Origin of the sequence: Pseudomonas sp. LFS074, assembly GCF_047978165.1 — a bacterium.
Lineage (GTDB): Bacteria > Pseudomonadota > Gammaproteobacteria > Pseudomonadales > Pseudomonadaceae > Aquipseudomonas > Aquipseudomonas putida_P.
This window is the reverse complement of the sequence record NZ_JBFPFV010000001.1, coordinates 1-230,686: the sequence shown is the minus strand read 5'-3', so window position 1 is coordinate 230,686 and position 230,686 is coordinate 1. Positions and strand designations below refer to the sequence as shown.

Here is a 230,686-nt window from a genome sequence, read left to right as displayed (position 1 = left end):
CGGCGCCTAGCACGAGAAAAGACATGAGCCTGACCATTACCCCCCTCAGCCCGGCCCTTGGCGCCCAGATCAGCGGCGTGGACATCAGCCGCGATATCAGCGCGCAAGCGCGTGACGCCATCGAACAGGCACTGCTGCAGCATCAGGTGCTGTTCTTCCGCAACCAGCCGATCAACCCGGAGCAACAGGCGCGCTTTGCCGCCCGCTTCGGGGACCTGCACATCCACCCGATCTACCCGAACGTGCCAGAAACCCCGCAAGTGCTGGTGCTCGATACGGCAGTGACCGATGTGCGCGACAACGCCGTGTGGCACACCGACGTGACCTTTCTGCCGACCCCGGCGCTGGGCGCGGTGCTCAGTGCCAAGCAACTGCCGGCCTACGGTGGCGATACCCTGTGGGCCAGCGGCATTGCGGCGTTCGAAGCCTTGTCGGCGCCGCTGCGTGAGATGCTAGACGGGCTGACCGCCACCCACGACTTCACCAAGTCGTTCCCGTTGGAGCGCTTTGGCACCACGCCAGAAGACCTGGCGCGCTGGGAGGCCACCCGGCGCAACAACCCACCGCTGTCGCACCCGGTGGTGCGCACGCACCCGGTGAGCGGGCGCAAGGCGTTGTTCGTCAATGAAGGGTTTACGACGCGCATCAATGAGCTGAGCGAGCTGGAAAGCGATGCACTGCTGAGGCTGCTGTTCGCCCATGCGACACGGCCGGAGTTCAGCATTCGCTGGCGCTGGCAGGAGAATGACGTGGCGTTCTGGGACAACCGCGTGACCCAGCATTTTGCGGTGGATGATTACCGGCCGAACCGGCGGGTGATGCATCGGGCGACCATCCTGGGTGATGCACCCTTCTAACAGAAATTCATCAACAGCCCCGGCCTCTTCGCGGGTAAAACCGCTCCCACAGGGGTGGCACCGGTTTTGAAGCCTGCGCTGTACCTGTGGGAGCGGGTTTACCCGCGAAGAGGCCGGTACAGGTTATTACCGAACCAGATGCAAGTACTGCATGTGCCGCTCGTATTGGTCGAGGATGTCGTTGATGATCTGCTCCTTGCTGTAGCCCACCAGGTCATAGTTCTGGCTGCCTTCGCTCAGGTGCACCTCCGCCCGGTAATAACGGCGGTTCTTCAACTCCTGCGTCCCCAGCCCACCCAGGGCGAACGATGGCGTGAAGTAGCCACGCATCTGCACCTGGTAAATGAACGGCTGTTCCTCGCCATGGCCAATCTTCAAGCTGACATTGTCGTGGCTCGGGTCGTCCTGGGTAATCAGCACCAGGCCCTTCTGCTCGAACACTTCCCGCACGTCGGCAATCGCCGGGCGCACCACGTCATCCATGAAACGGTACACCTCATCACGCGACGGGAAATGCACCGCCTGGCTCAGGCGCTGGCGCCAGCCGCCACGGCCGCGACGTGACTGGGCAAACGGCGCCAGCGAGTGCATCTGCGCGATCTGCCGCTGCGACTCGAGGTAGAACGCCTTGTGCAGCCCCCACATCATGCACAGCAGAATCAGCGAGAACGGCAACGAAGTCAGCACCACCGCCGACTTCAGCGAATCGATACTGCCGGCGAACAACAGCGCGCTGGTGATCAGCGCAGTCATCGCGCCCCAGAAGATGCGCAGCCAGTTCGGCCCATCCTCGTCGGCTTCGCCGCCCTTGGCCGACAAGGTCGACAGCACCACGGTGCCCGAGTCGGCGGAGGTAACGAAGAACACGAAGCTGATGAACACCGTGGTGGCGATCACCGCCTTGCTCCAGGGGTAGGTCTCCAGCAGCAGGTACAGGCTCATCGACGGGTTATCCAGGGCCGACTGTCCCAGCGCGGTCATGCCGTGGTTGATCACCTGGTCCAGCGCGCTGTTGCCGAAGATCGACATCCACGCCAGGGTGAAACCGAGCGGAATCAACAGCACGCCAAAGACGAACTCACGGATGGTGCGGCCACGGGAGATACGGGCGATGAACAGCCCCACGAACGGCGCCCAGGCAATCCACCAGGCCCAATAGAACACTGTCCAGCCACCCAGCCAATCGCGGTTTTCACCGTAGGCATACACGTCGAAGCTCTTGCGTGGCAAAGCGCCCAGGTAGTCGCCCAGGTTCTGGATGAGCGTATTGAACAGGTGCTGGGTAGGCCCGGCGAACAGCACGAACAGCAGCAGTGCGCAGGCCAGGAACAGGTTGATGTCGCTCATCACCCGCACCCCCTTTTCCACCCCGGCGACAGCCACGGCCACGGCCGCGCCCATCATCAGGGTGATGAGGATCACCTGCACCCACTGGCTGTGGCTGATGCCGAACAGGTAGTCGAGGCCGGCGTTCAGATGCAGCACCCCAAAGCCCATGTCGGCGCCCAGGCCGAACACCGTGGCGATGATGCCGAAGCCGTCCACCGCGTAGCCGATCGGGCCGTTGATGCGTTTGCCGATCAGCGGGTACAGCGCCGAGCGTAGGGCCAGCGGTAGGTTGTGGCGGTAGGCGAAGTACGCCAGCGCCATACCGACAAAGGCGAAGACGCCCCAGCCATGCAGGCCCCAGTGAAGGAACAGAATCTGCATTGCCTGACGCCCGGCCTCGGCCGTGCCCGCTTCGCCCTGAGGCGGCTGCAGCATGTGGGTCAGCGGTTCGGAGACGCAGAAAAAGAACAGGGTGATGCTGATACCAGCGGCAAACAGCATGCCGGCCCACGACAGGTAACTGAACTCGGGTTCGTCGTGGTCGGCACCGAGCTTGATCTTGCCGTAGCCAGACAAGGCGGTGACCACCACGAAGACCAGGTACAGCGTCATCGCCAGCATGTAGTACCAGCCGACCGTGTTGGCCGCCCAGTTCTGCGCCGCCAGCAACCAGTCACCTGCCGCTTGCGGGTTGGAGATGACCACCAGGCCAAAGATGAGGATGAAACTAGCCGCGAAGTAGAACACCGGGGGGTTCATGCGGATCTTGCCATTGGCAAGGGAAGGGTTCGGTGCACTCATCGGGCGTGCACCTCGTCGAATGACGTAAGGTTCGGAATGAACGGGTTCAGCAAAGGAATCCTCCTGTTGAACACCGGCAGCGGACCAGCGTTTTTTCATTGAACAAGCGTTCAAGTTAAACATGGATCGGATTTCAATGCGAATTGGGCCGCTGATTGGCGTCCTTCTTAACCGGCCCTTTCGCGGGTTTACCCGCTAAGGGCCGGTTAAGGTCAAGCAAATGCCAGATCAGTTCTTGTCCTGGCAATCCAGCTGCAAGTTGGCCTGGGTGATGTTGCTTTCAGCCGGCACACTGCGGGTCAGCCACACATTGCCGCCAATGGTCGAGCCTTTGCCGATGGTAATGCGCCCCAGCACCGTGGCCCCGGCATAGATCACCACATCGTCCTCGACGATGGGGTGGCGCGGCAGGCCTTTGTGCAGGGTCCCCGACTCATCGCTTGGGAAGCGCTTGGCGCCCAGGGTAACCGCCTGGTAGATGCGCACGCGCTCGCCGATGATCGCAGTTTCGCCAATCACCACGCCGGTGCCGTGGTCGATGAAGAAGCTCGGGCCGATTTGCGCCCCTGGGTGAATGTCGATACCCGTGGCCGAATGCGCCAGCTCCGAACTGATCCTCGCCAGCAGCGGCAAGCCGGCCTGGTAAAGGTGGTGCGCCAGGCGGTGGTGGATGATCGCCAGGATCCCTGGGTAGCACAGCAGTACTTCATCGACGCTGCGCGCCGCCGGGTCGCCGTGGTAGGCGGCCAGCACATCGGTGTCGAGCAGTACGCGCAGCTCCGGCAACGCAGCCGCGAAGCCCTGGATCAGGCTTAGCGCGTGAGCGTCTACACCTGCCAGCTCAGCCTTGCTTTGGCGAGCGGCATAGCGCAACTCCAGACGCGCCTGGGCCAGCAAGGCGGTCAGTGCGGCATCCAGAGTATGGCCGACGTAGAAGTCTTCGCTTTCTTCGCGCAGGTCCACAGGCCCAAGGCGCATGGGGAACAACGCACCGCACAGTTGCTCCAGAATCTGCCGCATCGCCTCGCGCGATGGCAGTTCGCGCCCGCCCTGCTCACCAATGCTGCGGCCATTGCGGGTGCGCCATTGCTCACGGGCGCCGCGCAGGCCAGTAACGATGTTCTGCAACTGCCAGTGCGCGGATGAAGGTTGTTCGCTCACGGTTTTCTCCTGCCGTATGGGCCATCTCATTTTTTGCCAGGCCCGCGAAGAAACCAGGCCTGCCTACATGCAATCCACTCTACGGCAAATCCGACCCTTGGAAAAAACAACGCTTTATTCCATCCTGCGCTAAGTCAGGCATAAGCCGCGATGACGGCGTGGGGATCGTCGCCTACCCTCAAAGCAGCCAGCACCTGGCAAAAAGCAAAAAGGGAATAACAAAATAATTTTTTAGTATTTCCTGGCCTAAGCAGCCAACCCTATAGTCGCCACCTCACTACTTACACAACAAGCGCGGGGCTCTGACATGTCGAAATTCGCCAAACCGCTACTCAACGCCAGCCTGGCCCTCCTGCTGGGTGCCGGCCTGCTCGGCCAGGCCTTCGCCGGCGAGCAATTGAAGACTATCCAGGAAAAAGGCGTGATCAACGTCGGCCTGGAAGGTACCTACCCACCGTTCAGTTTCCAGGATGAGAACGGCAAGCTGGCCGGCTTCGAGGTGGAGCTTTCGGAACTCCTGGCCAAGGAGCTGGGGGTCAAGGCCAAGATCCAGCCAACCAAGTGGGACGGCATCCTTGCCGCGCTGGAGTCCAAGCGCCTGGACGTAGTGGTCAATCAGGTGACCATCTCCGAAGAGCGCAAGAAGAAATACGACTTCTCCGAGCCCTACACCGTTTCCGGTATCCAGGCCCTGATCCTGAAGAAGAAAGCCGAGCAGCTGAACATCAAGTCGGCGCAAGACCTGGCCGGCAAGAAAGTCGGTGTGGGCCTGGGCACCAACTACGAGCAGTGGGTCAAGCAGGATGTCCCGAAAGCCGAAGTGCGTACCTATGAAGACGACCCGAGCAAGTTCGCCGACCTGCGCAACGGCCGCATCGACGCCATCCTGATCGACCGCCTGGCCGCGCTGGAATACGCGCAAAAAGCCAAGGACACCGAGCTTGCCGGCGATGCCTTCTCGCGCCTGGAAAGCGGCGTAGCCCTGCGCAAGGGCGAGCCTGAGCTGCTGGCAGCGATCAACAAGGCCATCGACAAGCTCAAGGCTGACGGCACGCTGGCCAAGCTGTCCGAAAAATACTTCGGTGCCGATGTCACCAAATGATCGCTGAAAGCCTGCAACTCGTTGTCGACTCCACGCCCTTCCTGCTGAAGGGCGCGGGTTATACAGTGCTGCTCAGTGTCGGCGGCATGTTCTTCGGCCTGCTGCTGGGCTTTGCCCTGGCGCTGATGCGGCTGTCGAAGATTTTGCCGCTGAACTGGCTGGCGCGGGTCTACGTGTCGTTCTTCCGCGGCACGCCGCTGCTGGTGCAGCTGTTCGTGATCTATTTCGGCATGCCACAGATTGGCATCGAGCTCGACCCGATACCTGCCTCGCTGATCGGCCTGTCGCTGAACATGGCGGCCTACATCTGCGAAATCCTGCGTGCGGCGATTTCCTCGATCGACCGGGGCCAGTGGGAAGCTGCCGCCAGCATCGGCATGACCCGCGTCCAGGCCATGCGCCGGGCGATCCTGCCACAGGCCTTGCGCACCGCCCTGCCACCGTTGGGTAACAGCTTCATTTCGCTGGTCAAGGACACCGCCCTGGCGGCGACCATCCAGGTGCCCGAGCTGTTCCGCCAGGCGCAGCTGATTACCGCACGTACCTTCGAAGTGTTCACCATGTACGTGGCAGTCGCCGTTATCTACTGGGTGCTGTGCAGCATCCTTGCGCACTTCCAGAACCGCATGGAAGCGCGGGTCAACCAGCATGACCAGGAGCAATGAGCATGATTGAAGTCAAAGGCCTGACCAAACGGTTCAAGGGCCAGACCGTGCTCAACGGTATCGACCTGACCGTGCAGCCCGGCGAAGTGGTGGCCATCATCGGCCCCAGTGGCTCGGGCAAGACCACCTTCCTGCGCTGCCTGAACCTGCTGGAAACCCCCGATGCCGGGCAGATCCAGATCGGCACCATCAGCATCGATGCCAACCGCCCGCTGGGTGGCCAGCAAGGTGCGATTCGGCGTTTGCGCCAGCAGGCCGGGTTCGTGTTCCAGAACTTCAACTTGTTCCCTCACCGCACCGCCCTGGAGAACGTGATCGAGGGGCCGGTGATCGTCAAGAAGACGCCTCGCGAACAGGCCATCGAGCTTGGCCGGCGTCTGCTGGCCAAGGTCGGCCTGGCGGGCAAGGAAGACGCCTACCCACGGCGCCTGTCCGGCGGCCAGCAGCAACGGGTGGCCATCGCCCGCGCCCTGGCCATGGAGCCGGAGGTGATCCTGTTCGACGAACCGACGTCGGCGCTGGACCCGGAGCTGGTGGGTGAAGTACTGGCGACCATCCGCGGCCTGGCCGAGGAAAAGCGCACCATGATCATCGTCACCCACGAGATGAGCTTTGCTCGGGATGTGGCGAACCGGGTGATCTTCTTCGACAAGGGCGTGATCGTGGAACAGGGTGAAGCCAAGGCGTTGTTTGCGGCGCCCAAGGAAGAGCGTACCCGGCAGTTCCTGCGCAAGTTCCTCGGTACCGCAGCTTCCGAGTAAACCTGTTCCGGCCTCTTCGCGGGCGTGCCCGCGAAGAGGCCGGCACATTTGTAGTAAATCCCTCCTTCTATACATATTCCAAAGAGTTAGTTCATAAACTTTTTATAAAGCATTAGGGTATATAAACCGGACCACCGGACCAGCACACATTTGTCGCGATCAGCTGTAGCGGCACAACTATTTTGTGAGGTCAGGAATGGTCAGGATCACAATCACCCCAGTGCGTATCGCCAGGGCATTGAGTGCAGCCAAGGAGCGGTACTGATGTCCAGCCAGCCAAATACCCAATTCCACAGCGATCTCGACAGCTCGCCCCTGCTGCTGCCGGCCAAGGTACTGCGCAATGACGCCGAAGCCCTGCAAGCGGCCCGCGAACTGGCCGAGGTTGCCCGCGAGCAAGCTGCCCGCCGCGACCAGCAACGCAAACTGCCTTGGGCCGAGATCGAGCTGTTCACCCGCAGCGGCCTGGGTAGCATCAGCGTTCCCAAGGCCCATGGCGGCCCGGACGTATCGTTCGAAACCGTAGCCGACCCGGCCTTGGGGCAGATCCCGCAGAACCAGTTCGGCATGTTGCAACTGATTCGCCTGACGGCCACCGAGGCACAGCAGGCGCTGATCTTCCGCAGCGTGCTCGACGGCTGGCGCATCGGTAATGCCGGCCCCGAACGCGGCACCAAGGACACGCTCACCCTCAAGGCCCGGATCACTCGCGCTGGCGACAGCTATCGCATCAGCGGCGAGAAGTTCTACTCCACCGGCGCCCTGTTCGCCCACTGGGTGGCGGTGAAAGCCCTCGACGACGAAGGCCGCCAGCGCCTGGCATTCGTGCGCCGGGGCAGCCCGGGGCTGCGCATCGTCGACGACTGGTCCGGGTTCGGCCAACGCACCACCGCCAGCGGCACTGTACTGCTGGACCAGGTACCAGTAGACGCCGAGCTGGTGATCGACAACTGGCGCCAGCGCGATATCCCCAACATCCAGGGCGCGGCTTCGCAGCTGATCCAGGCGGCGATCGACGCCGGCATTGCCGAAGCGGCAATCGACGATGCGATCACATTCGTGCGCGAAAAGTCCCGCCCGTGGATCGAGGCCAACGTGGACCGTGCCAGCGACGACCCTTATGTGATTGCCGATATCGGCCGGCTGAAGCTTGAGCTGCATGCCGCCGAAGCGCTGCTGCGCAAGGCCGCGCGGGTGCTCGACGAAGTCAACGCCGCACCCGTCGACGCCGCCAGCGCGGCGCGGGCCTCGATTGCGGTGGCCGAGGCCAAGGTGTTGACCACCGAAGTCGCCTTGCAGGCGAGCGAAAAACTGTTCGAGCTGGCTGGCAGCCGCGCCACCCTTGCCGAGTTCAACCTCGACCGCCACTGGCGCAATGCCCGGGTGCACACCCTGCATGACCCGGTGCGCTGGAAGTACCACGCGGTGGGCGCGTACCACCTCAACGGCACCCTGCCTGCGCGGCATTCCTGGATCTGATTTTTTAGGCCTTGGGGGCTGCTTTGCAGCCCATCGCGACACAAGGCCGCTCCTACACGGGATCGCGTACCGACATCGGGTCGCGCCCCCCTGTAGGAGCGGCCTTGTGTCGCGATGGGCCGCAAAGCGGCCCCAATGGCCCCGGAGAACAACATGACTACAAATATCATCACCAGCGACACCGAAGCCCTGAATGTTGCCGAAGACATCGCCCAGCAACTGCGCCGCGACAGCGCCCTGCGCGACCGCGAGCGCCGCTTGCCGCACGCCGAACTGGAGCTGTTCACCCGCTCCGGCCTATGGGCCATCAGCGTGCCCAAGGCCTTCGGTGGCGCCGGCGTGTCCAATGTCACCCTGGCCAAGGTCATCGCCCGTATCGCCCAAGCCGACGGCTCGCTCGGGCAGATCCCGCAAAACCATTTCTACGGCCTGGAAGTACTGCGAGTAAACGGCACCCCCGAGCAGCAACAGCGGCTATACGCCGAAGTGTTGGCCGGCCGCCGCTTTGGCAATGCCCTGGCCGAGTTGGGCACCAAGACCGCCAACGAACGCACCACCCGACTGAGCCGTGACGGCGATGGCTTCCGCATCAACGGCCGCAAGTTCTATTCCACCGGTGCCATCTACGCCCAGCGCATTCCCACCTCGGTCGTCGACGACCAAGGCGTGCAGCAACTGGCCTTCGTCCCAGCCGACAGCCAGGGCTTGCAAGTGATCGATGACTGGAGCGGATTCGGCCAGCGCACCACCGGCAGCGGTTCGGTGGTGTTCGACAACGTGTACGTCAGCGCTGCCGACGTGGTGCCGTTCCAGAGTGCCTTCGAGCGCCCTACCCCGGTCGGGCCGTTGGCGCAGATCCTTCATGCCGCAATCGACACCGGCATCGCCCGCGCGGCTTATGAAGATGCCCTGCACTTCGTACGTACCCGCAGTCGTCCGTGGGTCGACTCCGGCCTGGACAAGGCCACGGATGACCCGCTGACGTTGAAAAGCTTCGGCCACCTGGCGATCCGTTTGCACGCCGCCGAGGCCCTGCTGGAGCGCGCCGGCGAGTACCTCGACCGCGCCCGCGACGACAGCACCGCCGACAACGTGGCCGCCGCCTCCATCGCCGTGGCCGAGGCACGCGCCATCAGCACCGAGATATCGCTTGCTGCAGGTACCGCGCTGTTCGAACTAGGTGGCAGCCAGGCAACCTTGGCCGAGCACAACCTCGACCGCCACTGGCGCAACGCCCGTGTGCACACCCTGCACGACCCGGTGCGCTGGAAGTACCACGCCATCGGCAACTACTACCTCAACGATGCCAACCCGCCACGTCGGGGGACCATTTGATGGCCAAGCAGATTCTGCTCAATGCCTTCAACATGAACTGCATCGGGCACATCAACCACGGCCTGTGGACCCATCCACGGGACACCTCGACCCAATACAAGACCCTGGACTACTGGACCCACCTGGCACGCCTGCTGGAGCGCGGCCTGTTCGACGGGCTGTTCATCGCCGATATCGTCGGTACCTACGACATCTACGGGCAGTCGCTGGACGTGCCCCTCAAGGAGTCGATTCAGCTGCCGGTCAACGACCCGCTGCTGCTGGTTTCAGCCATGGCTGCGGTCACCCGCCACCTGGGTTTCGGCCTTACCGCCAACCTCACCTACGAGGCGCCGTACCTGTTCGCCCGGCGCCTATCCACCCTCGACCACCTGAGCAATGGCCGAATCGGTTGGAACATCGTCACCGGTTACCTCGACAGCGCGGCCCGAGCCATGGGCCTTGAGCAACAACCCGAGCACGACCGCCGCTACGACCAGGCCGACGAATACCTGCAGGTGCTGTACAAGCTGCTGGAAGGCAGCTGGGCCGACGACGCCGTGGTCGCAGACCGCACGCAGCGCGTCTATGCCCAACCCGACAAGGTGCGCAAGGTCAGCCACCACGGCGAGTTCTACAACGTCGAGGGCTATCACCTGTGCGAGCCCTCGCCGCAGCGCACCCCGGTGCTGTTCCAGGCCGGCAGCTCGCCGCGCGGCCTGGCTTTCGCTGGCAACCATGCCGAATGCGTGTTCATCAGTGGCCAGGACAAGGCCGCCACCCGCGCCCAGGTCGACAAGGTGCGCGCAGCCGCCCAGGCTGCCGGTCGCGACCCGCAAGCAGTCAAGGTGTTCATGGGCATCACGGTGATCGTCGCGGCCACCGAGCAAGCGGCCCAGGCCAAGCATGCCGAATACCTGCGCCATGCAAGCCCCGAGGCCGGCGTCGCGCACTTCGCCGCATCCACCGGCATCGACTTCGCCGCCTACGCGCTGGACGAGCCAATCGCCTTCAACCAGGGCAACGCCATCCAGTCGGCCACCCGCCAGTTGCAAGACAACGCCTGGACCCGCCGGCGCCTGCTTGAGCAGCACGCCCTGGGTGGCCGCTACGTCACCCTGGTCGGCGCTCCCGAACAGGTGGCCGAACAGTTGATTGCCTGGGTCGACGAAACCGGGCTGGACGGCTTCAACCTGACCCGCACCGTCACCCCGGAAAGCTTCGAGGACTTCATCGACCTGGTCGTCCCGCAACTGCAGCAGCGTGGCCGCTACAAGACCGCCTACGCCGAAGGCACCCTGCGCGAGAAGCTGTTCCAGGCCGACCACCCGCACTTGCCCGTCAGCCACCCTGGCTCGGCTTATCGTTTTACCCCAACCCCTGCCCCGACTGGAGCCCTGCATCATGCTTGAGAAACTGTTCCGGCCCGTCGCGGCCATTGCCTTCACACTGGGCCTGTCCGCCAGCGCCCTGGCAGCCGAACCGCTGAAGATCGGCACCACCTCGGCCTTTGCCATTCCGCTGGAAGCCGCAGTGGAGGAAGCACACAAGCAAGGCCTGGAAGTGAAGCTGATCGAGTTCAGCGACTGGATTGCGCCCAATGTCAGCCTCAACAGTGGCGACATCGACGTGAACTACTTCCAGCACATCCCGTTCCTGGAAAACGCCAAAGCCGCTGCGGGCTTCAACCTGGTGCCCTACGCCTCGGGCATCATCAACAACGTTGGCCTGTACTCGAAAACGTACAAAAGCTTCGCCGACCTGCCAGAAGGCGCCAGCGTGGCCATCGCCAACGACCCGATCAACAGCGGCCGGGGCCTGCAACTGCTGGCCAAGGCCGGGCTGATCACCCTGAAGCCAGGCGTTGGCTACAAGGCCACCGAGGACGACATCGTCACCAACCCGAAAAAGCTGAAAATCCTGCAGGTCGAGGCGGTTCAGCTGGTGCGCGCCTACGATGACGCCGACCTGGTGCAGGGTTACCCGGCCTACATCCGCCTGGCCAATACCTTCGATGCCACCTCGGCGTTGCTGTTCGATGGCCTGGAAAACAAGGAATACGTGATCCAGTTCGTCATCCGCCCACAAAGCAAGGACGACCCACGCCTGGCCAAGTTCGTCGACATCTACCAGCACTCGCCTGTGGTACGCGCAGCGTTGGACAAAGCCCACGGCAAGCTCTACCAAGCTGGCTGGGAAGGCTGACATGAGCCAGGCCAGCGCGCTCAGGGCGCCTACCCCACAACCATTGCCGCCAACGGTCAAGGAACAGGCCCTGCGCCCGGAAGTCAATGAAGCCCATGTGCGCTTCATCGGCCTGGGCAAGACCTACCCTGGCCAGGCACAACCGGCCTTGCAAGGCATCGACCTGAACATCCGCCATGGCGAGGTTTTCGGCATCATCGGCCGTAGCGGTGCCGGCAAGTCTTCACTGCTGCGTACCATCAACCGCCTGGAGCAACCCAGCCAAGGCCGGATACTGATCGACCAGGTAGACATCGCCCCCTTCGACGAGGACCGCCTGGTGGCGCTGCGTCGGCGCATCGGCATGATCTTCCAGCACTTCAACCTGATGTCGGCCAAGACTGTATGGCAGAACGTCGAGCTGCCGTTGAAGGTGGCCGGCGTGGCCAAGGCCGAGCGTCAGCACAAGGTGCGCGAGTTGCTGGAGCTGGTCGGCTTGCAGGAAAAGCACCATGTGTACCCGGCGCAGCTGTCCGGCGGGCAGAAACAGCGCGTGGGCATTGCCCGAGCGCTGGTGCACGACCCCGAGATCTTGCTGTGCGACGAGGCCACCTCGGCGCTGGACCCAGAGACCACGGCCTCGATCCTTGAGCTGCTGCGCGACATCAATCAGCGCCTGGGCCTGACCATCGTGCTGATCACCCACGAAATGGCGGTAATCCGTGATATCTGCCATCGGGTGGTGGTGCTAGAGCGCGGTGAGGTGGTCGAGCAGGGCGAAGTCTGGCGGGTGTTCGGTTCTCCCCGCCACGAGGTCACCCGCACCCTGCTCGCACCCTTGCAGGCCAGGCTGCCAGCCGCATTGCAAGCCAGCCTGCAGGCCAGCCCGGCGAGCCATGACAGCGCCGTGGTGCTGAAACTGACAGTGCTCGGTGAGCCAGAGCTGTCTGCCCTGTTCCAAGACTTGGGCGGGCGTGTGCGCCTGCTGCAGGGTGGCGTGGAAACCATCGGCGAGCATGCCCTGGGGCAGTTGATCCTGTCGGTGCAACACTCGCCGCACGACACCCATCAATTGCTGGAACGTGCCCGCCGCTGGGCCGAGGACGTGGAGGTGCTGGGCCATGTGGTTTGATCGTCTGCTGGAAGGCTTGCTCGATACCCTGCTGATGGTCGGCGTTTCGTCGCTGATCGCCCTGCTGGTGGGCGTACCGATGGCGGTGCTGCTGGTCACCAGCGACAAGGGCGGGATCTTCGAGGCGCCGCTGCTGAACCGGGTGCTGGGCGCCTTCGTCAACCTGTTCCGCTCGATCCCGTTCCTGATCCTGATGGTCGCGCTGATCCCCTTCACCCGCCTGGTGGTAGGCACCACCTACGGCGTGTGGGCGGCGGTGGTGCCACTGACCATCGCCGCCACGCCGTTCTTTGCGCGGATTGCCGAGGTCAGCCTGCGCGAGGTCGACCATGGCTTGGTGGAGGCCGCACAGGCCATGGGCTGCCGGCGCTGGCACATTGTCTGGCATGTGCTGCTGCCCGAGGCACTGCCGGGCATCGTGGGGGGGTTCACCATTACCCTCGTGACCTTGATCAACTCTTCGGCGATGGCTGGGGCGATTGGTGCTGGAGGGTTGGGGGATATCGCCTACCGGTATGGCTACCAGCGTTTCGACAGCCAGATCATGCTGACCGTGATTGCCTTGCTGGTGGCGTTGGTGGCGTTGATCCAGCTGGGCGGGGACCGCCTGGCGAAGGGCTTGAACAAGCGTTGACTGCCGGGGGCTGCTTTGCAGCCCGATCGCGACACAAGGCCGCTCCTACAGACGACCGCATACCCATGTAGGAGCGGCCTTGTGTCGCGACCGGGCCGCAAAGCGGCCCCAAGCTCTCAATCCCAGCGAAGATCCCCAGCCGGCACCGGCCGCCCGAACCAGTACCCTTGGCCCAATTGACACTGCTCCTGCAGCAGGAAACTGGCCTGCTCGGCCTGCTCAATGCCCTCGGCATGCACCTGCATGCCCATGCTGCGGGCCAGGGCGATGATCACCCGCACGATCGCGATGTCATCCTCATCCAGCGGCAAACCGGCAACGAAGCCCTGGTCGATCTTCAGCTTCTGCACGGGCAAACGCTTGAGCCGCAACAGCGACGAATACCCGGTGCCGAAGTCGTCGATGGCCAGGGTCACCCCCAGCTCGCGCAAACGGTGCAGCTGCTCCAGCGCCACCTCAGGGTCTTCCATCACCGCGCTTTCCGTCACTTCCAGCTCCAGCAAGGCTGGGGGCAGGCCAGTTTCATGCAAAACCGCGGCGACTTGCCGGTACAGCTCATGCTGGCCAAACAGGCGGCTGGATATGTTCACCGCCACAAAGGCCAGCTGCCTGCCTTCGGCCTGCCACTGCACCATTTGCCGGCAAGCCTGGCGCAGCACCCAGGTATCGATTTCGGCAATCAGCCCGGTGCGCTCGGCAATCGGGATGAACTCGCCCGGCGGCACCAGGCCCCGCTGGGGATGCTGCCAGCGCACCAACGCCTCGACCCCGACCTGTCGGCCTGTCACCAGGTCATGTACCGGCTGGAAATACACCCGCAGCTCATCCTGCTCCAGGGCCCGGCGCAGCTCTCCAGCAGTCTCGACCCGGTGTTGGGCGTGGGCAGTCAGCTCTTCGGTGTACAGCGCATAGCAGGCCCGCCCGTTGCTTTTGGCCTTGTACAACGCCGCGTCGGCATTACGCAGCAACTGTTCGGCGCCCAACGCATCGCTGGGGAACAGGCTGATACCGACGCTGGCACTGATGAACAGGCGATTTTCCTCGCACAGGAACGGCTCGCGCATACGCTCGATGATGCACTGCGCCAGCTTGCCCGCCTGGCCGACCTGTTGGCAGTTCTCGGCCAGCACAGCGAACTCGTCGCCGCCCAGCCGCGCCAGGGTCACGCCGCTACCCAGCACCTCACCCAGGCGCTCGCCCACCCGTTTCAGCAACTGGTCACCGATGGTGTGGCCAAGGCCATCGTTGATGCTCTGGAAGTGGTCCAGGTCCAGCAGCAACAGCGCGCAACCACGCTTGTTGGCCTGTGCCGCCGCCAATGCCTGCTCGACCCGGTCGGTGAACAGCAGGCGGTTGGGCAGGCCCGTCAATGGGTCGTGGTGGGCCAGGTAGGCCAGCTCCTGTTCTGTATGCTTGATCGCACTGATGTCACTGAACACCGCCACGTAATGGCTGAGCTCACCATCGTCATCGCGAATGGCACATATGGTCTGCCACTGCGGATAAATTTCGCCGCTCTTGCGTCGGTTCCAGATTTCACCGCTCCACTCGCCCTGTTCGGCCAGGGTGGCGAAGATCTGCTGGTAGAACGCAAGGCCATGGCGACCGGACTTGAACTTGCTCGGGCGCTGGCCCATCACCTCGTCCTGCTGATAGCCGGTGATGCGCATGAAGGCACGGTTGACGTGCACGATCAGGCCCTGGCGGTCGGTGACCAGTACACCTTCGAGGGTACTGTCGAACACTGCGGCGGCCATGCGCAGCCGCTCGCGATCCTCGCAGCGCAAGCGCGCACCAGCACCGATGAAGTTCAGCAGCCGTACCCTGGAAACGTAGATCAGTACGGCACTGAACAACACCCACAGCACGATGTTGATCTGCCGCCCCACGGTCAGTGCCAGGGGGTCGTCAGTCATGCCGTGCAGCATCACCTCGGCGAGCGCCAGCCAGAGGATCGAGAGCACCACATACAGCGCAGCCATGCGCAAGGCGTCGCGAACGGAAACAGACATGTCGGGTGGGATTGCCCATCAGAAAAGAATGGGCATTATAAAGGCTCTGGCGCACTGTGGGAGCGGGTTTACCCGCGAAGATGGCAACGCGGTGGATGGCACCGGCTCTGCCGGTGTTCGCGGCTGAAGCCGATCCCACATGGATTGCGTGAAATATCGCGTCGTCAGCTTTGACTGGTTTTATTTCCCTGCCAAGGGATAATCAGCCCCTCCTCCTGCATTCCGAGGGTTTTTACACCTATGTGGTACAACGGCCTGCTCGACTTGTCGGCCTGGCAACTGGTGGGCATCACTTTGTTGATGACCCACGTGACCATTGTCAGCGTCACGGTCTACCTGCATCGCTACTCCGCGCACCGGGCCTTGGAGCTCAACGGCGCGCTCAAGCATTTCTTCCGTTTCTGGCTGTGGCTGACCACGGCGCAGAACACCCGCGAGTGGACCGCCGTCCACCGCAAGCACCACGCCAAGTGCGAAACCCCCGACGACCCCCACAGCCCGGTGTACAAGGGCCTGAGTACGGTGTTGCGCAAAGGTGCCGAGCTGTACCGTGAAGAGGCACGCAACCCCGAAACCCTGCGCATCTACGGCAAGAACTGCCCGGAAGACTGGATCGAACGCAACCTCTACTCGCGTTACAAGCTGGGCGGTATCGCACTGATGGCAGTCATCGACCTGCTGCTGTTCGGCACCATCGGCATCACCATCTGGGCGGTGCAGATGATGTGGATTCCGTTCTGGGCCGCCGGTGTGGTCAACGGCCTGGGCCATGCCCTCGGCTACCGCAACTTCGAATGCCGCGACGCCGCCACCAACCTGGTGCCGTGGGGCATCGTCATCGGTGGTGAAGAACTGCACAACAACCACCACACCTACCCCAACTCGGCCAAGCTCTCGGTCAAACGCTGGGAGTTCGACATGGGCTGGGCCTGGATCCGCCTCTTCTGCCTGCTGCGTCTGGCCAAGGTGCAGCGTGTGGCGCCCATCGCTCATCGGGTGGCCGGCAAGGCCAACCTGGACATGGATACCGCCATGGCCATCCTCAACAACCGCTTCCAGATCATGGCCCAGTACCGCAAGCTGGTGATCGGCCCGCTGGTGAAACAGGAGCTGGCACGCGTCGATACCTCGGTGCGTCACCGCTTCCGCCGTGCCAAACGCCTGCTGTCGCGTGAAACCAGCCTGCTGGAAGACCGCCACCACGTGCGCATCGAGTCGATGCTCGCGCACAGCCAGGCACTGAAAACCATCTACGAAAAGCGCCTGGCCCTGCAGCAGATCTGGGCACGCACCAGCGCCAACGGCCACGACATGCTGGCGGCCATGAAGGACTGGGTACACGAGGCCGAAAGCAGCGGTATCCACGCCCTGCGCGACTTCGCGGCACAACTCAAGACCTACTCCCTGCGCCCGACCGGCGCCTGACCACCGTTGATCGGCACGCCCCACCGTGGGGCGTGCCGTCCGGAACTTAGCCCCCACGTTCCCACTCAAATTCGGCACATCGCCCGCGTGGCGGGCCGGATGCTTTCACGTTGAGACCCGCTTCGTGCACATGGCCAAGAACATTCCAACGACATTGCCCGGCACCCCACCTCCCGAAGCCGCCCAGACGTTACTGGCACTCCTCCACGCCCAAGGCGAGGTTGCCCGCCTGAGTGAGCGCGATCAGCTGTTCAGCTCGCTGCTCGACAGCGTCAATGCGGTGCTCTGGGCCTTCGACTGGGAAACCCGCCAGGTGCTGTATGTGAGCCCCGCCTACGAGCGCATCTTTGGCCGCCCCGTCAGCCTGGTGCTGGCCGACTACAACGAATGGCGTGACAGTATTTACCCCGATGACCTCGAGTTCGCCGAACGCAGCCTGGCTCAGGTGCTGCTCAAGGGCGCAGTGGAAGACCGCGAATACCGTATCCTCAATGCCGACGGGCAACTGCGCTGGTTGAGCGACAAGTGCTACATCAACCAGCAGCACGATGGCGACCGGGTGATCATTGTCGGTATCGCCGAAGACATCACCGAAAAGAAGCAGCTTGAAGGGGAGCTGCAGCGCCTGGCCACCACCGATGTGCTGACCCAGAGCAGCAACCGCAGGCACTTCTTCGAGTGTGCTCAGCAAGCGTTCGACAGCGCCCGCGAAGACGGCACGCCGCTGGCCTTTCTGTTGCTGGATATCGATGACTTCAAGCGCATCAACGACAGTTACGGCCACCAGGAAGGCGATCAGGTGCTGCAACACATCGCCGACAGCGGCAAAGCCGTGCTACGCCGTGGCGACCTGTTCGGGCGCATTGGCGGCGAGGAGTTCGCAGCGGTGTTCCCAGGTTGCAACGCCGAGGTCGCAGAACAGATTGCCGAGCGTTTGCAGCGGCAGATTCAGCGCTTGAGCTTCAGCCATGGGCAGCAGACCTACGGGGTGACGGTGAGCCAGGGGCTGACCGGGCTGACCGAAGAGGATGTAACGCTGGATAGCCTGTATGCCCGAGCCGATGCGGCGATGTACCAAGCCAAGCGGCAAGGCAAGAACCAGATAGTCCGCGGCTGATCAGGCAACGTACAGGATGGCACCGGCTTTGGCCGGTGTTCGCCGGCTCGCCCGCTCCTACAGGGGCTACACCGGCGGCTCTTCCTGCGGTTTGACTTCGGGGTTTTCCACCTTGCGCAGCCGGTTCAGCTCCGGCAAGCCCAGCTTGAGCAAGCGTGCGGTCTTGCCGCTGGCTACTTTCTCCAGCCCCTGCTCAGCCGGCAGCCGCGACAGCTGCCCTGCCAGGCTCATGGCCAGGATCTCCCGCGAATACACGCCGCCGCCCAACTGGTAGATCGCCGCGATCAATTCGCGCAAGGCCAGCGGCAGCCGCCAACGGGTACGCAGCGCCGAACCGAACGCCGCACCAAACTCATCCAGCGACTGCTGCACATTGCGCTCGTCCAGCTCCCCTCCGGCCAGCCGCCACTCCTGCAGGCAGCGCAACACCGCCAGGTCACCCAGGCAATGCAGCAAGCCCGCGCAGTAACAACGCCCTTCGTCCAGCTCGAGCAGACGCGCCAGGGTGCGGCCATATTCCGCCGTATGCAGCGACAGGTCCCAGTAACGGGCCGCGTGCTCAGCCAGCAGTGGGTCGCTGAGGCGTGCGCTGCGCTTGAGGGTCATGCCCAGGATCAGGTTCATGCTCTGGGTGCTGCCAAGCTTGTTCAGGGCTTGCAGCAACGTCTGCACCGGCGCCTCACGGTGCAAGGCCGCGCTATTGGCCGCCGCGATCAATACCGCCGTGACCTGCGGGTCGTTACGCACCTCCTCTTCGAGCACCTTCAGGTTCAGGCCCTGGGGGTTGAGCGCGCGCTTGATAGCCACCTGCACATCGGCCAACAGCGGCCCGCCATCGGCGTTAGCGCGACGCTGTTCAAGGTAGGCCGGCAGGCTGGCACCCGGCTGCAAGGCCGGCATTGGGCAGGCGATCTCTTCGCCAACGGCCACCAGCAGCTCTTCCAGGCGCTTGCGCAGGTTGTCCAGGTTCAACGGTTTGCTCAGGTAGGCCGTGGGGTGCAGGGGCAATGCCTCGCGCACACTGGCACTGTCGCTGCGGTTGCTCATGAGAATGAACGGCAGCCCCGGCCCTTTGGCGCGCACCTTGCGCAACAGGTCGAGGCCATCGACACCGGCCAGCTCGCGGGCGGCGATGATCAGGTCAGGCTTACTGGACAACGCACTGAGCGCTTGCGAGCCGTCGGCGCATACTTGCAGGCGCGCGTCACAGCGCACGCTGAGCAGCATTTCGCTGAGCATGTCACGTACCCAGGGATCGCCCTCGACAATCAGTACGTTTGGTGCGGTGGGGTTTGCAGCGCTCATCGCCAACTACTCCTGAATAGCCTGACACACAGTCCGTCGCAGCTTCCCAAGCAAATCCTCCGCTAACCATAGCGCCCCAAGGCTTTTCTGGGCACAAAAAAACCCGCCGAAGCGGGTTTTTTCAGAAGCGCGTCACATCAAGCGAGTTCAGCGAAGCACTCTTCGATGATGGCCAGACCTTTGTCCAGCAGTGCGTCTTCGGCAGTCAGCGGTACCAGGATACGCAGAACGTTGCCGTAGGTGCCGCAGGACAGCAGGATCAGACCCTTTTCGCGTGCCTTGGCAACCACCTGGCCAACAGCAGCAGCGTTCGGGGTGTGAGTGCCTTTCTCGAAGACTTCAACAGCGATCATCGAGCCCAGACCACGGACGTCGCCGATGATCGGGTGCTTCTTCTGGATTTCGCGCAGGCCGGTGGTCAGGCGCTCACCCACAGCCTTGCTGCGGTCCAGCAGTTTTTCTTCTTCGAACACTTCGATCACGGCCAGGGCCGCGGCGCAAGCGATCGGCGAACCGGCGTAGGTGCCGCCCAGGCCGCCCGGAGCGATCGCGTCCATGTACTCGGCCTTGCCGCACACACCGGCCAGCGGGAAGCCGCCAGCGATGGATTTGGCGAAGGTGGTCAGGTCAGGCGCAACGCCCATCTGTTCCATGGCGAAGAAGGTGCCGGTACGGCCAGCGCCAGTCTGTACTTCGTCGGCGATCAGCAGGATGCCGTGCTGGTCGCACAGGGCGCGCAGGCGCTTCATCAGCTCTTTAGGCGCTGGCAGGAAGCCGCCTTCGCCTTGTACTGGCTCGAGGATGATCGCGGCGATGTCGCGTGGCTCGGCGTCGTTCTTGAAGATGCGCTCGACCGAAGCGATGGCATCGTCAACGCTGATACCGTGCAGTTCGCTCGGGAACAGGGCGCGGAAGATACCGCCTGGCATCAGGCCCATGCCAGCGGAGTACGGCACAACCTTGCCGGTCAGGCCCAGGGTCATCATGGTACGGCCGTGGTAGCCGCCGGTGAAGGCGATGACGCCAGCGCGGCCGGTGGCGGCACGGGCGATCTTCACGGCGTTTTCAACGGCTTCGGAGCCGGTGGTGACCAGCAGGGTCTTCTTGTCGAAGTCGCCTGGGACCAGCTTGTTGATCTTTTCGCACAGCTCTACGTAAGGTTCGTAAGCCAGGACCTGGAAGCAGGTGTGGCTGACCTTGGTCAGTTGCTCTTGCACGGCCGCAACCACTTTCGGGTGCAGGTGGCCGGTGTTCAGCACTGCGATGCCGCCGGCGAAGTCGATCAGTTCGCGGCCTTCAACGTCGATCACAGTCGAGTTCTTCGCGGTGTCGACGAAGATCGGGTGGATCTGGCCAACGCCACGTGGGACGGCAGCTACACGACGTTGCATCAAGGATTCGTTGGTCTTGCTCATAATGCCCTCATTGCGCCGACAGGAATGGCGCTTTTATTCGGGGGGGCTGGGAGTGCTCGCGAACAGTATTCGTTGATCGACTGCCGCAAACGCCCTGGCCACCAGGTACTGCGATGTAAAAAAGGCCAGCGAGACGTCGCTCTCGCGCCCCGCTGGCAGAGGTAAAGCCTTTACCGTGCTATCAGACGCTGATGCACAGGTATTTGATTTCGAGGTAGTCCTCGATACCGTACTTGGAACCTTCGCGGCCCAGGCCCGAAGCCTTGATGCCACCGAACGGCGCCACTTCGTTGGAGATCAGGCCGGTGTTGATACCCACCATGCCGTATTCCAGCGCTTCGGCAACACGGAACACGCGGCTCATGTCGCGGGCGTAGAAGTACGAGGCCAGGCCGAACTCGGTGTCGTTGGACATGGCGATGACTTCGGCTTCGTCTTTGAAGCGGAACAGCGGCGCCAATGGGCCGAAGGTCTCTTCCTTGGCGACAGCAGCAGTCTTCGGCACGTCAACCAGAATGGTCGGCTCGAAGAAGTTGCCTTCGATCAGCTTGCCACCGGACAGCACCTTGGCGCCTTTGCCAACGGCGTCTTCGATGTGTTCCTGAACCTTGGCGACAGCCTTGCCGTCGATCAGCGGGCCAGTGGTGGTGCCTTCTTCCAGGCCGTTACCGATCTTCAGCTTGGCCACAGCAGCGGCCAGCTTCTGGGCGAACGCGTCGTAGACGCCGTCCTGCACGTAGATACGGTTGGCGCAGACGCAGGTCTGGCCGTTGTTGCGGTACTTGGAGATGATCGCGCCTTCGACCGCCTTGTCCAGATCGGCGTCGTCGAACACGATGAACGGGGCGTTGCCACCCAGCTCCAGGGAAACCTTCTTGATGTCCTTGGCACATTCTTCCATCAGCTGGCGACCGATTTCGGTCGAGCCGGTGAAGGACAGTTTGCGTACCAGGGAGTTGCCGGTCAGCTCGCCGCCAACTTCACCAGCGCTACCGGTAACCACGCTCAGCACGCCAGCCGGGATACCGGCACGGTGGGCCAGTTCTACCAGGGCCAGGGCGGAGTAAGGGGTTTGCGAAGCAGGCTTGAGCACCATGGTGCAGCCAGCGGCCAGGGCCGGGCCGGCTTTACGGGTGATCATGGCGGCCGGGAAGTTCCACGGCGTGATGGCCGCGGTAACACCGATTGGCTGCTTGATGACGATCAGGCGCTTGTCTGGCTGGTGGCCAGGGATGGTGTCACCGTAGATGCGCTTGGCTTCTTCGGCGAACCACTCGATGAACGAGGCGGCGTAGGCGATTTCGCCCTTGGCTTCGGCCAGTGGCTTGCCTTGCTCGGTGGTCATCAGGCGAGCCAGGTCGTCCTGGTTCTCGATCATCAGTTCGAACCAGCGACGCAGCTTGGCCGAACGCTCTTTGGCGGTCAGGGCACGCCAGGCCGGCAGGGCCTTGTCGGCGGCTTCGATGGCACGGCGGGTTTCCGCGGTACCCATCTTCGGCACGGTACCGATGACTTCACCGGTGGCCGGGTTGGTCACCTTGATGGTCTGGCCGTTGTCCGCATCCAGCCACTCACCATTGATATAGGCTTGCTGGCGGAACAACTGAGCGTCTTTGAGCTGCATGTCGGCTTCCCGAATTGTTGATTGTTGAAAAGCGCCCAAGGCAGGGCATCGAGCGTTTGAAATCTCAAACGAATGCTAAGCGGCTGCTGGGGTGTTGGACAATAGGCTGTTCGAAAAAAAGAACGAATGGTTGAACAGCCGAGTGGAAAATTCATCATCCCGCATGATGGCAACCGGCCTCGTCGCGGGCTCATCAGGGCGCCGAACCGCCGCGAAGAGGCCGGTACAGGTTAGACGAATCAACTGAAGGAAATGTGATGGGAGGACCGACGGCCCTCCCGAAGGGGATGAATCAGAACGCCTTGGCCAAGTCGATCACCAGTGCTCGATAACCGACCGAGCCCGGCTGCCGGCTGTGTACCTTCAGTTCCACCAACACCTCCTGGGTCCCGCGCCGCACCTCGTTGAGCACGGTAGTGGTCAATTTTTCGGGGGTGAGGAAGTTCACCGAAGCCGAGTAGATGAACTGGGTGTCGGTCTCTGGCCGGTAGGCCACCACCGAGGTCACCGGGCTGTACCACTCGTCGCCGCGTGCCTTGCCGTACTCCCACACCTGCTCGACCGTGCCCTCGGCTTCGTCGATGCGGTACTCCACTGCCCGGCTGTAGTTGCCCGCCAGCTTGGTCGGCGCAAAGTCACGCCCCCAGCCATTGTCGAACACGGTCAGCGTGCCTTTGCCGGTCAGCCAGGCGGTGTGCTGGGTCCACGACCAGTCGAAACCTTCGCTTTCAACCGGTTTCAGTACCTTCTCACGCAGGTGCTGCGGCCAGCCTTGAGGCGAAGCAAGAATCCACTTCACCTGCTTGTCGCGACCAACCTTCACCACGCCCTGATGCCGTGCTGAAACGATGATGCTGTCGTCATCGGCGTCGTAATCGATGGCATTGACGTGTGCCCAGTTACGCCCGGTGCCCACCCCCGGCGTGTCACCAAAGGGCAAGTCGCCCTCGGCCAATTCGTTGGCCAACCGCTCGTCCTGTTTCTGCACCCCAGGCGGCAGTTGGATCGCCGCCTTGCCGAGGGTTTCCAGCAGATCGCCTCGGTAGGGGTCGAGGATTTGGTTGAGGTCCCAGAAATCGAGCACATCCCCGGCCTCGCTGACCTCGATGATATGGTCACGGATCGAGCGCACGCGCTTGCCGTCAGGGCGGCGGTAGTCGCTGGTGCCAACCCGTAGCAAGTAGGTGCCATTGCTGGTTTCGCGGATTTCATGGGAAAAGTCGGCGAACTTGTCGGGCAGGCTGCGCTGCCAGATGCGTCGGCCCAGCAGGTCATACTTGGAATAGGTCTGGCCCTGGCCCCAGATCAGCTTGCCGTCGCGGGTCTGCTGGAAGCCCATGGTGCCGCCCAGGCTATCGCGGCGGTTGGAGTCGTGGATCTGTTCGATATCCAGGTACCAGCGCACATCGCCATTGCTGTCGGCAATCCAGTTGTTGCCCACCTGGTCCCATTCCGCCGCACCACCCAGGGCATTCCACTTGAAGGCGCGGCCGCCCGGAATGTCGCCCTGCAGATGGTTGAACAGGTACAGGCGCTTTTCGAAGCCCGGCGCCACTTTGACCGGTTCCACCTCTGGCAACGCAGCAGTCTGCTTCGCCACCACGGGCAGACGCACGGCGGGGGCGTAGATCTGGTACTGCTCGCGAATGCGCTCGCCATCGAGCTTGTAGGTCACTTCCACCTGGTTGACGTGGTCCGGGTACAGGCCAAATACCGGGATACCGCCGTAGGTCCACAGCGAACGGTCGGACACGTCATAGACGATGTCCACGCCCCGCTCACCGCGCCCCAGCACACGGACATGCGCGTCACTCAGGCTGCGCCCGCCGTCGCGGATGATCGCGGTCAGCGGCGCCAGGCGGTACGGGTTGACCACCACGTCGCCGAGCAGCGCTTCGTCGCGCTCCGGGACTTTTGCGGTCAGGCAGGCGCCTTCAGGCAGTGCAGGGGTTTGGGTCTTGGCATTCATGGCATAGCTCCTTGTGCTCAGAAGTCGTAACGGGCGGTTGCGCCGAAGGTGCGTGGGGTGCCGAGCACGCCGGCATAACCACCGTTGGCGGAGTTCCACAGGCTGGTGAAGTAGGTTTTGTCGCCGGCGTTTTTCACCCACAGCGACAGGTCGACCACGCCGTCGCCCTGGTCCAGGCGCACACCGGCGGAAAGGTTGACCAGCGCGTAGCTGGGGATCTGGCCGAAATCGGAATCGTCAATGGTGCCCACGGCCTTCGAGCGGAAGGCGTAGCTGGCAGTGACGTAGGGCTCGACATGCTCGGTGGCTTGCCACTTGTATTGGGTGTTGAGGTTGGCGATGTACTTGGAGGCGCCGACCACCTGGTGGCCGGACAGATCGCAGGTGGCAGTGGCATTGGCCAGGCTCACCTCCGGCGGGCATGGGGCGTCCTTGTACTCGGTGTAGCGTACGTCGTTCCACGAACCGTTGAAGTTGACCGTGAGGCCACGAATCGGCAGCGCCGTGGCCTCGAACTCCAGGCCGCGCGAGCGCACGCGCCCAGCGTTGGCCAGGTACTGCACGCGGTTGATCTGGTCGTAGACGTTGGCCTGGTAACCATGCACTTCAGCCCAGAACAGATTGCTGTTGAGTTGCAGGCGGCCGTCGAACAAGGTGCTTTTCAAGCCCAGTTCGGCGTTGTTGACCCGCTCGGTGCCCACCAGCAGCGAATCGGTGCCCAGCCGTGGCGCGGCGCCTACAGTCAGGTTTACACCGCCAGATTTCTCACCGTGAGTCAGGGTGGCGTAGCCCAGCAGTTGCTCGCTGAAGCGGTAGCTCAGGCCCAACAGGCCGGAAGGGCTGAAGCTGTATTGGTTGAGGTCGCCCGAATCATAGGCACCTATCCGGGCCTGGCGCGCGGCGGCAGCGGCCCCATCTACCGCGGCACCGCCGCTGGGCGCATCGCGAGTCACCCAGGCGCTCTTTTCTTCGTAGGTTCCGCGGATACCGGCGGTGAAGTCCAGGCGATCGGTGACATGCCAGGTGCCCTGGGCGAACAGCGCGTAGCTGTCGGTATCGATGTGCCCATCACCGATTGTGTTGACGTTGTTCAGCGCACCGGCCGGGGTCAGGTTCCAGATATCCGCCTGCGGCCCGTAATAGGTGAAGGACTTGTTGTCCAGGTCCTGCTTGAAGTAGTAGGCACCCAGCACATAGTCGAATGCACCACCGGTGGGCGATGCCAGGCGGATTTCCTGCGAGTACTGCTTGTCACGCACCGATACACCGGCACTGTAGAACACCGGCACGTTCAGGCCGTCGTCGTTGCGCGGGGTGAAGTCCCACCAGCGGTAGGCGGTGATCGAAGTCAGGGTGAAGTCGTTGGGCAAGGTCCAGTTGGCCTCCACCGAAGTACCGCCCTGGAACACCGTCACCTGTTGGTCGGCGTCGAAATTGACCTTGCGGTCCTTGCCCGACACCAGCGTCGCGCCCGCCTGGGCGGCCAGGCTTTCGTAGCGATTGACGCCATTGATGGTCGGCCCGGTGCTGTACAGGCTGAGGATGCCGTTGTTGGAGTCTTCTTCGTTGTACTCGCCTATCCAGCGCAGGTTGAAGGTGTCGCTGGGCTTGAACAGCAGTTGGGTGCGAAAGCCCTGGCGCTTGCCGCCGTTGAGGTCGTCACCGTTGTGGATGTTCTTCACATAGCCATCGTCTTCGGTGCGATAGGCGCTGATGCGCCCGGCCAGCGTCTCGCTGATCGGCCCCGAGAAACTGCCCTGGGTTTGCAGGTAGCCGTCTTCGCCGAACGACTGCTGGATGCTGCCTTCGCGGTGGAAGGTGGGCTTGCGCGTGGTGATGTTCAGCACACCAGCGGTGGTGTTCTTGCCGAACAACGTGCCCTGCGGGCCGCGCAGCACTTCCAGTTGCTCGACATCCAGCAGGTCGAATACCGCCATGCCGGGGCGGCCGAGGTAGACGTTGTCCAGGTAGATACCAACGCTGCCTTCCAAGCCGTCGCTGGCCGGGTTGTTACCCAGGCCACGGATCGAGATGCTCGACTGGCGCGCATGCACATAAGCGACGTTGGTGCTGGGCACCAACTGTTGCAAATCCTGCACGCGGTAGATGCGCTGAGTTTCCAGGGTTTCGCTGTCCAACACGCTGATCGGCGTGGGCACGCTTTGCGCGGTTTCTTCCCGGCGGCGAGCATTGACCGTGACGGTGCCGAGCTTGGCTTCCTGTTCCACCGCCGGGGTGGCACTGACCGGCGCTTCGGCAAAGCTTCCGGAGGACGCCGCCAGCAGCACGCCAGCGGCCAAGGGTTGCAAGGTGAAACGCGACGCGCGCGCAGGCCAACGGGAAAGTCCGGACATGCAAATGCTCCTTGAGGCATGGGCCCTGGCGAGCATTTCCGTTGGCGGAACCGAGTCGCGGTCAGACGGGCTTATATTCTTTTAAGTGATATAAATATTTGTAATTCATATTTAGTGGAATAAGTAACACCCTTTATAAGGGGACTCACCCTTGTCAGCAATTGCATTTGACCGAAGGTTTTAATGTAGAAAATGCATATCGATCTGCGTCAACTGCGCCACTACATTGCCCTTGTCGAGCACCGCAGTTTCGTGGCGGCAGCGGCGGCGGTTAACCTGTCGCAATCGGCTTTCAGCCGCAGCATCCAGACCCTGGAGCACAACATCGGCTGCCGCCTGGTGGACCGCGCCAGCAAGGAACTGGCGCCAACCCGCCAGGGGTTGCTGGTGCTGGAGCATTCGCGGCGGCTGGTGCATGGGGCGCACAACCTGGTCAACGAAATTCACCAATTCAACGGCGCAACCACCGGGGTGGTGCGCTTTGGCTCCGGCCCCGCGCCAGCCGGTGGTTTGGTGCCGCGTGCGGTGGCGCGCTTCGTGGCCGAATTCCCGGCGGCGCGCACCTGCTTCCAGGTGGACAACTGGCAGGCGCTGAACCGCAAGCTGGTAGCCGAGGAGATCGAGTTTTTCGTTGCCGACACCCGCCAGTTCGAGTCTGACCCGGATTACCAAGTGCACAAGCTGACGCCGCAACGCTGGCATTTTTGCTGCCGCGCCGGGCACCCGCTGACCAAGCGGCAGAGCGTGCTGGCACGAGACCTGTTCGACTATCCGATGGCCACCACTTTTCGCCCGCCGAATATCCGCAAGATCCTCAGTGACCTTAGTGGGCGGCAGGACTTCTTGCCTGCGGTGGAGTGCGAGCATGGGTACGCGCTGCTGAATGTGGTGATGCACTCGGACACCATCGGCATTGCCTGCAATGCCAATTTGCGGCCTTATCAACGCGACGGCGGGCTGGTGAAGTTGCAGCTGGCGGACCTGACGCCGGAGCAGGAAGAAGCGTGCCATACACGCTATGGAGTGGTGAGCCGGGTGGGGTATGGCTTGTCGCCGCTGGCGCAAGGGCTGGTGAGGCAGTTGATTGCCTGTGATACCGAGATGTAGCTGGGGGCTTCGCCCCCGGATCGCAACACAAGGCCGCTACACATTGGCTCGGCGTGCGCCGTGCTTTTGTGGAAGCGGCCTTGTGTCGCGACAGGGCCGCAAAGCGGCCCCGGCACTCTCAACCTTTACGCGTAGTCCGGCTCAGTTGACCATCCACACCCACCGGCACTTCTCCCGCCAATGTCACCCGGCGCACAACCCGCGGCTGGGTCCCATAATCATCCACCGCATAATGCTGCGTCGCGCGGTTATCCCAAATCGCCACATCCCCCACCTGCCAGCGCCAGCGCACAGTGTTCTCCAGGCGCGTCACATGCCCTTGCAGCACAGCGAACAGGTGCTGCGAATCCGCCAGCGAATAGCCCTTGATGCGTTTAACGAAGTGCCCCAATTGCAGTGCCCGCTCACCACTGATCGGATGCACGCGTACCACCGGGTGCTCGGTTTCGTACACGGTCGATGTGAATACCTTGCGATAACGCTCAAGCTTGGCCGGGTCTACATCTGGCTTGATGCTGGCGTAGTCGTATTCGTTGCTGTGCACCGCCCACAGCTTGTCGGCCAGCTCGCGCAGCGGCTCAGGCAATTCCTGGTAGGCCGCAGCCGTGTTGGCCCACACGGTATCGCCACCGGATGCCGGCGCCACCACGCTGCGCAGGATCGAGGCTTTGGGGTAGGCATCGACGAAGGTCACGTCGGTGTGCCAGGAGTTGGCTCGCTGACCTTCGGCACCATCCAGTTGCAGCAGGTAGCTGGTGCCATCGACCACCGGTACGGTCGGGTGGGCCACCGGCTCGCCGAGCAGTTTGGCAAAACCTTCCTGGCTCTGGTCATCCAGGTGGGTCTGCTCACGGAAGAAGATCACTTTGTGTTGTACCAGGGCCGCCTGAATAGCCTCGACGGTAGCTGCGTCGAGGTCGGCGGACAGTCTTACCCCGCGGATTTCGGCGCCGATACGGCCGGCAACCGGGTGAATGTCGAGTTCAAGGGCTTGTGGCGCGGTGGCCAGGGCAGCATTGCTCATGGTCGTGGTCCTTGCGGTCATTGTCGGGGTTTTTGATGGTTCAGCGGGCGGCCTGCACGGCCTGCTCCTGTTTCAGCGCAGCATCGAGGAAACGCGGTTCGATCCAGTCGGCCACCTGGAAGCCACGGCGAATCAAACGCTCCTTGGCAGCCAGGTCGACGCCTTGCTGCAGTTGGCCGACGAATCCGGCGTCCAGGCGTGGGTCGAAGTAGTGGGCGAGGTCTTCCTTGGCCAGGTCATCGCTGAGGATGCTGCGCGGCCAATTGGCGTTGCTGGCCACCAGATCGATGTATGCCTGACGGTTGTGTTCGTCGCGCAGCCAGGCACTGGCCTGCTCCTGGGCATTGACCAGGCGCTGCACCAGCTCGGGGTATTGACGGATGAAATCGCCGGTGCCCAGCAGCACTGCCTGGGTGCTGCCGGCGCCTTCGAGGTCACGCGAATTGACCGGTAGCTCGACCAGCCCGCGCTCACGCAGCGATAGCAGGTTGGACAGGCCCCAGGTGGCATCGATCTGCTTGGCCGCCAGCGCAGCGTTGGCGGCGTTGAAATCGAGGTTTATCACCTTCAGCTCACGCTCGCTCAGCCCCTGGCTGGCCAGGGCGCTGGCGAACGACAACTGGTTGGCAGTGCCGCGGAACACCGCCACACGCTTGCCCTTGAGGTCGTGCAAGGTCTTGATGCCAGAGCCCGGTACCACGCCCAGGTAGCTCTTCACCCCGCGCACGCCCGCCGACAGCACGCGGGTATCCAGGCCATTGGCCTTGCCGACGATTGCCGCCAGGTCGCCGAGGTACGCGAAATCAGCCTGGCCGTTGGCCAATGCCTCGTTCACCACCGGCCCGGCACCCTTGAAAAAGCGCCAGTCGATGCGGATGCCGTCCTTGGCGAATTCCTTCTCCAGCAATTGCTGGTCACGCAGTACATCGACCACACCACCGGCGCTGGGCTTGCTGCCGGCGCTCAGGTCGGGGACGGCGATGCGGATGCTTGCTGGCTTGGCCGGTTCAGCCGCGTGGGCACTTAGGGTGAACGCCAGCCCAAGGGCGGTAATCAGGTGACGCAACGGGGTTTTCATGGCAAGGCTCCTTGGCAGGCTGCCACCGGCGATGGCCGGCGCTTTGGCCAGAAGCTAGGCAGGTCTGGTTAGAACCCACAAAGATCAAAACTTCATTTTTTAGTAACTGAAAGGCATAAATCAGGCTGCATGCGGGCCTGAGCGGAGCTTGCGGAAAACGCATGGAAAATATGAGGAAAACGCAACGGCAAGGGGCTTCCCCATGCAGAGGACGCATGCTCTTATCTCTTGAATGCTGATTAAGTTAATTTTTAATTCCATAAGTGAATAACTTAACAACGCTTCGGGAAATGGCCTATGAATGGAGTGCTGAGCAGGAATCGGGGGGGGCCGCTACGCGGCCCATTCGCGGCGCAAGGCCGCTCCCACAGGGACCGCATTCTCTCTGTGCAGCGGGTTCTGCCGTGGTTGCTGCCTGTGCTGATTGCGCTGCTATGGGAGGTGGCCAGCCGGCAGCACTGGATGAGCGAGCAGATACTGCCGGCACCAGCGCTGGTGTGGCAAAGCGCGCTGGAGTTTGGCGCCGGCGAGCTTTGGGAACACCTGTGGATAAGCTTGCAGCGGTTGTTCTGGGGGCTGGCGGTAGGTATCGGCAGCGGCTTGCTGCTGGGTGTATGGCTGGGCGCTTCGCGTCAGGCGCAGACATTGGTGCTGCCAACCTTCGTGGCGCTGGCGCAGATTCCGACCCTGGCCTGGATCCCGTTGTTCATGCTGTTCTTCGGCATCGGCGAGTTGCTCAAGCTGGTGGTGCTGGTGAAAGCCGTGGTGGTCCCCATCACCTTGCACACGCTGGTCGGTGTGCGCGATGCCCAGCCCAAGCTGCGCGAGGCCGCCGCGGCGCTACGCCTGCCTCGCCATCTGCTGTTTCTGCGCCTGTTGCTACCGGCGGCCCTGCCCGCCTTTCTGACTGGCGTACGCCTGGCACTGGCCACCGGCTGGACCTCACTGCTGGCGGTCGAGTTGCTGGCTTCCAGCGAGGGGATCGGTTACCTGATGGTCTGGGGGCGGCAGCTGTTCATGCTCGACCTGGTGCTGCTGTGCATCCTGGTGATCGGCCTGGTCGGTGCCGTGCTGGAGCGCAGTTTTTCGGCCCTGGAACATCGCCTGCTTTACTGGCCGCAACCGGCCACCGGGGAACACCAGCGCGGTGCTGTGCCGCGTGGCTGGCAAAGCCTGCTGCTTCCCTTGGCGATACTGGCGCTGTGGCAGGCCAGCAGCAGCTTCGGCTGGGTCGACCCGAATATCTTGACCTCGCCACTGGAGGTACTGCGCACGCTGCTGGTCGGCCTGGCTGATGGTTCGCTACCACAAGCCTTGCTGCTCAGCCTGCAACGCACCCTGACCGGCTTGCTGCTGGGTGGCGGCGCAGGCCTGCTGGCCGGCTTGGTGCTAGGGCTGTCCCGTAATGCCGAGCGCCTGTTCGGGCCGAGCCTGACAGCCTTGCGCCAGGTGGCGCTGTTCGCCTGGGTGCCGCTGCTCACCGCCTGGTTCGGCCTGGGCGAAGGGGCCAAGCACGTATTCGTCGGGCTGGCCGCGTTCTTCCCGTTGCTGATCGCTACCCAGCGCGGTATCGCCGGCCTCTCACCACAGTTGGGCGAAGCCGCCCGCACCCTGCGTCTGGGTCTGTGGCAACGCTTGCGCCTGCTGGTACTGCCCGGTGCGGCCCCGGGCATTTTCGCGGGCCTGCGCCTGTCGCTGATCTATGCCTGGCTGGGCACCATCGGTGCCGAATACTTCATGCCCTCGGACGGCGGCATCGCCAGCCTGATGATCGGTGCCCAGCAGCTGTTCCGTATGGACCAGGTGATGGCCGCCATGCTGTTGATCGGCCTGGTCGGCGCCCTGCTCGGCACCCTTGGACAACGCCTTGAATCGCGCGCCACGCGCTGGAGAACCGCATGAACGCCTTCAACACTTCGCACCTGCACGCGGCCAACCAGCCCGACGCAACCCCGCCCCTGGTCAGTTTCGAAGGGGTGGGCAAAGTGTTCAGCGTCGATGGCCAACCGCTCGAGGCCATCCGCAACTTCAACCTTTCGATCAACCAGGGCGAGTTCATCGCCATCGTCGGCGCTTCCGGCTGCGGCAAGTCCACCCTGCTGCGCCTGCTGGTGGGGTTGGATACCGACTACAGCGGCAGCATTCGCATCGACGGCCACGCCGTCAGCGGTATTGGTGGCGAACGTGGCATCGTGTTCCAGGAGCATCGGCTGTTTCCCTGGTTGAACGTGGAACAGAACATTGCGCTGGGCCTGGCCAACGAGTCGCTCACCCAAGGTGAGCGCGCCCGGCGGGTACATGAATTCGTACAACTGGTGGGGCTGGTCGGCTTCGAGTCGGCCTATCCACACCAGCTGTCCGGTGGTATGGCCCAGCGTGTGGCGATAGCCCGTGGCCTGGTAGCCAGCCCGCGCATCCTGCTGCTCGACGAGCCGTTCGGCGCACTGGATGCGCTGACCCGCCAGCAACTGCAGGACGAATTGCTGGCCATTCGCGAGCGGGCGGGCATCACCACCTTGCTGGTGACCCACGATGCCGAAGAGGCGACGTACCTGGCGGATCGGGTTGTGGTGCTGGAGCCACGGCCGGGTCGCATCAAATCGGTGGTGGGCATAGACCTGCCGCACCCGCGCTTGCGCTCCGGCGTAGCGCTGCACGGCCTGCGCGAAAAGGTGCTGCACCAGATCACCGGCGACGGCGGCTACCTGCCGCCACCGTCACGCCGTGTAGAGGGCCTGAGGCCCGAGTTGATCGCCCTCTGAGATGTCGGCATGCCTCCGGCCTGTAGGGATCTGCACAACCAATAAGGTAAAAACAGCTACAGATCAAGGCGATGGACGTCACCGATTCAGATGGGTATCATGCGTGCGCGTTGCACTCGTAGCTCAGCTGGATAGAGTACTGCCCTCCGAAGGCAGGGGTCGTGGGTTCGAATCCCGCCGAGTGCGCCATATCAAAAAAGCCCTGGGCCTGAGCCCGGGGCTTTTTCGTTTGTGCGACAAGTCGCGTTTCTGGTACTCCCGTGCCACGGGTCATTGGTGTTAGCGTGGGCGTCTTCCCGTTTCCGGACGGGTAACCCATAACAATGATTGGCGAAGGAATGCGCGCAACCATGCACCTGAAAAAACTCACCGCCACCACCCTGCTGCTGGCCAGCATCGGCTTGTTCACTCAGCCAGCCCAGGCCAACCTCACCCAGCAGCAGTCCGCTGCCATCGTCAAAGCCTTCGACGGCAGCGACCCAAGCGACTTCAAGCAGTTCCTCGGCAAGCTCAAAGGCAGCGACTTGGCCAAGGCCGATAACCTCGAGGCAACCCTCGACGCCTACCTGGCCAACACACCATTGGCCGCCGAGCAACAGGACGAAATCAACCGCCTGCTCGGCCTGTATACCCGCATCAAGTACGGCAAGGCTGCAACCGAAACCCTGCGCGAACTGGTGGCCATTCCCACCTTCAACGTCGAGGGCACGCCGCAGTACGAAAACCCTGAGTTCCTCAAGATCGCCGACAAGATCAAGGCCCTGGCCGACAGCTTCGGCCTGGCCTTCCGCAACATCGACAACCGGGTGTACGAAATTTCGCTGGGTAGCGGCAAGGAAGTGATCGGCATCCATGCCCACGCCGACGTGGTACCGGTCAACCCGGACAACTGGAAGCTGGCCGACGGTACGCGCTTGGACCCGTTCAAGGTCACCCTGGTCGGTGACCGCATGTACGGCCGCGGCACCGAAGACGACAAGAACGGCATCGTGGTGGCGATGTATGCACTGAAGGTAGCCAAGGATGAAAACTTGCCGCTCGCCCGGCAGTTCAAGCTGCTGATCGACACCACCGAAGAAACCAGCGGTGATGCCATCCCCTACTATTTCGAGCGCAACCCTACACCTGACTACAACCTGGCCCTCGACGGCGGCTACCCAGTGGTCATCGCCGAAAAAGGCTACGGCACGGTCATGGCCAGCTTCAGCAAGCGCCCGGCCACGGGCAAGGGTGCCGAAATCGTCAACCTGACCGGTGGCCTGGCCACCAACCAGATCCCGACCACATCGGTGGCGACCCTGGTGTCCGACAACCCGGCACAGCTGGCCAAACACCTGCAGCAAGCCGGCAGCAAGTATGTGAAGCAGCACGGAAGCGACTTCAGCATCGATGCCAAGGCCGACGGCAAACAGGTGTTGCTCACCGTGACCGGTGTTTCCGCCCACTCTTCGGAGCCGGAGTCCGGGGTGAACCCGGTTGCTCGCATGCTCGACTTCATCAACGGCCTTGGCCAGCAGGTACCACTCAAGCACAACCAGTTCACCGATGCGGCCCGCTACGCGGCCGACAACTGGGGCCTGGACTACCTTGGCAACAAGCTCGGCGTGGCCTTCAAGGACCCGTTCATGGGCCCACTGACCGCCTCGCTGACCTTTGTCGGCGTGGATGACAAGGGCCTGAAATTGGCGGTGAACCTGCGCATCCCCAAAGGCAAACCCATTGCCACGATCAAGGATGAACTGGCCGACAAACTGGGCAAGTGGACCCGGCAAAGCCACACCCCGGTGGCGTTCGACTATAGCCTGGACGAACCGATGTACCGCAACCCCGAAGGCGAATGGGTGAAAGCTTTGCTCGCTGTGGCCTCCGAGAACCTGGGCATGAAGCATGAGTTCGGCACCTCGGCCGGCGCGACCTCGGTGCACGACTTGCCCAATGGCGTACAGTTCGGCCTGGCCATGCCGGACGTGAAATACACCGGGCACAACGACAACGAGTTCAAGACCGTGGACCAGTTCATGCTGGACCTGCAGGTAGTGAGCGAGATGGTGGCACGGCTCGGGCAAATGCCGAAGCTTTGATTGGCAGTCCCGGCCTCTTCGCGGCTAAAGCCACGAGGAGGCCGGCCCAGGCAAACACCCATGACGTTTTTCAATCGACTCCATGCCGTTTCCTGCATTGCCGTGCAGAGCGCCGTGCCGGATGCTTTAGTTACACCGAGACAGCGCTTTTTTCACCCGCAGAGGCCCGTATGAAGACCGTCGAACAAATCCTCAAGACCAAGTCCCAGCACCAGACCGTTTACATCATCGGCCCGGATGACTCGGTGCTCGACGCCCTGAAAATGCTGGCGGAGAAAAACGTCGGTGCGCTGCCCGTGGTCGAGGGCAACCAAGTGGTGGGTATCGTCAGTGAACGGGACTATGCGCGCAAACTCGTACTCAAAGGCCGCTCTTCCGCCGCCACACCGGTGCGCGAAATCATGAGTGCACCGGTGGTCACCGTGGAGCCCAAGCAAAAGCTCGACTTCTGCATGAACCTGATGACCGACCGTCACCTGCGTCATCTGCCGGTGGTCGACAACGGCAAACTGCTCGGCCTGCTGTCGATCGGCGACCTGGTGAAGGAAACCATCGCCGAACAGGCCAGCCTGATTCAACAAATGGAACAGTACATCCGCGGCGAGTGAGCCCCTTCAATGGTAGGCGCGCTCCAGCTCGTCCAGCTGATGGTCAAAGCTGCGCAGGCGCGCCGACCAGGTGTACACCAGCACTTCCAGGTCACGGTTCAGTACTGCCGTATTGCCGTGGCCGCTGTGCGTGGGTTCGCCCAGGTCCAGCTGGTAGCGCTCACGGGCCATGGCCTGGGCCACGCTGGACAGGTCGCGGGCGTTGGCCAGCCAGTGGTGATGATGGTCATGGATTTCGCGATCGAGCACCCGGCACTGGCGCTTCAGCGCATCCAGGCTCTGCTCCAGCGGTGTGCCCTTGAGCTCGCCCATGACTTCTTCGAAGGTGCGCCCCGAATGCCAGTAGCTGCCCCAGAAATACCGGTCGAATACGGTTTCGACGCGGCGCAGCGCCACCTTGGTGTTCCAGATGGTCAGCAACGTTCGCCCCTGGATCACTTCGCGCTTGTTCAGGTGCAACTGCTGCCAGGCGATCCAGGTCAGCGCCACCAGTACAACCGCCACGGTGACTGCGGCAGCGGCATACAGGAAATGCACCGCCTGGTTCATCTGTTGCGTCTGCCTGATGCCATAGAAGTAACTGGCCGTCAGGGTGCCCAGGATCGTCACGGAACACCAGAAACCTGGTGCGTAGGGATCTTTCATCGCGCTATCCCCTTATTGTTTTCCTGAGCATAGCAACGGCCGATCACTCGTCAGGTGCCGCTCGGCGCTTTATTTTCGGGGGCGGCGCAACGCTTCGTTGAGTTGATCGAACGGCACCGCCCAATCGGCATCTTCAATGATGCTCTCCTTGAGAAAAGCACGCTGAGAGTCGGTCCAGAACGGCGCATCCACCAGCTTGGTTTCATTCTTCAGCGGCGAATGGCTGGTGATGAACTGATCGATGCTCTTGGGATCGTCGGGCAAGCCCAACTGCTTGAACAGGTCGGCAAAGGGATGGGTCGGCGCTTCCATGGTTCCTCCTAAGCGCCAGGTAGGCCGTCCACGACGCCCGCCTGGCAGTGGTGTGAAAACATCAGCACAGCTCGCGCACTTCGGCGTGCGGCACCAGCTTCATGTACTGCTCCATGCTCATGTGGATCAAGTGATCGTGATCACCCGCCTCCAGGTAGACATCACCCTGGCGGGTTAGGCTCGGGTCGAGCAGCATTTTTATCTGGTAAGCATCGCCAAGGGCCGGCACTGCGCCGCGCTCGCAGTCATTGAACAAGCTTGGCAGGCCACTTTCACGGGTCAGTTGCCAAGCCCCGGACATGCGAACCTTGCTCATGTCCAGATGCCGGTTGGCCGGCAGCACGGCCATGATGTAGTTGCCATGACGGTCATCGAGCATCACCGACTTGGCGACCCGCTCGGCGGGCACGCCGGCCGTGCGGGCCGACTCCAGGCTGGTGGCCGAATGTGGGTGGGGAATGATGTCGTAGTCGCAGTTGGCCTTGTCCAGGCGGGCCTGCAGGGTCTTTGCCATACGCATGATGCACCTCCGGTTTCGCCCCCCAATCTCCAATTTTAGGCCGGGCCGCGGCAGGCAGGGCTAAACTTGTGTAATACAGGCAAACGAGGTGACGACAGGTGATCGCCCGCAGCTGGTGCTGGGTGTTGCTGCTGTTGTTGCTTGGCATCACGCCAGGTGGCCAGGCAGCGCCTGGTGCAGTGTGGGTGCTGGGCATCGATGACGCCATCGGCCCGGCCAGCGCCGACTACCTGGTACGCAGCCTCGACCAGGCCCAGGCGCAGCGCGCGCAACTGGTGGTTATCCGCATGGATACCCCTGGCGGGCTGGACAGCGCCATGCGCCAGATGATCAAGGCGATTCTCGCCAGCCCCGTGCCGGTCGCCACCTACGTCGCACCCAGTGGAGCCCGAGCCGCCAGCGCGGGTACTTACATTCTCTACGCCAGCCACGTCGCCGCGATGGCTCCTGGCACCAACCTGGGCGCCGCCACACCGGTGCAAATCGGCGGTCCGCCAGGCCCGGGCAAGGACGACAAGGGCAAAAACGGCGAAGAGGAAACCCTGGCACGCAAGCAGGTCAATGATGCCGCGGCCTACATCCGCGGCCTTGCCCAGCTGCGAGGGCGCAATGCCGAGTGGGCGGAGAAGGCTGTGCGCGAGGCCGTCAGCCTGTCGGCCAGCGAGGCGTTGCGGCTGAACGTTATCGACCAGGTTGCCGATGACCTGCCCGACCTGTTGCGCAAACTCGACGGCAAAACGTTCATGGTCGCCAGCCAGCCTCAGCAACTGCACACCACAGACGCAAGCCTGGTCGAACACCTGCCGGACTGGCGCACACGGGTACTGGCGGTGATCACCAATCCCAGCGTGGCGCTGATCCTGATCATGATTGGCGTGTACGGCCTGCTGTTCGAATTCATGAACCCTGGCTCTGCGGTGGGCGGCGTAGTCGGCGGCGTCTGCCTGCTGATGGCGCTGTACGCCCTGCAGCTATTGCCGGTGAGTTTCGCCGGCGTGGCACTTATCCTGCTCGGCATTGCCTTCATGATCGCCGAAGCCTTCTTGCCCAGTTTCGGCGTGGTCGGCTTTGGCGGCATCGTTGCCTTCGTGGTCGGCGCATTGATCCTGATCGATACAGACGCCCCCGGTTTTGGCATCCCGCTGGCCTTGATCGGCACCCTGGCACTGCTCTCGGCATTACTGATCGGCGGCGTACTAGGCATGGCCCTCAAGGCCCGCCGACGGGCACTGGTCAGCGGGGACGCCGGCCTGGTCGGCAGCCTGGTCACCGTTACCCAGGTAATGCCAGACAATCCGTTCTGTGGCCTTGTGCTGGCCCAGGGCGAGCAATGGCAAGCGCAGTGCGCAACAGTGCTGCAAGCCGGCCAGAACGTGCGGGTAACCGCGCGCCATGGCGTCATGCTGCAAGTGAGCGCTGCCGCCGCCGCGCAAGGAGAATGACCATGTTCATGCAAATGGGTTTCGGCGCCGTGCTGATCGTGCTGGTGATGCTGTTGCTGTCGGCGTTTCGCATCCTGCGCGAATACGAACGCGGTGTAGTGTTCCAGCTGGGGCGCTTCTGGCAGGTCAAGGGGCCGGGGCTGATCCTGCTGATCCCGGTGATCCAGCAAATGGTGCGGGTCGACCTGCGCACGGTGGTGCTGGATGTGCCGCCGCAGGACGTGATCACCCGCGACAACGTCTCGGTCAAGGTCAACGCGGTGTTGTACTTTCGCGTGCTCGACCCCCAGAAAGCGATCATCCAGGTCGAGGACTTTTTGGTAGCGACCAGCCAGTTGGCCCAGACCACACTGCGTGCGGTACTGGGCAAGCACGAACTGGATGAGCTGCTGGCCGAACGTGAGCAACTGAACGCGGACATTCGCCAGGTGCTGGACGCGCAAACCGATGCCTGGGGCATCAAGGTGGCCAACGTCGAGATCAAGCATGTCGACCTCAACGAATCGATGGTCCGCGCCATCGCCCGGCAGGCCGAGGCCGAACGCGAACGGCGGGCCAAGGTGATCCATGCCGAGGGGGAATTGCAGGCGTCGGAGAAGTTGATGCAGGCAGCACAGATGTTGGGCAAGGAGCCTGGGGCGATGCAGTTGCGCTATATGCAGACGCTGGGGGCGATTGCGGGGGACAGGACCTCGACCATTGTCTTCCCGATGCCGGTGGACTTGCTGACGGGGCTGGTAGACAAGCAGAAACAATAAAGGCCGCTATGCAATTACTGTAGGAGCGGCCTTGTGTCGCGATGGGCTGCAAAGCAGCCCCCGTGGCCCGATCAGAGAGGTGCGCGGCGCAGGGTCGCCAGGAAGGTCGCCGCCCCAATGAACAACCCGGCAAAAGTCCGGTTCAAACGCTTCTGCTGTTTAGGCGTACGCAGCAAGCGCAACACACGCGAAGCCAACCCGGTGTACCCGGCCATCACCAGCATGTCCACAGTGATCATGGTCACGGTGATCGCCACATACTGCGGCAGCAGCGGCGCATGCGGGTTGAGGAACTGCGGCAGCACCGCCAGCATGAACACCAGCGCCTTGGGGTTGCTGACGTTGACCAAGAAGCCACGCAAGACCAGGCTCAGCGGTTTGCCGATCGGGCGCACGCCGGATTCATCGGTCATGTCCATCGGCAAGGCACGCCACTGCTTGTACGCCAGGTACACCAGGTAGGCGACGCCAAACCATTTGATGACCTGAAACGCCGTGGCCGAGGCAGCCAGGATGGCACCGACGCCGGCAGCGATGATGGCGATCTGCAGGATCAGGCCTAGCTGCAGGCCCAGGGCATTCCAGTAACCACGCCAGAAACCATATTGCAGGCCACTGGACATCGAGGCAATCGCCCCGGCACCGGGTGAAAGGCTGATCACCCAACAGGCGGCAAAGAAGCCCAACCATACTTCCATCGACATCACACACCTCGCTCGAACATTTGTTGCAAAACGTTAAGCTAAGGTTTTGGTGAAAAAATAACCAGCGATTTTTGATGGATTTCTATCGCCTGTACCGACCTCTTCGCGGGCAAGCACGCTCCACAAGTACAGGTTCAGTCCGCTTCGCCAGCCGGCTCTTTGTGCATCGTCTGCACCTCAGCCCCGCGCCAGCGCCGCACCGACTTCTGGAAGAACTGGCTATTGGGCACCTGCACCAAGGCCCCACCCGCTTCGGGCATTTCCAGCAGGGTGGTAAACAGCAGGTTGATGGCGATCACCCGGCCTTTCACGCCCGGCTTGTCCAGGGTGTCGACCAGTTCGACCACATCACCGATGCGAAACGGCCCGACCGTGAAGATCAGCACCGCGCACAGCAGGTTGGACAGCACGCTCCACATGGCGAAAAAGGCCACCGCCGCCACCGCGACAAAGCCGGACAATGCCGTCCACAGCACGGTCGCCGAAACACCCAGGCGCTCCAGCACGAACAGCAGTGCGCTGCCCATGATCAGCCAGCGCAGGCCGCCACGCACCGGGACCAGCAGTTCTGGCGGCAGCGGGTAACGCTGGCCCAGGCGGCTCAACCCGCGAGCAACGATGCGCTGCAGGAGGAAGGCTGCCACCAGGATCAACAGAATCTGCAAGCCCAGCCAGAAGGTGTCCATCCATTGTCCTGGCAGCAGCGACCGCAGTTCTTCCATCAGGACAACGCCTCGAGCTCGGCCTGCATGCTTTCGAGGGTTTCCAGCGCTTCCATCCAGGCCTCTTCCAGCTCACCTTCGCGTTGCTTGAGCTTGGTCTGGCGCGCCAGCAGGTCACGCAATTCGTCCTTGCGCGCCGCTTCGTAGAGGCCACCATCACCCAGCGCGGTCTCGATCTCGGCCAATTGCACGTGCACCTGGTTGAGCTCGGTTTCCAGCTTGTCGGCAGCCTTCTTGTGCGGTGCCAGTTGCTGGCGCAAGGCTGCGGCAGCCTGACGCTGGGCTTTCTTGTCGGTCTTGTCCGGGTTGACCGGGGCGGTACTGGCCGGCGCGCTGCGCTGGCGGTACTCAACCAGCCAGCGGCTGTAATCATCCAGGTCACCGTCGAAGGTATCGACCTTGCCGTCGGCCACCAGCAGGAAGTCGTCGGTGGTGCTCTTGAGCAAATGCCGGTCGTGGGACACCACCACCACGGCACCGGCAAACTCCTGCAGGGCCATGGTCAGCGCCAGGCGCATTTCCAGGTCGAGGTGGTTGGTCGGTTCGTCAAGCAGCAGCAGGTTTGGCCGTTCCCAGGCGATCAGCGCCAACGCCAGGCGGGCCTTTTCACCACCGGAGAAGTTCACCACTGGCTCGTCGCAACGGGCACCATGGAAGTCGAAGCCGCCAAGGAAGTCGCGCAGGGTCTGCTCACGCTCGGTGGGGGCGATGCGCTGCAGGTGCAGCAGCGGGCTGGCCTTGTCATCCAGCGAGTCCAGCTGGTGCTGGGCGAAGTAGCCTACCGCAAGGTTTTCGCCACGGACCAAACGGCCCGACAAAGGCTCCAGCTCACCGGCGAGGTTCTTGATCAGGGTGGACTTGCCGGCACCGTTGGGGCCGAGCAGGCCAATACGAGCACCCGGGGTGAGCTGCAGCTTGACCTTTTCAAGGATGGCCTTGTCGCCATAGCCAAGGCAGCCTTCGGACAGGCTCAGCAACGGGCTGGAAATTTTCTGCGATTCGCGGAAGACAAAGTCGAACGGCGAATCGACATGCGCCGCCGACAACTCCTCCATGCGCTCAAGGGCCTTGATCCGGCTTTGCGCCTGGCGGGCCTTGGTGGCCTGAGCCTTGAAGCGGGCGATGTACTTTTCCATGTGCGCGCGCTGCGCCTGCTGCTTTTCGTAGGCCTGCTGCTGCTGCGCCAGGCGTTCGGCACGGGTGCGCTCGAAGGCGGTGTAGCCGCCTTTGTACAGGTTCAACTTGCGCTGCTCGACGTGCAGCACATGGTCGACCACGGCATCGAGGAAGTCACGGTCGTGGGAGATCAGCAACAGCGTACCGGGGTAGCCCTTGAGCCAGTCTTCCAGCCACAGGATGGCGTCCAGGTCGAGGTGGTTGGTGGGTTCGTCGAGCAACAGCAGGTCGGACGGGCACATCAGTGCCTGGGCCAGGTTCAGGCGCATCCGCCAGCCACCGGAGAAGTCGCCGACGCGGCGGTCCATCTGTTCGTTGGTGAAGCCCAGGCCGGCCAGCAACTTGCGCGCGCGGGCGTCGGCGGTGTAGCCGTCGGCGCTTTCCAGTTCACTGTGCAGGCGCGCCAGGGCGGTGCCGTCGTGGGCCTGCTCGGCCGCGGCCAGTTCGGCTTGGACCTTGCGCAGGCGCACGTCGCCGTCGAGCACATAGTCCACGGCCAGGCGGTCGAGGGTGTCGACCTCCTGGCGCATATGGGCGATGCGCCAGTCACCGGGCAGTTGGCAGTCACCGGCATCGGGCGACAGCTCACCGCGCAGCAGGGCGAACAGGCTGGATTTTCCGGCGCCGTTGGCGCCGATCAGGCCGGCCTTGTGACCGGCGTGCAGGGTCATCTCGGCGCCTTCTAGCAAGCGCTGCGGACCACGCTGTAAAGTGAGGTTGGATAGTCTGATCATGATGGTCGCGGAGTCTACCAGCTTCCTCGGCCCATAGCGCGAGTGGAACCATGCACAACGACCTGTGGAGTTACGCCCTGGCCCTGTATGCCAGGCCTGGCGTGGAAGCCGCGTGCCTTGAGCTGCAAGCGCAAGGTAGCGATGTCTGCCTGCTGTTGTGCGCAACCTGGCTGCAGGCACGTGGCGTGGTCATGCTGGACGAGCGCGCGCAAGCGCTGCAGGAAGTTGTCGAGCCCTGGCAGCGTGAAGTGGTGGCCCCGTTACGCAGCCTGCGCCAACAATGGCGGGCGGCAGCGTCGCATGATGCGCAACTGGCTGCGTTGCGTGAGCAGGTGAAGGGGTTGGAGTTGCAGGCAGAAAAAACGTTGCTGGAGCGCTTGCAGGAACGCTCGCGACAGTGGCCCGGGGGCTCCCATGAGCCCTCGGACGACTGGCTGGCCCGGCTGGCGCCGGCCCCTGCCCGGCACCACGACGCGCTGGATCAACTGCGCGTCGCGGCGGCTGCGCTTCAGGACGCCGAAGACGGCGCCTGAGCCGGGGTGCTGGCGGGTGTCGACGCGGCTGCCGAAGTGGCCGGGGTCGCCGAGTTGGTTGTAACGGCCGGGGTGCTGCCGGCTGGCGTAGCGGGTTTGGCTTCGGCTGGCTTGCTGGCAACAGGCTTGGCGGCTGGCTTGCTGGCAACAGGCTTGGCGGCTGGCTTGGTGGCTGTGCGTGCAGGTGCCTTGGCGGTAGCTGGCTTGGCAGCTGGGGCTTTGGCGGCGGGCTTGGCTGCAGGTTTGGCAGCAGCAGTCACTTTGGCAGCTGGCTTGGCTGCAGGTTTGGCGGCAGCGGTCGCTTTGGCGGCGGGCTTGGCTGCAGGTTTGGCAGCAGCGGTCGCTTTGGCGGCGGGCTTGGCTGCAGGTTTGGCGGCAGCGGTCGCTTTGGCGGCTGGCTTGGCTGCAGGTTTGGCGGCAGCCGTCGCTTTGGCGGCGGGTTTGGCTGCAGGTTTAGCAGCAGCGGTCGCTTTGGCGGCGGGTTTGGCTGCAGGTTTGGCAGCAGCGGTCGCTTTGGCGGCGGGCTTGGCTGCAGGTTTGGCAGCAGCAGTCGCTTTGGCGGCGGGCTTGGCTGCAGGTTTCGCAGCAGCGGTCGCTTTGACGGCTGGCTTGGCCGCAGGTTTGGCAGCAGTAGTCGCTTTGGCAGCGGGCTTGGCCGCAGGTTTGGTAGCACGCAGGTCAAGAGCCTTGGCTGCGGCTTCGCGAACTTTACCTACACCTTGGGCCAGTTTGAGGCTGTCCTGGGCGTCGCGCTTGAGTTGCTGAATGTAAGAACGAGTCTGGGTTTGACGTTCCTTGAGGGCGTCGAGCAACTGTTCAAGTTCGCCAATGGCTTTTTGCGCCTTGGTTTGCGCCTTGGCTTTACCCGCCTTGGCCGCGTCTTGCAGTTTCAGGCGACCGTTGTGCAGTTTTTCCTGCGCCTTGCCACGCTGTTTTTCCAACTTGGCCAACAGTTTTTCCGCATCAGCCAGCGCTTGCGAGCAGGCTTCTTCCAAGTGTTCGAGCAAGCTGCCCGAAAGTTGCTGGAGCAGGTGTAACGGCGTACTTACTGGCTTCTTTTTGGCCGACATGGTTTACCTCCTGGCTGACGAGATTGCGGCTCATACTATGCTTCTGCTGCTACCGCCGCTAGGGCATGTTGACCGTAATATTTACGCCGCGTTGCATGCCTGGGCAAAGTTGTTATCTTGCAGCTGCGTGAAAGTGTAGTTGCTGAATTAATCACTGCTGGTATTTGGGAGTCAGGCGTTGCCTCGATATCTTGTTTTAGGTTTATGCCTGCTGGCCCCAATCGCCTTGGCCGACAGCGACGACCATGACCTGGCCTACAGCCTGGGCGCCAGCCTGGGTGAGCGGCTGCGTCAGGAGATGCCGGGCTTGCAGCTGGATGCACTGGTCGAAGGCCTGAAGCAGTCCTATCAGGGGCAACCCCTCAAGCTCGACAAGGCACGCATGCAGGCGGTGCTCCAGCAGCATGAAGCGCAGGAAGGTGACGCCTCGGTGCAAAAGCTGCAGGCCGCAGAAACACGCTTCATGGCCAACGAGCGTGGGCGTTACGGGGTACACGAACTAGCGGAAGGTGTGCTCTACAGCGAACTGCAAGTAGGTACGGGTGCGCAGCCAAAAGCAGGCGGCAAGGTGCAGGTGCGTTATGTGGGCAGGTTGCCTGATGGTTCGGTGTTCGACCAGAACCAGACGCCCCAGTGGTTCAACCTGGATTCTGTAATCGAGGGCTGGCAGGTGGCCTTGCCGAAGATGCACGCGGGCGCCAAATGGCGCCTGGTGATTCCTTCAGCGCAAGCCTATGGCGCCGAGGGGGCGGGTGATTTGATTGCCCCCTACACCCCCCTGGTGTTCGAGATCGAACTGCTGGCGGTTGGCGACTGACGCCAACCTTCAGGCCTGCACCGCGCCTTCTTCCTTGTGCGCGTTGTGCAGCACTTCGATAAGGCAGTCCTCAAGTTCGAAACGCTCATGCAACAGCCCGCCCAACTTGGCCAGCTTCTCGGCAAAGCGCTCGGTGTCCTTGCACTCACCCTTGGCGCAATGGTCATTGAAGGCCAGTGCGATCTGTGTGCTGTCGTTGATCCGTGGGTTGATTTCTTCGGCCAGCTTCAGCGCCTTCTCGTCCCCGAAAGCCTTGGCCTCGCTGGCCAATTGCTCGCAGACTTCGAAGTGCCACGCCGAAACGTAATCGACCAGGAGCGCGCAAAAGTCCCCGTTGGTGTCCTTGTCGGCAAAGGCTGGCTTCACATCGCGCAGGGCGCGAAAAGCCTGCACCAGTTCCTGGCGCTCCTCCAGCCAACGGTCGATCAGCTTGTGAACCCCACCCCAGCGTTCCTGGGCGTTCTGACAACTATCGAGCATGGCGATCTCTTCCCTTCTGGGTAGATGCCGCTGCACCTCGCACCACGACCGCGCAGCACAAAGGTGTCATCAGCAGGACGGCATCGAGCAGTTGTGTTTTCGGTATGCGTGCTGGGAGATTATTCCCGCGCGTGCTGGCCTTCAAGGTACGCAGCACACAAAGTTCATACAAGTGTTTAATACCCTGTTATATCGCCATTGGTCGCGCTAATGGCGCAACCTTGCGCCAAGTCATGTTCTTGCCAGGGTGCGGAAACGATACGCCAGCAGGCAACTCAAGGGCAGCACCGCCAGCAGCAGGAAGGCCAACAGGCTCCACTCCGGCAGTGTCAGGTCGAGAAAGCTCCAGGTAAGCGAGCTGCAATCGGGCCCCCCCAGCAACAGTTGCCGCGCCGCCTCGGCCCAGGATTGCTCGAACACCCGCCCGATGGGCGCCGGGCACATATGGATGACCCCATGAGCACCCTGCAACCAGACATGCCGCGCGGCCAGCACCGCGCCGGCCAGCGAGCAGCCCAGCGCCACCCGCGCATAACGAAGGGTGCCCCGCGTGCCCGGTGCCTGCAGCACCGCCGCGAGGCACAGCAGCGCGTAAAGGCCAAGCAGTAACCGCTGGCTGAAGCACAAGGGGCAAGGCACCAACCCCAGTGTGTTTTCCAGGTGGAATGAAACAACCAGTACCGCCATTGCAGCCAGGCAGGCAGGAAGAAAAAGGGTGCGCAAATGGGCCGGAAGCATGGGCTGGGTAAGTCCCGGGGAGATGTTGTGGTTTGAAACGGTAGAGGAAAGACACGCTTTGTTTCAAGGCACGACAGCAGCGACAAGTCGCTGAATCGCGTAGGAAATTTCCAGCGATGGAGTGGGAAGCGCCGGAAGGAATGGACTACGGATCTAACTGACAGCAATCGATAAATTACCCGCTCCCGAAGCCCGCACCTTGGCGCGGGCCTTGGGGTGGGTCAGGCGCGTACGCCTTCGGGCAAAGGCAGCGCCAGCAGGCGTTCGTCCAGCAGGCCAAGGCCCTCCTGGAACAGCTGGTTGCTGCGCTCGGTCTCGCCCAGCCCCGCGAGCAAGCGAGCCAGCTCGGCACAGGCCTCGGGGTTGCGCTCCATGCGCAGGCTGCTTTCCAGGTAATCACGCGCCTTGCCCCACAGGCGGTTCTGCAGGCTCAGACGGCCCAAGGTCAGCAGCAGGCTGGCGTCTTGCGGGTGGGCCTTGAGCCAACCTTCTGCGGTTTGCAGCTGACGCGCCGGATCATCACCGCGCACCAAGCCATAAAGGCGGGCCAGGTGGCTTTCGTATTCGCGCTTGAGGGCAGTGCGCAGCACGTGCTCGGCCTCGCTCTGGGCACCTACCTGGCGCAATTGCTCGGCGTACGCCAACACCAGCTGTGGCTCCTGGCGCTGGGCTGCGGTCAGCTGTTGCCAGGCGCGCTCCAGGGCCTGACGTGCAGTTTGCGCGTCCTCGCCACGGGTGGTGGCCAGGCTCAGGTTCTGGCCCCAGGCACGCTGCTCCAGGGCGGCCAGCTCGGCGGGCGGCAACACCTTGCCCTTGCGCAGGTCGGGCAGCAGGCGGATAAGTGCGGACCAGTCGCCGCGCTCCAGGTACAGGCGTTGCAGCAGGCGCAACACCTGGCTGTTGTGCGGGTGGCGCTCCTGCATGGCCAGCAGGGTTTCCAGAGCCCCATCGGTTTCACCACGGTCCATCTGCAACTGGGCATGGGTCAGGGCAATGGCCAGTTCCGCTTGCGGCTGGCGCTCCAAGGCACGCTCCAGCAGGTTGTCGCTGTCTTCGGTGCGGCCTTGCTCGTTGGCAGCACGCGCGGCACCGAGGTAATACAGCAGCGGTTGGCGCTCGGCCTCGGCGGCGCGGTGCAGGTGACGCTGAGCGCTGGCCCAGCGACCCTCGGCGAGATCGAGCTGGCCCTGCTCGATGGCTACGCGGATGCGCCGGCTGCGGTTACGCCGCGACCACGGGTTGACCACACCGCTGGAGGTCAGCACCAGGCCGACCAGGTAGCGCAACAGCCACAACAGCGCGACCACGGCCAGCAAGCCGGCCAGGGCCGCCCACAGCCCCGATTGATAGCGGAAACCACCATAGGAAATCAGCACGTAACCGCTGTGCTTGGCGACTGCGATGCCCAGCGCGGCGGCAACCACGATTGCCAGCACGGCCAGCAGGTAGACACGCTTCATGGCTTGCCCCCTTCAGCCTCGGCCGGCAGATGACGCCGCTGAATGTAGGCCTGCACTGCCGCCAGGCTTTCGCTGAGGTCGGGGGTAACCACGGACACGGGCTGATCGGCCAACGCATTGAGGCTGTCGAGCATGGCCTTGCTTTGCGGGTTGTCGGCGTTGAAGTTCGCCAGCAGCACGCTGCGGGCATCATCCAGCGCCTGTGTGTAGACCTTGGCGTCACCATTGAGCGCCGCCCACTGGGCCTGTTCGATGGTCAGGCTCAGGGCCAGGCGCAGCTGGTTCAGCTGCTGCCCGGCCAGCAGTGGCCGCACGTTTTCATCGGCGTTGAAGTCGATCTGGAAGTACTTGGAAATTTCTGCCCACCACTGCGACAGCCGGCTGGCACCATCACCATCGGCGGTCAGGGCGCCAAGCGCATCGGCATTGGTGTCGAATTCGGGCGACTGGGCGCTTAGCTGCTGTACCAGCTCACGCTGTGCTGCCAGTTTCAGGAACAGGCCAGTACGGTCCGGTTGCTGGGTGCTGCCGAGCGTGGCCAGGCTGCGTGCCAGTTGCTCCCGGGCGGCGAAAGCACCCGGGTCGCTCTGCTCGCGCAGAATTTCGTCGGCGCCTTCGACCAAGGCTTTGGCACTGGTGATGTCCTGCAAGGCCGAAAGGCGCAGGGTAGCCAGGCGCAAGAGGTGCTCGGCTTCTGCCAGGCGCCACTCCTTGCGGCTTTCTCCCAGCACGGTTTCCAGGCGCTGGCTGAGGCGCTGCTGGTCGCCCTGCAATTGCGCCACCAGGCGTCGGCGGTCTTCCAGCTCGCTGGCTGCAGGCAAGCTGGCCAGTTGCGCGCTGATCTGCTGTTCGCGCTGCTGCAGGGCTTCGGCGCGCTGGGTCAGCGCCTCGATGTGCTGGCCCTGGTTGAACTCGCTGCCTTGCAGTTGACGCACCTGCCAGACACCCCAGCCACCTACCGCCACCCCGGCCGCGCCAAGCAACAGGGCCAGCGCTGCCAGGCCACTGCCGGAGCGCTTGGCAGGTGGGGCGGTAACGGGTTCCGCCGGCGTCTGTGCCGACGGCTGATCGTTATTGGACAAGACAGTCTCGCTCACGTATCCATCCTTTGCATGGGGGCGCATCGCGTACAGCTTAGCGCCTTAAGAGGCAGGTGCAGCGCTACGCTGCACGGCTGCCAGCAAGGCCGTGGCACTGGCGCCACGGCAATCCACAACCTGTTGGGCCCCGGCGGCCCTGGCCTGCTCGGCGACCCGTGGGCTGGGCACGAACAGCGGCAGGCGTGCCAGCTGCGGCCAATCCGCACCGGCCAGCTGCTGCAAATGTTCAAAACCCTGCCCACTGCTGACCACCAGGCCATTGAGGCGTTCCGCTTCGATGCGGCGCATCAGCGTACCCGCCGGGTATACCGGCAGGCAGCGACGATACAGTTCCAGATATTCGACACTAGCACCTTGCTCTGCAAGACGCTCTGCCAGCAGTTCGCGACCTCCGACGCCGCGAACGATCAACACACGCGGTGCCGGCGCGGCAACTGCCTGGCGCAGGGCCGGCAGCGCCAGCAAGGCTTCGCTGTCATCGCCACGCGGCGGAGCGCTCACCTCCAACCCCGCCCCCTGCAGCACCGCAGCGGTTGCCTCGCCCACCGTGAACCAGCCTTGGCGTGGCGGCTGAAGGCTGGCCTTGGCCAGTTGCTCAAGCAACAGGCGGGCGGCCGGCTTGCTAACCACGATGATTGCCTGGAAGCCGTGCAGGCCTTCCAGTAACAATCGCTGCGGGGTCTCTAACGTAACGGGCTCAATCGCCAGCAGTGGCAGGCAACTGCTGCCCACGCCCTCCTCCGCCAGGCTTTGCGCCAGTGCCGCGCAGTCCTCGGCAGGCCGGGTCAGCAACAGGCGCCATTGGCTCACGGGTGGCCGGCCTCGCCATAGACTTCCTTGAGGATGGCCTCGGCGCCCTGGCTCAGTAAGTCCTCGGCTACCTGTACGCCCAAGGTTTCGGCAGCAGTGCGAGGGGCGCGGGCATCGGCCACCAGCAGCGTTCCGCCACTCGGCTGGCCGACCAGGCCACGCAGCCACAGCTGGTCGCCTTCAAGCACCGCATAGCAGGCGATCGGCACCTGGCAGCCGCCATTCAGGTGCTTGTTCAGGGCACGTTCGGCCACCACCCGGTCGGCGGTATCGGCATGGTGCAGTGGCGCCAGCAATGCATGAGTCTCAACGTCGGCACTGCGGCACTCGATACCCACGGCGCCCTGGCCGCCAGCCGGCAGGCTGTCATCGACGCTGATGGTGAAGGTGATGCGGTCTTCGAAGCCCAGACGGATCAGGCCTGCGGCGGCGAGGATGATGGCGTCGTACTCGCCGGCATCCAGCTTGGCCAGGCGGGTGTTGACGTTGCCCCGCAGAAAGCGGATTTGCAGGTCTGGCCGGCGCGCCAGCAGCTGGGCCTGGCGGCGCAGGCTGGAGGTGCCGACGATGCTGCCGGCAGGTAGTGCTTCGAGGCTGTCGAACGTATTGGAAACGAAGGCGTCACGCGGGTCTTCACGCTCGCAGATGCAGTACAGGCCCAGGCCTTCGGGGAAGTCCATTGGCACGTCCTTCATCGAATGCACGGCGATGTCGGCTTCGTTGTCCAGCAGGGCGGTTTCCAGCTCCTTGACGAACAGGCCTTTGCCGCCGATTTTCGCCAGCGGCGCGTCGAGTAGCTTGTCACCACGGCTGACCATGGGCACCAAGGTCACCAGCAGACCCGGGTGAGCCTGCTCGAGACGGGCTTTGACGTATTCGGCCTGCCACAGGGCCAAGGCACTTTTACGGGTGGCAATGCGGATTTCGCGAGTGGACATGGAACGCCCCGATCCAGAGAAATACCACCGATGATAACAGCATCGCCGGTATCGCTTGCAGATACGGATCAACAGGTCATGTGCGGCTTTGTGTGAAAGCGGCCTTGCGGCCCTTTCGCGACACAAGGCCGCTCCCACAAGGGCAGAACCAGGCCACAGGTTTGCGCAGACGGCCTCAGAGCGTCTGCATCATCTTGCGCACCCCAGCCACATGCCGGCGGCTGACGGTCAGGGCGTCGCCGTCCAGGCCTTTCAGGTACAGCTGAAAGTGCCCCAGCGGGGTTCGCTGCAGGCGTTCGATGCGCTCGCGGGCGACCAACGCATTGCGGTGGATGCGCACGAAGCGTTCGCCAAACTCGTCTTCCAGGGCCTTGAGTGGCTCATCGAGCAGTACTTCCCCGGCTTCGTGGCGCAAGGTCACGTACTTGTGGTCGGCGATGAAATAGATCACCTGGGGTATAGGGATCAATTCGATGCCTTTACGTGTACGGGCACTGATGTGGCTGCGTGGGCCACCACCTTCGTTGGCTGGCCGGGTAAGCGCCGCCAATTGGGCACGGTTGGGTTTTTCGGCCTTGCGCAAGGCATCGCGCAACGCCTGGGGCTGGAAAGGCTTGGTCACATGGCTGAGGGTACTGTCCTTGAATGCCTCGGCACCGTATTCATCGTCCCCGGTGCAAAACACCACCGCCGGCGGCGCCTCGCGTTCGCACAGGCGAGCGGCGACCTGCAGGCCATCCAGGCCTGGCATGCCGATGTCCAGCAGGACCACATCGGGCTTGAGGCTTTCGATCAGCGCCAGGGCCTCCTCGCCGTTGGTGGCGCTGGGCTCCAGCACGGTGTAACCCTCCAGTTCGCCGAGCAGCCGGGTGAGGCGTTCACGGCCTTGGGGTTCGTCATCAACGATCAGGACATTCATAATTGCGCTGGATTCCTGAATGAGTCTCGCACAGGTATAGCGTAGACAGGTGTGGTTCGAGCGACACTGCGGTCACGCTCTAGACCGGTGCGATGGCCAAAGATTCACTCGGACGGCAGATTCACCGCCAGTCCCTTGTCCAACTGTAGACGGTCCGTGGAACACTGCCGTTCATTCCTTAAAATCCTTCTCTGCCATTTTCCGGGCATTTCTCTCGACCGGCGCCCTGCGGCAGCCAGCCCAACCCTGCTATTATCGGCGCCACTTTTTCGTTCACGCCTGCAATGAGTGAATCCATGAGCACCGACAAGACCAATCAGTCCTGGGGCGGCCGCTTCAGTGAGCCCGTCGACGCCTTCGTCGCCCGTTTCACCGCCTCGGTCGATTTCGACAAGCGCCTGTACCGCCACGACATCATGGGTTCGATCGCCCATGCCACCATGCTGGCGCAGGTCGGCGTGCTCAGCGATGCCGAGCGCGACACCATCATCGATGGCCTGAAAACCATCCAGGGCGAGATCGAAGCCGGTAACTTCGACTGGCGCGTCGACCTCGAAGACGTGCACATGAACATCGAAGCACGCCTGACCGACCGCATCGGCATCACCGGTAAGAAGCTGCACACAGGCCGTAGCCGCAACGACCAGGTGGCCACCGACATCCGCCTGTGGCTGCGCGACGAAATCGACCTGATCCTGGCCGAAATAACCCGCCTGCAGCAGGGCCTGCTGGAGCAGGCCGAGCGCGAAGCCGAAACCATCATGCCCGGCTTCACTCACCTGCAAACCGCGCAGCCGGTCACCTTCGGCCACCACCTGCTGGCCTGGTTCGAAATGCTCAGCCGCGACTACGAGCGCCTGGTCGACTGCCGCAAGCGCGCCAATCGCATGCCACTGGGCAGCGCGGCGTTGGCTGGCACCACCTACCCGATCGACCGCGAGCTCACCTGCAAGCTGCTGGGCTTCGAAGCCGTGGCCGGCAACTCGCTGGACGGCGTGTCGGACCGTGACTTCGCCATCGAATTCTGCGCTGCTGCCAGCGTGGCGATGATGCACCTGTCGCGCTTCTCCGAAGAGCTGGTGCTGTGGACCAGCGCGCAGTTCCAGTTCATCGACCTGCCCGACCGCTTCTGCACCGGCAGCTCGATCATGCCGCAGAAAAAGAACCCGGACGTGCCAGAGCTGGTGCGCGGCAAGACCGGCCGCGTGTTTGGCGCTTTGACCGGCCTGCTGACCCTGATGAAAGGCCAGCCGTTGGCCTACAACAAGGACAACCAGGAAGACAAGGAACCGCTGTTCGACGCCGCCGACACCCTGCGCGACTCGCTGCGTGCCTTTGCCGACATGATCCCGGCGATCAAGCCCAAGCACGCCATCATGCGTGAAGCGGCCCTGCGCGGCTTCTCCACCGCCACCGACCTGGCCGACTACCTGGTACGCCGTGGCCTGCCGTTCCGTGACTGCCACGAAATCGTTGGCCACGCGGTGAAGTATGGTGTGGACACCGGCAAGGACCTGGCCGAGATGAGCCTGGACGAACTGCGCCAGTTCAGCGACCAGATCGAGCAAGACGTGTTTGCCGTGCTCACTCTGGAAGGCTCGGTGAATGCCCGTAACCACATTGGTGGTACGGCGCCAGCGCAAGTGCGTGCGGCGGTGGTTCGCGGCAAGGCGCTGCTGGCTTCGCGCTGATCAGAGCCTGGGGCCGCTTTGCGGCCCCCGGCCGTTAGCGTTTACCGCTACGAATCATCTCCATGAAGGCCGGCATCGCCGCCTCTTTGTCCGCCACGACCCGCGCCATGTGCGGGTTCTCGTTCATCAGCTGCAGCAACGCCTTGGCCTGCGGGAAGTCCGCCAGGAAGTCGATGTTCAGCACCTTCTTGCCCACGGCATACGCCAGGTCGACCGAGAAGCAGAACATCAGGTCTGCCAGCGTCAGTTGCTCACCCGCTACATAAGGTGCGAAACGCCCATTGCGTTTGAGGGTGGCAAAGCCAGCCAGCAGGTCGGCACGGGCTTTCTCCTTGATCAGTGGCTCCACCGACATGCCAAAGAACGCCTCGGCATAGCAGGTTCGTGCCGGCAGTTCGATATACAACTCGATTTCCTTGCGTAGCTCACGCACCTTGGCCTGCCCGAATGGGTCGGCCGGCAACAGCGCCTTGCCCCCCTGGGTCTGCTCGATGTAGTCGAGGATCACACTGGTTTCGCTGAGGAAGCCATGTTCGGTTTCAAGCACCGGCACCTTGCCACGTGGGCTTACTTTCAGTGCCTGTGGCGCCTGGCCGCCATAGAATGTGACTTCCTCGAAGGGCAGGCCTTTTTCCAGCAGGGCCAGTTTGACCATGTTGTAGTAGTTGCTGACCGAGAATCCATAAAGCTTGAGCATGAGGTAACAGCCTCCAGGCCGTAAGGGGTTGGCCCGGCTTTTATAGACCGTACGCCCGCCCCTGACTAGCGTCATGCACCCCATCAATGCCCAGGCATTGCCGCCACGGGCGTGGCACACTGTCGTATCCCATCACAGGAGTACCGCCATGAGCGAGCCCACCGACCTCGACAATGACGACGAAGCCTTCGCCGAGGCAACGCTGACCCAGGCCATCGAAAACCAGATCGAAAGCGGCGAACCGCCAGCGGCCAAAGCCACTTACAACAAGCTGACCCTGGTCGGCTATGAGCGTGAAGACATTCTCAACCTGATGGCCCATGTGCTGGCCTTCGAGATCGACAACATGCTGGTAGAGGACCGCGCGTTCAACGGCGAGTGGTATGAAAACGCTTTGCGGGCGCTGCCGGAGCTGCCGCCTGAGATGGATCAAGGCGAGGACGAATAACCCGACTACACTCGAAGATCAGGCACCGCTGACGGTGCCGCCATCCTTGTCTGGAAGTCAGGAGCTGCCATGCCTTTTACCCCCGATCTGATCGACGAACTGGAAGTACTCGCGCTGTTCAAACACGACAGCAGCCAGGAAGGCATCAAGATTAACAGTACCGCCGCCCCTGCCCTGATCGCGGCAGCGCAACGCCTGCATGAAAAGGGGCTGACCGATCAACCTGATGGCGGCTACCTGACCAGCCTGGGTCATGACGCCGTTGAAAGCGTGCAATTGCTGCAGAACATTCTCAAGGCGCCACAGCCGGCCTGAGCCGAGATTGAAAAGGGGCTGCCATGCAGCCCCTCGCTCAGTTTGCAGTTGCCCTGCGCTTTTCCGCCAGACGCGAACGCCCGTACAGGAACACGATGGCCAGCAAGGCCACCGCCTGCGCCGACAACGAGTAGGCGTCGGCATGAATCCCCAACCAGTCGAACTCGAAGAACGCTACCGGTCGTGTGCCCAGCACCCCGGCCTCTTGCAGCGCCTTCACGCCATGCCCGGCGAACACCACCGACAGCGCGCACAGCAGCGCGGCGTTGATGCTGAAGAACAGCGAAAGCGGCAGCTTCGCAGAGCCACGCAGAATCACCCAAGCCAAGCCCACCAACAGCACCAGTGCCGTGGCGCCACCCGCCAGCACAGCCTGATGCCCAGCAGGGCCTGCCTGCAACCACAGGGTTTCGTAGAACAGGATCACTTCGAACAGTTCGCGGTACACCGAGAAAAACGCCAGCAGGGCGAAGCCGAAACGCCCGCCGCCGCTAACCAGGCTGCTCTTGATGTAGTTCTGCCAGGCAGCGGCGTGTCGACGGTCGTGCATCCATACCCCTAGCCACAACACCATCACCGCAGCGAACAAGGCCGTGCAGCCTTCCAGCAGCTCGCGCTGAGCCCCACCCACATCGATCACATAGGCCGCCAGCGCCCAGGTGGCGAAGCCGGCAACCAGCGCCAGGCCCCAGCCTATGTTGACGCTGCGTACCGCCGACTGCTGCCCGGTGTTACGCAGGAAGGCCAGAATCGCCGCCAGCACCAGAATCGCTTCCAGCCCTTCGCGCAACAGGATCAGCAAACCGGAGATATAGCTAAGCGACCAGCTCAGGCCATCGCTGCCCAACAGCTTGGCGGCCTGGTCCAGCTTGCGCTTGGCTTCGGCCAGCCGTTGCTCGGCCTGAGCCACGGGCAACCCGTCCTGCAGCGATTGGCGGTAGGCCATGAGGGATTTTTCGGTGTCCTTGCGCGCCTGGGTGTCGATATTGTCCAGTGAGCTTTCCACCAACTCGAAACCTTCCAGGTAGGCCGCCACCGACAGGTCATAGGCCTGGTCATGGTCACCTGCGCGGTAGGCCGCCAGGCTCTTGTCCAGCGTGCTGGCGGTGTATTCGAGCAGTTGCGCCGGGCCACGTTTGACCTGCGGCGGCTGGGCACGCTGCGCGCGGAATGCTTCCAGCACCGCCGCGCCTTCATTGGCAGCGACCTCAGCCGGGGTCTGGCGGGCCAGGTCGGCGATGTTCCAGGTCTTGTCACCTTTGCCAGCTTCTGGCTTGGCGGTGAAGCTGGCGATATAAGCGGCCACATCCCAGCGCTGGCGGTCGTCCAACTGGTCGGCAAAGGACGGCATTTCGGTACCGTCGATGCCCAGGGCCAGTGTGTTGTACAGGTCGAACAAGCTCAACTGGTCGAGGCGTGCCGCATCACGCAGGTTGGCCGGGGCAGGCTCCAGGCCCACGCCAGCCGGTCCGTCGCCAGCCCCCGTGTCACCGTGGCAGATGGCGCAGTTTTGCGCATACAGCGCCGCGCCACGGGCAGGGTCCGGGGTGATCACCGGGGCCTGACTGACCTCGTAGGCTACAGCCAGGCGCGCGCCCAGCTGGCGGGCCTGCTTGGCGACCGCTGTGCCCTCTTGGCGCTGATCGATGGCCTGGCGCAATGCCTGGACGCCCTGCTCCAGTGCCGCTTGCTCGGCATTTGCGGGAAGGCCTTTGACCAGGTCGCCCAATACCGCGCCAAACTCCTGTTGCTCGCGGTATTCACCCTCGTCGATCACCTTGCCTTCTTGAACGGTCGGTGGGTAATCGGCGCCAATGTAGTCCAGCAGGTGCAAGGCTTTTGCGGCCTCGGCGGGCGACTCGGCCAGCGCCAAGGTGCTACACAGCGCCAGCACCGGGCCGAGCAATAGAGCCGGCAGCCAGGTGAGCAGACGGGAACGGGTATTCATGGCCAGTCTCGAAGGGAATGCGAAAGAGAACATTGTTCACTCCGACTTGGCTTCCCTCAAGGGTGCAGGGCGGATTTCATGAAAAATCTTGGTACAAATCAGATGAAGTGGGGCATGAACATCCACCCCACAAGGATCTCATCAGTGCTTGGCGGTGTCCTTCCAGCCCCCGCCCAACGCCAGGAATACCCCGATTTGCCCCATCGCCACCTGGCTATTGGCCGCCGCCAGCTGAGCACGCATATCAGTGTAAGTCCGCGTCGCCTGCAAATCCGCCAGGAACGACTCACGCCCTGCCTGGTAATAGCGGTGCGTCTGGTCCGCCGCTTCCTTGGCCGATTTCTCCGCCTCGGCCAGCGCATCACGCCGGTCCAGTAGGGCGCTGTACTGCGCCAGGCGCGTCTGAGTTTCGCGAATGGCGTTCAGCACCACCCCATCGAAGTTCGCCAAGGCTGCCTGGGTAGAAGCTTCGGCCATGCGAATGCGCGCGCGGGTACCGTTGGTGGGGATACTCCAGCTGATCTGCGGGCCGAAGCCCCAGCGGTTGGTTGCAGGCTCGCCGAGGTTTTCCAGGATACCGATAGTGCCCACCTGAGCGCCGATGCTGATGTCCGGGTACAGTGCGCCCGTGGCGACGCCGATGGAGGCCGTGGCAGCAGCCAGCTGACGCTCGGCCTGGCGCACGTCGGGGCGGCGCTTGAGCAACGCGGCGCCATCGCCTACCGGAACCAGCTGGTTCAGGTGCGGCAGTTCGGCACAATCGGCGGTGCCTGCAGGCAGCTGGTCGACGGGTTTGGCCAACAGAGCCGCCAGGGTATACATGCCGGTCTCGCGCTCGGCTTTGAAACGTGGCAGTTCGGCGCGCAGGGATTTGAACTGAGTCTGCGAGCGGGTGACCTGGGTTTCATCACCACGCCCGGCATCACGCAGGCGCTGGTTGAGCGTCACGCTCTGTTCCTGCAAGTCGAGCGACTCGCGGGCAATGTGGTACTCCTCGTTGGCCGAGCACACCTGGGTGTAGGCCTTGACCACGTCTGCCACCAAGGTAATACGAGCAGTATCGGCAGCGGCCTGCACTGCGTCGGCGTTGGCCTTGGCCGCTTCGGTGCCGCGCTTGAAGGTGCCCCACAAGTCGAACTGGTACGAGGCGCTGATGATGGCCTCACCGATGTTGGCCACCGGTACTTTTTCCGGCAACAGGAAGGCTTCGCCCGACTCCTGCAGGCGCTGGGCGCCAAGCTTGACGCCACCGTTGAAGCCGCCTTGCGATTCGGCCACCTCCACTTGGGCCCGGGCCTTGGCGATGTTGGCCGCGGCCACGCGCAGCTCGGTGTTGGCACTCAGTGCCTGACGCACCAGCTCGTTCAGCCGTTGGTCCTGATACAGCTGCCACCAGTCTTCGGGCACCGGTGCCGAAACCACGCTGTCGGCATCCTGGCGCAGCGGGCCGTTCAGGTCGCTGCGTTGCACCGCCGCATCCTTCGGCACCTCATAGTCGGGCCCCACCATCATGCAGGCCCCCAACGACAGGCACAGGCCAGCCAGGATCAGCTGTTTCATGGGCGCTGGCCCTCGATGATCGACACCGTGGCAGTACGCCCGGCGATCATGCGGAAGTCTTGCGGCACTTCGTCAAAGGCGATGCGCACCGGAATGCGCTGAGCCAGGCGCACCCAGCTGAAGGCCGGGTTGACGTTGGGCAGCAGGTTGGCACCGCTGCTGCGGTCGCGGTCTTCGATGCCAGCGGCAAAGCTCTGTACGTGGCCGCGCAGCCGGGTGTTGTCGCCCATGACGCGGATGTCCACGGCGTCGCCGATTTGGATGCCACCCAGCTTGGTTTCTTCGAAATAACCGTCGACGTGGTATGAGGCACTGTCGACCACCGACAGCACCGGGCGGCCAGCGGTGACGAACTCGTGGTTACGCGGCGCGCGGTCGTTGAGGTAGCCATCCACCGGGCTGCGCACGACCGAACGGTCAAGGTTGAGCTGGGCAGTATCGACCGCCACCTGCGCCTCGCTGACGGCCGAACGGGCGCGGGCCTCGCGAGACTGGCTTTCTTCCAATTGCTCGGCGGCCACCAGGTTGCCCAGCTTGCGGTTGCGCTGCGCTTCGCGCGAAGCCTGGGCCAGGGTTTCCTGGCGTTCGCCGAGGGTTGCCTTGGCCTGGCGCAGGGCCAGGCTGAAGCGGTCCTGGTCGATGGTGAACAGCACGTCGCCGCGCTTGACGGTCTGGTTGTCGCGCACCTCGACCTTCTGGATCAACCCCGACACGTCCGGGGCGATCTGGATCACGTCGGCGCGGATGTGGCCGTCGCGGGTCCAGGGGGCAAACATGTAGTACACCACCATCTGCCACACGAGCACGGCGGCGAAGGTCACTACCAGCAAGGTCAGGACCACACGGCCCAGGGTCAGCAAAGGTTTTTTCATGGCAGCATCAAGTTTCGGCAAAAGTGGTCCACCGCGCCAAGCAGCACGGCATACAGGGCAACGTTGAACAACGCCCGGTGCCAGACCAGGCGGTAGAAGTGCAGGCGCACCAGCACCGCATGCACCCCCAGGAACAGCAGGTAGGTGCCAAACATCATCACCAGCAGCGTAGGCAGGAACACCCCGCTGATATCCAGTTCACCAATCACAGGGGTGCTCCGTCGAGGCCGGGGGGCAGTTGCGGTTGTTCGGCGGGTTCGAGCATCACCTCCACACCTGGCAGCAACGCCAGGCGCAGGCCGCTCAGGGCATGCAGCAGGTGGGTGCGGGCATCGCCGCGCTCGTACAGCTCATCCAGGTTCAGCGCCAGCCGGGCGCGCTCCATGTTGCGCAGCAGCGCGGCTGGTGCGTGCAGGCGCTCGCCGGCACGCAGGCAGGCTGCATAGTGCGCGCCGACTTCCTCGACCACCGTGCTCAGGCGCTCGCGGGCCTGCTGGCCGGCGCGCGGCATATAGGCCAGCAGGTCGAGCAGGTTCAGCCCCACACGCAGGTCACGCAGTGCCACACCACTGTCCTGGCCGGTTTGCGACAGGCGCGGCAGGTGCTGCATCAGGCGGTCGAGCATCTGCACGCCAACCTGGCGGTGTTCGGCCAGGGTCGCCGGCTCGGTCATTTCGACGATGTCACGCCAGGCGAAGCGGGTCATGCGCTTGGCCGCCAGCTCCACGCCGAACGGGCGCATCACCAGGGTCCAGATGAAGGCGAACAACAAGCCAACGGGACCGGCAAGGTTGGAGTTGAGGAAGGTGAAGAAGTCGGCGTCGTAGGCGCCCTGGATGCTGATGAAGGTCGAGGTGTTGACGATGGTCAGCAAGGTGCCCAGGTAAAACCTCGGCTGCACGGTGAGGGTGCCGATGCAGATGAACGGCACGGCGAAAGCCAGCACCAGCATCGGGAAGTCGTGCAGGTTGGGCAACACCAGGAACAGGTACAGGCTGGAGAAGATGACCGACATCAGCGTCCAGAAGAAAAACCGGTAGATCTGCGGCGCCGGGTCGTCCATGGCGGCGAAGAAGCTGCACGACACGGCCGCGAGGATCACCGCGCTGGCGCCGTCGTTCCAGCCCAGGCCGATCCACAGGCCGCAAGCGACGACGATCGCCAATACGGTGGAGGCCACCGAATACAGCATCAGGCCACGGTCGAAGAAGGCCGTCAGGCGGCCCAGGCGCCAGTGGCGGTACACCGCGCGCCAGGGCTTGGCATCATCGGTACGCAGGGCGTGCTGCAGGGTGCAGCAGTCCTGCCACAGGTCAGCCCATTCGGTCAGGCGGTACAGGGCGTTGGACAGCAGCAGCTCGGCGCGCTGGTCTAGGGCCGCAGCACCTGGCTGCAGGCGGTCGATCTGCTCGTGCAGCGTGGTCCAGCGTGCGACCGAGGGGCTGTCGGCAGTGCCTTTCAGCCATTCGCGAGCGGCCTCAAGCACAGGTTGAAGCTGAGCGAACTGGGCCGGGGCGCGGCCTTCCAGGGCCACCAGGGCGTCGTCGAGCGCGTCGATCACCGGCAGCAGGTGAATCATCCGCCCACGCAACTCGCGGGCGTTCTTCACGGTATGCGGGCCGGCACCTTCGTGGCCGAGCTGACCGATCATCAGCTCCAGCGAGTTGAAGGTAGCAACCATCGCCCCACGCATACCGCCGATCTTGTCGGCGCTGACCTCACGGGCCAGGTAGATGTCGCTGTAGCGGATCGCCTCGGTGAACCAGTTACTGGTGGCGCCGACCACCACCGGCGCCAGCCGGCGCGGCCAGAAAATGGCCCCGACCACCGCCGCGCAGACGATACCCAGGCATATTTCCTGGGCGCGAGAAGACGCTACGTCGAACACCGCCAACGGGTTATCCACTACCGCCAGCGCGATCATCGGCAGGGTGTAGCCGGCCAGCATCAGCACGTAGTTGTTGGCCGTGCGCAGGTTCAGCGAAAGGAACAGCAAGGTGCCTGTCCACAGGGCAATGGCGATGCTCAGCAGCAACGGTGACTGCACCAGCGGCGGCACCAGGAAAATGGCCCCACCGGCGCCAAGCAACGTGCCCACGGCGCGGTACAGCGCCTTTGAGCTGGTCGGGCCGACGAACGGGCTGGAGACGATGTACACCGTGGCCATCGCCCAATAGGGGCGCGGCAGCTGCATGAGCAACGCGATGTACAAGGCGATCATGGAGGCAGCGAAAGTACGCACGCCGTAGAACCAGTCGCGGGCCGGGGGAACCGAGCTGAAGAAGCCGTTCATGCCGCCCCGCCCGAGCTGCCCAGGCCTGCAGCCTCGAAGGCGCGCAGCACGCGCAAGGCGGCTTCCAGGTCGGCCTGGTCGATACCGTGCAGCACATCGCGGCGCAGGCGCACCAGTTCGGCCTCGATGGCTTCGGCCAAGGCACGGCCTTCGGCGGTCAGGCTCAGGGCCTTGGCGCGGCGATCCAGTGGATCCTCGCTGCGGCACACCAGGCCGGCCTTGCACAGTTGATCGAGCAGACGCACCAGAGAAGGGCTTTCCAGGCCGGCAGCCTGTGCCACGGCCACCTGGTGCACACCGTCACCCAGGCGCACGATCATCAGCAGCGGCGCGGCGCAGGCCTCGGAAATGCCGTAACCGGTCAGGGCGGTATGGCAGATGCGCCGCCAGTGGCGGGCCGCAACCACCATGCCACTGCTGACTTGCAGGCGCAGGAGATCAAGGGACATGAGGGGAACCAAGCATATTCATAGTTTGCTAACTATCAATATACGCCTTGCCCTCCCCCCGCCGTCAACAGGGGGTGACGAGGGGTATGGATGAATTGTTGTTCATGCTGGAGCTTTTTACCTGCCGGCACAGGCTGCAGAAGATCAGGATTGGATCTGATCTTCCAACTTCATGGTCAAAGCCAAGGTGCTACCCATTTGCACTGCCCGGTCCCGCCACTCCTGGTAGCGCACCACGTCACGGCTGCTGAAATGCACTGCCAATTCCTCTGCCGCCTGCACGACTCCCGCCGCTGCCGCCAGCTCCAGCCAGTACAGCGCCGCCTTGAGGTCGGCCTCTACATACAGGCCGTGCATCAACCGGTAGCCCACCTCGAAACGGCAACGCGCCTCGCCCCGCTCGGCCCCGCGCAGGAACCACTGGTAGGCCTGCACCAGGTCTACCTGCCAATCCAGGTCGCCATCGCACACCTCCTCCTCATACAGGTCTCCCAGCGCCGCCGCGGCATGCAGCATCCCGCGCTCGAAGGCCTGGCGGTAGCACTCCGCCGCCTGCACGTAGGAAGGCTCGATGCCCTTGCCGAAGTAGTGCTGCTGCCCAAGGTTGAACCAGGCAGCAGCATTGCCCTGCAGGGCCGCCATGCGCAACAGGTGCCCGGCCAATTCGGTATCGGCGCGCCAGTACTTGCCGTTGAGCCAGATCCAGCCAAGGTCATTCAGTGCCGCCACACTGCCTTGCAACGCCTGACGGCGAAGGTCGACATACACTGCCTGCAGGTCGCTGGCCTCATCCAGGCGGTTGACCAGCAGCGACCGCTGGCTGGGCAAGCCCACACCGGCAAACAGCCGCTGTCGCCTCCCGACGGGAGCCGGTGGGGCGATGACCCGCTCGGGTAGAAGGCGGGCAAGCAGCGAATGGATATTGCTGGCAGCAGACATGTTCATCCTCATTGAACGACGCACAACCCAACCTTCGGTTGTGATGAGGCGTGATTCTGCGTGACGTCACGTCAAAACCTGTCGCGAACGATTCGGCACGAGGCAACCAAATGCGACTTCCTTGATCTGAGCGGGCTGTGGCCAATTGCCACGCCCCTCGCGTGCCGCCATCCTATTGCGGCAAGCCTAGACAAGGACGTTATCTTTTGCCGTTCGCCACCACTCGCGCCACCCTCAGCCGACAGTGGGCGCTGCTGCGCCAGCTGCCCAGCCGCTCTCCAGGCATTACCAGCGCCGAGTTGGTGTGGCGCCTGCGTGACGTGGGCTTTACGGTCAGCAAACGCACCGTCGAGCGCGACCTCAATGAGCTGTCGCTGATCTTTCCGCTGGAACGTAATGACAAGAGTATTCCGTTTGGCTGGCACTGGTCGGCCAGTGCCGTGGGCGAGTTGCGCGGTAACTTCGACTTGCTCACGCATCTGCGAGGGGATGCGTTGCAACCGGCGCAGGGAGAAGGCATGGAGTTGGTGGCACGGATCAGCGATGCACTGGCGCGGCAGTTGCGGGTTGCCCCCTTGAGCAGCGATATGCAGCTGACAGCGCTGGAGCATGGGCATCGGTTACGCGCCACGGTGAGCGATGGTTGGCCATTGCGCTGGTGGCTGTTGAGCCATGGGGATGGGGTGGTGGTGGAGCAGCCTGCTGACTTGCGTGAAGAGATTGGCAAGATCCTGAGCAGTGCGGCGGCTCAGTACCAGAGTAGCCTCTGAGATAGCGCACTGCCCGAGCGGAATGTTGCACGCACTCCCTCAGTACCCGTCTAAAACCGTGCCAGCCCGACATTCCGTACCTAACCGGATAACTGCAGCGCAATCAGCGATTAAAAAGGCAAACCGAAAAACTTCATCACACCATTGAAAAAAGAAACAAGATTGTGAAAATCAACCCGTGGGGAGTGTCACATCCAACGCAACCCCGCTATAGGCACGTGTTTTGGTCTGAACCGCAGTCTTCCACCTCCATGTTTGCGTCACGAGTTCCTTCAAATTATTACCGCCCTTCTAAAAAGAACCGAGAAACAGGAAGACCATAGAAGAGATAAACATTGTGCACCATGCCCCGACCAAAACCCTTTTTATCGAATTTGGAAAATCTCGCAACTGATCCACATCAACCAATCTTCTACGCGCAAATACACCCGGCATCGTCAATACTGTTGATATGGTACAGATACGCATTATTTTTCCTATAACTCCTGCTGGCGCATAGAGTTTTTTGTTCCCGGAAACATAAACACTCTTCGACAGTAACTCTTCAATCTCATCAAGATACCGCACAGCCACGAACACAAGCACCAACAGCGCTGCCATACCCAAGAAGAAGAAACCCACAGCAACTAAGTTCATCTCAAATTGATTCACGATTTTTTATTCTCGTAGATAATTTCCCCGAGCCACTCGCCGCCCTCTTTACCTTTGTCACCGCCTACTTCACCTCCAACAACTCCACCGACAACGGCGCATACTAGAGCACCAGGCCCGCCAGTCGGTAGTCCGAATACTACCGTGCATATCAGGGACGCTGTGGCACCTCCCAAAGCACCCAGCATAGCGCTTCCACCTAGGCCCCCGATTAAGCCACTCCCCTCTATATACTTGGCTTTTCTGCATTCTTCCTCACGCCCAATGGTGCACGCCTTATGAATGGATAAACCTGTCGCGGCCACATCCAATGCAATGCCAATATAGGCTCCTTTCTTGATCAGACTCGCAGCCTTCGCCACTCCCGTTACCTTCTCGGCATATCCGGAAATCTCCCCGGTACTCAGATAGCGCTTGGTGGATAGCTGCAGCATCCGCTTGATCGATCCCTGATTGCGTAGACCAGAACCGTAAGCGGCAGTCTTCCCCAGCTGCTCATCCAACGTCCTGAACAGCGCTGCACGTTTGGCGTAGAACTCTTCTCGTACCCTGAACGCACCACCACTCATATGCACGTGGTGCAGTTGCTCGATCTGCTCCAGCGGTAATCGGCTGTTCATCGATTGCTGATCAGGAATGCTTTGCTGCAGCCGGCAGGGGTCGATACTTTTGGGGCGACTCTTGCTATGTGCAGCACCGGCCAGTGTAAGCTAACGCAAGTACAGCCAGGCGCGGAACACTAACATGGATAGGATTTCGATAGTCAAAGCCAGCCAGAGCCCAATGAGTGTCCGTTTCATTTTTAGTGGGAAATTGTTTACTTCCTTCATGTTGATGAGCCCGCGACGGGCATAAATAGCCGGCATTGTCATCATGCAAGCAATACAGCATGTGCGTAAGACTTTCCCTGGTAGTCCAGCCCGGAGAAAGGTGCTCCTTATTCCTTGTATATAGCTTGATTTTTCTAGTAAGGATTCAATTCGTTCAACGTAAAAATGAGCAATATAAATAAGCAAAATTAGGATTATCAGCCCTGGGCTAAAAACAAGCAGCGCCACCCAACCGGGCTCAATTGGTATCATCTGAGACCTTGCGATAAATCAGATCGCCAATAAATTCTCCACCCGCATTTCCTATTTCGCCTCCAACGGCACCCCCTACTGCTCCGCCCACAACCCCACAGACTAGAGCACCAGGTCCGGTCACTGCACCAAGGACAACTGCGCAACCGGTCGTGGCAATTGCGCCACCGAATGCACCGCCTAGACTGCCTCCCGTCAAGCCTAATACTAATGAGCTACCTTCGACATATTTTGCTCTGGTGCATTCTTCTTCTCGCCCAAGTATACAAGCTTTGTGAATTTCCAACCCCGTAGCGGCGACATCCAATGCGACCCCGAGGTATCCCCCTTTCTTGATCATATCCGCAGCCCTAGCGACTCCGGCTACCTTGTCGGCATATTTTGAAATTTCCCCGGTACTCAAGTAGCTTTTGCTAGAGAGCTGCAACATCCGCTTGATCGACCCATGATTCTTTAGCCCTGTGCCGTATGCAGCGGCCCACCCGAGCTGTTCATCCAGGGTTCCGAACAACACCGCGCGCTTTGCATAAAACTCTTCGCGCTCCCTGAATGCACCCCCGCTCATATGCGCGCGGTGCAGTTGCTCGATCTGCTCCAGCGTCTTCTTGATCGCATCCAGATGCCTGGCCCAGCCATCGCTCGCTGCCCCTGCCCCTATCGACGCATGGGCCAGTAGACTCTGTAGCATCTCGAAGTTTTCCAGCAAGAACCCGTCGACACCGCCACCGTTGAGCATGATGTCGCGGTGGATGCCCGCCGCCTTGGCCATTAGAAAGGCTTCATGGCTGGTGCAGTAGGAAGTGTCGGGATCACCGACGATTACCAGTTCACCGGCCAAGACCACCGTATTGACGATATGCGCATTGAGCACATCGAACTTGGCCTGCTGGTTGGCGCTCATGGGCGTGCCATTTTTCAGGGTCGCGTAGTTCTGCGCCCTTGGATTTATAAAGCTGCGTGCCTCGGACATGGTCGTTCCTCACGCAAACTTCTTGTTGGCAATTCGGTCCCAGCCACCGGTCACATTGCCGCCAGCACTGCCGTCGACGCGCTGCTGCCGGGTGTAGGTAGTCTTGATACGGCCGTAGTTGAGCTGAACGATTTCAGTCGGCACACCGGCATGCGCGCTTTGTGCGTAGTCGGCGATGATCACTTCCTCGAGCACCACTTCGTAGTACTTGAGCTTGTCGCTACCGGCGCGGCAGACGACCAGCTTCACTTCCTTCAGGTGCTGCCCCGCGCAACTGGCTTCGAGCAGTTTGCAACTGGCGTTGTCCAGGTACTTGGTGAAGGTCAGATTGCTCAGCGTGGTGCGCCCGAAAGTGGCGCCGCCTGCAGAACTCGCGGTGACGGAGGTGCTTTGGCTGGCACCAAATGTGTAACCGAGGATCTCGATCCAGTTGCTGTATTGCTCGTCTTTTGCTTCGCCAGCGATTTCCGCGATTTGAATATAGGCATCGAAAGCCATGATTACTGCTCCTTGTAAATGACGGAGCGGAACAGGCTAGGCTCGGGAAAGAACGGCCGCAATCTTTCTATGGAGATCGATGCAAGATTCAGAAGTTTCCTACGAATTTCACGATCTTTTTGGATAACAGATGTTTGAAAGTATTTCTGGATTTGGTTAGCGGCCCGCACGCCGCAACAAACCTGCGTACGGCCGCCATGACGATACCGTTTACCGCTGCATCCCCCAACGCCGCACGGTCAGCCGCTCCAGTGTATTGAACACCAACCCTTCCACCAGCAAACCAATCAGGATCACCACCGCCAACCCGGCAAACACCTTGTCGGTATATAGCTCATTGCGGTTCTGGAAGATGTACCAGCCCAGCCCGCCTTTGCCGCTGCTGGCACCAAACACCAACTCGGCAGCGATCAGCGTGCGCCAGGCGAACGCCCAGCCGATCTTCAACCCCGACAAGATCGACGGCAAGGCTGCCGGCACCAGGATGTGCAGCACTAGCCGCAACCCTTTGAGGCCATAGTTACGCCCAGCCATGCGCAGCGTTTCCGACACACCAAGGAAACCGGCATAGGTATTCAGCGCCAGCGCCCACAGCACCGAATGCACCAGCACGAAGATCAGGCTGTTATCACCCAGCCCAAACCACAGCAAGGCCAACGGCAACAGGGCAATGGCCGGCAATGGGTTGAACATCGAGGTTAACGTGCCCAGCAAGTCCCGCCCCAGTTGGGTCGAAACCGCCAGGCTGGTCAAGCCGAAAGCCAGGACGATACCCAGCACATAGCCCTTGAGCAGTATCACCAGCGAAACCCCGACCTTGGCGGGCAGCTCGCCACTCACAAGGCCGTCCCACAGGGCCGCGGCGGTTTGCAGGAAGCTCGGCAACAGCAGGTCATTATCCTGATAGCGAGCAACGGCCTCCCATAGCACAGCGATTACCAGCAGGATCAGCGCCTTGCGCAGCCAGCCTTGCTGCCACAGGCGTTGGGCCAAGGGGAGTTGGCGTTCCAGGGGTACACTGAGCAGGGGCTCCAGCTGCACCTCGTATTCCTGGCGTACAGGTGTAGTGGTCATGGCTGAAGCTCCTGTCAGTAGGCGATGCGGATATCGTTGAAACCAAGGTCGTCGGGCTGTTCCGGGACGTCTGCCTCATCGAACAGCAAGCGGTGGATACGCCTTGCACTGGCCTGGAAATCGCTGCCGCCCAGGCTGCCCAGATCATATTGATGGCTGTGCACTTCCGCCCTCACCCGCCCCGGGTGCGGCGACAGCAGCAGGATGCGGTTGCCCACTACCAGCGCTTCTTCGATGGAATGGGTAACGAACAACAGGGTGAAACGCACCTCTTCCCACAGCAGCAGCAGTTCTTCCTGCATCTTGCGCCGGGTCAGCGCATCCAGTGCAGCGAACGGCTCATCCATCAGCAGGATCTTCGGCTGGGTGGCCAACGCCCTGGCAATCGCCACACGTGCCTTCATACCACCCGACAGGGTGTGTGGATAAGCATCGGCAAAGGCGGCCAGACCAACCTTTTCCAGGTAATGCAGCGCCCGCTCTTCGGCTTCGGCGCGCTTGAGCTGGCCTGCCACCAGCAACGGGAACATGACGTTCTGCTTCACCGTTTTCCACGGCGGCAGTTGGTCGAACTCCTGAAACACCACGATGCGGTCTGGACCTGGGCCATGCACCGCTTGGCCCTGCAGCAGAATCTGCCCTTCCTGCGGTTGAATGAAACCGGCGACGGCTTTGAGCAAGGTGGACTTGCCGCAACCAGAAGGCCCGAGCAGCACGAAACGGTCGGCACGGTCGACTTCGAAGCTGACCTGGTGGGTGGCCCGCACCACGCGCTGCGCGGTGCGGTATTCGAGGCTGAGGTTATCCACCTTGAGCAAAGGTGGCGTGGCGACACGGCTCAGGTTGCTGGCCGTGTGGCCTGGCAAAGGGGCGGTCATGATCGGTCAGCTCCCCTGCAGCGGGCGTTCGTCCTGGAAGAAGTAGTCCTTCCACGATGCCGGCTTGTTCTTGATAGCGCCTACCCGATAGAGGAAGTCGGCCAGCTTGTAGGTGTTCTTTGGCGTGACGGTGAACTCGTACTGCGGGTTGTCGATCAGCTTGATCAGCGCGTCGCGGTCGATCTTGGCCTTGGTCACGCGGATGTAGGTATCGGCTGCGGCGGCTTTGTCCTTCTGAGCGAAGTCTGCGGCTTCGGCCAGGGCGTCGACAAAGGCCTTGTAGGTTTTGGGGTTGTCCTTGCGGAATTTCTCGGTAGCGAAAAGCAAGGTCGGCGAGTTGGGGCCAAGCAGGTCGTAGCTGTTGAGCACCACATGCACGTCCTTGTTGGCCAGCACCTGGTCCTGGAACGGTGGGTTGGAGAAGTGCCCGTTCAGCTCAGTGCCACCGGCCAGCAGCGCGGCAGTGGCATCCGGGTGCGGTACGGCCAGGGTGTATTTGTCGAGGCGGTTGTATTCCTTGTCGCCCCACTGCTGGGCGGCGGCGTACTGCAGGAAGCGCGACTGCACCGAAACACCTACCGCGGGCACGGCGATGCGGTCCTTGTCGGAGATGTCGGCGATGGTCTTCACGTTGGGGTTGCTGCTGACCAGGTAGTATGGAAAGTTACCCAGCGAAGCCACAGCCTTGACGTTCTGCCGCCCCTTGGTGCGGTCCCACACAGTAAGCAGCGGGCCGACGCCGGCACCGGCGATGTCCACCGAGCCGGACAGCAGTGCATCGTTGATGGCCGAACCACCCGACAACTGCGCCCAGTCGACATCGATGTCGATGCCCTGCTCCTTGCCGTGCTTCTCGATCAGGTGCTGGTCACGCACCACGTTGAGCAGCAGGTAAACGATGCCGAACTGCTCGGCAATGCGGATTTTGCCTTCGGCCTGGGCCGCAGCGGGGGCGGCCAGGCTGCCGATGACCAGGCTCGCGCCGAGGCCGATGCTTGCCGCCAGGCGGCTGATGGAATTGCGCATGATGGGGTTCCTCAGTCGTCAGAACGGGGCATCGCCCTGGATGGTGGTGCGGTACAGCTTGCGCCGCAGGTGTGCGGGGCAGCCGGTGGCCAGGTGGATCAGCGAGCGGTTGTCCCAGAAGACCAGGTCGTGGGGCTGCCACTGGTGGCGGTAGATGTTCTTCTCCAGCACGCTCAAGGCGTACAGCTGTTGCAGCACGTCGCGGCTTTCGTCGTCTGGCAGGCCGACGATGCGGGTGGTGAAGCCTTCGCTGACGAACAGGGCCTTGCGGTCGTTTTCCGGGTGGGTGCGGACCACCGGGTGGATGACTTCCTGTACCTGCGCCAATTGCTCGGCGGTCAGGGTCGGGCGCCAGTTGCCTTCGAATTTGGTCTCGGCGTAACGGGCGGTGTAGGAGTGAGCAGCGCTGCGGCCCTCAACCACTTTGCGCAAGGCGTCGGGTACGGCGTCCCAGGCTTTGTGCATGTCCGCGAACAGGGTGTCGCCGCCTTCGCTGGGCAGCTCCTGGGCATGCAGCATGGAGCCGAGGCTGGGCAGCGCTTTGTACGACAGGTCCGAGTGCCAGAACTTGCCGGCATCACCCAGACCAATGTTTTGACCGTTTTCGACGATGTTGGAAACGATCAGGATCTCGGGATGGCCTGTAAGCAGGAACTGCTTGAGCACATGGATCTGCAACTCACCGAAGCGGCGGCTGAACGTAATCTGCTGTTGCGGGCTGATGCGCTGGTCGCGGAACACCAGTACATGGTGGTCGAGGTGGGCGCGATGAATACGGGCGAAATCCTCGACGTTGACCGGTCTGGCCAGGTCCAGGCCGATGATCTCGGCGCCGACGGCACCGGAGAACGGGCGGATTTCGAAGCATTGCGGCTGGGCGCTGTCGATGGTCGACAAGGCGTTCGAGGCGGCTGACATTTTTCACTCCCACGCAGTGCGCGACTTCAACGGCGCGCAACGATCAGAAACGCACGGGGATTTCCCGTGTGGGTTCAAGTCGTGCGGCGCATCGATTGGTCGACGGGTACGCAGTGGAAGTGACTATAAAGTCATAAGAGCTATATTTTAAATACCTTTAAAGAATAACCATAGCACTGGGATTTGCTCGGTTCGCAATCAGATCAGCCCGCCCTGCTCTTCTTCATCGATGAGGTTGTTCAGGCTGCTGAGTGCCTTGCGCGCCGTGGAGCGGTTGAGCAGCTTGGCCTGGGCACCGGCGGGTAGGTCAGTGATCTTGAATACGCCTTTGGCAGTCAGCACATCGATCAGGTCCTCAAGCACGCGGATCATGTCCAGGTCGCTTTGCTTGAGCTGGTTGAGGCTGTTTTCCACGACGTCGTCGGCAAACCACTCCTGGATATCGGCATGGTCGGCAGGGAGCATTTCGGTGAACTGGTCAAAGGCGGCTGCTTCTACCCGCAGCAACTGGCCGGCAGCGTCGCGTTGCACGTAGAACATGGCGGTGTCCCTCGTCACGTTGGTTCCTTGTTGGTAGACAGCAGCATAGGCAAAGATCGCCGGGCACGCAGGCCCGGCGCCAGAGTATGCGCTGTTGGCGAAAGGCAGGAAAGAGCCGGGGCCGCTACGCGGCCCCGGGGTCCATCAGTTGTCCTTGTTGTGAATGATGATGGTCGGGTCAGCACCGCTGATCAACGAATTGATCGTGGTGTTGGACCAGTTCACCCCTTCCAGCTTGATGGTCACATCGGCATTTGCCAGGCCACCGGCGGCGTTGAGCTTGCCTTCGCTGCTGACCTGCAGCGTCGTCGTGCCGTCCACCGTAGTGAGCTTCAGGTAATTGTCGATGGTGCTGCCTTTCTCACCCTGCAGCAGATCGCTCAAGTCGATCTTGTCCTTGTCGCTCAGCTTGAAGTCCTTGATGACGTCGTTGCCGAAGTCGCCAGCCTTCCAAACGAAGGTGTCGGCACCGCTGCCACCGATCAGGATATCGTCGCCGTGGCCACCGATGAGGGTGTCATTGCCACTACCGCCCAGCAGGATGTCGTTACCTCTGCCACCATCGAGGGTGTCGTTACCACCTTGGCCGAAGAGGATATCGTTGCCGTTGCCGCCGGACAGAATGTCATTGCCGTCTTTGGCACCGGAGATATCGAACTCGGTGTAGTGCTCGGTGATGTACTGGTGGACATTGCTGGTGGTGACGGAGCTGACCTCGACACCGCTCTTCTGCGCAACGTAGGTCTGCAGGGCCTGGTAGCCCTCGCTGACAACGCCGTTGAGGGTGATCAAGTCACCGAAGATGATGTCGTTGCCGTTGCCACCGTCGATGGTGTCGGCACCTGGCACCGTTGCTTCGGAGTGGCCAAGAATCGCCTTCGCCAAGTCGGACGGATCGATGTTGGTCTGTGGCTTGCCAGCGCTGTCGTAAGGTTTCAGGTCGTTCAGCGTGACATCGCTGTTCAGGCCGATGGCCTGCACCTTACTCAAGCCGTTGGTGCCGCCCAGCACTGCGAAACTCGCAGTGGAACCCGCCGCCGAATCCACGTAGTTCCAGTAGTCGGCGTAGCCAGTACCACCCAGGCTGGAGAATTCATAGGTGCCATCCCCCTGTGCATGCAAGGTGCCAACCGTCTTGGTGGAGTCATACACCAACTCGCCTTTTTTCTCGGTGTAGGTCAGCACTTTGACTACGCCACTGCTACTGATCTCGACCTTGTGAGTGCTGTCGGCCCAGGCACTGAAGGTATCGCCCATCTTGTAGTTGTTGACGTTGACCACATCATCCAGGTTCTTGCCATTCTTCCACAGGCTAGGGTTGGTGGACTCCCCGCTCTGGTAATAGGTTGGCTTACCGTCGGTGATGAAGTAGGTCAGGTTCTCCGCACCTTTGTTGCTGGTGGCCATGGTGCTGTTGAAGAAGTTGGACGTGGTCTTGAACGCGTCTTCATAGTTGGTGCCGCCACCGTAGTAGCCACCCACCATCGAGTTCAATACCGCCTGCAGCTTGCTCAAGGCATCAGGGTCGGCAAGGTTGACCGCCACGTTCTTGTTCACCTGGGTATCGAAGTCCACCAGGAAGATGTTCACGGTACCGGAGGTGTCGGAACCCAGGCTGGCCTTGAGCGAATTGAACACCGAGGCCAACTGCGTCTTCGCATCGGCAATCGACTTGTCACTCATACTGCCCGAGCTGTCGACCATGAAGGCAATGTTGTAGTTCTTGCCCTGCACCACGTTCAGGCCCGACACGTCGGCGACGATGATGTCGTTGCCTTCGCTGCCGATCATGGTGTCATTGCCCGTGGTACCCACGCTGGCCTTGTAGGTCGCAGCGTATACCGTCACCGGGATGTTGCCGGTGGTGATGGCTGACCCGCCCAGGCTTTCGGTGGCCGTCGAGGTGACAGTGATGTCGAACGAGCCTTTGTAGTAGGCCGGCGGCGTGAGGGTCAACCCGCTGAGTTTCCAGCCAGTCACATCGACCGGGGTGCTGCCTACTGTGACGGTATGGCCTGCACCGTCACTCAGCACGGTACCTTTCGGAATACCGCTGAGGGTCACGTTCAGGGTTTCGGAGCCATCGGTATCGGTCAGGGCGGTGGTAATGCCGACCAGTTTCACCGAGCCACCTTCCGGCCCTTCGTTGAGTTTGTAGCCGTCGTAGTAGCTCTGACCATTGACGGTATGCAGGTCGGACACGCCCAGGCCAGCGTTGGCCATCTCGGTCACGTTCTGGTACATCTTGACGTTCGAGCTGCTCAGGTCGGTGACAGCACCCGAGCCTACCTGGATGTTCAGGTCATAGCTGCCTGGACCAGACTGGTTGGCATGGTAGACCTCGATCGGGTAGTAGCCGCTGGTGTTCGGAGTGAAGGTGCCCGAAACCTGGCCACCCGCGCCCCAGGTGGCCGTGACCACAGTCTTGCCACCGATGGTGACCACGAAGCTGTCGTCAGCCGTACCGCTGAAGGTGTAGGTCTTGCCGGCTTCCAGGTAGATCAGGCCCGACGTTTTCGAGCCGGTGCCAGCGGTGACGCTGCCATCGGACTGCACATTGGTGGTGGTGCTACTGGAGTTGGCATTGCCAGAGTTGGCAAATACTGCCTTCAGGTCCTCGCCGGTTATGCCATTGCCGCCCGTACCCAGGCCTTTGAGGCTGGTCCAGACTTCCTTGGTCAGGCCTTTGGAGTCGATATCCGCACTGCCGAAGCTCAGGGTCGGTTTATCGGCAACCGGGCTGATGTCGACCTTCATGGTCACTTCGCTGCCCAGGTTGGTGCCATCGTTCGGCTTGAACTTGAACTGCGCGTAGTCAGCCTGTTGGTTACCTACACCATTACCACCGTAGTTGTCCGCACCCGACTGGTTGAGGGCCGGGACGAACTTGAGGTTATTGGCAGTAATGTCAGCCTGGCTGATCACCTGGTTGACGGCCACATTCACCCACGCAGTACCGTTGAAGAACTGCAGGCTGCCAGCGGCCGGGAGTGAGGTAATGGTCACGAACAGGCCAGTGTTGCCATCGGCATCAGTGACTTTGAAATCGCTCCAGGCGAACACGTAGTCGGTGTCCTCCACGCCAAATACCGCACCGCCAGGCGAAACAGGCAGGTGGTCGTTGTCGAGGATAGTGGTCGTCACGCTCGACTTGCTGCTATCGACCTGCAGGTTCTCGAAGTTGCCACCGGTGGCAGTTTCGATTTTCACCACGAAGTTCTCGGTACCTTCGACCAGCTTGTCGTCGATGGTAGCGATGTTGAACGTCGTACCGGTGCTGTTGGCCGGGATCTTCACGGTGGTGACACCGCTGAAGTCCTCACCGTTTTTGGCGGTGCCGCTGTAGCTGAGGGTGATGGTGACTTCGGCCTTGGACGCGTTGCTCAGGGTCAGCGTGTACTGGCCGGTTTCGCCTTCGGTCAGCGAAGAGGTGCCAGTGATGCCAACTGTGGTGACGTCGCCCTGGTTGCCGGTACCCGGAGTACCCGAACCTGGCTCGTCGGTGACGCTGGTCGTGACCGAAGTCTTGTCCAGGGTCAGCTTCTCGAACTTGTCCACATCCGTCCCACTGACCGTAGCAATCGACTTGATCACAGGGTCGTTGGCACCGACGTAGACGTTGTCCGGGGCAATCACGGTGGCAGTGCCCACGGTACCGTTGGCCGGCACGGTGATGGTGGTCTTGCCATCGCTCAGCGTGAAAGTCAGCGCCGAGTGGTTGTTGATCGGCAGGCCGTCTTTATTGGTCAGCGTCACGGTGTAGGTGATCACGCCGCCTTCGGTGACCGATGGGGTCGCGGTCAGTTTCGCGATCACTTCGTCGGTGGTGTCGGTGACACTGACCTTCGCCGCGTCGCCCAGTTGCAGGTTCTCGAACGGACGGTTGCCGATGTCGGCGGCCGACTTGATGCCCAGGCTGATTTCACCGGCATCTTTGTAGACGTCGTCGCCCTGCGCCGCGTGCTCGTACTTGACGCTGGTGTCGCCGGCTTTGATGGTGACCTGAGCGTTGTTGCTCAGGGTCACGACCAAGTCGTTGGCCAGCGCTTGGTTGATGTGCACGGTGAACGTCGGTTTGACGTTCTCGGCCACCGAGGCTTGGTCGGCGGTGATGGTGACCTTGACCAGGTCGCCCTGGTTGTTGTCGCCAGGCACACCCGAGCCAGGCTCGTCGGTTACCGAGGTGCTGACCGAGCTCTTGTCCAGGGTCAGCTTCTCGAACTTGTCCACATCAACGCCGCTGACCGTGGCGATCGCTTTGACGATCGCTGGGTTGGTGCCGACGTAGACGTTGTCCGGGGCGGTGACCGTGGCGGTGCCAGAAGTACCGTTGGCTGGGATGGTGATGGTGGTTTTGCCATCGTCCAGGGTAAAGGTCAGCGCTGCGTGCTTGTCGATCGGCAGGCCGTCTTTGTTGGTCAGCGTCACGGTGTAGGTGATCACGCCGCCTTCGGTGACCGATGGAGTCGCGGTCAGTTTCGCGATCACTTCGTCGGTGGTGTCGGTGACATCCACTTTCGCCGCGCCGCCCAACTCCAGGTTCTCGAAGGTGCGGCCGTCGACGTCCACAGCCGACTTGATGCCGAGGCTGATTTCGCCGCTGTCCAGGTAGACGTCATCACCTTGCGCTGCGTGCTCGTACTTGACACTGGTGTCGCCCGCTTTGATGGTGACCGTGGCGTTGTTGCTCAGGGTCACGACCAGGTCGTGGTCCAGTGGCTGGTTGACGTGCACGGTGAACGTCGGTTTGACGTTCTCGGCGACCGAGGCTTGGTCGGCGGTGATGGTGACCTTGACCAGGTCGCCCTCGTTGGTGCCGCCTGGGTTGCCTGGGGTACCTGGCTCGTCGGTAACGGTGGTTTTGACCTCGGTTTTATCCAGGGTCAGTTTCTCGAACTTGTCGACATCCACGCCTTCAACAGTCGCGATCGATTTGATCACAGGGTCGTTGGTACCGGTGTAGACGTTGTCCGGCGCGATGACCGTGACCGAACCGGTGGTGCCGTTGGCCGGCACGGTGATGACGGTCTTGCCGTCGCTCAGCGTGAAGGTCAGCGCGCCGTGGTTGTTGATCAACAGACCGTCTTTGTTGGTCAGCGTGATGGTGTAGGTGATCTCGCCGCCTTCGGTGACCGAAGGCGTAGCGGTCAACTTGGCCACGACCTCGTCAGTGGTGTCGGTGACATCTACCTTCGCAGCGCCGCCCAACTCCAGGTTCTCGAAGGTGCGACCGTCGATATCCACAGCCGACTTGATGCCGAGGCTGATTTCGCCGCTGTCCAGGTAGACGTCATCGCCTTGCGCTGCGTGCTCGTACTTGACGCTGGTGTCGCCCGCTTTGATGGTGACCGTGGCGTTGTTGCTCAGGGTCACGACCAGGTCGTGGTCCAGTGGCTGATTGACGTGCACGGTGAACGTCGGTTTGACGTTCTCGGCGACCGAGGTTTGGTCGGCGGTGATAGTGACTTTGACCAAGTCGCCTTCGTTGGTGCCGCCTGGGTTGCCTGGGGTACCTGGCTCGTCGGTAACGGTGGTTTTGACCTCGGTTTTATCCAGGGTCAGCTTCTCGAACTTGTCGACATCCACGCCTTCAACGGTCGCGATCGATTTGATCACAGGGTCGTTGGTGCCGGTGTAGACGTTGTCCGGCGCGATGACCGTGACCGAACCGGTGGTGCCGTTGGCCGGCACGGTGATGACAGTCTTGCCGTCGCTCAGCGTGAAGGTCAGCGCGCCGTGGTTGTTGATCAGCAGGCCATCTTTGTTGGTCAGCGTGATGGTGTAGGTGATCTCGCCGCCTTCGGTGACCGAAGGCGTAGCGGTCAACTTGGCCACGACTTCGTCAGTGGTGTCGGTGACATCTACCTTCGCAGCGCCGCCCAACTCCAGGTTCTCGAAGGTGCGACCGTCGATATCCACCGCCGACTTGATGCCGAGGCTGATTTCGCCGCTGTCCAGATAAACGTCATCGCCCTGCGCCGCGTGTTCGTACTTGACGCTGGTGTCGCCGGCTTTGATGGTGACCTGAGCATTGTTGCTCAGGGTCACGACCAGGTCGTGATCCAACGGCTGGTTGACGTGCACGGTGAACGTCGGTTTGACGTTCTCGGCGACCGAGGCTTGGTCGGCGGTGATGGTGACCTTGACCAGGTCGCCCTCGTTGGTGCCGCCTGGGTTGCCTGGGGTACCTGGCTCGTCGGTAACGGTGGTTTTGACCTCGGTTTTATCCAGGGTCAGTTTCTCGAACTTGTCGACATCCACGCCTTCAACAGTCGCGATCGATTTGATCACAGGGTCGTTGGTGCCGGTGTAGACGTTGTCCGGCGCGATGACCGTGACCGAACCGGTGGTGCCGTTGGCCGGCACGGTGATGACGGTCTTGCCGTCGCTCAGCGTGAAGGTCAGCGCGCCGTGGTTGTTGATCAGCAGGCCATCTTTGTTGGTCAGCGTGATGGTGTAGGTGATCTCGCCGCCTTCGGTGACCGATGGAGTCGCGGTCAGTTTCGCGATCACTTCGTCGGTGGTGTCGGTGACATCCACTTTCGCCGCGCCGCCCAGCTCCAGGTTCTCGAAGGTACGGCCATCGACGTCCACCGCCGACTTGATGCCGAGGCTGATTTCGCCGCTGTCCAGGTAGACGTCATCGCCTTGCGCCGCGTGTTCGTACTTGACGCTGGTGTCGCCGGCTTTGATGGTGACCTGAGCATTGTTGCTCAGGGTCACGACCAGGTCGTGGTCCAGTGGCTGGTTGACGTGCACGGTGAAGGTCGGTTTGACGTTCTCGGCGACCGAGGCTTGGTCGGCGGTGATGGTGACCTTGACCAGGTCGCCTTCGTTGGTGCCGCCTGGGTTGCCTGGGGTACCTGGCTCGTCGGTAACGGTGGTCTTGACCTCGGTTTTATCCAGGGTCAGTTTCTCGAACTTGTCGACATCCACGCCTTCAACGGTCGCGATCGATTTGATCACAGGGTCGTTGGTGCCGGTGTAGACGTTGTCCGGCGCGATGACCGTGACCGAACCGGTGGTGCCGTTGGCCGGCACGGTGATGACAGTCTTGCCGTCGCTCAGCGTGAAGGTCAGCGCGCCGTGGTTATTGATCAGCAGGCCATCTTTGTTGGTCAGCGTGATGGTGTAGGTGATCTCGCCGCCTTCGGTGACCGAAGGCGTAGCGGTCAACTTGGCCACGACTTCGTCAGTGGTGTCGGTGACATCTACCTTCGCAGCGCCGCCCAACTCCAGGTTCTCGAAGGTGCGACCGTCGATATCCACAGCCGACTTGATGCCGAGGCTGATTTCGCCGCTGTCCAGATAAACGTCATCGCCCTGCGCCGCGTGCTCGTACTTGACGCTGGTGTCGCCGGCTTTGATGGTGACCGTGGCGTTGTTGCTCAGGGTCACGACCAGGTCGTGGTCCAGTGGCTGGTTGACGTGCACGGTGAACGTCGGTTTGACGTTTTCGGCCACCGAGGTTTGGTCGGCGGTGATGGTGACCTTGACCAGGTCGCCTTCGTTGGTGCCGCCTGGGTTGCCTGGGGTACCTGGCTCGTCGGTAACGGTGGTTTTGACCTCGGTTTTATCCAGGGTCAACTTCTCGAACTTGTCGACATCCACGCCTTCAACAGTTGCGATCGACTTGACGATCGGGTCGTTGGCACCAACGTAGACGTTGTCCGGTGCAGCCACGGTGACCGAACCGGTGGTGCCGTTGGCCGGCACGGTGATGACGGTTTTGCCGTCGCTCAGCGTGAAGGTCAGGGCGCCGTGGTTGTTGATCAGCAGGCCATCTTTGTTGGTCAGCGTGATGGTGTAGGTGATCTCGCCGCCTTCGGTGACCGAAGGCGTAGCGGTCAACTTGGCCACGACTTCGTCAGTGGTGTCGGTGACATCTACCTTCGCAGCGCCGCCCAACTCCAGGTTCTCGAAGGTGCGACCGTCGATATCCACAGCCGACTTGATGCCGAGGCTGATTTCGCCGCTGTCCAGATAAACGTCATCGCCCTGCGCCGCGTGCTCGTACTTGACGCTGGTGTCGCCGGCTTTGATGGTGACCGTGGCGTTGTTGCTCAGGGTCACGACCAGGTCGTGGTCCAGTGGCTGGTTGACGTGCACGGTGAACGTCGGTTTGACGTTTTCGGCCACCGAGGTTTGGTCGGCGGTGATGGTGACCTTGACCAGGTCGCCTTCGTTGGTGCCGCCTGGGTTGCCTGGGGTACCTGGCTCGTCGGTAACGGTGGTTTTGACCTCGGTTTTATCCAGGGTCAACTTCTCGAACTTGTCGACATCCACGCCTTCAACAGTTGCGATCGACTTGACGATCGGGTCGTTGGCACCAACGTAGACGTTGTCCGGTGCAGCCACGGTGACCGAACCGGTGGTGCCGTTGGCCGGCACGGTGATGACGGTTTTGCCGTCGCTCAGCGTGAAGGTCAGGGCGCCGTGGTTGTTGATCAGCAGGCCATCTTTGTTGGTCAGCGTGATGGTGTAGGTGATCTCGCCGCCTTCGGTGACCGAAGGCGTAGCGGTCAACTTGGCCACGACTTCGTCAGTGGTGTCGGTGACATCTACCTTCGCAGCGCCGCCCAACTCCAGGTTCTCGAAGGTGCGACCGTCGATATCCACAGCCGACTTGATGCCGAGGCTGATTTCGCCGCTGTCCAGATAAACGTCATCGCCCTGCGCCGCGTGCTCGTACTTGACGCTGGTGTCGCCGGCTTTGATGGTGACCGTGGCGTTGTTGCTCAGGGTCACGACCAGGTCGTGGTCCAGTGGCTGGTTGACGTGCACGGTGAACGTCGGTTTGACGTTTTCGGCCACCGAGGTTTGGTCGGCGGTGATGGTGACCTTGACCAGGTCGCCTTCGTTGCCCGGAGTACCTGGCTCGTCAGTGACAGTGGTCTTGACCTCGGTTTTATCCAGGGTCAGTTTCTCGAACTTGTCGACATCCGCGCCTTCAACGGTTGCGATCGACTTGACGATCGGGTCGTTGGCACCAACGTAGACGTTGTCCGGTGCAGCCACGGTGACCGAACCGGTGGTGCCGTTGGCCGGCACGGTGATGACGGTTTTGCCGTCGCTCAGCGTGAAGGTCAGGGCGCCGTGGTTGTTGATCAGCAGGCCATCTTTGTTGGTCAGCGTGATGGTGTAGGTGATCTCGCCGCCTTCGGTCACGGACTCGGTGGCCGTCAGTTTCGCGATCACTTCGTCGGTGGTGTCGGTGACATCGACTTTCGCCGCGCCGCCCAACTCCAGGTTCTCGAAGGTGCGACCGTCGACGTCCACAGCCGACTTGATGCCGAGGCTGATTTCGCCGCTGTCCAGATAAACGTCATCGCCCTGCGCCGCGTGCTCGTACTTGACGCTGGTGTCGCCGGCTTTGATGGTGACCGTGGCGTTGTTGCTCAGGGTCACGACCAGGTCGTGATCCAGTGGCTGGTTGACGTGCACGGTGAAGGTCGGTTTGACGTTCTCGGCGACCGAAGTTTGGTCGGCGGTGATGGTGACCTTGACCAGGTCGCCTTCGTTGCCCGGAGTACCTGGCTCGTCGGTAACAGTGGTCTTGACCTCGGTTTTATCCAGGGTCAGCTTCTCGAACTTATCGACATCCGCGCCTTCAACGGTCGCGATCGATTTGATCACAGGGTCGTTGGTGCCGGTGTAGACGTTGTCCGGCGCGATGACCGTAACCGAACCGGTAGTACCGTTGGCCGGCACGGTGATGACAGTCTTGCCGTCGCTCAGCGTGAAGGTCAGCGCGCCGTGGTTGTTGATCAGCAGGCCATCTTTGTTGGTCAGCGTGATGGTGTAGGTGATCTCGCCGCCTTCGGTGACCGAAGGCGTAGCGGTCAACTTGGCCACGACTTCGTCAGTGGTGTCGGTGACATCTACCTTCGCAGCGCCGCCCAACTCCAGGTTCTCGAAGGTGCGACCGTCGATATCCACCGCCGACTTGATGCCGAGGCTGATTTCGCCGCTGTCCAGATAAACGTCATCGCCCTGCGCCGCGTGTTCGTACTTGACGCTGGTGTCGCCGGCTTTGATGGTGACCTGAGCATTGTTGCTCAGGGTCACGACCAGGTCGTGATCCAACGGCTGGTTGACGTGCACGGTGAACGTCGGTTTGACGTTCTCGGCGACCGAGGCTTGGTCGGCGGTGATGGTGACCTTGACCAGGTCGCCCTCGTTGGTGCCGCCTGGGTTGCCTGGGGTACCTGGCTCGTCGGTAACGGTGGTTTTGACCTCGGTTTTATCCAGGGTCAGTTTCTCGAACTTGTCGACATCCACGCCTTCAACAGTCGCGATCGATTTGATCACAGGGTCGTTGGTGCCGGTGTAGACGTTGTCCGGCGCGATGACCGTGACCGAACCGGTGGTGCCGTTGGCCGGCACGGTGATGACGGTCTTGCCGTCGCTCAGCGTGAAGGTCAGCGCGCCGTGGTTGTTGATCAGCAGGCCATCTTTGTTGGTCAGCGTGATGGTGTAGGTGATCTCGCCGCCTTCGGTGACCGATGGAGTCGCGGTCAGTTTCGCGATCACTTCGTCGGTGGTGTCGGTGACATCCACTTTCGCCGCGCCGCCCAGCTCCAGGTTCTCGAAGGTACGGCCATCGACGTCCACCGCCGACTTGATGCCGAGGCTGATTTCGCCGCTGTCCAGGTAGACGTCATCGCCTTGCGCCGCGTGTTCGTACTTGACGCTGGTGTCGCCGGCTTTGATGGTGACCTGAGCATTGTTGCTCAGGGTCACGACCAGGTCGTGGTCCAGTGGCTGGTTGACGTGCACGGTGAAGGTCGGTTTGACGTTCTCGGCGACCGAGGCTTGGTCGGCGGTGATGGTGACCTTGACCAGGTCGCCTTCGTTGGTGCCGCCTGGGTTGCCTGGGGTACCTGGCTCGTCGGTAACGGTGGTCTTGACCTCGGTTTTATCCAGGGTCAGTTTCTCGAACTTGTCGACATCCACGCCTTCAACGGTCGCGATCGATTTGATCACAGGGTCGTTGGTGCCGGTGTAGACGTTGTCCGGCGCGATGACCGTGACCGAACCGGTGGTGCCGTTGGCCGGCACGGTGATGACAGTCTTGCCGTCGCTCAGCGTGAAGGTCAGCGCGCCGTGGTTATTGATCAGCAGGCCATCTTTGTTGGTCAGCGTGATGGTGTAGGTGATCTCGCCGCCTTCGGTGACCGAAGGCGTAGCGGTCAACTTGGCCACGACTTCGTCAGTGGTGTCGGTGACATCTACCTTCGCAGCGCCGCCCAACTCCAGGTTCTCGAAGGTGCGACCGTCGATATCCACAGCCGACTTGATGCCGAGGCTGATTTCGCCGCTGTCCAGATAAACGTCATCGCCCTGCGCCGCGTGCTCGTACTTGACGCTGGTGTCGCCGGCTTTGATGGTGACCGTGGCGTTGTTGCTCAGGGTCACGACCAGGTCGTGGTCCAGTGGCTGGTTGACGTGCACGGTGAACGTCGGTTTGACGTTTTCGGCCACCGAGGTTTGGTCGGCGGTGATGGTGACCTTGACCAGGTCGCCTTCGTTGGTGCCGCCTGGGTTGCCTGGGGTACCTGGCTCGTCGGTAACGGTGGTTTTGACCTCGGTTTTATCCAGGGTCAACTTCTCGAACTTGTCGACATCCACGCCTTCAACAGTTGCGATCGACTTGACGATCGGGTCGTTGGCACCAACGTAGACGTTGTCCGGTGCAGCCACGGTGACCGAACCGGTGGTGCCGTTGGCCGGCACGGTGATGACGGTTTTGCCGTCGCTCAGCGTGAAGGTCAGGGCGCCGTGGTTGTTGATCAGCAGGCCATCTTTGTTGGTCAGCGTGATGGTGTAGGTGATCTCGCCGCCTTCGGTGACCGAAGGCGTAGCGGTCAACTTGGCCACGACTTCGTCAGTGGTGTCGGTGACATCTACCTTCGCAGCGCCGCCCAACTCCAGGTTCTCGAAGGTGCGACCGTCGATATCCACAGCCGACTTGATGCCGAGGCTGATTTCGCCGCTGTCCAGATAAACGTCATCGCCCTGCGCCGCGTGCTCGTACTTGACGCTGGTGTCGCCGGCTTTGATGGTGACCGTGGCGTTGTTGCTCAGGGTCACGACCAGGTCGTGGTCCAGTGGCTGGTTGACGTGCACGGTGAACGTCGGTTTGACGTTTTCGGCCACCGAGGTTTGGTCGGCGGTGATGGTGACCTTGACCAGGTCGCCTTCGTTGCCCGGAGTACCTGGCTCGTCAGTGACAGTGGTCTTGACCTCGGTTTTATCCAGGGTCAGTTTCTCGAACTTGTCGACATCCGCGCCTTCAACGGTTGCGATCGACTTGACGATCGGGTCGTTGGCACCAACGTAGACGTTGTCCGGTGCAGCCACGGTGACCGAACCGGTGGTGCCGTTGGCCGGCACGGTGATGACGGTTTTGCCGTCGCTCAGCGTGAAGGTCAGGGCGCCGTGGTTGTTGATCAGCAGGCCATCTTTGTTGGTCAGGGTGATGGTGTAGGTAATCTCGCCGCCTTCGGTGACCGAAGGCGTAGCGGTCAACTTGGCCACGACTTCGTCGGTGGTGTCGGTAACGTCGACTTTCGCCGCGCCGCCCAGCTCCAGGTTCTCGAAGGTGCGACCGTCGATATCCACAGCCGACTTGATGCCGAGGCTGATTTCGCCGCTGTCCAGATAAACGTCATCGCCCTGCGCTGCGTGCTCGTACTTGACGCTGGTGTCGCCGGCTTTGATGGTGACCGTGGCGTTGTTGCTCAGGGTCACGACCAGGTCGTGATCCAGCGGCTGGTTGACGTGCACGGTGAACGTCGGTTTGACGTTCTCGGCCACCGAAGTTTGGTCGGCGGTGATAGTGACTTTGACCAAGTCGCCTTCGTTGGTGCCGCCCGGGGTACCTGGATTGCCCGGAGTGCCAGGTTCGTCGGTAATAGTGGTCTTGACCTCGGTTTTATCCAGGGTCAACTTCTCGAACTTGTCGACATCCGCGCCTTCAACGGTTGCGATCGACTTGACGATCGGGTCGTTGGCACCAACGTAGACGTTGTCCGGGGCGGTGACCGTGGCGGTGCCAGAAGTACCGTTGGCTGGGATGGTGATGGTGGTTTTGCCATCGTCCAGGGTAAAGGTCAGCGCTGCGTGCTTGTCGATCGGCAGGCCGTCTTTGTTGGTCAGCGTCACGGTGTAGGTGATCACGCCGCCTTCGGTGACCGATGGAGTCGCGGTCAGTTTCGCGATCACTTCGTCGGTGGTGTCGGTGACATCCACTTTCGCCGCGCCGCCCAGCTCCAGGTTCTCGAAGGTGCGGCCGTCGACGTCCACCGCCGACTTGATGCCGAGGCTGATTTCGCCGCTGTCCAGGTAGACGTCATCACCTTGCGCCGCGTGCTCGTACTTGACGCTGGTGTCGCCGGCTTTGATGGTGACCGTAGCATTGTTGCTCAGGGTCACGACCAGGTCGTGGTCCAACGGCTGGTTGACGTGCACGGTGAAGGTCGGTTTGACGTTCTCGGCGACCGAGGCTTGGTCGGCGGTGATGGTGACCTTGACCAGGTCGCCTTCGTTGGTGCCGCCTGGGTTGCCTGGGGTACCTGGCTCGTCGGTAACGGTGGTTTTGACCTCGGTTTTATCCAGGGTCAACTTCTCGAACTTGTCGACATCCGCGCCTTCAACGGTTGCGATCGACTTGACGATCGGGTCGTTGGCACCAACGTAGACGTTGTCCGGTGCAGCCACGGTGACCGAACCGGTGGTGCCATTGGCCGGTACGGTGATGACGGTCTTGCCGTCGCTCAGCGTGAAGGTCAGCGCGCCGTGGTTGTTGATCAGCAGACCGTCTTTGTTGGTCAGGGTGATGGTGTAGGTGATCTCGCCGCCTTCGGTCACGGACTCGGTGGCCGTCAGTTTCGCGATCACTTCGTCGGTGGTGTCGGTGACGTCGACTTTCGCAGCGCCGCCCAACTCCAGGTTCTCGAAGGTGCGACCGTCGATATCCACAGCCGACTTGATGCCGAGGCTGATTTCGCCGCTGTCCAGATAAACGTCATCGCCCTGCGCCGCGTGCTCGTACTTGACGCTGGTGTCGCCGGCTTTGATGGTGACCTGAGCATTGTTGCTCAGGGTCACGACCAGGTCGTGGTCCAGCGGCTGGTTGACGTGCACGGTGAAGGTCGGTTTGACGTTCTCGGCCACCGAGGCTTGGTCGGCGGTGATAGTGACTTTGACCAAGTCGCCTTCGTTGCCCGGAGTGCCTGGCTCGTCGGTTACCTGGGTGCTGACCTCGGTCTTGTCCAAGTTCAGGTTTTCGAACTTCCACGCATCTGCACCGCTGACCGCGTCAATGGCATTGACCACTGGCGGGTTAGCGCCGACATAGACGTTATCCGGCGCGATTACAGTGGCGGAACCTGTGGTGCTGTTGGCTGCGACGACGACAGTCGTACCATCGGTCAGCTTGAAGTACAGCTCCGAGTGGTTGTTGATCGGCAGGCCGTCTTTGTTGGTCAGCGTGATGGTGTAAGTGATCTCGCCGCCTTCGGTGACCGAAGGCGTTGCGGTCAGCTTGGCTACCACTTCGTCGATGGTGTCGGTCACTTTGACCGAAGCATCACCACCCAACTGCAGGTTCTCGAAGGTAGCGCCCGTGGCGTCCACCGCCGACTTGATGCCCAGGCTGATTTCGCCAGCGTCTTGGTAGACGTCGTCACCTTGTGCAGCGTGCTCGTACGGCGCACTGGTCTCCCCAGCCTTGATGGTGACCGTGGCATTGTTGCTCAGGGTCACGACCAGGTCGTGATCCAGCGGCTGATTGACGTGTACGGTGAAGGTCGGCTTCACGTTCTCGGCGACCGATACCTGGTCAGCCGTAATGGTGACCTTAACGATATCGCCTTCGTTGCCTGGCGTACCTGGCTCATCAGTGACCTGGGTGCTGACCGGAGTCTTGTCCAGGTTCAGGTTTTCGAACTTCCACGCATCTGCACCGCTGACCGCATCGATGGCGTTGACCACTGGCGGGTTAGCGCCGACATAGACGTTATCCGGCGCGATTGCAGTGGCGGAACCGGTGGTGCTGTTGGCTGCGACGACGACAGTCGTACCATCGGTCAGCTTGAAGTACAGCTCCGAGTGGTTGTTGATCGGCAGGCCGTCTTTGTTGGTCAGGGTGATGGTGTAAGTGATCTCGCCGCCTTCGGTGACCGAAGGCGTGGCGGTCAGTTTGGCTACCACTTCGTCGATGGTGTCGGTCACTTTGACCGAAGCATCACCACCCAACTGCAGGTTCTCGAAGGTAGCGCCCGTGGCGTCCACCGCCGACTTGATGCCCAGGCTGATTTCGCCAGCGTCTTGGTAGACGTCGTCACCTTGTGCAGCGTGCTCGTACGGCGCACTGGTTTCGCCCGCCTTGATGGTGACCTGGGCATTGTTGCTCAGGGTCACGACCAGGTCGTGATCCAGCGGCTGATTGACGTGCACGGTGAAGGTCGGCTTCACGTTCTCGGCGACCGATACCTGGTCAGCCGTAATGGTGACCTTAACGATATCGCCTTCGTTGCCTGGCGTACCTGGCTCATCAGTGACCTGGGTGCTGACCGGAGTCTTGTCCAGGTTCAGGTTTTCGAACTTCCACGCATCTGCACCGCTGACCGCATCGATGGCGTTGACCACTGGCTGGTTAGCGCCGACATAGACGTTATCCGGCGCGATTGCAGTGGCGGAACCGGTGGTGCTGTTGGCTGCGACAACGACCGTGGTGCCATCGGTCAGCTTGAAGTACAGCTCCGAGTGGTTGTTGATCGGCAGGCCGTCTTTGTTGGTCAGGGTGATGGTGTAAGTGATCTCGCCGCCTTCGGTGACCGAAGGCGTGGCGGTCAGTTTGGCCACGACTTCGTCGAGGGTGTCGGTCACCTGAACCGAAGCATCGCCGCCCAGTTGCAGGTTTTCGAAGGTACGGCCATCGACATCCACGGCCGACTTGATGCCGAGGGTGATTTCGCCGCTGTCCAGATAGACGTCATCGCCCTGTGCCGCGTGCTCGTAAGGCGCGCTGGTCTCGCCAGCCTTGATGGTGACCTGGGCATTGTTGCTCAGGGTCACGACCAGGTCGTGCGCCAGGGCGGTGTTGATGTGAACGGTGAAGGTCGGCTTGACGTTCTCGGCCACCGAAGCCTGATCGGCTGTAATAGTGACCTTGACCAAATCGCCTTCGTTGCCCGGAGTACCCGGTTCGTCGGTGACGGTGGTGCTGACCTGGGTTTTATCCAGGGTCAGTTGCTCGAACTTGTCGACGTCTGCGCCTTCAACGGTGGCGATGGACTTCACGACGGGGTCATTAGCACCGACATAGACGTTGTCAGGCGCGGTGACGGTGACCGAAGCCGTGGTGCCGTTGGCCGGGATGGTGATGACGGTAGTGCCGTCGCTCAACGTGAAGGTCAGGGCGCCGTGGTTGTTGATCGGCAGACCGTCTTTGTTGGTCAGGGTGATGGTGTAGGTGATCTCACCGCCTTCGGTGACCGAAGGCGTAGCGGTCAGCTTGGCCACGACTTCGTCGGTGGTGTCGGTCACCTGAACCGAAGCATCGCCGCCCAGTTGCAGGTTTTCGAAGGTACGGCCATCGACATCCACCGCCGACTTGATACCCAGGCTGATCTCGCCCGAGTCTTTGTAGACGTCGTCGCCCTGTGCATCGTGGGTGTACGGCGCGCTGGTTTCGCCCGCCTTGATGGTGACCTGAGCATTGTTGCTCAGGGTCACGACCAGGTCGTGCGCCAGGGCGGTGTTGATGTGAACGGTGAAGGTCGGTTTGACGTTCTCGGCCACCGAGGTTTGGTCGGCGGTGATAGTGACTTTGACCAAGTCGCCTTCGTTGCCCGGAGTGCCTGGCTCGTCGGTTACCTGGGTGCTGACCTCGGTCTTGTCCAAGTTCAGGTTTTCGAACTTCCACGCATCTGCACCGCTGACTGCGTCAATGGCATTGACCACTGGCGGGTTAGCGCCGACATAGACGTTATCCGGCGCGATTACAGTGGCGGAACCTGTGGTGCTGTTGGCTGCGACGACGACAGTCGTACCATCGGTCAGCTTGAAGTACAGCTCCGAGTGGTTGTTGATCGGCAGACCGTCTTTGTTGGTCAGCGTGATGGTGTAGGTGATCTCGCCGCCTTCGGTGACCGAAGGCGTTGCGGTCAGCTTGGCTACCACTTCGTCGATGGTGTCGGTCACTTTGACCGAAGCATCACCACCCAACTGCAGGTTCTCGAAGGTAGCGCCCGTGGCGTCCACCGCCGACTTGATGCCCAGGCTGATTTCGCCAGCGTCTTGGTAGACGTCGTCACCTTGTGCCGCGTGCTCGTACGGCGCGCTGGTCTCGCCCGCCTTGATGGTGACCTGGGCATTGTTGCTCAGGGTCACGACCAGGTCGTGATCCAGCGGCTGATTGACGTGCACGGTGAAGGTCGGCTTCACGTTCTCGGCGACCGATACCTGGTCAGCCGTAATGGTGACCTTAACGATATCGCCTTCGTTGCCTGGCGTACCTGGCTCGTCAGTGACCTGGGTGCTGACCGGAGTCTTGTCCAGGTTCAGGTTTTCGAACTTCCACGCATCTGCACCGCTGACCGCATCGATGGCGTTGACCACTGGCTGGTTAGCACCGACATAGACGTTATCCGGCGCGATTACGGTGGCGGAACCGGTGGTGCTGTTGGCTGCGACGACGACCGTGGTGCCATCGGTCAGCTTGAAGTACAGCTCCGAGTGGTTGTTGATCGGCAGACCGTCTTTGTTGGTCAGGGTGATGGTGTAAGTGATCTCGCCACCTTCGGTCACCGAAGGCGTGGCGGTCAGTTTGGCCACGACTTCGTCGAGGGTGTCGGTCACTTGAACCGAAGCATCACCGCCCAATTGCAGGTTTTCGAAGGTACGGCCGTCGATATCCACAGCCGACTTGATGCCGAGGCTGATTTCACCGCTGTCCAGGTAGACGTCATCGCCCTGTGCCGCGTGTTCGTAAGGCGCGCTGGTCTCGCCAGCCTTGATGGTGACCTGGGCATTGTTGCTCAGGGTCACGACCAGGTCGTGGTCCAGTGGCTGATTGATGTGCACGGTGAAGGTCGGTTTGACGTTTTCAGCCACCGAAGCTTGATCGGCCGTGATGGTGACCTTGACCAGATCACCTTCGTTGCTGCCGCCTGGGTTGCCTGGAGTACCAGGCTCGTCAGTGACGGTAGTGCTGACCGGGGTCTTGTCCAGGGTCAGCTGTTCGAACTTGCCGACGTCGGCGCCGACAACGGTCGCGATCGACTGCACCACTGGGGGGTTGCTGCCGACGTAGACGTTGTCCGGGGCAGTCACGGTGATCGAACCGGTGGTGCTGTTGGCCGGCACGGTGATGACGGTCTTGCCGTCGCTCAACGTGAACGTCAGGGCGCCGTGGTTGTTGATCGGCAAGCCGTCTTTGTTGGTCAGCGTGATGGTGTAAGTGATCTCGCCGCCCTCGGTCACCGAAGGCGTGGCGGTCAGCTTGGCCACAACCTCACTGATGGTGTCCGAAATTTCAACAGTGGCCGGGCCACCCAAGGCCAGCTTCTCGAAGGTGGCACCCGGAACTGTAGCGTCGGTAACGCTGAGGGTGATGGAGCCGGCGTCGTGATAGACGTCATCGCCCTGAGCCGGAGTCTTGTACTCGACTTCGGTCTTGCCAGCTTCGATCGTCACTGTGTCGCCGTTCGACAGGGTTACGGTCAACGGACGGTCCAGCGCCTGGCTTACTTTCACCGTAAAGGAAGGTTGCTGGTCTTCGGTCACATTGCCATTGCTGACGATGCTTACGGTAACAGTGTCGATGCTGTCATTGATGACAGTCGAGGCTGGGGTCGGGTTCGGCGTCAACTGCTCGAAGTTACCGCCCGTGGCGTTCTCGATGGTGACACTGACAGTCGAACCGTTGTTGTAGACGTCGTTCGCCGGGGTCTGGAAGTCGACACTGCCCTGGGTCTTGCCTGCTTCAACGGTGATGGTCTGGCCGTTGGACAGGGTCACGGTTACCGGAGTCTGGGCAGGGTTGCTCAGGGTCACGGTGTAGGTGATCACGCCGCCTTCGGTCACGCTAGGCGACGCAGTCAGGGTCGCGGTAGTGGTGTCGACCGAATCGTTGATCGTGGTCTGAGCCGGGGTCGGATTCGGGGTCAGCTGCTCGAAGTTACCGCCCGTGGCGTTCTCGATGGTGACGCTGACGGTCGAGCCGTTGTTGTAGACGTCGTTGGCCGGGGTCTGGAAGTCGACACTGCCCTGGGTCTTGCCCGCTTCAACGGTGATGGTCTGGCCGTTGGACAGGGTCACGGTTACCGGAGTCTGGGCAGGGTTGCTCAGGGTCACGGTGTAGGTGATCACGCCACCTTCGGTCACCGACGGGTTCGCAGTCAGGGTCGCGGTAGTGGTGTCGACCGAATCGTTGATCGTGGTCTGAGCCGGGGTCGGATTCGGGGTCAGCTGCTCGAAGTTACCGCCCGTGGCGTTCTCGATGGTGACACTGACGGTCGAGCCGTTGTTGTAGACGTCGTTCGCCGGGGTCTGGAAGTCGACACTGCCCTGGGTCTTGCCCGCTTCAACGGTGATGGTCTGGCCGTTGGACAGGGTCACGGTTACCGGAGTCTGGGCAGGGTTGCTCAGGGTCACGGTGTAGGTGATCACGCCACCTTCGGTCACCGACGGGTTCGCCGTCAGGGTCGCGGTAGTGGTGTCGACCGAATCGTTGATCGTGGTCTGAGCCGGGGTCGGATTCGGGGTCAGCTGCTCGAAGTTACCGCCCGTGGCGGTCTCGATGGTGACGCTGACGGTCGAGCCGTTGTTGTAGACGTCGTTCGCCGGGGTCTGGAAGTCGACGCTGCCCTGGGTCTTGCCTGCTTCAACGGTGATGGTCTGGCCGTTGGACAGGGTCACGGTTACCGGAGTCTGAGCAGGGTTACTCAGGGTCACGGTGTAGGTGATCACGCCACCTTCGGTCACCGACGGGTTCGCCGTCAGGGTCGCGGTAGTGGTGTCGACCGAATCGTTGATCGTGGTCTGAGCCGGGGTCGGATTCGGGGTCAGCTGCTCGAAGTTGCCGCCCGTGGCGGTCTCGATGGTGACGCTGACGGTCGAGCCGTTGTTGTAGACGTCGTTGGCCGGGGTCTGGAAGTCGACACTGCCCTGGGTCTTGCCTGCTTCAACGGTGATGGTCTGGCCGTTGGACAGGGTCACGGTTACCGGAGTCTGGGCAGGGTTGCTCAGGGTCACGGTGTAGGTGATCACGCCACCTTCGGTCACCGACGGGTTCGCCGTCAGGGTCGCGGTAGTGGTGTCGACCGAATCGTTGATCGTGGTCTGAGCCGGGGTCGGATTCGGGGTCAGCTGCTCGAAGTTACCGCCCGTGGCGTTCTCGATGGTGACGCTGACGGTCGAGCCGTTGTTGTAGACGTCGTTCGCCGGGGTCTGGAAGTCGACACTGCCCTGGGTCTTGCCCGCTTCAACGGTGATGGTTTGGCCGTTGGACAGGGTCACGGTTACCGGAGTCTGGGCAGGGTTGCTCAGGGTCACGGTGTAGGTGATCACGCCGCCTTCGGTCACCGACGGGTTCGCCGTCAGGGTCGCGGTAGTGGTGTCGACCGAATCGTTGATCGTGGTCTGAGCCGGGGTCGGATTCGGGGTCAGCTGCTCGAAGTTACCGCCCGTGGCGTTCTCGATGGTGACACTGACGGTCGAGCCGTTGTTGTAGACGTCGTTCGCCGGGGTCTGGAAGTCGACGCTGCCCTGGGTCTTGCCTGCTTCAACGGTGATGGTCTGGCCGTTGGACAGGGTCACGGTTACCGGAGTCTGGGCAGGGTTGCTCAGGGTCACGGTATAGGTGATCACGCCACCTTCGGTCACGCTAGGCGACGCAGTCAGGGTAGCCGTGGTGGTGTCGATGGTATCCGTCACCTGGGTAACCGCAGGCGTTTGCGGCAATGTTACCGTCAGCCCGCCACCACCGGTGCTACCTGTCACGGTCGCCGAAATCTGGCCACCGTCGATATATGGGGTGTCATTTGCCGGGACCACGACATTGACGCTACCGCTGGTCTGCCCGGCCGGAATGACGATCACAGCACCATTGGACAGGGTAACGACCAGGTTGGTGGTCGGTGCCTGGCCAACCGTGGCGGTATAAACGATTACGCCACCCGCCTCGCTGATCGAAGGGGTAGCGCCAAGAATCAGGTCCGTAGCAACGTTGGTGTCCGTCGTCGGTGGGATCACCAGGTTGTTGCCGTTGGTGTCCAGCAGGCCCACTTCCTCGCTATCGAGCGCAGCGGCAAAGCCCAAGCCGTCAGTCGGGAAGCCAACCGTCGGGTCGACCCGGCCCGCCGTTTCTTCGAGCATCACGAAGCTATGACCACCGCCCAGCGCACCACCACCGCCCGCTGCCGACGGGCCAGCTGCGGTAGCTTCAAGCTCTGTAGTCGGGTCGACACCCGCAGCAATCGCCTGCTGCAGCTCTTCCACCGACGGCGCAGCCTGGGCAGTCGCCTGGCTCAGATCGGTGCTGCTGTCAGGTGCTTCAGCGCTCCATTGGCTATCGCGACCCAGATCGAGCAGACGGCCATCAGCCAGTTCCAGAGTAACCGCGCCACCAGGACCAGTGAGCACTTCTTCACCGGTCAATAGACGGTCACCCTCGATGAGTACACGCCGGATGCCCTCTGGGGATACCGCAATAACCTGGCCGACAATACTTTTGACGATGGCTACAACGCTGCTCATTGGACTCTCCGTGTGACCCGATGGGGTACTTCCCTGCCAGAGCGGCGCTTGCTAGCCACTTCAGGCGGAACTATGTAGATGATCTCTTGACGTTTTTTGACGTCAATATTCCGTCTATAACTATTTGGAATTGCTTAACTGCCAAACTATTGACCTTATACATGCCATCCTAAACAATCGGCAATGTAATGTCACATTGATATTTGTACCTTAGCCAAGCGTTTCTCAAGGACAAATGTCGTACATCATCTAAAGCCTGTTTATCCCTCGATCCAGGTACTTATTTACACACCTGGGCCGCCATGGATGATGCGGCGAGGCCATCGTTCATCGGGCGCGGTCAGTGTTATTGGCGTCAACATTCAAACCACTGTCAATCGCCCCGGCACTGCATGTCCATAAAGCACAAACCTTGCCGGGTTGCGGCTTGCCAGCGGACTGAAAGCAGGTTGAATCGCGAATGCGTTGCACGCTCAAGCCGCACAGGTTTTCAATTGTGCATACACCACGAGCAGCGAATTGTCGCAAATCAAAGAGATGCTGCACGGGTGCGCCAATACTGCCGCCCCACTCATGGGAAACCGCTTGCGATTATCGAACGCTGACGGCCCAGGGATCTGCTTTCTATAGATGAATTTTGACTAACAAGTTACAACCAAACGCCAATTAACCAGCGCCTGTTTACTGACAATGACTAAGCTGGATATCGAAGCCCCTGCCGCCGCAGGCTGGATGGCAGGCTATGCTGCAACTTGGCGCCAAGCCTAATGGCTGGATCAAAAATGAAACATTCATAGCGCCGCTACGTCTGGTAAAAATGAAGCACCTAGAATTGTTTACTCAACACCGATTCAGGGCGACCATTGGCCAGTTGCACAAGCCTCAGGGTGTCATAGCCCTTATCCGCACAGCTTGGTAGCACCATAGATTGCCAGGGTGAGCCGGCCTGACCTTTGACGGCCGCACACCTACCCCACCCACCACAAGGATGAAGAGAGCGCCGCGTGGAATCCGAAGTCAGTCGAGTCCAACTCAGCCACGATCCACGCAGTCAGCATGACGATCCCCTGCTGGATAGTCTGTTGAGCCTGTGTGTGCTGCACCAGAAACCCGCCAGCCGGGTCATGTTGACCACAGGCCTGCCGCTGCCCGCCCAGCGCCTGAGCCCCGAGCTGCTGCCCCGTGCCGCCGCCCGGGCAGGCCTGCAAGGGCGCCTGCTGCAGCGCAAGCTGGAGCAGATCCCGAGCATCGCCATGCCGGCCATGCTGCTGCTCAAGGAAGGCCGCAGCGCCGTTCTGCTGGGCTGGGAAAATGAGGACACCGCACGCCTGCTGCTCAGCGAGAGCGATGGTGGCGAGGTGCACGTCAGCCGTGAAGCGCTGCAAAGCGACTACAGCGGCCGCGTGTTCTTTGCGCAGCCGCAGCACAAGTTCGACGTCAACCACGGCAACCTCATCCCACGGGCGAAGTCGTGGTTCCGCGACACCCTGCTGCGCAGCAAGTGGCTGTACATCGACGCGATCGCCGCCAGCCTGGTGATCAACCTGATCGCCCTGGCCGCGCCGCTGTTCGTGATGAACGTGTATGACCGGGTGGTGCCCAACCAGGCCACCTCGACGCTCTGGGTGCTGGCCATCGGTATCGCCGGCGCGTATATCTTCGACCTGATACTCAAGGGCCTGCGCGGCCTGTGCCTGGACCTGGCCGGCAAAAAGACCGACCTGATCATCTCGGCAACGCTGTTCGAGCGCATCGTCGGCATGTCGATGAAGTACCGGCCTGCACGGGTCGGCAGCTTTGCTCAGAACATTCACGAGTTCCAGGGCCTGCGCGACTTCCTTGCCTCGCTGACCCTGACCAGCCTGATCGACCTGCCTTTCACCATCCTCATCCTGATCGTCATCGCCATCATTGGCGGGCACCTCGTATGGATCCCGATTATTGCCTTCCCGCTGGCCCTGGGCATCGGCTACGCCCTGCAACGGCCGCTGATGGCGACCATGGAACGGACCATGGCCCTGGCCTCTGAGCGCCAGTCCAGCCTGATCGAGACACTGGCCGGCCTGGATGCGGTGAAGGTCAACAACGCCGAAAGCGAGCGTCAGTACATGTGGGAGCAGACCCTCGGCACCCTCAGCCGCCTGGAACTGCGTGTAAAGGTGCTGTCGAGCCTGGCGATGAATATCACCCTGCTGATCCAGCAACTGGCAGGCGTGGCAATGATCTGCGTCGGCGTGTACCTGATCATCGACGGCAACCTGAGCATGGGCGGCCTGGTGGCCTGCTACATGCTCAGCGGCCGCGCCCTCGGCCCGCTGGGCCAGCTCAATGGCCTGCTCGCCCGCTATCAGCAAGCCAAGGTGACCATGGTCTCCACCGACCATATGATGGAGCTGCCGCAAGAGCGCAACTTCGAAGAGCGCCCGCTGAGCCGCAAGGTGCTGCAGGGTAGCGTCGAGTTCCGTGGGGTCGACTTCACCTACCCGAACCAGCAGAACCTGGCCCTGAAGAACATCAACCTCACCATCCGCCCTGGCGAGAAGGTCGGCATCATCGGCCGCAGCGGCTCGGGCAAGAGCTCGCTGGCCAAGCTTATCGTCGGCCTGTACGAGGCCGATGGTGGCTCACTGCTGGTCGATGGCGTGGACATTCGCCAGATCGATGTCAGCGAACTGCGCCACAATATCGGCTACGTCCCGCAGGACATCCAGCTATTGGCCGGCACCTTGCGTGACAACCTGGTCAGCGGCGCCCGCTACATCGAAGACGAATTGATCCTGCAAGCCGCCGAACTGGCGGGCGTGCATGAGTTCGCCCGGCTGCACCCGGACGGCTATGAGCTGCAAGTGGGTGAACGCGGTCAGAACCTGTCCGGCGGCCAGCGGCAGAACGTCGCCCTGGGCCGTGCGCTGCTGCTCAACCCACAGATACTGCTGCTGGACGAGCCGACCAGCGCCATGGACAACACCGGTGAAGAACGCCTCAAGCAGCGCCTGCAAGCGGTGGTGGAAGGCAAGACGGTGCTACTGGTCACGCACCGTGCCTCGCTGCTGTCGCTGGTGGACCGGCTGATTGTGATCGATCGCGGGCAGATTGTCGCCGACGGCCCGAAAGCCGCGGTCATGGATGCGCTGAAGAAGGGGCAAATCAGTGTTGCATAAGCTGGATATGGGGCAGTTCAAGGACGGCCTGCGGCGCTATTTCAAAGGCAGTGACTCGCTTGGCGGCCAGCCGCTGCCGGAGGTCAACAAGGCCCTTATCGAGGATGCGCCGCGGGTGGTGCGGCTGACCATTTGGGGCGTGATCCTGTTCTTCGTGTTCTTGATCGTGTGGGCCAGCGTTGCGCCCATCGACGAAGTCACACGGGGTGAAGGCAAGGCCATTCCGTCGTCCAAGGTGCAGAAGATCCAGAACCTGGAGGGCGGCATCGTAGCTGAAATTTTCGCAAAGGAAGGGGAGATCGTCGAAGTCGGCCAGCCATTGCTACGCCTGGATGAAACCCGCTTCGCCTCCAACGTGGGTGAAACCGAGGCCGACCGCCTGGCCATGGCCCTGCGGGTCGAACGCTTGAGCGCCGAGGTCCAGGACAGCCCGCTGAAGATCGACGAAGAACTGCGCAAAGCCGCGCCAAGCCAGGCGGCCAGTGAAGAGTCGCTGTACCAGAGCCGGCGCCAGCAACTGCAGGATGAAATTGGCGGCCTGCAGCAGCAGCTGGTCCAACGCCAGCAGGAACTGCGCGAATACAGCTCCAAGCGCGCCCAGTACGCTAACAGCCTTGAGCTGCTGCGCAAGGAAATCGGCATGTCCGAACCGCTGGTGGCGACCGGCGCGATTTCCCAGGTTGAGGTGCTGCGCCTGCGCCGTGCTGAAGTGGAAAACCGCGGTCAGCTGGACTCCACCGCACTGGCCATCCCGCGTGCCGAGGCTGCCATCCGCGAGGTGCAAAGCAAGATCGAAGAGACCCGTGGCAAGTTCCGCAGCGAAGCGCTAACCCAGCTGAACGAAGCGCGCACCGAACTGAACAAGGCCACCGCCACCAGCAAAGCGCTGGACGACCGGGTTCACCGCACCATGGTCACTTCGCCGGTGCGCGGTATCGTCAAGCAACTGCTGGTGAACACCATTGGCGGTGTAATCCAGCCTGGCAGCGATATCATCGAGATCGTGCCACTGGACGACACGCTGGTCATCGAGGCGAAGATCCTGCCCAAAGACATCGCCTTCCTGCACCCTGGCCAGGAAGCGACAGTCAAGTTCACGGCGTATGACTACACCATCTACGGTGGGCTGAAGGCCAAGCTTGAGCAGATCGGCGCCGACACCATCACCGATGAAGACAAGAAGACCACTTACTACCTGATCAAGCTGCGCACCGATCGCAGCCACCTGGGGACGGACGAGAAGCCGCTGCTGATCATTCCGGGGATGGTGGCGACGGTGGACATCATGACCGGCAAGAAGACCATCATGAGCTACCTGCTCAAGCCGATCATGAAGGCGCGTTCGGAAGCGCTGCGCGAGCGCTAGAAGGCAGACTCAAGGCCGCGTGCTTTCTCTGTGGGAGCGGCCTTGTGTCGCGAAAGGGCCGCAACGCGGCCCCGGGATTTTCGCATTACTGCATAAACTACTGGGGCTGCCATGCAGCCCTTTTCGCGACACAAGGCCGCTCCCACATGCACAGCGTCAGGCCTGGGAGTCAGATCAGGCAACTGGCAGGAAAGCTCTTTAGCGCCAGGGCGCAGGCTCACCGACCAGCTGGCCCTGAATCCCACCTACGCCCATCTCCTGCAACACCCGCCGCTCCCCTTCGGTCTCGACCCGCTCGGCAATCAGCGGCAAATCGATGCTGTGGGCCGCACGCTGAATCGCTTCGATGAACAACCGCTTGTGCTGCTCATGGTCGATGTTGCGGATGTAGCTGCCGTCAATCTTCAGGTACGCCAGGCCCAGGTGCGCCAGGTTGCCGATCATGCTGAAGCGCCCGCCAAAGCGCTGCAGCGCCAGGCCGAAGCCAAGCCCGTGCAGGCGCCGGGTGAGCTGCTCCAAGGCGGCCTGTTCAGGCAACTGCTCCTCGCCAATTTCAAAAACCAGCCGCGGGCCGAGCGCCGCGTTCTGGCCCAGCAGCTCGAAGACGCGCTGCAGGGCCTTGGGGTCGGCCAGGGTGGCGGCGGACAGGTTCAGCGCCAGCACCTGGTCGTGCCCTCGTAGGTGCGCCAACACTTTCTCCAGCACCAGCACATCCAGCCGTGGCATCCAGCCGAAGCGCTCCAACCAGGGCAGGAAGCGGCCCGCTGGCAACGCCTCGCCCTGGCCATCCTGCAAACGCGAAATCACTTTGTGGTGCAGTACCCGTTGCGCTGAAGCACAATCCACCACTGGCTGGAAGAACAGCTCGAAATGCCCATTGCCGAATGCCTGATCGAGCCGCTCGTGCCAGGCATGTTGGCTGTCCCCAGCCACTGCGGCAACGCCTTGCTCAAGGCACACCCAGCCCGGCGTTGGCTGGTTCTCGGCACGGGCCAGAGCCTCGTCGGCGAGTTTCAGCAACGCCTGCGGTGAGTCACCGGGGCTGAACGGCGCCAGGCCGATACAAGCGACCGGGTCGATATCACTGGCACCCGTTTCGTGCAGGCTCTGCAGCGTCGCCTCCAGGGCCTGGGCAAGTTGCACAGCCTCTTCATGCACCATGCCCGGCGCCAGCACGGCAAACTCGCCACCGCGGCTGCGGGAAATCAGGTCATTGGTTTCCGGGTAGCTTGCACAGGTGCGGCGCAACTGTTCGCCTACTGCCTGCAGCAACTGGTCGGTACGCTGGCCGCCAAGGCGGGCATTCAGGCCGGCCAGGCCCTGAACCCGCAGCAACAGCAGGTAGCCGGCGCGCGCCTCTTCCAGGTTGCTCACCCGGGTGTTCAGTTGCATTTCGAAATACCGGCGGTTGGACAGCCCGGTCAGGCTGTCCTGGTAGGACTCGGCACGCAGCCGCTCACTGCGCTCGGCCTGCTCGGTGAACAGCGCTTTGAGTTTCTCGACCATCTGGTTCATCGCCTGCACCACACGGCGTAACTCTGGCGTGCGCGGCAGCTCTGGAAGGCTGAGGAATTCGCGGCGGGCAATCGCGTGGGATTGCTCGACCATATAGTCCAGCGGCCGCAACTGGCGGCGCAACAGCAATGCACCGAGCACAGCACTGGCCGCACCACACAACAGCAACCAACCCAGGCTGCCCAGAGCACTTTGCCAAAGTTTGGCAATGGCGAACATCGGGTGGCTGATCACTTCAACGCGCGCGGCCTGTTGCCAGCCACGGCTGACGATGGCATCGCCACCAGCAGCCTCAAGGCCGATCAAGTGCACGAACCATCGCGGTACGCCACCTGGGTCCGGCTCAGCGTGGCGCTCCACCAGCACAGCATTGGAGCCCAGGTCGACGACCTTGATGCTTGCATAGTAACCACTGTCGAAGATCGAGCTAACCATCAGTTCGACCATCGCCGGGTCGTCGATATTCGGCGTCAGCGACAGCGCCAGCGCGGTCGCCGCGTCCTGGGCGTGCGAGCGCAACTGGTTGACATACTGGCTGCGCGAGCTTTCCAGGCTGACCATGAAACTGCCACTGAAGGCGACCACCAGGAACAGGCAAATGGCCAACAGCAATTGTTTGAACAGTGACATCTGTGCTCCTTCAGTAAACCGGCTCGGCCGGGAACCCTTCGGCCTGCATTTTCTTCAACAAATCCTGCCAGCGTGACAGCCGCTTGGTATCGCCGACCTTCTTGTTCCCGGCAGCGCCCGTCAGCCACAGCCCCTCGCCATTGAAGGCGTACACCGGCAACAGGTCGGTACGTTGGCTTGCCGGCTTGATGGCGTCCATCAGGCTGTCGAGCACCAAAGGCTGGGCCTGTGGGCTTGAATAATAGGTCAGGACCATGTGTGCCCGGTTCTGTCGCAGCGCCTTGACGTAGGTAATGCGCAGTTTTTCACTGGGGATACCCATGCGCCGCAGGCTGAAATATTTGGCGATGGCGTAGTCCTCGCAATCCCCTGCACCTTTGATCAGTGCCTGCACAGGCGTGGCCCAGTAATCGACTTCATGCCACAGGTCGATGTCTTCGACATAGCGCAATTGCTGGTTGAAGAAGCGGTTGACCACTTGCAGCCGCTCAAGCTCAGTCCCCTGCTTCTGCGTAGCCATCAGGTTCTGCCAGGCATCGATACGGCCCTGCCCGGCACCCAACGGGCCGTAGAGCGCCTGCGACTTGCGGCTGATCTGGGAAAAATCCCAATCCGCGTGCAAGCCGCCCAGCAGCAGACTGCCCAGCAGCGCGGCAAAGCCGACACGTCGCACAACGGTTTTCAGCAACCAGGATATCGCCACTGCGAAGCCCTGTTCAGACCAGTCGAAAGCAGCGATGGTGGGGCTTGCCACAACAAAAGACAATGGCACCCTGCAATCATGCACCCGCCTGTCAGGCCGCCTACACTTTCTAGTTATATCCTTCTGAAGGGCGCTTCCTTTGGCAGACGACTTCATCCACCATAGCCGCGCTTTTGGGGCGCCCGTACCCGTGCGGGTGCAGGTTTGACACCCTTACAAGCTGTTACTACTGTCATTGGATCCAACTTTAGTCATTGTTAAGGCAGACGTCGCGTGGCCGAGAAAATCAAACTGAGCAATGTGCTGGCAAGCGAACAGCTGCTGCCGCATCAGGCCCGTGGCGTGATCGAAGAGCGCCTGCGCAGTGCCATTCTCGATGGGCGCTTACCCCCAGGTACTGCCGTGCGCCAACAAGAACTCGCCACCTTGTTCGGTGTCAGCCGCATGCCCGTGCGCGAAGCCCTGCGCCAGCTCGAAGCGCAATCCCTGTTGAAAGTAGAGATGCACAAGGGCGCTGTGGTTGCGCCGCTGATCGGTGAGGATGCAGTGGACACCTATGCCCTGCGCGTATTGCTCGAGAGTGAGGCGCTGCGCCAGTCGATCCCGCTGCTCGATGCCAGCGACATCGCCAGCGCCCGCGGGTATATCCAGCAACTGGAGAATGAAACCCGTCACGCCGAAATCGGCCGCCTCAACCGCCTGTTCCACATGGCGCTATACAGCAGGGCACCAAACAAGAAGCTACTGCGCCTGATCGAGAACGAACTGAACGAGGAAGAGCGCTTCCTGCGCTTCCATCTTTCGTCCATGGGCTTGGGCAAGCTCACTCAGGACGATCACAACGCACTGGCGGATGCGGCCAGCGACAAACTGGTGGATGAGGCGGTAGCGGTGCTGGAACGGCATCTCAACAGCGGGGCGCGGGTAATTCGCAAGTACCTGGATACACAACTGGGGCGCTAACCCACTGCCGCCTAGCGCAGCGTGCGACCAGATGGGTTGCAAATTGATGCGGCGCCACCAACAATGAGACTAATTATCATTCATGTCCATTGATGCCGGCGCCCCTCCCCCATGCCCAGCAACGACTGCGTGCAAACGCTATACAGTGACCATCACGGCTGGCTGCATGCCTGGCTGCGCAGCAAGCTAGGCAATGCGGCCGATGCCGCCGACCTGGCCCAGGACACCTTCGTACGCTTGCTACAGCGCCGTGAACAATTGCAACTGAATGCACCCAGGGCCTTCCTGCGCACGGTAGCGCGCGGGTTGGTGATCGATCACTGGCGGCGCGAGGAACTGCACAGGGCTTACCTGGAGGCTTTGGCGCATGTGCCGGAAGCATTGGCCCCCTCTGCCGAAACCCGCGAGCTGCTACTGGAGTTGCTTGAGCGCATTGCACGCATGCTCGACGGCCTCAAACCCAAGGTACGTCGCGCATTCCTCCTGGCTCAATGCGAGGGGCTGAAGCACCAGGCCATCGCCGAACAGCTGGGGATCTCGGTGCGCACCGTAGAACGCTACATTGCCGATGCGCTCTATCACTGCTACGTGCTGCACTACCAGGACGAGTGCTGAGTCGATGACCGCCGCACGCCCTGATACGAAAGCGGTCAAGCAGGCCATCCAGTGGATGCTGCGGTTGCGCGAGAGTGGGCACGACCTGGCGTTGCAACAACAGTGTGCGCAATGGCGCAGTGCCCACCACGAACACGAACACGCCTGGCAGCGGGTGACGCACTTGCATCAAAACCTCGACCTACGCGCCATCCCCGGTGCCGGGCTGGCTTTGCAGACCCTGGAAACCAGCCAGCAGCGCCTGCGTCGAAGGCAGGCGTTGAAGCTGCTTGGGGGCGTTGTCATGGCGGGATCGGCGAGCTGGCTGGCTAAAGACCTCGATGCTGTCAGTGCCTGGGCATCGGACTATGCCACCGGCACGGGCGAACGGCGCGTCTTCACCCTGCCCGATGGCTCACTGATGCAACTCAACACCCGCAGTGCCGTGGACCTGGCCTTCATTGATCGGCAGCGTCTGGTCCGCCTGAAGCATGGCGAACTGATGATCACGTGTAATCCCCGGCATCCCGTGTTTGTACAAACCCGCGACGTGCTGCTGGAAGGCTTTGAAGGACGCTTTGTAGCCTATCAGGATAGCGACTGCACACGTGTCAGCGTCAGCCGCGGAAAAGTGGCGATACACCGGCCTGGCATTGCCCAACTGCAGTGGATCGAGAGTGGACAGAACTGGCGCCTGGATGCTCATGGCGCACAACGGATCGCACAGATGGACATGGACGCGATGGCATGGACTGAAGGGCTGATCGTCACTCAGAACATGCGCCTCGCGGATTTTCTCGCGCAGGTCAGCCGTTATCGCCATGGTTACCTGGGCTGCAGCAACGAGATTGCCGACCTGCGCCTGTCGGGCGTATTCCGCCTCGAAGACCCGGAACAATTGCTTCGGCTGCTACCGCAGACGCTGCCCGTACGGGTTCATCAACGTACACGCTGGTGGGTGCGTGTCGAAAGCACGACCTGATGAGGCCTTAACGTTTTTTTGTCGGGTTTTGAACCCCGGTCCGGCTAGGACAGTAAGCGACATCTTCTGCCCTCATCACTTCAACGGACCCTTCATGTTCATCAAGCCGGTGTTAAACCACACTTTCAGCCCGAATGATTTTCGACCAGTCCTGCAGTCCGCTTACTTACGCCATGCCATACGGGCTGCTCTGTTTGGTACCGCCATGGGCCTGGCAGCTGTTGCGCAACTGTCCGTTGCGGCTGAAACAGCCCAAGTGAGTCATCACTATGCAATACCGGCCGGCCAACTGGCCGATGTATTGAACCAGTTCGCTCGCCAGGCCGGCATCACCCTGTCCAGTACGCCTCAGTTGACCGATCGCCTGCAATCCAACGGCCTGCAGGGGCAATACGCCATTGATCACGCGCTGCGCCAGTTGCTTAATGGCAGCGGGCTGGAAGCTGTCAGCCAGGACGGACGCAACTATGTGCTGCAGGCACAGCATCAGGACGCAGCCCTGGCATTGCCAGACACCGATGTCCGTAGTTTCTCTCTGGGCAACGCCTTGGGCAGCATGGAGGGTTACAACGCCACGCATAGCCAAGTGGCGACCAAGACCAGCATGCCACTGGTGGAGACCTCCCAATCGGTCTCGGTAGTAACTCGCCAGCAGATGGACGATCAGGGCTCTCAGACCGTTGCCCAGGCCATGCGCTACACGCCTGGGGTACTGACCAACCCCTACGGTGCCACCCATCGCTACGACTATGTGGCCATGCGCGGCTTCAACGACGGCTCGGTGGATAACATCTACGTCGATGGGCTCAAGTCCATGGGCGACAATGGCACTTACAGCACCATGCAGGTGGACCCGTACTTCCTTGAGCGCATCGACATTCTCAAGGGGCCGTCTTCAGTACTCTATGGGCGAAGCTCGCCGGGCGGCCTGGTAGCCCTTACCACCAAGAAGCCACTGCTCACCCCTTTCCACCAGGTTCAAGCCACGGTCGGCACCCAGGGCCAGCGGAGCATGGGCTTCGACTTCAGTGGCCCTGTAGATGATGACAAGCGTATTGCGTATCGCCTGACAGGTTTGGCGGATGCTTCGGACACACAGTTCGACCACAACAAGGAAGAACGCTATACCATCGCCCCGGCCATCAGCGTCGACTTCACCGAGGACACCTCGCTCACACTGCAGGCTTACCTGCAGCACGACCCTAACGGCGGGTACCACGGCGGCAACCCTGCTGACGGTATGCTGCATAAGCGCAACGGCTTGCGCTTGTCGGACCACTTTTTCGAGGGTGAGCCGGGTATCGATAATTACGAGCGCACCCAGCAGTCCTTCAGCTACCAGTTCGAGCATCGCTTCAACGATGTGTTCACCGCGCGGCAGAACTTCCGCTACCAGGATTCCGACGTGTCCATGGACCAGGTGTACTCGGCCGGCTGGGCGGATGCCGACAGCAACATTCTCAACCGCGCCTATACCGGCGGCGACGAGCGCCTGCATTCGTACATCATCGACAATATGCTGCAGGCGGAATTCTTCACCGGCGCTGCCAAACACACCCTGCTGCTGGGCGCAGACTACCAGCGACGCAAAGCCGATGTCGCATGGTGCTATGGCACGGTCGACCCGCTGAACGCCGGCAACCCGCAATACGGCAATGGCAACCTTCAGGTACTGGGCGAAAACCGCTACCAGCGGCGCTTGCAGCAAACAGGTGTGTATCTGCAGGACCTGGTGGAGGTCGACCAGTGGCGATTCTCCCTTGGGCTTCGCCAGGACTGGGTGAAGGTGTCCGAGGAGAATCGCGACAGCGACACCAAGGTCAGCGATCAGCGCTCCAGGTTTACTACCCGGGCCGGGGTGCTCTACCTGTTCGAGAATGGCATTGCGCCTTATGTCAGCTACTCGGAGTCGTTCAATCCCAATACCGTGTCCGACCAGCAAGGCCGCCCGCTGGCACCGACCGAGGGCACTCAGTGGGAAGCCGGCATCAAGTATCAGCCTCCGGGCAGCGACAACCTGTTTACCGCATCGGTGTTCCGTATCGAGCAGGAAAACCTGGCTTCGAAGCAGCCTGACGAAAACTTTTATCGCCCGGTAGGTGAAGTACGCTCGCAAGGGCTGGAGCTAGAGGCTCATGTGCAGCTGAGCGACAGCCTGAAACTGCTGGGTGGCTATACCTTCACCGATATCGAGTACGCCAAGTCGATGCCGAGCCTGGTGTCGGCCAGCCTGGACAATGAAGGCAACGCGCCAACCCAGGCACCGAAACAGATGTTCTCGCTGTGGGCTGACTATAACTTCCACCAAGGGGCTCTGGATGGACTGCGGCTGGGCGGTGGGGTGCGATATGTGGGCTATAGCTGGGTGGATGCGGAAAACAGCATGAAGGTGCCTTCCTACACCCTGTTCGACGCTTCGATCGGCTATGACCTGGGGAAGGTGGGTCTGACGGGTGTGGATGTGCGGCTGAACGCAAACAACCTTACCAATGAAAGCTACATTACCTCATGTGCCAGCCTGAACTACTGCTACATGGGTGAAGAGCGCAATGTGAGCGCTACGGTCAGCTATCAGTTTTGAGCGTTATTGAAACTCGGAAAAGACAAAGCCCCTGTCTGCATCGCAGACAGGGGCTTTGGGTTTGAATCTTGACGATGACCTACTCTCACATGGGGAAACCCCACACTACCATCGGCGATGCATCGTTTCACTGCTGAGTTCGGGATGGGATCAGGTGGTTCCAATGCTCTATGGTCGTCAAGAAATTCTGTGTGCTGGCCCGTCCTTCGGACGTGCCTGCGAATCTCTGTAGTTCCTACTTAAAGACAAAACCCCTACCTGCATGTGCAGATAGGGGTTTTGCGAAATGAATCTTGACGATGACCTACTCTCACATGGGGAAACCCCACACTACCATCGGCGATGCATCGTTTCACTGCTGAGTTCGGGATGGGATCAGGTGGTTCCAATGCTCTATGGTCGTCAAGAAATTCTGTAGCCAGAATGTCCAGATGGACAGCCCAGCGAATTCGGATATGTGATTGTGTGGTTCGTTGCGAACTTTCGGTTCGTATCATCTTCACCACCGCAATTTGGCTGACGCGCAAATTGCTTGGGTGTTATATGGTCAAGCCTCACGGGCAATTAGTATTGGTTAGCTCAACGCCTCACAGCGCTTACACACCCAACCTATCAACGTCGTAGTCTTCGACGGCCCTTTAGGGGATTCAAGATCCCAGTGAGATCTCATCTTGAGGCAAGTTTCCCGCTTAGATGCTTTCAGCGGTTATCTCTTCCGAACATAGCTACCCGGCAATGCCACTGGCGTGACAACCGGAACACCAGAGGTTCGTCCACTCCGGTCCTCTCGTACTAGGAGCAGCCCCTCTCAAATCTCAAACGTCCACGGCAGATAGGGACCGAACTGTCTCACGACGTTCTAAACCCAGCTCGCGTACCACTTTAAATGGCGAACAGCCATACCCTTGGGACCGGCTTCAGCCCCAGGATGTGATGAGCCGACATCGAGGTGCCAAACACCGCCGTCGATATGAACTCTTGGGCGGTATCAGCCTGTTATCCCCGGAGTACCTTTTATCCGTTGAGCGATGGCCCTTCCATACAGAACCACCGGATCACTAAGACCTACTTTCGTACCTGCTCGACGTGTGTGTCTCGCAGTCAAGCGCGCTTTTGCCTTTATACTCTACGACCGATTTCCGACCGGTCTGAGCGCACCTTCGTACTCCTCCGTTACTCTTTGGGAGGAGACCGCCCCAGTCAAACTACCCACCATACACTGTCCTCGATCCGGATAACGGACCTGAGTTAGAACCTCAAAGTTGCCAGGGTGGTATTTCAAGGATGGCTCCATGAGAACTGGCGTCCCCACTTCAAAGCCTCCCACCTATCCTACACAAGCAAATTCAAAGTCCAGTGCAAAGCTATAGTAAAGGTTCACGGGGTCTTTCCGTCTAGCCGCGGATACACTGCATCTTCACAGCGATTTCAATTTCACTGAGTCTCGGGTGGAGACAGCGCCGCCATCGTTACGCCATTCGTGCAGGTCGGAACTTACCCGACAAGGAATTTCGCTACCTTAGGACCGTTATAGTTACGGCCGCCGTTTACCGGGGCTTCGATCAAGAGCTTCGCTTGCGCTAACCCCATCAATTAACCTTCCGGCACCGGGCAGGCGTCACACCCTATACGTCCACTTTCGTGTTTGCAGAGTGCTGTGTTTTTAATAAACAGTCGCAGCGGCCTGGTATCTTCGACCGGCATGGGCTTACGGAGCAAGTCCTTGACCCTCGCCGGCGCACCTTCTCCCGAAGTTACGGTGCCATTTTGCCTAGTTCCTTCACCCGAGTTCTCTCAAGCGCCTTGGTATTCTCTACCTAACCACCTGTGTCGGTTTGGGGTACGGTTCCCAGTTATCTGAAGCTTAGGAGCTTTTCTTGGAAGCATGGTATCAACCACTTCGTCGCCTAAAGGCAACTCGTCATCAGCTCTCGGCCTTAGAATCCCGGATTTGCCTAAGATTCCAGCCTACCACCTTAAACCTGGACAACCAACGCCAGGCTGGCCTAACCTTCTCCGTCCCTCCATCGCAATAACTGGAAGTACAGGAATATTAACCTGTTTTCCATCGACTACGCTTTTCAGCCTCGCCTTAGGGACCGACTAACCCTGCGTCGATTAACGTTGCGCAGGAAACCTTGGTCTTTCGGCGTGCGAGTTTTTCACTCGCATTGTCGTTACTCATGTCAGCATTCGCACTTCTGATACCTCCAGCAAGCTTCTCAACTCACCTTCACAGGCTTACAGAACGCTCCTCTACCGCATCACCAAAAGGTGATACCCGTAGCTTCGGTGCATGGTTTGAGCCCCGTTACATCTTCCGCGCAGGCCGACTCGACTAGTGAGCTATTACGCTTTCTTTAAAGGGTGGCTGCTTCTAAGCCAACCTCCTAGCTGTCTAAGCCTTCCCACATCGTTTCCCACTTAACCATGACTTTGGGACCTTAGCTGACGGTCTGGGTTGTTTCCCTTTTCACGACGGACGTTAGCACCCGCCGTGTGTCTCCCATGCTCGGCACTTGTAGGTATTCGGAGTTTGCATCGGTTTGGTAAGTCGGGATGACCCCCTAGCCGAAACAGTGCTCTACCCCCTACAGTGATACATGAGGCGCTACCTAAATAGCTTTCGAGGAGAACCAGCTATCTCCGAGCTTGATTAGCCTTTCACTCCGATCCACAGGTCATCCGCTAACTTTTCAACGGTAGTCGGTTCGGTCCTCCAGTCAGTGTTACCTAACCTTCAACCTGCCCATGGATAGATCGCCCGGTTTCGGGTCTATACCCAGCGACTAAACGCCCTATTAAGACTCGCTTTCGCTACGCCTCCCCTATTCGGTTAAGCTCGCCACTGAATATAAGTCGCTGACCCATTATACAAAAGGTACGCAGTCACCTAACAAAGTAGGCTCCCACTGCTTGTACGCATACGGTTTCAGGTTCTATTTCACTCCCCTCTCCGGGGTTCTTTTCGCCTTTCCCTCACGGTACTGGTTCACTATCGGTCAGTCAGTAGTATTTAGCCTTGGAGGATGGTCCCCCCATATTCAGACAAAGTTTCTCGTGCTCCGTCCTACTCGATTTCATTGATAAGAGATTTTCGTGTACGGGGCTATCACCCACTATGGCCGCACTTTCCAGAGCGTTCCACTAATCTCAAACCAACTTAAGGGCTGGTCCCCGTTCGCTCGCCACTACTAAGGGAATCTCGGTTGATTTCTTTTCCTCAGGGTACTTAGATGTTTCAGTTCCCCTGGTTCGCCTCTTGCACCTATGTATTCAGTACAAGATAACCAGCTTATGCTGGCTGGGTTCCCCCATTCAGAGATCTCTGGATCACAGTCTGTTTGCCGACTCCCCAAAGCTTATCGCAGGCTACCACGTCTTTCATCGCCTCTGACTGCCAAGGCATCCACCGTATGCGCTTCTTCACTTGACCATATAACCCCAAGCAATCTGGTTATACTGTGAAGACGACATTCGCCGAAAATTCGCACGTCGCTCTTTCGAGCAGAACTCACAAATTTTACCTTAGCCTGATTAACCAGCAGTGAAACTGGCCATCAGTCTATTTCTATCACATATCCGAATTTTTAAAGAACGATCTGACAAAAGTCAGAAATCAACATTCGCAGGGAATGCTCATTTCTGAGTTCTGATCAGCAAATGAATCAAGCAATTCGTGTGGGAGCTCATCAGTAGGCTGATGTCGTCGATTAAGGAGGTGATCCAGCCGCAGGTTCCCCTACGGCTACCTTGTTACGACTTCACCCCAGTCATGAATCACACCGTGGTAACCGTCCTCCCGAAGGTTAGACTAGCTACTTCTGGTGCAACCCACTCCCATGGTGTGACGGGCGGTGTGTACAAGGCCCGGGAACGTATTCACCGCGACATTCTGATTCGCGATTACTAGCGATTCCGACTTCACGCAGTCGAGTTGCAGACTGCGATCCGGACTACGATCGGTTTTGTGAGATTAGCTCCACCTCGCGGCTTGGCAACCCTCTGTACCGACCATTGTAGCACGTGTGTAGCCCAGGCCGTAAGGGCCATGATGACTTGACGTCATCCCCACCTTCCTCCGGTTTGTCACCGGCAGTCTCCTTAGAGTGCCCACCATAACGTGCTGGTAACTAAGGACAAGGGTTGCGCTCGTTACGGGACTTAACCCAACATCTCACGACACGAGCTGACGACAGCCATGCAGCACCTGTGTCAGAGTTCCCGAAGGCACCAATCCATCTCTGGAAAGTTCTCTGCATGTCAAGGCCTGGTAAGGTTCTTCGCGTTGCTTCGAATTAAACCACATGCTCCACCGCTTGTGCGGGCCCCCGTCAATTCATTTGAGTTTTAACCTTGCGGCCGTACTCCCCAGGCGGTCAACTTAATGCGTTAGCTGCGCCACTAAAATCTCAAGGATTCCAACGGCTAGTTGACATCGTTTACGGCGTGGACTACCAGGGTATCTAATCCTGTTTGCTCCCCACGCTTTCGCACCTCAGTGTCAGTATCAGTCCAGGTGGTCGCCTTCGCCACTGGTGTTCCTTCCTATATCTACGCATTTCACCGCTACACAGGAAATTCCACCACCCTCTACCGTACTCTAGCTTGCCAGTTTTGGATGCAGTTCCCAGGTTGAGCCCGGGGCTTTCACATCCAACTTAACAAACCACCTACGCGCGCTTTACGCCCAGTAATTCCGATTAACGCTTGCACCCTCTGTATTACCGCGGCTGCTGGCACAGAGTTAGCCGGTGCTTATTCTGTCGGTAACGTCAAAACAGCAAGGTATTAGCTTACTGCCCTTCCTCCCAACTTAAAGTGCTTTACAATCCGAAGACCTTCTTCACACACGCGGCATGGCTGGATCAGGCTTTCGCCCATTGTCCAATATTCCCCACTGCTGCCTCCCGTAGGAGTCTGGACCGTGTCTCAGTTCCAGTGTGACTGATCATCCTCTCAGACCAGTTACGGATCGTCGCCTTGGTGAGCCATTACCCCACCAACTAGCTAATCCGACCTAGGCTCATCTGATAGCGCAAGGCCCGAAGGTCCCCTGCTTTCTCCCGTAGGACGTATGCGGTATTAGCGTTCCTTTCGAAACGTTGTCCCCCACTACCAGGCAGATTCCTAGGCATTACTCACCCGTCCGCCGCTGAATCGAAGAGAAAGCTCTTCTCATCCGCTCGACTTGCATGTGTTAGGCCTGCCGCCAGCGTTCAATCTGAGCCATGATCAAACTCTTCAGTTCAATACTGCTTGGGTTTTTAAGAAACCCTAAACTTGGCTCAGCAATCTCAAATGACTATGTGATTTCTCGCATGGCCACTTGTGATGCTGATAATCTTTTTGACTATCAGTCCGTACTCACAAGCACCCACACGAATTGCTTGATTCAATTTGTTAAAGAGCGTTTGGTTAAGAGCTTTTCGTCTCAACCGAGGCGCGCATTCTACGCTTTCCTCAGAGTCTGTCAAGCGTTTATTTTGAAGTTTTTTGCGAGAAACTCGTTTAGCTTCAAACACTTGGCTCGCTGCGATCTCTCGTAGCGGGAGGCGAATCATACAGCACCAAGAAGCGCTGTCAACCACCATTTCAACCGCTTGCGATCATTCGATCGTAGCCCTTCCAACACCACCTTAACTACTTAACTCATTGAATCTCAAGGAGTTTGTCGTTCCGATGTCGCTGGAAGTGGGGCGCATTATAAGGGGATTCGAAACCCCGTCAACCTTTAATTTCAAGAAACCTTCATATCGCTGAAAAGCAAAGCGGGGAGGCCTGACGGCCTCCCCGCTTTTCAGTGCAACCCGCGGCTTCTAAAGTACACCAGCGCCGCGTAGTCGCTGCAGCTCGCCGGCACCCAACCCCAACACTTCCCCCAGCACCACGTCGGTATGCTCGCCCAACAGTGGCGGCGCCCGGCGATACTCCACCGGCGTCTCCGACAAGCGTATCGGGCTCGCGACCTGCGGTACGCTACCCGCCAACGGATGCGCCATACTTACCGCCAGCCCTCGCGCCAGCACCTGGGGGTCCTGGAACATCTGCGCCAGGTCATTGATTGGCCCACACGGCACCCCTGCAGCTTCCAGCTGGCGCACCCATTCAGCCGTGGTCTTGAACACCGTGGCTTGGCGTATCAGTGGAATCAGCTCGGCCCTGTTCGCCACCCGCAGTTTATTGGTCACAAAGCGCGGGTCATCCGCCCATTGCGGCTGCCCGGCCACTTCGGCGAACTTGCGGAACTGGCTGTCATTACCCACGGTAAGAATGAAGTCTCCATCCGCCGTCGGGAAATCCTGATAAGGCACTATGTTGGGATGCGCATTACCCAGCCGGCGAGGCGAGGTGCCTGTGGTCAGATAGTTCATTGCCTGATTCGCCAGGCAGGCCACCTGCACATCGAGCAATGCCATATCGACATGCTGGCCGACCCCGGTCTGATCCCGGTGGGCGAGGGCAGCAAGCATGGCAACCGTGGAATACAGTCCGGTCAGAATGTCGGTAAGCGCTACACCCACCTTCACCGGCCCTGCACCTGCCTCACCTTCTGGGCGACCGGTCAGGCTCATCAGCCCACCCAGCCCCTGGATCATGAAGTCATAGCCAGCGCGCTTGGCATATGGGCCGGTCTGGCCGAAGCCCGTAATGGAGCAATAGATAAGCTGTGGGTTGACTGCCTTCAGGCTCTGGTAGTCCAGGCCATAGGCAGCCAGCCCACCCACCTTGAAGTTCTCGATGACGATATCGCACTTAGCCGCCAACTCACGCACCAGGCGCTGCCCCTCGGGCTGGGTAAAGTCGATGGTCACCGAACGCTTGTTGCGATTGGCCGACAGGTAGTAGGCCGCCTCGCCGGTGTTCTCACCCTCGACATCCTTGAGGAAGGGTGGCCCCCATGAGCGGGTATCGTCGCCACTGCCAGGGCGCTCGACCTTGATCACGTCAGCGCCAAGGTCAGCGAGAATCTGGCCAGACCACGGGCCGGCCAACACGCGCGAAAGGTCCAGCACCCGCAGATGTGATAGCGCGCCCATGGACTGCTCCTTATTAATAGAAGGCCTGGATACCGGTTTGCGCACGCCCCAGAATCAGCGCATGCACGTCATGAGTACCTTCGTAGGTGTTGACCACCTCCAGGTTGACCAGGTGGCGAGCCACACCAAACTCGTCGGAGATGCCGTTGCCACCGAGCATGTCGCGCGCCATACGGGCGATATCCAGCGCCTTGCCGCAGGAGTTGCGCTTCATGATCGAGGTAATCTCCACTGCAGCCGTTCCTTCGTCCTTCATGCGCCCCAGGCGCAGGCAGCCTTGCAGCGCCAGCGTGATTTCCGTCTGCATGTCGGCCAGCTTTTTCTGGATCAATTGGTTGGCGGCCAACGGGCGTCCGAACTGTTGGCGGTCCAGGGTGTATTGGCGGGCGGTGTGCCAGCAAGCTTCAGCGGCACCCAGCGCCCCCCAGGAAATACCGTAGCGAGCCGAGTTCAGGCAGGTGAACGGGCCTTTGAGGCCACGTACATCCGGGAAAATGTTCTCGTCCGGCACGAACACATTGTCCATGACGATTTCGCCAGTGATCGAGGCGCGCAGGCCGACCTTGCCATGGATCGCCGGAGCACTGAGGCCCTGCCAGCCTTTCTCCAGCACGAAGCCACGGATATCGCCCTCATCGTCCTTGGCCCAGACCACGAACACGTCGGCGATGGGGCTGTTGGTGATCCACATCTTGCTGCCGGTAAGACGGTAGCCACCGTCCACCTTCCTGGCCCGGGTAATCATCGAGCCCGGGTCGGAGCCATGGTTAGGTTCGGTCAGGCCGAAGCAACCGATCCACTCGCCACTCGCCAACTTGGGCAGGTACTTCTGTTTTTGTGCCTCGGTGCCAAATTCGTTGATCGGCACCATCACCAGCGACGACTGCACACTCATCATCGAGCGGTAACCTGAGTCGATGCGTTCCACTTCGCGGGCAATCAGGCCATAGCACACGTAATTCAAACCGCTGCCACCGTACTGCTCGGGAATGGTTGCACCCAGCAGGCCGATTTCACCCATCTCGCGGAAGATCGCCGGGTCGGTCTGCTCATGACGGAAAGCCTCGAGCACACGTGGGGCCAGCTTGTCCTGGGCGAACTGATAAGCGCTGTCACGCACCATGCGCTCTTCCTCAGTGAGCTGCTGATCCAGCAGCAGCGGGTCGATCCAGTTGAAGCTTGCTTTACCGGCCATGAGCGAAATCCTCGTAATAGGGGGCAGTTTCTTGTGCCTTTGAGCCTAGGCTTGATCAGCCGCCGGGACAAACGAGGATTGCGCACCAATTAGTGATAATTTGTCACTTCGTAAATCGGCAAAACGCCATATTGACAGCCTTACAAGTGAGGTTGACGTACATGCGCCGCAAGATCCCCAGTACCGCCGCTCTGGTTTGCTTCGAAGCGGCGGCACGTAACGAAAGCTTTACCAAGGCTGCCCAGGAACTCGCCCTGACCCAAAGCGCCGTCTGTCGGCAGATCGGTGGGCTAGAAGCCTTCCTTAATGTGGAACTGTTCCGCCGCTCGCGCAGGGGCGTGAAGCTTACCGAAGCCGGCCTGTCCTACAGTCGCCAGGTGGCCACCCAGCTGGACGCCGTGGAACGCGATACCTTGTCGGTGATGCGCCTGCAGGGCGCCAATGTGATCGAGCTGGCGGTGGTGCCGACGTTTGGCACTCAATGGCTGCTACCACGGCTCAAGGACTTCCAGCAGCGCCACCCAGAGGTCACGGTCAATCTCACCAACCGCACCCGGCCATTCCTGTTTGCGGACACAACCTTCGATGCCGCCATCTATTTTGGTGATGCCGATTGGTCTGGCACCCAGTCGCACAGGCTGATGGGGGAAAACCCAGTACCGGTGTGCAGCCCGGTACTGCTGGATGGGCAGGGCAAGCTCGAGGCACGCCACATCGCGCAGCTTCCCCTGCTGCAGCAAAGCACGCGCCCCTATGCCTGGCGGCAATGGTTCGGCAGCGTAGGTATGAATGTTGAACGCGACATGACAGGCCCGCGCTATGAACTATTCTCGATGCTCGCCCAGGCGGCCATGCACGAAATGGGCATTGCCCTGATACCGCCGTTCCTGATCCAGCGAGAGCTGGAGGAGGGTAGGCTGGTGGTCGCTAACAGGCATGCCCTGAGTAGCGACAAGGCTTACTATCTGATGATTCCCGAACGCAAGGTAGAGTCAGCATCGCTACGTGCGTTTCGCGACTGGCTGGTGAGCCAGGCCCAGGCATACACAGGCAAAACAAGAACAAGTGCGACAAATTGACTCTGTAGTCAATTATTTTAAACACCTACAGATATATGTATTTGTCGCTTTTTCGAAAACTGTAATGCAGGCATAAAAATACCCTTTAACCCTGCTTAACACGCGGCTTTGCGGGTTATTTTGCGACATCCACCAATCCGTAAGCGAATTCTTCGCATTTTTTTTGTTTTTTTCTCCTAATCTGCCAATAGCCCATGCTTGACGGGCTGCAGCCTTATCGCTGCGACAAGCGGTCACAGGGTGACTTGTAGTTTTAACTTCGTTTCGCTCCAGAACCGGTTGAAGGCCTCTGGGTTCGTCTGCAAAATGCTTCGCCCGCCCGGTATCCGGCGGGCCGGCGCTCCACAGCCGCCCCAGCTCACCATCCGAAGTGTGCTGGCTTTTACAAAGACAAAAGGTCACCGCAGGAGAAATAGTCGTGCACATTGGTGTTCCTCTCGAGACGCAGACCGGTGAGACAAGGGTCGCTGCGACCCCCGAAACCATCAAGAAACTGATTGGCCAGGGCCATCAGGTCACCGTCCAACGGGGTGCAGGGCTCAACGCCGCCATTCCGGACAGTGCCTATGAGGCCGTGGGTGCTTCCCTGGGGAGCGCAGCCGACGCCTACGGCGCCCAATTGGTACTCAAAGTGGTCGCCCCCAACGACCAGGAATTGGCCCTGATCAACAGTGGCAGCCTGCTGGTGGGCATGCTCAACCCGTTCAACAGCGAACTGATCGGCAAGATGGCCGAACGCGGCATCACCGCTTTCGCCCTGGAGGCCGCGCCGCGTACCTCTCGGGCGCAAAGCCTGGATGTGCTGTCGTCGCAAGCCAACATCGCCGGTTACAAGGCCGTGTTGCTGGCAGCCCATCACTACCCACGCTTCATGCCCATGCTGATGACCGCTGCCGGTACCGTTAAGGCCGCACGCGTGCTGATCCTCGGCGCGGGCGTTGCCGGCCTGCAGGCCATTGCCACGGCCAAGCGCCTGGGTGCGGTGATCGAAGCATCCGATGTACGCCCAGCCGTGAAGGAGCAGATCGAGTCGCTGGGCGCCAAATTCATCGACGTGCCCTATGAGACCGACGAAGAGCGCGAGTGCGCCGAAGGCGTCGGCGGCTACGCCCGACCCATGCCGGCCAGCTGGATGCAACGCCAGGCCCAGGCCGTGCACGAACGCGCCAAGCAGGCCGATATCGTCATTACCACCGCGCTGATCCCCGGGCGCAAGGCACCGACCTTGCTCAGTGCCGAAACCGTGGCGCAGATGAAGCCCGGCTCGGTGGTCATCGACCTGGCTGCGGCCCAGGGCGGCAACTGCCCACTGACCGTTGCCGACCAGGTGGTGCAGGAAAACGGCGTGACCATCGTCGGCCCGACCAACCTGCCTGCGCAGGTGGGTGCCGATGCCTCGGCGCTGTACGCGCGCAACCTGCTGGACTTCATGAAGCTGCTGTTCGACAAGGACGGCGCGCTGGTCATCAACCTCGAAGACGACATCGTCGCGGCCTGCCTGATGTGCCGTGATGGTCAGGTCGTCCGCAAGAACGGCTAAGGAGCACGACAATGGAAGACATGCTGATTTCTCACGGCATCTACAACCTGATCATCTTCGTGCTGGCCATCTATGTGGGCTACCACGTGGTGTGGAACGTCACCCCGGCGCTGCACACCCCGCTGATGGCGGTTACCAACGCCATTTCGGCGATCGTCATCGTCGGTGCCATGCTGGCTGCCGCGCTGACCGTGACCCCGGCTGGCAAGCTGATGGGCACGCTTGCCGTGGCCCTGGCCGCAGTCAATGTGTTCGGTGGCTTCCTGGTCACCCGCCGCATGCTTGAAATGTTCAAGAAGAAAACCAAGAACGAGGCGCAGAAGTAAGCATGAGCATGAATCTGGTAACGCTCCTCTACCTCGTCGCCTCGGTGTGCTTCATCCAGGCGCTCAAGGGCCTGTCGCACCCGACTACCTCGCGGCGTGGCAACCTGTTTGGCATGATTGGCATGGGGCTCGCCATCCTTACCACGGTTGGCCTCATTTATAAGCTAGGTGCAGAACTGGCCACCGCCGGCATCGGCTATGTCATCGTCGGCCTGCTGGTCGGTGGCACCGCCGGCTCGATCATGGCCAAGCGCGTCGAGATGACCAAGATGCCGGAGCTGGTCGCTTTCATGCACAGCATGATCGGCCTGGCGGCGGTGTTCATCGCCATCGCCGCCGTACTCGAGCCGCAGTCGATGGGCATCGTTGCCGCCATCAGTGACCCGATCCCTACCGGCAACCGCCTGGAGCTGTTCCTCGGTGCTGCCATCGGTGCCATTACCTTCTCCGGTTCGGTGATCGCCTTCGGCAAGCTGTCGGGCAAGTACAAGTTCCGCCTGTTCCAAGGCGCTCCTGTACAGTTCGCGGGCCAGCACAAGCTGAACCTGATCCTCGGCCTGACCACCATCGCCCTGGGCCTGCTGTTCACTTTCACCGGTCATTACAGTGCCTTCACCCTGATGCTGGTCCTGGCCTTCATCATGGGCGTGCTGATCATTATTCCGATCGGCGGCGCCGACATGCCGGTGGTGGTGTCGATGCTCAACAGCTATTCGGGCTGGGCAGCGGCCGGTATCGGCTTCTCCCTGAACAACTCGATGCTGATCATCGCAGGCTCCCTGGTGGGCTCGTCCGGTGCCATCCTCTCGTACATCATGTGCAAGGCGATGAACCGTTCGTTCTTCAACGTCATCCTCGGCGGCTTCGGTGGCGATACCGACACTGGCGCGGCGCAAGGTTCGCAAGAACAGCGCCCGGTGAAATCTGGTTCGGCTGACGATGCCACCTTCCTGCTCAGCAATGCCGACAGCGTAATCATCGTCCCAGGCTACGGCCTGGCGGTGGCCCGTGCCCAGCACGCATTGAAGGAGCTTACCGAGAAGCTGACCCACAACGGCGTAACCGTGAAGTATGCGATTCACCCAGTGGCGGGCCGCATGCCCGGGCATATGAACGTCCTGCTGGCCGAAGCCGAAGTGCCATACGACCAGGTGTTCGAGATGGAGGACATCAACGCCGAGTTCGGACAGGCCGACGTGGTGCTGGTGCTGGGCGCCAACGATGTGGTCAACCCGGCGGCGAAGAACGACCCCAAATCGCCAATCGCCGGCATGCCGATCCTCGAAGCGTTCAAGGCCAAGACCATCATCGTCAACAAGCGCTCCATGGCCAGCGGCTATGCTGGCCTGGACAACGAACTGTTCTACTTGGACAAGACCATGATGGTGTTCGGTGACGCCAAGAAGGTCATCGAGGACATGGTCAAAGCAGTGGAGTGACAACGGCCGCTGCAAACCAGCTGATATAAAGGAAGCCCCGGTCAGAATCTGTCGGGGCTTTCCTTTTATTGATCCGGATCAACGGCTCTACTTCAAGGCTTCTCATACGACCATGGTCGTGGGACGGCAATGGGCGAAATCTCTAGACTGCGCTGCAGTAGTTTCAGTAGCCCGAGATAACAATCCATGTACCGTGATCGTATCCGCTTGTCCTCCCTGCACAGCAAGGTAATGAGTGCGGCTGATGCCGCTGGTCTGATCGAGGACGGCATGACCGTCGGCATGAGCGGTTTCACCCGCGCCGGCGAAGCCAAGGCCGTACCGCATGCACTGGCCGAACGTGCCAAGCAGTCGCCACTGAAAATCAGCCTGATGACCGGCGCCAGCCTGGGCAACGACCTGGACAAGCAACTGACCGAGGCCGGCGTGCTGGCTCGCCGCATGCCGTTCCAGGTCGACAGCACCCTGCGCAAGGCCATTAACGATGGCCAGGTGATGTTCATCGACCAGCACCTGTCGGAAACCGTCGAGCAATTGCGCAACCAGCAGCTGAAGCTGCCGGACATCGCAGTCATCGAAGCCGTGGCCATCACCGAGCAAGGCCACATCGTGCCGACCACCTCGGTGGGCAACTCGGCCAGCTTCGCGATCTTCGCCAAGCAGGTGATTGTCGAGATCAACCTCTCGCACAACACCAACCTCGAAGGCCTGCATGACATCTACATCCCGACCTACCGCCCGACCCGCACCCCCATCCCGCTGGTCAAGGTAGACGACCGTATCGGCAGCACCGCCATCCCGATCGACCCGGCCAAGATCGTCGGTATCGTCATCAGCGACCAGCCAGACTCGCCGTCCACTGTGCTGCCGCCAGATGATGAAACCCAAGGCATCGCCGACCACCTGATCAACTTCCTCAAAAAGGAAGTGGACGCTGGCCGCATGACCAACAAGCTCGGCCCGCTGCAAGCCGGTATCGGCAGCATCGCCAACGCGGTGATGTGCGGCCTGATCGAATCGCCGTTCGAAGACCTGACCATGTACTCCGAAGTACTGCAGGACTCCACCTTCGACCTGATCGACGCCGGCAAGCTGAGCTTCGCCTCGGGTAGCTCGATCACCTTGTCCAGCCGCCGCAACGCCGACGTGTTCGGCAACCTGGAGCGCTACAAGGACAAGCTGGTGCTGCGCCCGCAGGAAATCTCCAACCACCCGGAAGTGGTACGTCGCCTGGGCATCATTGGTATCAACACCGCACTGGAGTTCGATATCTACGGCAACGTCAACTCCACCCACGTCTGCGGTACCCGGATGATGAACGGCATTGGCGGTTCGGGCGATTTCGCTCGTAACGCCCACCTGGCCGTATTCGTCACCAAGTCGATTGCCAAAGGTGGCGCGATTTCCAGCGTGGTGCCAATGGTCAGCCATGTCGATCACACCGAGCACGACGTGGACATCCTGGTCACCGAGCAGGGCCTTGCCGACCTGCGTGGTCTGGCGCCGCGCGAACGGGCACGGGCGATCATCGACAACTGTGTGCACCCAGACTACCGCGCTGCGCTGAACGATTACTTCGATCGCGCCTGCCAGCGTGGCGGCCATACCCCGCACATCCTGCGTGAAGCGTTGAGCTGGCACGAGAACCTGGAAGAAACCGGGCGCATGCTGGCTAGCTGATGGAGAAGCGGCCTTGTGTCGCGATGGGGCTGCACAGCAGCCCCTTCTTTTTCAGCTGTAACGCCGCAATCCTGGGCCGGTCTGCGGCCTTGTCGCGACACAAGGCCGCACCATTACGACTGTGCTGCACAGTCCGGCCTTCCTTCTTTATAAAACTGTTCTACTGTACCGGTTTTCAACCGATCCTCGCCGCTTAAAACCATCTCCATCTCTTAAATCGCACCATATTCGTGCAGACCAGTACAGTTGCGCCATTTTCGAGTGCAACAGTAGGGTTACACAGTTAACTGAGCCATCGTCTTTCAACTGAACTGTATCTACTGTTATGGACAGCAGAGGAGGATCATTGGCATCAGTTAAATCACTACCTAATCCCGCCATAAGCGGAAGGATGAAGCATCATGGAACGTACCCTCAGTTCCGGTCTGGTTTTTGAAAGCAACGCCCAGCAATCCAACGCATCGATGCCGCTGCGCGCACTGTCCACCCTGCTGCTGTGGCAGCGCCGTATGGCCAGCCGCCGTCAACTGGCTCGCCTGGACAGCCGCCTGCTGGCCGACGCCGGTATCAGCGAGTCGCAGCGTTACGAAGAGCTGAGCAAGCCTTTCTGGCGCTAAGCACCGGCTTGCCGGCTGCGGCCGGCACCGCGAATTCCCAAACCCGTTGCAGGTCACTGCAACGGGTTTTTTATTGCCCGAAAGGCGCGTTGCAGAGCGCTCAAGGTCATTACCAGTACAGTTTTGTAAAAACCAATAATCACCATTACAGTTATCACGCACAACACGCGTTGACCTCCCAACGCAGCACCGCGTGATACGCTTGGCTTAACCGTCTGCTAGAACCAGTTGTTGAAACGTACCGTGACGAGCCCTGCAAACGTCCGATAGAGCAGAACCAACCTGACCCTACCCAGGAGTCCACGATCATGTCCCGTAAACACCTGCTTGGCGCCGCCCTGTTACTCGGCCTGGCTGGCACTGCCCACGCCACCAGCTTCGTTGTCACCACCGACACGGTAGTACGCGCCGTTGCCGCTTCCACTGACGCCACATCCGACCTTTCCTCGTCGTTCCGCGACGACAAGATCGTGCAGGCGGCCCGGGATGACGCCGCCACGTTCGTCGGCACTCAAGGCGATATCCGCGGTGCCCGCCTGGAAAGCGCCTTCGTGCACATCCGTTCGAACATGCCGGCCCTGCAAGCCAGCGATGCACAGCTGGCCCAGGCCATCCTGGCGCTCTGATACACCCTAGGCAAAACAGGTGCGTTGGCTAGAGCCCTCGCACCTGGGGTAGCCTTCGTCGTCCATTTTTCCAGCCTTCAAGAAAGCCCATGCGTTATCTGTTGCCGCTGCTGTTCTCCGTTGTCGGCATGGCCAGCGCCCATGCCATGGATACCACCACGCAAGGCCTGGTCATCTCGGGCTATGCCACCAGCCAGGTCACTACCGCGCCCTTCGATCGCAAACTGATCAGGCAGGCCCGTGATGATGCCGCCGCATTCGTTGCCAGCGATGGCGTGATCCGTGGTGCACGCCTGGAAGCCGCGCTGGAATCATTACGCCACAATTGTGCACGGCACACTGTCGGCGATCTGGAACTGGCGCAGGCAATTCTCGTCCAATAACTCACCTGACTCCCTGTATTTTTCGGAGATGCTCCATGCGTAAACCGCTGATTGCCGCTTCCCTCGGCATGCTGCTGCTGGCCGACCTGGCCCAGGCACAGACCCTGGTGGCTACCAGCAACATCATCGTGCGTGCCTTCGGCCGTTCGATCGACTTCACCTCGGACACCACCACGTCTATCCGTGATTCCAAAGTGGTGCGCGAAGCCCACGACGACGCTGCCAGCTTCGTCGCCAGCAACGGTGACATCCGCGGCGTCCAACTCGAGGCAGCCTTCAACACCCTGCGCGAGCGCGTACCAGAAGCGCGCGGCGCCAGCGACCAGGTACTGGCCGAAGCCATCCTCGCACTGTGATTCGCGTGCGCGCCTGGCTGCTCGGCTGCGCCCTGACGCTGCTCGGCACGCCCGCCTTGGCCGACCTGCAGCTAGAGCTGCAGGCGTCCGGCCTGGACCCGCAGCAAACCCAAGCCTCACAGGCCCTGCTTGACGAGGCCATGGGCAGGCTGCCGCCGCGCTTCAAGCAACAGTTGGACCGCCGCGTGCGGGTCAGCTGGAGCGACAACATGCCTGCCGACGCCTATGGGCAGGCATCACTGGTATCCACCCTCGAGCTCAACCGCCGCTTGCTGCCCAGCCTCACCGACGGCAGCGCCGCCACCGAGCGCACCAACCGCCCCCATGGCACGGTGCGTGAAGAGCTGCTGGCCACCGTGTTGCACGAGCTCACCCATATCTACGACCGTGCCCGCCTGTGGCCCGGTGCCGAGCGTTCGCTGATCGCCCGCTGCAAGCGCCAGCAGGGCACGCTGGGCAAGATCGGCCTGCCTGAAGAATGTCGAGGCCAGGCTGAACGTCGATTCACCCTCAGCGACGACCCGCGCCTGCTCGACCTGGCCGGCTGGCCACAATACGTGGGCCGACGCGGCGAGCGCGAGCAACACAATGGCCAGTTCGTGCGTAGCCCCGACAGCTATGAACTAAGCAGCCCCAAGGAATACATCGCGGTCAACATGGAGTACTTCCTCCTCGACCCAAGCTACGGCTGCCGCCGTCCGGCGCTGAACCAGTACTTGCGCCAGCATTTCGGCTGGGCACCGCAACAGGACACCTGCGCCAAGGGCCTGCCGTTCATCAACGCTGGCAGTGACTTCGCTCGCCAGCCACTGGGTGAGATCGACCCCGAGCGGGTCTATGAAGTGGACTACCTGCTGGCCGAAGCCAACCAAAACCTGGTCAGCCGCTGGGGTCACAGCATGCTGCGCCTGGTGATCTGCAAACCGGGCCGCCCACGCGGTCCAGACTGCCGCCTGGACCTAGACCAAAGCCTGGTGCTTTCGTACCGCGCCTTCGTCAACGACGTGCAGCTGTCCAGCTGGGACGGCCTGGTCGGTAACTACCCGTCACGACTATTCGTATTGCCACTGGGCCAAGTGATCGACGAATACACCAAGACCGAACTGCGCAGCCTGGCCTCGGTGCCCTTGAAGCTCAACCGCGAAGAAATCGAGAACCTGGTGCGCCAGGCCGCCGAGATGCACTGGAGCTATGACGGCAACTACTGGTTCCTGTCCAACAACTGTGCAGTGGAGTCGTTGAAACTGCTGCGCAGCGGCACAGCCAACCCGCGCATAAATGACCTGGACAGCATCATGCCCAACGGTTTGCTGGCCGTGCTAAAGGGCAGGGGGCTGGCCGACACCAGCGTGCTTGATGACCCGCGCGAGGCGTTGCGCCTGGGCTACCGCTTCGATTCTTACCGCGACCGCTACCAGGCCATGTTCGAAGTGCTCAGGAAACAGCTGCCGATCAAGCAAGCCCTGGTTGAAGACTGGTTGGCCCTGGAGGCCGATCAACGTCGCAGCTGGTTCGCCAAGGCTGACCTGCGCACCAGCGCCGCGTTGCTGCTGCTCGAACAGGCCAGCCTTCGCCGGCAGCTTCTGCTGGCTCAAGACGAGGTCAAGCAGCGCTACCTGAATGCTGCGGCGCTGAAAGATGGCAGCGTCAACAAAGCTGACGCAACCCTCAAGCAGATGCTCGCCAACAGCGGTTTCCTCAGCCGTCCGGCAGAGTTGCTGGATGCCAAGGGCTACGGGCTGCCGCAACCCGAAGAGCGCAAGCACCTTGAGCAGGTGAGCAGCGAACGCCAGGCACAGCTGTTGCGCTTGAGCACCAGCCTGGACAAAGAGGTGAGGGCGCTGCTGGAGCCATCACGGGCCAAGGAAATTGCCGCGATCGAAGCCAATGTGAAGCAGATCGGCGAGCACTTGCGGGCGCTGCACAAGGCTGCGGGTGGCCTGCAATTGTGATGTTGCCTGTGCCGGCCTCTTCGCGGGTAAACCCGCTCCCACAGGGACTGCACAGGCCTTGAGGCTGCGGTGATCCTGTGGGAGCGGGTTTACCCGCGAAGAGGCCGGTACAGACAACACAGGCCTAAAGCTTCTCCTCAGCCTCGGAAGGCAACTGTTCATCCAGATGCAGCCAAGGTAGCCGACTGCCCACCCAGATATGCCGGTTGGCCCTGACCAGTTCCGGGTGATCCAGCGTCGCCACCGTCACATCCACCGTTTCCGGGCTGTGCGTGGTCACCAATGCCACATGCGCCCCGCAATGCCCACAGAAGTACCGGCTGCAACTGGCCGGTGCCACATAGCAGTTGGGTTCGCCCGCCAGCCACTGAAACCCCGAACGAGGCAGGGTGAGCCAGGTCACCACCAGCCCGCCGCTTACCCGGCGGCATATCGAACAATGGCAATGGGCGATGTCCGTCAGGTCGCCCTCCAACCGGTAACGCAAGGCGCCGCAATGGCAGCCCCCTTCGGTCACATTCTGCATCACCTACCTCTCGTCGCCTTTGCTTCGGCGAAAGCTGGCTGAAAGCTTGCCCTCATAGGATAGCGCCCACTACCGGCACGAGACCGGTCAGCCAGGGCACCCGGTAAAACCGCGCCCGGCCCAATCAACAACAACAATGGTGATTCTGATGTATTCCTGTGCCCGCCTTTCCGCAGTCCCCCTCCGCATGCTCCCCGCGCAGCGCCCAACGCGCTGATCCGCCCGAATCGACGTTCCTTTCGTAGCGCCACGCCTGGAGTATTGCCATGCTGACCTTCCTCGGCTTTGCCATGGTCATCACCTTCATGTACCTGATCATGACCAAGCGCCTGTCGGCCTTGATCGCGCTGATCCTGGTACCGATTCTGTTCGCCCTGTTCGGTGGTTTTTCCGCCAAGATCGGCCCCATGATGCTCGAAGGCATCAGCAAGCTCGCGCCAACCGGCGTGATGCTGATGTTCGCCATCCTCTACTTCGCCCTGATGATCGACTCCGGCCTGTTCGACCCGGCCGTGCGCAAGATCCTCAAACTGGTCAAGGGCGACCCGCTGAAGGTCTCGGTCGGCACCGCTGTACTGGCCCTGGTGGTCTCGCTCGATGGTGACGGCGCCACCACTTACATGATCTGCTGTGCCGCCATGCTGCCGATGTACAGCCGCCTGGGCATGAGCCCGCGGATCATGGCCGGCCTGATCATCCTCGCCGGCGGGGTGATGAACATGACCCCGTGGGGTGGCCCGACCGCCCGCGCTGCCAGCGCCCTGCACGTAGACCCATCGGACATCTTCGTGCCGATGATCCCGGCCATGCTGTTCGGTGTGCTGGCGATCCTGGCCATCGCCTACATGTACGGCAAGCGTGAACGTGCTCGCCTGGGCGAACTGCACCTGCCGACCGACGACATCGACCACAGTGAAATCACTGTCTCGCAGTACCCGGACGCACGCCGGCCCAAGCTGCTGTACTTCAACGGCGCACTGACCGCTGCCCTGATGGTCGCACTGATCGCCGGTGTACTGCCGCTGCCGGTGCTGTTCATGATCGCCTTCAGCATCGCGATGATCGTCAACTACCCATGCCTGCAGCAGCAGAAGGACCGCATCGCCGCCCACGCAGGCAGCGTACTGGCCGTGACCGGGCTGATCTTCGCCGCAGGCATCTTTACCGGCATCCTGTCCGGTACCGGCATGGTCGACGCCATGTCCAAGAGCCTGCTGGCGGTCATCCCCGAAGCGCTGGGCCCTTACCTGGCGGTGATCACCGCGATCGTGAGCATGCCGTTCACCTTCTTCATGTCCAACGATGCGTTCTACTACGGCGTGCTGCCAGTGCTGGCCGAAGCCGCCAGCCATTACGGCATCACCCCGGTAGAGATGGCCCGTGCGTCGATCGTCGGGCAGCCAGTACACCTGCTCAGCCCGCTGGTACCCTCCACCTACCTGCTGGTGGCCCTGGCCGGTATCGAATTTGGCGATCATCAGCGCTTTACACTCAAGTGGGCAGTGTTGGTGTGCCTGTGCATAATGCTCGCCGCACTGCTGATGGGGATTTTCCCGCTGTTCAGTAGTCTTTAATACACACGTATCACCTACGCGACGCGCCCTGACCGGGGCGCGTCGCCATTACCGCTCGAAGGAAAATACATGGAATGGCTGACCAGCCCGGAAATCTGGGTTGCCTTTTTCACCCTTACCGCGCTTGAAATCGTCCTCGGTATCGACAACATCATCATGATCTCGATCCTGGTCAGCCGCATGCCCAAGCACATGCAGCCGCGCACCCGGATCTTCGGCCTGGCCCTGGCCATGGTCACCCGCATCATGCTGTTGCTGTCGATCACTTGGGTCATGCGCCTTACCGCCGACCTGTTCGTGGTGTTCGGCCAAGGCATCTCCGGGCGCGACCTGATCCTGTTCTTCGGTGGTCTGTTCCTGTTGTGGAAAAGCTCGCAAGAGATCTACCACGGCCTGGAAGGCGAAGACGAAAACCCGGACGAGCCAAAAGGCGCGGGTGGCAAGTTCTTCTACACCATCATCCAGATCGCCATCATCGACATCGTGTTCTCGCTGGACTCGGTGATCACCGCAGTGGGCATGGTTTCCCACGTTCCGGTCATGATCGCGGCCATCGTGGTTGCCGTGCTGGTGATGATGCTGTGCGCCGGCGCTATCAGCGACTTCATCGACAAGCACCCGTCGCTGAAGATGCTCGCGCTGTCGTTCCTGATCGTGGTCGGTACCGTGCTGATCGCCGAAGCGTTCGACGTGCATGTGCCCAAAGGCTACGTCTACTTTGCCATGGCGTTCTCGCTGGCAGTGGAAGCGATCAACATTCGCATGCGCACCGCCGCGGCCCGCAAGGCAGGCAAAGAGCATGATCCGGTGAAACTGCGCAAGGACATTCCGGGTCAATAAGACCAGGAAGTGCAGCACAGAAAGGGCCCTTCGTGGCCCTTTTTTCATTTCTGGTCGGTTTCAAACCCGTGCCAGCCATGCGAAGCTGGCGACAGCTGCGCAAAACAACCAAAGCTTTGAGTGAGCACCGAAAATTATTCCAATGCTCACGTTTCTTTTCTTGGCCCACTAGGCCATCGCAACAGGGGGCCTTCGCCATGCTGACCCTGCTCAACCTGCTTTCGGCCGTGACGCTTCTGGTCTGGGGCACCCACATCGTGCGTACCGGCATCCTCCGGGTATTCGGCTCGAACCTGCGGCGCATCATCAGCCAGAACATGGACAAGCGGCCGCTGGCCTTCATCGCCGGCATTCTGGTCACCGCCATGGTGCAAAGCAGCAACGCCACGGCCATGCTGGTCACCTCCTTCGTCGGCCAAGGCCTGATGGCCATGACCCCGGCCTTGGCGATCATGCTCGGTGCCGACGTGGGTACCGCACTGATGGCCCGGGTACTGACCTTCGACCTGTCATGGCTGTCGCCACTGCTGATCTTCCTCGGGGTGATCTTCTTCCTTTCGCGCAAGCAGACGCGGGCCGGCCAATTGGGCCGTGTAGGCATCGGCCTTGGGCTGATCATCCTGGCACTTGAGCTTATCGTGCAGGCAGCTGCGCCGATCACTCATGCCCAGGGCGTGAAAGTGCTGTTTGCCTCGCTGACCGGCGACATCATGCTCGACGCCCTGGTCGGGGCGATGTTCGCCATGATTTCCTATTCAAGCCTGGCCGCCGTGCTGCTCACCGCCACACTGGCCGGCGCCGAAGTGATCAGCCTGCCGGTCGCCATCGGCCTGGTAGTTGGCGCCAACATCGGCAGTGGGCTGCTGGCGTTCATCGGCACCAGCATGCAGAACGCCGCCGGGCGCCGGGTGGCCCTGGGCAGCCTGCTGTACAAGTTGATCGGCCTGGTGCTGATCATCCCGGTGCTGCACCCGCTGGTGGAATGGATGGACTCGTTGAGCTTCAGCCCGCAAGAGCTGGTCATCGGCTTCCACCTGCTCTACAACACGCTGCGCTGCCTGCTCATGTTACCCACGGTCAAACCCATGGGCCGGCTGTGCAACGCCCTGTTGCCCGAACGGGAAACAGGCAACGGGCAAGTGCGCCCACGCCACCTCGACGCCTCGGCACTCGAAACGCCCAGCCTGGCCCTGGCCAATGCATGCCGAGAAACCCTGCGCCTGGGCGATATCGTCGACAGCCTGCTCGAAGCCATGCTCGGCGCGTTGCGCGGTACCCAGGCGGCCTTGCCACAGCAGGTCCGCGCCTTGGGCGAAGATGCCGAAGCCCTGTACAGCGCGATCAAGCTGTACCTGGCGCAGATGTCGCGCGAGGACCTCAGCGAACAGGACAATCGCCGTTGGGCCGAAATCATCGAGCTGGCCATCAACCTCAAGCTCGCCTGCGACCTGATCGAACGCATGCTGCGCAAGGTCCAGCAGCAGAAAACCAGCCAGCGCCGGGAGTTTTCCCAGGTCGGCCTGGAGGAACTGACCGGCCTGCAGGAACAATTGCTGGCCAACCTGCGCCTGGGCCTGTCGGTGTTCCTCAGTGCCGACCCGGAAAGCGCCCGCTTGCTGCTGCGGGAGAAACGCAGGTTCCGTGCCCAGGAACGGCGCCTCGCCCACGCCCATGTCAGCCGCCTGCAGCGCAAGGTCGTGCAAAGCATCGAGACCAGTTCGCTACACTTGGAGCTGATCGCCGACATGAAGCGGTTGAACTCTTTGTTCTGTAGCAGTGCCTATGTGGTACTGGGCGGCTCGGACACCGGTGGGCTGATGCTCGACAGTGTGCCGGACGAAGCCCGCCAGCCGTGAATTCTTATAGCTAAGGACCCTCGCTCGCCCATGCGTTGCCTGATGTTCGTTTGCCTGCTGATCTGCAGCCTGCCCTCGATCGCCCTCGACCGCTCGCGGGTCGAAGGCTACCTGTTGCCCAATGGCCTGCAGGTCATCCTGAAAAACGGCTACGAACGTGATCATGTGGCAATTCGCCTGGTGGTCGGGGTGGGCCTGGATGACTTCGATTGCGAGCAGAAAGAACTGCCGCACCTGCTTGAGCACCTGTTGTTCAGCGGCATCGACGAAATGGGCGAGGGCGGCCTGGAAGAGCGCCTGCAGGCGCTTGGCGGCGAGTGGAACGCCTACACCAGCAGCGCCGACACGACTTTTGTCATCGAAGCCCCTGCGCGCAATCAGCGCAAGGTCCTCGACCTGCTGCTGGCGGTGATCCGCGATACCCGCATCGACGCCAAGGCCCTGGCCACCGCCAAGCGCATCATCGAACGCGAAGATGGCGGCCACTACGGCCACTTGCAGCGCTGGCTCGACCGCCAGGATATCGGCCACCCGGCCAGCGACCAGTTGGCCACCGAGCTGGGGCTGAAATGCCCGGAGCGCTCCAACCTCGACGACATGACCCTGGAGCAAGTACAGGCCTTGCGTGACCGCTGGTACGCGGCCAACAACATGACCCTGATCGTGGTCGGCGGCCTCGACCGTCTGCTGCCGGCGTATCTGGAGCGCACCTTTGGCGAACTGCCAGCAACTGAACCAGAAGAACGCCGCAACCTGGAAAGCATTACCCAGCAGGCCGAGCAGCGCCGCGACCTGACCCGTGGCTGGCTGGGCGACAGCGTCAAACTGCACTGGCTGTTCATCGAGCCCGTGCTGGACAACGACCACCAGGCCACCCTCGACCTGCTGTCGCGTTACCTGGACTGGGCGCTGTACGACCAGCTGCGACTGCGCAATGGGCTGTCCTATGGCCCTTCGGTGCAACGAGAAAGCTTCGGCGACACCGGCCTGCTCAGCCTCAATGCCGACCTTGAGCGCGATGACATCGACAAGGCGGTGAAGGTGATGCAGGCGCTGTTCGACCACCTGCGCAAGGAAGGCCTCGACCCAGACACCTTTGCCCGCATCAAGGACGCCAGCGTCGCCAAGGAAAGCTGGAGTACCCAGGGTAACAGTGCCTTGGCCGACTACTACTGGGGTGCGCTGAACGACTATACCGACGGGCGCTTCGCCAACCCGGTGCGCAAGCTGCGCCAGGTCAGCCTGGCCCAGGCCAACGAGGCGCTGAAGGCACTGCTCAAGGAGGACGGCTACCTGCGCATCGAAAAGCCGTTGCTTGGCTATGACGAACTATACGGGCTGGTCGCGCTGATAGTGGGCCTGATACTGGCGGCCGGGCTGCTGCGCTGGCGGCGGCAAGGCCCGCAACGGCCGAGTGGTGCTACACGGCAGCGGTGAATCGGCGGTATCCTTTTGCCAGTACCGGCCCCTTCGCGGGCGTGCCCGCGAAGGGGCCGGTACCGCCAACTCATCCTTTCTGTCGTAGCCCCCAATGCCCCAAATCCCCCATATCGTCCAGCGCATCATCGAACTGCTCAAACGCTACCCCGGCATCATCGCGCTCGGCGGTTTCCTCTCCGGTATCGGCAGCTTCATCCTGGTCGATCGCCAAGCCGGCCTGGCCAGCTGGGTCGCCATACTCATGCTGGTCAGCTGGGTCTGGCTGATGCTGGAAAACACCCTCACCGGCTTGTTCGCACGCACCTTCAACCGCGAGATCCCGCAGCCGCTATTGCGCTACGCGACGCAGATGATCCACCAGGAAACACTGTTCTTCGTGCTGCCGTTCTTCTTCATCACCACCACCTGGAACAGCGGCCAATTGGTCTTCACTGGCTTGCTTGGCGCCGCCGGCCTGATTTCGATCACCGACCCCCTGTACTACAAGTGGCTGGCACCCCGGCGCTGGCTGTTCCTGGCACTGCACACCCTGACGCTGTTCGCCGCCCTGTTGACTGCGTTGCCGATCATCCTGCACCTGACCACCGCGCAAAGCTTCAAGCTGGCCCTGATCGCAGCCATGGCCCTGTCGTTCCCAAGCCTGGCCAGTAGCTTCCCGATCAACAACTGGCGCCGCGCCGTGGCGCTGGTGGTGGTTACCCTGTCGGTCGGTGCCGGCGGCTGGCTGTTGCGCTCCTGGGTGCCGCCAGCAACCCTGTGGATGACCGAGGTGGCGGTGAGCACCGAAGTACTCAACCGCCAGCCAGGCGAATCGCTGGACGAGATTGCCGCCAGTCGCATACGCAGCAGCGGCCTGTACGCCTATACCGCCATCAACGCGCCACGCGGCCTGAATGAGCGGATCTACCATGTGTGGCAAAAGGACGGCCAGGAGGTCGACCGCATAGCCCTGGACATCCACGGCGGGCGCAAGGAAGGCTACCGGGCCTGGACCCACAAGCAGAACTTCCCGCCCAACCCGGTAGGCAAGTGGCAGGTAAGGGTGCTGACCGAAGATGGGCAGGTGATCGGCGTGCTGCGCTTCAAGGTGGTCGACGACGCACCGGCGCAGTAAGTAAAAAGGGGCTGCGTTGCAGCCTCGTAGCCCCTAACACAGCACATAATCAACAAACAGCCCATGCCCGCTGCGCTATGATCAGCCCCTAAGCCTTAGCGCCGAGTCAATTGCATGGAGCCTATGACCACCCCCAGCGCCATTCTGGACACCAGCAGCCAGCCGCCCTGCCTGCGCATTACCGGTGATTGGACCCTGGCGCATTACGCCAACCTCAAGCGCGAAAGCGAGCAACTGCGCACGCAATACGCTGCCGACACCGTCGCCGACCTCAGCCAGCTAGGCCGCCTGGACACCGCCGGCGCGTCGCTGCTGGCCGAGCTGCTAGGTTCCGAGCGCCTGTCGTGCTGTACCCAAGACCTGCCCGAAGCCAGCCGCGCACTGCTCAAGAACGTCTACTGCTCGGTCCAGGACTACTGCATCCCGGTCAAGGAGCCCGAGCGGAACGTACTGCTGATGCTGCTGGAACGCATCGGCCGCGCCGTCGGCACACTGTGGCAAGACTCCATGCAGTTGCTCGGTTTCGTCGGCGTCATCCTCGAAACCTTGCTGCGTCGCGCCCTGCAACCGCATCGCTGGCGCTTCACACCGGTGGTGGCACATATCGAACAGACCGGGCTGGATGCCGCGCCCATCGTCGCCTTGCTGACCTTCCTGGTGGGTGCGGTAGTGGCCTTCCTCGGTGCCACGGTGCTGGCCGACTTCGGCGCGACCATTTTCACCGTCGACCTGGTGGCGTTCTCGTTCCTGCGCGAATTCGCCGTGCTGCTGACCGCCATCCTCATGGCCGGGCGCACGGCCAGCGCGTTCACCGCGCAAATAGGCTCGATGAAGGCCAATGAAGAAATCGACGCCATCCGCACCCTGGGCCTGAACCCCATGGAGCTACTGGTGGTGCCACGGGTGCTGGCCCTGCTGATTTCGCTGCCGTTGCTCACCTTTGTCGCGATGATCTGCGGCATGATTGGTGGCGCGGTGGTCTGCGCCCTGACGCTGGATATCTCGCCGGCCATGTTCCTGTCGCTGCTGCAAAGCGACATCGGCGTGCAGCACTTTCTGGTAGGCCTGGCCAAGGCACCCTTCTTCGCCTTCCTGATCGCCGCCATCGGCTGCCTGGAAGGCTTCAAGGTCAGCGGCAGCGCCGAATCGGTAGGGGCACACACCACCTCGGCGGTGGTGCAGTCGATTTTCGTGGTCATCGTGCTGGATGCGGTAGCCGCGCTGTTCTTCATGGAGATGGGCTGGTGAGTGATCAGGATCGCGTCATCGAAGCCCGTGGCATCTGCAACCGCTTCGGCCGCCAGGTGGTGCATGAAAACCTCGACCTTGACCTGTACCGTGGCGAAATCCTCGCCGTGGTCGGTGGCTCAGGTAGCGGCAAATCGGTGCTGCTACGCAGCATCATCGGCTTGCGCCGACCCAACGAAGGGCAGATCAAGGTATTCGGCCAGGACTTGGCCGGCCTGGGTGAAGAACAGCGCTCGCTGGTTGAGCGGCGCTTTGGCGTGTTGTTTCAGAAGGGCGCGCTGTTCTCTTCGCTGACGGTGACCGAGAACGTGGCCTTGCCCCTGATCGAGCACGCCGGGCTGTCCCGCGCCGATGCCGAGCACCTGGCCGGCGTGAAGCTGGCCCTGGCCGGGTTGCCGATCTCGGCCGCCGACAAGTACCCGGCCTCGTTGTCGGGGGGCATGATCAAGCGTGCGGCGCTGGCCCGCGCACTGGCCCTGGACCCGGACATCCTGTTCCTCGACGAACCCACCGCCGGCCTGGACCCGATCGGTGCCGCCGCGTTCGACCAGTTGATCCTCACCCTGCGCGATGCCCTGGGCCTGTCGGTGTTCCTCATCACCCACGACCTCGACACCCTGTACACCATCACCGACCGCATTGCGGTGCTGTCGCAGAAAAAAGTCCTGGTGGCCGGCCCGCTGGCCGAGGTCGAGCAGACCAACGACGCCTGGATCCAAGAATACTTTCACGGCCCACGCGGGCGCGCAGCCGAACAGGCTGCCACCCGTGCCGGGCAGGAGCGCTGAGCAATGGAAACCCGAGCCCATCACGTTCTTATCGGCCTGGTCACCGTCCTGGTGGTGGCCGGCGCCATGCTGTTCGGCCTGTGGCTGGCCAAGTCCAGTGTCGACGACGCCTTCAAGGATTACGAAGTGGTGTTCAACGAAGCCGTCTCGGGCCTTTCCCGTGGCAGCCCGGTGCAGTACAACGGCATCAAGGTGGGCGATGTGTCCACCCTGCGCCTGGACCCCAAAGACCCACGCCGGGTACTGGCACGGGTACGTCTGAGCGGTGACACACCGGTAAAGGAAGACACCCAGGCCAAGCTGACCCTGGCCGGGGTCACTGGCAACTCGTTCATCCAGCTCAGCGGCGGCACCCCGCAAAGCCCAGAACTGAAGGGCAAAGATGGCAAGCTACCGGTGATCATCGCCTCGCCATCGCCCATCTCGCGCCTGCTCAATGACAGCAGCGACCTGGTGACCAACATCAACCTGCTGCTGCACAACGCCAACCAGATGTTCTCCGAGGACAACATCGGCCACCTCAGCAACACCCTGGCCAACCTCGACAAGACCACCGGCGCCTTTGCCGGCCAGCATGGCAGCATCGCCGAGGCAATCGAACAGCTGGTGCAGGTGGGCAAGCAGGCCAGCGCCACCCTGGCCGAAACACAGACGCTGATGCGCAATGCCAACGGCCTGCTGGGCAGCGAAGGCAAACAGGCGATCGGCAGCGCCGAGCAGGCCATGCAGTCACTGGCTGAAAGCACGGCAACCATCAACAACCTGCTGAAGAACAACAGCGAGGCCATCGGCGACGGCGCCCAAGGCCTGAACCAGCTCACCCCGGCCATTCGTGAACTGCGCGAAACCCTTAACGCACTCAAAGGCATTTCCCGGCAACTGGAGGCCGACCCGAGCGGCTACCTGCTTGGCCGCGACAACAACAAGGAGTTCCAGCCATGAAACCGTCGCTGCGCCTGCTGGCCCTGGCGGCCGCGCTGAGCCTGGCCAGTGCCTGCTCGATCCTGCCCAAAAGCGAACCCGTGGACCTTTACCGCCTGCCAGTGAATCAACCCAGCCGCACGGCACCGGCACTGGACTGGTCATTGCGCCTGAACAAGCCACTGGCCAGCGAAGTGCTGGCCGGGCCACGGATTGCCGTGATTCCCCAAGGCGATATGGTCAGCAGCTACAAGGGCGCACGTTGGAGCGATGCGGCCCCGGTGCTGCTGCGCAACCGCTTGCTCGATGGCTTCCAGCGTGACGGCCAGGTGCAGCGCCTGAGCGCCGACGACAGCAACCTGCAGGCTGACTACGAGCTGGCTGGCGAGCTGCAGGCGTTTCAGAGTGAATACCGCCCAGGCGGGGCGGTAGAGGTGGTGATCCGCTACGACGCACGCCTGGTCCAGGGGCGCAACCAGCGCATCCTGGCCAGCAAGCGCTTTGAGATCCGCCAACCACTGACCGACAAACAGGTGTCAGCCGTGGTTACCGGCTTTGGCCAAGCCAGCGACCAACTGGTGGGGCAGGTGGTGAGCTGGACCATTGCCCAGGCAAACCAGGCTCAACCGAGGGTTCAGGCGAAGAACCAGTAGCAGATGAAGATCGCCGCGATCACCCCGGACAACTCGGCCAGCAGTGCGCAACCGACTGCATGGCGCACACGTTGGATGCCGACGGCGCCAAAGTACACGGCCAGTACATAGAAGGTGGTTTCGGTACTGCCTTGAATCGTCGCCGCGACCAAGGCCGGGAAACTGTCCACGCCTTGGGTCTGCATGGTTTCGATCAGCATGGCCCGTGCTGCGCTACCGGAAAACGGCTTGACCAGCGCCGTCGGCAAACCCTCGACGAAGCGTGTGTCCAGGCCCATCCAGTTCACCGCATGGCGAATGCCGTCCAAGGCCAGCTCCAAGGCACCTGATGCGCGCAGCACACCCACCGCCACCAGCATCGCCACCAGGTAGGGCAGCAGGTTCTTGGCCACATCGAAACCTTCCTTGGCACCTTCGACGAAGGCTTCATACACCTTCACCCGCTTCAAGGCACCGATCACCAGGAACAGCATGATCACGCCAAACAACGTGAGGTTGCCCAAGATGGACGACAGGCTTGCCAGTGCAGCGGCCGACAGGGTGCCGAGGAACGCCATGAAACCTCCCAGCAGCAAAGCGCCGGGGATGAAGTAGGCAAGCACCACCGGGTCCCACAGTCGCAAGCGCTGCATCACTGCCACCGACAGCAGGCCGACCAAGGTCGAGACGCTGGTCGCCAGCAGGATCGGCAGGAACACCATGGTTGGGTCCGGCGCGCCCTGCTGGGCCCGGTACATGAAGATGGTGACCGGCAGCAGCGTCAGCGAAGAGGCGTTGAGTACCAGGAACAGGATTTGCGCGTTGCTCGCCGTGGTGCTGCTGGGGTTCAGCTCCTGCAGCGCGCGCATGGCCTTCAGGCCAATCGGCGTCGCGGCGTTGTCCAGGCCCAGGCCGTTGGCGGCAAAATTCATGGTGATAAGGCCCAGGGCCGGGTGACCAGGCGGCACTTCCGGCATCAGGCGGGCGAACAGCGGGCCCAGCACTTTGGCCAGCCATTCGACGATACCGGCCTTTTCGGCGATCTTGAGAAAGCCCAGCCACAGGGTCAGCGTGCCGAACAGCAGCACCATCACCTCCACCGACAGCTTGGCCATGGCGAAGATGCTTTCGACCATTGCGGCGAAGATGCCCGCGTTGCCGGCCACCAGCCATTGGGCCAGGGCGGACACCGCCGCCACCAGGAAAAAGCCGAGCCAAAGGCCGTTGAGCATCCGTGTGTACCCCCTGAAAAATGCCCGAATGATAGCGTATCGAAGCCTGGGGCTGGCGATCGCGCGCCTACAATGGTCCGCGAATGACCCGGAAAACAAAAAGCCCCGACAAGTCGGGGCTTTGGGTCAAACAGCCATCAGGCTCAGCGCTTGGCGGTTTCGCCAACCACCGCAGCTTCCTGCTTGTCGGCCATCAGCGAAGCGTAGTACTTCTCGCCCTTGGCGGCGTCGTACATGCCTTCCCAACGAGCGATGACCAGTGCAGCCAGGGCGTTGCCGACAACGTTCAGCGCGGTGCGGGCCATGTCCATGATGCGGTCGACACCGGCGATGAAGGCCAGGCCTTCCAGCGGGATGCCCACGCTGCCCAGGGTGGCCAGCAGCACGACGAACGACACACCCGGCACACCAGCGATACCTTTGGAGGTGACCATCAGTGTCAGCACCAGCAGCAGCTGCTGGCTCCACGACAGGTCGATGCCGTACAGCTGGGCAATGAAGATGGCCGCGATGCTCTGGTACAGGGTCGAACCGTCAAGGTTGAAGGAGTAGCCGGTCGGCACCACGAACGAGCAGATCGACTTCGGCGCGCCGTACTTCTCCATTTTCTCGATCACGCGCGGCAGCACGGTTTCCGAGCTGGAAGTGGAGTAAGCCAGAATCAGCTCATCTTTCATGATGCGCATGATCTTGATTACCGAGAAGCCGAACACGCGGGCAACCAGGCCCAGCACCATGAAGGCGAAGAAGGCGATGGCGAAGTACACCAGCAGCACCAGCTTGGCCAGCGGCAGCAACGAACTGAAGCCGAAGTTGGCCACGGTCACGGCGATCAGGGCGAACACGCCGATAGGGGCGTAGTTCATGATCATGTGGGTGACCTTGAACATGGTTTCCGAAACAGCCTGGAAGGTACGCACCAGTGGGTCGCGCAGTTCTGCCTGGAGGCTCGACAGGCCCAGGCCGAACATGACCGAGAAGAAGATGATCGGCAGCATTTCGCCACGCATGAGCGCTGCGAAGATGTTCGACGGGATCAGGTTCAGCAGGGTTTCGATGAACGCGTGCTCATGCTGCACCTCGGCCGCAGTGGCCTGGTACTTGGAGATGTCCACGGTACCCAGGGTGCTCATGTCGATGCCGGCGCCCGGGTGGAACAGGTTGGCCAGCACCAGGCCCACGACGATGGCAATGGTGGTCACTACTTCGAAGTAGATGATGGTCTTCAGGCCAATGCTGCCCAGTTTCTTCGCGTCGCCAACCCCGGCGATGCCCACGATCAGCGACGAGATCACGATCGGGACGACGATCATCTTGATCAGGCGAATGAAGATGTCACCAGCGGGCTGGAGGACGTTGCTGATCCACCAGGCCTTTTCTGCACTGAAGTGGTTCAGTAGCGCGCCGATTGCAACACCCAGGACCAGACCGATGACGATCTGCCAGGCGAGGCTCAGTTTTGCCTTCTTCATGTCTTTACCCTTTGTTCTAGTGGTCATGGCACCTGGCGGAAACACGTGTAACAGAGCCATTGGCAAAGTCACGAGCCGTGCAAGCTTCCGTCCGGCGACGTCATGTAAGGACACCGCAGGCGAGCGACAGGGCGCTCTGGCCAGCGAAAAAGGCGGCAACTATTGCGACGGGAAGGGGCGAAAGCTAATGCCGGAAACGCATACCCCATGCCGTTTTGGCATACGGTTTTCGACCCATTCGGCAGCTTCGCAAGTGATTGATTTATAACGTTCGGAATCCCGAACAAGACCAAACCGCCATATTTCGGCAGATTTGACGGTACATAAAGGGCAAGGAAGATGGCTTGTTCGACAATCCGAATGGCGTAAATGCCGCTTGTACCAGCAACAAGAAGGTCGAAAAAAATTTGATGTACGGTCGAGACAAAATGTGTCTCGGGAGAAAAAACGCGCAAGAGAAGCGACGCTTCATACAGGGCTCCTCGGAAGTCAGGCCTGACAAGGTATCCCTGTGATACCGCCGGCCTGATACTTCCGATTCCGCCTTTCCTGACCCGGCCCATTACTGGAGGCACTCCCTGTACCCCTAGGCCACTCCGATCCTGCAACAATCAGAACAGCCCGGCCCCTTGGTCATGTGCTGCCCCTCCTCGGGGCGGCGCATCATAGAAGGCTGAACTATAGAAAGGTTCAGCTTCTATTACGTGACAGTGGTGACCGTTCATCCGTACCGGCAATAAATGCTCAGTACCAGTTCGGGTCACGCTTGAGCTGCTCCTGCAGCATCGCCTTCATGCCATCGTCCGGTTCGCCTAACCAACGATACTGCGCATGACGGGTGGGCGACTTGTCGCTCGGCAAGCCTTCGGGCACCTCCACGAGCATCCCGTAGGCGTCATCCTTGTCCCAGCTGAACGCCACGATCAGGCGTTTGTAAGTGCAATTATCCTTGGCCTCGCACAGCGGCCCGACCAAGTACTTGTCGCCGTCTTCGGTAACGGCAGACATCTGCTGCTGAGCACTGCCGGTCAGATTGACCACCCAATCGGGCAGGCGTTCCTCGCCTTTGAGAGTGTCCTGCCAGGTTTCCCGGTACTCCGGGTCCGAGCCGAGCAACTGATCGACCCGGACCTGGCCGTCATTGGCCGCCATCGCCGCCGTACTGCCACCCAGCAACAGGGCGGCAGCCAGGGCTGAACAAAGCTTCCTGCTCATCTTCAACCTCGTCCACGTCCAAAGAAGAAGGAGGCTACGAACAACACCAGGAAGACGATGAACAGGATCTTGGCGATACCCGTCGCAGCGCCCGCGATACCACCGAAGCCCAGTACAGCGGCGACAATGGCAATGATGAGGAAAGTGATAGCCCAGCTCAGCATGGTGGTTCTCCTTTCTTTTTGCGGAATAGATCCGGCCGGCAGGTCAGAAGACCCAGCGGTCCTGAGGCACGACAGTTTCCAGGGTGGCCGGTGAGGCAGTGGCCTGGCCGGTAGGCAGCGGCTCAGCCGCCTTGACCAAGGTGTTGGCACGGGTTGCCTGGATCTGCGTCAACAGGGCAGTCTGCGCCGCCACTTGCTCGGCCAGACGCGCCGTTTGCCAGCTGTAATAGAAGAGGCCGGCGGCCAAGGTCAGCAGCAACGCCATGCCGAGTGTCAGCATCTGGCGCAAGGGCAGTGCGGCGATCTGCGAGCGGTTGACGGATTGGCGGTTCATGCCGGCTCCTCCTGCTGTAATTTTTGTTCAAACCTGAACAGGTAATTGCAGCCTGCATGCCAGCCTTCGAAATTAAATTAAATCCTTTTAAATCAACTAGTTAGATAACAACAAGGCAAGCAGTAAGGACGTATCCTGCACGATGCCGCCCGTGCAGTCGTGCGAATTGCACGATCAGCCTTCGACCTTGATCGCCACCTTGAGCAGGTCAGCATCCACCCCACGCACACCGATGATCTGCCGGGCGATCTCCACAGCGATGGTTTTTTGCTCGGCGCTGACCACCTCGCCCGACAGCCTTACCATGCCTGCCTCGCTAGCCACTTTCAGGTTCAGGCCGTCGAGGTTGCGACTGAAGCGATAGCTGTTCTGGATCTTGTCGATGATCCAGCTGTCACTCGGCTGCGGCCCAGTTGGCGCCCCCACCGGTGTTTCCCGGGCCTTGGCCATGGCGGCGGTATCCAGGCTGACCAGGTTGTTGACCAGGTGCACGCCGTCGGTGGTACGCGCCACCACGCCCGCCAACTCCTTGGCTTCGGCACTGTCGACCTTGCCGCGCAAGGTCACCACGCCTTCACTGCTTTGTACTTCTATAGGCGCCTTCTCAGTGGTGCGGCTCCACAGCAGACGGGCACGTATCACCGCAGCCAGGGTGGCGTCCTCCAGGCGCTGGGCGTAGGCACGCAATTCAAGCGGGCGCTCTACCAGTTGGGGATTGACTCGCAGCTGGTTCTCCACCTGTTCAATACCCCGAGTGGCCCGTGCCACATCCTCGGCCAGCTGCCGCTCGACCTCGTTCTCCACTTCACCGGAAAGACGCGCCTGCTTGCCGTCCACTTCAACCGTGATACGGAACGGGTCGAGCATGCGATTGAGTGACAGGGCGGTTTGCAGGGCGCCTTCCAGGCGCGCGTCCTGCACAGGGTCGGCGAATGCAGGGGTAAAGGCTGGCAGCAGGGTGGCTGCCAACACGGCTGTACGCAGGGAAAAGGGCATGGCAGTGCCTCCTTCTTGGCAAAATCTAAAAAACTTCGCAACCAATGTGCCAGCGCGTGCCTCTAAGCAAAGCATTGGAAAATCACGGGTTGCAGGCATCCTTTGGCCATTGGCTAGCATGCAAAGGACAGAATCCTTCAGAATTGACCATGCAACTTGCCCGATTTTTCCCACACTAAATAACGATCTATCCCAAAGGAGCGCAGGAAATGGAATCAGCCCAGGACAACCAAGGCCGCATTCTGCTGGTGGATGACGAGTCCGCGATCCTGCGCACCTTCCGCTACTGCCTGGAGGACGAGGGCTACAGCGTGGCCACGGCCAACAGCGCGGCCCAGGCCGAAAGCCTGCTGCAGCGCCAGGTGTTCGACCTGTGCTTCCTCGATTTGCGCCTGGGTGAAGACAATGGCCTGGACGTGCTGGCGCAGATGCGTATCCAGGCCCCGTGGATGCGAGTGGTGATCGTTACCGCACACTCGGCGATCGATACAGCGGTAGACGCCATCCAGGCCGGCGCGGCCGACTACCTGGTCAAGCCGTGCAGCCCCGACCAGTTGCGCCTGGCCACCGCCAAGCAACTGGAAGTGCGCCAGCTTTCTGCCCGCCTGGAGGCGTTGGAAGGTGAAATTCGCAAACCCAAGGACGGCCTCGACTCTCACAGCCCGGCCATGATGGCGGTGCTGGAAACCGCCCGCCAGGTCGCCACCACCGACGCCAACATCCTCATCCTTGGCGAGTCCGGTACCGGCAAGGGCGAGCTGGCACGGGCCATCCATGGCTGGAGCAAGCGCGCGCGCAAAGCCTGCGTGACCATCAACTGCCCGTCGCTCAACGCCGAGCTGATGGAAAGCGAGCTGTTCGGCCATACCCGTGGCGCCTTCACCGGAGCCAGCGAAAGCACCCTTGGGCGGGTCAGCCAAGCGGACGGCGGCACGCTGTTCCTCGACGAAATCGGCGATTTCCCGTTGACCTTGCAGCCCAAACTGCTGCGCTTCATCCAGGACAAGGAATACGAACGCGTCGGCGACCCGGTTACCCGACGTGCCGATGTGCGCATTTTGGCCGCCACCAACCTCAACCTCGAAGAGATGGTGCGCGAAAGCCGCTTCCGCGAAGACCTGCTGTATCGCCTGAACGTCATCACCCTGCACCTGCCGCCGCTGCGCGAACGCAGTGAAGACATCCTCACCCTGGCCGACCGCTTTCTCGCCCGCTTCGTCAAGGAATACTCTCGCCCCGCCCGCGGTTTCAGTGACGAGGCGCGCGCTGCGCTGCTCAACTATCGCTGGCCCGGCAACATTCGCGAACTGCGCAACGTCGTGGAACGGGCCAGCATCATCTGCCCACAGGAGCGTGTGGAAATCAGCCACCTGGGCATGGGTGAGCAACCCACCGGCAATGCGCCACGCGTGGGTGCCGCGCTTAGCCTGGATGAGCTGGAGCGCGCGCATATCGGTGCCGTGCTGGCCGCCAGCGATACCCTCGACCAAGCGGCCAAGACCTTGGGCATCGATGCCTCCACCCTGTACCGCAAGCGCAAGCAGTACAACCTGTGAAGTGGCCGCCCATGAAGCTGCGCACGCGGCTTTTCCTCAGCATCTCGGCGCTGGTGACCGTGGCGTTGCTGGGCCTGCTGCTGGGCCTGGTCAGCGTGCTGCAGATGGCCGCCGTGCAACAGCAGTTGGTGCGCGAAACCACCCATGCCCTGGAAGTGGGGCTGAAATTGCGCCAGAACCTGGGCGAACAGCTGACCCTCATTCTTGATGAAGAAACCGCCCCGGATAACCTGCGGCTGCTGCAGGAAAACTTCCAGGCCCTGCTCAACCAAGGGCTGGAACAAGGCGGTGAGCGCACCGGTTTCAGCAAGGCCAGCAGCAATTACCAAGCTTTTCTCCAGGCCTATCGCGATAGCGCCGCACCCGCCCGCAGCATGGGAGTCGATCAACCGCTGGGCGCCGCGTTCAACCAGGTGCGAACCGACCTGATCGATGCCCACAAGCAGGCCTTGGACCTGATCACCCGCAGCGAGGAGCACACCCGTGACCGCGCCCTGCTGGTCAGTGGTGTACTCGGCCTGATGGGTCTGGTGGTACTGGTGCTCGGCTTCATCACCGCACACAACATCGCCCGGCGTTTTGGCCAGCCTATCGAAGCCTTGGCCAAAGCGGCCGACCAACTGGGCAAAGGCAATTTCGACGTCACCTTGCCGGTCACCCAGGCGACCGAGCTGAACCAGCTGACTCGCCGCTTTGGCCTGATGGCCGATGCCTTGCGCAAACACCAGGCCACCAACGTTGACGAGCTGCTGGCCGGTCAGCAGCGCTTGCAGGCTGTGCTCGACAGCATCGACGATGGCCTGCTGATCATCGACCGCCAGGGTCGCCTTGAGCACCTCAACCCCGTGGCGCAACGCCAGCTCGGCTGGAGCGACAGCCGCGTGGGCAGCGGCCTGGCCAACGCCCTGCAGCGACCAGAGCTTGAGCAACAGCTGCGCCAGGTACTGCGCGGAGGTAGCCTAGACCGTCAACCGGACGACCTGAACATCGAAGTCGATGAAGAAACACGCCTGCTCACCTACAGCTTGACCCCCGTCAGTCACCCGCAGGGGCCCATCCTCGGCGCGGTGATGGTGCTGCACGATGTGACCGAGCAACGAGCCTTCGAGCGCGTGCGCAGCGAGTTCGTGCTGCGCGCCTCCCACGAACTGCGTACCCCAGTGACCGGCATGCACATGGCCTTCGGCCTGCTGCGCGAGCGGGTCAAGTTCCCGCCCGATGCACGCGAGAACGACCTGCTGGAAACCATCGGCGAAGAAATGCAGCGCCTGACCCAGTTGATCAACGACCTGCTCAACTTCTCCCGATACCAGAGCGGGCTGCAAAAGCTCGAGCTGGCCCCCTGCGCCCTCGACGAACTGCTGGAGCGTGCGCAGCTGCGCTTTGCCGAGCAGGCGCAGCAAAAGCAGATCGAGTTGCTCAAGGAGCTGGAAGCGCCACTACCGCGCATTCAGGCCGACGTCGCCCAGCTGGACCGGGTGCTGGACAACCTGCTGCACAATGCCATCCGCCATACCGCCAACGGCGGGCGCATCCGCCTGCATGCCAGGCGACATGCGGAGCGGGTGATCATCAGCATCGAGGACAACGGTGAGGGCATTGCCTATGGGCAGCAAGGGCGCATCTTCGAGCCTTTCGTGCAGGTAGGCCGCAAGAAAGGTGGCGCAGGGCTGGGGCTGGCGTTGTGCAAAGAGATCGTGCAACTGCACGGCGGGCGCATGGGCGTATTTTCACGGCCAGGGCAAGGGACCCAGTTCTACATGGCATTGCCGGTATGAATGCTGTAATGCGCCTAAACCCGACGTGGCAGGTGCCCGCGGGTCACCAGCTCGGCAAATTGACGGGCGTTCAGTGGCCGGGCAAACAGCCAGCCTTGGCCGTAATTGACTCCCTCACTGTTCAGTAGCACCGCCTGGTCCTCGAACTCGATACCTTCGGCAATCACCCGTAGGTGCAGGTCATGGGCCATGCGGATGATATGCGGAGCCACGCCGCTACTGGCGGCATCATGGCCCAGGGCATCAATAAACGCCTTGTCGATTTTCAGGCAGTCCACTGGCAGGGTCTGCAAGTAGGCAAGGCTGCAATAGCCGGTACCAAAATCGTCGATCAGCACTTGATGCCCCACGGCGCGCAGCGCCTGCAGGTTGTCGCGGGCCACCACCACGTCGATCAGGCCGCGCTCGGTTACCTCGAAGGCGATCTGGCTGGGTGCCACGCGATGCAACGCCAGCAAGCGCGCCGCCACCCGGCCGATACGAGGCACCATCACATCGCAGGCCGCCAGGTTTACCGATATGTACAGCTTGGGGTGCGAGCGCAGCAACTGCCCTAATTGTTCAAGTACACGTTGCAGGACAAAGTCGGTGATCTGGCGAATCTGCCCGGTATTCTCCGCCAACGGAATGAACAGGTCCGGGCTGGTCAGCGTGCCGTCCGGACGGCGCCAGCGCACCAAGGCTTCGGCCCCAACGCAACGCCGGCTGTCGAGCTCGATGATTGGCTGGTACAGCACCTGCAACTCTCCACGGCGCAAGGCATTCTGCAACTCCGAACTCATCGACCGCCGTTGCAGGATCAACTGCAATACCAGCCAACCGATGCAGCAGGCCGCCAGCACGCTGCCGGGGAACAGCAACCAGAGCATGCCGTTCATCCTCAGCGGCAGGCTGGCCCGCGGCGCGATCAGTACAAGCTGATAATCCGGTGACTTGGTCGGCATTCGGTAGATCAGCCGATCACTGAGCTCCAACAGCGATTTGTGGCTGGTTGACCAGGCCGAGGGTGGTGGCCATACCTGTGGCGGGCCGAGCACGGGGATGGCCCGCGCGCCATTGTCCAGCACCACCACCAGGCTGCCGCCTGGGGGCAGGTCGACCACATCGGTCAAGTGACCACGCGAGGTGGAAACCAGAAACTTGCCACGGCCCAGCATCAGTGCTGCCAGGTTCTCGTTCGGCTCGGTGGTGGTGTTAAGCCAGTAGCTGTACGTCGGGCCCTGGATATCCGGCGCCCGCAAGGGAACGAACGCGCGCTCGTCACCGCGGTTGGAGCAGGCAACGTCGCCATCCACATAGGCCGCTTCATAGATGAACCGCGAGCTCAGGCCAACCTGCTGCAAGGCTGCCAGCATCGCCGGGCTGCAGCCGCGCAATGGCTGGGCCTGCAGCAGGTCGACCCCTTCGCGCAACTGGCCGAACACCTGTTCGAGGCGATCCAGAAAACGCTCGCCCTGGGCGTTCATCTGTTCGCTTTCGCTTTGCTTCATTTGTTGCAGGGCAATGCCGATGCTGGCAGAGAGCAATAACGCAGCGCTGGCCAACGCTGCCAAGGTGGCCAGCATCCAGGGGCGGTAAAAAATTTGGCGCAGCAAGGCGATGAGTGCTGACATCAAAGGCATCCAGTTGATAACTAAGGTATAGCAACTGAATCGAGAATCACCCGCACCGTTTGGCGCTTCGCTGCGGGCTACACAGGCTTAGCGCATCCGGTTGAGCACCTGCAGCATCGCGGCTGTCTGCGCATCCGGCATGCCGTCGAAGCGCTGCGGGCGGAAGCGCATCTGGAAGGCAGCGATCACATGGCGTGTAGCGACATCCAGCACGCCGGTCTGTTCGACTTGATAGCCAAAACGTGCCAGTTCCTGCTGGTACCAGCCAACGCTTGGCGGGTTGACACTGAAGTAGGCCTGCTGCCGTGCAACCGCGTTGGCATCCGGCCAGATACCCAGCCCGGCGTCGGCCAGGCGCTTCCACGGGAACAATGGCCCTGGGTCCAGCTTGCGCAGCGGGGCGATGTCGCTGTGGCCGATGATATGGCGGGGTTCGATGTTATTGCGTTTGACGATGTCCTTGAGCAGCGCGATCAACGACTGGACCTGCGCCTCGCTGTAAGGGTGCCAGACACGGCCGTTCGGGGTGTCGGTGAAGCCCGGGTTGACGATCTCGATACCGATGGACGAGGAATTCAGCCAGGTGCGCCCCTGCCACTGGCTATCACCGGCATGCCAGGCACGACGGTTTTCATCCACCAGTTGATACACCGTCGCCGGGCCATCGCCGATCAAGTAATGGCTGCTGACCTCACCGTGGGTAAGCAACGCCAGAGAACGCTCCAGCGAAGCATTGGTGTAGTGCAGGACAACGAACTGGATGCGGTTGTCCTGATTGGCTGAAGGGTGGCTGCGGTCGATGCGCAGGCCCGTCGAGCAACCGGCGACAGACAACAACAAAAAGGAAATCAGGGTTTTTTTAAGCGTGGAAAGCACGTCAGTGGCCTCAGCGTATGAGCGCTACAGTATAACGTGCTCCCCACAGCTGCGCCTGCCGTGGATCGACGTGACTGGCTAACCTTGTTCGACGCGATTGCGCCCATGCTCCTTGGCCCGGTACAACGCGGCATCGGCGCGCTTGAGCACTTGGTCGCTGCGCTCCCCAGGACGGAATGCGCCCAGACCGATGGAGGTAGTGATCACCACCCGTTCACCCTTGAAGTGAAATGGGCAGGCCTCGACGGTGGCACGCAGCAGCTCGGCCACCTGTGCGGCGGCCGCCGGCGGGGTCTGCGGTAGCAGCAAGACGAACTCTTCGCCGCCAAAACGGGCGATGAAATCACGAACACGCAGGCGCTTGCGCAACTGGTCGGCAACGATCTTGAGGACCTTGTCTCCAGCCAGGTGCCCATAGCTGTCATTGATGCGTTTGAAATGGTCAAGATCGAGAATTGCCATCGCCAGATGGCCACCGTTTTCTTGCCAGTCGAGCATTTCGCGTTCGACTCGCTCGCTCCAGGCGGCACGGTTGGGCAGGCCAGTGAGCGGGTCGAGCAGGGCTTTCTGGCGCTGCTCCTCCAGATGCTCGCGATAGCCAAGCGCCTCGTGCTCCATGTTCGCCACCCGCTCCGACAGGCCTTTCAGACGGCCAGCCAGCTCTTGCTCACGGCGATCACGCTCATGCTTGTGCTCGTCCATGGTCACCAGCAAGCCTTCCAGGCGGTTTTCCAGGATGTGCTTGAGGCTGTCTACGTCGGCGGCGCCTTGCACGCTGCTCTGCAGGCCATCGACGTGCTCGCGCAGTTGGCTATCCAGCTCGCGGGCCGCACTGCTGTTGTCGGCATGGCCGGCGCTGGCCTCATGCAAGTGGCTCTGGAAACCTTCCAGGCGTTCGTTGAGCTGCTGCAGGTAGGTTTCAAATTCGTGCTGGCCGCTGTCGGTAATCGCCAGCATGAGCACCGCCAGATCATCCAGTACCGGGATCAGCTCATACCAGTTCAAGCCGCGGGCGACCCGCTCGCGCATTTCCAACGCCTGGGCCTTGTGCCGCTCGGGCAGGCTGAGGTCATCGAGCAGGCCGATCAGGGTTTGCTCGATGTGCGCGGCAACCTGGCTGTAAGGCGGCTCCACCGCATAGGGCAGGGCATAGGGGCCGTCTTCACCGAAGGTTTCTTCCAGAGCCTGTAGTGGCTCTGCCTCAGCCAGCGGCTCGCTGGCGGCAGCTTCTGCCACTGGTGCTTCATCCTGTGGCATTTGCGGCAACGAGGCGGGCTGCGTTTCGACCGACTCGATCAGCGCCGGGCCAGAAACCTCCAGCTCAGCCTCGGGCGCGTCAGTCACTTCGGCGCAGGAGGCAGCAGGGCCCGGCAACGGTTGTAGCGCGTCGACGTCATCGGGCGGCAAGAGTGCGATGCTCCCCGCTGCCTGGGGCTGGGCCTCGGCCGCTGGCTGCGCCACCGGCGCAAGCGCTGCCTCCGCCTGTGCGTCTTCTTCGCGGCTGCCGAACAAACGCTGCAGAAAACCTGGCCGGGCGTCTTCGCCGGGTTTGCCCAAGGCCGACAGCGCGCGCCCCTGCAGGCCGCTCAACTCGCCCAGCAGCGGCGGCAGCTCGCGTGACTGGGCAACCCCGCCGTCGAGCTTCTTCGCCAGTTTTTTCAATGGCCGCGAGATATCGCTGGGCAGCGGTAAGCCTTGCAGTTGGCCAACCAGTGCGGTCAGCGCATCGCTGACTTGGTTCATGCGGGTTTCGCGACGCTGTTCGGAGTCCAACACCGCTTTTTCAAGGCGCGGAATCAACCCGGCAAGGCCGGCGTCCATATTGTCGCTGCGGATGACATCGCGCATTTCCTTCATGCACTCATCGACGATCTTGTCACTGCCTTCGGCAGCCAGGGTGCTACGCACCAGGCCGCGACGCAGCAAGTCAAGACGGGCATCCCAACGGCGTTCGAGCCTTTCTTGCTGCTCGATGCTTTTCAGGTATTTTTCTTTCCAGCGCTCTGCGTCTTCAGTCATGCCCAGGTCCGCAAACGGTGATGGCAATTAGCTCAAAACCGGCAGCGTATCCACAGTCAATGCATCAGGCAATCGAATCTCGACAGCAACGGGAAGGTGGTCGGAAATTGGCTGCGCCAGCACCTCGACCCGCTCCAAAGTGAGGCTTGGGCTGAGCAGGATATGGTCCAGGCAACGTTGCGGTCGCCAGCTGGGGAAAGTGGCTTCGACTTGCGGGGCAACCAGGCCAAGGTCGCGCAACGGCGAATGCTCCAGCAGGTCGGTGGCATGGGTGTTCATGTCGCCCATCAGTACCTGGTGACGGTAACCGCCAATCAGCTCGCGAATGTAGCCCAGCTGCAGGGCGCGGGTCTTGGCCCCCAATGCCAGGTGCATCATCACCACGATCAGCGCATCTTTGCCCTCGCCAAAACGCACCAGGATCGCACCACGCCCGGCCGGCCCTGGCAACGGGTGGTCTTCGAGCAGTTGCGGTTTCAGGCGGCTGAGCACGCCGTTGCTGTGCTGGGCAAAACGCCCGAGGTTACGGTTGAGCTGCTGGTACCAATAGGGGAAGGCACCCAGATGGGCCAAGTGTTCCACCTGGTTGACGTAGCCCGAGCGCAGGCTACCGCCGTCGGCTTCCTGCAGGGCCACCAGGTCGAAGTCACCCAGCAGCTTGCCGATCTTCTGCAGGTTGCCGGCCCGCCCGTTGTGCGGCAGCAAGTGCTGCCAGCTACGGGTCAGGTAATGCCGGTAGCGCTCGGTGCTGATGCCCACCTGGATGTTGAAACTGAGCAGCCGCAGCCGACCATCCTCGGGCAGGCCTGGGGCCTGCAGGTGGTGCTCGTTGACCTGCGGCTGGTGCAGGCCAATGCCACGCGTAGCTCTGAGGCGGGGCATGGGTTACGCCGCTTACTTAGCGGCGCGCTCCTTCTCGATCAGCTGGTCGGCGACGTTCAGCACACCTTCCGGCCCGCCGGCAGTACCCAGGTCGAAGCGATACTTGCCGTTGACCACCATGCTCGGTACGCCGGTGATTTCATACTTCTTCGCCAGTTCCTTGGCCTGGTTGACCTGGCCCTTGATGGCGAACGAATTGAAGGTGGCGAGGAACTTGTCCTTGTCCACGCCCTGAGTGGCGAGGAAGTCGGCCATCTCTTCTGGTTTGGTCAAATGCTTGCGCTGGTTCTGGATGGCATCGAACACCGCCGCGTGCACCTTGTGCTCGACGCCCATGGCTTCGAGGGTCAGGAACATCTGGCCGTGTGCATCCCAAGGGCCACCGAACATGGCCGGTACGCGTTTGAAGTTGACGTCCTTGGGCAGCTTGTCGACCCACGGGTTGATGACCGGCTCGAAGTGGTAGCAGTGAGGGCAGCCGTACCAGAACAACTCGACCACTTCGATCTTGCCAGGCACGGAAACCTGAACAGGGTTGCTCAGCTCGATGTATTCCTTGCCGGCAACAGGCTCCGCGGCCTGGACGGCAGTCATACCGAATACGCTGGCGGCGACCAGCGCAGCGCTGAGAATCAGTTTACGCATGCTTTACTCCTGAGCAGTCATGGGTCGCCACGACGCGACCTGCACTGAGACAGGCCGGGAAGGGCCGAGTTCTGTAGTGTAACGGCTGCGGACTGAAAAAAGGGCGGCCCGGCCGCCCTTTCATCATTGGCCTACAACATTAACTGAAAGTTAATGCAGGCCCTGGATATAGCTGGCCAACGCCTCGATGTCGTGGTTGCTCAGCTTGCCGGCAATGGTGCGCATGGTCATGGCATCGCCATCGTTGGTGCGGTTGCCTTCGCGGAAGTCCGTGAGCTGCTTGGTCACGTACTGAGAGTGCTGGCCGCCCAGGTGCGGGAAGCCGGCCAAAGCGATGCCTGCGCCGTTGGGCGAGTGGCAGCCGGTGCAGGCAGGCATGCCTTTCTCCAGGTCGCCGCCATTGAACAGCGAACGGCCGCGCTCGACCAGCTTGGGGTCGGCAGCGCCCACGCTACCTTTCTGGCTGGAGAAGTAGGCGGCGATGTCGGCCAGGTCCTGGTCGCTGAAGGCGGTCAGCATGCCGGTCATCTCCAACACGGTACGCTTGCCCGACTTGATATCGTGCAGTTGTTTTTCGAGGTAGCGCTGGCCTTGGCCGGCCAGTTTCGGGAAATTCGGTGCCAGGCTGTTGCCGTCGGGGTTGTGGCAGGCGCCACAGACGGCAGTCTTGGCCTGGCCAGCGGCGGCATCGCCTTTGATAGGTTGCGCAGCAGTGGCCGCACCTGCGACACCCAGGGTCAACAGCAGACTCACGACTAGTTTGTTCATCAGCTAATCCAACACGGCTAAGGGTGAAATGTTATGTATCGGGACTGCCGCTCATCCAAAGGATGACCAAACGGTAGTCCTCGGCACTGCAGTCCATGCACAATCCACGCGGCGGCATAGCCTTGAAACCCTGGGTCACGTGCTTCACCAGTACCTCCATGCCTTGCGCCAGCCTTGGCTCCCAAGCCGCCCGGTCACCCTGTCTGGGTGCCTGTGGCAACTGCCCGGTGTGACAGGCCGCACACGTGCGGTTGTACAACACCTCGGGATCCTGTGTAGCCTGTGCGCTGAAAACCGGCAGGAACATACCGACAGCAAGCAGCCATTTCGCCATGCGGAACGACCTTCAGGGTTGGGGGCCGCGCTGCGTTCTGTTGCGCGAGCTATTGTTCGACACCCCATGCCCGTTCTCCTTCGCTGGGAGAATGAGCACACAAAAACTGGGGCATTATATACTTCCGCCATCCAAACGGAAACGACACCGCTTGCCAGGCTCGGGCCTACAGAGTCAGGCAACACCCACATCGGATATCCCATGCAAGTCAAGAACCCCATCCTCGGCCTCTGCCAGAAAGCCACATTCGCCCTTAGCGCAGCCAAGGTCGAACAATGCCCGGACGACCAGGGTTACGAGGTGGCTTTTGCCGGCCGTTCAAACGCCGGCAAATCCAGCGCCCTCAACACCCTGACTCATGCCAGCCTGGCGCGTACCTCGAAAACTCCAGGGCGCACCCAGCTGTTGAATTTCTTCAGTCTGGACGATGAACGGCGTTTGGTCGACCTGCCGGGCTACGGTTATGCAAAAGTCCCGATTCCGCTCAAGCAGCACTGGCAGAAACACCTGGAAGCCTACCTGGGCAGCCGGGAGTGCCTGCGTGGCGTGATCCTGATGATGGACGTGCGCCACCCGATGACCGACTTCGACAAGATGATGCTCGACTGGGCCAAGGCCAGCGGCATGCCGATGCACATCCTGCTGACCAAGGCCGACAAGCTGACCCACGGCGCGGGCAAGAACACCTTGCTCAAGGTGCAGTCGGAAATCCGCAAGGGCTGGGGCGATGGCGTGACCATCCAGCTGTTCTCGGCACCCAAGCGCCTGGGCGTGGAAGACGCCTACCGGGTGCTGGCGGGCTGGATGGAGCTGGAAGACAAGCCAGTCGCCTGAAGCTGCACTGCCCCGCTCTTGTGGGAGCGGGGCACCTTGGTGGCAAATTCCGGGCAAAAAAAACCCCGGACTTCGTATGGGGAGGGGGAAGTTCGGGGTCTAAGTCCGGACCGCTAGGGCGGGGTCCAGATATCTGCCAACACTTAACACAACATAGGAGCATCGAAGGGCTTCACCAGCCATTCAGTTACTCTGAGTTCCGCTTCACCGGTTTAGTTCCGAAGCCCTGAAAACTATTTGCGATAGTTTCATGAAACTTCAGCACCAATGGCACTGAGCGGTGCCAGGATCCGCGTCGCTACGTCGCAGATCCTACACAGCTTTCCCTGCTCAATCAGTGAGCTTCGTCCCAATTCGCACCAATTCCTGCCTCCACCAGCAGCGGTACATCCAGCTGCGCTGCCTGGCTCATGTGCTGGCGAATTTCATCTTTCACCTGCTGAACCAGGTCCTCGCGTACCTCGAGTACCAGTTCGTCGTGTACCTGCAGGATCACTCGGGCATCCAGCCCGCTCTCGCTCAGCCAGTTATCCACATTGACCATGGCCCGCTTGATGATGTCGGCCGCGGTGCCCTGCATCGGCGCGTTGATCGCCGTACGCTCGGCGCCTTTGCGCAGGGCGGGGTTCTTGGCGTTGATGTCCGGCAGGTACAGACGACGGCCGAACAGGGTTTCGACAAAACCTTGCTCGGCCGCCTGAGCGCGGGTGCGTTCCATGTAGGCCAGCACGCCTGGGTAGCGGGCGAAGTAGCGGTCGATGTAATCCTGCGACTGCTTGCGGTCGACGCCGATCTGCTTGGCCAAACCAAAGGCGCTCATGCCGTAGATCAGGCCGAAGTTGATGGCCTTGGCCTTGCGACGTTGGTCGGTGGTGACGTCTTGCAAGGCCACACCGAACACTTCCGCCGCCGTGGCGCGGTGCACGTCGAGGTCGTTGCGGAAAGCGTGCAGCAAGCCTTCGTCCTTGGCCAGGTGGGCCATGATGCGCAACTCGATCTGCGAGTAGTCCGCCGCCAGCAGTTTGTATCCTGGGCTGGCGATGAACGCCTGGCGGATGCGCCGGCCTTCGGCGGTACGGATCGGGATGTTCTGCAGGTTAGGGTCGCTCGACGACAGCCGGCCAGTGGCCGCCACAGCCTGCTGGTAGGAGGTGTGGATACGCCCGGTGCGTGGGTTGATCTGGCCCGGCAGCTTGTCTGTGTAGGTGCTTTTGAGCTTGCTCAGGCTGCGGTACTGCATCAGTACCTCAGGCAGTGGGTAACCGAGCAAGGCCAGCTCATCGAGCACCGCTTCGGCGGTGGAGGGCTGGCCCTTGGCGGTCTTGCTCAGCACCGGCATGCCAAGCTTGTCGTAAAGGATCGCGCCCAACTGCTTGGGCGAGCCGAGGTTGAATTCCTCGCCGGCCAGCTCGTAGGCACGTTGCTCCAGTTCGCCCATCTTCACGCCCAGTTCGCCGCTTTGGACGTGCAACAGCGCGGCATCGACCAGCGCGCCCTGGCGCTCGATCTTGGCCAGCACTGGCACCAGCGGCATCTCGATGTCCATCAGCACCGGCTGCACGCTTGGCGTCTGTGCCAGGCGTGCCTGCAGCGCCTGGTGCAGGCGCAGGGTGATGTCGGCGTCTTCGGCCGCGTAGGGGCCGGCCTTGTCCAGGTTGATCTGGTTGAAAGTGAGCTGCTTGGCGCCCTTGCCGGCGATATCCTCGAAGGCGATGGTGGTGTGGTCGAGGTACTTCTGCGCCAGGCTGTCCATGTCATGACGGGTGGCGGTGGAGTTCAGCACATACGACTCGAGCATGGTGTCGTAGGCCACGCCACGCATCTCGATGGCGGGCGAGCCATTGGCGAGGATGTTGATGTCATACTTCGCGTTCTGCCCGACCTTGGCCTTGGCCGGGTCTTCCAGCAGTGGTTTCAGCGCCAGCAGCACGGCGTCGCGGTCCAGTTGGGCTGGCGCGCCTTCGTAATCGTGGGCCAGCGGCACATAAGCCGCCTCATGGGGCGCAACAGCGAAAGACAGGCCAACCAGCTGCGCCTTCTGGGCATCCAGGCCGGTTGTTTCGGTATCGAAGGCGAACAGCGGCGCCTGACGCAGCTTTTCCAGCCAGGCCTCGAAACGGGCCTGGTCAAGAATGGTTTCGTACGTCGGCTCAACCTTGGCCGCCGGCTCTTCGACCGGCGCAACCTCATTACCCGCCCTTGCGGCCTCACGCTGCACTTCGGCAACCCAGGTCTTGAACTCCATCTCGGTGTACAGCGCCTGCAACGCTTCGCGATCAGGCTCACCGCACACCAGCGCATCCACTTCGACATCCAGCGGCACATCGACCTTGATGGTGGCCAGCTCGTAGGACAGGAACGCTGCGTCCCGGTGCTCTTCAAGCTTGGCCGGCAAGGTCTTGGCGCCACGAATGGCCAGTGCCGGTACCTTGTCCAGGTTCGCGTACAAATCGCTGAGGCCGCCGCCGATACCGGTCAGCAGGCCCACGGCGGTTTTTTCGCCCACGCCCGGTACGCCGGGAATGTTGTCGACCTTGTCACCCATCAGGGCCAGGAAGTCGATGATATGTTCCGGGCCGACGCCAAATTTCTCGTGCACGCCAGCCACGTCCAGCACGCTTCCGGTCATGGTGTTGACCAAGGTAATGTGCCCGTCCACCAGCTGAGCCATGTCCTTGTCACCGGTCGAAATGATCACCGGGCGACCCTTCGCGGCAGCACTGCGCGCCAGGGTGCCGATGACGTCGTCGGCCTCTACACCCTCGACGCACAGTAACGGATAGCCCAGCGCCTTCACGCTGGCATGCAGCGGCTCGACCTGCACCCGCAGGTCGTCCGGCATGCTGGGGCGGTTGGCCTTGTAGTCGGCGAACATGGCATCGCGGAAAGTGCCGCCCTTGGCGTCGAACACCACGGCGAACAGGCTGTCGGGGTATTGCTTGCGCAGGCTCTTGAGCATGTTCAGCACACCCTTCACCGCACCGGTCGGCATGCCCTTGGACGTGGTCAGCGGCGGCAGCGCGTGAAAGGCGCGGTACAGGTAGGAGGAACCGTCCACCAGGACGAGGGGCGCTTGGCTCATGAGCAGAATCAACCTTTTCGACGGGTCCGGCGCTAGAATAGCCAGAATCATTGACGACAAAGGGACTAGGTTATCATGCGTACACTCAATCGCCTGTTACTGCTCGGCCTGTTGGCAACCATGCCTGTCGTTACCCTGGCGGCGGACGACGCCCCCTCGGCCGATCCCGAGGTGACCATTCGCACGGAAGGCGACAAAACCATCCAGGAGTACCGGCAAAACGGCTTCCTGTATGCGATCAAGATCACGCCGAAAAACGGCAAGCCTTATTTTCTGGTACGCGCCGATGGCACTGATGCCAATTTCATTCGATCCGACCAGCCGGACATGCTGATTCCGTCCTGGAAGATCTTCGAGTGGTAATCTGACGCGCACCGTTCACATCAACCCGGCACTTCCCGGCGGAAGTGCCCGTATGGGCATTTTTTCATCATGTCAGTCTTCACCCCCGTGACCCGGCCTGAGCTGGAAACCTTTCTGGCGCCGTACCAGCTGGGCCGTCTGCTCGACTTCCAGGGCATTGCCGCCGGCACCGAAAACAGCAATTTCTTCGTCAGCCTCGAACAGGGGGAGTTCGTCCTGACGCTGATCGAGCGCGGGCCAAGCGAGGACATGCCGTTCTTTATCGAGCTGCTCGATACCCTGCACGCCGCCGACATGCCGGTGCCCTATGCCATTCGTGACCGCGACGGCAACGGCCTGCGCGAGCTGTGCGGCAAGCCTGCGCTGCTGCAGCCAAGGCTGTCGGGCAAGCACATCAAGGCACCGAACAACCAGCACTGCGCCCAGGTCGGCGAGTTGCTGGCGCACATTCACCTGGCCACCCGCGCGCACATCATCGAGCGCAAGACCGACCGTGGCCTGGACTGGATGCTGGCCTCGGGTGCCGAACTGTTGCCACGCCTGACCGCCGAGCAAGCCAAGCTGCTGCAACCGGCACTGGACGAAATCACCGCGCACAAAGCGCAGATCCTGGCCTTGCCACGGGCCAACCTGCATGCCGACCTGTTCCGCGACAACGTGATGTTCGAAGGCACCCACCTGACCGGGGTGATCGACTTCTACAACGCCTGTTCCGGGCCGATGCTGTATGACATCGCCATTACCGTGAACGACTGGTGCCTGGACGAGCAGGGTGCGGTGGATGTGCCGCGTGCACAGGCGCTGCTGGCTGCCTATGCGGCGCTGCGGCCATTCACGGCTGCCGAGGCCGAGCTGTGGCCGGAAATGCTGCGGGTAGGCTGCGTGCGGTTCTGGCTGTCGCGCCTGATTGCAGCGGAGTCGTTTGCCGGAATGGATGTGATGATCCATGACCCGAGCGAGTTCGAAGTGCGTCTGGCGCAGCGCCAGCAGGTGGCTTTGCACCTGCCATTCGCCCTCTAGTTTCTATTCGGCCTCTTCGCGGGCATGCCCGCGACGAGGCCGGCACAGGCTTAGAGCTGTTCCAGGCACCCAGCCAAGTCGCCGCCCAGCTTTTCCAGCAAGCGCTCATAGCCCTTGCCATCCACCGGGTCTGTTCCGCCCAGCGCATCCAGCTCGGCCAGGCGCACCGGCAGCCCGGCGGTCAAGGTCTCGGCCAAGCGCGGTCGCAGTGGCGGCTCGCTGAACACACAGGTCTTGCCCACTTCCTGCAGGCGCTTGCGCATGGCCGCCACATGTTGCGCCCCAGGCTGCACCTCGGACGCCACGCTGAATACGCCGGTGTGCTTCAAACCATATTCAGCCTCGAAGTAATCGAACGCTTCGTGGAACACGAAATAAGGTTTGCCGGCAATACCGTCCACCCGCGCCTTGATACGCGCATCCAGTGCATCCAGACGCTCGTCGAAAGCCTTCAGGTTGCTCTGGTAGCGAGCCGCATTGGCCGGGTCGACCTGGGCCAGATCAGCCGCCATTTTTGCCGCGATTACCCGCGCATTGACCGACGATAGCCACAAGTGCGCATCCAGGCTGCCCGGCCGGTGATCATGGTCATGGTCGTCGTGGCTTTCTTCCTCATGGGAGTGGCTGTCCTCGCCAAAGTGACGCAGCTTCATGCCCGTCAGCGACTGCACGGCCACGGTGGCCTTGCTGCGGCTAGCCAAGACACGCGGTAGGAAGTTCTCCATGTCCGGGCCGATCCAGTACAGCAGGTCGGCATCACCCACCCGCCGTACATCGGACGGGCGCAGCGCGTAGTGGTGCGGCGAAGCGCCTGGTGGCAGCAAGACGTCAGGGCTGCCAATGCCATCCTGCACGGCAGCGGCAATCTGCTGCAGGGGCTTGATACTGGTGAGCACGCGCACATCGGCCTGGGCGGAAAATGCGATGAAAGCGACAAACAGAGCTAGGAATCGGGACACGGTGGATACTCGAGTCGTCAGAAACAGGTAACATAATAACGTCTCCATCCAGAACCGTCGCTGCCCATGTCCATCACGCCGCTGGCCAACCGTCCTCACGATCACTCCCATTGCGTACACAGCGCACTGGCTGAAGCCGACGCCTTGTGCACCCGCCTGGGCCTGCGCCTGACCGCGCTGCGCCGTCGAGTGCTGGAGCTGGTGTGGCAAAGCCACAAGCCACTGGGCGCCTACGACATCCTTGCCGTGCTCAGCGAGCAGGACGGCCGCCGCGCCGCCCCGCCCACGGTGTACCGCGCGCTGGACTTCCTGCTGGAAAACGGCCTGGTGCACCGCATCGCCTCGCTCAACGCCTTCATCGGCTGCAGCCACCCCGAGCATGTGCATCAAGGCCAGTTCCTGATTTGCCGCGCCTGCCATGTGGCCATCGAGCTGGAGCAGAGCAGCATCAGCGATGCCATCATCGACAGCGCCAAAGGCGTGGGCTTCACGGTCGAGACCCAGACCGTGGAAGTGGTCGGGCTGTGCGGCAGCTGCCGGAGCGCGGCATGAGCGATGCCTTGATCCGCCTGGAACAGGTCGGCGTCACTTTTGGCGGCGAGGCAGTACTCGACAGCATCGACCTGTCGGTCGCCCCCGGTCAGATCGTCACCCTGATCGGCCCCAACGGTGCCGGCAAGACCACCCTGGTGCGCGCCGTACTCGGTCTGCTCAAGCCACACCGCGGCAAGGTATGGCGCAAGCCCAAGCTGCGCATTGGCTACATGCCACAAAAGATCCAGGTCGATGCCACGCTGCCGCTGTCGGTGCTGCGCTTCTTGCGCCTGGTGCCCGGCGTAGACCGCGCGGCAGCCTTGTCCGCGCTGCAGGAAGTGGGCGCCGAGCAGGTCATCGACAGCCCTATCCAGACCATTTCCGGCGGCGAGATGCAACGCGTACTGCTGGCCCGCGCCCTGTTGCGCGAGCCCCAGTTGCTGGTGCTCGACGAACCGGTACAAGGTGTGGACGTGGTCGGCCAGACCGAACTGTACAACCTCATCACCCGCCTGCGCGACCGCCACGGCTGCGGCGTGCTGATGGTGTCCCACGACCTGCACCTGGTGATGAGCGCCACCGACCAGGTGGTGTGCCTGAACCGCCACGTATGCTGCTCGGGCCACCCCGAGCAAGTCAGCGGCGACCCAGCGTTCGTCGAGCTGTTTGGCCAGACCGCACCTAGCCTGGCCATCTACCACCACCATCACGACCACAGCCACGACCTGCACGGCTCGGTGGTCGCCCCTGGCACCCATGTTCACGGAGAGCACTGCAAGCATGGCTGATTTTCTTCTCTACGCCCTGCTTGCCGGTTTGTCCCTGGCGCTGGTCGCCGGCCCGCTGGGCTCCTTCGTGGTGTGGCGGCGCATGGCCTACTTTGGCGACACCTTGTCCCATGCCGCCTTGCTCGGTGTTGCCTTGGGCTTCGCCCTGGACGTCAGCCCAGCGCTGGCGGTAACCGTGGGCTGCCTGTTGCTGGCAATCCTGCTGGTGACCTTGCAGCAACGCCAGCCGCTGGCCTCCGACACCCTGCTCGGCATCCTCGCCCCCAGCACCCTGTCGCTGGGCCTGGTGGTACTGAGCTTCATGCACGATGTGCGCATCGACCTGATGGCGTACCTGTTCGGCGACCTGCTGGCCATCAGCACCACCGACCTGGCCTGGATCCTCGGCGGCAGTGCGCTGGTGCTGCTGTTGCTCGCCGTGCTGTGGCGGCCGCTGCTGGCGGTTACCGTGCACGAAGAGCTGGCCATGGTCGAAGGCCTGCCTGTGGCCGGCCTGCGCCTGGCGCTCATGCTGTTGATTGCGGTGGTAATTGCCGTGGCCATGAAGATCGTCGGTGTGCTGCTGATCACCTCGCTGCTGATCATCCCTGCGGCTGCGGCACAGCGTCACGCCCGCTCGCCAGAGCAGATGGCCCTTGGCGCCAGCCTGCTGGGCGTTACCGCTGTGTGCGGTGGCCTGGCCATGTCCTGGTTCAAGGACACCCCCGCCGGCCCGTCGATCGTGGTCTGCGCGGCGGTGCTATTCTTGCTGAGCCTGGCCCTGCCAAAACGCTGAGAAGCAGGGCGTGTGCAGGCACGCCTTGCAACCTTTTGCCGGGTAAAGGGTCTGTAAGACCTGTTTTCGAGCGTGCGCACCTGGGTGTAGACTTGCTCGCTTTTTGCGCAAATAGAGAGTCGCAGGAATGAAGCCGTTCGCCTCCCGTTATCTGCTTGTTGCCGCGTTTTCCCTGTTCCTGGCTGCCTGTTCCAGCGCGCCGGTCGAGCAGGCCACCGCACCTGCCCAAGCCGATGCCTGGCAGCAGTTGCAACAAAATATCGCCAGCAACGAGCTGGCCACCGCCGAAGACCAGCTTGCAGCCCTGCAGGCCCAGTCGCCGGATGACCCACGCTCGGAGCAATACCAGCGCCAGCTGGCCGAAGCCTACCTGCAGCGCAGCCAGATCGTCCTGCAGAAGGGCGATGTGAACGCGGCCGCTACCGCGTTGGCCCGTGCTCGCGCACTGATGCCGCAAGCCCCGGCAGTGACCGGTGGCGATCCCCTGAGCCAGGCACGCAAGGCCGAGCTGGAGAAGGCAGAGGCCGCCTTGAAAGCCGCTGAAGCCAAACCCAAGGCACGTATCATCGACCCGACAGCGCCAAGCACTGTGGTGGCCTTGAAGACCACTGACAGCCGCGCCATGCGCCGTCAGCTCGATGATATTGCCGCCGATGTGGTGAGCTATGACTGCGAGGTGGTGCTCCAGGTGCCGCGCACTGACGACGCACCTTGGCTTAAGACTTTGCTGGAAAAGCGGGTGCGCAAGATCGACAGTGGTTTCGATCTGAAGCAGACCCATGAGATCCAGCGCTCGCTGCCGGCGCAGGTGGTTCTGGTACCGCATCAGCAGTAAAAAGCTTCGCGGGTAAACCCGCTCCCACAGGGATAGCACAGGTTTCGAGGTCGGTGCTGTACCTGTGGGAGCGGGTTTACCCGCGAATAGGACCTATCAGGCCGGCACAGCCTCCGCAGCTGCTTCCCGCTCCCAAACCCGGTGCCCTTCAACCGCTTTGACAAAGGCATCCACGGTCTTCTGGTCATCCCCCAGCAGCAATCCCTTGTCCTCCTTCAGCCCAAGGCCGGACGCCAGCTCCTTGGTCAACACCATCGCCTTCAGGTGCTTGTAGCCCTCCAGCAAGAAGTGCTTGGCCAGCCCGCTGGCCACCAAGGCGTCCGCCGAAGCCTTGCCTCCTGGCACGACAATCCCGTCGAACATGATCGAAGGCATCCCTTCCATCGACGCATCCACCGGCAGCTGCTTACCGTCCGCAGTCTTTACCGGCGCCGATGTCGGCCCTAACAGCATCGGCCGTGTACTGTGTGCTTCCAGCGCCTTCACCAGCTTGTCGACGCTAGCACCGTCCACGCCATCCGCCACCAGCAGCGCAATTTTGCGCCCCTTGATGCCCACGTCACCGGGGTGGTTCATCTGGCTCAACGCCTTGGACTGCGCGAGCTTGCTGCCTTTCACCTTGACCGTTCCCTGCTTGGGCGCAGGCAGCCCCAGGTTGGCCGCCACCGCCGCCGCCAGCTTCAGGTCGATATTGGCCAGAATCTCGTTAACCTCCCGGGCACGGATGGCTTCACGCTCCACCTTGCCCAGCTCGAAACTGTAAGCCTTGATGATGTGCTGCTGCTCGGTCGGGCTCATGCTCTGGAAGAACAGCCGCGCCTGAGAGAAGTGATCGCCGAACGATTCGCTACGCTGGCGGATCTTGTGTGCATCGATCCGCTCCTGATAACTCTCGAAGCCACCGTCCTGTGCAGCAGGGGGTGTTTCCTTCGGCCAGCCGCCGTCGATGGAGTTGGGTTCGTACGAAGCCCGGCCCTTGTCGATGGTCATGCGGTGCATGGCATCGCGCTGGCTGCTGTGGTTCGGCGCCACCGGGCGGTTGATCGGGATTTCATGGAAGTTCGGCCCGCCCAGCCGGCTGATCTGCGTATCGGTGTACGAGAACAATCGCCCCTGCAGCAGGGGGTCGTTGGTAAAGTCGATGCCCGGCACGATATGCCCTGGGCAGAACGCCACCTGCTCGGTTTCTGCGAAGAAGTTGTCCGGGTTGCGGTTGAGCACCATCTTGCCCAGCAGCTTCACCGGCACCAGCTCTTCAGGAATGAGCTTGGTCGGGTCGAGCAGGTCGAAGTCGTACTTGTGCTCGTCGGCCTCGGGTACCACCTGCACGCCCAGCTCCCATTCCGGGTAGTCCCCGGTCTCGATGGCTTCCCACAGGTCACGGCGGTGATAGTCGGTGTCCTTGCCTGCCAGCTTCTGCGCTTCGTCCCACAACACCGAGTGCACGCCCTGACGGGGCTTCCAGTGGAACTTGACGAAACTGGCCACACCCTCGGCGTTGATCAGGCGGAAGGTGTGCACGCCAAAGCCTTCCATCATTCGCAAGCTGCGCGGGATGGCGCGGTCGGACATGGCCCAGATCACCATATGCGCCGACTCCGGCACCAGCGAAACGAAGTCCCAGAACGTGTCGTGGGCAGAGCCGCCGGTGGGCATTTCATTCTGTGGCTCTGGCTTCACCGCATGCACGAAGTCCGGGAACTTGATGGCATCTTGAATGAAAAATACCGGCATGTTGTTGCCAACCAGATCGAAGTTGCCTTCATCGGTGTAGAACTTGACGGCAAAACCGCGCACATCACGCACCGTGTCACCCGAGCCGCGCGGCCCTTGTACGGTGGAAAAGCGCACGAATACCGGGGTGATCTTTTCCGGGTCCTGCAGGAAACCGGCCTTGGTCAGCTCGGCATGGCAGCCATAGCTCTGAAAGTAGCCGTGCGCCCCGGTACCCCGGGCATGGACGATGCGCTCAGGGATGCGCTCATGGTCAAAGTGGGTGATCTTCTCGCGCATGATGAAATCTTCAAGCAACGACGGCCCTCGAACACCCGCCTTGAGGCTGTTCTGGTTATCGGCGATCTTCACCCCTTGGTTGGTGCGCAAGGCCTGGCCCGTGGCATCGCTGCGGAAGGCCTCCAGGCTCTGCAGCTTGGCGTTGGTGTTGGCCCGATCAGGGGTCTGGGTGCCGGCGGCCTCGCTGTGCTTGGGCGCGTCCGTTTTCTTGCTGGGCATGGTCGGCTCTCCTCGTCAGTCTTCAGGCGTGCCCGTTTCGGGCTTGTTCAAGTAGTGACTGGGAGGCATTGCCGAGCGTTCAATCAGGATTACCGGTTGTCGCGATATGCCCGATGGATTGGTGCATTACGAAATAAATGCTAAGAACAGCTATGGGAAAAGGCTAAAATGCGCGACCCCAGCTAACCGCTGATTCAAATTTCAATGCGCCCCACAAGGTTCGCTACGTGATCGAGTTCCAACAGGTACATAAAACCTACCGCGTTGCCGGTAGGGAAATCCCCGCACTGAATCCGACCAGCCTGACCATCGAAGATGGCCAGGTGTTCGGCCTGATCGGCCATTCCGGCGCCGGCAAAAGCACCATGCTGCGCCTGATCAACCGTCTGGAAGAACCTTCCGGCGGCAAGATCATCGTCGACGGCGAAGACGTCACCGCGTTCAACGCCAGCCAGCTGCGCGGCTTCCGCCAGCAGGTCGGGATGATTTTCCAGCACTTCAACCTGCTGGCCTCCAAGACCGTCGCCGACAACGTCGCCCTGCCATTGACCCTGGCCGGCGAGCTGTCGCGCAGTGAGATCGACACGCGCGTCACCGAGTTGCTGGCCCGCGTGGGCCTGTCAGACCACGCCAAGAAGTACCCGGCGCAGCTGTCCGGCGGCCAGAAGCAGCGCGTCGGTATCGCCCGCGCCCTGTCCACCAACCCGAAGATCCTGCTGTGCGACGAGGCCACCAGTGCCCTCGACCCGCAAACCACGGCCTCGGTCCTGCAACTGCTGGCCGAAATCAACCGTGAGCTGAAGCTGACCATCGTGCTGATCACCCACGAGATGGACGTGATCCGCCGGGTCTGCGACCGCGTGGCGGTGATGGACGCCGGCCAGATTGTCGAGCAAGGCTCGGTGGCCGAGGTGTTCCTGCACCCGCAGCACCCCACCACCAAGCGCTTCGTCCAAGAAGACGAGCAGGTCGACGAAGGCGAGCAGCGCGACGACTTTGCCCACGTACCGGGCCGCATCGTGCGCCTGACCTTCCAAGGCGACGCTACCTACGCGCCGTTGCTGGGCACCGTGGCCCGCGAAACCGGTGTGGACTACAGCATCCTCGCCGGGCGTATCGACCGCATCAAGGATGTCCCCTATGGCCAGCTCACCCTCGCCCTGATCGGCGGAGACATGGAAGCGGCGTTTGCCCGCTTCAAGGCAGCTGACGTACATATGGAGGTACTGCGTTGATGGACGCCCTGAATTTCTTCGCCAACGTCGACTGGGCCGAAATCTGGCTGGCCACCATCGACACCATGATCATGCTGTTCGGCTCGCTGTTCTTCACCGTGCTGCTGGGCCTGCCGCTGGGTGTGCTGCTGTTCCTCTGCGGGCCGAAGCAGATGTTCGAACAGAAGGGCGTGTACGCGCTGCTGTCGCTGGTGGTCAACATCCTGCGCTCGCTGCCGTTCATCATCCTGCTGATCGTGATGATCCCATTCACCGTGCTGATCACCGGCACCTCGCTGGGCGTTGCCGGCGCCATCCCACCACTGGTAGTGGGTGCCACGCCGTTCTTTGCCCGCCTGGTTGAAACCGCTCTGCGTGAAGTGGACCGCGGCATCATCGAAGCCACCCAGTCGATGGGCGCCACCACCCGCCAGATCATCACCAGCGCACTGCTGCCGGAGGCCCGCCCGGGTATCTTCGCAGCCATTACCGTCACCGCCATCACCCTGGTTTCGTACACCGCCATGGCCGGTGTGGTGGGTGCGGGCGGCCTGGGCGATCTGGCTATCCGCTTCGGTTACCAGCGTTTCCAGACCGATGTGATGGTAGTGACCGTGGTTCTGCTGCTGGTACTGGTTCAAGTCCTGCAAAGCGTGGGCGACAAACTGGTCGTACATTTTTCCCGTAAGTAACCCCAATAGGGTCGGCCCGGCCGACCCGTTCGGGGGCCGTCGCGGCCCTCACAAGGAGTGATCAATGAAGAAGCTGCTTGCTGTCGCTGCCGCTGTCGCGGCCTTCTCGGCCCACGCCGATACCCTGACCGTTGCCGCCACCCCGGTGCCGCACGCCGAGATCCTCAACTTCGTCAAACCGCAGTTGGCCAAAGAAGGCGTGGAGCTGAAGGTCAAGGAATTCACCGATTACATTCAGCCGAACGTGCAGGTGGCCGAAAAGCGCCTGGACGCCAACTTCTTCCAGCACCAGCCATACCTGGATGAGTTCAACAAGGCCAAGGGCACCAACCTGGTGAGCGTGGCGGGCGTGCACATCGAGCCGCTGGGCGTGTATTCGACCAAGATCAAGAAGCTGGACGAGCTGTCCTCCGGCGCTACCGTGGTCATCCCCAACGACGCCACCAACGGCGGCCGCGCCTTGCTGCTGCTGGACAAGGCCGGTGTGATCAAGCTCAAGGACAACAAGAACATCCTGTCCACCGTGAAGGATGTTGCCGAGAACCCGAAAAGCATCAAGTTCCGTGAGCTGGAAGCGGCCACCATCCCGCGTGTGCTGACCCAGGTCGATGCCGCCCTGATCAACACCAACTACGCGCTGGAAGCCAAGCTGAACCCGGAAAAAGACGCGCTGGCCATCGAAGGCAGCGACTCGCCTTACGTGAACATCCTGGTTGCCCGCCCGGACAACAAGGACTCGGAAGACATGAAGAAACTGGCAGCTGCACTGCACTCGCCAGAGGTGAAGCAATTCATCATCGAGAAGTACAAGGGCGCTGTGGTTCCAGCGTTCTGATCCGACACCCCTGGGGCCGCTTTGCGGCCCTTTCGCGACACAAGGCCGCTCCTACAAGAGACCGCGTACCCCTGTAGGAGCGGCCTTGTGTCGCGATAGGCCTGCGCAGCAGGCCCATCAATCTCAATCCCGCTTCACAAGCCCAGGCAACTGCGCCACCAGCTTCTGGTTGTTGAACGGCGCACGAATAAACCCGCGCTGACGCCCATCCGGCCCCACAACCGCCAGGTTGCCGCTGTGGTCCACGGTGTACCCCGGCTTGCTGGTATCCGCCGGTATGAACGGAATGCTCAAGGCATTGGCCAGCTTCTGGGTGTCTTCGATCGACCCCGCCACACCGACAAAGTCCTTGTCGAAATAGCCCAGGTACTGCTTCAGCTGGTTCGGCGTGTCGCGGTTCGGGTCCACACTCACCAGCACCACCTGCAGCCGGTCGACGGCTTCCTTGGGCAACTCGCTCTTCACCTGGCGCAACTGGGCCAGGGTGGTCGGGCAGATGTCCGGGCAGTAGGTGTAACCAAAGAACAGCAGCGACCATTTGCCCTTCAGGTCATCCAGCCGCACGGGCTGGCCGTCCTGGTTGGTCATGGTCACGTCGGCCACAGTGCGGCTCTGCGGCAGCAGGATGATGCCGGCGTCGATCAGCTCGGTGGGGTTGGGCTGGTCGCGACCATTGAGCACCTTGTTGACGGTCAGGCCCAGGATCAACGCGACCAGGGCAACGAGGATGAAGACGGTTTTCTGGGTTCGGGTCATAGGTTCAGCAACAGGTAGTGGTCAAGGAGCAACGCGATGAACAGCGCGAACAAGTAGGCGATAGAGTACTTGAAGGTGCCGATTGCCGCGTGCGGCCGGCTGCCACGGTACAACACCCAGCCCCATTGCAGGAAGCGCAGGCCCAAGACCAGGGCACAGGCCAGGTACAGCGGGCCGCTCATGTGGATGGCATACGGCAGCAGGCTTACCGCCAGCAGAATCAGCGTGTACAGCAAGATATGCAGCTTGGTGTAGCGCTCACCATGGGTCACCGGCAACATCGGGATATCGGCCTTGGCGTACTCCTCCTTGCGGTGGATGGCCAGCGCCCAGAAGTGCGGCGGGGTCCAGGCGAAGATGATCAGCACCAGCAGCAAGGGCTCAGCGCTGACATGGCCGCTTACCGCCACCCAACCAAGCAACGGCGGGGCGGCGCCGGCCAGGCCGCCGATGACGATGTTCTGTGGCGTGGCGCGCTTGAGAAAGCCGGTGTAGAGCACCGCATAGCCCAGTAGCGAGGCCAGGGTAAGCCAGGCCGTGAGGGCGTTGGTGAACGCCAGCAGCAGAGCCATGCCCAGCAGCGCCAGTGCCAGGGCGAACAGCAATGCCGGCAGCGGCTCGACCCGACCCTGGGCCAGCGGCCGCTTGTGGGTACGTGCCATCAGTGCATCGATGCGTCGGTCCACCACATGGTTGACCACCGCAGCGCCACCCGCGCACAAGCCGATCCCCAGGTTGCCGAACAGCAACACGCTCCAGCTCACACCCGCGCGGGTGGCCAGGAACATGCCTGCCAGCGAGGTGATCAGCATCAGCACCACCACCTTGGGCTTGGTCAGCTCCAGGTAATCGCGCCAGCTGGCCCGCCTTGCGCTCAGAAGCGTCGCCACGAATCGTTCCTCATGTGATGGGATATGCCCACGCCAGCCACAGGCCGCAGGCGCCAGCCATTGCCGACCCCCACGCGAACCCTGTCGACCACGCGAATGCGGTAATTCACCAGCACCATGCTCAGCAGCAGCATCGCGCCGCCGGCATTGTGCGCAACAGCCACCGCCAGTGGCAGGTGGAACACCACGTTGCTGATACCCAGGCCCACTTGCAGGGTCAGCGCCAGCAGCACCACCCGTGCCAGGCCGGGCAAGCCGCAGCGGTGCAACTTCCAGCTAAGCATCAGCAGCACGCAGGTCACCAGCAACGCGCCCAGCCGGTGGCTGATGTGGATGGCGGTGCGGGCATCACTGTCCAGTTGCCCGCCAAGGTAGTTTGGACCGACGTGCTGGGTCAGGTGGAAGCCATTGCTGAAGTCCGCCACCGGCCACCATTGGCCATGGCAGGTCGGCAGGTCGATGCAGGCGACGGCTGCGTAGTTGGCACTCACCCAGCCACCCAGAGCAATCTGGCCGATCACCACCAGCAGGGCCAACGCAGCGAGCCGGCGCAAGCTCAGGGGCAGTTTTGGCAAGGGTGCAAAGGCCCGTGATAGACGCAGTGACAACAGGAACAGCAAGCTCAGCGTGGTAAAGCCCCCCAACAAATGCGCCGTGACCACTTGCGGCCACAACTTCAGGGTGACCGTCCACATGCCGAAGGCGGCCTGGGCCAACACCACACCCAGCAACAGCACGGGCAGGCGATAGGGCTGGCCATCGCGGGCATGCCGGCGCAGCGCCTGGAAAGCGAGCAGGGCGATTACCACGGCTAGAGTCCCGGCAAAGTAGCGGTGAACCATCTCGGCCCAGCCCTTGGCAGCTTCCACCGGGTGCTCAGGAAAGTGCAGCTCGGCATGGGCCAGTTGCGCTTCGCTCTTGGGCACGCTGATGAAGCCATAGCAACCCGGCCAGTCGGGGCAGCCGAGGCCGGCATGGGTCAGCCGGGTATAGGCACCGAGCAGGACGACCAGCAGTGCCAGCAGGGTGGCGAACACAGCAAGGCGAAATCCGGGTCTGGCCATGGCAGGCTCCTAGCCGATATTGGACAGCTTGAGCAGGTGGCGCAGGTCATCCAGCACATGCTTGCCGTTGACCTTGCCGTCGTAGCGCAGCACCAGGTTGCCGTGCGGGTCGACAATCCACAGCTGCGGGCCGGGCTCGGCAACCTTCTGCTGGTAACGTTGCGCATCCAGCGGGTAGCGCTGCAGCTGCGGGTACTCGCGGCCGAGCAGCGCCTGGTAGTCGGCGCTCAGCGGCTGGGCAGCGGCCAGTGCATGGCTGGCGCGGCTGGCATTGGCGGTGCTGAGCGGGTGTTGTTTATACACCTGCGTTTCTTGGGGGTGGACTACCAGATCTTGTAGTGATTAGCGTATGAACGGGTTGGCTGCAGCCCACCGAATGAACTGTTGCATTATTGTGAAGAGGCAGGTTCATTCGTCGGCTGAGAGGCGGTAATGGCTTACTAACATCGCCGGGATGCAATGTTCTAAGTAGTTGGTTGGATTAGGCGCAATGAATCTAGTGCTAGCGCAAAGCCTTCTATGACGATGTGATTTTGCTTGTTGACAGAGATTCAGGTTGGTCTAGTCTAACGGCCTGTTTTCAACTTTAGTGGTGCTCAAAATGGAATTAGGGCAGCAGTTGGGATGGGATGCGTACTTTTATAGTATCTTTGCGCGAACCATGGATATGCAGGAGTTTACGGCTGTCGCGTTGAGGGCCTTGCGCGAACTACGGTTTGATTTTTTTGCCTACGGCATGTGCAGCGTGACCCCGTTCATGCGGCCCAGGACTTATATGTACGGCAATTACCCCGAGGACTGGGTGCAGCGATATCAGGCGGCTAACTACGCGGTGATCGATCCCACGGTGAAGCACAGCAAAGTCTCGTCGGCCCCCATTCTATGGAGCAATGAGTTGTTCCGGGGATGCGCGGACCTGTGGTCTGAAGCCAAGGATTCACATTTATGCCACGGCCTGGCACAACCCTCGTTCAACGCCCAGGGGAGGGTCGGGGTGTTAAGCCTGGCGCGCAAGAACAACCCCATCAGCCTTCAGGAATTTGAAGCCTTGAAGCCGGTGACCAGAGCCTTTGCCGCCGCGGCCCACGAGAAAATTTCCGAGCTGGAGAGCGACGTGCGTGTCTTCAATACGGGCGTGGCGTTCAGTGGGAGGGAATGTGATGTGCTGCGCTGGACGGCCGACGGCAAGACCTCGGAGGAAATCGGCGTGATCATGGGGGTGTGCACCGATACCGTGAATTACCATCACCGCAACATCCAGCGCAAAATCGGCGCCAGTAACCGCGTGCAGGCAGTGTCTTACGCAGTCGCGATGGGCTATATCTGAGGGGCATTCAAAAAGGACGACTCGGCCCGTATCAAGCTGTCTCTTTCAATAATGTGCCGGACATGAAGGCTGACGGTGCGACCGCGCTGCGATGGTGCTCGCGGTGGGCCGAGAGTTTGATGGCGAGGATTTTCTCATTCTGGTGCACCGTGACCGGGCCCAGCCGTTCGTAGTGGACTCCGTTGATTTTGTAATAGCGCTCCATGGTGCTGTTGACGATCCCGACGATGGCCTCTGCGCCCGCCAGGGCGGCCGTCTTGAGGCTTCTCCAGAACAACGGCATCGCCAATTGCGGTTCGCAGGTGGTGAAGCGAGTCATTTCCCAGACGGCTGGATGCTTGGGCGGCGCCCCGGCGCAGGCATGGCTGAACACCCCTTCAAGCAGGTTGGGGAGCGTGGTGGGAATCAGCCGGGCGCAGCCAACGATGGCGCGGTCTGCATTGAACGCCAGGAGGTAGCGGGCGTGTTCGGTGTCGTATTGATCCCATTCACAACCTGCCTGGCTCGGATGGGCGGGCAGCCGCCATCCGAGTTTCTCGACGAATTGTTCGTGCCGAAAGCGGCCGAGCATGAGTTTCAGCTCATCGTCCATTTCGCTCAGTGTGTGCTCTTCCATGTGCATTGCTGGGGTTCCTTAGGGATGGAGTGCAGTTTTATAGAGGACTTGCACAGGCTTGGCACCTGCAAGATCTGGTAGGGGCTTCGGTGGAATCGAGGTCAAGCCATTCGTTGGGGGCGCGGCCCAGGCCGACCTGAATCTGCCGGGCCAGGTACACCAGCCGCTGGCAGTCTTCGGCACAGGCCTGAGGCGCGCTGACCAGCAACTGCCAGCGCTCGTCCTCGCCGGCCACGCCAAGATCGGCACGGCTTTCCCCGTTGCCGATCATCGCGCCGTGGTAGCTGCGGCCTTCCGGTACCCAGAAGTTGAGTTTGTACATGCTGGTGGCCAGGATCATCGGCCCGAGCACTACCAGCAGAATCAGCAACAGCTGCAAACGCCCGCGGGCTCTGGGCTTGCTACGTTCAGGCAGGTCCAGTGGAGTGGCGGTGGCCATGGCGTTTCTCCTTGTTTTGGTGCCAGCCGAAATAGAGGTAGAGCAGAACCAGAGCGGTCGCCAGGGCGAACCACTGCACGGCGTAGCCCAGGTGTTTTTCCGGGCCCATGGCCACGACCGGCCAGTCCAGGCGATAGGTCGCCGGGCCGGGCTCCAGGCGCAGTTCGTGGGCGAAGCCTTCGCGGTCGAGCTGCGGCCATAGCTGCGCGGCATCAATGGCGGTAAGCAAATGCGGCCATTGGCCGCCTTCAGGGTCGGGATGCAACTGGAAGGTGCTGCCGGGCGAGACATACACGGACGCGTCCAGCGCCAAGGCCTGGGACGGGGTTTCGAAATGCACCGGCACCCGGCGGTCCGGCCATGGCAGCCAACCGCGGTTGACCAGCAACCACAGGCCACTGGCCTGGTCATGGAAGGGTTGCAGCAGTTCGACACCGGCCTGGCCGTCACGCATGCGGTTGTCCAGCAGCAGGCTGTGCTCGGCATCGAAGCGGCCATACAAATGCACGCGGCGGAACGCGTTGTCGTCACTGGACGTCAGCTGGGCTGCGGCCAGCGGCGCCTCGACCCGTCGCTCGGCATAGCTGGCCAACAGCCCACGCTTTTCTTCGGCTCGGCCGAGTTGCCAGCAGCCAAGGGCAATCAGCCCCGGCAGCAGCGCAAGCACCACCAGGGTCGGTACCCAGCCTGGGCGAAACGGCCTCACGGGCGCCTCGCTATACTTATCCACATCACCGCATCCCCCCGGAGTAGCGCCATGCTCAAGGCCGCGATTGTCCTGATGCTGTTGGCCACGATTGCCAGCTTGTTCAGTGGCCTGGTGTTTCTGGTCAAGGACGATGAAAACTCAACTCGTCTGCTCAAGGCACTGACAGTGCGGGTGACCCTGGCGGCGCTGACCATTGGCCTGGTGGCCTGGGGCTTCATCAGCGGTCAGCTCGTGTCCCACGCCCCCTTCTGAAGTTTTCATCTGCCCCCTGTAGGCGCGGGCTTGCCCGCGCCTACAGGGTCTCTGTTTCCCTTCAAAGCACGTATACGAATATGAACAACCCCACCCACACCACATCGACGAAGTGCCAGTACCAGCTGGCCGCTTCGAAGCCGAAGTGTTTCTCCGGGTTGAAGTGCCCACGCAAAATACGCACGAACATCACGATCAGGATGATCGTGCCCAAGGTCACGTGGGCGCCGTGAAACCCGGTGAGCATGAAGAACGTCGCGCCATAAATCCCCGAGCCCAGCGTCAGCCCCAGCTTGGTATAGGCCTCGTGGTATTCAAAGGCCTGCAAGGCGATGAAGCTGATACCCAGCACGATGGTCAGCGCCATCCAGAATTTCAGCGGCCCACGGTGGTCACGGCGCAAGGCGTGGTGGGCAAGGGTGATGGTCACACTGGAACTGACCAGCAAGATGGTGTTGATCAGTGGCAAGTGCCACGGGTCGATCACCTCCTTGGGCGGCGGGAACAGTTTCGGGTCGGGTGTGTGCAGCAGCGGCCAGGTGAATTCGAAGGTCGGCCACAGCATGTGCGCGACACCTTTGGCCCCTTCGCCGCCCAGCCATGGCCCTGCCAACACCCGCACGTAGAACAGCGCACCGAAGAAGGCCAGGAAGAACATCACCTCGGAGAAGATGAACCAGCTCATGCCCCAGCGAAACGAGCGGTCCAGCTGCGGGCTGTACAACCCGGCGCGGCTCTCTTTGACCACGGCCCCAAACCAACCGAACAACATGTAGGCCAGGAACAACGCGCCGATGAAGAAGATCAGCGGCCCATGCGAGTCCGGGTGGCCGGCCTTCATGTCGTTGAACCAGGTTCCCAGACCGAACACCGTGATGAACATGCCGATGGTGGCGATGATCGGCCACTTGCTCTGCGCCGGGACGTAGTAGTGCTCATGACTTGCCATTGCTGTTCTCCTTCCCTTAACGGGCGCCCTGGACGTCCTGGGCCGCAACATGCGCGACCGGCGGGTGGCGAGCGGTGATGTCGAACAAGGTGTAGGCCAGTGTCAGGTGCTTCACGCTGGCCGGCAGATCGCGGTCGACGATGAAGCGCACCGGCATCTCTATGCGTTCGCCGGGCTGCAGCACCTGCTGGGTAAAGCAGAAGCACTCGGTCTTGTGGAAGTACGCCGCGGCCTCGGCCGGGGTGATACTGGGTATGGCCTGCGCGCTCATCGGCCGATCGGTCGGGTTATGCGCGACGAAGATCATCTGGTTCACCGCCCCTGGGTTCACCTCCAGCTGATCGGCCGTGGAATAGAAGTCCCAGACCATGTCGCTGGCGTTGGTCGACATGAACTGCACCCGCACCGAACGCGTCGGGTCGCTGACCTGGCTACCTTCGTACTGGCCACCCGTTTTGCCGTTGATGCCAAAGGCCTTGCACATCACGTCGTAGATCGGCACCAGGGCGAAACCGAAGGCGAACATCACCACCGTCAGCATCAGCAGGCGCGTTACCAGGCGTTTCAGCGACAGGCCGTTCATGGCTGATTTCCTATTTCACTTCCGGGGGTGTCTGGAAGGTGTGGTAGGGCGCAGGCGAAGGAATCGACCATTCCAGGCCCTCAGCGCCATCCCAAGGCTTGGCAGGCGCCGGCGCGCCCCCACGTATGCACTTGATGACAATGAACAGGAAGAAGATCTGCGTGGCGCCAAACATGAAGGCGCCGATCGACGACACCATGTTGAAGTCGGCGAACTGCAGGTTGTAGTCCGGGATGCGTCGCGGCATGCCGGCCAGCCCCACGAAGTGCATGGGGAAGAAGGCCATGTTCATGCCGATGAACGACAGCCAGAAGTGCAGCTTGCCGAGGGTTTCGTCGTACATGTGGCCGGTCCATTTCGGCAGCCAGTAGTAGGCCGATGCAAAGATGCCGAAAATTGCCCCTGGCACCAACACGTAGTGGAAATGCGCCACCACGAAGTAGGTGTCGTGGTACTGGAAGTCCGCCGGGGCAATCGCCAGCATCAGGCCGGAGAAACCGCCGATGGTGAACAGGATGACGAAGGCAATGGCGAACAGCATTGGCGTTTCGAAGGTGAGCGAGCCTTCCCACATGGTGCTGACCCAGTTGAACACCTTCACCCCGGTGGGCACGGCAATCAGCATGGTGGCGTACATGAAGAACAGCTCGCCGACCACCGGGATGCCAACCACGAACATATGGTGGGCCCAAACGATGAACGACAGGAAGGCGATGGCGCCGGTGGCATATACCATCGAGGTGTAGCCGAACAGCGGCTTGCGCGAAAACGCCGGGATGATCGAGCTGACCGCGCCGAAGGCCGGCAGGATCATGATGTACACCTCAGGGTGGCCGAAGAACCAGAACACATGCTGGAACAGCACCGGGTCACCGCCACCGGCGGCACTGAAGAAGCTGGTGCCGAAGTGGATGTCCATCAGCATCATGGTCACCACGCCGGCCAGTACCGGCATCACTGCAATCAGCAGGAACGCGGTAATCAGCCACGTCCAGACGAACAGCGGCATTTTCATCAGGGTCATGCCTGGGGCACGCAGGTTGAGGATGGTGGCGATCACGTTGATCGCCCCCATGATCGAGCTGATACCCATCAGGTGGATGGCGAAGATGAAGAAGGTGACGCTGGCTGGCGCATAGGTGGTAGACAGCGGGGCGTAGAACGTCCAGCCGAAGTTAGGCCCGCCACCCGGGCTGAACAGGGTCGAGACCAGCAGCAGGAAGGCCGCCGGCAGCAGCCAGAAGCTGAAGTTGTTCATCCGCGGCAAGGCCATGTCTGGCGCGCCGATCATCAATGGGATCATCCAGTTGGCCAGCCCGACGAAGGCCGGCATCACTGCACCGAACACCATGATCAGGCCATGCATGGTGGTCATCTGGTTGAAGAACGCCGGCTCAACGATCTGCAAGCCCGGCTGGAACAGCTCGGCGCGGATCACCATGGCGAACGAGCCACCAAGCAGGAACATCATGAAGGCGAACCACAGGTACATGGTGCCGATGTCCTTGTGGTTGGTGGTCAGCACCCAGCGCATCAGGCCCTTGGCCGGGCCGTGTGCATGCTCATGGCCGTGGGCGTGGTCGTCGATCACTGCACTCATGTCCTGTCTCCTGCAACCCATTGATTGCCGCGAGTAACCCGGTTCACTTGGCTTCTGCCTGCTTCAGCGCCAGCACGTCCTTCGGCGTGACCATGTCGCCTTTGTTGTTGCCCCAGGCATTGCGCTCGTAGGTGACCACAGCGGCGATGTCGACTTCCGACAGCTGCTTGCCGAAGGCCGCCATGGCCGTGCCGGGCTTGCCGTGGAAGACAATGCTCAAGTGGCCTTCCTTCGGCCCGGTGGCGATCTTCGAGCCCTTGAGTGCCGGGAACATCGGCGGCAGGCCTTGGCCTTCAGCCTGGTGACACGCCACGCAGGTGGTGTGGTAGATCTTGTCGCCACGTTCCACCAGCTCTTCCAGGGTCCATTCCTTGCTGGTCAGCTCCTTGAGCTTGGCGGCTTCGGCCTTGCGCTCGCCTAGCCAGGTGTCGTAATCGGCCTTGGACTTGACCTCGACCACCACCGGCATGAAGCCGTGGTCCTTGCCGCACAGCTCGGTGCATTGGCCACGGTAGATGCCGGGCTTCTCGATACGGGTCCAGGCTTCGTTGACGAAGCCGGGGATGGCGTCGCGCTTGACCGCGAAGGCCGGCACCCACCAGGAGTGAATGACGTCGGCAGCGGTCACCAGGAAACGCACCTTGGCACCCACCGGCAGCACCAGCGGCTGATCGACTTCAAGCAGGTAATGCTCGTCCTTGGGGGCTTTGTTGTGAATCTGATCGGCGGGCGTGGCCAGGTTGCTGAAGAACTCCACGTCCTGGCCCAGGTATTTGTAGTGCCACTTCCACTGGTAGCCGGTGACCTGAATGTCGATGTCCGACTCGCTGGCGTCGTAGATGTCGATCAGGGTCTTGGTGGCCGGGATGGCCATGACCACCAGGATCAGGAAGGGCACCACGGTCCAGAGGATTTCCACCCAGGTATGCTCGTGGAAATGCGCGGCCTGCTGGCCGGTGGAGCGGCGGTGGATGACCATCGACCAGAACATCGCGCCAAACACCACGATGCCGATGATCACGCAGATCCAGAAGATGGTCATGTGCAGGTCGAAGACGGCGTTGGAGACCTCCGTCGCCCCTGGGTGCATGTTCACGGTCCAGGCGGCGTTGGCCTGACCAAAAACCGACCACAACAGGAGGCCCATCCAGACATGTGGATGTCGCATCATTGCGGGTTCCCCTTCTAATTCTTGTTGTCCCGGAGGCGTGGCCTGCGGCAAGAGGGAACGGCGGTCAAGACTGCCTGGCTTCGACGACCGAGCCCCTGCTAAAAGCAGTCGGGCCTCATCAACGAATCACGTTCAACGGGAGTATAGACAGCGACCAATGGCACGCAATGAAGCCTGTGAAATGAACCTCACGAAATAGGCAAATGGCCTGAAAACCGCGAGGTTGATAGGGTGTGGCGAAATAATGGCATTTCGATATGCCTGAGAGCGCACACGTTTGCGGGATTTATAACAAATACGTCTTAGGTATTCTGTATACCGAGCTAATTTAGTGTCTTCCGTTTGAAACGTAATGTCCCTGGAGTTGTCATGAACATCGCTGCTGTACGCGAGCAGGTAAGCCAAGCCCATCAACATGAAGGCCAGACCGGCCAATTGAAACAGCGTCTCGAGTTGCAACTGCCCCACCTGCACCCCTCGATCCAACTGCCTGAGCAGGACGCCCAGGGTACTTTGGCGCGCTTCGTCAGCGCCTACATCGACCAGGTTCCGGAATTGCTGGAGGCCGCGCATGAGGTCGCCCGCGAAGCCGGGATCGAATCGCAGATCAAACCGGTACTGAAAATTGCCGAAGCCTACTTCCTGCAACCGCCCAGTGTGATGCAAGGGCATGTAGGCCTGGACTGCCTGCTGGATGAGGCTTACCTGGCACACCGTCTGGTGGAGGAAGTGAATGACCTGTACATCCGCCACTTCCAGCAGCCGCTGATCCCGGTCGACACCACCGTCGCCAACCTGATTGCCCACCAGTTGATTGGCGAGAGCTTTGCCAACCAGCTGGATGAGGTGGTGCATCACTCGGTTGACGAAATGCTCGATGACGAGAGCTTTGCGGTGGAATCGGTGGAGGCTTATCGCGAGAAGCTGAGCAGCCCTGCAACTGGCGAGGCGTGGAAGCGCTGGCCGTGCCTGTCGCGACAGCTGGGTGTGGAGCTGGGCCAACCGGCCTGATCCTCCTGTACCGGCCTCTTCGCGGGCACGCCCGATCCCACAGGGACCGCACAGGCTTTGAATGCTGTGCAGTACCCTGTGGGAGCGGGTTTACCCGCGAAGAGGCCAGTTCAGACAACAGAGATTTTCAGCTTCAGGCCCCAATCCCCGCCGTAGTCCGCAACCTCCCCTCGATCCGCCGCTTCAACCGCCGCTGCTCGATCAGCAGCCGCGACCCATTCGCCCCATTGCTGCGGTTCCAGTCTTCCAGCAACTCAAGGCACGAGTGGTCGATGTAGCTCAGGTTACCCAGCGGCACGTGCAACGTAGTGCCCGCCGGTACGGTATCCAGCACCTGGGTCAGCGCCGGCACCTTCAGGAACGTCGCCGCACCACTGAGCCGCAGCTCCATATGCCCAGCTTTTTCCAGGCTGACCAGGTTGATCTTCAGCCGCGCCGCCTTGAACGCCAGCTTCAGCAGGGTCAGGGCAAAACCCAGCATCACGCCGGTCAGCAGGTCGGTGAAAATGATCGCCAGCGCCGTCACCGCATAGGTGAACATCGGCATGCGGCCATAACGGCCCAGCCCACGAAACGCCTTGAAATCGACCAGCTTGACCCCGGTGTACACCAGCACACCCGCCAGGCTCGCCACCGGAATCTGCTGCAGCACGCTGCTCAGCGCCACCACGAAAGCCAACAGCCAAAGGCCATGGAATATCGCGGAGGCCCGCGTCTGCGCCCCCGCCTGCACGTTGGCCGAGCTGCGCACGATTACCCCGGTCATCGGCAAAGCGCCCAGCGCCCCGCAAAGCATGTTGCCGATGCCCTGGGCTGACAGCTCGCGGTCGAAGTCCGAACGCTGGCCACTGTGCATGCGGTCAACCGCTGCGGCCGACAGCAAGGTTTCGGCGCTGGCGATGAACGCCAGGGCAAAGGCAGCGACCAGCAGGGTAGGGTCGGCGAGTTGCATCAGGTCATCTGGGCGAATCCAGTCAATGGCCTCGGACAGGTCTGCCGGCACTTGTACGCGGTTCACCGGCAAGGCCAGCCACAGGCTGATGGCGGTCATGCTCGCCACACCGAGCAAGGCACCCGGCACGAAGCGCAGCCGCTGCGGCCGAAGGCGCTCCCAGCCCCACATGATGGCGATGGTGCCGAGGCCCAGCGCACCGGCCATCCAGCCAGCGCCTGCGCGTTCCTGTGGCAGGGCTGCGGCAACGGTGGACGGGAATGTCAGCAGGTTCTGCAACCCGGAAGGCTGCGGCGCCGTATCGAACATCACATGCACCTGCGACAGCACGATCAGCACCCCAATCCCCGCCAACATGCCATACACCACCGCCGGCGCGGTGACGCGGAACCAGCAGCCCAGGCGCAAACGCCCAGCCAGCAACTGCAGCAGGCCGGCCAGCAGCAGGATCGGCCCAAGCATGGGCATGCCATGTTGGCGCACCAGCTCGAACACCAGTACTGCCAGGCCTGCGGCCGGTCCACTGACCTGCAGCGGTGATCCAGCCAGAAAACCGACGACAATCCCGCCGATAATGCCGGTAATCAGGCCTTTGGCCGGCGGCATACCCGAGGCGATCGCAATGCCCATGCACAATGGCAGCGCCACCAGGAAGACCACCACCGACGCCAGCAACTCACGCGGCAGGGCCGCTTTCAACTGTGTAATGTTCACCGTGTTTCTCCTTTCTCTAGTCGCACGGCCATTCCTCTGGCCGTGGGCACGTTTGCCCCTGACGAGCGCGCAGGCGCGGGCCGCCAGCGGGTTTGCCGGCAGGGCAGTCAGGGATTTCAAGGCAGCCGAAGGCCGCGCCACACCCCTACAGGATGCAGCCGGCTATCAAGGTTCTAGCGGTGGATGGGTCGCTTAGTAGCGGCCTCTCGGAGTGGCGCAGGGGACCGGCTCGCCGGCGGCCAGGGGCAGGAAGCTGTCGCTGGCGGCGTCATAGGCTTCGATCCTGCTGGTCTCAATGTCGTAGACCCAGCCATGAATGTACAGCTGGCCAGCGGCCAGACGCGAGGCCACCGAAGGGTGGGTACGCAGGTGGTGCAGCTGGGCGATGACGTTTTCCTTGGTCAGCACCTGCATCGTTTCGTGTTCACTGCCGCACGAGCAGTTGTTCTCGACCACGGTGCGAGCCACTTCGGCATGGCGCAACCAGGCCCCGACTGTCGGCATCTTGTCCAGCGAGTGCGGGTTGAGTACAGCACGCATGGCGCCACAGTCGGAGTGACCGCAAATGATGATGTGGTGCACTTTCAGCGCAAGTACGGCGTACTCGATCGCGCTGGAAACACCGCCATTCATCTGGCCATAAGGCGGTACCACGTTGCCCACGTTACGGGTCACGAACAGGTCGCCTGGCGAGCTCTGGGTGATCAGCTCGGGGACAATGCGCGAGTCTGCACAGGTAATGAACATGGCGCGCGGTGTTTGCGCGGTGGCAAGCTTCTTGAACAGCTCTTGCTGATCAGGGAAGACATCATGGTGAAAGCGCAGGAAGCCGTCGACGATGTGCTTCAGGGCAGCATCGGCGCTTTCCGCGGGGACCTGCGGTACGACCTTGGATGGGTCCTTGACGGGCATGATTCATCCTCTTGACGGTGTGTAGGTAAATCCATTTTACCGGTGAAAGATTCTGGCTATGCAGGGATTTAGATGACACGCACAGGCCATAGATCACAGTCGGTGTGGACTGATTTCCTACGCTAGCGGGGAAAACTTAACTGAAACTTAATTCGAAGGCTCTAGAACGGGTGTTCCAGATAGAAAAGGCGGGACTTGGATAATAGCAAAAAAACATCAATTGCCAAGATGCATTAGCGCATTTATTAACTGGGATTAGTTAAATTCTGGGCTGGCATTGTGCCCTTGGGTTTCAGAACAGGGCCATCTGCCCACCCGGCGGACAGAAGGCCGAGCAATCCAGCCCCTGCGCTTCCCGGCCTTCGAATTCCAGCCGCTTCATGGCCTTGGCAAAACGCTGCCCCAGCAGCTCGGCAAACACACCCTCGCCACGCATGCGCGTGCCAAACCGGCTGTCATACAGCTCGCCACCCCGGCTCTGGCGGATCAGGCTCAATACATGCGCCGCCCGCTGCGGGTAATGGTCCTGCAGCCATTGCTCGAACAACGGCGCCACTTCCAGCGGCAGGCGCAACATCATGTAGGCCGCACTCTGTGCGCCAGCGTCCTTGGCAGCCTCCAGCAAGCGCTCCAGCTCACTGTCGTTGATCATCGGAATCATCGGCGAACACAACACACCTACCGGCACACCCGCCTCGCGCAACACGCGGATGGCCCTCAACCGGGCATTGGGTGACGCCGCCCGCGGTTCCAGCACCCGCTTGAGATCGTCGTCCAGTGTGGTCAGGCTGATCATTACCCGTGCCAGGCGCTGGCGGGCCATCTCTGCCAGCAGATCGAGGTCACGCAACACCAGCGAGCCCTTGGTCACGATGGTCACCGGGTGACGAAAACGCAGCAACACTTCCAGCAGACGCCGGGTCAGCATCTGTTCCCGCTCGATCGGCTGGTACGGGTCGGTATTGGAACCCAGATTGATTGGCGCGCACACGTAACCCGGTTTGCTCAGCTGTTGCGCGAGCACTTCGGCGGCATTGGTCTTGGCGATCAGCTTGGTTTCGAAGTCCAAGCCGGGGGAGAGGTCCCAATAGGCATGGGAGGGGCGGGCATAGCAGTAGATGCAGCCATGCTCGCAGCCGCGGTAAGGGTTGATGGAGCGGTCGAAGGGCAGGTCGGGCGAGGTGTTGCGGGTGATGACCGATTTCGCCGTTTCGCTACGCACCTCGGTGCCTTGGGTCTGCGGCACTTCCTGATACCAGCCGTCGTCCTCTACCAGCGAATGGCTGGGGGCAAAACGATTGTGCGGATTGTGTGCCGTGCCACGGCCCTTTAGTGGTGCTGGAGGATTCATGGCCAACCCCTATACTGTATTTACATACAGTATCGTACCTGCCTTGAATCCACCAGCGCCTCTGATCCGACAGCCAGTACTTACTCTGTCGGTTTCTTCAGCTTCGGATTAGGGAAGAACTGCACCGTCTGCACCTTGGTCGGCGCGGCTTTGGGTGCCAGGTTGTTGACCCGCGTGCCGAGTTCCTTGGGCACCGACAGGCCCTGTTCGTTGAGGGTGTCGGTAAAGCCGCAAGCCACACACTCACGGTGCGGCACGCCGTCTTCATTCCACATCATCAGCTTGTCGGGCTCGCTGCATGCCGGGCATACCGCCCCGGCAATAAAGCGTTTCTTGGTCTTGTTCACAGCAACCTCACTCATGCCGCAGCGTCCTCGGTGAGGCCACTGTGGCGCAGCAATGCATCGATGGAAGGCTCACGGCCACGGAAGTCGACGAACAGCTCCATCGGCTCGCGCGACCCACCACGGGCCAGGATCGCCTCGCGGAAGGCGCGGCCAGTCTCGGCATTGAGAACACCTTCTTCTTCGAAACGCGAGAAAGCGTCGGCCGACAGCACTTCAGCCCACTTGTAGCTGTAGTAGCCCGCTGCGTAACCGCCCGCAAAAATATGCGCAAAGCTGTTGGGGAAGCGGTTATACGCCGGTGGGCGCATGACCGATACCTCGTCGCGCACGCCTTCGAGCACCTGCAGCACGCTGCGACCGTCGCCATGGCTGGCGTGCAGTTCGAAGTCGAACAGCGAAAACTCCAGCTGGCGCACCATCATCATGCCCGACTGGAAGTTTTTAGCCGCCAGCATCTTGTCCAGCAGGTCCTGGGGCAGGGCAGCACCCGTTTCGTAGTGCCCGGAGATCAGTGCCAGGCCTTCCGGCTCCCAGCACCAGTTTTCCATGAACTGGCTCGGCAGTTCGACCGCATCCCAGGCCACGCCATTGATGCCGGAAACCCCGGCGTGTTCGATGCGGGTCAACATGTGGTGCAGGCCGTGGCCGAACTCGTGGAACAGGGTGGTTACTTCATCGTGGGTCAGCAGCGCCGGCTTGCCGGGTGCAGCCGGGGTGAAGTTGCACACCAGGTTGGCCACCGGGCTCTGCAGCTGGCCGCCGGCCGTGCGGCGACGGTCACGGGCGCCATCCATCCAGGCGCCACCACGCTTGTTGGCGCGGGCGTACAGGTCGAAGAAGAAGCGGCCGACGTGCTGGCCGTTTTCCTTGATCTCGAACAAGCGTACGTCTGGGTGCCAGCTGTCGAAGCCCTTGAGTTCGGCGATTTCGATGCCGTACAGGCGCTGCACGATGCTGAACAGACCGCCCAGCACCTTGTCGATCGGGAAATAGGCACGCAGGGCTTCCTGCGACACGCTGTAGCGCTGCTCGCGCAGCTTCTCGCCAAAGTAGCCAGTGTCCCAGCTGGCCAGTTCAGGGCAGCCTTGTTCGGCGGCGTAGGCCTTGAGCTGTTGCAGGTCCTGGGCGGCGAACGGCTTGGAGCGCTTGGCCAGGTCTCGCAGGAAGCTCAGCACCTGGTCGCTGGACTCGGCCATCTTGGTGGCCAGGCTCAGCTCGGCGTAGTTCTTGTAGCCAAGCAGCTCGGCCAGTTCCTGACGCAGATCGAGGATTTCGCCCATCACCGGACCGTTGTCGAACTGGCCGGCATTCGGGCCCTGGTCCGAGGCGCGGGTGCAGTAAGCGGCGTATAGCTCTTCGCGCAGGGCGCGGTCGCTGGCGTAGGTCATCACCGCGTAGTAGCTGGGGAACTCCAACGTGATCAGCCAGCCGTCGAGGCCCTTGGCTTGGGCAGCGGCGGCCATCTGCGCCTTGGCCGAGTCGGTCAGGCCGGCCAGTGCGGCTTCATCGGTAACGTGCTTGGTCCAGGCCTGGGTGGCATCGAGCAGCTGGTTGGAGAAGCGGCTGCCCAGCTCGCTGAGTTTGCTCTGCACTTCGGCGTAGCGCTGCTGCTTGTCCGCCGGCAGGTCGATACCCGACAGGCGGAAGTCACGCAGGGCATGCTCGAGGATAGTCTTTTGCGCCACGTCGAAGCCGGCGGCTTCCGGGCTGTCGATCAGTGCCTGGTAGGCTTCGAACAGCGCACGGTTCTGGCCCAGTTCGGTAGAGTAGGCGCTCAACGCCGGCAGGCATGACTCGTAGGCCTCGCGCAGCTCCGCGCTGTTGCACACCGCGTTAAGGTGGCTGACCGGGCTCCAGGCGGCGCCCAGGCGGTCGTTCAGTTCGTCCATGGCCAGCACCAGGCCGGCCCAGGTGGGGTTCTTGCCCTGCTTTTCGAGGATCTCGGCAATGGCTTTACGGTTGTCGGCCAGGATCGCTTCGATCGCCGGCAACACGTGTTCGGCACGAATTTGCGAGAAGGGCGGCAGATCGTGGGATTGCAGAAGCGGGTTGTTCGCAGTCACGGTTTGGATACCTTGGCAGAAGAAACACTGCCCCATCTTAATTACAATCGACGCCGACCGCAGCAGGCAGCCTGCCTATCGGCACAGATGAGAGACGCTATCATGGCCATTCGCAACTTCCAGCAACACACTCCGAAAGTGGGGCCCAGGGCCTTCGTCGACCGTTCGGCGGTGGTGCTGGGCGACGTGGAGATCGGTGAAGACAGCTCGGTCTGGCCGTTGACCGTGGTACGCGGCGACATGCACCGCATCCGCATCGGCGCGCGCACCAGCGTGCAGGATGGCAGTGTGCTGCATATCACCCACGCCGGCCCGTTCAACCCGGACGGCTTCCCGCTGATCATCGGCGACGAAGTGACCATCGGCCACAAGGTGATGTTGCATGGCTGTACCCTGGGCAACCGCATCCTGGTCGGCATGGGCAGCACCATCATGGACGGCGCCATCGTCGAGGACGAAGTGATCATCGGCGCCGGCAGCCTGGTCCCGCCAGGCAAGCGCCTGGTCAGCGGCTATCTGTACATGGGCAGCCCGGTGAAACAGGCCCGGCTGCTGAACGACAAGGAGCGCGCATTCTTCTCCTACAGCGCCGGCAACTACGTGAAGCTCAAGGACCAGCACCTGGCCGAAGGCTACGACCAACCGGAATGAACCCGACTACCGAGACGAACATGCATCAGCAAAATATCCTCTTCGACCTCGACGGCACCCTGACCGACCCGCGCCTGGGCATCACCCGCTCGATCCAGTACGCCCTGGCCAAGCTGGGTATCGACGAACCGGACCTGGCCCGCCTCGAGCACTTCATCGGCCCGCCCCTGCTTCAGGCTTTCATGCAGTTCTACAGCTTCGACGAAGCCAAGGCCTGGGATGCGGTGAATTTCTACCGGGAGCGCTTTCGCGTAACCGGGTTGTACGAAAACCTGGTGTTCGAAGGCGTGCCGGCGTTGCTTGAAACCCTGAACGGGCAGGGCCGTACGCTGTACATCGCCACCTCCAAACCTTGGGAATTTGCCCGGGAAATCGCCCGGCACTTCGCCTTCGACCACCACTTCAAGGTGATCTACGGCAGCGAGCTGGACGGCACGCGCACCAACAAGGTCGAGCTGATTCGCCACCTGCTCGATGAAGAAGGGCTGGACCCGGCGCAGACGCTGATGATCGGTGACCGCAAGCATGACCTGATTGGCGCGCGCAGCAATGGCTTGCAGGCAGTGGCGGTGGGGTATGGGTTTGGTAGCCAGGAAGAGTTGATGGCGGAGGAGCCCGCTTTCCATTTCGCTACGGTAGCCGAGCTGCATCAGGCTTTCAGCAAGGGTTAAGGGCCACTGGGGCCGCAAAGCGGCCCCAAAATCTCACTGGCTAACCATCAACCCCTGCAATGCGGCCTTCCGTTCATCAATCGGCAACCGCCCCAGTTGCTCGACCCGCTGGTAAAACCTGGCCCAATCTCCGCCAACCTCACGAAACACCGCCGTAAACGCCGGCACCCACTGGTCATAAAGCCCGAACGGTAACAACTTGGCATTGTTCATCGGCCCATACACCCAGGCGTCATAGCGCTTGTCCCCGCCCCATTGGCCATCTCGCAACCGCCGATACTCCTGCCTCAGCCGATCGAACTCCGCCCGTTTGGCCAGCCGCTTGTGCGCATCGTCCAAAGGCCCGGCATAAATCGCCTGCAACCGCCCACGACTGGCCAGCACCAGCCGAATGAACTGGTCACGCTGCTGCCCCTGCGCCTCGCCACCGGCAGCCAACCCACGCGCCGCACGCCATTGCCGCGTGCCTTCCTGCTCGACGAACGAGGCAAACGACTCGTTGAATTCGGTGTCGTCCTGCACATAAAAGCGCTGGTGGGCCAGCTCATGGAAAATCAACGTCGCCAAGCGCTCATCGCCCCAGCCCACCATCGAGGACAGGATCGGGTCATCGAACCAGCCCAGGGTCGAATAAGCTTCCACACCCCCCACGTACACATCCAGGCCGTCCTGGCGCATCAGCGCCGCCGCGCCGCGCGCCGCGCCTTGCTGGTAGTAGCCGCGGTACGCCACACACCCTGCAATCGGAAAACAGTGCGTCACCGGTTGCAACGACAACTCGGGCGTGGCGAAAACATTCCACACCACGTAAGGGCGGCCAAGGTCGGCGTAAACCCGATAGCTGCGGTTATCCGGCAGTTTCAATTGCTGGCTGGCAAACACCCGCGCCCGTTCGGCCTGTTGCAAGTGCGCGCGCAATGGCGCGGGGGTAGTAGGGTCAGCCACCACCTGCTCCACTGGCTGGCGCGCACGCAGCAGTTGCCACTGCCCCTCTGCCAACTGCCCGTAGTAGGCCGCGCTGGTGCAACCGTTCAGCAGAAGCGCCGCCAGCAGCGGAACCAAACGGGTGAAAACGCGGTCGAGTGCCCCAGGGCCTGAGCGCTGCATAAGAAAAAGTCGAAGCATCCGGGACTGTCTGACTCGCTCAAGGCTGATTCGCTCCAAGACTATCTCGCCAAGGGGGAGTTTCGCCATGCGTGCATTGTTGGTCGCCGGCTCACTGTTAATGATTTCCGCCTGTTCGACATTGCCAGACCCAGACCCGAACCAGGCCTGGATCGACCTCACGCCCTACGACAACACCTCGCTGGACGCCCTGCAGGTAGATGAGCGTGACTGGGCCGACAGCCGCTATTTCGAAGTACAACCCGGCAGCCACGAGCTGACCGTGCGCTACCAGTTCCCGGTTACCCCCAGCAATATCGGCCCGGTCAGCGAACCGCTGTGGCGCGATTGCCAGGTCAAGCTGACCTTCAAGGACTTCGGCGCCGGCCAGCGCTATCAGCTGCACGCGGGCAGTATCGGCTTCCGCCCCTGGATCAAGCTTTACGACGACCAGCAAAAAATGGTCGGCCAAGGCTTGCCCGCAGGCTGCCAACGCACCTGAAGCGTACAATCGGCGCTATGCTTGTAACGTGTAAATCGCAAGTGGGAGTTTTGCCATGCGCCAGCCCATGATGCTGATCGCCCTCAGTGCACTGGGGGCTTGCGCCAGCCCCTTGCCGCCCGTCGACCCCAAGCAGGCCTGGGTCGACCTCTACACCATGACCCCCGGCCGAGTGATCATGGCCGACCGCCTCGACGGCAAGCGCCTGGATGATGGCCGCTATTTCCAGGTAACGCCGGGCAAGCACGAGTTGGTGGTGCGCTTCGATTATGAAATCTACTCGGGCGGCATCATGTCCGAACCCAGGGACCGTACCTGCTACCTGACCGTGCGCTTTGATGACTTCAAGGCTGGCGAGCGCTATCGCCTGGAGGCGCGTGCGCCGGTGATGGAGCCGCAAGTGCTGCTGTATGACGCCAGCCGCAAGGTGGTGGTGAACGAGCCTAGCAACGTGTTCTGCATTCCATGATGCTGGGGCTGCTTTGCAGCCCCAAAATCGTGAACCTACCGATCATTCTTCTGGTAAATGATCTTCTTGGTCCCGCCATCACAGCTACCAACGACCATGTTCTGGTCCTTGGCCTCGCTGTTGGGCACGATCTCCAAGGTGTAGGAAGTCACCCCCTGGGCCTGGATCTTGGCCTCGATCTCGGCTTTAAGCTCCTCGCACGGCTTCACCGCCGCCAACGCAGACGTGGCGACCAGGGAAGCCAACACGGCGATTGCTACGCGAATCATGGAACGGCTCCTGAAAAGGCAGTGGTGCTGCCGACGCTGTTTAGACTACAGCAAAGCGCCACCGTTGCGCCGCTTCAGCCCACCAACGCTGCATCCAGGCTGATCTTGGCGTTCAACACCTTGGACACCGGGCACCCTTCCTTGGCCTTGTTGGCGATCTCCAGGAACTGCGCCTCGCTGGCCCCAGGCACCTTGGCCCTGAGCACCAGGTGCACAGCCGTAATGGCAAAACCATCCGCTTGCTTGTCGAGCGTCACCTCGGCCGCAGTATCGATCCGGTCCGCGGTCAGCCCCGCTTCACCCAGCATCATCGACAGCGCCATCGAGAAACAGCCGGCATGCGCCGCCCCGATCAGCTCCTCCGGGTTGGTCCCGGGCGTGCCTTCAAAACGGGTGTTGAAGCCGTAAGGGTTCTGCTTGAGTGCGCCACTTTCGGTAGAAAGCAGGCCTTTGCCATCCTTCAGGCCACCTTGCCAGATTGCCGATGCTGTCTTTTTCATGATGCCTCCTGGTCACTGGGTTACTTACCTACCGTTCAGAGGCCTGCCGCCAGCCGCAAGTTCAGCGCAATATGAGTGCAGGCATTGAATCCAACGAATGCGCCCATACAGAGTCAAAGAGGCCGCTGGCCAACCACTTTTGCGGAGGCACCATGACGCAGCTGCGTGACCTGAAGATTTCCACCCTCGACCTGGTGCCCGTGCGCGCAGGCGCAGGCCCGGCGCAGTCGCTGCGCAACTCTCTGGACTTGGCGCAGCACGTCGAGCGCTTTGGCTACAACCGCTTCTGGGTAGCCGAGCACCACAACATGGACGGCATCGCCAGCTCAGCCACGTCGGTGCTGATCGGTTACCTGGCCGGGGGGACTTCGACCATTCGCGTGGGCTCTGGCGGGGTCATGCTGCCCAACCATGCGCCGCTGGTGATCGCTGAGCAGTTCGGCACCCTGGCCAGCCTGTATCCAGGGCGTATCGACCTGGGCCTAGGCCGTGCGCCGGGTTCGGACCAGATGACGGCCTATGCCCTGCGACGTGACCGCGCAGGCGGCCCGGACGACTTCCCGGACGATGTCGAGGAGCTGTCGCGCTACCTCGGGCCACGCACCGATGATCAAAAAGTGATCGCCGTACCGGGGCACGATACCGACGTGCCCATGTGGTTGCTGGGCTCCAGCCTGTTCAGCGCCCAGCTGGCCGGCATACGCGGCATGCCCTACGCCTTCGCCTCGCATTTCGCGCCGCGCTACATGCACGAGGCCATTCGCGTGTACCGCAATCATTTCAAGCCATCGACCACGCTGGACAAGCCCTATGTGATGTTGGGCATTCCCATGGTGGTGGCGGAAACCGACGAGAAGGCCGAATTCCTCGCTACCTCGGTGTATCAGCGCATTCTCGCGCTGATTCGTGGGCAAAGCCTGATGCAGAAACCGCCGGTGGAAAGCATGGATGGGCTGTGGTTGCCCCATGAACGCGACGCGGTGGGCAGTTTCCTGGGCCTGGCGATGATCGGCAGCCCGCAGAAGGTGCGGGCCAAGGTGGAGGTGCTGCTGGAGCAGACCGGGGCGGACGAACTGATCTTTACCTGTGACCTGTATGAGCATGAGGACCGGATTCGGTCTTATGAACTGATGGCACAGGCCCTCAAAGCCGAATGAGCCCCTTCGCGGGCTTGCCCGCGAAGAAGCCAACACATCAGCCGCGCCGGTACACAATCTCCTTGGTACCGGCCTCGCAGCTACCAATCACCTTGCCCGCCGGGTCGCCTTTCTTGACGATCTCCAGCTTGTAGCCAGTGACACCCTTGGCATCCAGCTTGGCCGCAATTTCCGCCTTCAGCTCCTCGCACGGCTTGCCCGCTGCCAGCGCACCACCGGCCAGGGTCATCAGGCCCAGCGCCAGAATCAGTTTGTTCATCACTCGCTTTCCTTGTGCAGATGAAATCAGAAAGGGCGCCCGCCAAGGCGCCCCTCTCTTAAATACTCCATCACGCCGAGATCATCCAGCCCGGCGCTGTTTCAGCTGTTGGCGATACGAAAGCCCACCTTCAGCGTGACCTGGAAGTGCGCCGCCTTGTTATCGCGGATATGGCCACGGGTATCGACCACTTCGAACCATTCCAGGTGCTTGATGCTTTTGCCGGCTTCGGCCAGGGCATTGTTGATCGCATCTTCGATACTGGTGGGCGAAGACCCTACCAGTTCGATCTTCTTGTAGGTGTGATGATCGGTCATGAGCGCTCTCCATGGGTGACTGTGAGATTGAGCCTAGCAGCGCAGGCCTGGTTTACCTGCGAGCCATCACCGTCAGCGAAAGTTCGATCGCACTTTCACGCAGGCCTAGGGTCGCATTTCTTACAGTCCATTCTGCAAAGGAGAGTCAACATGCACCGCAACTCGCTGCGTAAAACGTCCCTGGAAAGCATGGAAGCGGAGATCGAGAGCCTTCTGAAAAGCCTGGAGAACCTCAAGCACGATGCGTCGGAAGAATCCCAGAAGTCGGTGAAGGCAATCCGCAGCAACGCCGAAAGCGCGCTGAAACACTCGCGCAGCCTGCTCAGCGATGCTTATGAGGAAGTGAAGACCCGCACCCGCCAGACCGGCATCGCCACCCGTGATTACGCCCAGGAACACCCGATTACAACGGCAGGCGTAGCCATTGGTGCCCTCGGTCTGCTGGCGGCCTATCTGTTGTCGCGTCGCAACTAACCCGCCTGGCGTTGCAACTCACGGCGCAGCCACTGCGCCAGTTGCTCGGCGCGCCCATCCGCGGCGCGCCGTGGCACCCACAACGCCAGCGCTGCCCGCGTTGGGGAAAACCCCCACGGCGCGCTGAGCCGTCCAGCCCTCAAGTCATCCGCCACCAGCGGCTGCGGCGCAATGGCCACGCCAAGGCCGGCGACTGCAGCCTCCAGCAAGTAATACAAATGCTCGAACGCCTGGCCATAGTGCAACCCGGCCGGGTCCAACCCCTGCTGCCGAACCCAGGTTGGCCATGCTTGTGGCCGTGAGGTGGTATGCAAAAGGGCCTCCTCCAGCAAGGCGCTGGCAGGCGCGCCGCGCAAGCGTTCGAAGCCGGCAAAGTGGGGGCTGAGCACCGGGCCGATACGCTCTTCGGCCAGCACATGCACCTGCATGTCCGCAGGCCACGGAGGCTCTGCGTACACCAGCAATGCATCGAGCCCTGGACGACGCGGGTCGAGGTCGCCTTCACCTGCCGACAAGTGCAGACGCAATTCAGGTAATTCCGCCTTGAGTCGCCCCAGCCTGGGAATAAACCAGCGCGCCAGCAGGCTGCCCGAGCAGCCCAGCACGAACGGTGCCTCGCTGACATCACGGCTGAGTTCGGCACACACGCTGCGCAGCCGGTCGAAAGCCTCGCCACTGGCATCACGCAGGCGCACGCCGGCATCTGTGAGTTTGATGCCACGCCCGTCCTTGACGAACAGGGCTACGCCAAGGTGCTCCTCCAGCACCTTGATCTGCCGGCTGACTGCGCCATGGGTGACATGCAGCGCTTCAGCCGCCTGGCTAACGCTGTTGAGCCTGGCGGTTGCCTCGAAGGCGCGCAGGGCGTTCAGGGGAGGGAGGTCGTGGGCCATGTTACCTGTGAGTTTTTCTGACAAGTTTGCGCAATCTTATCGGTTTTCAGCGGGGCCTGCCGTGGTTAGAGTAAAGCCCATCACTCATTCATTACGCCCTGGAGCGCCCCATGACCCAGTCCCAATACCGCCCCGGCCCCGACGCCAATGGCCTGTTCGGCTCGTTCGGCGGCCGCTACGTGGCCGAAACCCTGATGCCACTGGTGCTGGACCTGGCCCGCGAATACGAAGCGGCCAAGGCAGACCCCAGGTTCCTTGAAGAGCTGGCCTATTTCCAGCGCGACTACATCGGCCGCCCCAACCCGCTGTACTTCGCCGAACGCCTGACCGAGCACTGCGGCGGCGCGAAAATCTTCTTCAAGCGTGAAGAGCTCAACCACACCGGCGCGCACAAGGTGAACAACTGCATCGGCCAGGTGCTGCTGGCCAAACGCATGGGCAAGAAGCGCCTGATCGCCGAAACCGGCGCCGGCATGCACGGTGTGGCTACCGCCACCGTCGCCGCCCGCTTCGGCCTGCCTTGCGTGATCTACATGGGCGCCACCGACATCGAGCGCCAGCAGGCCAACGTGTTCCGCATGAAACTGCTGGGCGCCGAGATCGTCCCGGTCACTGCCGGCACCGGCACCCTCAAAGACGCCATGAACGAAGCTCTGCGCGACTGGGTGACCAACGTCGAAGACACCTTCTACCTGATCGGCACCGTGGCGGGTCCACACCCGTACCCGGCGATGGTTCGCGACTTCCAGTCGATCATAGGCAAAGAAACCCGCGCCCAGTTGCAAGAGAAGGAAGGCCGCCTGCCAGACAGCCTGGTTGCCTGCGTTGGCGGTGGCTCCAATGCCATGGGCCTGTTCCATGAGTTTCTCGAAGAGCCGAGCGTGCAGATCATCGGCGTCGAAGCCGGTGGCCACGGCGTGCACACCGACAAGCACGCCGCCAGCCTGAACGGCGGCGTGCCGGGCGTACTGCACGGCAACCGTACCTACCTGCTGCAAGATGCAGACGGCCAGATCACCGACGCCCACTCGATTTCCGCAGGCCTCGACTACCCAGGCATCGGCCCGGAACACGCCTACCTGCACGAAGTGAAGCGCGTCGAATACGTCAGCATCACCGATGACGAAGCGCTGGATGCGTTCCACGCCACCTGCCGCCTGGAAGGCATCATCCCGGCCCTGGAAAGCTCCCACGCCCTGGCCGAAGCGATCAAGCGCGCACCGAAGCTGCCCAAGGACCACCTGATGGTCGTGTGCCTGTCAGGCCGCGGCGACAAAGACATGCAAACCGTCATGAACCACATGGCCGCCCAGGAGAAACAGGCATGAGCCGTCTTGAACAACGCTTCGCCGAACTGAAGGCCGAAGGCCGTTCGGCACTGGTCACCTTCGTCACCGCAGGCGACCCGGGCTACGACGCCTCGCTGCAGATCCTCAAGGGGCTGCCGGCCGCTGGCGCCGACGTGATCGAACTGGGCATGCCGTTCACCGACCCGATGGCCGATGGCGTGGCCATCCAGCTGGCCACCCTGCGCGCCCTGGAAGCTGGCCAGACCTTGGCCAAGACCCTGCAGATGGTTCGCGAATTCCGTGTGGATAACCAGACCACGCCAATCGTGCTGATGGGCTACTACAACCCGATCCACCGCTTTGGCGTGGAACCGTTCGTGGCTGAAGCCAAAGCAGCGGGCGTCGATGGCCTGATCATCGTCGACCTGCCGCCAGAGCACGACGCCGAACTGGCCACCCCGGCCCAGGCCGCAGGCATCGACTTCATCCGCCTGACCACACCGACCACCGACGATGCGCGCCTGCCGCGGGTGCTGGAGCGCAGCTCCGGGTTTGTCTACTACGTGTCGGTGGCCGGGGTGACCGGTGCCGGCTCGGCGACCACCGAGCACGTGACCGAAGCCATTGCCCGCCTGCGCCGGCATACCGACCTGCCGATCAGCGTTGGTTTCGGCATTCGTACCCCGGAGCAGGCTGCGAACATCGCCCGCCTGGCGGATGGTGTAGTGGTGGGCTCGGCGCTGGTCGACAAGATTGCCCAGGCCAAGAGTGCCGACCAGGCAGTAAATGATGTACTCAGCCTGTGCTCGGCACTGGCTGAAGGGGTGCGCGGCGCCCGTCGCTAAACCGCGTCGCCTGCTTCGCGGGTAAACCCGCTCCCACAAGGAACGCGCCGCTCTCAAGGTCTGTGCAGTACCTGTGGGAGCGGGTTTACCCGCGAAGACGCCAGCACAGGCATACCAATCTACCCACCAAAAATCGACAGGTCCAAGGGCCGCAAAGCCCCCATCCAGATCGCATGATCCCGGTGGTCCGCCAGCTCATCCCCGGTCAGCGGGTGCATGAACACCACCAAACCCTTCCGATACAGCGCCAGCCATGGCAGCACCACGCCCACGAACTCCGGCTCGAACGCCAGCTGGCAACTCCAGTCCGGGTGCGGCCCCACCGGCTTCTGGTGCATGCGCCCCATCGTCACGGGGAACAGCCGCGCCGCCTCCTCGCACAGTTCCCGGGCCTGCTCCATGGTCGCTGCGTCGTAATAAACGTGGGCGTGGTAACCCTTGATCCTCTGCACGATAACTCCTGATTGCGGTCCAACCATCACCACCTGCAAAGGGAGTGATGCAGTGAAAAACGCCGAAACCCCAGTGTACAAACTGGTCTTGTTCGGGCCTGAAAGCAGCCTGGGCAATGCCCTGATGGCCGAGCTGCTGTCGCGCCAGCACGAAGTCACCGCCGTGGTTGATGACCTCAACCGCCACACAGCGCGCCCGGGCCTGCACTTCAAGATAGGCGGGCTGCACGATGCCGACCAGGCTGAACAGGGCGCGGCAGGCGGCTCGGCAGTAATCGCCCTGCTATCGGCGCTGGCGCCAGGTGACTTGCCGGGGCAAGCACGCCTGAGCGAGGCACTGGTGGCGGGGCTTGAGCGTACGACTATACGCCGGCTGTTGCTGGTGGGCGATTTCGCTGTGCTGGATGAGCCGGGCAAGTACAGCGAGGCAGAGCGGGAATGCGTGGACCATGTGGTTGATGGGTTGCAGCGCAGTGCGTTGCGCTGGACCCTGATCAATACGCCGCAGGCGTTGCCCGATGAGGGGTGGGCACGTGTGGCGGCGGGGATGGCGGATATGCTGGAACTGGACCTGCACCGGGGCGAGCATCTGAACTTCGTGGTCTAGATCTGAGCAGCCTGTGGGAGCGGCCTCGCCGGGGCGCCGTACCGGTCGGATGGGCCGCAAAGCGGCCCAAAATCTCAAAGGCTGCGCTCATGCTCCAGCCAACCGACAAACCGCTCGATCAGCGCCCCACGCCGCTTGCGCGGTGGCAGAACCGCATAATACCCACGCTCCGAGCGCAAACTCCCCTCCAAAGGCCGGCAAAGCAACCCTTGCTCCACCAACTTATCCACCAAGTGCCCCCACCCAATCGCCACGCCCTGGCCAGCAATCGCCGCCTGAATCAGCAACGTGTAGTTGTCGAAACGCAACTGCCCCGCCGGCGGCGGGCTGGCCACACCAAACCCGCGAAACACCCCCGCCCAGTCAAACCAGCGGCTGGCTTGCTCGCCCTTCAAATGCAGCAAGGGCAATCGTTGCAAAGCCACGGCTGACAAGGGTTTGCCATCCGTCAGCCGGGGGCTGCACACCGGGAAAACTTCCTCATCGAACAGCCAGCGGCTTTCGCCCTGGTGAAAGCGCCCATCACCGAAAAGCACCGCCACATCGATGTCCGGGCGCAGCATCCCCTGGCTGCGTTCACCGGTGACCAGGCTCACATCCACCTGTGGATAAGCCTCATGAAAGCGCTGCAGCCTTGGCATCAGCCAGAACGCCGCAAAAGCAAAGTCGGTGGCCACCTGCAGCACCTCGCGCTGGCCGCGACCGCTGGCTTGGGCAATGCCGTCATCCATTGCCTGCAGGCCCTGGTGCACCTGCTGGAACAACACCTGGCCAGCCTCGGTCAACTCGATGCCCCGGTAAATGCGATCGAACAGGCGCGTGCCCAGCTGTGCTTCCAGGCGCTTAACCTGCTGGCTCACGGCCGGCTGCGTGGTACCCAGCGCCAGCGCCGCAGCGGTAAAGCCCCGCAGGCGTGCTGCGGCTTCGAATACGCGCAAGGTATCCAGCGACAACTCGGCGAGGTGGTCAAACATAAGCTCAGCTAATCCCAGTCATTGCCCACCATGGGCTTTACCCATGTTATCCACAGTCTCATCTTGGTAGGCAAGCAGATCGCATAACTCCAAACGATGGAAGCCACCATGACGCGCCCGAATATCCTGTTCATCATGGCCGACCAGATGGCCGCACCCTTGCTGCCGATCTACGCCCCTTCGCCCATCCAGATGCCGCACCTGAGCCGCCTGGCCGAGCAGGCGGTGGTGTTCGAGTCGGCCTACTGCAACAGCCCGCTGTGCGCACCGTCCCGCTTTACCCTGGTCAGCGGCCAACTGCCTAGCCGCATCGGAGCCTACGACAATGCCGCCGATTTCCCTGCCGATGTGCCGACCTATGCCCACTACCTGCGCCGCCTGGGTTACCGCACCGCACTGTCAGGCAAGATGCACTTCTGCGGCCCGGACCAACTGCATGGCTACGAAGAGCGCCTGACCAGCGATATTTACCCAGCCGACTATGGCTGGGCAGTGAACTGGGATGAGCCGGATGTTCGCCCGAGCTGGTACCACAACATGTCCTCGGTGCTGCAGGCCGGTCCGTGCGTGCGCACCAACCAGCTGGATTTCGACGAAGAAGTGGTGTTCAAGGCACGCCAGTACCTGTACGACCACGTGCGTGATAACGATGGCCGACCGTTCTGCCTGACCGTGTCCATGACCCACCCGCACGACCCCTACACCATCCCCAAGCGTTACTGGGACCGCTACGAGGGTGTGGATATCCCCATGCCCCGTGCCGAGTTCGGCCAGGCAGAACTCGACCCGCATTCGCAGCGCCTGCTGAAGGTCTATGACCTGTGGAACAAGCCGCTGCCTGTGGAAAAGATCCGCGACGCCCGCCGCGCCTACTTCGGCGCTTGCAGCTACATCGACGACAACATCGGCCAGCTGCTGCAAACCCTGGAGGAGTGCAACCTCGCCGACGACACCCTGATCGTGTTCTCCGGCGACCACGGCGACATGCTTGGCGAGCGAGGCCTCTGGTACAAGATGCACTGGTTCGAGATGTCGGCGCGGGTTCCGCTGCTTGTCCATGCGCCCAAGCGCTTTGCAGCAGGCCGGGTCAGCGCCTCGGTATCGACCTGCGACCTGCTGCCAACCCTGGTCGAACTGGCCGGCGGGGCTGTGGATAAAAGCCTGCACCTGGACGGCCGCTCGCTTGTCGGCCATCTGCAAGGGCAGGGCGGTCACGATGAAGTGATCGGCGAATACATGGCCGAAGGCACCGTCGGCCCGCTGATGATGATCCGCCGCGGGCCGTACAAGTTCGTGTACAGCGAGGATGACCCCAGCCTACTCTATGACCTGAGCCGCGACCCGCACGAGCGGGAGAACCTCACCGGCAGCCCGGAGCATCAGGCGCTGCTGCAGGCATTTGTCGATGAAGCACAACAACGCTGGGATATCCCCAGCCTGCGCCAGCAGGTACTGGCCAGCCAGCGGCGCCGCCGCCTGGTGGCCGAGGCGCTGGCCATCGGCACGCTGAAAAGCTGGGACCACCAACCGCTGGTGGACGCCAGCCAACAGTACATGCGCAACCACATCGATCTCGACGACCTCGAGCGCAAGGCACGTTATCCACAGCCCGCCCCCCTGGATTGAGAAGAGAGGCCGCCATGCACAAGTTCTCCGCCGCCGTGTTCGCCCTGGCCATAAGCACCGCCACGGCCCACGCCGCCGACAGCGACGCGCAATGCAGTACCGTGAAAATGGCCGACCCCGGCTGGAGCGATATTGCCTCGACCAACGCCGTCGCCCGCCTGTTACTGGAAAGCCTGGGCTACCAGGTGAAAATCGACAGCCTGGCCGTGCCAATCATCTATGGCGGCCTGAAGGACGGCCGCGTCGATGCCTTCCTCGGCAACTGGATGCCGGCGCAGCAAGGCTTCCATGACAAGTTCATCGCCAACGGCGATGTGCAGCAGCTGTCGCGTAACCTGGAGGGAACCGAATTCACTCTGGCAGTGCCCGACTATGTGTGGAATGCCGGGGTGAAGGACTTTGCCGACCTGCAGAAGCACGCCGACCAGTTCGACAAGAAATTGTACGGCATCGGCTCCGGCGCCCCGGCCAACCTGTCGTTGAAGGAAATCATCGACAAGAATGAGTTCAACCTTGGCCAGTGGAAGCTGGTGGAGTCCAGCGAGCAGGCGATGCTGGCCCAGGTCGACCGGGCGGTGAAGAAGCAGCAGTTCATCACCTTCCTTGGCTGGACCCCGCACCCGATGAACGTGAAGTTGAAAATGCACTACCTGACCGGCGGGGAAAAGTGGTTCGGCAGCAAGGGCGAGGTGTACACGCTGACCCGAAAGGGTTATCCACAAGCCTGCCCGAATGCAGCGAAGCTGTTGGGTAACCTTAAGTTCACACTGGACATGGAAAACTCCATCATGGCCGAGGTTGTGGATAAGAAGATCAGCTTCGATGACGCGGCCAAGGCTTGGGTGAAGACGTATCCCGAGGTACTGGACGGGTGGTTGGCTGGAGTGACTACCAAGGCCGATGGCAATGCCCTGGAGGCCGTCAAAGCCAAACTGTAGTCTTAGATACGACGCGCCCCTGTGGGAGCGGGTTCACCCGCGAATGCTGCAGTGAATGTACCGACGCATTCGCGGGTAAACCCGCTCCCACAGAGGGACAGTGGACCTTTGGAAATGTGAATATCTCATGCATCGCATCATCCACCTGCTGCCCTTCCTCTCCTGGCTACCCCGCCAATCGGGCCACAGCCTGCGCCAGGACCTGCTGGTTGGCCTGAGCGGTGCCATCCTCGCCCTGCCACAATCCATCGCCTATGCCCTGATCGCCGGCCTGCCCGCCGAATACGGCTTGTACGCTGCCATCGTGCCGGTGCTGGTCGCCTGCATGTGGGGCTCGTCCTGGCACCTGATCTGCGGCCCGACCGCCGCCATTTCCATCGTGCTCTACGCCAGTATCAGCCCGTTGGCCGTGGCCGGCAGCGCCGATTACATCACCCTGGTGCTACTGCTGACCTTCCTCGGCGGCATCTTCCAGCTGCTGCTCGGGCTTTTGCGCTTTGGCGCGCTGGTCAATTTCGTTTCCCATTCCGTGGTACTCGGTTTCACCCTGGGCGCCGCTATCGTCATTGCCCTGGGCCAACTGCCCAACCTGCTGGGCATGGACCTGCCCAGCCAGGCCACGGCCCTGAAGACCATGCAGGACCTGGCCAGCCATGCCGGCGAGGTCGACCTGCCTTCCCTGGTTCTGGGTTTGGCCACCGTCATGATCGGCGTGGCCTTCAAGCTCTGGCGCCCGCGCTGGCCGAGCCTGTTGATTAGCCTGATGCTGGTGAGCCTGCTGGCCTGGTTGCTGCCTGGCTACTTTGGCCATGTGCCAAGGGTGACGGCGTTCACCGGGCAACTCCCACCCTTCAGCCCGCTGCCTTTGCTGGATGTGGAACTGATGCTGCGTCTGCTGCCCAGCGCCGTAGCGGTGGGCATGCTGGGGCTGGTCACCAGCCTGTCGATTGCCCGCTCGTTGTCGGCACGTTCGGAACAACTGATCGACCCTGATCAGGAAATACGCGCACAGGGCCTGTCGAACATCGCCGGTGCATTCTTCTCCGGCTACCTGTCCGCCGGTTCCTTCACCCGCTCCGGCCTGAGCTACGAGGCGGGTGCCCGCTCGCCCATGGCCGGGGTGTTCTCGGCGCTGTGGGTGGCGCTGTTTGCCGTTACCGGCGCCGGCCTGATCGCGCACCTGCCGATACCGGCCATGGCCGGCAGCATTCTGCTGATCTGTTGGGGGTTGGTGGACCATCGAGGGATTCGCGCGCTGTTCAGGGTCAGCCGCTCGGAGTTTCTGGTGATGGCGCTGACGGCGGCGGCGACGTTGTTGCTGGAGCTGCAGACAGCGATCTATGCCGGGGTGCTGGCGTCGCTGTTCTTCTATTTGAAGCGCACTTCACGGCCACGGGTGCAGCAAAGCCGTGAAGGGGACGCGGATGTGTTGCGGGTGGGCGGGTCGATTTTCTTTGGTGCCGCGCATTACCTGCAGGTGCGCTTGCAGCGCTGCCAAGGGCCGCATGTGGTGATCGATGCGCGGCAGGTGAATTTCATCGATTACTCGGGTGTGGATATGTTGCACCGCGAGGCGCGGCGCTTGCGGCGGTTGGGCGGGAGTTTGACCCTGCACCGGGCCAGGCCGCAGGTGATCGAGGAATTGCAGAAGCTCGAAGGGGTGGCGTTGTGCCCGATCCGGTTTGAAGAGTGAGGTTGGGTCGAGATCCTGGGGCTGCCTTGCAGCCCATCGCGACACAAGGCCGCTCCTACAGGGATCTCGATTTGCCGCCAGACCGCGATCCCCTGTAGGAGCGGCCTTGTGTCGCGATGGGCCGCAAAGCGGCCCCGACAATCTCAGCCCCGAGCGAGCTGCCGTCGCAGCTCCGCCAACACCGGCGCGGTATCAGGCCGAACCCCACGCCAGATAAAGAAGGCTTCAGCCGCCTGCTCAGCCAGCATCCCTAACCCATCCAGCACCTTTTCAGCGCCCAAGTCAGCGGCCCATTGGCAAAACGGCGTAGGCTCCTTGCCATACATCATGTCGTAGCAAACCGTACGCCCCGCCTCGACCAGGCTGTCGGCAATCGGCGGCATTTCCCCGGCCAGGCTCGCCGAGGTGGCGTTGATGATCACATCCACCGGCTCCTGCAACCAGGCGAACCCGCTCGCCACCACCGGGCCCAGCTCATCGAACTCACGCGCCAGCTGCTCGGCCTTTTCCACCGTCCGGTTTGCAATTACCAACGATTGCGGCTTGTGCGCCAATATGGGCTCCAGCACGCCACGCACGGCGCCACCGGCCCCCAGGATGAGAATGCGCTTACCGGCAAGCTCGACCCCGGCATTCACCGTCAAGTCGCGCACCAGGCCAGCGCCATCGGTGTTGTCGCCCTGCAGGGTGCCATCAGCCAGCTTGCTCAGCGTGTTCACTGCGCCAGCGCGCTGGGCACGCGGGGTCAGGCTGTCGCACAAGCGGTAGGCTTCTTCCTTGAACGGCACGGTGACGTTACCGCCGCTGCCTTGCTTGAAGAAGCCGCGCGCGCAATCACTGAACTCGTCCAGCGGCGCCAGCAGGGTGGCGTATTCCAGGTCCTGGCCGGTCTGCTCGGCAAACAGGCGGTGGATCAGCGGCGACTTGCTGTGGCCGATGGGGTTACCAAAAACGACGTACTGGTCCATGACGGCTCCTTGTTTATCCACAGGCTTACTGGCCGAGCCAGTCGCGGTCCTGCAGGAAGTACTCGGTCAGGCGCGCTTCTTCGCTGCCGGGCGCAGCCTTCCAGTCGTAGCCCCAACGCACCTGAGGCGGCAGCGACATGAGGATGGACTCGGTGCGGCCACCGGACTGCAGGCCGAACAGGGTGCCACGGTCGTACACCAGGTTGAACTCCACGTAACGGCCGCGACGGTATTCCTGGAACTCGCGCTGCTGCGGGGTGTAAGGCGTGTCCTTGCGGCGCTGGACGATCGGCAGGTAGGCGTTGACGTAGGCATCGCCAATGGCGCGGATGAAGGCGAAGCAGGTGTCGAAGTCCCACTCGTTCAGGTCATCGAAGAACAGGCCGCCGATACCGCGTGGCTCGCCACGGTGCTTGAGGTGGAAGTAGCGGTCGCACCAGGCTTTGTAGCGTGGGTACACGTCGGCGCCGAAGGGCGCGCAGGCCTGCTCGGCCACACGGTGCCAGTGGATGCAATCTTCTTCATTGCCGTAGTACGGCGTCAGGTCGAAGCCGCCGCCAAACCACCACACGGCTTCTTCACCTTCCTTCTCGGCGATGAAGAACCGCACGTTGGCATGAGAAGTGGGCACATGCGGGTTGTGCGGGTGAATCACCAGCGACACACCCAGGGCCTCGAAGCCACGGCCAGCCAGTTCAGGGCGGTGGGCACTGGCCGAGGGCGGCAGGCCGGCACCAAACACATGGGAGAAGTTGACCCCGCCTTTCTCGATCACCTTGCCGTCGCCGATCACCCGCGTGCGGCCCCCGCCACCGGCTTCGCGCACCCAGGCATCCTCGACGAAGCGGGCGCCGCCGTCTTCTGTTTCGAGGGCAGAGCAGATGCGGTCTTGCAGGTCGAGCAGGTAGGCTTTCACGGCCTCGGTGCGGCTAGTCATCGGGTCACCAGAAACGGGCAGGGAAGAATTCGCCGCGTAGCATACCACCGCCAGCCCGCGCGCCGCAGTTGACGGCGATCAAGCAAAGGCGTCCGATAGAAGGCCTTTCCCGATCCCGACGACAGGAGTGCGAGATGGCCAAGCGTATCCAGTTCAGCCAGCATGGCGGCCCGGAAGTGCTGCAGTTTGTGGAATTCGAACCCGCCCCGCCCGGGCCGCAGCAGGTGCGTGTGCGCAACCATGCCATCGGCCTGAACTTCATCGACACGTATTTTCGCAGCGGGCTGTATGCGCCGCCGTCCCTGCCTTCTGGCCTGGGCACAGAAGCGGCCGGTGTGGTCGAGGCCGTAGGCGAGGGCGTGACCCGGCTGAAAGTGGGTGACCGCGTGGCCCATGCCGGCGGGCCGCTGGGTGCGTACAGCGAGGTGCATACGCTGCCGGAGGCCAACCTGGTCAAGCTGCCCGACAACATCAGCTTCGAGCAGGCGGCAGCGGTGATGCTCAAGGGTTTGACCGTGCAATACCTGCTGAAGCAGACCTATGAAGTCAAACCGGGCGACGTGATCCTGTTCCACGCGGCAGCGGGTGGCGTGGGTTCGTTGGCGTGCCAGTGGGCCAAGGCCCTGGGCGCCAAGCTGATCGGTACCGTGAGTTCTGCCGAGAAGGCCGAACGGGCCAAGGCGCTGGGGGCATGGGAAACCATCGACTACAGCCATGAAGATGTGGCCAAGCGAGTACTGGAGCTGACCGACGGCAAGAAATGCCCGGTGGTGTATGACGGCGTGGGCGCCGATACCTGGCTGACCTCGCTGGACTGCCTGCAACCACGTGGGCTGATGGTGAGCTTCGGCAATGCCTCGGGCGCGGTGAGCGGGGTGAACCTGGGGATTCTGGCGCAGAAGGGCTCGCTGTATGTGACCCGGCCGACCTTGGCCACCTATGCCAACAATGCCGAGAACACCCAGGCCATGGCCGATGACCTGTTTGCAATGATTGGCAGTGGCAAGCTGGTTGTGGATATCCAGCAGCGGTATCCGCTGAGCGAGGCGGCCAAGGCACAGGCAGAGCTGTCGGCGCGCAGGACTGTGGGGTCGACTGTACTGATCCCCTGAGACAGACACGTCACCTGTAGGAGCGGGTTTACCCGCGAAGAAGAAGCCGCGGTGCGTGGCACCGGCATTGCCGGTGTTCGCGGGTGAAAACACTCCTACAGGGTCATCCGCCAGGCTTGCAGATCTGTCTCAACCTGGTCGCACGACTTCGCCGGTTGCCAGGTTGCGAATCACACTCGGGTTCTTCCGCCCGCCCAGCGCACCGCCCAGCACCATGTCCAGCTGGCCATGGAAGTACTGCTCCACCCGCAACCGGGTCTTGGCTGCCGGGCGCCCGCCGGGGTTGCACGAGGTAGAAATCAGCGGCCCCACCAACGCGCACAGCTCACGCACCACCGGGTGATCGCTTACCCGCAGCGCCACGGTGTCATGCTGCCCGGTCACCCATTCTGGCAACAGGTCCTGGTGCGGCACCAGCCAGGTATTGGGCCCCGGCCAAGTGCTGCCCATGCGGTCGATCCAGTCTTCGGGGAAGTCCTCGAACAGGAAGTCGAACTGGCGGATGTTGTCGGCAATCAGGATCAGTCCTTTATCCACAGGCCGCGACTTGAGCGCCAGCAGGCGATACACCGCGTCCTCATTCCATGGATCGCAGCCAAGGCCCCAGACCGCTTCCGTCGGGTAGGCGATTACTGCGCCCGCCCGGATCTCACGTGCGGCTTGTTGCACACGAAAACTGCTCACCATTACTGTTTCTCCGCCTATATACCTAGCATGTGAGCAGTGTACTTAGCCCGCGCGGGCAAACCAACGCCCGGCTTCATTGCTGACCCGGCCTTCCAACTCCAGCTCGGTCAGCTGCGCCAATACTTCGGCCAACGGCAGCTCGCAGCAGTGCGCAAGGCTTTCGCTGGTTTGCGGCGCTGCATGCAGCAGGGCAAGCAAGGGGTGGTCGAACCTGTCCGCAACCGCAGGCGGCAAGTTCTGCCAACCCTTCAGGCTTTCCAGGATCTGCTCCACACTTTCCACCAGCAGCGCCCCATCACGGATCAGCTGGTGACAACCCTTGGCACCAGGGTGGTGAATGGACCCCGGAATGGCATACACCTCGCGGCCTTGCTCGGCCGCCAGGCGCGCCGTGATGAGCGAGCCGCTGGCCAGGCTGGCCTCGACCACCAACACCCCCAGCGACAAGCCGCTGATGATGCGATTGCGCCGTGGGAAATTGCCGGGCAGTGGCCCGGCATCCAGCGGATACTCGGAAACCAGCGCACTGCCATTGTCGATCATCGCCTGCGCAAGCTCATGATGGCGCTGTGGATAAAGTTTTTGCAGCCCCGTACCGAGCACGGCAATCGTGCACCCACCGGCCTGCAACGCGGCCCGATGAGCGGCACCGTCGACACCTACCGCCAGCCCGCTGGTAATGGTGAAACCGGCTTGTGCGAGATAGCGGGAAAATGCCCGGGCAGTGTCGAGCGCCGGGGGTGTAGCACGTCTGCTGCCCACGATGGCCAGCTGAGGGCGGTCGAGCAAGGCCGGTTCACCCGCAACGAAAAGCAGCGGCGGGGCATCGTCGGTTTCTGCCAGCAAGGCAGGGTAGCCAGGGTCGTCCCACATCAGCAAATGCTGGCCCGGGCGCTCTAACCAGGCCATTGCGGCCAGCGCCCCATCTCGTACCTCGGCACTGCGCCGGGCATCGATGGTGGCTTGCGGGATGCCCAACGCTCGCCAGGCCGCACCGGGCGCACTGAGCGCGCAAGAGGCACTGCCGAAGGCATCGAGCAAGGTGCGAAAACGTCGCAGTCCTGTCTCGGGCAGGCGATGCAGACGTAATCGCGCCTCAAGTTCGGCAGGCGGGCAGAGCGACGAATGGTAACGGGGCATGAGGATCGTCCTTGATCGAAACAGGGCCATTTACGTGGCACAACCTGTGGATAACTCTGTGAGTAACACTTTGAAAAGCTGTCCATTGATTGGGGGCTATCAAGCCCATAGACACCCTAGACGAGCTTGCCAGGTGCCGAAATGCCCGTTTCCCTTTATTATGTGTGCTCAGTTTTCAACCGAACGCACAGTGACTGCCTGACCTTATGGCCATCTTGAACATTCTCGAATTCCCGGACCCGCGCCTGCGCACTATCGCCAAACCGGTGACGGAGTTCGACGACGCCCTGCGTCAGCTGATCGACGACATGTTTGAAACCATGTACGAAGCCCCTGGTATCGGCCTGGCCGCCACCCAGGTCAACGTGCACCTGCAGGTCGTGGTCATGGACCTCAGCGAAGACCGCAGCGAGCCGCGCGTCTTCATCAACCCCACGGTCGAAGAACTCACCCACGACATGGGCCAGTACCAGGAAGGTTGCCTGTCGGTGCCCGGCTTCTACGAGAACGTCGACCGCCCGCTGCGTGTTCGGGTCAAGGCCCAGGACCGCGACGGCAAGCCGTTCGAGCTGGAATGCGAAGGCCTGTTGGCGGTGTGCGTGCAGCACGAATTCGATCACCTCAACGGCAAGCTGTTCGTTGACTACCTGTCGCAGCTCAAACGCGACCGGATCAAGAAGAAACTGGAAAAGCAGCACCGCCAGCAAGCCTGATCCCCACCTTCCAGAAGGCTTGCTCCGGCAAGCCTTTTTCTTTTTTGAAGCGAGAACTCCATGCGCATCGTCTTTGCAGGCACTCCAGAGTTTGCCGCCGAACACCTCAAGGCCCTGCTCGACAGCCCCTACGAGATCGTGGCCGTCTACACCCAGCCCGACCGCCCAGCCGGCCGTGGCCAGAAGCTCATGCCAAGTGCGGTCAAGGCACTGGCCGTGGCCCATGACATCCCGGTGTTCCAGCCGCAGACCCTGCGCAACGCCGATGCCCAGGCCGAACTGGCCGCATTGAAGCCAGACCTGATGGTGGTGGTCGCCTACGGCCTGATCCTGCCGCAGGCGGTGCTGGATATCCCGCGCCTGGGCTGCATCAACAGCCACGCTTCTCTGCTGCCACGCTGGCGCGGTGCGGCACCGATCCAGCGCGCCGTGGAAGCCGGCGACGCCGAGAGCGGCGTAACCGTGATGCGTATGGAAGCTGGCCTGGACACCGGCCCGATGCTGCTCAAGGTCGTCACCCCGATCAGTGCCGACGACACCGGCGGCACCTTGCACGACCGCCTGGCCGAGATGGGCCCGCCTGCCGTCGTACAGGCCATCGCCGGCCTGGCCGACGGCTCGCTGCAAGGTGAAGTACAGGATGATGCCCTGGCGACCTACGCACACAAACTGAACAAGGACGAGGCGCGCATCGACTGGAGCCGCCCGGCCGTCGAGCTGGAGCGCCTGATCCGCGCCTTCAACCCGTGGCCCGTGTGCCACAGCACCCTCGATGGCGAAAGCGTGAAGGTGCTGGCCGCCAACTTGTCCACAGGCAAGGGCGCCCCGGGCGAAATCCTTTCCGCCAGCAAGGACGGTCTCGTCGTTGCTTGCGGTGACCAGGCGCTGAGCCTGACCCGCCTGCAATTGCCTGGCGGCAAGGCGCTGAGCTTCAGCGACCTGTTCAACAGCCGCCGCGAGAAGTTCGCCGCCGGCAAGGTGCTGGGCCAATGAACCCACGCCTCGCTGCCGCCCGTGCCCTTGCCGCTGTGCTTAGCGGCAAGGCCTCGCTGAACAGCTCGCTGCCGGCCCAACTGGACAAGGTCGACGAACGCGACCGTGGCCTGACCCAGGACCTGGCGTTCGGCACCGCGCGCTGGCAACCACGCCTCGACCTGCTGGCCGCCCAACTGCTGCAAAAGCCCTTCAAGGCCGCCGACGCCGATGTTCAGGCGCTGCTGCTGGTTGGCCTGTACCAGCTGTTCTACACCCGCATTCCGGCCCACGCCGCCATCGGCGAAACCGTGGGCTGTGCCGACAAGCTGAAGAAGCCATGGGCCAAGGGCCTGCTCAATGCCGTGCTGCGCCGTGCCCAGCGCGAAGGCGAGGAACTGCTCGCCAGCATGGAGCGCGACCCAGTGGTGCGTACCGCCCACCCGCGCTGGCTGCAGAAGGCGCTGAAAGCGTTCTGGCCCGAGCAATGGGAAGCCATCTGCGCCGCCAACAACGCCCACCCGCCGATGATTCTGCGGGTCAACCGCCGTCACCACAGCCGCGATGCCTACCTGGCACTGCTGGCCGAAGCGGGCATTGGCGCCAGCGCCTGCCAGTACAGCCGTGACGGCATCGTGCTGGCCGAGGCCTGTGACGTGCGCGGCTTGCCAGGCTTCGCCGAGGGCTGGGTGAGTGTGCAGGACGAAGCCGCGCAGCTGTCCGCCGACCTGCTCGAACTGGCCCCCGGCCAGCGCGTGCTGGACGCCTGCTGCGCACCGGGCGGCAAAACCTGCCACTTGCTGGAGGCCGAAGCCGGCCTGGCCCACGTCGTGGCCATCGACCTCGAAGCCAAACGCCTGATCCGCGTGCGCGAAAACCTCGACCGCCTCAAGCTCGACGCCGAGCTGATCGCCTGCGATGCCCGCGACACCGCCAGCTGGTGGGATGGCAAACCGTTCCAGCGCATCCTGCTCGACGCGCCATGCTCGGCCACCGGCGTGATCCGCCGTCACCCAGACATCAAGCTGACCCGCCAGGCCGACGACATCCCGGCCCTGGCAGCGCTGCAAGGCGAGCTGCTCGACGCCCTGTGGCCAACCCTGGAAGTAGGCGGCATGCTGTTGTACGCCACCTGCTCCAGCCTGCCGACCGAGAACACCGAAGTAATCGACGCTTTCCTCGCCCGCACCCCAGGTGCCCGTGAGCTGGACCTGGCCACCGAGGCCGGCCTGCGCCAGCCCCACGGCCGCCAGTTGCTGGCCCAGGAAGGCGGCCACGACGGCTTCTACTATGCCAAGCTGATCAAGATCGCCGCCTCACGCGGATAAGCACACAGGGTAGGGAGTAGCGGATGAAGATCATCATCCTTGGCGCAGGGCAGGTAGGCGGTACGCTGGCAGAGCACCTGGCCAGCGAAGCGAACGACATTACCGTGGTCGATACAGACGGCGACCGCCTGCGCGACCTCGGCGATCGCCTGGACATCCGTACCGTGCAGGGCCGCGGCTCGCTGCCGACGGTGCTGCGCCAGGCCGGTGCCGACGACGCCGACATGCTGGTGGCGGTCACCAACAGCGACGAAACCAACATGGTCGCCTGCCAGGTGGCCTATTCGTTGTTCCACACCCCGACCAAGATCGCCCGGGTGCGTGAATCGTCCTACCTGACCCGCGAAGAGCTGTTCGACAACGACCACATCCCGGTGGACGTGCTGATCAGCCCCGAGCAGGTGGTGACCAACTACATCAAGCGCCTGATCGAACACCCAGGCTCGCTGCAAGTAATCGACTTCGCCGAAGGAAAGGCCCAGTTGGTGGCGGTAAAGGCCTACTACGGCGGCCCGCTGGTCGGCCAGCAACTGCGCCAGATACGTGCGCACATGCCCAACGTCGACACCCGCGTGGCGGCCATCTTCCGCCGCGACCGGCCGATCACTCCGCGTGGCGACACAGTGATCGAGGCTGACGACGAAGTGTTCTTCATCGCCGCCAAAAAGGACATTCGCGCCGTGATGGGCGAACTGCGGCGCATCGACGAAACCAACAAGCGCATTGTCATCGCCGGCGGCGGGCAGATCGGCGAGCGTCTGGCCGAAGCCATCGAAAGCCGCTACCAGGTGAAGATCATCGAGATGAGCCCGGCCCGTTGCCGGCACCTGTCCGATACCCTGGAAAGCACTGTGGTGCTCCAGGGCAGTGCCTCGGACAAGGACCTGATGCTCGAAGAGAACATCGCCGATGCCGATATTTTCCTGGCCCTGACCAACGACGACGAAGCCAACATCATGTCGTCGCTGCTGGCCAAGCGCCTGGGTGCGGGCAAGGTGATGACCATCATCAACAACCCGGCCTATGTCGACCTGGTGCAGGGCGGCGATATCGACATCGCCATCAGCCCGCAGCTGGCAACCATCGGCACCCTGCTGGCGCACGTGCGCCGGGGCGACATCGTCAGCGTGCATTCGCTGCGCCGCGGCGCGGCCGAGGCCATCGAGGCCGTGGCGCACGGGGATTCGAAGTCGAGCAAGGTGGTCGGCAAGGCCATCGAAGACATCGCCCTGCCACCGGGTACCACGATCGGTGCGATCATCCGTGACGAAGAAGTGATGATCGCCCACGACGACACCATGATCGAATCGGGGGACCATGTGATCCTGTTCGTTGTGGATAAAAAGCATATTCGCGATGTGGAAAAGCTGTTCCACGTCGGCTTGAGTTTCTTCTAGGAGAAGAGGGCATGCGCGAATCGCTGGAGAAGATGCTGGCCAAGGGTGTGGATAACCCGCTGCTCAGGTTTGGGCTGGGCAAGGCTTGGCTGGATGAAGGCAACGGCGTTGAAGCGGCGGTGCACCTGGCGCGCTGTGTTGAGCAGGACCCGAAATATTCCGCAGCGTGGAAGCTGCTGGGCAAGGCGTATCAGTTGCAGGGTGACCTGACGGCAGCACGCAAGGCCTGGGAAGACGGAATCGTGGCGGCGCAGGCCCATGGGGACAAGCAGGCCGAGAAAGAGATGACCGTGTTCCTCAAGAAGCTCAACAAGGTCTGAGATTGTCTGGGCTGCTTTGCAGCCCATCGCGACACAAGGCCGCTCCTACAGGTGACCGCCATCCTTTGTAGGAGCGGCCTTGTGTCGCGAAAGGGGCGCAAAGCGCCCCCAAAAATCTCAATACCAGCGCGGCTCGCCAGCCGGTCGCTTCTTGAAGCGCTTCATGCTCCACATGTACTGGCTCGGGTACTCGCGCACATAGCGTTCGACTACCTTGCTCATCGCCGCCGCCGACACGTTGACGTCGGTGCTGTACATCTCCTCGGGCGCCGCCTCCAGAAACACCTTGAAGCCCGAACCATCCGGCAGCCGCAGCGCATGCAGAAACACCCCCACCGCCTTGCCACCCGCCAGCATGTTAGGCACGAACTTGCTGGTCAGCGCCTGGGTGCCCAGGAACGGCACGAACACCCCTGCCGATTCCGCAGGCTCCGGGTCGGCAGGAATGCCCACCTGGCCACCACGGCGCACTTCCTTGATCACGCTGAGGATGCCTTCCTTGGTCGAAGGCGCTACGCGGTTGCCCATCTGCACGCGCTGCTCACGCAGCAGGTCATCCACCGCCTTCAGCTTTGGCGGGCGGTAGAAGATGATTGGTTTGCACTGGTTACAGTAGAAGTGGTTCAGCACTTCCCAGTTGCCCAGGTGGCTGGTAATACCCACCACGCCCTTGCCCGAGGCCAGGGCCTGCTCCAGCACTTCCAGGCCGTGCACTTCCTTGACCAGCTCCAGCGAACGCTGCGGCGGCCAGATCCAGGCACAGGCACTTTCGACAAAGGATTTGCCGATATCCCGCAGCGCCTGGCCAACCAGCTGCTCACGGGCAACCGGGTCCATCTCGGGGAAACACTTGGCCAGGTTGATCCGCACCACGTTGCGCGAACCGTTGGGGACTTTCCACATCAGCCAGCCAATACCCGCGCCGACGCGCTGTACAGCGCCCCAGGGCAGCTTGGCAAACAGGCGCAGCACCCCGACCATCAGGGCGCCCTTGAACTTTTCCACAGGCGAATTCCTTATTTCAGCAAGGCGCGCATTGTAACCCCTCAGCGCAACAAGGCGGCGTAGCGATCGCAATCGGTGGTGTGGTCCATGACCATGCCGGTGGCCTGCATGAAGGCGTAGCAGATGGTCGGGCCGACGAAGGTGAAACCGGCCTTCTGCAGGGCCTTGCTCATGGCCGTGGCTTCGTCGGTGACAGCCGGCACTTCGCCGCGCCCCTTGAAGTGGTTGATCTTCGGCTCGCCGCCGACGAACGACCACAGCCATTGCGCAGGGTTATCCACAGCCAGCCAGGCTTGCGCGTTGCGCCGCGCAGCCTTGAGCTTGAGGCGATTGCGAATGATGCCGGCATCTTGCATCAGTTCTTCGATGCGTTCGTCGCTCATGGCGGCCAGTTTCACCGGGTCGAAGCCGTACATCACCTGGCGATAACGCTCGCGTTTGCGCAAAACGGTGATCCACGAAAGCCCGGCCTGGAACCCTTCGAGCAAAAGCATCTCGAAGAGCAACGCCGGGTCACGCTGGGGCGTTCCCCATTCCTGGTCATGGTAGGCCTGGTACAACGGATCGTCGGTACACCAAAAGCAGCGTGGCATAAGGCTCCAATGAGTAGAGGGCGAGGCGAATCAGGTTATACTCCCGCTCTTTACATCCGCATCCCCAGATACAGGTGAATTTCGTGAGCCAGCCTACGCCAGCCGTGCGTACCTTCCAAGACCTGATCCTCGCCCTGCAGAACTACTGGGCAGCTCAAGGTTGTGTGGTGCTTCAGCCCTACGATATGGAAGTAGGCGCCGGCACTTTCCATACCGCCACGTTCCTGCGCGCCGTCGGCCCAGAGACCTGGAACGCCGCCTACGTGCAGCCTAGCCGTCGCCCTGCCGACGGGCGGTATGGCGAAAACCCAAACCGCCTGCAGCACTACTACCAGTTCCAGGTAGTGCTCAAGCCCAACCCGGCCAACTTCCAGGAGCTGTACCTCGGCTCGCTGAAAGCCATCGGCCTGGACCCGCTGGTGCACGACATCCGCTTCGTCGAAGACAACTGGGAATCGCCGACCCTCGGCGCCTGGGGTCTGGGCTGGGAAATCTGGCTGAACGGCATGGAAGTCACCCAGTTCACCTACTTCCAGCAGGTAGGCGGCATCGAGTGCTACCCGGTTACCGGTGAAATCACCTACGGCCTGGAGCGCCTGGCCATGTACATTCAGGGCGTGGACTCGGTGTACGACCTGGTGTGGGCCGACGGCCCGTTCGGCAAAGTCACCTATGGCGATGTGTTCCACCAGAACGAAGTGGAGCAGTCGACCTACAACTTCGAACACGCCAACGTCGACAAGCTGTTCGAACTGTTCGACTTCTACGAAAGCGAAGCCAACCGCCTGATCAAGCTGGACCTGCCGTTGCCGACCTACGAAATGGTCCTGAAGGCCTCGCACACCTTCAACCTGCTGGACGCCCGCCGCGCCATCTCGGTAACCGAGCGCCAGCGTTACATCCTGCGTGTACGTACCCTGGCCCGGGACGTGGCGCAAAGCTATCTGCAAGCCCGCGCACGCCTGGGCTTCCCGATGGCCACCCCTGAACTGCGTGACGAAGTGTTGGCTAAGCTGGAGGCTGCACAATGAGTGCTCAAGATTTCCTGGTAGAACTGGGCACCGAAGAGCTGCCACCCAAGGCCCTCGCCAGCCTCGGCGACGCCTTCCTGGCCGGCATCGAGAAAGGCCTGCAGGCCGCTGGCCTGAACTACACCGGCAAGCAGGTGTACGCCGCGCCACGTCGCCTGGCCGTGCTGATCCGCCAGCTGGACGTGCAGCAGCCTGACCGCAGCATCAACATCGACGGCCCGCCCATGCAGGCTGCTTTCAAAGACGGCGAGCCGACCCAGGCAGCCTTGGGCTTTGCCAAGAAGTGCGGCGTAGAGCTGGCCGAAATCGACCAGAGCGGCGCCAAGCTACGCTTCTCCCAGCACATCCCGGGCAAGGCCACTGCCAGCCTGCTGCCGACCATCATCGAGGATTCGCTCAACGACCTGCCGATCCCCAAGCGCATGCGCTGGGCGGCTAGCCGTGAAGAGTTCGTGCGCCCAACCCAATGGTTGGTGATGCTGCTGGGCGACCAGGTGGTCGACTGCACTATCCTGTCGCAGAAGGCCGGCCGTGAATCCCGTGGTCACCGCTTCCACCACCCGGAAAACGTGGTGATCACCACCCCGGCCAACTACGTCGAAGACCTGCGCAAAGCCTACGTGCTGGCGGACTTCGCCGAGCGCCGCGAGCTGATCAGCAAGCGTACCGCCGAGCTTGCCATGCAGCAGGAAGGCACGGCCATCGTGCCGCCGGCGCTGCTGGACGAAGTGACCGCCCTGGTCGAGTGGCCAGTGCCGCTGGTGTGCTCGTTCGAGGAGCGTTTCCTCGAGGTGCCGCAGGAAGCCCTGATTACCACCATGCAGGACAACCAGAAGTACTTCTGCCTGCTGGACAACGAGGGCAAGCTGCTGCCGCGCTTCATCACCGTGGCCAACGTCGAAAGCCGCGACCCGAAGCAGATCGTGCAAGGCAACGAGAAGGTCGTGCGCCCTCGCCTGACCGACGCCGAGTTCTTCTTCAAGCAAGACAAGAAGCAGCCGCTGGAAACCTTCAACGAGCGCCTGAAAAACGTGGTGTTCCAGGCTCAACTGGGCACCGTGTACGACAAGGCCGAGCGTGTTTCCAAGCTGGCTGCCTTCATCGCCCCGCTGATCGGTGGCGACGCCCAGCGTGCCGGCCGTGCGGGCCTGCTGTCCAAGTGCGACCTGGCCACCGAAATGGTCGGCGAATTCCCTGAAATGCAGGGTGTTGCCGGTTACTACTACGCGCTCAACGACGGTGAGCCGCAAGACGTTGCCCTGGCCCTGAACGAGCAGTACATGCCGCGCGGTGCTGGCGCCGAGCTGCCGCAGACCCTCACCGGTGCTGCCGTGGCCATCGCCGACAAGCTCGACACCCTGGTCGGCATCTTCGGCATCGGTATGCTGCCTACCGGCAGCAAGGACCCGTATGCCCTGCGCCGTGCCGCGCTGGGCGTGCTGCGTATCCTGATCGAGAAGCAGCTGGACCTGAACCTGACCGGTGCGGTCGAGTTCGCGGTCAAGCAGTTCGGTGCCAAGGTCAAGGCCGCTGGCCTGGCGGAGCAGGTGCTGGAGTTCATCTTCGACCGCCTGCGTGCGCGTTACGAAGACGAAGGCATCGACGTCGCCACTTACCTGTCGGTACGTGCCCTGCAGCCAGGCTCGGCCCTGGACTTCGACCAGCGCGTGCAGGCCGTGCAGGCCTTCCGCAAGCTGCCGGAAGCCGAAGCCCTGGCCGCGGTGAACAAGCGTGTATCGAACCTGCTGAGCAAGGCTGAAGGCGCCATCGCCGAACAGGTCGAGCCGAAGTACTTCGACAACGCCAACGAGTTCTCCCTGTACTCGGCCATCCAGCAGGCCGATCAGGCCGTGCAACCGATGGCTGCTGCACGCCAGTACAGCGAATCGCTGGCCCGCCTGGCCGCCCTGCGTGACCCGGTCGATGCCTTCTTCGAGGCGGTGATGGTGAACGCCGAAGACGCCAAGGTACGTGCCAACCGTTATGCCCTGCTCAGCCGCCTGCGCGGCCTGTTCCTGGGCGTGGCCGACATTTCGCTGCTGGGGTAAGCCTTGAAACTGCTGATTCTCGACCGTGACGGGGTGATCAACTACGACTCCGACGCCTACATCAAGACGCTGGAAGAGTGGGTGCCGATCCCAGGCTCGGTCGAAGCGATCGCGCAGTTGAGCAAGGCCGGCTGGACGGTGGCTGTGGCCACCAACCAGTCCGGCATTGCCCGTGGCTATTACCCGCTGGCAACCCTCGAAGCCATGCACGCGCGCCTGCGTGCGCTGGTGGCCGAGCAGGGTGGCGAAGTCGGCCACATCGTGTATTGCCCGCACGGGCCAGACGAAGGCTGCGATTGCCGCAAGCCCAAGCCTGGCATGCTGCGGGCGATCGCCGCGCATTACCAGGCCGGCCTTGAAGGCGTCTGGTTCGTCGGCGACAGCAAAGGTGACCTGGAGGCTGCCCTGGCCGTCGGTGCACAGCCCGTGTTGGTGAAAACCGGCAAGGGCGAGCGGACCCTGGAAAAAGGCGTCCCGGAAACTACACTGATTTTCGACGATCTGGCAGCTATCGCCAGAGAACTAATTTAAACAGTGCGCCTTCGGGCGCATTTTTCTCAGGCGGGCATGCCCCGCAATGGTACAAGCCACTATGTCGATCCTGCAGGCGATCAGAATCTTTCTTTTTTACCTGCTGCTGGGCACCAGTTCGCTGCTGTGGTGCTCGCTGAGCTTCTTCATCGCGCCATTCCTGTCGTTCCCCAAGCGCTACAAGTTCATCAACGTGTACTGGTGCCGCTGCGCGCTGTTTCTGGTGCGTACCATCCTGGGTATCGACTACAAGATCACTGGCGCCGAGAACGTACCGGATGAGCCTTGCGTGATTCTGTCCAATCACCAAAGCACCTGGGAAACCTTCTTCCTGTCCCAGTACTTCTCACCGCTTAGCCAGGTGCTCAAGCGCGAGCTGCTGTACGTGCCGTTTTTCGGCTGGGCCATGGCCATGCTGCGGCCGATCGCCATCAACCGCGACAACCCCAAGGAAGCGCTGCGCCAGGTGGCGAGCAAGGGTGACGAGCTGCTCAAGCAGAAAACCTGGGTGCTGATTTTCCCGGAAGGTACACGCGTGCCATTCGGTACGATCGGCAAGTTCTCCCGCGGCGGCACCGCACTGGCTGTGAATGCCGGGTTGCCGGTGCTGCCAATTGCCCACAACGCCGGCAAGTTCTGGCCGAAGACCGGTTGGGGCAAGCGTGCCGGTACCATCGAGGTGGTCATTGGCGAGCCGATGTACGCCAATGGTACCGGGCCACGTGCTATCGCCGAGCTCAACGACCGCGCTGCGGCGTGGAACGAGGCAACCCAGCGGGCCATGGGCTCGCTGCCACCAGCTGCGGAAAAGCCCCAGGAGCAGATGGCCTGATCATCTGTGGATAACTTGTGAGCAATTTTTCCATCAAATGCTTAAAGTGATCTCTAAGTGTTTGAATTATCTGTTTATTTCTGTGCATTACATTTTCTTGAAAATCGTGCATAAGTTTTTTCGAGGCATAAAAAAACCGGCTTTTACAGCCGGTTTTTTTATGGCATGCAGACAGCATCAGACTTTGTCGATATCGACGTCCTTGGTTTCTTTCAGGCAGAAGATCCCCACCACCAGACTGATACCGGTCACCAGCACCGGGTACCACAGCCCGTAGAAGATATCCCCGGTATAGACCACCAGCGCGAACGATACGGTCGGCAGGAAGCCACCGAACCAGCCATTGCCTATGTGATAGGGCAGCGACATCGAGGTGTAGCGGATACGGGTCGGGAACAGCTCGACCATCACCGCCGCCAACGGGCCATAGGTCATGGTCGCGATCAGGATCATCGCCACGATCAGCACCACCACCATCACCTGGTTGACCTGCTCAGGGTCGGCCTTGGCCGGGTAGCCCGCCTGCTCGATTGCAGAGCGCATGGCGGTTTCGTCGAAGCCGTTGATGGTCTTTTCACCAATGTTCACCACCACATCGCTGCCGGCCACGCTTACCGAGCTGTACGGCAGGCCCTGCTTCACCAGGAAGGTCTTGACCTTGTCGCACGGGCTGTCGAAACGTGCCTTGCCCACGGGGTCGAACTGGAAGGTGCAGCTTTGCGGGTCGGCGGTAACCACGATCGGCGCCTGACGGCTCGCGGCGTCAATTTGTGGGTTGGCGTAATGGCTCAGGGCCTTGAACAGCGGGAAGTACAGCACCGTGGCCAACAGCAGGCCGAGCATCAGGATTGGCTTGCGGCCGATGCGGTCCGACAGCCAGCCGAAGAACACGAAGAATGGCGCACCGATCACCACACTGATAATCAACAGGGTGTTGGCTTGGGCGGGGTCCATCTTCAGCATCTGAGTCATGAAGAACAGCACGTAGAACTGTGCCGTGTAAAAGGTCACGGCTTGGCCGGCGTTGATGCTGAACAGTGCGGTGAGCACCACTTTCAGGTTTGGCCAGGAAGTGAACGACTCACGGATCGGCGACTTGCTGATCTTGCCCTGGGCCTTCATTTTCACGAACGCAGGCGATTCGTGCATGCTCATGCGGATCCAGGTGGAAATGGCCAGTAGCACGATCGACAGCAGGAACGGCAGGCGCCAGCCCCAGGTTTCGAACTGGTCACCACTGATGTAGCGGCTGCCCAGTACCACCAGCAGCGACAACAACAGACCCAAGGTTGCAGTGGATTGGATGAAACCGGTGTGGAAGCCACGCTTGCCGGGGGGCGCATGCTCGGCCACGTAAGTGGCCGCACCGCCATATTCGCCGCCCAGCGCCAGCCCCTGCAACATGCGCAGGATTACCAGAATGATCGGTGCGGCAATGCCAATGCTGGCGTAGGTAGGCAACAACCCCACCGCGAAAGTGGACAGGCCCATCAGCACGATGGTGACCAGGAAGGTGTACTTGCGCCCGATCATGTCACCCAGGCGGCCGAACACCAGCGCGCCGAAGGGCCGTACCAGAAAGCCCGCAGCAAAGGCCATCAGGGCAAAGATGAAGGCGGTGGTGTCGTTCACACCAGCGAAGAATTGCTTGCTGATGACCGCTGCCAGCGCACCATAGAGAAAAAAGTCATACCACTCGAAAACCGTCCCAAGGGATGACGCGAAAATGATCTTGCGCTCTTCACGGCGGCTGGAGCTGCTGGCCGCCGCACCCTGCTCTTGGATGTAATCCGACATCGTTGCTGTCCTCGGCCCTTAGGCCACAGTGATTATTCTTGTTGTTCCACTGTCGGCAGCTTTCGACCGCAAGCCGCCGGTACTGCACACACCCGGGTCAGGGCGTCGGTAACGCGTCTTCGTTCAAGTAGGTCTGGGTAGCAGCTCCTTTGAGGATCAGTTGCGCCGCCTTCTCGGCGATCATCAGGGTGGGGGAACAGGTATTGCCGGAGGTGATCTGCGGCATGATCGAGGCATCTGCCACGCGCAGGCCGGGGATGCCGTGTACGCGCAGCTGGTTATCCACAACATCCATGGCACCATTGCCCATGCGGCAGGTACCGACCGGGTGGAAGATGGTGGTGCCGATCTTGCCAGCAGCGTCGAACAGCTCCTCCTCGGATTGCAGGGCCGGGCCCGGCAGGTATTCCTTAGGCTCGAACGCCGCCAGGGCAGGGGCCTGGACGATGCGCCGGGTGAGGCGGATGGCATCGGCAGCGACACGCAGGTCTTGCGGGTCGCTGAGGTAGTTGGGGTTGATCAGCGGCGTACTGTTCATGTCAGTGCTGCAGATATCGATACGCCCACGGCTGGCCGGGCGCAGGTTGCATACCGAAGCAGTAAAGGCCGGGAACTGATGCAACGGTTCGCCGAAACGCTCCAGTGATAGCGGCTGCACGTGGTACTGCAGGTTGGCGGTGGCCTGGTCGGTGCTGGAACGCACGAAGGCGCCCAGCTGGCTTGGCGCCATGGCCAGTGGACCGCTGCGGTCGTAGAGGTAGCGCAGGCCCATGCCCATCTTGCCCCAAAGGCTGTTGGCCATCTGGTTCAAGGTGCGGGTATTGCGGATCTGGTAGATCAGCCGAAGTTGCAGGTGGTCCTGCAGGTTGCCACCAACGCCAGGCATGTCGTGCCGAACGCCAATCCCCAAGGTTTCCAGCAACTGACGCGGGCCAATGCCGGAGCGCTGCAAGATTCCGGGCGAGCCGACCGCACCCGCACAGAGGATGATTTCACGGCGCGCCGCAAACTCATGCCAGGCGCCTTGCCAAAACGCTTTCACGGCCCGCGCGCGGGTGTTGTTGAGCAGTACCTGTTCAACCTGAACGCCGGTCAGCACCGTGAGGTTGGCGCGGTCCTTGATAGGCCGCAGGAAAGCTTTGGAGGCATTCCAGCGCACGCCGCTACGCTGGTTGACCTGAAAGTATCCACAGCCCTCGTTGTCGCCGGTGTTGAAGTCATCGACCTTGCCGATACCGCTTTGCTCGGCGGCATCGCGGAAAGCATCGAGAATTGGCCAGCTGTAGCGCTGGCGCTCGACTCGCCATTCGCCGTCAGCGCCATGGTGCTCGCTGGCGCCGGCAAAGTGGTTCTCGCTGGCCTTGAACAGCGGCAGCACGTCTTTCCAGGCCCAGCCATCGTTGCCTTGCTCAGCCCACTGGTCATAGTCGGCGGCCTGGCCACGCATGTAGATCATGCCGTTGATCGAAGAACAGCCACCTAGCACCTTGCCCCGTGGGTAACCCAGTGCGCGACCGCCCAGGCCAGGCTGTGCCTCGGTCCTGAAGCACCAGTCGGTGCGTGGGTTGCCGATGCAGTAGAGGTAACCGACGGGAATGTGGATCCAGGGATAGTTGTCGCGACCACCTGCCTCCAGCAGCAGCACGCGGCAGGAAGGATCGGCGGACAAACGATTGGCCAGCAGGCAACCGGCAGGACCGGCACCAACGACCACGTAGTCGAAGACAGAATCGGCTGATGGCATGTGCAACCTCGGGCCTGATTATTATTCTTGTCCCGATCCATCTTAGTGAGTAATTTCGTGGAGGGAACACGAGATTTCACGCAGCCGCTGTGCGTTTTAGCACAGCGGTAAGCCTGTACCGGCCGTTTCGCGGGCATGCCCAGAATACGGCCGAGACGAACTGCCAAAAAGGATCAGCATGTTCGACTGGAACGATCTGCGGTTTTTCCTCGAGTTACAGCGCAGCGGCCGCCTGCTTACCGCCGCCAAGCGCCTGAACACCACCCACAGCACCGTGGCCCGGCACATCGAGAGCATCGAGCAGAGCCTGGGCACCGCGCTGTTCGTGCAGCATGCCCAGGGTTACGAGTTAACCCCCTCGGGCCAAGCCTTGCTCAAGCATGCCGAAGCCATGGAGAACGTCGCCCTGCTGGCGCAGGAAGAAATCACTCAGGCCATCACGCCGCTGGGCAAGATTCGCCTGGGGGTGACCGAAGGCATCGGCATCATGTTCTTCACCCCACGCATGAACGCGTTGTTCGAGCGTTACCCTGGCCTTGAAGTGGAACTGGTGGCCGTACCGCGTTTCGTCAGCATCCTCAACCGCGAGGCGGAGATCAGCATCCACCTGGAGCGGCCCAACGCCGATCTGCTGATCACTCGCAAACTCACCGATTATCGCCTGGCGCTGTACGCCAGCCAGGACTATTTGCACCGCGCGCCACCACTGCGCAACCGCGAAGACCTGGCCCGGCACAGCTGGATCGGCTACGTCGACGACTTGCTGTTCAGCCAGGAGTTGCTGTTTCTCAACAGCTTCTGCCGGGCACCCAACGTGGTGTTTCGCAGCACCAGCGTGATCGCCCAGCAAGCCGCCGCCCGCGCCGGGCTGGGCATCGCCGTGCTGCCCAACTACATGGCTCGCCACGACCCGACACTGGTACGCGTGCTGCCTGGCGAAACCATCCAGCGCAGTTACTGGATCTGCACCCGTCGCGAGCTGCATAAATCGGTGCGCCTGCGGGTGGTGTGGGACTATTTGCTGGCGCTGTGCGCGGCGCAGCAGGATGAGCTGCTAGCCCAATAGCGACTTGCCAGCCAGCAGCAAGGCCGCCGTCCAACCTGCCACTGCAAACATCTGCTGTAAGCGCGGCCCTGCCAGCCTGGCAGCCAAAGGCCGCGCCAACAGCAGGCCAAGTACCGCGCCGACGGCAAACGGGGCACCGACCTGCCAGTGCATGACGCCCGCTAGGCTGGCGCTGACCACGCTGCCAGTGGAGACCAGGGCGATCACCGCCAGCGAGGTGGACACGATACTGGCCATGCGCAGGTTGGTGTAGCGGTTCAGGGCCGGGATGATGACAAACCCACCGCCCACCCCCAGCAGGCCGGACAACAACCCGGACAAGGCACCCGTGAATGCCAATGCGCGTGCACAGGGTAGGGTCCAGCGCAAACGGCCCTGCAACGGATTCAGCACACATGGCTCGATGTAACGATGGGCATCATTGGCTTCGCCGCGCAGCTCTCTGGCCGCCTTGCGCCAGATACGCAAGCAGGCATAAACCAGCACCCCGGCGAACACCAACTGCAATGGTGTATTGGGCAGACGGTGCGCCAGCATCAGCCCGAAGGGTGCCGCCGCTACACCGACCAGCGCAATGAACAATGCCGCCCGGTAACGCACCAAGCCTTGGCGCAAGCCCAGCACAGCGCCCACTGCCGCCGCCAGGCCCACGGCCAGCAAGCCGACCGGTGCCGCTTCGACCATCGACAAGCCAAGACCGAACACCAGCAAGGGTACTGCGAGAATGCCGCCACCTGCGCCAGTCAACGCCAACACAGCGCCGATGATCGCGCCCAAGCCCGCCCCCAGTAATTGATGCTCGATCACTGCCCACCCTCGGCGACCAGTTGCGGGCGTGCCAACCACTCGCGGCCCTTGAGCATGCCTTGCCAGTACAACGGTGGTAGCGCCTGGGCCTTGAGCAACCAGGCCAGGCGAGTCGGCTTGCGCCCATCCAGCAACCAGCTTGGAAAGCTCGGTGCCAGCTTGCCGCCATAGGTGAATTCGGCCAGAACGATCTTGCCGCGCTCGACGGTAAGTGGACACGAGCCGTAGCCGTCGTACTGGGCCAGGCTCGGCAATCGACCCAATGCTACCAGCACATTGTTGGCCACCACGGGTGCTTGCTTGCGGGCAGCCGCAGCGGTTTTGGCGTTGCTGGTGTTGGCCACGTCTCCAAGGGCGTGCACATTGGTGTACTTGCGATGGCGCAGGGTATGCGGGTCGACATCGACCCAGCCGGTGCTATCGGCCAAAGGGCTTTCGCGAATGAAGTCTGGCGCCACCTGTGGTGGAACCACATGGAGCATGTCGAAGCTTTCGATGCGGGTTTCGCTGCTGCCATCGGCCAGGGTACGCACGAAGGTAGCACGCTTGTTCGGGCCGTCCACGGCGACCAGACGGTGCGAAAAATTAAGGTCGACGGCGTACTTTTCGATGTACTTCATCAGCGCGGGCACATAGTCCGCTACGCCGAACAACACAGCCCCCGCATTGAAGAAGCTGGCTTTCACTGCGCCCAGATAGCCATGGCGTAGCCAGTGGTCGCAAGACAGGTACAGCGCCTTCTGCGGTGCTCCGGCGCACTTGATCGGCATGGGCGGCTGGCTGAACACGGCATGGCCTTGCTTGAGCTTCTGCACCAGCTCCCAGGTATAGGGCGCCAGGTCGTAACGATAGTTGGAGGTGACGCCGTTACGGCCCAGGGTCTCGCTGAGCCCATCGATGGCCGCCCAGTCCAGCTTCAGGCCGGGGCAAACTATCAGCTGTTCGTAACTGATGGAGCGGCCACCTTCGAGCATGACCAACTGGCTCAACGGATCGAAACCCTCTACCCGCGCCTTGACCCAGCGCACACCACGCGGAATGGTCGAGGCCATGGTGCGGGCGGTGCTCGGTGCCTTGAACACACCGGCACCGACCATGGTCCAGCCGGGCTGGTAGTAATGCACCTCGGCGGGGTCGATCAAAGCCACATCCAAGGACGGATCGCGGCTGATCAGGCTGGAGGCGGTGGCGATACCGGCGGCACCGGCACCGACGATGACCACCTTGTGGTGGTCGGTATTGGCAGGGGACAACAAGGCAGGCATGGCGGTAAATCCTGAAAATCTGGTTATGGGGGCAGGGCGGTTACAGCTTGTTCAGCGGGATCTTCAAATAGCTCACGCCGTTTGCTTCCGGCGCGGGGAGCTGGCCGCTGCGCATGTTCACCTGCACCGAGGGCAGGATAAGCACCGGCATGTCGAGGGTCTTGTCGCGGGCTTCGCGCATGGCAACGAAGCTGTCCTCATCGATACCCTGGTGGATGTGGATGTTGTGGGCGCGCTGCTCTACCACGGTGGTGACGTACTGCATATCGCGGCCACCTGGCAGGTAGTCGTGGCACATGAACAGCCGGGTCTGGTCGGGGAACGCCAGCAGACGACGAATCGAGCGGTACAAAGTACGGGCGTCGGCGCCTGGGAAATCACACCGGGCTGTGCCGTAGTCGGGCATGAACAAGGTGTCGCCGACGAACACTGCGATCTCGCCGGCGTCCTCGATCATGAAGCTCATGCATGCAGGCGTATGCCCCGGCGTATGCAGCGCACGGGCATGCAGGTTGCCAATGCGGAAACCTTCCTCGTCTTCAAGCAGCACATCGAACTGGCTGCCGTCACGGGCGAAGGCAGGCTCGGCATTGAACAAGGCACCGAACACCTTCTGCACTTGGGTGATGTGCGCGCCGATAGCGGTATGGCCGCCGAGCTTTTCCTTGAGGTAGGCAGCCGCTGAAAGATGATCGGCGTGTACATGGGTTTCCAGCACCCAACGCACGCTGGCGTTCAGCTCGCTCACGCGCTCGATCAGGCGATCCGCCGATGCGCTGCAGGTGCGCCCGGACTTGGGGTCATAATCCAGCACGCTGTCGATCAAGGCGCATTGCCGGGTTTCACGGTCCATGACCAAGTAGCTGATGGTCGAGGTCGCCTCGTCGAAAAAGGCGTCCACGTGAAGGTTGTTACCGATGATCATCACGTTCTCCAATTTATCCGCCCCGCCTTGTACAGGCGTAGGCAGTGACAGGAGGTTTATCAAGATGCATGCCAGGCTTTTTGCTGCGCATGGGCCAATGAAACGGGCAGGTTGCTGACAGCTGTTGGCATGACTGGCAGTGAAGGTGGCAGTCGACTGTCAGCCAATGGCAGTGTTTGGCAGTCCTTGTTACCCTGCATCGGTCATCCAAACGGTGCCGTCATGCCTGAAGCCCATCCCCTCATCCTAGCTCTGGTTTCCTACCTTGAGCACGATGCCCTGCCGACCATCGTGCTGGACACCGACTACAACATCCTCGCCGCCAATGCGGCCTATCGTCGCCAGTTCGGCCGGCATGATCAGGCGCCGTTGGGCGAGAAGTGCCACAAGGTCTCGCATCACTATGCCGTACCGTGCGACCAGGCTGGCGAGCACTGCCCGATGCGCAAGGCGTGGGACAGCAAGGTACCGGAGCGGGTGTTGCACATTCATCACACACCACGCGGCCCCGAGCACGTCGACGTCGAGTTGCGGCCAATCCTGGATGAACAGGGCAGGGTGGTGGCCTTTGTCGAACGCCTGACCACCATCACCCTCGCCTCGGCACAGCCCCAGGAGCAAGGTTTGGTCGGCCGCGCGCCAACCTTCAAGGCCGCCTTGGCCAGCCTGCAACGTGCGGCACCCGCGCAGATTCCGGTATTGCTGCAGGGTGAGTCGGGCACCGGCAAGGAACTGTTCGCGCGCGCGCTACACATGGGCAGCCCACGGGCCAACGGGCCGCTGGTGGTGGTCGACTGCACTGGTTTGACCGAATCCTTGTTCGAAAGTGAGCTGTTCGGTTACGAGAAAGGTGCGTTCACCGGTGCCCACCAACGCAAGATCGGCCTGGCAGAGGCGGCCCATGGCGGCACCTTGTTTCTCGACGAAATCGGTGAAGTACCCCTGGCGATGCAGGTGAAGCTGCTGCGCCTGATCGAGTCTGGCAGCTTCCGCCCGGTTGGCAGCTTGCGCACGGTGCATTCAGATTTCCGACTGGTATCGGCCACCCACAAGCCGCTCAAGCAAATGGTCGCGGATGGCACCTTCCGTGAAGACCTGTATTACCGTATCAGCGGCTTCCCGATTCGCCTGCCTGCGCTGCGCGAGCGGGTGGAAGATCTACCACTGCTTGCGCAGAGCCTGCTGCAGCGCATGGCTGGCAAGCCAACGCCCAGGCTGAGTGACGATGCCTTGCAGCAACTTGGGCTGCATCCGTTTCCGGGCAATATCCGAGAGCTGCGCAACATACTGGAAAGGGCGCGGCTGTTTGCCGATGACGGGCTGATCAGGCCTGAGCACTTTCCGGCAGATATCGGGCCGGCGGGGGCGATCACAACGGGTAGCCGTCGCAATGATTTGGGGGCGTTGGCGCAGGCGTTGGAGCAGTTCAAGGGTTCGCGTAGCGAACTGGCCAGTCATCTTGGTATGAGTGAACGCACGCTGTATCGCCGACTGAAGGCGCTCGGCTTGAACTGAGGGGACGACTGACTTTACCGGACCTTTACCTGCGTCCTGACATTAAACCGGCAAAATCGTGGTCTGATCAGTTAACCGAATCTGGCAGTCAGTGCTGGCCAGGCGATAACAGGCAGAGGACCGCATCAAATGAAAAAAACCCTAACCGTGATCTGCGCCGCGCTCGTGCTCAGCGCACCACTGGCCAGCTTCGCGCAGCCAGGCCCACCCGACCGGCATGATGGCGGCCCATCGCACCAGGGCAATCCGCCACATGGTCAGCCGCAGCAACAGGGTCGCCATGACAATGGCCGGGGTCCTGCTTACCGTGATCCGAACTTCCGCCCACAACAAGGCATGCCGGTGCCTCATCAGCAATGGCAGCGTGGTCACGCAGTCGATCCACATTACCGGGGTGACCGTTACTGGGTGACCGACTGGAAAGCGCGCCACCTGTATGCGCCGCCACGTGATCATCGTTGGTTGTATGTGAATGGCGACTATGTGCTGGTGGCGATTGCCAGCGGTGTGATCGTGAATATTCTCAGCGGTTACTGATAAATCGCAGGCACTAAAAAGCCCGCATCAGCGGGCTTTTTAGTGCCTGGCGAATTACACCTGATCAGAAGTCCAGGTTCGACACCGACAGCGCGTTACTTTCGATGAAGTCACGACGCGGCTCGACCGCGTCCCCCATCAGGGTGTTGAAGATCTGGTCCGCAGCGATCGCATCTTCGATAGTGACCTTCAGCATACGGCGAACGGTCGGGTCCATGGTGGTTTCCCACAGCTGGTCCGGGTTCATTTCACCCAGCCCTTTGTATCGCTGGATAGTGTGGCGCTTGGTTGTCTCGTTCATCAGCCAATCCAGGCCTTCCTTGAACTCGACAATTGCCTTGCGGCGTTCACCGCGCTGAACGTAAGCACCTTCACCCAACAGGCTGGACAGCTTGGAGCCAATGTTGACCACGGTACGGTAGTCATTGCTGCCGAAGAAGTCGCGGTTGAAGGTGACGTAGCTGGCCAGGCCGTGAGAGGTGACTTCCACTTCTGGCAGCCATACGTTGCGCTCTTTGTCTTCGCGCAGGCTGGCTTTGTAAACCAGGCCAGACTTCTGGCTGCTGTTCAGACGCTCCTGGAACTTAGCCAGCCAGGCTTGCATCACCGCGTGGTCACCCAACTGCTCCAGGGTCACCTCCGGCAGGTAGATGAAGTGCTCGGTCAGCTCTTCCGGATACAAGCGCGACAGGCGCTTGAGCGTCTTCATTACGCTACGGAACTCATTCACCAGTGCTTCCAGCTGCACACCGGAAACCGCAGGTGCCGATTCGTCCAGGTGCAGGCTGGCATCCTCCAGGGCCGACTGGGTCATGTACTCTTCCATGGCCTCGTCGTCCTTGATGTACTGCTCCTGCTTGCCCTTCTTCACCTTGTACAACGGTGGCTGGGCAATGTAGATGTAGCCGCGCTCGACCAGCTCCGGCAACTGACGGAAGAAGAAGGTCAGCAGCAGGGTACGGATGTGCGAACCGTCAACGTCAGCATCGGTCATGATGATGATGTTGTGATAACGCAGTTTGTCGATGTTGTACTCTTCGCGGCCAATACCGCAGCCCAGCGCAGTGATCAGCGTGCCCACTTCCTGGGACGAGATCATCTTGTCGAAACGCGCTTTCTCGACGTTGAGGATTTTACCCTTCAACGGCAGGATCGCCTGGGTACGACGGTTACGACCTTGCTTGGCCGAGCCACCCGCGGAGTCACCCTCCACCAGGTACAGTTCAGAGAGGGCAGGGTCCTTCTCTTGGCAGTCCGCCAACTTGCCCGGCAGGCCAGCGATATCCAGCGCCCCTTTGCGGCGAGTCATCTCACGGGCTTTACGCGCGGCTTCACGAGCGCGGGCGGCGTCGATCATCTTGCCAACGACGGCCTTGGCCTCGTTCGGGTTTTCCAGCAGGAAGTCGGCGAAGTACTTGTTCATCTCTTGTTCCACGGCGGTTTTCACCTCCGAGGAGACCAGCTTGTCCTTGGTCTGCGAGCTGAACTTGGGGTCCGGCACCTTCACCGAGATGATCGCGGTCAGGCCTTCACGGGCGTCGTCGCCGGTGGTTGCCACCTTGTTCTTCTTGGCCAAGCCTTCCTGCTCGATGTAGCTGTTCAAGCTACGGGTCAGCGAGGACCGGAAGCCCACCAAGTGGGTACCGCCGTCACGCTGCGGAATGTTGTTGGTGAAGCACAGCAGGTTTTCGTTGAAGCTGTCGTTCCACTGCAGAGCGACCTCAACACCCACGCCATCGTCGCGCTGGACGTTGAAGTGGAATACCTGGGAGTTGACCGGCGTCTTGTTGGTGTTCAGGTACTCGACGAACGCACGCAGGCCGCCTTCGTACTTGAAGAACTCTTCCTTACCGCTGCGCTCATCCTTCAGCAGAATGCCAACGCCCGAGTTGAGGAACGACAACTCACGAATACGCTTGGCCAGGATGTCCCAGCTGAAGTGAATATTCTTGAAGGTTTCAGCCGATGGCTTGAAGTGGATGTGGGTACCCGTGGTTTCGCTGTCACCGACAACCGCCATAGGCGCTTGTGGAACACCGTGAACGTAGGTCTGTTCCCAGATCTTGCCGCTACGGCGAACGGTCAGAACCAGCTTCTCGGACAGGGCGTTAACAACCGATACACCTACACCGTGCAGACCGCCGGATACTTTGTAGGAGTTGTCGTCGAACTTACCGCCGGCGTGCAGTACGGTCATGATGACCTCTGCCGCAGAAACGCCTTCTTCTTTATGCACGTCGACCGGAATGCCACGACCGTTGTCGCGCACGCTGATGGATTCGTCCGTGTGGATGATGACGGTGATGTCATCGCAGTGCCCGGCGAGGGCTTCGTCGATCGAGTTGTCGACCACCTCGAAGACCATGTGGTGCAGGCCGCTACCATCATCGGTGTCGCCAATGTACATGCCGGGACGCTTGCGTACGGCATCCAAACCTTTCAGCACCTTGATGCTGGAGGAGTCGTACGTTTGATTTTCGCTCATGCCTTCACTCCCGATGGTCGTGGGTCTGGGTGATACGGCCTTGTTCCACGTGGAACAAAGCAACTGGCGTTTCCGTCTGCCAGCCTTCCCTCAGTAATTCGTGATCTACACAGGTGATGAACACCTGGCAGCGTAATTCTTCAAGCAAGCGACACAGCGCGCGGCGATGCTGGTCATCCAGTTCGGACGGCAAGTCATCCACGAGATAAATACAATGACCGCGGCGAGCCTGACTAACGAGGTGGCCTTGAGCAATGCGCAGTGCGCATACCACCAGCTTCTGCTGACCACGCGACAGGATGTCAGCTGCGTTGTTGCCAGCCAGGCGAAGACGCAGATCAGCACGCTGCGGACCGGCCTGGGTATGGCCCATCTGCTGATCGCGAAGGAGAGAGGATGCGAGTACTTCTTGCAGTTCCCGGTCCTTGTCCCAGCCTCGGTAGTAGCTTAGGGTCAACCCGTCCAGCTCGACCAGTTCGCTCAGGGTTCGCTCGAAGACAGGCTTCAAGGCCTTGATGTAGTTGCGACGGTATTCATCTATTTCCGCGCTGGCCAGGCACAATTCCCGGTCCCAGGCGGCTTGCGAAGCTGGGTCAAGTGTACCATGACGCAACCATGAGTTCCGCTGCCGCAGCGCCTTCTGCAGCCGTTGCCAGGCTGGCAGAAAACGAGGTTCCACGTGGAACACCCCCCAATCAAGGAACTGGCGGCGTATTTTCGGGGCACCTTCCAACAGCCGGAAACTGTCTGGGTTGATAAGCTGAAGCGGCAGCAGCTCTGCCAGTTGCGCGGCACTTCGCGCATTCTGACCATCGATGCGGATAGTGAACTCCCCCTGGCGCTCTCGGGATACACCCAGTTTGCAGGTGCCGCCTTCGGTCAACTCGACTTCACCAAATACGGTACAGGCAGGCTGTTCGTACTGGATGACCGGGTTCAGGCGACTACTGCGAAATGAACGTGCCAGCCCGAGCAAGTGCACAGCTTCAAGCACGCTGGTCTTGCCGCTACCGTTGGCGCCGTAAAGGATGTTGATTCGGGGGGAGGGTAAGAGTGTCACCGGGTGCAAGTTGCGCACCGCGGTGACCATGATACGTCGAAGGGACATTTCGCCTGCTACAGGTTACAGGCGCATCGGCATGACAACGTAGGAAGAATCGTCATTGCCAGCTTCCTGCAGCAGTGCACTGCTGTTGGAATCGGACAGGATCAGACGAACTTGCTCGGTAGTCATCACGCCCAGCACGTCCAGCAGGTAGCTGACGTTGAAGCCAATTTCCAGCGAACTGCCTTCGTAGTCCACGCTGATTTCTTCTTCAGCTTCTTCCTGCTCGGGGTTGTTCGCCTGGATCTTCAGTTGGCCAGCCGCCAGTTGCAGGCGAATACCGCGGTACTTTTCATTGGAAAGAATCGCCGTACGGCTGAAGGCTTCACGCAGTGCCTGACGATCGCCGACCACCAGCTTGTCGCCGCCTTTTGGCAGGACGCGCTCGTAGTCCGGGAACTTGCCGTCCACCAGCTTGGAGGTAAAGGTGAACTCGCCAGTTGTGGCGCGTATGTGGTGCTGGCCCAGGACGATGCTGACCATGCCTTCCGGGTCAGTCAGCAGGCGCGCCAACTCCAAGATACCTTTACGTGGCACGATGACCTGATGGCGATCATCCTGCTCGATCGGCGCAGTCATGGAGCAGAGCGCCAGACGGTGACCATCGGTGGATACCGCACGCAGGGTGTTGCGGGAAACCTCAAGCAGCATGCCGTTGAGGTAATAACGAACATCCTGCTGGGCCATGGCGAAGCTGGTGCGCTCGATCAGGCGGCGCAGCTTGCTCTGCTCAAGGTTGCAGGTCAGCGAGCCCGGGCCTTCTTCCACGGTCGGGAAGTCATTGGCTGGCAGGGTCGACAGCGTAAAGCGGCTGCGGCCGGCCTTGACCAACAATTTCTGCTCATCGACCTTGATATCGATCAGGGCGTCGTTCGGCAGGCTTTTGCAGATGTCCATCAGCTTACGCGCCGGGACAGTGATTTCGCCAGGCTCGGCCGGCTCTTCCAGTTGCACCCGGCCTACCAGCTCGACTTCCAGGTCGGTACCGGTCAACGACAGTTGCTGGCCTTGCACGACCAGCAATACGTTGGACAGGACCGGCAAGGTCTGACGGCGCTCGACGACACCGGCGACCAGTTGCAGGGGTTTCAACAGGGCTTCGCGTTGAATGGTGAAATGCATGGTCTAGTCCCTTGCCTTCAATTAGCTGCGCAGACGGCCATCTACGGCGCCTGGATCAGCCTCAGATGAGGCCCAGCGCCGCGGCGTAGGTGGCAGCCAGCGTCTTGTTCGGCGCGTCGAACTTCTTCTGGATGTTCTTGTGGTGGAAGTTCACCGTGCTCTCGGAAATGCTCAGGATGATGGCGATTTCCCCGGAGCTCTTGCCGTCGGCGGTCCATTGCAGGATCTCGCGTTCGCGATGGCTCAGGCAGACCGGGTTGGACATCAGCATCGGATGCTCCAGGTCGGTCAGCTTCTGGGTCAGCAACTCGATCATGCAACGCAGCCGCAGGCGGATTTCCTCGCGCTCGAAGCTGGAGATGTTCTGCTGGTCGCGCGCCACGGAAAGCACGCTGAGCAAATTGTTCGGCGCGCGGATCGGCAGGGTCGCGCCGACACAGAGGCCCCAATCGCGAGCCTCGTTCCAGAGCATCCGGCTCTGGTCGAACAGGCTGTCGCTCCAGACCACCATTTCCGAGGAGCGCAGGCCGTTGAGGATCGCCGGATCCACGGCCCCGTAGTTCTGCATCTGGTATCGCTCCAGCCAGGCCTTGGGATAGGTGCCATGGACCTCGGTCTTCGGCCGGGTGAAGGGAATCGTGTGGCGCACGCCATAGGCGTAGTAATCGAAGCCCAGGCGCCGCACTTCCTTTTCCAGGACGGCGAACACGCCCTGGCTGTCGTGGATCGGCTGCATCTCGCTACGCAAACCGTCCCACCACAGCAAAAAGCCTCCGTCATTCCTCATCCATGCCGATCGCCTTGACGACCGCCTGCACCTTGTTGGCCGCGCCGAGCTTGGCGAGGATGTTGTTGATGTGGAACGTGACGGTGCGCTCGGAGATGTTGAGCTGTTCGCCGATCTCGCTGGCGGTGCGGCCTTCGCTGGTCCAGCTCAGCACCTCGCGTTCGCGCTTGGTGAGCGAGATGCTCGCGGCCGGCGACAGCTTCGGCACGAGGAACCGGCCCATCAGCGAATGCGAGAGATTGGCGAGCCAGTTGGCCTGCAGCGTCAGGCTGTTGATCTCGGCCGGCGTGAGGCGGTCCGAGCGCCGCGCGATGGTCAACAGTCCGAACACGCCGCGCGCGGCCCAGCTCGACTGCGCGACGCCGACCGACATGCCGAAGTCGCGCGCGTCGCGCCAGAGCGACGGTTGCTCCGCCGCATCGGCGTCGGGCCAGATGATCATGTTCGGGCTCGCCGCCCCGTCGCGCACGGTCGGATCGATCTCGATGTAGTTGCGCGCCTGATAGTGCGCCATCCAGCCCGGCGGATAGGTGTCGAAGATCTCGACCAAGGGCTGCGATCCCGGCTGCGGCACGCGGATTCCATAGCAGCAGTACTCGAAGCCGAGACGCTTCGAGTATGCGGAAACCTGGTGAAAGAGCTGCTGCTCGTTTTCCGCCGTATTGAACTGGTGGTAGGCATCCTGCCAGCGTAGTTCCATCAGGTCGTCAGCGTCCGCAGCAGGTTCTTGTAGTCCTCGCGGATGTCCGCGTCGGATTCCTTCAGTTCGTTGATCTTGCGGCAGGCGTGCAGCACGGTCGTATGGTCGCGGCCACCAAACATGTCGCCGATTTCCGGCAGGCTGTGGTTGGTCAGCTCCTTGGAGAGGGCCATGGCCACCTGACGTGGCCGTGCGACAGAACGCGAACGCCGCTTGGACAGCAGATCGGAGATTTTGATCTTGTAGTACTCGGCGACGGTTCGCTGAATATTATCCACACTGACCAATTTATCCTGCAGCGCCAGCAGGTCCTTCAGCGATTCACGGATCAGCTCGATGGTGATATCGCGCCCCATGAAGTGCGAATGGGCAATTACCCGCTTCAGTGCGCCTTCCAGCTCCCGTACGTTGGAGCGAATGCGCTGGGCAATGAAGAAGGCGGCATCATGCGGCAGCTCGACCTTGGCCTGGTCGGCCTTTTTCATCAGGATTGCCACGCGGGTTTCCAGCTCCGGTGGCTCGACAGCCACCGTCAGGCCCCAACCAAAGCGCGACTTCAGCCGCTCTTCCAGGCCTTCGATCTCTTTGGGGTAGCGGTCAGAGGTAAGGATCACCTGCTGGCCACCCTCAAGCAGAGCGTTGAAGGTGTGGAAAAACTCTTCCTGCGAGCGCTCTTTGCGGGCGAAGAACTGGATATCGTCGATCAGCAACGCATCCACCGAACGGTAGAAACGCTTGAATTCGTTGATGGCATTGAGCTGCAGCGCTTTGACCATGTCCGCAACGAAGCGCTCCGAATGCAGGTAGACCACCTTGGCATTCGGGTTTTTCTTGAGCAGGTGGTTACCCACAGCATGCATAAGGTGGGTTTTACCCAGGCCCACGCCGCCATAAAGGAACAGCGGGTTGTAGCCATGCTTGGGGTTGTCCGCCACCTGCCAGGCAGCCGCGCGCGCCAGCTGGTTCGACTTACCTTCAACGAAAGTGTCGAAGGTAAAGGTACGGTTCAGGTAACTGGTGTGCTTGAGCGCGCCTTCAACCTGCACGGTGCGCTGTTCGGCGCGGCCACTACTGGCAGGTGCCGAAGCGGGCTCGGCCATGGCATCGAAGCTGTCACGTGAAGACGGCTCGGCCAGTTCGTCGACCAGCACCGGCTCGGCTGCGGCCACAGCAATTGGCTCGACCGCTGCTGGTGTCGGGGCAGCTTTGTGTGCCTGGGTCTGCGCCAGCGAGGCCGCCACGGCGGCGCTGACCGGCGCGTTAGGCGCAGCCCGGGGAGCCGAGCTGCGGCGGCTACCTATTAATAAGGAAAGGGCAGGTGCAATGCCGCTGCCGTTTTCGCCCAACAGCTCGAGCAAGCGCCCCAGGTATTTTTCATTGACCCAATCGAGAACGAAACGGTTAGGCGCATAGACGCGCAACTCGTCGCCTTCGGCTTCGACCTGTAGCGGACGGATCCAGGTGTTGAATTGCTGGGCAGGCAGTTCATCGCGCAGAAGCTCCACGCACTGCTGCCAAAGTTCCACTGACACGGATATCCCC

193 protein-coding genes, 1 tRNA gene, 4 rRNA genes and 2 pseudogenes are annotated in these 230,686 nt (G+C 61.7%); 91 read left to right on the top strand and 109 right to left on the bottom strand.

Features of this window, described 5'->3' with window-relative positions; all coding sequences use genetic code 11:
• Window positions 1–23: 23 nt before the first annotated feature.
• Window positions 24–857 (top strand): taurine dioxygenase, encoded by an 834-nt coding sequence (gene tauD, locus ACNQP3_RS01000; RefSeq protein WP_060493647.1) that lies wholly within the window; start codon window positions 24–26, stop codon window positions 855–857.
• A 126-nt stretch (window positions 858–983) separates the two neighbouring features.
• Here the strand turns inward: tauD and betT are convergent, their stop codons facing one another.
• Both betT and epsC read right to left on the bottom strand, forming a co-directional pair.
• On the bottom strand, window positions 984–2,945 hold the full coding sequence (gene betT, locus ACNQP3_RS00995; RefSeq protein ID WP_171577237.1) for a choline transporter BetT: 1,962 nt from the start codon (window positions 2,943–2,945) through the stop codon (window positions 984–986).
• A gap of 270 nt (window positions 2,946–3,215) precedes the next feature.
• A complete protein-coding gene (epsC, locus tag ACNQP3_RS00990; RefSeq protein WP_012270034.1) occupies window positions 3,216–4,148 on the bottom strand; it encodes a serine O-acetyltransferase EpsC in 933 nt (310 codons plus the stop codon).
• 307 nt (window positions 4,149–4,455) lie between these two features.
• On the opposite strand from epsC, the gene tcyJ reads away from it, so the two are divergent.
• The 9 genes from tcyJ to ACNQP3_RS00945 all read left to right on the top strand — a co-directional run bounded on the left by tcyJ (window position 4,456) and on the right by ACNQP3_RS00945 (window position 13,419).
• Complete coding sequence (tcyJ, locus tag ACNQP3_RS00985; protein WP_012270033.1) at window positions 4,456–5,250, top strand: cystine ABC transporter substrate-binding protein; 795 nt, start codon at window positions 4,456–4,458, stop codon at window positions 5,248–5,250.
• Window positions 5,247–5,915, top strand: coding sequence for a cystine ABC transporter permease (gene tcyL / locus ACNQP3_RS00980; protein WP_012270032.1), 669 nt, complete (start codon window positions 5,247–5,249; stop codon window positions 5,913–5,915). The genes tcyJ and tcyL overlap by 4 nt, the downstream gene beginning before the upstream one ends.
• A gap of 2 nt (window positions 5,916–5,917) precedes the next feature.
• The gene (gene tcyN, locus ACNQP3_RS00975) at window positions 5,918–6,676 is read left to right on the top strand and encodes an L-cystine ABC transporter ATP-binding protein TcyN (RefSeq protein WP_264316714.1); all 759 of its coding nucleotides are present in this window, start codon (window positions 5,918–5,920) and stop codon (window positions 6,674–6,676) included.
• A 264-nt stretch (window positions 6,677–6,940) separates the two neighbouring features.
• On the top strand, window positions 6,941–8,155 hold the full coding sequence (locus ACNQP3_RS00970; RefSeq protein ID WP_264316713.1) for an SfnB family sulfur acquisition oxidoreductase: 1,215 nt from the start codon (window positions 6,941–6,943) through the stop codon (window positions 8,153–8,155).
• A 153-nt stretch (window positions 8,156–8,308) separates the two neighbouring features.
• Entirely contained in the window at window positions 8,309–9,490 is a 1,182-nt protein-coding gene (locus tag ACNQP3_RS00965) for an SfnB family sulfur acquisition oxidoreductase (protein WP_012270030.1), read from the top strand.
• A complete protein-coding gene (locus ACNQP3_RS00960; RefSeq protein ID WP_012270029.1) occupies window positions 9,490–10,881 on the top strand; it encodes an LLM class flavin-dependent oxidoreductase in 1,392 nt (463 codons plus the stop codon). Before ACNQP3_RS00965 ends, ACNQP3_RS00960 begins: the two co-directional genes overlap by 1 nt.
• On the top strand, window positions 10,874–11,674 hold the full coding sequence (locus ACNQP3_RS00955) for a MetQ/NlpA family ABC transporter substrate-binding protein (RefSeq protein WP_012270028.1): 801 nt from the start codon (window positions 10,874–10,876) through the stop codon (window positions 11,672–11,674). The genes ACNQP3_RS00960 and ACNQP3_RS00955 overlap by 8 nt, the downstream gene beginning before the upstream one ends.
• Window position 11,675: 1 nt before the next feature.
• Entirely contained in the window at window positions 11,676–12,785 is a 1,110-nt protein-coding gene (locus ACNQP3_RS00950; RefSeq protein ID WP_264316712.1) for a methionine ABC transporter ATP-binding protein, read from the top strand.
• Complete coding sequence (locus ACNQP3_RS00945; protein WP_012270026.1) at window positions 12,775–13,419, top strand: methionine ABC transporter permease; 645 nt, start codon at window positions 12,775–12,777, stop codon at window positions 13,417–13,419. Before ACNQP3_RS00950 ends, ACNQP3_RS00945 begins: the two co-directional genes overlap by 11 nt.
• 116 nt (window positions 13,420–13,535) lie before the next feature.
• Here the strand turns inward: ACNQP3_RS00945 and dibA are convergent, their stop codons facing one another.
• The gene (gene dibA, locus ACNQP3_RS00940) at window positions 13,536–15,431 is read right to left on the bottom strand and encodes a phosphodiesterase DibA (RefSeq protein WP_264316711.1); all 1,896 of its coding nucleotides are present in this window, start codon (window positions 15,429–15,431) and stop codon (window positions 13,536–13,538) included.
• A 240-nt stretch (window positions 15,432–15,671) separates the two neighbouring features.
• Between dibA and desA the strand changes: the two genes are divergently transcribed.
• On the top strand, window positions 15,672–16,856 hold the full coding sequence (desA, locus tag ACNQP3_RS00935) for a delta-9 fatty acid desaturase DesA (protein WP_264316710.1): 1,185 nt from the start codon (window positions 15,672–15,674) through the stop codon (window positions 16,854–16,856).
• Between the two features lie 130 nt (window positions 16,857–16,986).
• Window positions 16,987–17,973, top strand: coding sequence for a GGDEF domain-containing protein (locus ACNQP3_RS00930; protein WP_264316709.1), 987 nt, complete (start codon window positions 16,987–16,989; stop codon window positions 17,971–17,973).
• A gap of 66 nt (window positions 17,974–18,039) precedes the next feature.
• Here ACNQP3_RS00930 and ACNQP3_RS00925 read toward each other — a convergent pair whose 3' ends face one another.
• The 5 genes from ACNQP3_RS00925 to ACNQP3_RS00905 all read right to left on the bottom strand — a co-directional run bounded on the left by ACNQP3_RS00925 (window position 18,040) and on the right by ACNQP3_RS00905 (window position 26,640).
• Window positions 18,040–19,278 carry a response regulator gene (locus tag ACNQP3_RS00925; RefSeq protein ID WP_012270022.1) on the bottom strand — a complete coding sequence of 413 codons (1,239 nt, stop codon included), beginning with the start codon at window positions 19,276–19,278 and terminating at the stop codon, window positions 18,040–18,042.
• Between the two features lie 137 nt (window positions 19,279–19,415).
• Window positions 19,416–20,693, bottom strand: coding sequence for a 4-aminobutyrate--2-oxoglutarate transaminase (gabT, locus tag ACNQP3_RS00920; protein WP_012270021.1), 1,278 nt, complete (start codon window positions 20,691–20,693; stop codon window positions 19,416–19,418).
• Window positions 20,694–20,874: 181 nt separating this feature from the next.
• Window positions 20,875–22,317, bottom strand: coding sequence for an NADP-dependent succinate-semialdehyde dehydrogenase (gene gabD, locus ACNQP3_RS00915; RefSeq protein WP_012270020.1), 1,443 nt, complete (start codon window positions 22,315–22,317; stop codon window positions 20,875–20,877).
• Window positions 22,318–22,609: 292 nt separating this feature from the next.
• Window positions 22,610–24,286: an aryl-sulfate sulfotransferase gene (locus tag ACNQP3_RS00910; protein WP_264316708.1), complete on the bottom strand. Its 1,677-nt coding sequence runs from the start codon at window positions 24,284–24,286 to the stop codon at window positions 22,610–22,612.
• 17 nt (window positions 24,287–24,303) lie between these two features.
• Window positions 24,304–26,640, bottom strand: coding sequence for a TonB-dependent receptor (locus ACNQP3_RS00905; protein ID WP_060493599.1), 2,337 nt, complete (start codon window positions 26,638–26,640; stop codon window positions 24,304–24,306).
• 192 nt (window positions 26,641–26,832) lie between these two features.
• Between ACNQP3_RS00905 and ACNQP3_RS00900 the strand changes: the two genes are divergently transcribed.
• Window positions 26,833–27,747 (top strand): LysR family transcriptional regulator, encoded by a 915-nt coding sequence (locus tag ACNQP3_RS00900; protein ID WP_060493600.1) that lies wholly within the window; start codon window positions 26,833–26,835, stop codon window positions 27,745–27,747.
• Window positions 27,748–27,865: 118 nt separating this feature from the next.
• Here ACNQP3_RS00900 and ACNQP3_RS00895 read toward each other — a convergent pair whose 3' ends face one another.
• Entirely contained in the window at window positions 27,866–28,771 is a 906-nt protein-coding gene (locus ACNQP3_RS00895) for a TauD/TfdA dioxygenase family protein (protein WP_060514238.1), read from the bottom strand.
• Between the two features lie 40 nt (window positions 28,772–28,811).
• Complete coding sequence (locus ACNQP3_RS00890) at window positions 28,812–29,849, bottom strand: ABC transporter substrate-binding protein (protein ID WP_264316707.1); 1,038 nt, start codon at window positions 29,847–29,849, stop codon at window positions 28,812–28,814.
• 297 nt (window positions 29,850–30,146) lie between these two features.
• Between ACNQP3_RS00890 and ACNQP3_RS00885 the strand changes: the two genes are divergently transcribed.
• The 5 genes from ACNQP3_RS00885 (at window position 30,147) to ACNQP3_RS00865 (ending at window position 35,300) form a co-directional block, all read left to right on the top strand.
• A complete protein-coding gene (locus tag ACNQP3_RS00885) occupies window positions 30,147–31,751 on the top strand; it encodes an ABC transporter permease (protein WP_264316706.1) in 1,605 nt (534 codons plus the stop codon).
• Window positions 31,748–32,611, top strand: a complete 864-nt coding sequence (locus ACNQP3_RS00880) for an ABC transporter ATP-binding protein (RefSeq protein WP_012270013.1) — start codon at window positions 31,748–31,750, stop codon at window positions 32,609–32,611. Before ACNQP3_RS00885 ends, ACNQP3_RS00880 begins: the two co-directional genes overlap by 4 nt.
• Before the next feature lie 112 nt (window positions 32,612–32,723).
• Window positions 32,724–32,800: transfer RNA gene (locus ACNQP3_RS00875), tRNA-Arg, on the top strand.
• A gap of 161 nt (window positions 32,801–32,961) precedes the next feature.
• The gene (locus ACNQP3_RS00870) at window positions 32,962–34,692 is read left to right on the top strand and encodes a dipeptidase (RefSeq protein ID WP_069943158.1); all 1,731 of its coding nucleotides are present in this window, start codon (window positions 32,962–32,964) and stop codon (window positions 34,690–34,692) included.
• A 170-nt stretch (window positions 34,693–34,862) separates the two neighbouring features.
• On the top strand, window positions 34,863–35,300 hold the full coding sequence (locus tag ACNQP3_RS00865) for a CBS domain-containing protein (RefSeq protein WP_264316705.1): 438 nt from the start codon (window positions 34,863–34,865) through the stop codon (window positions 35,298–35,300).
• A gap of 6 nt (window positions 35,301–35,306) precedes the next feature.
• Here the strand turns inward: ACNQP3_RS00865 and ACNQP3_RS00860 are convergent, their stop codons facing one another.
• The 3 genes from ACNQP3_RS00860 to ACNQP3_RS00850 form a co-directional block, all read right to left on the bottom strand.
• Window positions 35,307–35,945, bottom strand: a complete 639-nt coding sequence (locus tag ACNQP3_RS00860; protein ID WP_012270010.1) for a hypothetical protein — start codon at window positions 35,943–35,945, stop codon at window positions 35,307–35,309.
• Window positions 35,946–36,014: 69 nt separating this feature from the next.
• Complete coding sequence (locus tag ACNQP3_RS00855; RefSeq protein WP_012270009.1) at window positions 36,015–36,257, bottom strand: DUF2789 domain-containing protein; 243 nt, start codon at window positions 36,255–36,257, stop codon at window positions 36,015–36,017.
• 61 nt (window positions 36,258–36,318) lie between these two features.
• Complete coding sequence (locus ACNQP3_RS00850; RefSeq protein ID WP_012270008.1) at window positions 36,319–36,777, bottom strand: aminoacyl-tRNA deacylase; 459 nt, start codon at window positions 36,775–36,777, stop codon at window positions 36,319–36,321.
• A gap of 98 nt (window positions 36,778–36,875) precedes the next feature.
• On the opposite strand from ACNQP3_RS00850, the gene ACNQP3_RS00845 reads away from it, so the two are divergent.
• Together ACNQP3_RS00845 and ACNQP3_RS00840 are read left to right on the top strand one after the other, a co-directional pair.
• Window positions 36,876–38,219: an NfeD family protein gene (locus ACNQP3_RS00845; protein WP_264316704.1), complete on the top strand. Its 1,344-nt coding sequence runs from the start codon at window positions 36,876–36,878 to the stop codon at window positions 38,217–38,219.
• Window positions 38,220–38,221: 2 nt separating this feature from the next.
• Window positions 38,222–38,977 carry a slipin family protein gene (locus ACNQP3_RS00840; RefSeq protein WP_012270006.1) on the top strand — a complete coding sequence of 252 codons (756 nt, stop codon included), beginning with the start codon at window positions 38,222–38,224 and terminating at the stop codon, window positions 38,975–38,977.
• 71 nt (window positions 38,978–39,048) lie between these two features.
• Here ACNQP3_RS00840 and ACNQP3_RS00835 read toward each other — a convergent pair whose 3' ends face one another.
• From ACNQP3_RS00835 to ACNQP3_RS00825, 3 genes are all read right to left on the bottom strand, one after another.
• Window positions 39,049–39,681 (bottom strand): LysE family transporter, encoded by a 633-nt coding sequence (locus ACNQP3_RS00835; protein ID WP_060493605.1) that lies wholly within the window; start codon window positions 39,679–39,681, stop codon window positions 39,049–39,051.
• Window positions 39,682–39,815: 134 nt separating this feature from the next.
• Complete coding sequence (locus ACNQP3_RS00830; protein WP_012270004.1) at window positions 39,816–40,403, bottom strand: mechanosensitive ion channel family protein; 588 nt, start codon at window positions 40,401–40,403, stop codon at window positions 39,816–39,818.
• Entirely contained in the window at window positions 40,403–42,313 is a 1,911-nt protein-coding gene (locus ACNQP3_RS00825) for an ATP-binding cassette domain-containing protein (protein ID WP_264316703.1), read from the bottom strand. The genes ACNQP3_RS00830 and ACNQP3_RS00825 overlap by 1 nt, the downstream gene beginning before the upstream one ends.
• Before the next feature lie 50 nt (window positions 42,314–42,363).
• Here ACNQP3_RS00825 and ACNQP3_RS00820 point away from each other — a divergent pair, with 50 nt between their 5' ends.
• Entirely contained in the window at window positions 42,364–42,846 is a 483-nt protein-coding gene (locus tag ACNQP3_RS00820) for a TIGR02444 family protein (RefSeq protein ID WP_060493607.1), read from the top strand.
• On the opposite strand, the gene ACNQP3_RS00815 is transcribed toward ACNQP3_RS00820, so the two are convergent.
• The gene (locus tag ACNQP3_RS00815; protein ID WP_264316702.1) at window positions 42,822–43,916 is read right to left on the bottom strand and encodes an AlgP family protein; all 1,095 of its coding nucleotides are present in this window, start codon (window positions 43,914–43,916) and stop codon (window positions 42,822–42,824) included. The genes ACNQP3_RS00820 and ACNQP3_RS00815 overlap by 25 nt on opposite strands.
• A gap of 178 nt (window positions 43,917–44,094) precedes the next feature.
• On the opposite strand from ACNQP3_RS00815, the gene ACNQP3_RS00810 reads away from it, so the two are divergent.
• Entirely contained in the window at window positions 44,095–44,733 is a 639-nt protein-coding gene (locus tag ACNQP3_RS00810; protein WP_264316701.1) for an FKBP-type peptidyl-prolyl cis-trans isomerase, read from the top strand.
• Window positions 44,734–44,742: 9 nt separating this feature from the next.
• Here ACNQP3_RS00810 and ACNQP3_RS00805 read toward each other — a convergent pair whose 3' ends face one another.
• The 7 genes from ACNQP3_RS00805 to ACNQP3_RS00775 form a co-directional block, all read right to left on the bottom strand.
• A complete protein-coding gene (locus tag ACNQP3_RS00805) occupies window positions 44,743–45,213 on the bottom strand; it encodes an Rsd/AlgQ family anti-sigma factor (RefSeq protein ID WP_012269999.1) in 471 nt (156 codons plus the stop codon).
• Window positions 45,214–45,444: 231 nt separating this feature from the next.
• Window positions 45,445–45,951, bottom strand: a complete 507-nt coding sequence (locus ACNQP3_RS00800) for a disulfide bond formation protein B (protein ID WP_264316700.1) — start codon at window positions 45,949–45,951, stop codon at window positions 45,445–45,447.
• Window positions 45,952–46,172: 221 nt separating this feature from the next.
• Window positions 46,173–47,411 carry a heme biosynthesis protein HemY gene (locus ACNQP3_RS00795; protein ID WP_012269997.1) on the bottom strand — a complete coding sequence of 413 codons (1,239 nt, stop codon included), beginning with the start codon at window positions 47,409–47,411 and terminating at the stop codon, window positions 46,173–46,175.
• A complete protein-coding gene (locus ACNQP3_RS00790) occupies window positions 47,408–48,508 on the bottom strand; it encodes a uroporphyrinogen-III C-methyltransferase (RefSeq protein ID WP_012269996.1) in 1,101 nt (366 codons plus the stop codon). Before ACNQP3_RS00790 ends, ACNQP3_RS00795 begins: the two co-directional genes overlap by 4 nt.
• 45 nt (window positions 48,509–48,553) lie before the next feature.
• Window positions 48,554–49,321 carry a uroporphyrinogen-III synthase gene (locus ACNQP3_RS00785; protein WP_012269995.1) on the bottom strand — a complete coding sequence of 256 codons (768 nt, stop codon included), beginning with the start codon at window positions 49,319–49,321 and terminating at the stop codon, window positions 48,554–48,556.
• A complete protein-coding gene (gene hemC, locus ACNQP3_RS00780) occupies window positions 49,318–50,259 on the bottom strand; it encodes a hydroxymethylbilane synthase (protein WP_060514245.1) in 942 nt (313 codons plus the stop codon). Before hemC ends, ACNQP3_RS00785 begins: the two co-directional genes overlap by 4 nt.
• A gap of 175 nt (window positions 50,260–50,434) precedes the next feature.
• On the bottom strand, window positions 50,435–51,178 hold the full coding sequence (locus ACNQP3_RS00775) for a LytR/AlgR family response regulator transcription factor (protein WP_012269993.1): 744 nt from the start codon (window positions 51,176–51,178) through the stop codon (window positions 50,435–50,437).
• Window positions 51,179–51,474: 296 nt separating this feature from the next.
• Between ACNQP3_RS00775 and argH the strand changes: the two genes are divergently transcribed.
• On the top strand, window positions 51,475–52,869 hold the full coding sequence (argH, locus tag ACNQP3_RS00770) for an argininosuccinate lyase (protein WP_012269992.1): 1,395 nt from the start codon (window positions 51,475–51,477) through the stop codon (window positions 52,867–52,869).
• Window positions 52,870–52,903: 34 nt separating this feature from the next.
• On the opposite strand, the gene ACNQP3_RS00765 is transcribed toward argH, so the two are convergent.
• Window positions 52,904–53,566, bottom strand: a complete 663-nt coding sequence (locus ACNQP3_RS00765) for a glutathione S-transferase (RefSeq protein ID WP_179027377.1) — start codon at window positions 53,564–53,566, stop codon at window positions 52,904–52,906.
• Window positions 53,567–53,714: 148 nt separating this feature from the next.
• Between ACNQP3_RS00765 and ACNQP3_RS00760 the strand changes: the two genes are divergently transcribed.
• Complete coding sequence (locus tag ACNQP3_RS00760) at window positions 53,715–54,014, top strand: hypothetical protein (protein WP_012269990.1); 300 nt, start codon at window positions 53,715–53,717, stop codon at window positions 54,012–54,014.
• A gap of 69 nt (window positions 54,015–54,083) precedes the next feature.
• The gene (locus ACNQP3_RS00755) at window positions 54,084–54,329 is read left to right on the top strand and encodes a TIGR02647 family protein (RefSeq protein ID WP_012269989.1); all 246 of its coding nucleotides are present in this window, start codon (window positions 54,084–54,086) and stop codon (window positions 54,327–54,329) included.
• Between the two features lie 37 nt (window positions 54,330–54,366).
• Here the strand turns inward: ACNQP3_RS00755 and ACNQP3_RS00750 are convergent, their stop codons facing one another.
• The 7 genes from ACNQP3_RS00750 to ACNQP3_RS00720 all read right to left on the bottom strand — a co-directional run bounded on the left by ACNQP3_RS00750 (window position 54,367) and on the right by ACNQP3_RS00720 (window position 62,390).
• Entirely contained in the window at window positions 54,367–56,310 is a 1,944-nt protein-coding gene (locus tag ACNQP3_RS00750; protein ID WP_012269988.1) for a cytochrome c/FTR1 family iron permease, read from the bottom strand.
• Between the two features lie 108 nt (window positions 56,311–56,418).
• Window positions 56,419–57,837, bottom strand: coding sequence for an efflux transporter outer membrane subunit (locus tag ACNQP3_RS00745; protein ID WP_264316699.1), 1,419 nt, complete (start codon window positions 57,835–57,837; stop codon window positions 56,419–56,421).
• Window positions 57,834–58,709: an HlyD family secretion protein gene (locus ACNQP3_RS00740; protein WP_012269986.1), complete on the bottom strand. Its 876-nt coding sequence runs from the start codon at window positions 58,707–58,709 to the stop codon at window positions 57,834–57,836. The genes ACNQP3_RS00745 and ACNQP3_RS00740 overlap by 4 nt, the downstream gene beginning before the upstream one ends.
• Entirely contained in the window at window positions 58,706–58,918 is a 213-nt protein-coding gene (locus ACNQP3_RS00735; RefSeq protein WP_003255905.1) for a DUF1656 domain-containing protein, read from the bottom strand. The genes ACNQP3_RS00740 and ACNQP3_RS00735 overlap by 4 nt, the downstream gene beginning before the upstream one ends.
• The gene (locus ACNQP3_RS00730; RefSeq protein WP_012269985.1) at window positions 58,915–61,002 is read right to left on the bottom strand and encodes an FUSC family protein; all 2,088 of its coding nucleotides are present in this window, start codon (window positions 61,000–61,002) and stop codon (window positions 58,915–58,917) included. Before ACNQP3_RS00730 ends, ACNQP3_RS00735 begins: the two co-directional genes overlap by 4 nt.
• Window positions 60,999–61,451, bottom strand: a complete 453-nt coding sequence (locus tag ACNQP3_RS00725) for a MarR family winged helix-turn-helix transcriptional regulator (protein WP_060493614.1) — start codon at window positions 61,449–61,451, stop codon at window positions 60,999–61,001. Before ACNQP3_RS00725 ends, ACNQP3_RS00730 begins: the two co-directional genes overlap by 4 nt.
• A gap of 144 nt (window positions 61,452–61,595) precedes the next feature.
• Window positions 61,596–62,390 carry a tetratricopeptide repeat protein gene (locus ACNQP3_RS00720; RefSeq protein ID WP_012269983.1) on the bottom strand — a complete coding sequence of 265 codons (795 nt, stop codon included), beginning with the start codon at window positions 62,388–62,390 and terminating at the stop codon, window positions 61,596–61,598.
• 206 nt (window positions 62,391–62,596) lie between these two features.
• On the opposite strand from ACNQP3_RS00720, the gene ACNQP3_RS00715 reads away from it, so the two are divergent.
• Window positions 62,597–63,160, top strand: coding sequence for a WYL domain-containing protein (locus ACNQP3_RS00715; protein WP_012269982.1), 564 nt, complete (start codon window positions 62,597–62,599; stop codon window positions 63,158–63,160).
• 291 nt (window positions 63,161–63,451) lie between these two features.
• Here ACNQP3_RS00715 and ACNQP3_RS00710 read toward each other — a convergent pair whose 3' ends face one another.
• The 10 genes from ACNQP3_RS00710 to ACNQP3_RS00665 form a co-directional block, all read right to left on the bottom strand.
• A complete protein-coding gene (locus ACNQP3_RS00710; protein WP_223296394.1) occupies window positions 63,452–63,811 on the bottom strand; it encodes a hypothetical protein in 360 nt (119 codons plus the stop codon).
• Entirely contained in the window at window positions 63,808–64,431 is a 624-nt protein-coding gene (locus tag ACNQP3_RS00705) for a hypothetical protein (protein ID WP_012269980.1), read from the bottom strand. The genes ACNQP3_RS00710 and ACNQP3_RS00705 overlap by 4 nt, the downstream gene beginning before the upstream one ends.
• 448 nt (window positions 64,432–64,879) lie before the next feature.
• A complete protein-coding gene (locus tag ACNQP3_RS00700) occupies window positions 64,880–65,863 on the bottom strand; it encodes a hypothetical protein (RefSeq protein WP_264316698.1) in 984 nt (327 codons plus the stop codon).
• 9 nt (window positions 65,864–65,872) lie between these two features.
• Complete coding sequence (locus ACNQP3_RS00695) at window positions 65,873–66,361, bottom strand: Hcp family type VI secretion system effector (RefSeq protein WP_264316697.1); 489 nt, start codon at window positions 66,359–66,361, stop codon at window positions 65,873–65,875.
• 210 nt (window positions 66,362–66,571) lie between these two features.
• Window positions 66,572–67,435, bottom strand: coding sequence for an ABC transporter permease (locus ACNQP3_RS00690; protein WP_012269977.1), 864 nt, complete (start codon window positions 67,433–67,435; stop codon window positions 66,572–66,574).
• Between the two features lie 14 nt (window positions 67,436–67,449).
• Complete coding sequence (locus ACNQP3_RS00685) at window positions 67,450–68,313, bottom strand: ABC transporter ATP-binding protein (protein WP_012269976.1); 864 nt, start codon at window positions 68,311–68,313, stop codon at window positions 67,450–67,452.
• A gap of 6 nt (window positions 68,314–68,319) precedes the next feature.
• Window positions 68,320–69,339 carry an ABC transporter substrate-binding protein gene (locus tag ACNQP3_RS00680; RefSeq protein WP_060493616.1) on the bottom strand — a complete coding sequence of 340 codons (1,020 nt, stop codon included), beginning with the start codon at window positions 69,337–69,339 and terminating at the stop codon, window positions 68,320–68,322.
• Between the two features lie 18 nt (window positions 69,340–69,357).
• On the bottom strand, window positions 69,358–70,257 hold the full coding sequence (locus ACNQP3_RS00675) for a TauD/TfdA dioxygenase family protein (RefSeq protein WP_264316696.1): 900 nt from the start codon (window positions 70,255–70,257) through the stop codon (window positions 69,358–69,360).
• Between the two features lie 198 nt (window positions 70,258–70,455).
• Window positions 70,456–70,797, bottom strand: a complete 342-nt coding sequence (locus tag ACNQP3_RS00670) for a hypothetical protein (protein WP_012269973.1) — start codon at window positions 70,795–70,797, stop codon at window positions 70,456–70,458.
• Between the two features lie 144 nt (window positions 70,798–70,941).
• The gene (locus ACNQP3_RS00665) at window positions 70,942–92,565 is read right to left on the bottom strand and encodes a retention module-containing protein (protein ID WP_264316695.1); all 21,624 of its coding nucleotides are present in this window, start codon (window positions 92,563–92,565) and stop codon (window positions 70,942–70,944) included.
• Between the two features lie 1,004 nt (window positions 92,566–93,569).
• Here ACNQP3_RS00665 and ACNQP3_RS00660 point away from each other — a divergent pair.
• Together ACNQP3_RS00660 and ACNQP3_RS00655 are read left to right on the top strand one after the other, a co-directional pair.
• A complete protein-coding gene (locus ACNQP3_RS00660; RefSeq protein WP_012269971.1) occupies window positions 93,570–95,726 on the top strand; it encodes a type I secretion system permease/ATPase in 2,157 nt (718 codons plus the stop codon).
• Window positions 95,727–95,733: 7 nt separating this feature from the next.
• Window positions 95,734–97,092, top strand: coding sequence for an HlyD family type I secretion periplasmic adaptor subunit (locus tag ACNQP3_RS00655; RefSeq protein WP_069943456.1), 1,359 nt, complete (start codon window positions 95,734–95,736; stop codon window positions 97,090–97,092).
• A gap of 198 nt (window positions 97,093–97,290) precedes the next feature.
• On the opposite strand, the gene lapD is transcribed toward ACNQP3_RS00655, so the two are convergent.
• Together lapD and lapG are read right to left on the bottom strand one after the other, a co-directional pair.
• The gene (gene lapD, locus ACNQP3_RS00650) at window positions 97,291–99,237 is read right to left on the bottom strand and encodes a cyclic di-GMP receptor LapD (RefSeq protein ID WP_012269969.1); all 1,947 of its coding nucleotides are present in this window, start codon (window positions 99,235–99,237) and stop codon (window positions 97,291–97,293) included.
• Between the two features lie 10 nt (window positions 99,238–99,247).
• A complete protein-coding gene (lapG, locus tag ACNQP3_RS00645; RefSeq protein ID WP_171577298.1) occupies window positions 99,248–100,009 on the bottom strand; it encodes a cysteine protease LapG in 762 nt (253 codons plus the stop codon).
• 204 nt (window positions 100,010–100,213) lie between these two features.
• On the opposite strand from lapG, the gene ACNQP3_RS00640 reads away from it, so the two are divergent.
• The 4 genes from ACNQP3_RS00640 to ACNQP3_RS00625 all read left to right on the top strand — a co-directional run bounded on the left by ACNQP3_RS00640 (window position 100,214) and on the right by ACNQP3_RS00625 (window position 105,060).
• Window positions 100,214–100,903, top strand: coding sequence for a GntR family transcriptional regulator (locus tag ACNQP3_RS00640; protein ID WP_060494610.1), 690 nt, complete (start codon window positions 100,214–100,216; stop codon window positions 100,901–100,903).
• A gap of 111 nt (window positions 100,904–101,014) precedes the next feature.
• The gene (locus ACNQP3_RS00635) at window positions 101,015–101,518 is read left to right on the top strand and encodes a sigma-70 family RNA polymerase sigma factor (protein WP_012269966.1); all 504 of its coding nucleotides are present in this window, start codon (window positions 101,015–101,017) and stop codon (window positions 101,516–101,518) included.
• A gap of 4 nt (window positions 101,519–101,522) precedes the next feature.
• Window positions 101,523–102,479 carry a FecR family protein gene (locus tag ACNQP3_RS00630; protein WP_179028173.1) on the top strand — a complete coding sequence of 319 codons (957 nt, stop codon included), beginning with the start codon at window positions 101,523–101,525 and terminating at the stop codon, window positions 102,477–102,479.
• A 205-nt stretch (window positions 102,480–102,684) separates the two neighbouring features.
• Window positions 102,685–105,060, top strand: coding sequence for a TonB-dependent siderophore receptor (locus ACNQP3_RS00625; RefSeq protein ID WP_264316694.1), 2,376 nt, complete (start codon window positions 102,685–102,687; stop codon window positions 105,058–105,060).
• A 66-nt stretch (window positions 105,061–105,126) separates the two neighbouring features.
• Here ACNQP3_RS00625 and rrf (ACNQP3_RS00620) read toward each other — a convergent pair.
• From rrf (ACNQP3_RS00620) to ACNQP3_RS00595, 6 genes are all read right to left on the bottom strand, one after another.
• Window positions 105,127–105,242, bottom strand: a 5S ribosomal RNA gene (rrf, locus tag ACNQP3_RS00620).
• A gap of 109 nt (window positions 105,243–105,351) precedes the next feature.
• Window positions 105,352–105,467 (bottom strand): 5S ribosomal RNA (gene rrf / locus ACNQP3_RS00615).
• 136 nt (window positions 105,468–105,603) lie between these two features.
• Window positions 105,604–108,496, bottom strand: a 23S ribosomal RNA gene (locus tag ACNQP3_RS00610).
• A 278-nt stretch (window positions 108,497–108,774) separates the two neighbouring features.
• Window positions 108,775–110,311: ribosomal RNA gene (locus ACNQP3_RS00605) — 16S ribosomal RNA — on the bottom strand.
• The 16S, 23S and 5S rRNA genes sit together here, the layout of an rRNA operon.
• Before the next feature lie 568 nt (window positions 110,312–110,879).
• The gene (locus tag ACNQP3_RS00600) at window positions 110,880–112,100 is read right to left on the bottom strand and encodes a CaiB/BaiF CoA transferase family protein (RefSeq protein WP_012269963.1); all 1,221 of its coding nucleotides are present in this window, start codon (window positions 112,098–112,100) and stop codon (window positions 110,880–110,882) included.
• Between the two features lie 13 nt (window positions 112,101–112,113).
• Window positions 112,114–113,295, bottom strand: coding sequence for an acyl-CoA dehydrogenase (locus tag ACNQP3_RS00595; protein WP_012269962.1), 1,182 nt, complete (start codon window positions 113,293–113,295; stop codon window positions 112,114–112,116).
• A gap of 161 nt (window positions 113,296–113,456) precedes the next feature.
• On the opposite strand from ACNQP3_RS00595, the gene ACNQP3_RS00590 reads away from it, so the two are divergent.
• The gene (locus ACNQP3_RS00590) at window positions 113,457–114,374 is read left to right on the top strand and encodes a LysR family transcriptional regulator (protein WP_012269961.1); all 918 of its coding nucleotides are present in this window, start codon (window positions 113,457–113,459) and stop codon (window positions 114,372–114,374) included.
• Between the two features lie 12 nt (window positions 114,375–114,386).
• On the opposite strand, the gene ACNQP3_RS00585 is transcribed toward ACNQP3_RS00590, so the two are convergent.
• Window positions 114,387–114,800, bottom strand: coding sequence for a hypothetical protein (locus ACNQP3_RS00585; RefSeq protein WP_141729060.1), 414 nt, complete (start codon window positions 114,798–114,800; stop codon window positions 114,387–114,389).
• On the opposite strand from ACNQP3_RS00585, the gene ACNQP3_RS00580 reads away from it, so the two are divergent.
• The 9 genes from ACNQP3_RS00580 to ACNQP3_RS00540 all read left to right on the top strand — a co-directional run bounded on the left by ACNQP3_RS00580 (window position 114,793) and on the right by ACNQP3_RS00540 (window position 123,293).
• A complete protein-coding gene (locus tag ACNQP3_RS00580; RefSeq protein ID WP_012269960.1) occupies window positions 114,793–115,914 on the top strand; it encodes a Re/Si-specific NAD(P)(+) transhydrogenase subunit alpha in 1,122 nt (373 codons plus the stop codon). The two genes, ACNQP3_RS00585 and ACNQP3_RS00580, sit on opposite strands and share 8 nt — an antisense overlap.
• An 11-nt stretch (window positions 115,915–115,925) precedes the next feature.
• Complete coding sequence (locus ACNQP3_RS00575) at window positions 115,926–116,240, top strand: NAD(P) transhydrogenase subunit alpha (RefSeq protein WP_003256966.1); 315 nt, start codon at window positions 115,926–115,928, stop codon at window positions 116,238–116,240.
• 2 nt (window positions 116,241–116,242) lie between these two features.
• Window positions 116,243–117,679, top strand: a complete 1,437-nt coding sequence (locus ACNQP3_RS00570) for an NAD(P)(+) transhydrogenase (Re/Si-specific) subunit beta (RefSeq protein ID WP_003252919.1) — start codon at window positions 116,243–116,245, stop codon at window positions 117,677–117,679.
• Between the two features lie 186 nt (window positions 117,680–117,865).
• On the top strand, window positions 117,866–119,359 hold the full coding sequence (locus ACNQP3_RS00565; protein ID WP_012269958.1) for an acetyl-CoA hydrolase/transferase family protein: 1,494 nt from the start codon (window positions 117,866–117,868) through the stop codon (window positions 119,357–119,359).
• Between the two features lie 401 nt (window positions 119,360–119,760).
• Entirely contained in the window at window positions 119,761–119,976 is a 216-nt protein-coding gene (locus ACNQP3_RS00560; RefSeq protein ID WP_012269957.1) for a DUF1127 domain-containing protein, read from the top strand.
• Window positions 119,977–120,284: 308 nt separating this feature from the next.
• The gene (locus ACNQP3_RS00555; RefSeq protein WP_012269956.1) at window positions 120,285–120,602 is read left to right on the top strand and encodes a DUF2388 domain-containing protein; all 318 of its coding nucleotides are present in this window, start codon (window positions 120,285–120,287) and stop codon (window positions 120,600–120,602) included.
• Between the two features lie 89 nt (window positions 120,603–120,691).
• Entirely contained in the window at window positions 120,692–120,985 is a 294-nt protein-coding gene (locus ACNQP3_RS00550) for a DUF2388 domain-containing protein (RefSeq protein ID WP_012269955.1), read from the top strand.
• A gap of 35 nt (window positions 120,986–121,020) precedes the next feature.
• Window positions 121,021–121,341, top strand: coding sequence for a DUF2388 domain-containing protein (locus tag ACNQP3_RS00545; protein ID WP_003252932.1), 321 nt, complete (start codon window positions 121,021–121,023; stop codon window positions 121,339–121,341).
• Window positions 121,338–123,293, top strand: a complete 1,956-nt coding sequence (locus tag ACNQP3_RS00540; RefSeq protein ID WP_041166347.1) for a DUF4105 domain-containing protein — start codon at window positions 121,338–121,340, stop codon at window positions 123,291–123,293. The genes ACNQP3_RS00545 and ACNQP3_RS00540 overlap by 4 nt, the downstream gene beginning before the upstream one ends.
• A 124-nt stretch (window positions 123,294–123,417) precedes the next feature.
• Here the strand turns inward: ACNQP3_RS00540 and ACNQP3_RS00535 are convergent, their stop codons facing one another.
• On the bottom strand, window positions 123,418–123,819 hold the full coding sequence (locus ACNQP3_RS00535) for a GFA family protein (protein ID WP_012269952.1): 402 nt from the start codon (window positions 123,817–123,819) through the stop codon (window positions 123,418–123,420).
• Between the two features lie 266 nt (window positions 123,820–124,085).
• On the opposite strand from ACNQP3_RS00535, the gene ACNQP3_RS00530 reads away from it, so the two are divergent.
• The 9 genes from ACNQP3_RS00530 (at window position 124,086) to ACNQP3_RS00490 (ending at window position 134,253) form a co-directional block, all read left to right on the top strand.
• The gene (locus ACNQP3_RS00530) at window positions 124,086–125,393 is read left to right on the top strand and encodes a CitMHS family transporter (RefSeq protein WP_012269951.1); all 1,308 of its coding nucleotides are present in this window, start codon (window positions 124,086–124,088) and stop codon (window positions 125,391–125,393) included.
• A gap of 69 nt (window positions 125,394–125,462) precedes the next feature.
• Window positions 125,463–126,233, top strand: a complete 771-nt coding sequence (locus tag ACNQP3_RS00525; protein WP_012269950.1) for a TerC family protein — start codon at window positions 125,463–125,465, stop codon at window positions 126,231–126,233.
• 197 nt (window positions 126,234–126,430) lie between these two features.
• Window positions 126,431–128,089, top strand: coding sequence for a Na/Pi cotransporter family protein (locus tag ACNQP3_RS00520; protein WP_012269949.1), 1,659 nt, complete (start codon window positions 126,431–126,433; stop codon window positions 128,087–128,089).
• A gap of 30 nt (window positions 128,090–128,119) precedes the next feature.
• Window positions 128,120–129,526: a M16 family metallopeptidase gene (locus tag ACNQP3_RS00515; protein WP_012269948.1), complete on the top strand. Its 1,407-nt coding sequence runs from the start codon at window positions 128,120–128,122 to the stop codon at window positions 129,524–129,526.
• Window positions 129,527–129,620: 94 nt separating this feature from the next.
• Window positions 129,621–130,643 carry a DUF5924 family protein gene (locus ACNQP3_RS00510; protein ID WP_012269947.1) on the top strand — a complete coding sequence of 341 codons (1,023 nt, stop codon included), beginning with the start codon at window positions 129,621–129,623 and terminating at the stop codon, window positions 130,641–130,643.
• Window positions 130,644–130,757: 114 nt separating this feature from the next.
• On the top strand, window positions 130,758–131,891 hold the full coding sequence (locus ACNQP3_RS00505) for an ABC transporter permease (protein ID WP_069943023.1): 1,134 nt from the start codon (window positions 130,758–130,760) through the stop codon (window positions 131,889–131,891).
• Entirely contained in the window at window positions 131,888–132,679 is a 792-nt protein-coding gene (locus ACNQP3_RS00500; RefSeq protein ID WP_060494430.1) for an ABC transporter ATP-binding protein, read from the top strand. Before ACNQP3_RS00505 ends, ACNQP3_RS00500 begins: the two co-directional genes overlap by 4 nt.
• 3 nt (window positions 132,680–132,682) lie before the next feature.
• Window positions 132,683–133,621, top strand: coding sequence for an MlaD family protein (locus tag ACNQP3_RS00495; protein ID WP_060494431.1), 939 nt, complete (start codon window positions 132,683–132,685; stop codon window positions 133,619–133,621).
• Entirely contained in the window at window positions 133,618–134,253 is a 636-nt protein-coding gene (locus tag ACNQP3_RS00490) for an ABC-type transport auxiliary lipoprotein family protein (RefSeq protein ID WP_060514963.1), read from the top strand. The genes ACNQP3_RS00495 and ACNQP3_RS00490 overlap by 4 nt, the downstream gene beginning before the upstream one ends.
• On the opposite strand, the gene ACNQP3_RS00485 is transcribed toward ACNQP3_RS00490, so the two are convergent.
• From ACNQP3_RS00485 to ACNQP3_RS00460, 6 genes are all read right to left on the bottom strand, one after another.
• Window positions 134,235–135,464 (bottom strand): nucleoside recognition domain-containing protein, encoded by a 1,230-nt coding sequence (locus tag ACNQP3_RS00485; RefSeq protein WP_012269942.1) that lies wholly within the window; start codon window positions 135,462–135,464, stop codon window positions 134,235–134,237. The genes ACNQP3_RS00490 and ACNQP3_RS00485 overlap by 19 nt on opposite strands.
• 143 nt (window positions 135,465–135,607) lie before the next feature.
• Window positions 135,608–136,936 carry a glutamate/aspartate:proton symporter GltP gene (gene gltP / locus ACNQP3_RS00480; protein ID WP_012269941.1) on the bottom strand — a complete coding sequence of 443 codons (1,329 nt, stop codon included), beginning with the start codon at window positions 136,934–136,936 and terminating at the stop codon, window positions 135,608–135,610.
• Window positions 136,937–137,680: 744 nt separating this feature from the next.
• Window positions 137,681–138,151 carry an inhibitor of vertebrate lysozyme family protein gene (locus ACNQP3_RS00475; protein ID WP_012269940.1) on the bottom strand — a complete coding sequence of 157 codons (471 nt, stop codon included), beginning with the start codon at window positions 138,149–138,151 and terminating at the stop codon, window positions 137,681–137,683.
• Between the two features lie 2 nt (window positions 138,152–138,153).
• Window positions 138,154–138,315 (bottom strand): DUF1328 domain-containing protein, encoded by a 162-nt coding sequence (locus tag ACNQP3_RS00470; RefSeq protein WP_003252966.1) that lies wholly within the window; start codon window positions 138,313–138,315, stop codon window positions 138,154–138,156.
• Between the two features lie 43 nt (window positions 138,316–138,358).
• Window positions 138,359–138,649, bottom strand: coding sequence for a hypothetical protein (locus ACNQP3_RS00465; protein WP_012269939.1), 291 nt, complete (start codon window positions 138,647–138,649; stop codon window positions 138,359–138,361).
• Between the two features lie 174 nt (window positions 138,650–138,823).
• A complete protein-coding gene (locus ACNQP3_RS00460; RefSeq protein ID WP_060514961.1) occupies window positions 138,824–139,645 on the bottom strand; it encodes a BON domain-containing protein in 822 nt (273 codons plus the stop codon).
• 209 nt (window positions 139,646–139,854) lie between these two features.
• On the opposite strand from ACNQP3_RS00460, the gene algB reads away from it, so the two are divergent.
• Window positions 139,855–141,201 (top strand): sigma-54-dependent response regulator transcription factor AlgB, encoded by a 1,347-nt coding sequence (algB, locus tag ACNQP3_RS00455; RefSeq protein WP_012269937.1) that lies wholly within the window; start codon window positions 139,855–139,857, stop codon window positions 141,199–141,201.
• Window positions 141,202–141,212: 11 nt separating this feature from the next.
• Entirely contained in the window at window positions 141,213–142,979 is a 1,767-nt protein-coding gene (locus tag ACNQP3_RS00450; RefSeq protein WP_264316693.1) for a KinB sensor domain-containing domain, read from the top strand.
• A 14-nt stretch (window positions 142,980–142,993) separates the two neighbouring features.
• Here ACNQP3_RS00450 and ACNQP3_RS00445 read toward each other — a convergent pair whose 3' ends face one another.
• The 7 genes from ACNQP3_RS00445 to ACNQP3_RS00415 all read right to left on the bottom strand — a co-directional run bounded on the left by ACNQP3_RS00445 (window position 142,994) and on the right by ACNQP3_RS00415 (window position 150,116).
• A complete protein-coding gene (locus ACNQP3_RS00445) occupies window positions 142,994–144,592 on the bottom strand; it encodes an EAL domain-containing protein (RefSeq protein ID WP_012269935.1) in 1,599 nt (532 codons plus the stop codon).
• A gap of 87 nt (window positions 144,593–144,679) precedes the next feature.
• Entirely contained in the window at window positions 144,680–145,468 is a 789-nt protein-coding gene (locus ACNQP3_RS00440; RefSeq protein WP_012269934.1) for an N-acetylmuramoyl-L-alanine amidase, read from the bottom strand.
• Between the two features lie 78 nt (window positions 145,469–145,546).
• On the bottom strand, window positions 145,547–147,487 hold the full coding sequence (locus tag ACNQP3_RS00435) for a GGDEF domain-containing protein (RefSeq protein ID WP_264316692.1): 1,941 nt from the start codon (window positions 147,485–147,487) through the stop codon (window positions 145,547–145,549).
• Between the two features lie 27 nt (window positions 147,488–147,514).
• A complete protein-coding gene (locus tag ACNQP3_RS00430) occupies window positions 147,515–148,369 on the bottom strand; it encodes an endonuclease/exonuclease/phosphatase family protein (protein ID WP_012269932.1) in 855 nt (284 codons plus the stop codon).
• Between the two features lie 12 nt (window positions 148,370–148,381).
• Window positions 148,382–149,014 (bottom strand): thiol:disulfide interchange protein DsbA, encoded by a 633-nt coding sequence (gene dsbA, locus ACNQP3_RS00425; protein WP_012269931.1) that lies wholly within the window; start codon window positions 149,012–149,014, stop codon window positions 148,382–148,384.
• A gap of 150 nt (window positions 149,015–149,164) precedes the next feature.
• Window positions 149,165–149,782 (bottom strand): c-type cytochrome, encoded by a 618-nt coding sequence (locus tag ACNQP3_RS00420; protein ID WP_012269930.1) that lies wholly within the window; start codon window positions 149,780–149,782, stop codon window positions 149,165–149,167.
• 31 nt (window positions 149,783–149,813) lie between these two features.
• Window positions 149,814–150,116, bottom strand: coding sequence for a c-type cytochrome (locus tag ACNQP3_RS00415; protein ID WP_012269929.1), 303 nt, complete (start codon window positions 150,114–150,116; stop codon window positions 149,814–149,816).
• Window positions 150,117–150,317: 201 nt separating this feature from the next.
• Here ACNQP3_RS00415 and yihA point away from each other — a divergent pair, with 201 nt between their 5' ends.
• Window positions 150,318–150,950, top strand: coding sequence for a ribosome biogenesis GTP-binding protein YihA/YsxC (yihA, locus tag ACNQP3_RS00410; protein WP_012269928.1), 633 nt, complete (start codon window positions 150,318–150,320; stop codon window positions 150,948–150,950).
• Window positions 150,951–151,284: 334 nt separating this feature from the next.
• On the opposite strand, the gene polA is transcribed toward yihA, so the two are convergent.
• Window positions 151,285–154,032, bottom strand: a complete 2,748-nt coding sequence (gene polA / locus ACNQP3_RS00405) for a DNA polymerase I (RefSeq protein ID WP_264316691.1) — start codon at window positions 154,030–154,032, stop codon at window positions 151,285–151,287.
• Between the two features lie 75 nt (window positions 154,033–154,107).
• Here polA and ACNQP3_RS00400 point away from each other — a divergent pair, with 75 nt between their 5' ends.
• Both ACNQP3_RS00400 and ACNQP3_RS00395 read left to right on the top strand, forming a co-directional pair.
• Window positions 154,108–154,395, top strand: coding sequence for a DUF2782 domain-containing protein (locus tag ACNQP3_RS00400; RefSeq protein WP_010951520.1), 288 nt, complete (start codon window positions 154,108–154,110; stop codon window positions 154,393–154,395).
• Window positions 154,396–154,464: 69 nt separating this feature from the next.
• On the top strand, window positions 154,465–155,415 hold the full coding sequence (locus ACNQP3_RS00395) for a homoserine kinase (protein ID WP_012269926.1): 951 nt from the start codon (window positions 154,465–154,467) through the stop codon (window positions 155,413–155,415).
• Window positions 155,416–155,465: 50 nt separating this feature from the next.
• Here ACNQP3_RS00395 and ACNQP3_RS00390 read toward each other — a convergent pair whose 3' ends face one another.
• Window positions 155,466–156,422, bottom strand: coding sequence for a zinc ABC transporter substrate-binding protein (locus ACNQP3_RS00390; protein WP_012269925.1), 957 nt, complete (start codon window positions 156,420–156,422; stop codon window positions 155,466–155,468).
• 18 nt (window positions 156,423–156,440) lie between these two features.
• On the opposite strand from ACNQP3_RS00390, the gene zur reads away from it, so the two are divergent.
• The 4 genes from zur (at window position 156,441) to ACNQP3_RS00370 (ending at window position 159,306) form a co-directional block, all read left to right on the top strand.
• On the top strand, window positions 156,441–156,926 hold the full coding sequence (gene zur, locus ACNQP3_RS00385) for a zinc uptake transcriptional repressor Zur (protein ID WP_012269924.1): 486 nt from the start codon (window positions 156,441–156,443) through the stop codon (window positions 156,924–156,926).
• The gene (gene znuC, locus ACNQP3_RS00380) at window positions 156,923–157,696 is read left to right on the top strand and encodes a zinc ABC transporter ATP-binding protein ZnuC (protein WP_012269923.1); all 774 of its coding nucleotides are present in this window, start codon (window positions 156,923–156,925) and stop codon (window positions 157,694–157,696) included. The genes zur and znuC overlap by 4 nt, the downstream gene beginning before the upstream one ends.
• Window positions 157,689–158,471 carry a zinc ABC transporter permease subunit ZnuB gene (gene znuB, locus ACNQP3_RS00375; RefSeq protein ID WP_012269922.1) on the top strand — a complete coding sequence of 261 codons (783 nt, stop codon included), beginning with the start codon at window positions 157,689–157,691 and terminating at the stop codon, window positions 158,469–158,471. The genes znuC and znuB overlap by 8 nt, the downstream gene beginning before the upstream one ends.
• 127 nt (window positions 158,472–158,598) lie before the next feature.
• The gene (locus tag ACNQP3_RS00370) at window positions 158,599–159,306 is read left to right on the top strand and encodes a PA5502 family lipoprotein (RefSeq protein ID WP_012269921.1); all 708 of its coding nucleotides are present in this window, start codon (window positions 158,599–158,601) and stop codon (window positions 159,304–159,306) included.
• Window positions 159,307–159,402: 96 nt separating this feature from the next.
• Here ACNQP3_RS00370 and katE read toward each other — a convergent pair whose 3' ends face one another.
• Window positions 159,403–161,538: a catalase HPII gene (gene katE / locus ACNQP3_RS00365; RefSeq protein WP_179027067.1), complete on the bottom strand. Its 2,136-nt coding sequence runs from the start codon at window positions 161,536–161,538 to the stop codon at window positions 159,403–159,405.
• 227 nt (window positions 161,539–161,765) lie between these two features.
• Between katE and ACNQP3_RS00360 the strand changes: the two genes are divergently transcribed.
• The 3 genes from ACNQP3_RS00360 (at window position 161,766) to ACNQP3_RS00350 (ending at window position 164,279) form a co-directional block, all read left to right on the top strand.
• Entirely contained in the window at window positions 161,766–162,773 is a 1,008-nt protein-coding gene (locus tag ACNQP3_RS00360) for a methionine ABC transporter ATP-binding protein (protein ID WP_012269919.1), read from the top strand.
• Window positions 162,773–163,444: a methionine ABC transporter permease gene (locus ACNQP3_RS00355; RefSeq protein WP_012269918.1), complete on the top strand. Its 672-nt coding sequence runs from the start codon at window positions 162,773–162,775 to the stop codon at window positions 163,442–163,444. The genes ACNQP3_RS00360 and ACNQP3_RS00355 overlap by 1 nt, the downstream gene beginning before the upstream one ends.
• Window positions 163,445–163,508: 64 nt before the next feature.
• Window positions 163,509–164,279, top strand: a complete 771-nt coding sequence (locus ACNQP3_RS00350) for a MetQ/NlpA family ABC transporter substrate-binding protein (RefSeq protein ID WP_012269917.1) — start codon at window positions 163,509–163,511, stop codon at window positions 164,277–164,279.
• Between the two features lie 123 nt (window positions 164,280–164,402).
• Here ACNQP3_RS00350 and ACNQP3_RS00345 read toward each other — a convergent pair whose 3' ends face one another.
• The 4 genes and pseudogenes from ACNQP3_RS00345 to ACNQP3_RS00330 all read right to left on the bottom strand — a co-directional run.
• A complete protein-coding gene (locus ACNQP3_RS00345) occupies window positions 164,403–165,035 on the bottom strand; it encodes an SCO family protein (protein ID WP_012269916.1) in 633 nt (210 codons plus the stop codon).
• The gene (gene cyoE, locus ACNQP3_RS00340; protein WP_060494166.1) at window positions 165,032–165,925 is read right to left on the bottom strand and encodes a heme o synthase; all 894 of its coding nucleotides are present in this window, start codon (window positions 165,923–165,925) and stop codon (window positions 165,032–165,034) included. The genes ACNQP3_RS00345 and cyoE overlap by 4 nt, the downstream gene beginning before the upstream one ends.
• The gene (locus tag ACNQP3_RS00335) at window positions 165,910–166,989 is read right to left on the bottom strand and encodes a COX15/CtaA family protein (RefSeq protein ID WP_060494167.1); all 1,080 of its coding nucleotides are present in this window, start codon (window positions 166,987–166,989) and stop codon (window positions 165,910–165,912) included. The genes cyoE and ACNQP3_RS00335 overlap by 16 nt, the downstream gene beginning before the upstream one ends.
• A 9-nt stretch (window positions 166,990–166,998) precedes the next feature.
• A pseudogene (locus ACNQP3_RS00330) lies at window positions 166,999–167,262 on the bottom strand (hypothetical protein); the annotation flags it as partial.
• Window positions 167,263–167,590: 328 nt separating this feature from the next.
• Between ACNQP3_RS00330 and ACNQP3_RS00325 the strand changes: the two are divergent.
• Window positions 167,591–168,316 carry an autoinducer binding domain-containing protein gene (locus ACNQP3_RS00325; RefSeq protein WP_038635113.1) on the top strand — a complete coding sequence of 242 codons (726 nt, stop codon included), beginning with the start codon at window positions 167,591–167,593 and terminating at the stop codon, window positions 168,314–168,316.
• A gap of 31 nt (window positions 168,317–168,347) precedes the next feature.
• Here the strand turns inward: ACNQP3_RS00325 and ACNQP3_RS00320 are convergent, their stop codons facing one another.
• From ACNQP3_RS00320 to ACNQP3_RS00310, 3 genes and pseudogenes are all read right to left on the bottom strand, one after another.
• Window positions 168,348–168,938 (bottom strand): acyl-homoserine-lactone synthase, encoded by a 591-nt coding sequence (locus ACNQP3_RS00320; protein ID WP_038635110.1) that lies wholly within the window; start codon window positions 168,936–168,938, stop codon window positions 168,348–168,350.
• Between the two features lie 115 nt (window positions 168,939–169,053).
• Window positions 169,054–169,371, bottom strand: a pseudogene (locus tag ACNQP3_RS00315) (hypothetical protein); the annotation flags it as partial.
• Window positions 169,340–170,077, bottom strand: a complete 738-nt coding sequence (locus ACNQP3_RS00310) for an SURF1 family protein (RefSeq protein ID WP_060494169.1) — start codon at window positions 170,075–170,077, stop codon at window positions 169,340–169,342. The pseudogene ACNQP3_RS00315 and the gene ACNQP3_RS00310, both read right to left, overlap by 32 nt.
• A gap of 51 nt (window positions 170,078–170,128) precedes the next feature.
• Between ACNQP3_RS00310 and ACNQP3_RS00305 the strand changes: the two genes are divergently transcribed.
• The gene (locus tag ACNQP3_RS00305; RefSeq protein WP_003258925.1) at window positions 170,129–170,332 is read left to right on the top strand and encodes a twin transmembrane helix small protein; all 204 of its coding nucleotides are present in this window, start codon (window positions 170,129–170,131) and stop codon (window positions 170,330–170,332) included.
• Window positions 170,333–170,393: 61 nt separating this feature from the next.
• On the opposite strand, the gene ACNQP3_RS00300 is transcribed toward ACNQP3_RS00305, so the two are convergent.
• The 4 genes from ACNQP3_RS00300 to coxB are packed head-to-tail and all read right to left on the bottom strand — an operon-like array spanning window position 170,394 to window position 174,635.
• A complete protein-coding gene (locus ACNQP3_RS00300) occupies window positions 170,394–171,281 on the bottom strand; it encodes a cytochrome c oxidase subunit 3 (RefSeq protein WP_012269911.1) in 888 nt (295 codons plus the stop codon).
• Window positions 171,282–171,297: 16 nt separating this feature from the next.
• Complete coding sequence (locus tag ACNQP3_RS00295) at window positions 171,298–171,864, bottom strand: cytochrome c oxidase assembly protein (RefSeq protein WP_012269910.1); 567 nt, start codon at window positions 171,862–171,864, stop codon at window positions 171,298–171,300.
• A 10-nt stretch (window positions 171,865–171,874) separates the two neighbouring features.
• A complete protein-coding gene (gene ctaD / locus ACNQP3_RS00290; protein ID WP_012269909.1) occupies window positions 171,875–173,464 on the bottom strand; it encodes a cytochrome c oxidase subunit I in 1,590 nt (529 codons plus the stop codon).
• Between the two features lie 43 nt (window positions 173,465–173,507).
• Window positions 173,508–174,635 (bottom strand): cytochrome c oxidase subunit II, encoded by a 1,128-nt coding sequence (coxB, locus tag ACNQP3_RS00285; RefSeq protein ID WP_012269908.1) that lies wholly within the window; start codon window positions 174,633–174,635, stop codon window positions 173,508–173,510.
• A gap of 369 nt (window positions 174,636–175,004) precedes the next feature.
• On the opposite strand from coxB, the gene ACNQP3_RS00280 reads away from it, so the two are divergent.
• Complete coding sequence (locus ACNQP3_RS00280) at window positions 175,005–175,646, top strand: hypothetical protein (protein WP_012269907.1); 642 nt, start codon at window positions 175,005–175,007, stop codon at window positions 175,644–175,646.
• A gap of 133 nt (window positions 175,647–175,779) precedes the next feature.
• Here ACNQP3_RS00280 and ACNQP3_RS00275 read toward each other — a convergent pair whose 3' ends face one another.
• From ACNQP3_RS00275 to prlC, 5 genes are all read right to left on the bottom strand, one after another.
• A complete protein-coding gene (locus ACNQP3_RS00275; RefSeq protein ID WP_060494170.1) occupies window positions 175,780–177,312 on the bottom strand; it encodes a SulP family inorganic anion transporter in 1,533 nt (510 codons plus the stop codon).
• 192 nt (window positions 177,313–177,504) lie between these two features.
• The gene (locus ACNQP3_RS00270; RefSeq protein WP_012269905.1) at window positions 177,505–178,224 is read right to left on the bottom strand and encodes a carbonic anhydrase; all 720 of its coding nucleotides are present in this window, start codon (window positions 178,222–178,224) and stop codon (window positions 177,505–177,507) included.
• Between the two features lie 292 nt (window positions 178,225–178,516).
• Window positions 178,517–179,575, bottom strand: a complete 1,059-nt coding sequence (locus ACNQP3_RS00265; protein WP_012269904.1) for a PA0069 family radical SAM protein — start codon at window positions 179,573–179,575, stop codon at window positions 178,517–178,519.
• Between the two features lie 80 nt (window positions 179,576–179,655).
• On the bottom strand, window positions 179,656–179,937 hold the full coding sequence (locus tag ACNQP3_RS00260; RefSeq protein WP_060494171.1) for a YheV family putative zinc ribbon protein: 282 nt from the start codon (window positions 179,935–179,937) through the stop codon (window positions 179,656–179,658).
• Window positions 179,934–182,021, bottom strand: coding sequence for an oligopeptidase A (gene prlC, locus ACNQP3_RS00255; RefSeq protein WP_012269902.1), 2,088 nt, complete (start codon window positions 182,019–182,021; stop codon window positions 179,934–179,936). The genes ACNQP3_RS00260 and prlC overlap by 4 nt, the downstream gene beginning before the upstream one ends.
• A gap of 66 nt (window positions 182,022–182,087) precedes the next feature.
• Between prlC and ACNQP3_RS00250 the strand changes: the two genes are divergently transcribed.
• The gene (locus ACNQP3_RS00250) at window positions 182,088–182,636 is read left to right on the top strand and encodes a gamma carbonic anhydrase family protein (RefSeq protein ID WP_012269901.1); all 549 of its coding nucleotides are present in this window, start codon (window positions 182,088–182,090) and stop codon (window positions 182,634–182,636) included.
• A 20-nt stretch (window positions 182,637–182,656) separates the two neighbouring features.
• Window positions 182,657–183,307, top strand: coding sequence for an HAD family hydrolase (locus ACNQP3_RS00245; RefSeq protein WP_041166626.1), 651 nt, complete (start codon window positions 182,657–182,659; stop codon window positions 183,305–183,307).
• 33 nt (window positions 183,308–183,340) lie between these two features.
• On the opposite strand, the gene ACNQP3_RS00240 is transcribed toward ACNQP3_RS00245, so the two are convergent.
• Window positions 183,341–184,414 (bottom strand): aminopeptidase, encoded by a 1,074-nt coding sequence (locus ACNQP3_RS00240; protein ID WP_060494172.1) that lies wholly within the window; start codon window positions 184,412–184,414, stop codon window positions 183,341–183,343.
• Between the two features lie 85 nt (window positions 184,415–184,499).
• On the opposite strand from ACNQP3_RS00240, the gene ACNQP3_RS00235 reads away from it, so the two are divergent.
• Complete coding sequence (locus ACNQP3_RS00235; protein ID WP_012269898.1) at window positions 184,500–184,913, top strand: hypothetical protein; 414 nt, start codon at window positions 184,500–184,502, stop codon at window positions 184,911–184,913.
• Window positions 184,914–184,968: 55 nt separating this feature from the next.
• The gene (locus tag ACNQP3_RS00230; protein ID WP_012269897.1) at window positions 184,969–185,382 is read left to right on the top strand and encodes a hypothetical protein; all 414 of its coding nucleotides are present in this window, start codon (window positions 184,969–184,971) and stop codon (window positions 185,380–185,382) included.
• 35 nt (window positions 185,383–185,417) lie between these two features.
• Here ACNQP3_RS00230 and ACNQP3_RS00225 read toward each other — a convergent pair whose 3' ends face one another.
• Both ACNQP3_RS00225 and ACNQP3_RS00220 read right to left on the bottom strand, forming a co-directional pair.
• Window positions 185,418–185,651 carry a DUF1161 domain-containing protein gene (locus ACNQP3_RS00225; protein WP_012269896.1) on the bottom strand — a complete coding sequence of 78 codons (234 nt, stop codon included), beginning with the start codon at window positions 185,649–185,651 and terminating at the stop codon, window positions 185,418–185,420.
• Window positions 185,652–185,725: 74 nt separating this feature from the next.
• A complete protein-coding gene (locus ACNQP3_RS00220) occupies window positions 185,726–186,151 on the bottom strand; it encodes an OsmC family protein (protein WP_012269895.1) in 426 nt (141 codons plus the stop codon).
• A gap of 152 nt (window positions 186,152–186,303) precedes the next feature.
• Here ACNQP3_RS00220 and ACNQP3_RS00215 point away from each other — a divergent pair, with 152 nt between their 5' ends.
• A complete protein-coding gene (locus ACNQP3_RS00215; RefSeq protein ID WP_060494173.1) occupies window positions 186,304–187,308 on the top strand; it encodes an LLM class flavin-dependent oxidoreductase in 1,005 nt (334 codons plus the stop codon).
• 37 nt (window positions 187,309–187,345) lie between these two features.
• Here ACNQP3_RS00215 and ACNQP3_RS00210 read toward each other — a convergent pair whose 3' ends face one another.
• Both ACNQP3_RS00210 and ACNQP3_RS00205 read right to left on the bottom strand, forming a co-directional pair.
• Entirely contained in the window at window positions 187,346–187,567 is a 222-nt protein-coding gene (locus tag ACNQP3_RS00210; protein ID WP_003253075.1) for a DUF1161 domain-containing protein, read from the bottom strand.
• A gap of 101 nt (window positions 187,568–187,668) precedes the next feature.
• A complete protein-coding gene (locus ACNQP3_RS00205) occupies window positions 187,669–187,884 on the bottom strand; it encodes a dodecin (protein WP_012269893.1) in 216 nt (71 codons plus the stop codon).
• Between the two features lie 150 nt (window positions 187,885–188,034).
• Between ACNQP3_RS00205 and ACNQP3_RS00200 the strand changes: the two genes are divergently transcribed.
• Window positions 188,035–188,358 (top strand): DUF883 family protein, encoded by a 324-nt coding sequence (locus ACNQP3_RS00200; protein WP_012269892.1) that lies wholly within the window; start codon window positions 188,035–188,037, stop codon window positions 188,356–188,358.
• Here ACNQP3_RS00200 and ACNQP3_RS00195 read toward each other — a convergent pair.
• Window positions 188,355–189,251: a LysR family transcriptional regulator gene (locus ACNQP3_RS00195; RefSeq protein WP_060494174.1), complete on the bottom strand. Its 897-nt coding sequence runs from the start codon at window positions 189,249–189,251 to the stop codon at window positions 188,355–188,357. The genes ACNQP3_RS00200 and ACNQP3_RS00195 overlap by 4 nt on opposite strands.
• 110 nt (window positions 189,252–189,361) lie before the next feature.
• On the opposite strand from ACNQP3_RS00195, the gene trpB reads away from it, so the two are divergent.
• Window positions 189,362–190,579, top strand: coding sequence for a tryptophan synthase subunit beta (trpB, locus tag ACNQP3_RS00190; protein WP_060494175.1), 1,218 nt, complete (start codon window positions 189,362–189,364; stop codon window positions 190,577–190,579).
• Complete coding sequence (trpA, locus tag ACNQP3_RS00185; protein ID WP_012269889.1) at window positions 190,576–191,385, top strand: tryptophan synthase subunit alpha; 810 nt, start codon at window positions 190,576–190,578, stop codon at window positions 191,383–191,385. Before trpB ends, trpA begins: the two co-directional genes overlap by 4 nt.
• 119 nt (window positions 191,386–191,504) lie before the next feature.
• Here the strand turns inward: trpA and ACNQP3_RS00180 are convergent, their stop codons facing one another.
• Complete coding sequence (locus ACNQP3_RS00180) at window positions 191,505–191,837, bottom strand: DOPA 4,5-dioxygenase family protein (protein ID WP_012269888.1); 333 nt, start codon at window positions 191,835–191,837, stop codon at window positions 191,505–191,507.
• A 52-nt stretch (window positions 191,838–191,889) separates the two neighbouring features.
• Between ACNQP3_RS00180 and ACNQP3_RS00175 the strand changes: the two genes are divergently transcribed.
• Entirely contained in the window at window positions 191,890–192,444 is a 555-nt protein-coding gene (locus tag ACNQP3_RS00175; RefSeq protein WP_012269887.1) for an NAD(P)H-binding protein, read from the top strand.
• 74 nt (window positions 192,445–192,518) lie between these two features.
• Here the strand turns inward: ACNQP3_RS00175 and ACNQP3_RS00170 are convergent, their stop codons facing one another.
• Window positions 192,519–193,418 (bottom strand): choline sulfate utilization transcriptional regulator, encoded by a 900-nt coding sequence (locus ACNQP3_RS00170; RefSeq protein WP_264316690.1) that lies wholly within the window; start codon window positions 193,416–193,418, stop codon window positions 192,519–192,521.
• A 108-nt stretch (window positions 193,419–193,526) separates the two neighbouring features.
• On the opposite strand from ACNQP3_RS00170, the gene betC reads away from it, so the two are divergent.
• From betC to ACNQP3_RS00155, 3 genes are all read left to right on the top strand, one after another.
• Complete coding sequence (gene betC / locus ACNQP3_RS00165) at window positions 193,527–195,044, top strand: choline-sulfatase (RefSeq protein ID WP_069943017.1); 1,518 nt, start codon at window positions 193,527–193,529, stop codon at window positions 195,042–195,044.
• 14 nt (window positions 195,045–195,058) lie between these two features.
• Window positions 195,059–195,982: a choline ABC transporter substrate-binding protein gene (gene choX / locus ACNQP3_RS00160; protein ID WP_012269884.1), complete on the top strand. Its 924-nt coding sequence runs from the start codon at window positions 195,059–195,061 to the stop codon at window positions 195,980–195,982.
• A 127-nt stretch (window positions 195,983–196,109) separates the two neighbouring features.
• On the top strand, window positions 196,110–197,675 hold the full coding sequence (locus ACNQP3_RS00155; protein WP_264316689.1) for a SulP family inorganic anion transporter: 1,566 nt from the start codon (window positions 196,110–196,112) through the stop codon (window positions 197,673–197,675).
• A 143-nt stretch (window positions 197,676–197,818) separates the two neighbouring features.
• Here the strand turns inward: ACNQP3_RS00155 and aroE are convergent, their stop codons facing one another.
• Window positions 197,819–198,643 (bottom strand): shikimate dehydrogenase, encoded by an 825-nt coding sequence (gene aroE, locus ACNQP3_RS00150; protein WP_264316688.1) that lies wholly within the window; start codon window positions 198,641–198,643, stop codon window positions 197,819–197,821.
• Window positions 198,644–198,668: 25 nt separating this feature from the next.
• Window positions 198,669–199,580 carry an oxygen-dependent coproporphyrinogen oxidase gene (hemF, locus tag ACNQP3_RS00145; RefSeq protein WP_012269881.1) on the bottom strand — a complete coding sequence of 304 codons (912 nt, stop codon included), beginning with the start codon at window positions 199,578–199,580 and terminating at the stop codon, window positions 198,669–198,671.
• 134 nt (window positions 199,581–199,714) lie between these two features.
• On the opposite strand from hemF, the gene ACNQP3_RS00140 reads away from it, so the two are divergent.
• Window positions 199,715–200,692 carry an NADPH:quinone reductase gene (locus tag ACNQP3_RS00140; RefSeq protein WP_060493242.1) on the top strand — a complete coding sequence of 326 codons (978 nt, stop codon included), beginning with the start codon at window positions 199,715–199,717 and terminating at the stop codon, window positions 200,690–200,692.
• Between the two features lie 129 nt (window positions 200,693–200,821).
• Here the strand turns inward: ACNQP3_RS00140 and ACNQP3_RS00135 are convergent, their stop codons facing one another.
• Window positions 200,822–201,379 carry an L-threonylcarbamoyladenylate synthase gene (locus tag ACNQP3_RS00135; RefSeq protein WP_060493243.1) on the bottom strand — a complete coding sequence of 186 codons (558 nt, stop codon included), beginning with the start codon at window positions 201,377–201,379 and terminating at the stop codon, window positions 200,822–200,824.
• A gap of 42 nt (window positions 201,380–201,421) precedes the next feature.
• Entirely contained in the window at window positions 201,422–202,519 is a 1,098-nt protein-coding gene (dprA, locus tag ACNQP3_RS00130; RefSeq protein WP_060493244.1) for a DNA-processing protein DprA, read from the bottom strand.
• A 206-nt stretch (window positions 202,520–202,725) separates the two neighbouring features.
• Here dprA and def point away from each other — a divergent pair, with 206 nt between their 5' ends.
• Genes def through ACNQP3_RS00105 form a run of 5 tightly spaced genes read left to right on the top strand, consistent with a single transcriptional unit; the run spans window position 202,726 to window position 207,249 of the window.
• Window positions 202,726–203,232: a peptide deformylase gene (gene def / locus ACNQP3_RS00125; RefSeq protein ID WP_012269876.1), complete on the top strand. Its 507-nt coding sequence runs from the start codon at window positions 202,726–202,728 to the stop codon at window positions 203,230–203,232.
• A 60-nt stretch (window positions 203,233–203,292) separates the two neighbouring features.
• Window positions 203,293–204,225: a methionyl-tRNA formyltransferase gene (gene fmt, locus ACNQP3_RS00120; RefSeq protein WP_012269875.1), complete on the top strand. Its 933-nt coding sequence runs from the start codon at window positions 203,293–203,295 to the stop codon at window positions 204,223–204,225.
• Window positions 204,222–205,532, top strand: coding sequence for a 16S rRNA (cytosine(967)-C(5))-methyltransferase RsmB (gene rsmB, locus ACNQP3_RS00115; RefSeq protein WP_060515214.1), 1,311 nt, complete (start codon window positions 204,222–204,224; stop codon window positions 205,530–205,532). Before fmt ends, rsmB begins: the two co-directional genes overlap by 4 nt.
• Before the next feature lie 23 nt (window positions 205,533–205,555).
• Entirely contained in the window at window positions 205,556–206,929 is a 1,374-nt protein-coding gene (gene trkA / locus ACNQP3_RS00110) for a Trk system potassium transporter TrkA (protein ID WP_012269873.1), read from the top strand.
• Window positions 206,930–206,940: 11 nt separating this feature from the next.
• Window positions 206,941–207,249: a tetratricopeptide repeat protein gene (locus ACNQP3_RS00105; RefSeq protein WP_012269872.1), complete on the top strand. Its 309-nt coding sequence runs from the start codon at window positions 206,941–206,943 to the stop codon at window positions 207,247–207,249.
• 117 nt (window positions 207,250–207,366) lie between these two features.
• Here the strand turns inward: ACNQP3_RS00105 and ACNQP3_RS00100 are convergent, their stop codons facing one another.
• Both ACNQP3_RS00100 and ACNQP3_RS00095 read right to left on the bottom strand, forming a co-directional pair.
• The gene (locus tag ACNQP3_RS00100; protein ID WP_012269871.1) at window positions 207,367–208,254 is read right to left on the bottom strand and encodes a lysophospholipid acyltransferase; all 888 of its coding nucleotides are present in this window, start codon (window positions 208,252–208,254) and stop codon (window positions 207,367–207,369) included.
• Window positions 208,255–208,295: 41 nt separating this feature from the next.
• Complete coding sequence (locus ACNQP3_RS00095) at window positions 208,296–208,847, bottom strand: DNA-3-methyladenine glycosylase I (RefSeq protein ID WP_012269870.1); 552 nt, start codon at window positions 208,845–208,847, stop codon at window positions 208,296–208,298.
• Between the two features lie 83 nt (window positions 208,848–208,930).
• Here ACNQP3_RS00095 and glyQ point away from each other — a divergent pair, with 83 nt between their 5' ends.
• Genes glyQ through ACNQP3_RS00075 form a run of 4 tightly spaced genes read left to right on the top strand, consistent with a single transcriptional unit; the run spans window position 208,931 to window position 213,289 of the window.
• A complete protein-coding gene (gene glyQ, locus ACNQP3_RS00090; protein WP_012269869.1) occupies window positions 208,931–209,878 on the top strand; it encodes a glycine--tRNA ligase subunit alpha in 948 nt (315 codons plus the stop codon).
• Window positions 209,875–211,926, top strand: a complete 2,052-nt coding sequence (gene glyS / locus ACNQP3_RS00085) for a glycine--tRNA ligase subunit beta (RefSeq protein ID WP_264316687.1) — start codon at window positions 209,875–209,877, stop codon at window positions 211,924–211,926. Before glyQ ends, glyS begins: the two co-directional genes overlap by 4 nt.
• A 3-nt stretch (window positions 211,927–211,929) precedes the next feature.
• On the top strand, window positions 211,930–212,457 hold the full coding sequence (gene gmhB / locus ACNQP3_RS00080) for a D-glycero-beta-D-manno-heptose 1,7-bisphosphate 7-phosphatase (protein ID WP_012269867.1): 528 nt from the start codon (window positions 211,930–211,932) through the stop codon (window positions 212,455–212,457).
• A 46-nt stretch (window positions 212,458–212,503) separates the two neighbouring features.
• Window positions 212,504–213,289, top strand: coding sequence for a lysophospholipid acyltransferase family protein (locus ACNQP3_RS00075; protein WP_012269866.1), 786 nt, complete (start codon window positions 212,504–212,506; stop codon window positions 213,287–213,289).
• 177 nt (window positions 213,290–213,466) lie between these two features.
• Here ACNQP3_RS00075 and ACNQP3_RS00070 read toward each other — a convergent pair whose 3' ends face one another.
• The gene (locus ACNQP3_RS00070; RefSeq protein WP_060493246.1) at window positions 213,467–215,086 is read right to left on the bottom strand and encodes an MFS transporter; all 1,620 of its coding nucleotides are present in this window, start codon (window positions 215,084–215,086) and stop codon (window positions 213,467–213,469) included.
• Between the two features lie 97 nt (window positions 215,087–215,183).
• Window positions 215,184–216,830, bottom strand: coding sequence for a GMC family oxidoreductase (locus tag ACNQP3_RS00065; protein WP_069943012.1), 1,647 nt, complete (start codon window positions 216,828–216,830; stop codon window positions 215,184–215,186).
• 178 nt (window positions 216,831–217,008) lie between these two features.
• Between ACNQP3_RS00065 and ACNQP3_RS00060 the strand changes: the two genes are divergently transcribed.
• Window positions 217,009–217,896 carry a LysR family transcriptional regulator gene (locus ACNQP3_RS00060; protein WP_012269863.1) on the top strand — a complete coding sequence of 296 codons (888 nt, stop codon included), beginning with the start codon at window positions 217,009–217,011 and terminating at the stop codon, window positions 217,894–217,896.
• Here ACNQP3_RS00060 and ACNQP3_RS00055 read toward each other — a convergent pair.
• Genes ACNQP3_RS00055 through ACNQP3_RS00045 form a run of 3 tightly spaced genes read right to left on the bottom strand, consistent with a single transcriptional unit; the run spans window position 217,885 to window position 220,893 of the window.
• The gene (locus ACNQP3_RS00055) at window positions 217,885–218,703 is read right to left on the bottom strand and encodes a sulfite exporter TauE/SafE family protein (RefSeq protein ID WP_264316686.1); all 819 of its coding nucleotides are present in this window, start codon (window positions 218,701–218,703) and stop codon (window positions 217,885–217,887) included. The genes ACNQP3_RS00060 and ACNQP3_RS00055 overlap by 12 nt on opposite strands.
• Window positions 218,700–219,968, bottom strand: coding sequence for an NAD(P)/FAD-dependent oxidoreductase (locus ACNQP3_RS00050; RefSeq protein ID WP_012269861.1), 1,269 nt, complete (start codon window positions 219,966–219,968; stop codon window positions 218,700–218,702). The genes ACNQP3_RS00055 and ACNQP3_RS00050 overlap by 4 nt, the downstream gene beginning before the upstream one ends.
• 40 nt (window positions 219,969–220,008) lie before the next feature.
• Window positions 220,009–220,893: an MBL fold metallo-hydrolase gene (locus tag ACNQP3_RS00045; protein WP_264316685.1), complete on the bottom strand. Its 885-nt coding sequence runs from the start codon at window positions 220,891–220,893 to the stop codon at window positions 220,009–220,011.
• Between the two features lie 222 nt (window positions 220,894–221,115).
• Between ACNQP3_RS00045 and ACNQP3_RS00040 the strand changes: the two genes are divergently transcribed.
• Both ACNQP3_RS00040 and ACNQP3_RS00035 read left to right on the top strand, forming a co-directional pair.
• Window positions 221,116–222,408 (top strand): sigma-54 interaction domain-containing protein, encoded by a 1,293-nt coding sequence (locus tag ACNQP3_RS00040; RefSeq protein WP_012269859.1) that lies wholly within the window; start codon window positions 221,116–221,118, stop codon window positions 222,406–222,408.
• Window positions 222,409–222,537: 129 nt separating this feature from the next.
• Window positions 222,538–222,945 carry an RcnB family protein gene (locus ACNQP3_RS00035; RefSeq protein WP_060515212.1) on the top strand — a complete coding sequence of 136 codons (408 nt, stop codon included), beginning with the start codon at window positions 222,538–222,540 and terminating at the stop codon, window positions 222,943–222,945.
• Window positions 222,946–223,009: 64 nt separating this feature from the next.
• On the opposite strand, the gene gyrB is transcribed toward ACNQP3_RS00035, so the two are convergent.
• The 6 genes from gyrB to dnaA all read right to left on the bottom strand — a co-directional run bounded on the left by gyrB (window position 223,010) and on the right by dnaA (window position 230,676).
• Entirely contained in the window at window positions 223,010–225,430 is a 2,421-nt protein-coding gene (gene gyrB, locus ACNQP3_RS00030) for a DNA topoisomerase (ATP-hydrolyzing) subunit B (protein WP_012269844.1), read from the bottom strand.
• A 4-nt stretch (window positions 225,431–225,434) separates the two neighbouring features.
• Window positions 225,435–226,538: a DNA replication/repair protein RecF gene (gene recF, locus ACNQP3_RS00025; RefSeq protein ID WP_012269843.1), complete on the bottom strand. Its 1,104-nt coding sequence runs from the start codon at window positions 226,536–226,538 to the stop codon at window positions 225,435–225,437.
• 15 nt (window positions 226,539–226,553) lie between these two features.
• The gene (gene dnaN, locus ACNQP3_RS00020) at window positions 226,554–227,657 is read right to left on the bottom strand and encodes a DNA polymerase III subunit beta (protein ID WP_016712777.1); all 1,104 of its coding nucleotides are present in this window, start codon (window positions 227,655–227,657) and stop codon (window positions 226,554–226,556) included.
• A gap of 61 nt (window positions 227,658–227,718) precedes the next feature.
• Complete coding sequence (rhlR, locus tag ACNQP3_RS00015) at window positions 227,719–228,444, bottom strand: transcriptional regulator RhlR (protein WP_347063173.1); 726 nt, start codon at window positions 228,442–228,444, stop codon at window positions 227,719–227,721.
• Window positions 228,434–229,144, bottom strand: coding sequence for an autoinducer binding domain-containing protein (locus ACNQP3_RS00010; protein ID WP_416469504.1), 711 nt, complete (start codon window positions 229,142–229,144; stop codon window positions 228,434–228,436). Before ACNQP3_RS00010 ends, rhlR begins: the two co-directional genes overlap by 11 nt.
• Window positions 229,144–230,676, bottom strand: a complete 1,533-nt coding sequence (gene dnaA, locus ACNQP3_RS00005; protein WP_012269841.1) for a chromosomal replication initiator protein DnaA — start codon at window positions 230,674–230,676, stop codon at window positions 229,144–229,146. Before dnaA ends, ACNQP3_RS00010 begins: the two co-directional genes overlap by 1 nt.
• Window positions 230,677–230,686 lie beyond the last annotated feature (10 nt).

Bases quoted from the DNA above. Each gene is read 5' to 3' on its own strand.
- ACNQP3_RS00955 (WP_012270028.1), top strand. From the start codon at position 10,874: ATGCTTGAGAAACTGTTCCGGCCCGTCGCGGCCATTGCCTTCACACTG.
- aroE (WP_264316688.1), bottom strand. From the start codon at position 198,643: ATGGACCAGTACGTCGTTTTTGGTAACCCCATCGGCCACAGCAAGTCG.
- ACNQP3_RS00910 (WP_264316708.1), bottom strand. From the start codon at position 24,286: ATGAATGCCAAGACCCAAACCCCTGCACTGCCTGAAGGCGCCTGCCTG.
- ACNQP3_RS00075 (WP_012269866.1), top strand. From the start codon at position 212,504: ATGGTACAAGCCACTATGTCGATCCTGCAGGCGATCAGAATCTTTCTT.
- ACNQP3_RS00575 (WP_003256966.1), top strand. From the start codon at position 115,926: ATGGAAGACATGCTGATTTCTCACGGCATCTACAACCTGATCATCTTC.
- ACNQP3_RS00420 (WP_012269930.1), bottom strand. From the start codon at position 149,782: ATGAACAAACTAGTCGTGAGTCTGCTGTTGACCCTGGGTGTCGCAGGT.
- dprA (WP_060493244.1), bottom strand. From the start codon at position 202,519: ATGCCCCGTTACCATTCGTCGCTCTGCCCGCCTGCCGAACTTGAGGCG.
- ACNQP3_RS00775 (WP_012269993.1), bottom strand. From the start codon at position 51,178: ATGAATGTCCTGATCGTTGATGACGAACCCCAAGGCCGTGAACGCCTC.
- ACNQP3_RS00865 (WP_264316705.1), top strand. From the start codon at position 34,863: ATGAAGACCGTCGAACAAATCCTCAAGACCAAGTCCCAGCACCAGACC.
- coxB (WP_012269908.1), bottom strand. From the start codon at position 174,635: ATGATGCGACATCCACATGTCTGGATGGGCCTCCTGTTGTGGTCGGTT.
- ACNQP3_RS00325 (WP_038635113.1), top strand. From the start codon at position 167,591: ATGGAATTAGGGCAGCAGTTGGGATGGGATGCGTACTTTTATAGTATC.
- ACNQP3_RS00850 (WP_012270008.1), bottom strand. From the start codon at position 36,777: ATGCGTATGGCAAAGACCCTGCAGGCCCGCCTGGACAAGGCCAACTGC.
- desA (WP_264316710.1), top strand. From the start codon at position 15,672: ATGTGGTACAACGGCCTGCTCGACTTGTCGGCCTGGCAACTGGTGGGC.
- glyS (WP_264316687.1), top strand. From the start codon at position 209,875: ATGAGTGCTCAAGATTTCCTGGTAGAACTGGGCACCGAAGAGCTGCCA.
- ACNQP3_RS00515 (WP_012269948.1), top strand. From the start codon at position 128,120: ATGCGTTGCCTGATGTTCGTTTGCCTGCTGATCTGCAGCCTGCCCTCG.
- ACNQP3_RS00250 (WP_012269901.1), top strand. From the start codon at position 182,088: ATGGCCATTCGCAACTTCCAGCAACACACTCCGAAAGTGGGGCCCAGG.
- ACNQP3_RS00390 (WP_012269925.1), bottom strand. From the start codon at position 156,422: ATGGAGACGTTATTATGTTACCTGTTTCTGACGACTCGAGTATCCACC.
- ACNQP3_RS00445 (WP_012269935.1), bottom strand. From the start codon at position 144,592: ATGTCAGCACTCATCGCCTTGCTGCGCCAAATTTTTTACCGCCCCTGG.
- ACNQP3_RS00760 (WP_012269990.1), top strand. From the start codon at position 53,715: ATGAGCGAGCCCACCGACCTCGACAATGACGACGAAGCCTTCGCCGAG.
- ACNQP3_RS00535 (WP_012269952.1), bottom strand. From the start codon at position 123,819: ATGCAGAATGTGACCGAAGGGGGCTGCCATTGCGGCGCCTTGCGTTAC.
- ACNQP3_RS00665 (WP_264316695.1), bottom strand. From the start codon at position 92,565: ATGAGCAGCGTTGTAGCCATCGTCAAAAGTATTGTCGGCCAGGTTATT.
- ACNQP3_RS00825 (WP_264316703.1), bottom strand. From the start codon at position 42,313: ATGATCAGACTATCCAACCTCACTTTACAGCGTGGTCCGCAGCGCTTG.
- ACNQP3_RS00925 (WP_012270022.1), bottom strand. From the start codon at position 19,278: ATGAGCGCTGCAAACCCCACCGCACCAAACGTACTGATTGTCGAGGGC.
- recF (WP_012269843.1), bottom strand. From the start codon at position 226,538: ATGTCCCTTCGACGTATCATGGTCACCGCGGTGCGCAACTTGCACCCG.
- ACNQP3_RS00205 (WP_012269893.1), bottom strand. From the start codon at position 187,884: ATGACCGATCATCACACCTACAAGAAGATCGAACTGGTAGGGTCTTCG.
- ACNQP3_RS00400 (WP_010951520.1), top strand. From the start codon at position 154,108: ATGCGTACACTCAATCGCCTGTTACTGCTCGGCCTGTTGGCAACCATG.
- hemF (WP_012269881.1), bottom strand. From the start codon at position 199,580: ATGACTAGCCGCACCGAGGCCGTGAAAGCCTACCTGCTCGACCTGCAA.
- ACNQP3_RS00680 (WP_060493616.1), bottom strand. From the start codon at position 69,339: ATGCGCAATTCCATCAGCCGCCTGGCGGCAAGCATCGGCCTCGGCGCG.
- ACNQP3_RS00060 (WP_012269863.1), top strand. From the start codon at position 217,009: ATGTTCGACTGGAACGATCTGCGGTTTTTCCTCGAGTTACAGCGCAGC.
- ACNQP3_RS00560 (WP_012269957.1), top strand. From the start codon at position 119,761: ATGGAACGTACCCTCAGTTCCGGTCTGGTTTTTGAAAGCAACGCCCAG.
- ACNQP3_RS00215 (WP_060494173.1), top strand. From the start codon at position 186,304: ATGACGCAGCTGCGTGACCTGAAGATTTCCACCCTCGACCTGGTGCCC.
- gyrB (WP_012269844.1), bottom strand. From the start codon at position 225,430: ATGAGCGAAAATCAAACGTACGACTCCTCCAGCATCAAGGTGCTGAAA.
- ACNQP3_RS00950 (WP_264316712.1), top strand. From the start codon at position 11,676: ATGAGCCAGGCCAGCGCGCTCAGGGCGCCTACCCCACAACCATTGCCG.
- ACNQP3_RS00600 (WP_012269963.1), bottom strand. From the start codon at position 112,100: ATGGGCGCGCTATCACATCTGCGGGTGCTGGACCTTTCGCGCGTGTTG.
- betT (WP_171577237.1), bottom strand. From the start codon at position 2,945: ATGAACCCCCCGGTGTTCTACTTCGCGGCTAGTTTCATCCTCATCTTT.
- zur (WP_012269924.1), top strand. From the start codon at position 156,441: ATGTCCATCACGCCGCTGGCCAACCGTCCTCACGATCACTCCCATTGC.
- ACNQP3_RS00435 (WP_264316692.1), bottom strand. From the start codon at position 147,487: ATGACTGAAGACGCAGAGCGCTGGAAAGAAAAATACCTGAAAAGCATC.
- ACNQP3_RS00720 (WP_012269983.1), bottom strand. From the start codon at position 62,390: ATGTCTGCTGCCAGCAATATCCATTCGCTGCTTGCCCGCCTTCTACCC.
- ACNQP3_RS00820 (WP_060493607.1), top strand. From the start codon at position 42,364: ATGCACAACGACCTGTGGAGTTACGCCCTGGCCCTGTATGCCAGGCCT.
- tauD (WP_060493647.1), top strand. From the start codon at position 24: ATGAGCCTGACCATTACCCCCCTCAGCCCGGCCCTTGGCGCCCAGATC.
- ACNQP3_RS00960 (WP_012270029.1), top strand. From the start codon at position 9,490: ATGGCCAAGCAGATTCTGCTCAATGCCTTCAACATGAACTGCATCGGG.
- ACNQP3_RS00565 (WP_012269958.1), top strand. From the start codon at position 117,866: ATGTACCGTGATCGTATCCGCTTGTCCTCCCTGCACAGCAAGGTAATG.
- ACNQP3_RS00450 (WP_264316693.1), top strand. From the start codon at position 141,213: ATGAAGCTGCGCACGCGGCTTTTCCTCAGCATCTCGGCGCTGGTGACC.
- ACNQP3_RS00815 (WP_264316702.1), bottom strand. From the start codon at position 43,916: ATGTCGGCCAAAAAGAAGCCAGTAAGTACGCCGTTACACCTGCTCCAG.
- ACNQP3_RS00370 (WP_012269921.1), top strand. From the start codon at position 158,599: ATGAAGCCGTTCGCCTCCCGTTATCTGCTTGTTGCCGCGTTTTCCCTG.
- tcyJ (WP_012270033.1), top strand. From the start codon at position 4,456: ATGTCGAAATTCGCCAAACCGCTACTCAACGCCAGCCTGGCCCTCCTG.
- def (WP_012269876.1), top strand. From the start codon at position 202,726: ATGGCCATCTTGAACATTCTCGAATTCCCGGACCCGCGCCTGCGCACT.
- ACNQP3_RS00430 (WP_012269932.1), bottom strand. From the start codon at position 148,369: ATGCCCCGCCTCAGAGCTACGCGTGGCATTGGCCTGCACCAGCCGCAG.
- ACNQP3_RS00470 (WP_003252966.1), bottom strand. From the start codon at position 138,315: ATGCTGAGCTGGGCTATCACTTTCCTCATCATTGCCATTGTCGCCGCT.
- ACNQP3_RS00210 (WP_003253075.1), bottom strand. From the start codon at position 187,567: ATGAACAAACTGATTCTGGCGCTGGGCCTGATGACCCTGGCCGGTGGT.
- ACNQP3_RS00035 (WP_060515212.1), top strand. From the start codon at position 222,538: ATGAAAAAAACCCTAACCGTGATCTGCGCCGCGCTCGTGCTCAGCGCA.
- dsbA (WP_012269931.1), bottom strand. From the start codon at position 149,014: ATGCGTAAACTGATTCTCAGCGCTGCGCTGGTCGCCGCCAGCGTATTC.
- ACNQP3_RS00395 (WP_012269926.1), top strand. From the start codon at position 154,465: ATGTCAGTCTTCACCCCCGTGACCCGGCCTGAGCTGGAAACCTTTCTG.
- gltP (WP_012269941.1), bottom strand. From the start codon at position 136,936: ATGAAGAAGGCAAAACTGAGCCTCGCCTGGCAGATCGTCATCGGTCTG.
- ACNQP3_RS00550 (WP_012269955.1), top strand. From the start codon at position 120,692: ATGCGTTATCTGTTGCCGCTGCTGTTCTCCGTTGTCGGCATGGCCAGC.
- betC (WP_069943017.1), top strand. From the start codon at position 193,527: ATGACGCGCCCGAATATCCTGTTCATCATGGCCGACCAGATGGCCGCA.
- ACNQP3_RS00625 (WP_264316694.1), top strand. From the start codon at position 102,685: ATGGGCCTGGCAGCTGTTGCGCAACTGTCCGTTGCGGCTGAAACAGCC.
- ACNQP3_RS00585 (WP_141729060.1), bottom strand. From the start codon at position 114,800: ATGTGCACGACTATTTCTCCTGCGGTGACCTTTTGTCTTTGTAAAAGC.
- ACNQP3_RS00670 (WP_012269973.1), bottom strand. From the start codon at position 70,797: ATGTTCTACGTGCAACGCGACGCTGCCGGCCAGTTGCTGCGGGTAGAA.
- ACNQP3_RS00700 (WP_264316698.1), bottom strand. From the start codon at position 65,863: ATGTCCGAGGCACGCAGCTTTATAAATCCAAGGGCGCAGAACTACGCG.
- trkA (WP_012269873.1), top strand. From the start codon at position 205,556: ATGAAGATCATCATCCTTGGCGCAGGGCAGGTAGGCGGTACGCTGGCA.
- ACNQP3_RS00635 (WP_012269966.1), top strand. From the start codon at position 101,015: ATGCCCAGCAACGACTGCGTGCAAACGCTATACAGTGACCATCACGGC.
- ACNQP3_RS00690 (WP_012269977.1), bottom strand. From the start codon at position 67,435: ATGACCACTACACCTGTACGCCAGGAATACGAGGTGCAGCTGGAGCCC.
- ACNQP3_RS00895 (WP_060514238.1), bottom strand. From the start codon at position 28,771: ATGAGCAATGCTGCCCTGGCCACCGCGCCACAAGCCCTTGAACTCGAC.
- ACNQP3_RS00740 (WP_012269986.1), bottom strand. From the start codon at position 58,709: ATGAAAAAACCTTTGCTGACCCTGGGCCGTGTGGTCCTGACCTTGCTG.
- ACNQP3_RS00070 (WP_060493246.1), bottom strand. From the start codon at position 215,086: ATGTCGGATTACATCCAAGAGCAGGGTGCGGCGGCCAGCAGCTCCAGC.
- ACNQP3_RS00590 (WP_012269961.1), top strand. From the start codon at position 113,457: ATGCGCCGCAAGATCCCCAGTACCGCCGCTCTGGTTTGCTTCGAAGCG.
- ACNQP3_RS00200 (WP_012269892.1), top strand. From the start codon at position 188,035: ATGCACCGCAACTCGCTGCGTAAAACGTCCCTGGAAAGCATGGAAGCG.
- ACNQP3_RS00350 (WP_012269917.1), top strand. From the start codon at position 163,509: ATGAAGAAGCTGCTTGCTGTCGCTGCCGCTGTCGCGGCCTTCTCGGCC.
- ACNQP3_RS00235 (WP_012269898.1), top strand. From the start codon at position 184,500: ATGCGTGCATTGTTGGTCGCCGGCTCACTGTTAATGATTTCCGCCTGT.
- ACNQP3_RS00230 (WP_012269897.1), top strand. From the start codon at position 184,969: ATGCGCCAGCCCATGATGCTGATCGCCCTCAGTGCACTGGGGGCTTGC.
- algB (WP_012269937.1), top strand. From the start codon at position 139,855: ATGGAATCAGCCCAGGACAACCAAGGCCGCATTCTGCTGGTGGATGAC.
- ACNQP3_RS00305 (WP_003258925.1), top strand. From the start codon at position 170,129: ATGCTCAAGGCCGCGATTGTCCTGATGCTGTTGGCCACGATTGCCAGC.
- gabD (WP_012270020.1), bottom strand. From the start codon at position 22,317: ATGCAGCTCAAAGACGCTCAGTTGTTCCGCCAGCAAGCCTATATCAAT.
- ACNQP3_RS00320 (WP_038635110.1), bottom strand. From the start codon at position 168,938: ATGCACATGGAAGAGCACACACTGAGCGAAATGGACGATGAGCTGAAA.
- ACNQP3_RS00530 (WP_012269951.1), top strand. From the start codon at position 124,086: ATGCTGACCTTCCTCGGCTTTGCCATGGTCATCACCTTCATGTACCTG.
- ACNQP3_RS00805 (WP_012269999.1), bottom strand. From the start codon at position 45,213: ATGCTCGATAGTTGTCAGAACGCCCAGGAACGCTGGGGTGGGGTTCAC.
- ACNQP3_RS00040 (WP_012269859.1), top strand. From the start codon at position 221,116: ATGCCTGAAGCCCATCCCCTCATCCTAGCTCTGGTTTCCTACCTTGAG.
- ACNQP3_RS00225 (WP_012269896.1), bottom strand. From the start codon at position 185,651: ATGATTCGCGTAGCAATCGCCGTGTTGGCTTCCCTGGTCGCCACGTCT.
- ACNQP3_RS00750 (WP_012269988.1), bottom strand. From the start codon at position 56,310: ATGTTCTCTTTCGCATTCCCTTCGAGACTGGCCATGAATACCCGTTCC.
- ACNQP3_RS00945 (WP_012270026.1), top strand. From the start codon at position 12,775: ATGTGGTTTGATCGTCTGCTGGAAGGCTTGCTCGATACCCTGCTGATG.
- ACNQP3_RS00520 (WP_012269949.1), top strand. From the start codon at position 126,431: ATGCTGACCCTGCTCAACCTGCTTTCGGCCGTGACGCTTCTGGTCTGG.
- ACNQP3_RS00265 (WP_012269904.1), bottom strand. From the start codon at position 179,575: ATGAATCCTCCAGCACCACTAAAGGGCCGTGGCACGGCACACAATCCG.
- polA (WP_264316691.1), bottom strand. From the start codon at position 154,032: ATGAGCCAAGCGCCCCTCGTCCTGGTGGACGGTTCCTCCTACCTGTAC.
- ACNQP3_RS00105 (WP_012269872.1), top strand. From the start codon at position 206,941: ATGCGCGAATCGCTGGAGAAGATGCTGGCCAAGGGTGTGGATAACCCG.
- ACNQP3_RS00245 (WP_041166626.1), top strand. From the start codon at position 182,657: ATGCATCAGCAAAATATCCTCTTCGACCTCGACGGCACCCTGACCGAC.
- ACNQP3_RS00170 (WP_264316690.1), bottom strand. From the start codon at position 193,418: ATGTTTGACCACCTCGCCGAGTTGTCGCTGGATACCTTGCGCGTATTC.
- ACNQP3_RS00870 (WP_069943158.1), top strand. From the start codon at position 32,962: ATGCACCTGAAAAAACTCACCGCCACCACCCTGCTGCTGGCCAGCATC.
- ACNQP3_RS00570 (WP_003252919.1), top strand. From the start codon at position 116,243: ATGAGCATGAATCTGGTAACGCTCCTCTACCTCGTCGCCTCGGTGTGC.
- prlC (WP_012269902.1), bottom strand. From the start codon at position 182,021: ATGGGGCAGTGTTTCTTCTGCCAAGGTATCCAAACCGTGACTGCGAAC.
- ACNQP3_RS00260 (WP_060494171.1), bottom strand. From the start codon at position 179,937: ATGAGTGAGGTTGCTGTGAACAAGACCAAGAAACGCTTTATTGCCGGG.
- ACNQP3_RS00010 (WP_416469504.1), bottom strand. From the start codon at position 229,144: ATGGAACTACGCTGGCAGGATGCCTACCACCAGTTCAATACGGCGGAA.
- dnaN (WP_016712777.1), bottom strand. From the start codon at position 227,657: ATGCATTTCACCATTCAACGCGAAGCCCTGTTGAAACCCCTGCAACTG.
- ACNQP3_RS00495 (WP_060494431.1), top strand. From the start codon at position 132,683: ATGGAAACCCGAGCCCATCACGTTCTTATCGGCCTGGTCACCGTCCTG.
- ACNQP3_RS00675 (WP_264316696.1), bottom strand. From the start codon at position 70,257: ATGTCAGCCGCCTCGAACGCCTTGTCGACCATCGACAGCGCCCAGCCG.
- rsmB (WP_060515214.1), top strand. From the start codon at position 204,222: ATGAACCCACGCCTCGCTGCCGCCCGTGCCCTTGCCGCTGTGCTTAGC.
- ACNQP3_RS00860 (WP_012270010.1), bottom strand. From the start codon at position 35,945: ATGAAAGATCCCTACGCACCAGGTTTCTGGTGTTCCGTGACGATCCTG.
- ACNQP3_RS00505 (WP_069943023.1), top strand. From the start codon at position 130,758: ATGGAGCCTATGACCACCCCCAGCGCCATTCTGGACACCAGCAGCCAG.
- ACNQP3_RS00525 (WP_012269950.1), top strand. From the start codon at position 125,463: ATGGAATGGCTGACCAGCCCGGAAATCTGGGTTGCCTTTTTCACCCTT.
- trpA (WP_012269889.1), top strand. From the start codon at position 190,576: ATGAGCCGTCTTGAACAACGCTTCGCCGAACTGAAGGCCGAAGGCCGT.
- tcyL (WP_012270032.1), top strand. From the start codon at position 5,247: ATGATCGCTGAAAGCCTGCAACTCGTTGTCGACTCCACGCCCTTCCTG.
- ACNQP3_RS00270 (WP_012269905.1), bottom strand. From the start codon at position 178,224: ATGCCCGTCAAGGACCCATCCAAGGTCGTACCGCAGGTCCCCGCGGAA.
- ACNQP3_RS00510 (WP_012269947.1), top strand. From the start codon at position 129,621: ATGCCCCAAATCCCCCATATCGTCCAGCGCATCATCGAACTGCTCAAA.
- ACNQP3_RS00345 (WP_012269916.1), bottom strand. From the start codon at position 165,035: ATGACCCGAACCCAGAAAACCGTCTTCATCCTCGTTGCCCTGGTCGCG.
- trpB (WP_060494175.1), top strand. From the start codon at position 189,362: ATGACCCAGTCCCAATACCGCCCCGGCCCCGACGCCAATGGCCTGTTC.
- ctaD (WP_012269909.1), bottom strand. From the start codon at position 173,464: ATGAGTGCAGTGATCGACGACCACGCCCACGGCCATGAGCATGCACAC.
- dibA (WP_264316711.1), bottom strand. From the start codon at position 15,431: ATGTCTGTTTCCGTTCGCGACGCCTTGCGCATGGCTGCGCTGTATGTG.
- ACNQP3_RS00745 (WP_264316699.1), bottom strand. From the start codon at position 57,837: ATGAAACAGCTGATCCTGGCTGGCCTGTGCCTGTCGTTGGGGGCCTGC.
- ACNQP3_RS00545 (WP_003252932.1), top strand. From the start codon at position 121,021: ATGCGTAAACCGCTGATTGCCGCTTCCCTCGGCATGCTGCTGCTGGCC.
- ACNQP3_RS00755 (WP_012269989.1), top strand. From the start codon at position 54,084: ATGCCTTTTACCCCCGATCTGATCGACGAACTGGAAGTACTCGCGCTG.
- ACNQP3_RS00835 (WP_060493605.1), bottom strand. From the start codon at position 39,681: ATGTCGATGGAAGTATGGTTGGGCTTCTTTGCCGCCTGTTGGGTGATC.
- ACNQP3_RS00490 (WP_060514963.1), top strand. From the start codon at position 133,618: ATGAAACCGTCGCTGCGCCTGCTGGCCCTGGCGGCCGCGCTGAGCCTG.
- znuC (WP_012269923.1), top strand. From the start codon at position 156,923: ATGAGCGATGCCTTGATCCGCCTGGAACAGGTCGGCGTCACTTTTGGC.
- ACNQP3_RS00300 (WP_012269911.1), bottom strand. From the start codon at position 171,281: ATGGCAAGTCATGAGCACTACTACGTCCCGGCGCAGAGCAAGTGGCCG.
- ACNQP3_RS00140 (WP_060493242.1), top strand. From the start codon at position 199,715: ATGGCCAAGCGTATCCAGTTCAGCCAGCATGGCGGCCCGGAAGTGCTG.
- ACNQP3_RS00655 (WP_069943456.1), top strand. From the start codon at position 95,734: ATGGGGCAGTTCAAGGACGGCCTGCGGCGCTATTTCAAAGGCAGTGAC.
- ACNQP3_RS00155 (WP_264316689.1), top strand. From the start codon at position 196,110: ATGCATCGCATCATCCACCTGCTGCCCTTCCTCTCCTGGCTACCCCGC.
- ACNQP3_RS00855 (WP_012270009.1), bottom strand. From the start codon at position 36,257: ATGGAAGCGCCGACCCATCCCTTTGCCGACCTGTTCAAGCAGTTGGGC.
- gabT (WP_012270021.1), bottom strand. From the start codon at position 20,693: ATGAGCAAGACCAACGAATCCTTGATGCAACGTCGTGTAGCTGCCGTC.
- ACNQP3_RS00485 (WP_012269942.1), bottom strand. From the start codon at position 135,464: ATGCTCAACGGCCTTTGGCTCGGCTTTTTCCTGGTGGCGGCGGTGTCC.
- ACNQP3_RS00095 (WP_012269870.1), bottom strand. From the start codon at position 208,847: ATGCCACGCTGCTTTTGGTGTACCGACGATCCGTTGTACCAGGCCTAC.
- yihA (WP_012269928.1), top strand. From the start codon at position 150,318: ATGCAAGTCAAGAACCCCATCCTCGGCCTCTGCCAGAAAGCCACATTC.
- fmt (WP_012269875.1), top strand. From the start codon at position 203,293: ATGCGCATCGTCTTTGCAGGCACTCCAGAGTTTGCCGCCGAACACCTC.
- ACNQP3_RS00765 (WP_179027377.1), bottom strand. From the start codon at position 53,566: ATGCTCAAGCTTTATGGATTCTCGGTCAGCAACTACTACAACATGGTC.
- ACNQP3_RS00460 (WP_060514961.1), bottom strand. From the start codon at position 139,645: ATGCCCTTTTCCCTGCGTACAGCCGTGTTGGCAGCCACCCTGCTGCCA.
- ACNQP3_RS00830 (WP_012270004.1), bottom strand. From the start codon at position 40,403: ATGGAAGAACTGCGGTCGCTGCTGCCAGGACAATGGATGGACACCTTC.
- ACNQP3_RS00885 (WP_264316706.1), top strand. From the start codon at position 30,147: ATGAATGGAGTGCTGAGCAGGAATCGGGGGGGGCCGCTACGCGGCCCA.
- ACNQP3_RS00475 (WP_012269940.1), bottom strand. From the start codon at position 138,151: ATGAGCAGGAAGCTTTGTTCAGCCCTGGCTGCCGCCCTGTTGCTGGGT.
- ACNQP3_RS00295 (WP_012269910.1), bottom strand. From the start codon at position 171,864: ATGAACGGCCTGTCGCTGAAACGCCTGGTAACGCGCCTGCTGATGCTG.
- ACNQP3_RS00220 (WP_012269895.1), bottom strand. From the start codon at position 186,151: ATGAAAAAGACAGCATCGGCAATCTGGCAAGGTGGCCTGAAGGATGGC.
- ACNQP3_RS00465 (WP_012269939.1), bottom strand. From the start codon at position 138,649: ATGAACCGCCAATCCGTCAACCGCTCGCAGATCGCCGCACTGCCCTTG.
- ACNQP3_RS00595 (WP_012269962.1), bottom strand. From the start codon at position 113,295: ATGGCCGGTAAAGCAAGCTTCAACTGGATCGACCCGCTGCTGCTGGAT.
- ACNQP3_RS00880 (WP_012270013.1), top strand. From the start codon at position 31,748: ATGAACGCCTTCAACACTTCGCACCTGCACGCGGCCAACCAGCCCGAC.
- ACNQP3_RS00065 (WP_069943012.1), bottom strand. From the start codon at position 216,830: ATGCCATCAGCCGATTCTGTCTTCGACTACGTGGTCGTTGGTGCCGGT.
- ACNQP3_RS00695 (WP_264316697.1), bottom strand. From the start codon at position 66,361: ATGGCTTTCGATGCCTATATTCAAATCGCGGAAATCGCTGGCGAAGCA.
- ACNQP3_RS00800 (WP_264316700.1), bottom strand. From the start codon at position 45,951: ATGCTTCCGGCCCATTTGCGCACCCTTTTTCTTCCTGCCTGCCTGGCT.
- ACNQP3_RS00890 (WP_264316707.1), bottom strand. From the start codon at position 29,849: ATGAAAACCCCGTTGCGTCACCTGATTACCGCCCTTGGGCTGGCGTTC.
- ACNQP3_RS00730 (WP_012269985.1), bottom strand. From the start codon at position 61,002: ATGAACGGCTTCTTCAGCTCGGTTCCCCCGGCCCGCGACTGGTTCTAC.
- katE (WP_179027067.1), bottom strand. From the start codon at position 161,538: ATGCCCAGCAAGAAAACGGACGCGCCCAAGCACAGCGAGGCCGCCGGC.
- ACNQP3_RS00965 (WP_012270030.1), top strand. From the start codon at position 8,309: ATGACTACAAATATCATCACCAGCGACACCGAAGCCCTGAATGTTGCC.
- lapD (WP_012269969.1), bottom strand. From the start codon at position 99,237: ATGTCACTGTTCAAACAATTGCTGTTGGCCATTTGCCTGTTCCTGGTG.
- ACNQP3_RS00240 (WP_060494172.1), bottom strand. From the start codon at position 184,414: ATGCAGCGCTCAGGCCCTGGGGCACTCGACCGCGTTTTCACCCGTTTG.
- ACNQP3_RS00970 (WP_264316713.1), top strand. From the start codon at position 6,941: ATGTCCAGCCAGCCAAATACCCAATTCCACAGCGATCTCGACAGCTCG.
- rhlR (WP_347063173.1), bottom strand. From the start codon at position 228,444: ATGAGGAATGACGGAGGCTTTTTGCTGTGGTGGGACGGTTTGCGTAGC.
- ACNQP3_RS00195 (WP_060494174.1), bottom strand. From the start codon at position 189,251: ATGGCCCACGACCTCCCTCCCCTGAACGCCCTGCGCGCCTTCGAGGCA.
- ACNQP3_RS00045 (WP_264316685.1), bottom strand. From the start codon at position 220,893: ATGATCATCGGTAACAACCTTCACGTGGACGCCTTTTTCGACGAGGCG.
- ACNQP3_RS00725 (WP_060493614.1), bottom strand. From the start codon at position 61,451: ATGTCCCTTGATCTCCTGCGCCTGCAAGTCAGCAGTGGCATGGTGGTT.
- ACNQP3_RS00900 (WP_060493600.1), top strand. From the start codon at position 26,833: ATGCATATCGATCTGCGTCAACTGCGCCACTACATTGCCCTTGTCGAG.
- ACNQP3_RS00905 (WP_060493599.1), bottom strand. From the start codon at position 26,640: ATGTCCGGACTTTCCCGTTGGCCTGCGCGCGCGTCGCGTTTCACCTTG.
- ACNQP3_RS00355 (WP_012269918.1), top strand. From the start codon at position 162,773: ATGGACGCCCTGAATTTCTTCGCCAACGTCGACTGGGCCGAAATCTGG.
- ACNQP3_RS00415 (WP_012269929.1), bottom strand. From the start codon at position 150,116: ATGGCGAAATGGCTGCTTGCTGTCGGTATGTTCCTGCCGGTTTTCAGC.
- ACNQP3_RS00705 (WP_012269980.1), bottom strand. From the start codon at position 64,431: ATGAACAGCCGATTACCGCTGGAGCAGATCGAGCAACTGCACCACGTG.
- ACNQP3_RS00050 (WP_012269861.1), bottom strand. From the start codon at position 219,968: ATGCCTGCCTTGTTGTCCCCTGCCAATACCGACCACCACAAGGTGGTC.
- ACNQP3_RS00685 (WP_012269976.1), bottom strand. From the start codon at position 68,313: ATGACCGCCCCTTTGCCAGGCCACACGGCCAGCAACCTGAGCCGTGTC.
- ACNQP3_RS00930 (WP_264316709.1), top strand. From the start codon at position 16,987: ATGGCCAAGAACATTCCAACGACATTGCCCGGCACCCCACCTCCCGAA.
- hemC (WP_060514245.1), bottom strand. From the start codon at position 50,259: ATGTCCACTCGCGAAATCCGCATTGCCACCCGTAAAAGTGCCTTGGCC.
- ACNQP3_RS00335 (WP_060494167.1), bottom strand. From the start codon at position 166,989: ATGGCCAGACCCGGATTTCGCCTTGCTGTGTTCGCCACCCTGCTGGCA.
- tcyN (WP_264316714.1), top strand. From the start codon at position 5,918: ATGATTGAAGTCAAAGGCCTGACCAAACGGTTCAAGGGCCAGACCGTG.
- ACNQP3_RS00630 (WP_179028173.1), top strand. From the start codon at position 101,523: ATGACCGCCGCACGCCCTGATACGAAAGCGGTCAAGCAGGCCATCCAG.
- ACNQP3_RS00555 (WP_012269956.1), top strand. From the start codon at position 120,285: ATGTCCCGTAAACACCTGCTTGGCGCCGCCCTGTTACTCGGCCTGGCT.
- ACNQP3_RS00135 (WP_060493243.1), bottom strand. From the start codon at position 201,379: ATGGTGAGCAGTTTTCGTGTGCAACAAGCCGCACGTGAGATCCGGGCG.
- choX (WP_012269884.1), top strand. From the start codon at position 195,059: ATGCACAAGTTCTCCGCCGCCGTGTTCGCCCTGGCCATAAGCACCGCC.
- argH (WP_012269992.1), top strand. From the start codon at position 51,475: ATGAGCACCGACAAGACCAATCAGTCCTGGGGCGGCCGCTTCAGTGAG.
- ACNQP3_RS00840 (WP_012270006.1), top strand. From the start codon at position 38,222: ATGTTCATGCAAATGGGTTTCGGCGCCGTGCTGATCGTGCTGGTGATG.
- ACNQP3_RS00795 (WP_012269997.1), bottom strand. From the start codon at position 47,411: ATGAAGCGTGTCTACCTGCTGGCCGTGCTGGCAATCGTGGTTGCCGCC.
- ACNQP3_RS00280 (WP_012269907.1), top strand. From the start codon at position 175,005: ATGAACATCGCTGCTGTACGCGAGCAGGTAAGCCAAGCCCATCAACAT.
- znuB (WP_012269922.1), top strand. From the start codon at position 157,689: ATGGCTGATTTTCTTCTCTACGCCCTGCTTGCCGGTTTGTCCCTGGCG.